The organism is Shewanella sp. LZH-2 (genome assembly GCF_016859145.1).
GTDB classification, from domain to species: Bacteria; Pseudomonadota; Gammaproteobacteria; order Enterobacterales; family Shewanellaceae; genus Shewanella; species Shewanella xiamenensis.
The window spans coordinates 1,937,402-2,168,087 of record NZ_CP069350.1; the positions used below are offsets into that span (position 1 = coordinate 1,937,402).

General features: G+C 46.2%; 193 protein-coding genes and 2 tRNA genes (1 of these 195 only partly in view). 117 read left to right on the forward strand and 78 right to left on the reverse strand.

Going from position 1 to position 230,686, the window contains the following annotated elements:
• The 4 genes from ppsA to JM642_RS08730 form a co-directional block, all read left to right on the forward strand.
• Positions 1 to 2,186, forward strand: the 3' portion of a protein-coding gene (ppsA, locus tag JM642_RS08715) for a phosphoenolpyruvate synthase (protein WP_203433459.1). 184 nt of this gene lie to the left of the window's left edge; 2,186 of the gene's 2,370 nt are visible here — the last part of the coding sequence; its start codon lies beyond the left edge, outside the window; it ends in the stop codon at positions 2,184 to 2,186.
• Between the two features lie 99 nt (positions 2,187 to 2,285).
• On the forward strand, positions 2,286 to 5,327 hold the full coding sequence (locus JM642_RS08720) for an FAD-binding and (Fe-S)-binding domain-containing protein (RefSeq protein ID WP_203433460.1): 3,042 nt from the start codon (positions 2,286 to 2,288) through the stop codon (positions 5,325 to 5,327).
• A gap of 88 nt (positions 5,328 to 5,415) precedes the next feature.
• Entirely contained in the window at positions 5,416 to 5,907 is a 492-nt protein-coding gene (locus JM642_RS08725; RefSeq protein WP_203433462.1) for a DUF1285 domain-containing protein, read from the forward strand.
• 138 nt (positions 5,908 to 6,045) lie between these two features.
• Positions 6,046 to 6,471 carry a MarR family transcriptional regulator gene (locus JM642_RS08730; RefSeq protein ID WP_037419357.1) on the forward strand — a complete coding sequence of 142 codons (426 nt, stop codon included), beginning with the start codon at positions 6,046 to 6,048 and terminating at the stop codon, positions 6,469 to 6,471.
• Positions 6,472 to 6,496: 25 nt separating this feature from the next.
• Here the strand turns inward: JM642_RS08730 and JM642_RS08735 are convergent, their stop codons facing one another.
• Both JM642_RS08735 and JM642_RS08740 read right to left on the reverse strand, forming a co-directional pair.
• Positions 6,497 to 6,844, reverse strand: a complete 348-nt coding sequence (locus JM642_RS08735) for a hypothetical protein (RefSeq protein WP_203433464.1) — start codon at positions 6,842 to 6,844, stop codon at positions 6,497 to 6,499.
• A 195-nt stretch (positions 6,845 to 7,039) separates the two neighbouring features.
• Positions 7,040 to 8,074, reverse strand: coding sequence for a Glu/Leu/Phe/Val dehydrogenase (locus tag JM642_RS08740; RefSeq protein WP_203433466.1), 1,035 nt, complete (start codon positions 8,072 to 8,074; stop codon positions 7,040 to 7,042).
• Positions 8,075 to 8,354: 280 nt separating this feature from the next.
• Here JM642_RS08740 and JM642_RS08745 point away from each other — a divergent pair, with 280 nt between their 5' ends.
• Positions 8,355 to 8,807 carry a DUF4826 family protein gene (locus tag JM642_RS08745; protein WP_037419348.1) on the forward strand — a complete coding sequence of 151 codons (453 nt, stop codon included), beginning with the start codon at positions 8,355 to 8,357 and terminating at the stop codon, positions 8,805 to 8,807.
• Positions 8,808 to 8,928: 121 nt separating this feature from the next.
• Here JM642_RS08745 and JM642_RS08750 read toward each other — a convergent pair whose 3' ends face one another.
• The 6 genes from JM642_RS08750 to JM642_RS08775 all read right to left on the reverse strand — a co-directional run bounded on the left by JM642_RS08750 (position 8,929) and on the right by JM642_RS08775 (position 14,940).
• The gene (locus JM642_RS08750) at positions 8,929 to 10,068 is read right to left on the reverse strand and encodes a cupin domain-containing protein (RefSeq protein ID WP_172587299.1); all 1,140 of its coding nucleotides are present in this window, start codon (positions 10,066 to 10,068) and stop codon (positions 8,929 to 8,931) included.
• Positions 10,069 to 10,186: 118 nt separating this feature from the next.
• Entirely contained in the window at positions 10,187 to 11,557 is a 1,371-nt protein-coding gene (gene purB / locus JM642_RS08755) for an adenylosuccinate lyase (protein WP_037426522.1), read from the reverse strand.
• Between the two features lie 29 nt (positions 11,558 to 11,586).
• Entirely contained in the window at positions 11,587 to 12,204 is a 618-nt protein-coding gene (hflD, locus tag JM642_RS08760; RefSeq protein ID WP_203433468.1) for a high frequency lysogenization protein HflD, read from the reverse strand.
• Positions 12,205 to 12,207: 3 nt separating this feature from the next.
• Positions 12,208 to 13,326: a tRNA 2-thiouridine(34) synthase MnmA gene (gene mnmA / locus JM642_RS08765; protein ID WP_037426519.1), complete on the reverse strand. Its 1,119-nt coding sequence runs from the start codon at positions 13,324 to 13,326 to the stop codon at positions 12,208 to 12,210.
• Between the two features lie 295 nt (positions 13,327 to 13,621).
• Positions 13,622 to 14,098 carry an NUDIX hydrolase gene (locus tag JM642_RS08770; RefSeq protein WP_037419334.1) on the reverse strand — a complete coding sequence of 159 codons (477 nt, stop codon included), beginning with the start codon at positions 14,096 to 14,098 and terminating at the stop codon, positions 13,622 to 13,624.
• Between the two features lie 56 nt (positions 14,099 to 14,154).
• Complete coding sequence (locus tag JM642_RS08775) at positions 14,155 to 14,940, reverse strand: rRNA large subunit pseudouridine synthase E (RefSeq protein ID WP_203433470.1); 786 nt, start codon at positions 14,938 to 14,940, stop codon at positions 14,155 to 14,157.
• Positions 14,941 to 15,359: 419 nt separating this feature from the next.
• Here JM642_RS08775 and JM642_RS08780 point away from each other — a divergent pair, with 419 nt between their 5' ends.
• Both JM642_RS08780 and JM642_RS08785 read left to right on the forward strand, forming a co-directional pair.
• Entirely contained in the window at positions 15,360 to 17,585 is a 2,226-nt protein-coding gene (locus JM642_RS08780; RefSeq protein ID WP_203433472.1) for an NADP-dependent isocitrate dehydrogenase, read from the forward strand.
• Positions 17,586 to 17,716: 131 nt separating this feature from the next.
• Complete coding sequence (locus tag JM642_RS08785; protein WP_203433474.1) at positions 17,717 to 19,039, forward strand: IS4-like element ISSba6 family transposase; 1,323 nt, start codon at positions 17,717 to 17,719, stop codon at positions 19,037 to 19,039.
• A 213-nt stretch (positions 19,040 to 19,252) separates the two neighbouring features.
• Here JM642_RS08785 and cspD read toward each other — a convergent pair whose 3' ends face one another.
• The gene (gene cspD, locus JM642_RS08790; protein WP_011072576.1) at positions 19,253 to 19,459 is read right to left on the reverse strand and encodes a cold shock domain-containing protein CspD; all 207 of its coding nucleotides are present in this window, start codon (positions 19,457 to 19,459) and stop codon (positions 19,253 to 19,255) included.
• A 193-nt stretch (positions 19,460 to 19,652) separates the two neighbouring features.
• Between cspD and clpS the strand changes: the two genes are divergently transcribed.
• Entirely contained in the window at positions 19,653 to 19,961 is a 309-nt protein-coding gene (clpS, locus tag JM642_RS08795) for an ATP-dependent Clp protease adapter ClpS (RefSeq protein WP_011622425.1), read from the forward strand.
• Between the two features lie 42 nt (positions 19,962 to 20,003).
• Positions 20,004 to 22,271 carry an ATP-dependent Clp protease ATP-binding subunit ClpA gene (gene clpA, locus JM642_RS08800; protein ID WP_203433476.1) on the forward strand — a complete coding sequence of 756 codons (2,268 nt, stop codon included), beginning with the start codon at positions 20,004 to 20,006 and terminating at the stop codon, positions 22,269 to 22,271.
• Positions 22,272 to 22,377: 106 nt separating this feature from the next.
• Here clpA and infA read toward each other — a convergent pair whose 3' ends face one another.
• The 3 genes from infA to aat all read right to left on the reverse strand — a co-directional run bounded on the left by infA (position 22,378) and on the right by aat (position 24,095).
• Positions 22,378 to 22,596 (reverse strand): translation initiation factor IF-1, encoded by a 219-nt coding sequence (gene infA, locus JM642_RS08805; protein ID WP_006081934.1) that lies wholly within the window; start codon positions 22,594 to 22,596, stop codon positions 22,378 to 22,380.
• Between the two features lie 82 nt (positions 22,597 to 22,678).
• Positions 22,679 to 23,395, reverse strand: coding sequence for an arginyltransferase (locus JM642_RS08810; protein ID WP_037426504.1), 717 nt, complete (start codon positions 23,393 to 23,395; stop codon positions 22,679 to 22,681).
• A complete protein-coding gene (gene aat / locus JM642_RS08815; RefSeq protein WP_069455125.1) occupies positions 23,385 to 24,095 on the reverse strand; it encodes a leucyl/phenylalanyl-tRNA--protein transferase in 711 nt (236 codons plus the stop codon). The genes JM642_RS08810 and aat overlap by 11 nt, the downstream gene beginning before the upstream one ends.
• Before the next feature lie 54 nt (positions 24,096 to 24,149).
• Here aat and JM642_RS08820 point away from each other — a divergent pair, with 54 nt between their 5' ends.
• Both JM642_RS08820 and JM642_RS08825 read left to right on the forward strand, forming a co-directional pair.
• The gene (locus JM642_RS08820; protein ID WP_203433478.1) at positions 24,150 to 24,620 is read left to right on the forward strand and encodes a glycine zipper 2TM domain-containing protein; all 471 of its coding nucleotides are present in this window, start codon (positions 24,150 to 24,152) and stop codon (positions 24,618 to 24,620) included.
• Positions 24,621 to 24,672: 52 nt separating this feature from the next.
• On the forward strand, positions 24,673 to 25,425 hold the full coding sequence (locus JM642_RS08825) for a Nif3-like dinuclear metal center hexameric protein (protein ID WP_172590278.1): 753 nt from the start codon (positions 24,673 to 24,675) through the stop codon (positions 25,423 to 25,425).
• Between the two features lie 77 nt (positions 25,426 to 25,502).
• Here JM642_RS08825 and JM642_RS08830 read toward each other — a convergent pair whose 3' ends face one another.
• Positions 25,503 to 26,459, reverse strand: coding sequence for an AEC family transporter (locus JM642_RS08830; protein WP_172590277.1), 957 nt, complete (start codon positions 26,457 to 26,459; stop codon positions 25,503 to 25,505).
• A gap of 198 nt (positions 26,460 to 26,657) precedes the next feature.
• Positions 26,658 to 28,688 carry a methionine--tRNA ligase gene (metG, locus tag JM642_RS08835; RefSeq protein ID WP_203433480.1) on the reverse strand — a complete coding sequence of 677 codons (2,031 nt, stop codon included), beginning with the start codon at positions 28,686 to 28,688 and terminating at the stop codon, positions 26,658 to 26,660.
• 160 nt (positions 28,689 to 28,848) lie between these two features.
• Here metG and apbC point away from each other — a divergent pair, with 160 nt between their 5' ends.
• From apbC to JM642_RS08880, 9 genes are all read left to right on the forward strand, one after another.
• Positions 28,849 to 29,964, forward strand: coding sequence for an iron-sulfur cluster carrier protein ApbC (apbC, locus tag JM642_RS08840; RefSeq protein WP_203433482.1), 1,116 nt, complete (start codon positions 28,849 to 28,851; stop codon positions 29,962 to 29,964).
• A gap of 11 nt (positions 29,965 to 29,975) precedes the next feature.
• Entirely contained in the window at positions 29,976 to 30,614 is a 639-nt protein-coding gene (gene udk, locus JM642_RS08845) for a uridine kinase (RefSeq protein ID WP_011072566.1), read from the forward strand.
• 29 nt (positions 30,615 to 30,643) lie between these two features.
• Positions 30,644 to 31,225, forward strand: a complete 582-nt coding sequence (gene dcd / locus JM642_RS08850) for a dCTP deaminase (protein ID WP_037419254.1) — start codon at positions 30,644 to 30,646, stop codon at positions 31,223 to 31,225.
• 5 nt (positions 31,226 to 31,230) lie between these two features.
• Positions 31,231 to 32,040 (forward strand): aminodeoxychorismate lyase, encoded by an 810-nt coding sequence (gene pabC / locus JM642_RS08855; protein WP_203433484.1) that lies wholly within the window; start codon positions 31,231 to 31,233, stop codon positions 32,038 to 32,040.
• On the forward strand, positions 32,037 to 33,047 hold the full coding sequence (mltG, locus tag JM642_RS08860; RefSeq protein WP_144346513.1) for an endolytic transglycosylase MltG: 1,011 nt from the start codon (positions 32,037 to 32,039) through the stop codon (positions 33,045 to 33,047). Before pabC ends, mltG begins: the two co-directional genes overlap by 4 nt.
• Complete coding sequence (tmk, locus tag JM642_RS08865) at positions 33,044 to 33,673, forward strand: dTMP kinase (RefSeq protein ID WP_037426486.1); 630 nt, start codon at positions 33,044 to 33,046, stop codon at positions 33,671 to 33,673. The genes mltG and tmk overlap by 4 nt, the downstream gene beginning before the upstream one ends.
• Complete coding sequence (holB, locus tag JM642_RS08870) at positions 33,667 to 34,623, forward strand: DNA polymerase III subunit delta' (RefSeq protein WP_203433486.1); 957 nt, start codon at positions 33,667 to 33,669, stop codon at positions 34,621 to 34,623. Before tmk ends, holB begins: the two co-directional genes overlap by 7 nt.
• Positions 34,624 to 34,629: 6 nt before the next feature.
• Positions 34,630 to 34,956 carry a PilZ domain-containing protein gene (locus JM642_RS08875; RefSeq protein ID WP_037419265.1) on the forward strand — a complete coding sequence of 109 codons (327 nt, stop codon included), beginning with the start codon at positions 34,630 to 34,632 and terminating at the stop codon, positions 34,954 to 34,956.
• 128 nt (positions 34,957 to 35,084) lie between these two features.
• Positions 35,085 to 35,873, forward strand: coding sequence for a TatD family hydrolase (locus tag JM642_RS08880; protein WP_203433488.1), 789 nt, complete (start codon positions 35,085 to 35,087; stop codon positions 35,871 to 35,873).
• A 256-nt stretch (positions 35,874 to 36,129) separates the two neighbouring features.
• Here JM642_RS08880 and rsmF read toward each other — a convergent pair whose 3' ends face one another.
• Positions 36,130 to 37,578, reverse strand: coding sequence for a 16S rRNA (cytosine(1407)-C(5))-methyltransferase RsmF (rsmF, locus tag JM642_RS08885; protein ID WP_203433490.1), 1,449 nt, complete (start codon positions 37,576 to 37,578; stop codon positions 36,130 to 36,132).
• Between the two features lie 154 nt (positions 37,579 to 37,732).
• On the opposite strand from rsmF, the gene JM642_RS08890 reads away from it, so the two are divergent.
• Positions 37,733 to 38,959 carry a spore maturation protein gene (locus JM642_RS08890; protein WP_203433492.1) on the forward strand — a complete coding sequence of 409 codons (1,227 nt, stop codon included), beginning with the start codon at positions 37,733 to 37,735 and terminating at the stop codon, positions 38,957 to 38,959.
• Positions 38,960 to 39,079: 120 nt separating this feature from the next.
• Here the strand turns inward: JM642_RS08890 and JM642_RS08895 are convergent, their stop codons facing one another.
• From JM642_RS08895 to JM642_RS08905, 3 genes are read right to left on the reverse strand one after another with little or no spacing between them, the layout of a single operon-like run.
• The gene (locus tag JM642_RS08895; protein ID WP_203433493.1) at positions 39,080 to 41,716 is read right to left on the reverse strand and encodes an MlaD family protein; all 2,637 of its coding nucleotides are present in this window, start codon (positions 41,714 to 41,716) and stop codon (positions 39,080 to 39,082) included.
• Entirely contained in the window at positions 41,703 to 42,320 is a 618-nt protein-coding gene (locus tag JM642_RS08900; protein WP_037419279.1) for a paraquat-inducible protein A, read from the reverse strand. The genes JM642_RS08895 and JM642_RS08900 overlap by 14 nt, the downstream gene beginning before the upstream one ends.
• A 1-nt stretch (position 42,321) precedes the next feature.
• Entirely contained in the window at positions 42,322 to 42,957 is a 636-nt protein-coding gene (locus tag JM642_RS08905) for a paraquat-inducible protein A (protein WP_203433495.1), read from the reverse strand.
• Positions 42,958 to 43,162: 205 nt separating this feature from the next.
• On the opposite strand from JM642_RS08905, the gene JM642_RS08910 reads away from it, so the two are divergent.
• The 14 genes from JM642_RS08910 to rhlP all read left to right on the forward strand — a co-directional run bounded on the left by JM642_RS08910 (position 43,163) and on the right by rhlP (position 65,212).
• On the forward strand, positions 43,163 to 43,462 hold the full coding sequence (locus tag JM642_RS08910) for a YebG family protein (protein ID WP_037419285.1): 300 nt from the start codon (positions 43,163 to 43,165) through the stop codon (positions 43,460 to 43,462).
• A 14-nt stretch (positions 43,463 to 43,476) separates the two neighbouring features.
• Positions 43,477 to 43,935, forward strand: a complete 459-nt coding sequence (locus JM642_RS08915) for a GAF domain-containing protein (RefSeq protein ID WP_037419288.1) — start codon at positions 43,477 to 43,479, stop codon at positions 43,933 to 43,935.
• Positions 43,936 to 44,212: 277 nt separating this feature from the next.
• Positions 44,213 to 44,854: an RNA chaperone ProQ gene (proQ, locus tag JM642_RS08920; protein WP_139122669.1), complete on the forward strand. Its 642-nt coding sequence runs from the start codon at positions 44,213 to 44,215 to the stop codon at positions 44,852 to 44,854.
• A gap of 28 nt (positions 44,855 to 44,882) precedes the next feature.
• Positions 44,883 to 46,928, forward strand: coding sequence for a carboxy terminal-processing peptidase (gene prc / locus JM642_RS08925; RefSeq protein WP_047533982.1), 2,046 nt, complete (start codon positions 44,883 to 44,885; stop codon positions 46,926 to 46,928).
• An 83-nt stretch (positions 46,929 to 47,011) separates the two neighbouring features.
• Positions 47,012 to 49,573 carry an aminopeptidase N gene (pepN, locus tag JM642_RS08930; RefSeq protein WP_203433497.1) on the forward strand — a complete coding sequence of 854 codons (2,562 nt, stop codon included), beginning with the start codon at positions 47,012 to 47,014 and terminating at the stop codon, positions 49,571 to 49,573.
• 262 nt (positions 49,574 to 49,835) lie between these two features.
• Positions 49,836 to 50,051, forward strand: coding sequence for a DUF2835 domain-containing protein (locus JM642_RS08935; protein WP_188871511.1), 216 nt, complete (start codon positions 49,836 to 49,838; stop codon positions 50,049 to 50,051).
• A 338-nt stretch (positions 50,052 to 50,389) separates the two neighbouring features.
• Positions 50,390 to 52,432 (forward strand): DUF1302 domain-containing protein, encoded by a 2,043-nt coding sequence (locus JM642_RS08940; RefSeq protein WP_037426466.1) that lies wholly within the window; start codon positions 50,390 to 50,392, stop codon positions 52,430 to 52,432.
• Between the two features lie 12 nt (positions 52,433 to 52,444).
• Complete coding sequence (locus JM642_RS08945; RefSeq protein WP_037419306.1) at positions 52,445 to 53,809, forward strand: DUF1329 domain-containing protein; 1,365 nt, start codon at positions 52,445 to 52,447, stop codon at positions 53,807 to 53,809.
• Between the two features lie 54 nt (positions 53,810 to 53,863).
• Entirely contained in the window at positions 53,864 to 54,874 is a 1,011-nt protein-coding gene (locus JM642_RS08950; protein WP_203433499.1) for a YCF48-related protein, read from the forward strand.
• Between the two features lie 31 nt (positions 54,875 to 54,905).
• Positions 54,906 to 57,224, forward strand: coding sequence for an MMPL family transporter (locus JM642_RS08955; RefSeq protein WP_203433501.1), 2,319 nt, complete (start codon positions 54,906 to 54,908; stop codon positions 57,222 to 57,224).
• 265 nt (positions 57,225 to 57,489) lie between these two features.
• Positions 57,490 to 62,334, forward strand: a complete 4,845-nt coding sequence (locus JM642_RS08960; protein WP_037419313.1) for an NAD-glutamate dehydrogenase — start codon at positions 57,490 to 57,492, stop codon at positions 62,332 to 62,334.
• Positions 62,335 to 62,396: 62 nt separating this feature from the next.
• Complete coding sequence (gene pyrD, locus JM642_RS08965; RefSeq protein ID WP_037419316.1) at positions 62,397 to 63,416, forward strand: quinone-dependent dihydroorotate dehydrogenase; 1,020 nt, start codon at positions 62,397 to 62,399, stop codon at positions 63,414 to 63,416.
• 200 nt (positions 63,417 to 63,616) lie between these two features.
• A complete protein-coding gene (locus JM642_RS08970; RefSeq protein ID WP_037419319.1) occupies positions 63,617 to 64,150 on the forward strand; it encodes a cell division protein ZapC in 534 nt (177 codons plus the stop codon).
• Between the two features lie 213 nt (positions 64,151 to 64,363).
• Positions 64,364 to 65,212 (forward strand): rhombotarget lipoprotein, encoded by an 849-nt coding sequence (gene rhlP, locus JM642_RS08975; protein ID WP_203433503.1) that lies wholly within the window; start codon positions 64,364 to 64,366, stop codon positions 65,210 to 65,212.
• A 653-nt stretch (positions 65,213 to 65,865) separates the two neighbouring features.
• Here rhlP and JM642_RS08980 read toward each other — a convergent pair.
• The 3 genes from JM642_RS08980 to JM642_RS08990 all read right to left on the reverse strand — a co-directional run bounded on the left by JM642_RS08980 (position 65,866) and on the right by JM642_RS08990 (position 69,073).
• Positions 65,866 to 66,798 carry a GGDEF domain-containing protein gene (locus JM642_RS08980; RefSeq protein WP_172589246.1) on the reverse strand — a complete coding sequence of 311 codons (933 nt, stop codon included), beginning with the start codon at positions 66,796 to 66,798 and terminating at the stop codon, positions 65,866 to 65,868.
• Between the two features lie 199 nt (positions 66,799 to 66,997).
• Complete coding sequence (locus JM642_RS08985; RefSeq protein WP_172589245.1) at positions 66,998 to 68,788, reverse strand: DUF3413 domain-containing protein; 1,791 nt, start codon at positions 68,786 to 68,788, stop codon at positions 66,998 to 67,000.
• Between the two features lie 66 nt (positions 68,789 to 68,854).
• A complete protein-coding gene (locus tag JM642_RS08990; protein ID WP_011622981.1) occupies positions 68,855 to 69,073 on the reverse strand; it encodes a YejL family protein in 219 nt (72 codons plus the stop codon).
• Between the two features lie 77 nt (positions 69,074 to 69,150).
• On the opposite strand from JM642_RS08990, the gene yejK reads away from it, so the two are divergent.
• The gene (yejK, locus tag JM642_RS08995) at positions 69,151 to 70,179 is read left to right on the forward strand and encodes a nucleoid-associated protein YejK (protein ID WP_037418093.1); all 1,029 of its coding nucleotides are present in this window, start codon (positions 69,151 to 69,153) and stop codon (positions 70,177 to 70,179) included.
• A gap of 124 nt (positions 70,180 to 70,303) precedes the next feature.
• On the opposite strand, the gene ccpA is transcribed toward yejK, so the two are convergent.
• Positions 70,304 to 71,305: a diheme cytochrome c5 peroxidase CcpA gene (gene ccpA, locus JM642_RS09000; protein ID WP_203433505.1), complete on the reverse strand. Its 1,002-nt coding sequence runs from the start codon at positions 71,303 to 71,305 to the stop codon at positions 70,304 to 70,306.
• A gap of 504 nt (positions 71,306 to 71,809) precedes the next feature.
• Between ccpA and JM642_RS09005 the strand changes: the two genes are divergently transcribed.
• Both JM642_RS09005 and JM642_RS09010 read left to right on the forward strand, forming a co-directional pair.
• The gene (locus JM642_RS09005) at positions 71,810 to 72,685 is read left to right on the forward strand and encodes a 6-carboxytetrahydropterin synthase (RefSeq protein ID WP_203433507.1); all 876 of its coding nucleotides are present in this window, start codon (positions 71,810 to 71,812) and stop codon (positions 72,683 to 72,685) included.
• Between the two features lie 65 nt (positions 72,686 to 72,750).
• On the forward strand, positions 72,751 to 73,671 hold the full coding sequence (locus JM642_RS09010) for a M23 family metallopeptidase (protein WP_203433509.1): 921 nt from the start codon (positions 72,751 to 72,753) through the stop codon (positions 73,669 to 73,671).
• A 70-nt stretch (positions 73,672 to 73,741) separates the two neighbouring features.
• Here the strand turns inward: JM642_RS09010 and JM642_RS09015 are convergent, their stop codons facing one another.
• The 3 genes from JM642_RS09015 to JM642_RS09025 all read right to left on the reverse strand — a co-directional run bounded on the left by JM642_RS09015 (position 73,742) and on the right by JM642_RS09025 (position 75,431).
• Complete coding sequence (locus JM642_RS09015; RefSeq protein WP_011626406.1) at positions 73,742 to 74,002, reverse strand: DUF5062 family protein; 261 nt, start codon at positions 74,000 to 74,002, stop codon at positions 73,742 to 73,744.
• 232 nt (positions 74,003 to 74,234) lie between these two features.
• Positions 74,235 to 74,849 carry a VOC family protein gene (locus JM642_RS09020; protein WP_172589241.1) on the reverse strand — a complete coding sequence of 205 codons (615 nt, stop codon included), beginning with the start codon at positions 74,847 to 74,849 and terminating at the stop codon, positions 74,235 to 74,237.
• A gap of 66 nt (positions 74,850 to 74,915) precedes the next feature.
• On the reverse strand, positions 74,916 to 75,431 hold the full coding sequence (locus JM642_RS09025) for a L,D-transpeptidase family protein (protein WP_080612373.1): 516 nt from the start codon (positions 75,429 to 75,431) through the stop codon (positions 74,916 to 74,918).
• 158 nt (positions 75,432 to 75,589) lie between these two features.
• Between JM642_RS09025 and JM642_RS09030 the strand changes: the two genes are divergently transcribed.
• Positions 75,590 to 76,459: an ion transporter gene (locus JM642_RS09030; protein WP_037418109.1), complete on the forward strand. Its 870-nt coding sequence runs from the start codon at positions 75,590 to 75,592 to the stop codon at positions 76,457 to 76,459.
• A 104-nt stretch (positions 76,460 to 76,563) separates the two neighbouring features.
• Here JM642_RS09030 and ppx read toward each other — a convergent pair whose 3' ends face one another.
• Positions 76,564 to 78,081 carry an exopolyphosphatase gene (gene ppx, locus JM642_RS09035; protein ID WP_144375053.1) on the reverse strand — a complete coding sequence of 506 codons (1,518 nt, stop codon included), beginning with the start codon at positions 78,079 to 78,081 and terminating at the stop codon, positions 76,564 to 76,566.
• A gap of 42 nt (positions 78,082 to 78,123) precedes the next feature.
• The gene (ppk1, locus tag JM642_RS09040) at positions 78,124 to 80,286 is read right to left on the reverse strand and encodes a polyphosphate kinase 1 (protein ID WP_203433511.1); all 2,163 of its coding nucleotides are present in this window, start codon (positions 80,284 to 80,286) and stop codon (positions 78,124 to 78,126) included.
• Positions 80,287 to 80,605: 319 nt separating this feature from the next.
• Between ppk1 and yegD the strand changes: the two genes are divergently transcribed.
• Both yegD and JM642_RS09050 read left to right on the forward strand, forming a co-directional pair.
• On the forward strand, positions 80,606 to 82,060 hold the full coding sequence (yegD, locus tag JM642_RS09045; RefSeq protein ID WP_203433513.1) for a molecular chaperone: 1,455 nt from the start codon (positions 80,606 to 80,608) through the stop codon (positions 82,058 to 82,060).
• A 22-nt stretch (positions 82,061 to 82,082) separates the two neighbouring features.
• A complete protein-coding gene (locus JM642_RS09050) occupies positions 82,083 to 82,580 on the forward strand; it encodes a CreA family protein (protein WP_203433515.1) in 498 nt (165 codons plus the stop codon).
• 111 nt (positions 82,581 to 82,691) lie between these two features.
• Here the strand turns inward: JM642_RS09050 and JM642_RS09055 are convergent, their stop codons facing one another.
• The 3 genes from JM642_RS09055 to pdsR all read right to left on the reverse strand — a co-directional run bounded on the left by JM642_RS09055 (position 82,692) and on the right by pdsR (position 86,901).
• On the reverse strand, positions 82,692 to 83,891 hold the full coding sequence (locus tag JM642_RS09055) for a cystathionine beta-lyase (protein ID WP_203433517.1): 1,200 nt from the start codon (positions 83,889 to 83,891) through the stop codon (positions 82,692 to 82,694).
• Between the two features lie 125 nt (positions 83,892 to 84,016).
• Positions 84,017 to 86,176, reverse strand: a complete 2,160-nt coding sequence (gene pdsS / locus JM642_RS09060) for a proteobacterial dedicated sortase system histidine kinase (protein WP_203433519.1) — start codon at positions 86,174 to 86,176, stop codon at positions 84,017 to 84,019.
• Positions 86,177 to 86,208: 32 nt separating this feature from the next.
• Positions 86,209 to 86,901, reverse strand: coding sequence for a proteobacterial dedicated sortase system response regulator (gene pdsR, locus JM642_RS09065; RefSeq protein WP_037418159.1), 693 nt, complete (start codon positions 86,899 to 86,901; stop codon positions 86,209 to 86,211).
• A 232-nt stretch (positions 86,902 to 87,133) separates the two neighbouring features.
• Between pdsR and pdsO the strand changes: the two genes are divergently transcribed.
• Genes pdsO through JM642_RS09080 form a run of 3 tightly spaced genes read left to right on the forward strand, consistent with a single transcriptional unit; the run spans position 87,134 to position 90,934 of the window.
• Positions 87,134 to 87,931, forward strand: coding sequence for a sortase-associated OmpA-like protein PdsO (gene pdsO / locus JM642_RS09070; RefSeq protein WP_203433521.1), 798 nt, complete (start codon positions 87,134 to 87,136; stop codon positions 87,929 to 87,931).
• A gap of 45 nt (positions 87,932 to 87,976) precedes the next feature.
• Positions 87,977 to 90,244 carry a marine proteobacterial sortase target protein gene (locus tag JM642_RS09075; RefSeq protein ID WP_203433523.1) on the forward strand — a complete coding sequence of 756 codons (2,268 nt, stop codon included), beginning with the start codon at positions 87,977 to 87,979 and terminating at the stop codon, positions 90,242 to 90,244.
• A gap of 9 nt (positions 90,245 to 90,253) precedes the next feature.
• Entirely contained in the window at positions 90,254 to 90,934 is a 681-nt protein-coding gene (locus JM642_RS09080) for a class GN sortase (RefSeq protein ID WP_088585504.1), read from the forward strand.
• Between the two features lie 111 nt (positions 90,935 to 91,045).
• Here the strand turns inward: JM642_RS09080 and JM642_RS09085 are convergent, their stop codons facing one another.
• A complete protein-coding gene (locus JM642_RS09085) occupies positions 91,046 to 92,071 on the reverse strand; it encodes a GGDEF domain-containing protein (protein WP_203433525.1) in 1,026 nt (341 codons plus the stop codon).
• A gap of 159 nt (positions 92,072 to 92,230) precedes the next feature.
• Here JM642_RS09085 and JM642_RS09090 point away from each other — a divergent pair, with 159 nt between their 5' ends.
• Entirely contained in the window at positions 92,231 to 93,856 is a 1,626-nt protein-coding gene (locus tag JM642_RS09090; RefSeq protein ID WP_203433527.1) for a M28 family metallopeptidase, read from the forward strand.
• A gap of 291 nt (positions 93,857 to 94,147) precedes the next feature.
• Here the strand turns inward: JM642_RS09090 and JM642_RS09095 are convergent, their stop codons facing one another.
• The 3 genes from JM642_RS09095 to JM642_RS09105 all read right to left on the reverse strand — a co-directional run bounded on the left by JM642_RS09095 (position 94,148) and on the right by JM642_RS09105 (position 96,882).
• Positions 94,148 to 95,011, reverse strand: a complete 864-nt coding sequence (locus JM642_RS09095) for a hypothetical protein (protein WP_037418173.1) — start codon at positions 95,009 to 95,011, stop codon at positions 94,148 to 94,150.
• Positions 95,012 to 95,437: 426 nt separating this feature from the next.
• Positions 95,438 to 96,397, reverse strand: a complete 960-nt coding sequence (locus JM642_RS09100; RefSeq protein WP_037418145.1) for a RimK family alpha-L-glutamate ligase — start codon at positions 96,395 to 96,397, stop codon at positions 95,438 to 95,440.
• 20 nt (positions 96,398 to 96,417) lie between these two features.
• A complete protein-coding gene (locus tag JM642_RS09105) occupies positions 96,418 to 96,882 on the reverse strand; it encodes a DUF413 domain-containing protein (protein ID WP_203433529.1) in 465 nt (154 codons plus the stop codon).
• Between the two features lie 108 nt (positions 96,883 to 96,990).
• Here JM642_RS09105 and hdfR point away from each other — a divergent pair, with 108 nt between their 5' ends.
• Complete coding sequence (gene hdfR / locus JM642_RS09110) at positions 96,991 to 97,851, forward strand: HTH-type transcriptional regulator HdfR (RefSeq protein WP_037418139.1); 861 nt, start codon at positions 96,991 to 96,993, stop codon at positions 97,849 to 97,851.
• Between the two features lie 100 nt (positions 97,852 to 97,951).
• Here hdfR and JM642_RS09115 read toward each other — a convergent pair whose 3' ends face one another.
• Positions 97,952 to 98,323, reverse strand: coding sequence for a diacylglycerol kinase (locus JM642_RS09115; RefSeq protein ID WP_037430715.1), 372 nt, complete (start codon positions 98,321 to 98,323; stop codon positions 97,952 to 97,954).
• 243 nt (positions 98,324 to 98,566) lie between these two features.
• Here JM642_RS09115 and JM642_RS09120 point away from each other — a divergent pair, with 243 nt between their 5' ends.
• From JM642_RS09120 to JM642_RS09170, 11 genes are all read left to right on the forward strand, one after another.
• A complete protein-coding gene (locus JM642_RS09120; RefSeq protein WP_203433531.1) occupies positions 98,567 to 99,475 on the forward strand; it encodes a DNA ligase in 909 nt (302 codons plus the stop codon).
• A gap of 103 nt (positions 99,476 to 99,578) precedes the next feature.
• Positions 99,579 to 100,595, forward strand: a complete 1,017-nt coding sequence (locus JM642_RS09125) for a hypothetical protein (protein ID WP_047533424.1) — start codon at positions 99,579 to 99,581, stop codon at positions 100,593 to 100,595.
• A 68-nt stretch (positions 100,596 to 100,663) separates the two neighbouring features.
• Positions 100,664 to 101,122, forward strand: a complete 459-nt coding sequence (locus JM642_RS09130) for a low molecular weight protein-tyrosine-phosphatase (protein WP_275403232.1) — start codon at positions 100,664 to 100,666, stop codon at positions 101,120 to 101,122.
• 308 nt (positions 101,123 to 101,430) lie between these two features.
• Positions 101,431 to 101,847 carry a CBS domain-containing protein gene (locus tag JM642_RS09135; protein WP_037418282.1) on the forward strand — a complete coding sequence of 139 codons (417 nt, stop codon included), beginning with the start codon at positions 101,431 to 101,433 and terminating at the stop codon, positions 101,845 to 101,847.
• Between the two features lie 114 nt (positions 101,848 to 101,961).
• Positions 101,962 to 105,843, forward strand: coding sequence for an ATP-dependent RNA helicase HrpA (hrpA, locus tag JM642_RS09140; RefSeq protein WP_203433533.1), 3,882 nt, complete (start codon positions 101,962 to 101,964; stop codon positions 105,841 to 105,843).
• A gap of 647 nt (positions 105,844 to 106,490) precedes the next feature.
• Positions 106,491 to 106,649 carry a nitrate reductase gene (locus JM642_RS09145; protein WP_011716898.1) on the forward strand — a complete coding sequence of 53 codons (159 nt, stop codon included), beginning with the start codon at positions 106,491 to 106,493 and terminating at the stop codon, positions 106,647 to 106,649.
• Positions 106,650 to 106,692: 43 nt separating this feature from the next.
• Positions 106,693 to 106,950 carry a chaperone NapD gene (locus JM642_RS09150; protein ID WP_037418275.1) on the forward strand — a complete coding sequence of 86 codons (258 nt, stop codon included), beginning with the start codon at positions 106,693 to 106,695 and terminating at the stop codon, positions 106,948 to 106,950.
• A gap of 2 nt (positions 106,951 to 106,952) precedes the next feature.
• Positions 106,953 to 109,442, forward strand: a complete 2,490-nt coding sequence (napA, locus tag JM642_RS09155; RefSeq protein ID WP_172590847.1) for a nitrate reductase catalytic subunit NapA — start codon at positions 106,953 to 106,955, stop codon at positions 109,440 to 109,442.
• Between the two features lie 10 nt (positions 109,443 to 109,452).
• Positions 109,453 to 109,938 carry a nitrate reductase cytochrome c-type subunit gene (locus JM642_RS09160; protein WP_069454825.1) on the forward strand — a complete coding sequence of 162 codons (486 nt, stop codon included), beginning with the start codon at positions 109,453 to 109,455 and terminating at the stop codon, positions 109,936 to 109,938.
• Between the two features lie 8 nt (positions 109,939 to 109,946).
• Positions 109,947 to 110,534, forward strand: coding sequence for a cytochrome c3 family protein (locus JM642_RS09165; RefSeq protein ID WP_037418266.1), 588 nt, complete (start codon positions 109,947 to 109,949; stop codon positions 110,532 to 110,534).
• A 138-nt stretch (positions 110,535 to 110,672) separates the two neighbouring features.
• Positions 110,673 to 110,999 (forward strand): hypothetical protein, encoded by a 327-nt coding sequence (locus JM642_RS09170; RefSeq protein WP_172590836.1) that lies wholly within the window; start codon positions 110,673 to 110,675, stop codon positions 110,997 to 110,999.
• Positions 111,000 to 111,161: 162 nt separating this feature from the next.
• Here JM642_RS09170 and crr read toward each other — a convergent pair whose 3' ends face one another.
• The 5 genes from crr to JM642_RS09195 form a co-directional block, all read right to left on the reverse strand.
• On the reverse strand, positions 111,162 to 111,671 hold the full coding sequence (crr, locus tag JM642_RS09175; RefSeq protein ID WP_037418261.1) for a PTS glucose transporter subunit IIA: 510 nt from the start codon (positions 111,669 to 111,671) through the stop codon (positions 111,162 to 111,164).
• A 71-nt stretch (positions 111,672 to 111,742) separates the two neighbouring features.
• Positions 111,743 to 113,446, reverse strand: a complete 1,704-nt coding sequence (ptsP, locus tag JM642_RS09180; RefSeq protein WP_037418258.1) for a phosphoenolpyruvate--protein phosphotransferase — start codon at positions 113,444 to 113,446, stop codon at positions 111,743 to 111,745.
• A 29-nt stretch (positions 113,447 to 113,475) separates the two neighbouring features.
• A complete protein-coding gene (locus JM642_RS09185) occupies positions 113,476 to 113,733 on the reverse strand; it encodes an HPr family phosphocarrier protein (protein WP_011072255.1) in 258 nt (85 codons plus the stop codon).
• Between the two features lie 23 nt (positions 113,734 to 113,756).
• Entirely contained in the window at positions 113,757 to 114,152 is a 396-nt protein-coding gene (locus JM642_RS09190; RefSeq protein WP_172590834.1) for an ACT domain-containing protein, read from the reverse strand.
• A gap of 209 nt (positions 114,153 to 114,361) precedes the next feature.
• A complete protein-coding gene (locus JM642_RS09195) occupies positions 114,362 to 115,999 on the reverse strand; it encodes a methyl-accepting chemotaxis protein (protein WP_037431210.1) in 1,638 nt (545 codons plus the stop codon).
• Positions 116,000 to 116,341: 342 nt separating this feature from the next.
• Here JM642_RS09195 and JM642_RS09200 point away from each other — a divergent pair, with 342 nt between their 5' ends.
• Both JM642_RS09200 and JM642_RS09205 read left to right on the forward strand, forming a co-directional pair.
• Positions 116,342 to 117,067, forward strand: a complete 726-nt coding sequence (locus JM642_RS09200; RefSeq protein ID WP_047537307.1) for a DUF3334 family protein — start codon at positions 116,342 to 116,344, stop codon at positions 117,065 to 117,067.
• Positions 117,068 to 117,376: 309 nt separating this feature from the next.
• The gene (locus tag JM642_RS09205; protein ID WP_172590833.1) at positions 117,377 to 118,417 is read left to right on the forward strand and encodes a LacI family DNA-binding transcriptional regulator; all 1,041 of its coding nucleotides are present in this window, start codon (positions 117,377 to 117,379) and stop codon (positions 118,415 to 118,417) included.
• Positions 118,418 to 118,525: 108 nt separating this feature from the next.
• On the opposite strand, the gene JM642_RS09210 is transcribed toward JM642_RS09205, so the two are convergent.
• Entirely contained in the window at positions 118,526 to 119,164 is a 639-nt protein-coding gene (locus tag JM642_RS09210) for a 3'-5' exonuclease (protein ID WP_172590832.1), read from the reverse strand.
• A 528-nt stretch (positions 119,165 to 119,692) separates the two neighbouring features.
• Here JM642_RS09210 and JM642_RS09215 point away from each other — a divergent pair.
• Both JM642_RS09215 and JM642_RS09220 read left to right on the forward strand, forming a co-directional pair.
• A complete protein-coding gene (locus tag JM642_RS09215; protein WP_172589225.1) occupies positions 119,693 to 120,238 on the forward strand; it encodes a heme NO-binding domain-containing protein in 546 nt (181 codons plus the stop codon).
• Positions 120,231 to 121,166: an ATP-binding protein gene (locus JM642_RS09220; RefSeq protein WP_203433534.1), complete on the forward strand. Its 936-nt coding sequence runs from the start codon at positions 120,231 to 120,233 to the stop codon at positions 121,164 to 121,166. Before JM642_RS09215 ends, JM642_RS09220 begins: the two co-directional genes overlap by 8 nt.
• Here JM642_RS09220 and JM642_RS09225 read toward each other — a convergent pair.
• From JM642_RS09225 to JM642_RS09265, 9 genes are all read right to left on the reverse strand, one after another.
• Positions 121,163 to 121,555 carry a hypothetical protein gene (locus tag JM642_RS09225; RefSeq protein WP_239000497.1) on the reverse strand — a complete coding sequence of 131 codons (393 nt, stop codon included), beginning with the start codon at positions 121,553 to 121,555 and terminating at the stop codon, positions 121,163 to 121,165. The genes JM642_RS09220 and JM642_RS09225 overlap by 4 nt on opposite strands.
• A gap of 55 nt (positions 121,556 to 121,610) precedes the next feature.
• Positions 121,611 to 123,776: an exodeoxyribonuclease V subunit alpha gene (gene recD, locus JM642_RS09230; protein ID WP_203433536.1), complete on the reverse strand. Its 2,166-nt coding sequence runs from the start codon at positions 123,774 to 123,776 to the stop codon at positions 121,611 to 121,613.
• Complete coding sequence (gene recB, locus JM642_RS09235) at positions 123,773 to 127,573, reverse strand: exodeoxyribonuclease V subunit beta (protein ID WP_203433538.1); 3,801 nt, start codon at positions 127,571 to 127,573, stop codon at positions 123,773 to 123,775. Before recB ends, recD begins: the two co-directional genes overlap by 4 nt.
• Positions 127,573 to 131,346, reverse strand: a complete 3,774-nt coding sequence (gene recC, locus JM642_RS09240; protein WP_203433540.1) for an exodeoxyribonuclease V subunit gamma — start codon at positions 131,344 to 131,346, stop codon at positions 127,573 to 127,575. The genes recB and recC overlap by 1 nt, the downstream gene beginning before the upstream one ends.
• Before the next feature lie 109 nt (positions 131,347 to 131,455).
• Entirely contained in the window at positions 131,456 to 133,639 is a 2,184-nt protein-coding gene (locus JM642_RS09245) for a DUF3488 and transglutaminase-like domain-containing protein (protein ID WP_239000510.1), read from the reverse strand.
• 11 nt (positions 133,640 to 133,650) lie between these two features.
• Positions 133,651 to 134,739 carry a DUF58 domain-containing protein gene (locus JM642_RS09250; protein ID WP_203433542.1) on the reverse strand — a complete coding sequence of 363 codons (1,089 nt, stop codon included), beginning with the start codon at positions 134,737 to 134,739 and terminating at the stop codon, positions 133,651 to 133,653.
• A 50-nt stretch (positions 134,740 to 134,789) separates the two neighbouring features.
• Entirely contained in the window at positions 134,790 to 135,701 is a 912-nt protein-coding gene (locus JM642_RS09255) for an AAA family ATPase (RefSeq protein WP_037418048.1), read from the reverse strand.
• 568 nt (positions 135,702 to 136,269) lie between these two features.
• Positions 136,270 to 136,677, reverse strand: a complete 408-nt coding sequence (locus tag JM642_RS09260) for a DUF6404 family protein (RefSeq protein WP_144346286.1) — start codon at positions 136,675 to 136,677, stop codon at positions 136,270 to 136,272.
• A gap of 201 nt (positions 136,678 to 136,878) precedes the next feature.
• On the reverse strand, positions 136,879 to 138,309 hold the full coding sequence (locus JM642_RS09265) for a hypothetical protein (protein WP_203433544.1): 1,431 nt from the start codon (positions 138,307 to 138,309) through the stop codon (positions 136,879 to 136,881).
• A 529-nt stretch (positions 138,310 to 138,838) separates the two neighbouring features.
• Here JM642_RS09265 and JM642_RS09270 point away from each other — a divergent pair.
• Complete coding sequence (locus tag JM642_RS09270; protein ID WP_226871866.1) at positions 138,839 to 139,039, forward strand: hypothetical protein; 201 nt, start codon at positions 138,839 to 138,841, stop codon at positions 139,037 to 139,039.
• Between the two features lie 266 nt (positions 139,040 to 139,305).
• On the opposite strand, the gene JM642_RS09275 is transcribed toward JM642_RS09270, so the two are convergent.
• The 3 genes from JM642_RS09275 to rmuC form a co-directional block, all read right to left on the reverse strand.
• The gene (locus JM642_RS09275) at positions 139,306 to 140,007 is read right to left on the reverse strand and encodes an EAL domain-containing protein (RefSeq protein WP_203433546.1); all 702 of its coding nucleotides are present in this window, start codon (positions 140,005 to 140,007) and stop codon (positions 139,306 to 139,308) included.
• A gap of 193 nt (positions 140,008 to 140,200) precedes the next feature.
• Positions 140,201 to 142,126 carry a transglycosylase SLT domain-containing protein gene (locus JM642_RS09280; protein ID WP_203433548.1) on the reverse strand — a complete coding sequence of 642 codons (1,926 nt, stop codon included), beginning with the start codon at positions 142,124 to 142,126 and terminating at the stop codon, positions 140,201 to 140,203.
• A gap of 68 nt (positions 142,127 to 142,194) precedes the next feature.
• Positions 142,195 to 143,808: a DNA recombination protein RmuC gene (gene rmuC, locus JM642_RS09285; protein WP_203433550.1), complete on the reverse strand. Its 1,614-nt coding sequence runs from the start codon at positions 143,806 to 143,808 to the stop codon at positions 142,195 to 142,197.
• Positions 143,809 to 144,082: 274 nt separating this feature from the next.
• On the opposite strand from rmuC, the gene msrP reads away from it, so the two are divergent.
• Together msrP and msrQ are read left to right on the forward strand one after the other, a co-directional pair.
• The gene (gene msrP, locus JM642_RS09290; protein ID WP_037417836.1) at positions 144,083 to 145,117 is read left to right on the forward strand and encodes a protein-methionine-sulfoxide reductase catalytic subunit MsrP; all 1,035 of its coding nucleotides are present in this window, start codon (positions 144,083 to 144,085) and stop codon (positions 145,115 to 145,117) included.
• 105 nt (positions 145,118 to 145,222) lie between these two features.
• On the forward strand, positions 145,223 to 145,870 hold the full coding sequence (gene msrQ, locus JM642_RS09295; RefSeq protein ID WP_126513171.1) for a protein-methionine-sulfoxide reductase heme-binding subunit MsrQ: 648 nt from the start codon (positions 145,223 to 145,225) through the stop codon (positions 145,868 to 145,870).
• Between the two features lie 94 nt (positions 145,871 to 145,964).
• On the opposite strand, the gene gloA is transcribed toward msrQ, so the two are convergent.
• On the reverse strand, positions 145,965 to 146,375 hold the full coding sequence (gene gloA / locus JM642_RS09300) for a lactoylglutathione lyase (protein ID WP_037417829.1): 411 nt from the start codon (positions 146,373 to 146,375) through the stop codon (positions 145,965 to 145,967).
• Positions 146,376 to 147,001: 626 nt separating this feature from the next.
• Between gloA and dmeF the strand changes: the two genes are divergently transcribed.
• The 5 genes from dmeF (at position 147,002) to JM642_RS09325 (ending at position 154,074) form a co-directional block, all read left to right on the forward strand.
• Positions 147,002 to 148,198: a CDF family Co(II)/Ni(II) efflux transporter DmeF gene (dmeF, locus tag JM642_RS09305; RefSeq protein ID WP_203433552.1), complete on the forward strand. Its 1,197-nt coding sequence runs from the start codon at positions 147,002 to 147,004 to the stop codon at positions 148,196 to 148,198.
• Complete coding sequence (locus tag JM642_RS09310; RefSeq protein ID WP_037417825.1) at positions 148,198 to 148,659, forward strand: MarR family transcriptional regulator; 462 nt, start codon at positions 148,198 to 148,200, stop codon at positions 148,657 to 148,659. The genes dmeF and JM642_RS09310 overlap by 1 nt, the downstream gene beginning before the upstream one ends.
• Positions 148,660 to 148,908: 249 nt before the next feature.
• A complete protein-coding gene (locus tag JM642_RS09315; RefSeq protein WP_172587335.1) occupies positions 148,909 to 151,002 on the forward strand; it encodes a prolyl oligopeptidase family serine peptidase in 2,094 nt (697 codons plus the stop codon).
• A gap of 258 nt (positions 151,003 to 151,260) precedes the next feature.
• Positions 151,261 to 152,886 carry a phosphoethanolamine--lipid A transferase gene (locus JM642_RS09320; RefSeq protein WP_203433554.1) on the forward strand — a complete coding sequence of 542 codons (1,626 nt, stop codon included), beginning with the start codon at positions 151,261 to 151,263 and terminating at the stop codon, positions 152,884 to 152,886.
• Between the two features lie 159 nt (positions 152,887 to 153,045).
• Positions 153,046 to 154,074 (forward strand): GGDEF domain-containing protein, encoded by a 1,029-nt coding sequence (locus JM642_RS09325; RefSeq protein ID WP_047539657.1) that lies wholly within the window; start codon positions 153,046 to 153,048, stop codon positions 154,072 to 154,074.
• Positions 154,075 to 154,188: 114 nt separating this feature from the next.
• Here the strand turns inward: JM642_RS09325 and JM642_RS09330 are convergent, their stop codons facing one another.
• Positions 154,189 to 154,833 carry a DUF938 domain-containing protein gene (locus JM642_RS09330; RefSeq protein WP_099457986.1) on the reverse strand — a complete coding sequence of 215 codons (645 nt, stop codon included), beginning with the start codon at positions 154,831 to 154,833 and terminating at the stop codon, positions 154,189 to 154,191.
• 313 nt (positions 154,834 to 155,146) lie between these two features.
• Here JM642_RS09330 and JM642_RS09335 point away from each other — a divergent pair, with 313 nt between their 5' ends.
• Positions 155,147 to 156,436 carry an FAD-binding oxidoreductase gene (locus tag JM642_RS09335; protein ID WP_203433556.1) on the forward strand — a complete coding sequence of 430 codons (1,290 nt, stop codon included), beginning with the start codon at positions 155,147 to 155,149 and terminating at the stop codon, positions 156,434 to 156,436.
• 62 nt (positions 156,437 to 156,498) lie between these two features.
• Here the strand turns inward: JM642_RS09335 and JM642_RS09340 are convergent, their stop codons facing one another.
• On the reverse strand, positions 156,499 to 157,374 hold the full coding sequence (locus JM642_RS09340; protein WP_037417872.1) for a LysR substrate-binding domain-containing protein: 876 nt from the start codon (positions 157,372 to 157,374) through the stop codon (positions 156,499 to 156,501).
• Between the two features lie 196 nt (positions 157,375 to 157,570).
• On the opposite strand from JM642_RS09340, the gene JM642_RS09345 reads away from it, so the two are divergent.
• From JM642_RS09345 to JM642_RS09360, 4 genes are all read left to right on the forward strand, one after another.
• Positions 157,571 to 158,710: an S-(hydroxymethyl)glutathione dehydrogenase/class III alcohol dehydrogenase gene (locus tag JM642_RS09345; protein WP_126513036.1), complete on the forward strand. Its 1,140-nt coding sequence runs from the start codon at positions 157,571 to 157,573 to the stop codon at positions 158,708 to 158,710.
• A gap of 127 nt (positions 158,711 to 158,837) precedes the next feature.
• Positions 158,838 to 159,677 carry an S-formylglutathione hydrolase gene (gene fghA, locus JM642_RS09350; RefSeq protein WP_203433558.1) on the forward strand — a complete coding sequence of 280 codons (840 nt, stop codon included), beginning with the start codon at positions 158,838 to 158,840 and terminating at the stop codon, positions 159,675 to 159,677.
• A 290-nt stretch (positions 159,678 to 159,967) separates the two neighbouring features.
• Positions 159,968 to 160,750 (forward strand): trypsin-like serine protease, encoded by a 783-nt coding sequence (locus tag JM642_RS09355; RefSeq protein ID WP_203433560.1) that lies wholly within the window; start codon positions 159,968 to 159,970, stop codon positions 160,748 to 160,750.
• Between the two features lie 787 nt (positions 160,751 to 161,537).
• The gene (locus JM642_RS09360; protein WP_203433562.1) at positions 161,538 to 162,275 is read left to right on the forward strand and encodes a hypothetical protein; all 738 of its coding nucleotides are present in this window, start codon (positions 161,538 to 161,540) and stop codon (positions 162,273 to 162,275) included.
• A 112-nt stretch (positions 162,276 to 162,387) separates the two neighbouring features.
• Here the strand turns inward: JM642_RS09360 and JM642_RS09365 are convergent, their stop codons facing one another.
• Positions 162,388 to 163,764, reverse strand: a complete 1,377-nt coding sequence (locus JM642_RS09365; RefSeq protein WP_037429797.1) for an L-serine ammonia-lyase — start codon at positions 163,762 to 163,764, stop codon at positions 162,388 to 162,390.
• A gap of 383 nt (positions 163,765 to 164,147) precedes the next feature.
• Between JM642_RS09365 and nagZ the strand changes: the two genes are divergently transcribed.
• The 3 genes from nagZ to JM642_RS09380 all read left to right on the forward strand — a co-directional run bounded on the left by nagZ (position 164,148) and on the right by JM642_RS09380 (position 166,636).
• Positions 164,148 to 165,176 (forward strand): beta-N-acetylhexosaminidase, encoded by a 1,029-nt coding sequence (gene nagZ / locus JM642_RS09370; RefSeq protein ID WP_203433564.1) that lies wholly within the window; start codon positions 164,148 to 164,150, stop codon positions 165,174 to 165,176.
• Between the two features lie 81 nt (positions 165,177 to 165,257).
• Entirely contained in the window at positions 165,258 to 165,797 is a 540-nt protein-coding gene (gene ycfP / locus JM642_RS09375; protein ID WP_037418311.1) for an alpha/beta hydrolase YcfP, read from the forward strand.
• Between the two features lie 566 nt (positions 165,798 to 166,363).
• Entirely contained in the window at positions 166,364 to 166,636 is a 273-nt protein-coding gene (locus tag JM642_RS09380) for an acylphosphatase (protein ID WP_037418308.1), read from the forward strand.
• 117 nt (positions 166,637 to 166,753) lie between these two features.
• On the opposite strand, the gene JM642_RS09385 is transcribed toward JM642_RS09380, so the two are convergent.
• The 3 genes from JM642_RS09385 to JM642_RS09395 all read right to left on the reverse strand — a co-directional run bounded on the left by JM642_RS09385 (position 166,754) and on the right by JM642_RS09395 (position 171,953).
• Positions 166,754 to 167,752 carry a peptidoglycan binding protein CsiV gene (locus JM642_RS09385; RefSeq protein WP_203433566.1) on the reverse strand — a complete coding sequence of 333 codons (999 nt, stop codon included), beginning with the start codon at positions 167,750 to 167,752 and terminating at the stop codon, positions 166,754 to 166,756.
• Positions 167,752 to 171,246 carry a transcription-repair coupling factor gene (gene mfd, locus JM642_RS09390; protein WP_203433770.1) on the reverse strand — a complete coding sequence of 1,165 codons (3,495 nt, stop codon included), beginning with the start codon at positions 171,244 to 171,246 and terminating at the stop codon, positions 167,752 to 167,754. The genes JM642_RS09385 and mfd overlap by 1 nt, the downstream gene beginning before the upstream one ends.
• A gap of 86 nt (positions 171,247 to 171,332) precedes the next feature.
• Complete coding sequence (locus JM642_RS09395; RefSeq protein ID WP_055646622.1) at positions 171,333 to 171,953, reverse strand: hypothetical protein; 621 nt, start codon at positions 171,951 to 171,953, stop codon at positions 171,333 to 171,335.
• Positions 171,954 to 172,047: 94 nt separating this feature from the next.
• Here JM642_RS09395 and JM642_RS09400 point away from each other — a divergent pair, with 94 nt between their 5' ends.
• From JM642_RS09400 to lolE, 3 genes are all read left to right on the forward strand, one after another.
• A complete protein-coding gene (locus JM642_RS09400; RefSeq protein WP_203433568.1) occupies positions 172,048 to 173,280 on the forward strand; it encodes a lipoprotein-releasing ABC transporter permease subunit in 1,233 nt (410 codons plus the stop codon).
• A gap of 97 nt (positions 173,281 to 173,377) precedes the next feature.
• Positions 173,378 to 174,070 (forward strand): lipoprotein-releasing ABC transporter ATP-binding protein LolD, encoded by a 693-nt coding sequence (gene lolD / locus JM642_RS09405; RefSeq protein ID WP_047535973.1) that lies wholly within the window; start codon positions 173,378 to 173,380, stop codon positions 174,068 to 174,070.
• Positions 174,067 to 175,317 carry a lipoprotein-releasing ABC transporter permease subunit LolE gene (gene lolE, locus JM642_RS09410; RefSeq protein WP_203433570.1) on the forward strand — a complete coding sequence of 417 codons (1,251 nt, stop codon included), beginning with the start codon at positions 174,067 to 174,069 and terminating at the stop codon, positions 175,315 to 175,317. Before lolD ends, lolE begins: the two co-directional genes overlap by 4 nt.
• Positions 175,318 to 175,409: 92 nt before the next feature.
• Here the strand turns inward: lolE and suhB are convergent, their stop codons facing one another.
• Positions 175,410 to 176,213 carry an inositol-1-monophosphatase gene (gene suhB, locus JM642_RS09415; protein ID WP_011072272.1) on the reverse strand — a complete coding sequence of 268 codons (804 nt, stop codon included), beginning with the start codon at positions 176,211 to 176,213 and terminating at the stop codon, positions 175,410 to 175,412.
• 154 nt (positions 176,214 to 176,367) lie between these two features.
• Between suhB and trmJ the strand changes: the two genes are divergently transcribed.
• The 14 genes from trmJ (at position 176,368) to JM642_RS09485 (ending at position 186,742) form a co-directional block, all read left to right on the forward strand.
• Positions 176,368 to 177,093: a tRNA (cytosine(32)/uridine(32)-2'-O)-methyltransferase TrmJ gene (trmJ, locus tag JM642_RS09420; protein WP_037418371.1), complete on the forward strand. Its 726-nt coding sequence runs from the start codon at positions 176,368 to 176,370 to the stop codon at positions 177,091 to 177,093.
• Between the two features lie 45 nt (positions 177,094 to 177,138).
• Positions 177,139 to 177,960, forward strand: a complete 822-nt coding sequence (gene cysE, locus JM642_RS09425; protein WP_037418369.1) for a serine O-acetyltransferase — start codon at positions 177,139 to 177,141, stop codon at positions 177,958 to 177,960.
• 352 nt (positions 177,961 to 178,312) lie between these two features.
• Positions 178,313 to 178,774, forward strand: coding sequence for a Fe-S cluster assembly transcriptional regulator IscR (gene iscR / locus JM642_RS09430; protein ID WP_006081858.1), 462 nt, complete (start codon positions 178,313 to 178,315; stop codon positions 178,772 to 178,774).
• A gap of 78 nt (positions 178,775 to 178,852) precedes the next feature.
• Positions 178,853 to 180,067 (forward strand): IscS subfamily cysteine desulfurase, encoded by a 1,215-nt coding sequence (locus JM642_RS09435; protein WP_037418361.1) that lies wholly within the window; start codon positions 178,853 to 178,855, stop codon positions 180,065 to 180,067.
• 37 nt (positions 180,068 to 180,104) lie between these two features.
• The gene (gene iscU / locus JM642_RS09440) at positions 180,105 to 180,488 is read left to right on the forward strand and encodes a Fe-S cluster assembly scaffold IscU (protein WP_011072277.1); all 384 of its coding nucleotides are present in this window, start codon (positions 180,105 to 180,107) and stop codon (positions 180,486 to 180,488) included.
• 14 nt (positions 180,489 to 180,502) lie between these two features.
• Positions 180,503 to 180,826 carry an iron-sulfur cluster assembly protein IscA gene (gene iscA / locus JM642_RS09445; protein ID WP_011072278.1) on the forward strand — a complete coding sequence of 108 codons (324 nt, stop codon included), beginning with the start codon at positions 180,503 to 180,505 and terminating at the stop codon, positions 180,824 to 180,826.
• Positions 180,827 to 180,841: 15 nt separating this feature from the next.
• A complete protein-coding gene (gene hscB, locus JM642_RS09450) occupies positions 180,842 to 181,366 on the forward strand; it encodes a co-chaperone HscB (protein WP_144346202.1) in 525 nt (174 codons plus the stop codon).
• Between the two features lie 67 nt (positions 181,367 to 181,433).
• Entirely contained in the window at positions 181,434 to 183,296 is a 1,863-nt protein-coding gene (hscA, locus tag JM642_RS09455) for a Fe-S protein assembly chaperone HscA (RefSeq protein WP_037418355.1), read from the forward strand.
• A gap of 8 nt (positions 183,297 to 183,304) precedes the next feature.
• The gene (gene fdx / locus JM642_RS09460; RefSeq protein ID WP_037418353.1) at positions 183,305 to 183,640 is read left to right on the forward strand and encodes an ISC system 2Fe-2S type ferredoxin; all 336 of its coding nucleotides are present in this window, start codon (positions 183,305 to 183,307) and stop codon (positions 183,638 to 183,640) included.
• Positions 183,641 to 183,794: 154 nt separating this feature from the next.
• A complete protein-coding gene (gene rimK, locus JM642_RS09465; RefSeq protein WP_037418350.1) occupies positions 183,795 to 184,694 on the forward strand; it encodes a 30S ribosomal protein S6--L-glutamate ligase in 900 nt (299 codons plus the stop codon).
• A gap of 68 nt (positions 184,695 to 184,762) precedes the next feature.
• Complete coding sequence (iscX, locus tag JM642_RS09470; protein ID WP_037418347.1) at positions 184,763 to 184,960, forward strand: Fe-S cluster assembly protein IscX; 198 nt, start codon at positions 184,763 to 184,765, stop codon at positions 184,958 to 184,960.
• Between the two features lie 207 nt (positions 184,961 to 185,167).
• Positions 185,168 to 185,335: a hypothetical protein gene (locus tag JM642_RS09475; protein WP_037418345.1), complete on the forward strand. Its 168-nt coding sequence runs from the start codon at positions 185,168 to 185,170 to the stop codon at positions 185,333 to 185,335.
• Between the two features lie 232 nt (positions 185,336 to 185,567).
• Positions 185,568 to 185,999, forward strand: coding sequence for a nucleoside-diphosphate kinase (gene ndk / locus JM642_RS09480; protein WP_203433572.1), 432 nt, complete (start codon positions 185,568 to 185,570; stop codon positions 185,997 to 185,999).
• Positions 186,000 to 186,298: 299 nt separating this feature from the next.
• A complete protein-coding gene (locus JM642_RS09485; RefSeq protein ID WP_037430809.1) occupies positions 186,299 to 186,742 on the forward strand; it encodes an Hsp20 family protein in 444 nt (147 codons plus the stop codon).
• Between the two features lie 108 nt (positions 186,743 to 186,850).
• On the opposite strand, the gene ilvN is transcribed toward JM642_RS09485, so the two are convergent.
• The 3 genes from ilvN to JM642_RS09500 form a co-directional block, all read right to left on the reverse strand.
• Positions 186,851 to 187,345 carry an acetolactate synthase small subunit gene (gene ilvN / locus JM642_RS09490; protein WP_011072288.1) on the reverse strand — a complete coding sequence of 165 codons (495 nt, stop codon included), beginning with the start codon at positions 187,343 to 187,345 and terminating at the stop codon, positions 186,851 to 186,853.
• Positions 187,345 to 189,063 carry an acetolactate synthase 3 large subunit gene (locus JM642_RS09495; protein ID WP_109277758.1) on the reverse strand — a complete coding sequence of 573 codons (1,719 nt, stop codon included), beginning with the start codon at positions 189,061 to 189,063 and terminating at the stop codon, positions 187,345 to 187,347. The genes ilvN and JM642_RS09495 overlap by 1 nt, the downstream gene beginning before the upstream one ends.
• A 464-nt stretch (positions 189,064 to 189,527) precedes the next feature.
• Entirely contained in the window at positions 189,528 to 190,682 is a 1,155-nt protein-coding gene (locus JM642_RS09500) for a multidrug effflux MFS transporter (RefSeq protein ID WP_224022150.1), read from the reverse strand.
• Between the two features lie 550 nt (positions 190,683 to 191,232).
• On the opposite strand from JM642_RS09500, the gene JM642_RS09505 reads away from it, so the two are divergent.
• Entirely contained in the window at positions 191,233 to 193,107 is a 1,875-nt protein-coding gene (locus JM642_RS09505; RefSeq protein WP_203433574.1) for a choice-of-anchor I family protein, read from the forward strand.
• Between the two features lie 128 nt (positions 193,108 to 193,235).
• Here the strand turns inward: JM642_RS09505 and JM642_RS09510 are convergent, their stop codons facing one another.
• Positions 193,236 to 194,594, reverse strand: a complete 1,359-nt coding sequence (locus tag JM642_RS09510; protein ID WP_203433576.1) for a PLP-dependent aminotransferase family protein — start codon at positions 194,592 to 194,594, stop codon at positions 193,236 to 193,238.
• A gap of 91 nt (positions 194,595 to 194,685) precedes the next feature.
• Here JM642_RS09510 and JM642_RS09515 point away from each other — a divergent pair, with 91 nt between their 5' ends.
• The gene (locus tag JM642_RS09515; RefSeq protein ID WP_203433578.1) at positions 194,686 to 195,312 is read left to right on the forward strand and encodes a LysE family transporter; all 627 of its coding nucleotides are present in this window, start codon (positions 194,686 to 194,688) and stop codon (positions 195,310 to 195,312) included.
• Between the two features lie 224 nt (positions 195,313 to 195,536).
• Positions 195,537 to 197,294, forward strand: a complete 1,758-nt coding sequence (locus JM642_RS09520) for a SulP family inorganic anion transporter (protein WP_203433580.1) — start codon at positions 195,537 to 195,539, stop codon at positions 197,292 to 197,294.
• Positions 197,295 to 197,844: 550 nt separating this feature from the next.
• Here the strand turns inward: JM642_RS09520 and JM642_RS09525 are convergent.
• Positions 197,845 to 198,516, reverse strand: a complete 672-nt coding sequence (locus tag JM642_RS09525; protein ID WP_203433582.1) for a glutathione S-transferase — start codon at positions 198,514 to 198,516, stop codon at positions 197,845 to 197,847.
• A 272-nt stretch (positions 198,517 to 198,788) separates the two neighbouring features.
• Here JM642_RS09525 and JM642_RS09530 point away from each other — a divergent pair, with 272 nt between their 5' ends.
• The gene (locus tag JM642_RS09530; RefSeq protein ID WP_055647914.1) at positions 198,789 to 199,790 is read left to right on the forward strand and encodes a rhodanese-related sulfurtransferase; all 1,002 of its coding nucleotides are present in this window, start codon (positions 198,789 to 198,791) and stop codon (positions 199,788 to 199,790) included.
• 383 nt (positions 199,791 to 200,173) lie between these two features.
• Here the strand turns inward: JM642_RS09530 and ylqF are convergent, their stop codons facing one another.
• Both ylqF and JM642_RS09540 read right to left on the reverse strand, forming a co-directional pair.
• Positions 200,174 to 201,115 carry a ribosome biogenesis GTPase YlqF gene (ylqF, locus tag JM642_RS09535; protein WP_037419203.1) on the reverse strand — a complete coding sequence of 314 codons (942 nt, stop codon included), beginning with the start codon at positions 201,113 to 201,115 and terminating at the stop codon, positions 200,174 to 200,176.
• A 124-nt stretch (positions 201,116 to 201,239) separates the two neighbouring features.
• A complete protein-coding gene (locus JM642_RS09540) occupies positions 201,240 to 202,079 on the reverse strand; it encodes a 2OG-Fe(II) oxygenase family protein (RefSeq protein ID WP_037419200.1) in 840 nt (279 codons plus the stop codon).
• Between the two features lie 377 nt (positions 202,080 to 202,456).
• Between JM642_RS09540 and JM642_RS09545 the strand changes: the two genes are divergently transcribed.
• Entirely contained in the window at positions 202,457 to 203,362 is a 906-nt protein-coding gene (locus JM642_RS09545; RefSeq protein ID WP_172589918.1) for a bifunctional methionine sulfoxide reductase B/A protein, read from the forward strand.
• Positions 203,363 to 203,456: 94 nt separating this feature from the next.
• On the opposite strand, the gene hemB is transcribed toward JM642_RS09545, so the two are convergent.
• Complete coding sequence (gene hemB / locus JM642_RS09550) at positions 203,457 to 204,455, reverse strand: porphobilinogen synthase (RefSeq protein ID WP_203433584.1); 999 nt, start codon at positions 204,453 to 204,455, stop codon at positions 203,457 to 203,459.
• A 378-nt stretch (positions 204,456 to 204,833) separates the two neighbouring features.
• On the opposite strand from hemB, the gene tsaB reads away from it, so the two are divergent.
• The 7 genes from tsaB to rnd all read left to right on the forward strand — a co-directional run bounded on the left by tsaB (position 204,834) and on the right by rnd (position 211,580).
• On the forward strand, positions 204,834 to 205,544 hold the full coding sequence (gene tsaB / locus JM642_RS09555) for a tRNA (adenosine(37)-N6)-threonylcarbamoyltransferase complex dimerization subunit type 1 TsaB (protein WP_203433586.1): 711 nt from the start codon (positions 204,834 to 204,836) through the stop codon (positions 205,542 to 205,544).
• A 143-nt stretch (positions 205,545 to 205,687) separates the two neighbouring features.
• Complete coding sequence (locus JM642_RS09560) at positions 205,688 to 205,996, forward strand: hypothetical protein (RefSeq protein WP_203433588.1); 309 nt, start codon at positions 205,688 to 205,690, stop codon at positions 205,994 to 205,996.
• Positions 205,989 to 206,696 (forward strand): M50 family metallopeptidase, encoded by a 708-nt coding sequence (locus JM642_RS09565; RefSeq protein WP_037430432.1) that lies wholly within the window; start codon positions 205,989 to 205,991, stop codon positions 206,694 to 206,696. The genes JM642_RS09560 and JM642_RS09565 overlap by 8 nt, the downstream gene beginning before the upstream one ends.
• Positions 206,697 to 206,826: 130 nt before the next feature.
• Entirely contained in the window at positions 206,827 to 207,639 is an 813-nt protein-coding gene (locus JM642_RS09570) for a class I SAM-dependent methyltransferase (RefSeq protein ID WP_037430429.1), read from the forward strand.
• Positions 207,640 to 207,660: 21 nt separating this feature from the next.
• Positions 207,661 to 208,527: an alpha/beta hydrolase gene (locus JM642_RS09575; protein WP_203433590.1), complete on the forward strand. Its 867-nt coding sequence runs from the start codon at positions 207,661 to 207,663 to the stop codon at positions 208,525 to 208,527.
• Between the two features lie 199 nt (positions 208,528 to 208,726).
• Positions 208,727 to 210,400 (forward strand): long-chain-fatty-acid--CoA ligase FadD, encoded by a 1,674-nt coding sequence (gene fadD / locus JM642_RS09580; RefSeq protein ID WP_203433592.1) that lies wholly within the window; start codon positions 208,727 to 208,729, stop codon positions 210,398 to 210,400.
• Between the two features lie 70 nt (positions 210,401 to 210,470).
• Positions 210,471 to 211,580, forward strand: coding sequence for a ribonuclease D (rnd, locus tag JM642_RS09585; RefSeq protein WP_203433772.1), 1,110 nt, complete (start codon positions 210,471 to 210,473; stop codon positions 211,578 to 211,580).
• A 179-nt stretch (positions 211,581 to 211,759) separates the two neighbouring features.
• On the opposite strand, the gene minE is transcribed toward rnd, so the two are convergent.
• Genes minE through minC form a run of 3 tightly spaced genes read right to left on the reverse strand, consistent with a single transcriptional unit; the run spans position 211,760 to position 213,522 of the window.
• Positions 211,760 to 212,017: a cell division topological specificity factor MinE gene (minE, locus tag JM642_RS09590; RefSeq protein ID WP_007648439.1), complete on the reverse strand. Its 258-nt coding sequence runs from the start codon at positions 212,015 to 212,017 to the stop codon at positions 211,760 to 211,762.
• Between the two features lie 2 nt (positions 212,018 to 212,019).
• Positions 212,020 to 212,829, reverse strand: coding sequence for a septum site-determining protein MinD (minD, locus tag JM642_RS09595; RefSeq protein ID WP_037419172.1), 810 nt, complete (start codon positions 212,827 to 212,829; stop codon positions 212,020 to 212,022).
• A gap of 27 nt (positions 212,830 to 212,856) precedes the next feature.
• Positions 212,857 to 213,522, reverse strand: coding sequence for a septum site-determining protein MinC (gene minC / locus JM642_RS09600; RefSeq protein ID WP_037419169.1), 666 nt, complete (start codon positions 213,520 to 213,522; stop codon positions 212,857 to 212,859).
• Between the two features lie 122 nt (positions 213,523 to 213,644).
• Between minC and JM642_RS09605 the strand changes: the two genes are divergently transcribed.
• Complete coding sequence (locus JM642_RS09605) at positions 213,645 to 213,923, forward strand: YcgL domain-containing protein (RefSeq protein WP_037430455.1); 279 nt, start codon at positions 213,645 to 213,647, stop codon at positions 213,921 to 213,923.
• 559 nt (positions 213,924 to 214,482) lie between these two features.
• The gene (locus tag JM642_RS09610; protein WP_037419163.1) at positions 214,483 to 214,923 is read left to right on the forward strand and encodes a YcgN family cysteine cluster protein; all 441 of its coding nucleotides are present in this window, start codon (positions 214,483 to 214,485) and stop codon (positions 214,921 to 214,923) included.
• 189 nt (positions 214,924 to 215,112) lie between these two features.
• Here JM642_RS09610 and JM642_RS09615 read toward each other — a convergent pair whose 3' ends face one another.
• Positions 215,113 to 215,607: a peptidylprolyl isomerase gene (locus JM642_RS09615; RefSeq protein ID WP_037419214.1), complete on the reverse strand. Its 495-nt coding sequence runs from the start codon at positions 215,605 to 215,607 to the stop codon at positions 215,113 to 215,115.
• A 22-nt stretch (positions 215,608 to 215,629) separates the two neighbouring features.
• Positions 215,630 to 217,045, reverse strand: a complete 1,416-nt coding sequence (locus JM642_RS09620) for a DEAD/DEAH box helicase (protein ID WP_203433594.1) — start codon at positions 217,043 to 217,045, stop codon at positions 215,630 to 215,632.
• Between the two features lie 353 nt (positions 217,046 to 217,398).
• On the opposite strand from JM642_RS09620, the gene JM642_RS09625 reads away from it, so the two are divergent.
• A complete protein-coding gene (locus tag JM642_RS09625) occupies positions 217,399 to 219,177 on the forward strand; it encodes a DUF885 domain-containing protein (protein WP_203433596.1) in 1,779 nt (592 codons plus the stop codon).
• 166 nt (positions 219,178 to 219,343) lie between these two features.
• Here the strand turns inward: JM642_RS09625 and JM642_RS09630 are convergent, their stop codons facing one another.
• Entirely contained in the window at positions 219,344 to 219,664 is a 321-nt protein-coding gene (locus tag JM642_RS09630) for a hypothetical protein (RefSeq protein WP_037419155.1), read from the reverse strand.
• Positions 219,665 to 219,882: 218 nt separating this feature from the next.
• Here JM642_RS09630 and JM642_RS09635 point away from each other — a divergent pair, with 218 nt between their 5' ends.
• Positions 219,883 to 220,377, forward strand: a complete 495-nt coding sequence (locus JM642_RS09635; RefSeq protein ID WP_037419152.1) for a putative 4-hydroxy-4-methyl-2-oxoglutarate aldolase — start codon at positions 219,883 to 219,885, stop codon at positions 220,375 to 220,377.
• Positions 220,378 to 220,415: 38 nt separating this feature from the next.
• Positions 220,416 to 222,236, forward strand: coding sequence for an AsmA family protein (locus tag JM642_RS09640; RefSeq protein ID WP_203433598.1), 1,821 nt, complete (start codon positions 220,416 to 220,418; stop codon positions 222,234 to 222,236).
• A 219-nt stretch (positions 222,237 to 222,455) separates the two neighbouring features.
• Here the strand turns inward: JM642_RS09640 and JM642_RS09645 are convergent, their stop codons facing one another.
• Positions 222,456 to 224,003: a LysM peptidoglycan-binding domain-containing protein gene (locus JM642_RS09645; RefSeq protein WP_037419149.1), complete on the reverse strand. Its 1,548-nt coding sequence runs from the start codon at positions 224,001 to 224,003 to the stop codon at positions 222,456 to 222,458.
• A gap of 251 nt (positions 224,004 to 224,254) precedes the next feature.
• Positions 224,255 to 225,058: a hydroxyacylglutathione hydrolase gene (gene gloB / locus JM642_RS09650; protein ID WP_203433600.1), complete on the reverse strand. Its 804-nt coding sequence runs from the start codon at positions 225,056 to 225,058 to the stop codon at positions 224,255 to 224,257.
• Positions 225,059 to 225,218: 160 nt separating this feature from the next.
• Here gloB and JM642_RS09655 point away from each other — a divergent pair, with 160 nt between their 5' ends.
• Together JM642_RS09655 and JM642_RS09660 are read left to right on the forward strand one after the other, a co-directional pair.
• Positions 225,219 to 225,953, forward strand: coding sequence for a methyltransferase domain-containing protein (locus JM642_RS09655; RefSeq protein ID WP_037419144.1), 735 nt, complete (start codon positions 225,219 to 225,221; stop codon positions 225,951 to 225,953).
• A gap of 23 nt (positions 225,954 to 225,976) precedes the next feature.
• Positions 225,977 to 226,876: a LysR substrate-binding domain-containing protein gene (locus tag JM642_RS09660; RefSeq protein WP_055647910.1), complete on the forward strand. Its 900-nt coding sequence runs from the start codon at positions 225,977 to 225,979 to the stop codon at positions 226,874 to 226,876.
• 23 nt (positions 226,877 to 226,899) lie between these two features.
• Here JM642_RS09660 and rnhA read toward each other — a convergent pair whose 3' ends face one another.
• Positions 226,900 to 227,376: a ribonuclease HI gene (gene rnhA, locus JM642_RS09665; RefSeq protein WP_037419137.1), complete on the reverse strand. Its 477-nt coding sequence runs from the start codon at positions 227,374 to 227,376 to the stop codon at positions 226,900 to 226,902.
• Positions 227,377 to 227,446: 70 nt separating this feature from the next.
• Here rnhA and dnaQ point away from each other — a divergent pair, with 70 nt between their 5' ends.
• From dnaQ to JM642_RS09685, 4 genes are all read left to right on the forward strand, one after another.
• A complete protein-coding gene (gene dnaQ / locus JM642_RS09670) occupies positions 227,447 to 228,175 on the forward strand; it encodes a DNA polymerase III subunit epsilon (RefSeq protein WP_037419134.1) in 729 nt (242 codons plus the stop codon).
• Positions 228,176 to 228,185: 10 nt separating this feature from the next.
• Positions 228,186 to 229,655: a TIGR03503 family protein gene (locus tag JM642_RS09675; protein WP_239000498.1), complete on the forward strand. Its 1,470-nt coding sequence runs from the start codon at positions 228,186 to 228,188 to the stop codon at positions 229,653 to 229,655.
• 164 nt (positions 229,656 to 229,819) lie between these two features.
• A tRNA-Asp gene (locus JM642_RS09680) sits at positions 229,820 to 229,896 on the forward strand.
• Positions 229,897 to 229,953: 57 nt separating this feature from the next.
• Positions 229,954 to 230,030, forward strand: a tRNA-Asp gene (locus JM642_RS09685).
• The last annotated feature ends 656 nt before the right edge of the window (positions 230,031 to 230,686 follow it).

Here is a 230,686-nt window from a genome sequence, read left to right on the forward strand (position 1 = left end):
AGAAGATTTATGACATTCTAGCCACACTGGATGTAGATGATGTCAATGCACTGGCAAAAGTAGGTGCACAGATCAGACAATGGGTGATTGACACCCCATTCCAACCAGCTTTAGAGCAAGCCATTCGTGAAGCTTACGATAAACTTGCCGCTGAAACTAGCGATGCATCATTTGCAGTACGTTCTTCTGCTACCGCAGAAGATATGCCAGATGCTTCTTTTGCTGGTCAGCAAGAAACCTTCTTAAACGTGAAAGGATTTGACTCTGTACTCGTGGCGATTAAGCACGTGTTTGCGTCACTCTTTAACGACCGTGCAATTTCATACCGTGTTCACCAAGGTTATGAGCACCACGGTGTTGCCCTGTCTGCCGGCGTACAACGCATGGTTCGTTCAGACAAAGCGGCATCAGGTGTGATGTTCACCATGGACACTGAATCAGGCAACAATGATGTGGTGTTTATCACTTCATCTTTCGGTCTGGGTGAAATGGTTGTTCAAGGTGCGGTAAACCCTGACGAATTCTATGTCCACAAACCTATCCTTTCTCAAGGCCATAAAGCCGTTGTTCGCCGTAATATCGGTAGCAAGCTCATCCAGATGGTGTATTCCGATGATGCTTCTCACGGCAAACAAGTGAAAATTGAAGACGTTGCTGCAGAAAAACGTCGTCAATTCTCCATCAACGACGCCGAAGTGATGGAACTGGCTAAACAAGCGATGGTTATCGAAAAACACTACGGTCGTCCAATGGACATCGAGTGGGCGAAAGACGGTAACGATGGCAAACTCTATATCGTTCAAGCGCGTCCAGAAACGGTTCGTAGCCGTGAAGACGTACAATTAATTGAACGTTACCACTTAAAGAGCCGTGGCGCAGTGATCTCTGAAGGTCGTGCTATCGGTCATAAAGTGGGCTCAGGTGTGGCTAAGGTATTAACTTCAATCGCTGACATGGATCAAATCCAACCTGGCGATGTGTTAGTGACCGACATGACTGACCCAGATTGGGAACCTATCATGAAGCGCGCCAGCGCCATCGTGACTAACCGTGGCGGCCGTACCTGTCACGCGGCGATTATTGCCCGTGAATTAGGTGTACCAGCGGTAGTAGGTTGTGGCGACGTGACCGACCGTATCAAGAATGGTCAGTTAGTGACAGTATCTTGTGCCGAAGGTGACACTGGTTACATCTACGAAGGTAAACAAGAGTTTGAAGTGATTTCAAACCGCGTTGACTCATTGCCAGCATTACCGATGAAGATCATGATGAACGTGGGTAACCCAGATCGTGCATTTGATTTTGCCCGTTTACCTAACGAAGGTGTGGGTCTAGCGCGTTTAGAATTCATCATCAACCGTATGATCGGTATTCACCCGAAAGCGTTGCTTGAATTCAACCAACAAGATGCTGCATTGCAGGAAGAAATCAACGAGATGATCGCCGGTTACGACTCTCCTGTTGAGTTCTACATCGCTCGCTTAGTCGAAGGTATCGCATCTATTGGTTCGGCTTTCTATCCGAAGAAAGTGATCGTACGTATGTCAGACTTTAAGTCTAACGAATACGCTAACTTAGTCGGTGGTGACCGTTACGAGCCAGAGGAAGAAAACCCAATGTTGGGCTTCCGTGGTGCGAGCCGTTATATCTCTGAATCATTCCGCGATTGTTTCGCACTTGAATGTGAAGCGATTAAGCGCGTGCGTAATGAAATGGGTCTGAAGAACGTTGAAGTCATGATCCCATTCGTCCGTACCGTGAAAGAAGCTGAGCAAGTGATTGAACTGCTGAAAGAGCAGGGCTTAGAGCGTGGTAAAGATGGTCTACGCGTCATCATGATGTGTGAAGTACCGTCAAATGCGCTGTTAGCGGATCAGTTCCTTGAGCACTTCGATGGTTTCTCTATCGGCTCAAATGACTTAACACAGTTAACACTCGGTCTTGACCGTGACTCAGGCATCATCAGCCACTTGTTTGATGAGCGTAACGAAGCGGTGAAGATCCTGCTGTCTATGGCCATTAAAGCGGCTAAGGCCAAGGGTGCTTATATCGGTATTTGTGGTCAAGGACCTTCAGATCACGCCGATTTCGCGGCTTGGTTAGTTGAACAAGGCATCGATACCGTATCGTTAAACCCTGATACCGTAATTGATACTTGGTTATATTTAGCCGAAGCGCACGCTTGATCTAGGCCGTAATTTTATCAAGGTGTTAAAAAAGCCGCTTTTTAGCGGCTTTTTTTTGTTTATAATGGGCCGCATAACAATAATTGACTGAAGCCGCCCATGTTACCTCTGTTATCACATCAACAAACCTTAGAACCTGTTTATCTGGCCTATCTTGATGCTTTAGAACAAAGTGCCTATGAAGGTGATATTGATAAGCGCTACAGCGCGCGCTTAGTGCAAGCCACGGATAACTCCGTTTATCAATTTTTGCCCCAAGCGGTGCTTTATCCTAAAGACCAAAAGGATATCGAGATAGCGCTTAAACTTGCTACGAAAGCAGAGTTTGTGGGTGTGACTTTTAGTGCCAGAGGTGGCGGAACAGGCACTAATGGTCAGTCGCTGACCCACGGTTTGATCCTTGATGTGTCTCGTTATATGAATCGTGTGTTGGAAGTGAATCCTGAGCAGGGCTGGGTTAGGGTTGAAGCTGGGGTCATTAAAGATGCGCTAAATGATGCGCTGCGTCCCCATGGATTCTTCTTTAGTCCCGATCTCTCAACTTCAAACCGCGCCACTATTGGCGGTATGATCAACACCGACGCCTCGGGCGCAGGCTCTTTGGTGTATGGTAAAACTTCCGACCATGTACTGGCACTGCGCAGTGTATTGATAGATGGCAGTGTGTTAGATACTCGTCCCCTCGATGCGGGTCTGTTATGTAATCCCGATAACGTGAGTGAAAATCCGCTTGGACAAAAACTGATTTCGGCTATTGCAAAGGTATGCCGTGAGAAGCGCGCGCTCATTGAGCAACAATTCCCTAAACTCAATCGATTTTTAACTGGATATGACTTAAAGAATGTCTGGAATGAAGGCTTAACTCAGTTCGACCTTTCACGCATTTTAACAGGCTCTGAAGGCACGCTGGCGGTTATCACCGAAGCGAAACTCAACATTACACCACTGCCCAGTGAGCGGGCGATGGTGAATATTAAGTACGATTCCTTCCAGTCTGCGCTGCGTCATGCACCTTCCTTAGTTGCTGCGCGGGCTACGGTTGTCGAAACCGTGGACTCTAAAGTGCTTAATCTTGCCCGCGAGGACATTGTTTGGCATTCGGTTTCCGACCTTATTCAAGAAGTGCCGGGTAAAGTCATCGATGGCCTGAATATGGTCGAGTTTGCTGGTGATACGGCAGAAGTTGAGCAAAAACTCGCGAGTCTTGAGGCTGTATTGACCGAGCAAATTGGTCGCGGTGAATGTGGTGTCGTGGGTTATCAAGTCACTCAAGATAAGGCCAGCATTGAGAAAATCTATGGCATGCGTAAAAAGGCCGTTGGATTGCTCGGTGCTACCAAGGGACGTCGCAAACCCATTGCATTTGCCGAAGATACTGCTGTGCCACCTGAAAAACTTGCCGATTATATTATGGAGTTTCGTGCGCTACTCGATAGTCACAATTTGCAATACGGTATGTTTGGCCATGTGGATGCAGGCGTATTACACGTGCGCCCAGCACTCGATATGTGCGATGTCGAAGATGAAAAACTGCTAAGGGTGATTTCTGATCAAGTTGCAGCACTGACGCTCAAATACGGCGGCCTGATGTGGGGCGAGCATGGTAAGGGCGTGCGTGGCGAATACGGCCCATCGGTATTTGGCGATGAACTTTATGGCGTGCTGCAAGATATTAAAGGTCTATTTGACCCTGATAACAGGCTTAATCCCGGCAAGTTAGTGGCGCCCAAGCAAGTCGGCAGCTTGGCATTTGATGTGGATAGTACCAAGCGCGGCAAGTTTGACAGACAAATTCCCGTTGAAGTACGCGATGCCTATCCCGATGTGATGAACTGTAACGGTAATGGCCTGTGCTTTAACTACAGCAGTTTCTCACCTATGTGTCCGTCATTTAAAGTGACGGGGGACAGAGTTCAGTCGCCTAAAGGTCGCGCGGGCTTAATGCGTGAGTGGCTGCGTTTGCTTGAGTCGGAAGGGGTCGATGTGAACGCGCTGGCGAAAGCTAAACCCTTAGGTATTTTGCAGCGTATGCAAAATACCATCAATGCGAAGCGCGATTACGATTATTCCCACGAAGTGATGGAATCGCTGAAGGGCTGTCTTGCGTGTAAGGCGTGTTCGAGTCAGTGCCCGGTTAAAGTGGATGTACCTAAGTTTAGGGCGCAATTCTTTAATATTTACTATCAACGTTATCTGCGTCCCGCCAAGGATTACCTGGTTGCGGGCATAGAAGACAGCTTACCTCTGATGGCTGCTGCGCCAAGGCTGACCAATTTCGCCTCGCAAAACCCACTCAGTCAATGGGTCATCAAAAAGGCTATTGGCTATGTGGATGCGCCAGCGCTGTCGGTGCCAACCTTAAAACAACGACTCGATGGCCATGCGAGCCGCGGCTATGATCTGGCGGCATTGCAGGCCATCCCCGCCGATGAGAGGGCAAAATTTGTATTAGTTGTACAAGATCCCTTCAACAGTTTCTACGATGCGGGCTTGGTGTATCGCTTTATCCAATTGATTGAAACCTTAGGATTAAAACCCGTTCTACTGCCGTTTAAGCCCAACGGTAAACCGACGCATATCAAGGGCTTCTTGGGTAAATTTGCTAAAACGGCGCAGTCGAGTGCGGATTTCTTAAACCAAGTGCATAAGTTAGGTATGCCGATGGTTGGGATCGATCCCGCCTTAGTGCTCTGTTATCGCGATGAATATAAAGAAATTTTAGGGGCTAACCGCGGCGCGTTTGAGGTGAAACTGGCTAACGAATGGCTGCTTGGCATACTGCAGGATATTCCCACTAAGGCCATGCAAGATAAACAATTTACTTGGTTTAGCCATTGTACTGAGTCTACGGCGAAGCCTAATACCGCCAATGAGTGGAGCAAAATCTTCACTCACTTTGGCGCTAAATTGACGGCGGTGAATTTGGGCTGCTGCGGCATGGCGGGTACCTACGGCCATGAGGCTGAGAATCTTGAGCGTTCTAAGACCTTGTTTGATATGTCGTGGAAAGACACTTTAAGCAAGATAGACGCGTCGCAGGTGTTAGTCTCTGGCTACTCTTGTCGCAGCCAAGTGAAACGTTTCGCCGGTTACAAGCCAAAACATCCATTAGAGGCTTTATTGGAGCTCGTTAAGGCTTAACGCAATTTTTAATTAGGGATTGGATAATCTCTAAGGCAATGCCACACTAAACCAGTCGTCAGGCTGGTTTTTTTATTGAGGGGACGCTATGGAAAAACACACGGGCAATGTTATCGATACGCTACAGGCATTCACCAGCAAGCCAGCGCCGTATGACGTCACCACACACCCAACGGCGCTGTGTAGTGAAGTCGCGTTATTTCGTATCCAACTCTCCGGTGACTGGATATATCAGGACAGCCCATTACTGACGAAGTTTGCTAAGCTGTTTGCCAGTATTTTACATGGCATCGATGGCGAATATTTTTTGATCACACCAGTCGAAAAGGTGCGAGTCGAGGTGGATGATGCGCCACTGGTGATTGTGGATTATATGAAGGATGAGACAACATCGGGTTTAACGCTGCACAGTAGTATTGGCACCGAGCATTCTCTGGCGACACTCAATCGTTTAAAGCTCACCGACTTTGGGATTTATCTGCCGCTAGAGCGCGGCCTATGGGGAAAATTGAGCCGTGCCTGCTACTACAATTTTGTGAATGAATTCAATTTAACCGATGAAGGTGGCCTCAGTGCTTAAAGATTTTGATTGTAATAACTTGGGGAGGCTGACTAGTTTATTATGGGTTAAGTGATAGTATTAAAACTAACCTTAGCCAATCCTACTCGGGTTTAGGTCTGTGTCGATGGGTCTAAATGTTGTTTTCGGAGGTGCTGTTTGAACCGTTATGAAAGCTTAGGCTATCTTGTTTCGCACTTAAATATTGAGCTGCAAAATGAACTCGATTTGCAGTTGAAACGCTATCAGCTCGACATTAAGTTGTGGCCAGTATTATTCGCGCTTTGGCAGGAGGAGGGGATTACTCAGACCGAGTTGTCCAAACGTTGTGATGTAGCGAACTATACCATGACCCGTTTGCTCGATCAGTTGCAGGTGCAAGGCCTCATCACCCGCCATCAAGAACTCGATAATCGCCGAGCTTTCCAGATTTTTCTCACCGATGAGGCCAAGGCGCTGGAGCAGGATTTGATCCGTGAGGCCGAGCGCGTCAATGAAAAGTTTCTTGCTAATCTTACTGAAGATGAACGAAGTTATTTTATTAAGCTTTTGAATAAAATAAATAAACTGTCATCTAATCCGTAAGTTTTATTGTGCTTCTTTCGGTTATTTACAGTGGGAGTAGCATAAAAAGTAACACTAAACTTGACCCCAGTAATAACCCTTGCTGCAGTAATCGTTGTCGCTGCATTAAGCTATTTTTTCCCTGTTTCAGACTAGTGATTAGCTGATTACGCTTATAAATACGGCAAGTTAACTCATTTGTGAAGGGGTTAATAAACAACTTACATAGGCATTGCCCACCATCTTTCAATTTGATCAGATGTTCACTTTGATGGCTAAAATTGAGTTTGCGCGAAACCATTTGGCCATTGATATAGACTCTCTCCAAACCCGACCAATCACTTGCTTGTAATTCAAGTGAATCTTTCCCCAGCTCATATTTGAAACTGACCATAGTGGCACCTTCTCCGTGACTGACGAGTAGTTAATTCAAGCAGAGACATATAGGGTTTTCCACTACAGAAAAGTGAATTTTACGTGGCGTTTTGGTATCTGATTGGTATTGAGAGGAATTTATTTTTTAGATGGATAAGTGGAGCGAGGGAAGTGGTTGAGGCGGACAACGACTCGTTGTCCGCCTACTGCATGATTAGGCTTTGGCCGCTTGGTAAATGGCGCGGGCCATTTCGTCCGCCACTGCACCTGTCGTGCGGTTTTCAGCATCGGCCTTAGCAAAAATCTTCAGCAGCGTGTTGTAGATTTCTCTGACCTTAGCTTCTGATTTTGCTGCGTCATAATCTTTTTCAAATGACACGTTGATAATGCCGCCAGCGTTAATCACATAATCTGGCGCATACAGAATGCCCATTTCTTTTAACTGCTCGCCATGGCGGACTTCGGCTAATTGGTTGTTGGCGCAACCTGCAACAATCTTAGCTTTAAGCTGTGGCAGGGTGACATCATTTAGAGTTGCACCTAAGGCACATGGCGCATAGACATCCACGTCTTGGGCATAGATATCCTGAGGTGCAACAACGGTAGCACCAAAGTCGGTAGCCACTTTATCAAGCGACGCCTGATGAATATCGGTAACAATCAGCTGTGCACCTTCTTCATGCAAATGTTTACACAGATAGTAACCCACATGACCAACACCTTGAACAGCGATCTTAAGGCCTTTTAAGCTGTCTAAATCGAGTTTATGTTTAACAGCAGCCTTGATCCCTAAATAGGTGCCTAGTGCTGTAAATGGCGATGGATCGCCACTCTTGCCTTCAAGGCCTGCCATGTAAGGTGTTTCTTGATGGGCAATCATGATATCAGCGGTCGTGGTGCCCACGTCTTCAGCAGAATAGTAACGTCCACCGAGGCTATTGATAAAACGGCCAAAGGCACGGAAAAGGGCTTCGCGATCAGGACGCTTAGGATCGGCAATAATCACTGACTTACCACCGCCCATGGTTAAACCGGCGAGGGCATTTTTGTAAGTCATACCACGGGAGAGGCGTAATACGTCTGTCAGGGCTTCATCATCGGATTGATAATTCCACATCCGGCATCCACCCACAGCTGGACCTAAGTTGGTGTTATGGATGGCAACAATGGCTTTTAAGCCACTTTCTTTATCATGACAGAATACGACCTGTTCATGTTCATCAAAGGATACATGATTAAATACAGCCACGTGAAGTTCTCCGCTATACACAATAAAACGTCGATGGAACGACTTCCCATCGACAGCTCGTTATATTTATTGCAGAACCATAGCATTTAGCGATACTCTCAACCATGCATAATGACCGAATAAATAGATTATTTGTGGCAATCTAGCTTTCCACTTTACGTAAACGTAAGCTTAGAGATGCGAAACCAGTTTTAACTGATGATATTCTCAGACATTAGTATGATTCGCGTGCTGTCCCAAGAATGAGAGCCGCGCTATAACAATAAGATAGGACGGAAGTATGACTGAACAAGCTGTCGATCAAGCTCAACCAACAATCTCTCCTGAAGAAATGGAGAAATTGCGCCAAGAGTGGGTCAGAACACAATTCCAAAAAGCGAACCGTTTTTTAGCGGAAAAAGGGGTTATCCCCAGCAAGGTTTTAGCCGATGAGAGCCGTTATCTTGCACCTTATTTAGCGATTTGGAAGATGGAATCCAAACGTCCTACGACCAAAACCTATTGGGTGATGTCAGGCGATTTACCATCGGATTTTGTGGATGTCAAAGTGGCTAAAACGGCGCGTGATGCGGTTCGTCATTTCTCGATGATGTGGCAAATGCAGGCTGAAAATTTGATCCGTTCAGGCGCAACCAGACGTGATGCAACCCAGGCAAAATTTGCCCAGTTATTAGTCTCCCGTGCAGAGAGTTTATATCGTATGCACAATGATGAAAAACTCTGGAATAGCTAGATTTCCTTGTGTTGAGTCATAAAACCAAAGGCACTCGATTGAGTGCCTTTGTTGTTTAAGTCTGTCTCAAGCGTTGTGCTCTACGTTGAGCATACCGACGGTTTCATTCCATATTAAAGGATTACGCTTCTTCATCACTTAAATAGTATAAACCTTGATTAATCAGTTCCAGCAACAGCTGTTGTACTTCATCATGTTCGCATAACGCGAGAGCCGTTTCGCTATCAAAGCTGACATGATCGCTTAACTGTACAAGCACCGCTTCGGGTGTATTGGGCAGATCATAGATTTCGCCATTAATGAATAAGCGCGAGTGAGCATCATTCTCTAAACGTAGTACTTTTAAACCGCCAATGCGATTTACACCAGCGCCTTGTTCAAAGGCATCTTGCAGATCTTCGATGCTATAGGCTTCTTCGCCTTCACAAATATCTAATTCGAATCGGTTTTGGCTTAGCAGTTTACCTAGCACAACCTGATAACTCGCAGGATCTTGGGCAAGCTGGCTTAACAGCGACATAATGCCGAGTTGATGATCTTGGCTAATAATGCCCGGATTTGCTGGCTCGGATGCGGAGGTAAAACGCTGTTGACCCAAATTTTTGTCGAGTAAATAGTCGGCCACTTCGCTGACTAATTCTTGCTGACTGGGTGCGCGGTAACCAATTGAATAGCTCAAGGCTAAGGTTAAGGTTTCACCGCAGTGTGGGAATCCTGGTGGAATATAAAGCATATCGCCTTTCTCTAACACCATATCAATAATGGGGTCAAAGTCTTCAACCAGAGGTGAATTAGGATTACCGCCACGACGTTGTTGTGGGGTGTTGTCACCTACGGTCCAGCGGCGCTGACCTTCGCCTTGAATAATAAACACATCGTAGTTGTCGATATGGGGACCGACACCGCCACTTGGAGTGGCAAATGACACCATCAAATCATCGAATCGCCAATCGGGGAGAAAACGAAAGGCCTCAACGAGGGGTTGTGAGTCGGGATACCAATGGTTAACCGCTTGTACCAATAATTGCCAGTGGGTTTCACCGTAATTGTCGTAATCCTCAAAAGGGCCTTGGATCACTTCCCAGTTATCTTTTTGGGTGACGACGATGCGCGAAGTGATTTCTTCTTCGCAGGCCAGGCCGGCCAGCTCATCGGCACTGATTGGATCTTCAAAGTGAGGAAAAGCGCCTTTGATGACCACAGGTTTTTGTTGCCAGTAATCCTTGAGGAACTGGGCAATATCGAGATTGAGTTTATACATAGTGTCAAAAAAGGCGACTACATCCTTAACAATGTAACCGCCTCAATCCTTATTTAGGCTAGATAATAAGCTAAGCATGTCAGCTTAGCGTTAAACGAAGCGTTAGCCGGAATGAACTTTAGTTAAGTTCGTCAACAAATGCTTCTGCACGGCCAATATAGTTGGCTGGCGTCATCTTCTTCAGCTCAGCCTTCACGTCTTCAGGCAGGGCTAAACCGTCGATAAATTCGGCAAGTTGCTTAGCGTCGATGCGTTTACCACGTGTCAATTCTTTTAACTTCTCGTATGGCTTTTCAATGCCATAGCGGCGCATCACGGTTTGTACTGGCTCAGCCAATACTTCCCAGTTTTGATCGAGCTCGGCACGTAAATGCTCTTCATTCACTTGTAACTTGCTGATGCCTTTTAAGGTCGCTTGGTAAGCGATCAGCGAGTGGGCGATACCCACACCTAAGTTACGTAGTACGGTGGAATCGGTTAAGTCACGTTGCCATCTTGAAACGGGTAGTTTTGCGGCTAAATGTTGCATCAACGCATTGGCAATACCTAAGTTACCCTCAGAGTTTTCAAAGTCGATAGGGTTGACCTTGTGTGGCATGGTTGATGAGCCAATTTCACCGGCAATGGTACGTTGCTTGAAGTGACCTAAGGCAATATAACCCCAAACGTCACGGTCGAAATCGAGCAGAATAGTGTTGAAACGCGCAATCGCATCAAAGAGCTCTGCAATGTAATCATGCGGTTCGATTTGAGTGGTGTATGCGTTCCAGTGCAGGCCAAGGCTTGTCACAAAACGTTCAGACAGTGCATGCCAGTTCACTTCTGGGTATGCAGATATGTGCGCGTTGTAGTTACCTACGGCGCCGTTAATTTTCCCCATGATTTCAACGGCCGCGATTTGCTTGATTTGGCGCTCTAAACGCACGGCTACGTTAGCCATTTCCTTGCCTAAGGTTGAAGGCGAGGCTGGCTGACCATGGGTACGTGACATCAAAGGTACTGAGCGGTATTCAACGGCCAGTTTTTTGATGGCGCTAAGCAGTTCATTGCAATAAGGCAGTACCACTTGCTCGCGGGCTTCAGTTAACATTAAGCCATGGCTTAAGTTGTTGATATCTTCAGAAGTACAGGCAAAGTGAACAAATTCACCGACAGCGGCGAGTTCCGCGTTGTCTGCGATTTTTTCTTTGATAAAGTATTCAACTGCTTTCACGTCGTGGTTGGTGGTGCTTTCAATGGCTTTCACGCGAAGCGCATCTTGCTCACTGAAATTGTCTTTAATGGCATCGAGAAGCGCGATCGCTGACTCGCTTAATGGTGGCACTTCGGTGATTTCTGGGCAATCAGCGAGTAACTTTAACCAGTTGATTTCAACTTGAACACGGTACTTAGTAAGACCGAACTCGCTGAAAATCCCTCGCAATGACGCTGTTTTACTACCGTAACGGCCGTCTACCGGAGAGATAGCAGTTAGTGCGGAAAGATCCATGTGAAGCTCCTTGATGAAAACTTATTTTATTATAGGGTAAGACTTTTCTTAGCTGTGTCTAAGATGGCTTTACGGGCAAAGACTAAGTGTCGACGTTTGCCGCCTAGTTGTCGCCATAACACTGCGCTGCGCATGGCTGCAAGCAGCAAGGCGCGGATTTTTTGTTGCACGATTGGACGTTGCAGACACACTGGATTGCCTGAGATCTGAATCTTAGGTCCAAGATTACTGATAATGTCGCTATAAATACTGGCCAGATTGGCAATGACTTGTTCGTCGGTGATCGCAAAATGATGTAGCTGACGATTCACTTGATTGATGCGTTCGGCAAGCATAGCTAACCCGGTGTTTGAACGGGTTAATTTACGTTCAAGGGCTAAAATTCCCACCAGATAGCGGGTAATTTCCACATCTTTTTGACTGCTATCCCCCAGTTGATTTAACACCAATTGGTAGCCTTTGTGCAGGGCGGCCTTATTTTGGTAAACATCAGCGGGGGTTTCGGGATTAGTCACTAAAATGGTGTGTAAACTGGCTGCCATCTCATCGGTGTCGCTTTCACCATGACGGGCTAAATACTGAACTTGTGCAATGGCCTGCAGTATTCCTGCAAAGGCCATAGTACGATCATGGAGCTGTTCGTTCACGGTTTATCCTCTGATCAGTTGATCGATAATTCCGCCACCGAGGCACACTTCGCCATCGTAAAATACCGCTGACTGCCCAGGCGTCACGGCGGCAACGGGCTCGTCAAACACCACCTTGAGGGTATTGTCATCAAGATAGGTGAGGGTGCAAGGAATATCCTGCTGGCGGTAACGGGTTTTCACCACAATTTGGCTGCCATCGGCGGGACCTTTGCGGTCGACCCAGTGTAGTTGATTGACAAACATGCCATTGGACATCAAGCGCGGATGGTGACCACCTTGGCCAACAACAAGCACGTTACGTTTTAGATCTTTATCCACCACGTACCATGGGTCATCATTGCTATTTTTCATGCCACCAATCCCCAGACCTTTACGTTGGCCTAAGGTGTGGTACATCAAACCTTGGTGTGTGCCAATCACTTCGCCTTCGGCAGTTTCGATATTGCCGGGCTGTGCGGGTAGGTAATTACCTAAAAATTCAGTAAATTTTCGCTCGCCGATAAAGCAAATGCCGGTGCTGTCTTTCTTATCATGGGTAATTAATCCCATCTGTTTGGCGATTTCTCGCACTTCGTGTTTTTCGAGTTCACCAACCGGAAACAGGCTGCGTGCCACTTGTTCATGGCTTAAGGTGTATAGGAAGTAGCTTTGATCTTTATTATTGTCGACCCCACGCAGCATTTGCGTTGTGCCATCGGCATTGTCGCGGCGGCGCACATAGTGACCCATGGCGATGTAGTCGGCATCGAGAATATCGTCGGCAAACTCTAAAAAGGCCTTAAATTTGATTTCTTTGTTGCACATGATATCGGGATTGGGGGTACGACCCGCTTTGTATTCGGCAAGGAAATACTCAAATACATTGTCCCAATATTCGGCAGCAAAGTTGACCGTGTGGAGTTTGATCCCAAGCTTATCGCAAACGGCTTGAGCATCTTTTAAATCTTCGGCGGCCGCGCAGTACTCGTCGTTGTCATCTTCTTCCCAGTTCTTCATGAAAAGGCCTTCAACCTGATAGCCTTGCTGCATAAGCAAATAGGCTGAAACGGATGAATCAACACCGCCGGACATGCCGACAATGACTTTTTTACCTGTATGAGTGGGTTCGATTGATGTCATAGATCCTAAAACCATTGAGTATATGTGTTAGCGAGTCGTGGCTTGAACCGTTGTCATTAGTACATGACTCACTTTTAAATCTGCGTTTATTTAGCTGCGTAGTTAGGGCAGGCTTATTGGTGATCCGTTTAGCTGCTGAGATACATCAGCCCAACATCATTAAGCACAAGATGCATGATGCTAAAACACCCCAAATTTTTAACCCAAAAGCGCAGTTAAATGCCTTATCAAATCGCGCATTTACGCGGGGGCGTATTCTATCACGCCTTGTTGCTTGGGGCTATCTTTGACATCCCTACAGACGCTGACTATTGAGTAATTCGAGCGAATGAATCTGCCCTTGTTGCAACTGTTTGCGGTAATCGTTGAGGCAATCGAGCACTAATGGACTGCGCAGTTGATGAGCTTTAGCTGCGATCTGCTCAAAGCTCAACCAATGGGCGGCATAAATATCCGCATCCTGTGGCTTAGGCGTGAGTAGCGTATCGACTTGTACCAAAAAGGTAAAACGCACAAAAGCGAGGTCCTGATTGGCGCTAAATTGATAAATCCCAACCAATCCCTGTGGCTTGAGCTGGAGGCCTGTTTCCTCAAATACTTCGCGCTCACAGGCTTGGATAAGGCTTTCATTCGCTTCCAAATGTCCTGCTGGTTGATTAAAACGCTGCTCACCATCAATCCACTCTTCCACTAATAGATACTTATCCTCGGTAGGGGCATGGATAATACAAGCAACTGTTACATTGGGTTTATATCTTACTTTTACTGTCACAGTGATTACCTTTGAGCGGCTAGATTAGGGATATTGGATTGCTTGTTGGCGCAAGACTATTCGGTCTTTTGAGCCACCAGTATGCATTTATGCTCACCTGTCGCTAAATCATCTAGACTCCATTGGCCTATTTTATAGCGAATAAGTCTTAAGGTCGGAAAACCAATATGGGCCGTCATCCGCCGAACTTGGCGATTGCGTCCTTCGTGGATTTGAATTTCCAGCCAAGTGGTTGGGATGTTTTTTCGTTCACGGATCGGCGGATTACGCGGCCACACATTCGGCGTAGCCATGATGCAGACCTTAGCGGGCAGTGTCATGCCATCTTTTAATTCAACCCCTTGGCGCAGTTTGGCTAAATCGGCTTCCGATGGCACACCTTCCACTTGTACCCAATAGGTTTTAAAGGTTTTCTTTTTAGGCTCTGTGAGTTTGGCTTGGAGTTGACCGTCATTGGTTAACAGTAATAGCCCCTCGCTGTCGCGATCTAATCGCCCAGCAGCATAAACGCCCGGAATAGGGATGAAATCTTTTAATGTTTTACGGCCTTGCTCATCGGTAAATTGGCACAGAACATCGAAGGGCTTGTTAAATAAGACGATGATAGGCGCAGCTTGAGGCTTGACGCGTGAGGCCGATGGGCGTTTTTGAAGCCGTGTTTTGGTACTATTTTGTTGTGACCCTGTATCGCGCTGCAAGCTTGCCTTGGCAGATTTGGCGAAGGAGCTTGGTTTACTTCCTTTGCTGCGGTTATCAGCCCTATGCTGCGGGCCCGTGGTGGATGTGCTCTGGCCGCGAGTGCGAGGTGTTGCCTGAGATGTTAGCGGGTTATTTTTGTTCATGCGGTAACTAATTGTTGTTCATATAGTAGTGGCGAATAGTCGCTTAAGAGAGTCTAGTCATTTTACGTCGTCGCCGATGATATGCGACTAAACCTATCTATTAACAGGCGTTAGAAAGAAGACGTGTTATTTATCTGCACACAGTGTACTTGGCATTCGCCGTTAGTGGAATTTGAATATTATTGTGAATGCTCTATGATGTCGGCCTGAAAATGTGATCTATGCCTAAATGTTTGTTAGGTATTAATGAGTCAATTTACCCACGTTGGCGAACGCAAAGAGGATGTTGCAGCGGGTTTATAGGTTTATAGGGGCGTTTACGATTGCCTCGATAGAGAATTCCTTCGTGCCAATGTTTGTTCGTCATGATATAAAATTATTATAAAAATACTAAATTTTACAATAATGTAGGATGTAACATGAAAGATAACTCACCAACAATTATTTATACCGAAACCGATGAAGCGCCAGCACTGGCAACGCTTTCTCTGTTACCTATCATCAAGACCTTTACCAATGCGGCGGGTGTGGCGGTTGAAACCCGTGACATTTCTTTATCAGGCCGTGTGATTGCTAACTTCCCAGAAAAACTGACTGACGCGCAAAAGATTGGCGATCACTTAGCTGAGCTTGGCGATCTAGCGAATCAACCAGAAGCTAATATCATCAAGCTGCCTAATATCAGTGCGTCAATCCCACAGTTAAAAGCCTGTATTTTAGAGCTGCAACAGAAAGGTTATGACATTCCAAACTATCCTGACGAGCCAAAAACTGACGAAGAAAAGTCAATTAAAGCGCGTTACGACAAGATCAAGGGCAGTGCGGTAAACCCAGTCCTGCGTGAAGGTAACTCTGATCGCCGCGCGCCGCTGTCAGTGAAAAACTTCGCGAAAAAGAACCCACACTCTATGGGTAAATGGGTGAAAGACTCTAAGTCACACGTTGCTCATATGAGCGAAGGTGATTTTTACGGTAGCGAGCAGTCAGTAACGCTTGCTCACGCTGACACTGTCAACATTGTGCTGGCACAAAAAGACGGTCAAGAAGTCGTCCTTAAATCAGGCCTGAAACTGCTCGCGGGTGAAATCATCGACGCGTCAGTGATGAGCAAAAAAGCCTTAATCAGCTTCTTTGAGCGTGAAATTGCCAATGCCAAGGCTGAAAACGTGTTGTTATCGCTGCACCTTAAAGCCACCATGATGAAAGTGTCTGATCCCATCATGTTTGGTCATGCAGTGAAAGTGTTCTTCAAACCGGTGTTTGATAAACATGCAGCATTATTTGCTGAGTTAGGCGTTGATGTGAACAACGGCTTTGGTGATGTATACGCCAAAATAGCCAACTTACCTGCCGATGTTCGCAGCCAAATTGAAGCCGATATCGCAGCGGTTTACGCTGAGCGTCCAGCGCTGGCGATGGTGGATTCTGATAAAGGGATCACCAACTTACACGTCCCAAGCGACATTATTATCGATGCTTCTATGCCAGCGGCTATTCGTTCATCTGGCCAAATGTGGGGGCCAGATGGCAAGTTGCACGATACTAAAGCGCTGATCCCTGACCGTTGCTACGCAGGTGTGTACCAAGAAACTATCGCTTTCTGTAAAGAACACGGTGCATTCGATCCAAGCACTATGGGCAGTGTGCCAAACGTGGGTTTAATGGCACAAAAAGCCGAAGAATACGGTAGCCACGATAAAACTTTCGAAATTCCTGCCGATGGCGTGGTCAAGGTAATTGATGCCAGCGGTAACGTGTTGATGAGCCACAACGTCGAAGCAGGCGATATTTGGAGAATGTGCCAAGTTAAAGACGCGCCTATCCGTGACTGGGTCAAACTTGCCGTTCGCCGCGCACGTTTAAGCAATACTCCTGCGGTATTCTGGTTAGATGCAAATCGTGCCCACGATGCGCAATTGATTGTTAAAGTGAAGCAATACCTACCTGAGCATGACACCAGCGGTTTAGACATCAGCATTATGTCACCAGAAGAAGCGACTCGTTTCTCATTAGTGCGCATCAAAGAAGGTAAAGATACTATTTCTGTTACTGGTAACGTACTGCGTGACTATTTGACTGACTTGTTCCCAATCCTCGAACTGGGTACCAGTGCTAAGATGCTATCTATCGTGCCATTAATGAATGGTGGCGGCCTGTTCGAAACGGGTGCGGGCGGTAGTGCGCCTAAACACGTACAACAGGTTGAAAAAGAAGGTCACTTACGTTGGGACTCTCTAGGTGAATTCCTGGCATTAGCGGCTTCGTTAGAGCATTTAAGCCAAACTGTTGGTAACCCTAAAGCGCAAGTACTGGCGGATACCTTAGATCAAGCCATTGGTCAGTTCTTAGATAGCAACAAGTCGCCATCAAGACGCGTTGGAGAGTTGGATAACCGTGGTAGCCATTTCTATCTGGCGATGTACTGGGCACAAGCATTAGCCGCTCAAACCAAAGACGAGCAGTTACAAGCTCACTTTATTCCATTAGCGCACGCTTTAAGCGCCAATGAGCAAGTGATTGTGGCTGAACTCAACAATGCGCAAGGTGCACCAGTGGATTTAGGCGGTTACTATCGTTTAGACGCCGCAAAAGCTGAAAAAGCCATGCGCCCAAGCGAGACACTGAACAAGCTATTACTTGCTTAACGATTTATCGTTAACTTAACATTAATACTGAAAAGGCCTGCATTGCAGTAATGCCGATCAGTTAAGACAGATCGCTTGACGATTTCGCTGAAAAGATCAAAATCCGATGACCTCATGTCATCGGATTTTTTATGCAACTCTCAGAAGCACTCGCCCGTACTCATATTACCCGCCTAACCGAATTCACCTGCTTAGCAGATGTGTTAGAACCTGAGTTAATTCAATCTTGCCTAGACTCTCAGGGCGTTGCGACGTTAAGACGGCGTAAATTGCCGATGGACGCGATGATTTGGGCCGTTATCGGAATGGCTTTGTTCCGAGGGGAGTCTGTTCGGTCACTCATCAACAAACTCGACATTGTTTTGCCGCAAGAGATTGATTATGTTGCACGCAGCGCCGTGACTCAGGCGCGTAAACGATTGGGCAGTGAGGTTATTAGAGAAGTCTTTAGCCGCAGCGCCAATACCTGGCACGCGAGAGCTGAACATCCTCATTGGTGCGGCCTTAACTTGTATGGTGTTGACGGTGTCGTGTGGCGGACACCCGATAGTGTCCAAAATCAAGCCGCCTTTGCGCGTACCGCAAACGCTTCAGGCGAAGCGGTTTATCCGCAAATTCGCATGGTTTGCTTGATGGAATTAAGCAGCCATTTATTGGTCAACAGCGCCTTTGATTCGGTTGCCGAAAATGAAATGAACTTAGCGTCCCTGCTCATTCCTAGCATTCCCAATCACAGCCTAACCCTATTTGACCGAGGATTTTACTCGCTCGGCCTGCTGCACGCTTGGCAGCAAGCGCAACCTGATAGCCACTGGTTGTTGCCACTGAAGAAAGGCACTCAATATGAAGTAGTGCGAACGCTGGGGAAACATGACCAGTGGGTGAAACTCACCACGACACCTCAAGCCAGAAAGAAATGGCCGCAGCTCCCTGACACCCTTGAAGCACGTTTATTGACTAAGATAGTGAAAGGTAAGTCAGTCGCCATTTTGACCTCGTTGACAGACCCGATGCGTTACCCCAGCGAAGACATCGTCGACTTATATGCCCATCGATGGGAAATCGAACTGGGCTACAGAGAGATGAAACAACATCTGTTGGAGAGTCGTTTTACGCTCCGCAGTCAACTACCGGAGCTGGTGACTCAAGAGTTATGGGGCGTGCTACTGGCCTACAATCTCATTAGATATAAGATGTTGCTGATGGCTAAAAGCTTGCCATCGGTCCATCCCAATCAACTGAGTTTTCGGGATGCGGCGAGTTATATCATCTTCAAGTTGACACAACTGTCATCACAAACACCGGGGAATGTCCCGAGAGACGTATTGGATATAGAACGAAATGCACGGCAATTTAAGCTGGATGGTAAACGGGAAAGGGCATATCCACGAGTCCTTAAAATGAGCAAAAACAAGTTTCCGGTTAGACCAAAGAAAAATGCCGTTCACTCTTAAGTGAACGGCATTACTGCATTGCAGGCCTTTTTATTGCACTAAATTTAGGAGTAAGTTGTAAATTAACCAGAGCGAGTTAACGTTTCGAGATGAAAATGTATTCGCTCCGGTACACCTATGCTCACAAAATGAGACATGACGTGTAGTTATTCTACTCAAAATAAAAAGGCAGGGATTAATCCCTGCCTTTTAGATCATTGGCCTCACCATACATTATTTTGTTGGTGAAATGGCTGAAGCGTGCATTCCTTTTGGACCTTGTTCTACTTCAAATTGAACCGGTTGGCCTGCTTTTAGAGTTCTATAGCCTTCCATTTCAATGGTAGAATAGTGTGCAAAAACGTCCTCGCCACCTTGATCAGGGCAAATAAACCCGAATCCTTTGGCGTTGTTGAACCATTTAACAGTTCCGCTTGCCATACTTCCACTTCCTTCTGTTGTCTACTTACCAGTAAGATAGTAAAACCTGTATAGACGGGATTGTTTCACCGTCTGAGCTACAGAATGTAAGGAGTAAAAGCGGAAGTCAAGCTAAAATTAACAAAGAGGTAACAACTGATTAATTTGAAGATAGCAATTGGAAGAGGACAACACGAGAGGCTAGTATTAAAAAATGGGTAAGACAGGAAACATAGAGCACGTTGAAGAACGTGTTGAATCTGAGTTAATGCCACCTTCTATGTATAAGGTGATCCTTAATAATGACGATTACACGCCAATGGATTTTGTGATTGAAGTGCTGCAAATCTTCTTTCGCAAGAATGAGCAGGAAGCCACAGATATCATGTTGACTATTCATCACCAGGGAAAGGGTATCTGCGGGATTTTCCCCTACGGCATTGCAGAAACTAAGGTGATACAAGTAAATCAATTTGCAAGACAAAACCAACATCCGTTACTGTGTTCGTTAGAGAAGGCTTAACCGCGCTTACTCTGTTGTCAGTTGTTAATTTTGGGGGTGCTTATGCTGAACAAAGATCTGGAAGTCACCTTAAATCTGGCGTTTCAGCAAGCCAGAGAGGCACGTCACGAGTATATGACGGTTGAACATCTGTTATTGGCTCTGATAGACAATCCTGCGGCTCAAGAAGCGCTAATCGCCTGTGGAGCGAATTTAGATAAACTGAGAGATGAAGTAGCAAGCTTTATCCAACAAACCACCCCAATCATTGCGGATATGGATGATGATAAAGAAACCCAACCAACGCTCGGGTTTCAGCGGGTACTGCAACGCGCCGTTTTCCATGTGCAGTCCTCGGGCCGCAATGAAGTCACTGGTGCTAATGTGCTGGTGGCCATTTTTAGTGAGCAGGAATCCCAAGCTGTTTATCTGCTGCGTCGCAGCGACATCAGCCGTTTAGATGTGGTGAATTATATTTCCCATGGTTTTTCAAAAAATGAGGACAGCGACGCTCATCAAGATCAAGAACGCATCGAAGATCAAAGCGAAGCGAACGAAGAACGTAGCATGTTGTCGCAGTTTGCAAGCAATTTAAACCAACTTGCAAAACAAGGGGTGATAGATCCGCTGATTGGTCGTGATCAAGAAATCGAACGCGCCATCCAAACTTTATGTCGTCGCCGTAAAAATAATCCATTGTTGGTGGGTGAAGCGGGCGTGGGTAAAACTGCGATTGCTGAAGGTTTGGCTTATCGAATCGTCAATAATCAAGTGCCAGAGGTGATGGCGCAGGCGACTGTGTACTCCCTCGACTTAGGCTCCTTGCTTGCAGGCACCAAATACCGTGGCGATTTTGAAAAACGTTTCAAGAGTCTGCTTAAGGAACTCAGCGCCGATAAACACGCCATTTTATTTATCGATGAAATTCATACCATTATTGGTGCAGGCGCCGCATCGGGTGGGGTGATGGATGCCTCTAACCTGCTAAAGCCGTTATTATCGAGCGGTAATTTGCGTTGCATGGGCTCAACCACGTTCCAAGAATATCAGAGTATTTTTGAGAAAGATCGTGCACTGGCGCGCCGTTTCCAAAAGGTCGATATTAATGAACCTTCAGTGGCTGAAACCACTAAAATTCTGATGGGTTTAAAGTCTAAATACGAAGAATATCACGGCGTGCGTTACACCCAAGCGGCGATTAACAGCGCGGCAGAGCTGTCGGCAAAACACATTAATGACCGGCATTTACCCGATAAAGCCATCGATGTGATCGATGAGGCGGGTGCGCGCATGGCTATGTTGCCACAGAGCAAACGTAAGAAAACCATCGGTCAGGCCGAGATTGAAACCATTGTGGCGAAGATTGCTCGGATCCCTGAAAAATCAGTCTCCGCCAGCGACAAAGATTTACTGCGTAACCTTGAGCGCAATCTGAAGATGGTGGTCTTTGGTCAAGACAAGGCGATTGAATCCTTAAGCTCGGCGATTCGATTATCGCGCAGTGGTTTAGGTACAGATAAAAAACCTGTTGGTAGCTTTTTGTTTGCAGGCCCAACTGGGGTAGGTAAGACAGAAGTGACCAATCAGTTAGCTAGTTGCCTAGGAATGAAGCTGGTGCGTTTCGATATGTCTGAGTACATGGAAAGCCATACGGTTTCTCGTTTGATTGGGGCTCCTCCTGGATACGTAGGATACGACCAAGGTGGTTTACTCACCGATGCTGTAATTAAAAATCCCCATTGCGTGGTGTTGCTCGATGAAATCGAAAAGGCTCACCCCGATGTCTACAACCTGTTACTGCAGGTGATGGATCATGGCACCTTAACCGATAACAACGGTCGCAAGGCGGATTTTAGGCATGTCACCTTAGTGATGACGACAAACGCAGGTGTTCAGGAAACGATCCGTAAGTCTATTGGCTTTACTCAGCAGGATCATACCCAAGATGCCTTATCGGAAATCAATCGGGTATTCTCGCCAGAGTTTCGCAACCGCTTAGATTCCATCATTTGGTTCAACCATTTAGATATGACTATCATAGCCAAGGTGGTTGATAAATTTTTGGTGGAATTACAAGCACAACTTGATGCGAAACATGTGTTACTTGAAGTCAGTGATGAGGCCAGAACCCTACTCGCCGAGAAAGGCTATGATAAGAGCATGGGCGCACGGCCAATGGCCCGCGTGGTGACAGAGCTTATTAAACGTCCATTAGCGGATGCTATTCTCTTCGGTGAACTGGAACATGGCGGTATTGCTCATGTTGATGCCAAAGACGGTGAAATCGTGATCCACACCGAACGCCACGAGAAAAGTACCACTAAGGCTTAATCTCTCGCGAAAACCCAATAAAAATGGCTGCAATTGCAGCCATTTTTCTAATCTTACGCCAACAAAAAAACCCGGCCTCGCCGGGTTTTTCAACTAAAGGGGAATATTAGCGTGCGCGGAAGACAATACGACCTTTGGTCAGATCATAAGGGGTCAACTGAACTGTTACTTTGTCACCAGTCAGGATCCGGATGTAGTTTTTGCGCATTTTGCCTGAAATGTGGGCTATCACCACATGACCATTTTCAAGCTCTACGCGAAACATTGTGTTTGGCAAGGTTTCAAGGATAGTGCCTTGCATTTCAATGTTATCTTCTTTCGCCATTAATTATTTATCCCATTAGCCTTCGAATATAAAAAACGGGCGTATCATGCCGCAAATTCACCTTGCTGTAAAGGGGATGTGCCTAGCAAACTTGGGAATACTCCCAGCCTTGGGGGGTTAAAATCTGATAAGGGCGGTATAAGCGTTTGTAGGACATTTTCCGATTTGCATCAATTTGATATCCCAGATAAAGAAAATCTTTACCCTGCATTTTAGCCAATCTGCACTGGAGTAAGATCAACAATACGCCAAGGGAGCGGCGTTCTTCATCGGGGTCAAAGTAGCTGTAAATGGCTGACAAACTATTGGGCAGAGTGTCTGTCACTGCTACAGCCACAAGTCTATTGCCATCATAGACTTCAATAAACGTGGGGGGCAGCCAATGACAGAATAAAAATTGTTCATATTGGGTTTTGCTCGGCGGAAACATTGGGCCATCGAAGTGGCGCTCACGGATGTATTTTTCATACAGGGCATATTGAGCCTCGGTATGTTCTGAGGTGATGCGCCAAGTTAAATCACGGTTATGGGCTAGGGTGCGCTTTTGCCGTTTAGACGGTGTAAATTCTTTAATTGGTAACCGAATCGGCTGACAGGCACTGCAACGGGGGCAACGGGGTTTATAAATGGCGCTGCCACTGCGGCGAAAACCTATGGCGAGTAGCCGCTCAAATAGTATTGGGTCGAGGGTTTCCTCCTGAATGACTAACAGTTGCTCCTGCTGACCATCGAGGTAACTACAGGGGAAAATTTGGCTGATCCCAATGGCGATTGGGGTGTTACTCGCGTTAGAGTTCAAGTGTGACCTCACTTGGTATCCAAGCTGCAGGATTGACCGTGTTATCCCTAAACTGGGTTAAGAGTTGTATAAAGTTCGCACGTTTAACGGGTTTTGCCCCTAAGCTCTCAAGGTGGGGATTCATTACCTGTGCATCGATAAGTTTAAAATTCATTTTGATTAAATGTTGTTGCAACACCGCCATGGCCGCCTTTGACGCATTGGTTTCGCGGTGGAACATGGATTCGCCACAAAACACTTGGCCGATGGCGAGACCATAAAGCCCACCGATTAATCGTTCGCCGTGCCAAACTTCGATTGAGTGGGCATGGCCATTATGGTGTAGCTCACGGTAGGCCATTTGAATTTCATGGGTTATCCAAGTGCCAGCTTGTTTACGCCGAGGTTGAGCACAACCCGCCATCACATCGGTAAAGGCATGATTGATGGTATAGCGCCAAGGCTGTTTTTTTAAATATTTACGTAAACTGGTGCTGATATTCACTTGGCCTGGAATAAAAATGGCGCGGGGATCAGGTGACCACCATAAAATAGGATCCTCGGCGTTAAACCAAGGGAAAATGCCATGATAATAGGCGGTTAACAAACGCTCTGGGCGTAGGTCACCGCCTATCGCCAATAAGCCGTTTGGATCGGTTAGGGCGAGTTCGGGTGAAGGAAAAGCTTCAAATTCGTGATTCAGAAAAGACAGTGAGTTCACAATTGCGTATGATTCAGTAATAGACCCTTATACTAAGTTAGCGGAAATTCGGATATGTGGAAACCTACACTAGCGAGCTTTATGTTTATTTGTGCTTTAGTGATTTCTCCGGTGCAAGCAGGTTACGATCGTAATCAGGCGGTGCCGGTCGAAAAAGTTCTCTATGGCGATATCAACTCAGTACGTAATATCACCGAAACCCAATTAATTGAAGACCGAAACCAAGGTTGGAAAACTTTTGGTGGTGCCTTGGCTGGTGGTGTTATCGGCCATCAGTTCGGTGGGGGCTCAGGCCAAGATATTGCGACAGTATTAGGTGCCTTAATTGGCGCGGGTGTTGGCAATCGTTACGGTAGTGGTACGACGGTGCAAACACTCAAGCTGGTGGAGCTGATGATCACGCAGGAAGATGGCAGTCAAGTCATGGTGATCCAAGATTATGATCCCGGCATGATATTTAATGCGGGAGATAGGGTACGGGTAGTGTACTTGCAAGGTGGTGTGCGCATTGATTTAGCGATGTAATCAAACCTAACTGCCAAAAAATCAACAAAGTAAGACGTTAAACGGTGATGGAATGACACGGACAGAACTAACCCAATATTTAGCCGACTTTTTGCGAGTGTCGGCCTTTAAAGATTACGCCCCCAATGGGTTGCAGGTTGAAGGCAAGGCTGAGATCCGCACCATAGTGACAGGGGTCACCGCCTGCCAAGCGTTAATTGATGAGGCTATTCGCCTGAAAGCCGATGCTATTTTGGTGCATCATGGTTTTTTTTGGAAGAATGAGCCTGAAGTAATAACTGGCATGAAGCAGCGCCGTATCAAAGCGCTGCTCGCCCACGATATCAATCTTTTTGGCTATCACTTACCTTTAGATGCCCACCCAATGTTAGGCAACAATGCGACCTTGGGCCGTAAACTGGGGATCTTAGATGCCGAAGCAATAGAAGATGTAGCGCAGGGATTAGTGTGGCGTGGGAAGCTTGATTTGCCGATGAGTGCCAGCGAATTTGGTACGATGTTAGCTGAGGTGCTTGGCAGAGAACCATTGCATATTGGTGAAAGTTCGGATGAAATTCAATACTTAGCTTGGTGTACTGGCGGTGCGCAGGATTATATCGATGTTGCAGCAAGCCTTGGTGTGGATGCGTTTATTAGCGGTGAGGTGTCAGAGCGTACCTTCCACAGCGCAGTGGAGCAGGGGATACATTACTATGCTGCTGGTCACCATGCCACTGAGCGTTTTGGTATTGAGGCGCTGGGGCGTCATCTGGCTCGCGAATTTAATTTAGTACACCATTTTGTGGATATCGCTAACCCTGTTTAACAACGTTGCTTTATCGACATCCCGTAAATGAAAGGCGAGCCATGCTCGCCTTTGTCTTATGTAAATCAGCCCTAAGTTTAAATAAGCCCTAGGGTCGACAGGATAAAAATGCCTAAGGTGCAGGTAAGCAGCGAGCAAACGGTAGTTAAGGCGATAATATTGGCCGCAAGCGTGGCGTTTCCTCCCATGGTCCGCGCCATCACGTAACTGGCAGCCGCTGTAGGCGCTGCGCTCATTAAAAAGACTAAGGCGAGTTCGACCCCACGATAGCCAAGTATCAAGGCGCCTAAGGTGATAAACAGTGGAGCAAAGATAAGTTTTAAGGCGGTTGAGAACCAAGTGGCATACTTTTCATGCTTAAGCGATCCAATATTGAGTGAACCGCCAGTGCACAGCAGTGCTAATGGGAGCGTCATATTGGCGAAGTATTGTCCCGCATCAAGGACCATTTTCGGTACAGGTATTGCTAGCAGGTAAAACAACATGCCAAGGATAATGGCAATGATCAGCGGGTTTTTGGTGATGGTTTTAATGATCACCGCAAAAGCGCGGTGGCTTGATTCCTCACCCTTAGAACTTAAGCAAATCACGGCTTGAATATTGTAGAGCAGCGTCATGGCGGCCACATATACTGCGGCTAAGGCAACGCCCGATTCGCCATAGGCATTAGAGACATAGGCTAAGCCAATAATGGCGGTATTAGCCCTAAATCCCCCTTGAATAATAACGCCTTGGTCTTTCGGCTCAGGGAACTGTCGTTTGGTTGCGTAGATAGACAGGATAAAAAACAGCAAGTTGGCGAGTAAGCCATAACCTATTAGTGGCGCACTGGCGGCAAGATCATGGTGGGAGCTAATAATGCTTAAAAACAACAACGCTGGCAGGGTGACATTAAAAACCAGCTTAGAGGCGACATCAATAAAGTGCTCGTCAATCACATGAGTGCGTTTAAGCATCACGCCCAGGGCTAACATTAAACAGATAGGTCCGGTTATCGAGGCAGAAAACAACAACTGCTCAATGATACTGCCCATAAGGTCTCCTTGATGATTTCACCGTGTGTTATTGCTTAGCCATAGCCGCGATAGTGTCGCACTGTCAGTCACTTGTCGAGGCCACCTCAGCTTACGCTCCCAGATAAAGCGTAAAGGGATGTGTGTTTAATAAATAAGGCCGCATTTAATGCGGCCTTATTTATATTTACCTGTAACTTAACTGGTGCGTAGTGCCGATTACTTCACCCGCATGCCAGGTTGTGCGCCTTCATGGGGTTCTAAAATCCACAAATCACTACCACCAGGGCCTGCTGCCAGTACCATGCCTTCTGACATGCCAAAACGCATTTTACGCGGTACAAGATTGGCAACCATCACCGTCAGCTTGCCTTCGAGATCTTCAGGCGAGTAGGCTGATTTAATGCCCGCAAATACCTGACGGGTTTCACCACCGATATCTAATTGCAGTTTTAACAGTTTGTCGGCTTCGGCAACATGCTCAGCTTTAACGATACGTGCAATACGCAGATCGATTTTAGCGAAATCGTCATAGTTGATGGTATCGCTAATGGGATCGGTTGCTAATGGCCCTTTTGGTGCTTCTGGCTCGCTCGTGGCTTGCAAGTTTTCCTTAGAGTCGGCAACCATAGCTTCAACTTTGTCTAACTCAACACGTTGCATCATGGCTTTAAATGGCGCAATTTCATGGCCAGCCATGTCTTGGCCTAAACCATCCCACGTTAACGTCTGTTGGAAGAAGGCTTCAACGTCCTGCGCTAAACGTGGCAATACAGGTTTTAAGTACGTCACCAAAATGCGGAACAGGTTCAGTGCGTTTGAACACACTTGGTGCGCGGCTTCCTGTTGGTCGTCATGTTTCACCATTTGCCAAGGCGCAGCATCGGCGACAAAACCGTTGGCGATGTCTGCTAGTGCCATGATTTCACGCATCGCTTTACCGTATTCGCGGGTTTCATAGAACTCGGCGATTTGTTCTTGCTTGGCTAAAAATACCTCGGTTAGCGTGGTATCAGTAATTTTCGCGAGTTTGCCATCGAACCGCTTAGTGATAAAACCTGCGGTGCGTGAAGCTAGGTTAACCAGCTTACCGACCAGATCTGAGTTTACGCGCTGGGCGAAGTCTTCAAGATTGAGGTCTAAATCGTCGATACGGCTACTGAGTTTGGCCGCATAGTAGTAACGTAAGTATTCAGGATCTAAGTGATCTAAGTAAGTGCGAGCCTTAATAAAGGTGCCCTTAGATTTAGACATCTTAGCGCCGTTGACCGTCACATAACCGTGGGCATAGACGCTGTTTGGCTGGCGGTAACCCGATCCATGAAGCATCGCAGGCCAGAACAGACTGTGGAAATAAACGATGTCTTTACCGATAAAATGGTAAACCTCGGCTTTAGAATCCTTGGCCCAAAATTCGTCAAAGCTTAGCTCTGGGCGTTTGTCACACAGATTTTTGAATGAGCCCATGTAGCCGATAGGCGCATCTAACCAAACGTAGAAGTATTTGCCCGGTGCATCTGGGATCTCAAAACCAAAGTAAGGTGCATCGCGGGTGATATCCCATTGCTGCAGACCCTGTTCGAACCATTCGTCGAGTTTGTTGGCCATTTCGGTTTGCAGTGCACCCGAACGCGTCCACTCTTTAAGCATGTCTTCGAAGGCAGGTAAGTCGAAGAAGAAGTGCTCAGTGTCCTTCATCACTGGCGTGGCACCCGATACCGCTGATTTTGGATTGATAAGCTCAGTCGGGCTGTAAGTTGCGCCGCAGGCATCACAGTTGTCGCCGTATTGATCGGGCGATTTACACTTAGGGCAGGTGCCTTTTACGAAGCGATCGGGCAGGAACATCGACTTCTCAGGGTCAAATAGCTGAGAAATGCTCTTGCTTTTGATATAGCCATTAGCGCGCAGTTTTAAGTAAATATCGCTCGCCAGCACGCGGTTTTCGTCACTGTGGGTGCTGTGATAATTATCGAAGGCGATATTAAAATCGGCGAAATCCTGCTGATGCTCTTTGTTGACTTGAGCAATCATTTCTTCAGGCGCCATACCTAATTGCTGCGCCTTGAGCATAATCGGTGTGCCGTGGGCATCATCGGCACAAATATAGTGGCACTCATGTCCACGAAGTTTTTGATAACGCGACCAGATATCCGTCTGGATGTATTCCAGCATGTGACCTAAATGAATCGGTCCGTTCGCGTAGGGAAGTGCGCTGGTCACGAGAATTTTACGTTGTGAAGTTGCCATCTTGTCTCAAATATCGTGGTGGGCCAAAAATAATGGTAGAGATACTAACCGATTACAGGATGATTTTCATCAAAACCTGAGTCGATTGGGTTAAATCTGCGCTAATGTTTTTGTCATTATCTGGTACACTTGGGCAAATTTATTGGTGGGGGTAATTCTTTTGTCTTCAACTCAAACTGATTATCGTTTAAGTGACGATCTTCTCGGGCCAGTTCTGGCCATTCTCGATGCATATATCGACCCGTATTTAGCGAAGGGTTTAGTGAGCGCAGGATGCGTTAATAAATTGGCGATTGAAGGCAAGCGTTTGCAGCTTGGCTTAGTCTATCCATACCCTTGTATGACTCAATACCGCGATACCGTGATGGCGCTGACCAACAAACTTGCGGTGCTGGATGCCATCGATGAGGTTGAGTGTGAAATCGATTTTCAACCTAGGGTGTATTCGGCGATTGCTTCTATCGCACCGATTGCCAATGTGAAGCAAGTGATTGCTGTCGCGTCCGGCAAAGGCGGTGTAGGTAAATCAACCACGGCGGTCAACCTTGCTTTAGCACTGGCCGCTGAGGGCGCACAGGTTGGTATTTTAGATGCCGATATTTATGGTCCTTCCGTCCCATTAATGCTTGGGATCCCAAACTTCAGGCCCGTATCCCTCGATGGTAAACACATGAGCGCCGCCAGTGCCCATGGCATTGCCGCCCAATCGATTGGGTTTATGTTAAGTGGTGATGAAGCCGCAGTATGGCGTGGTCCTATGGCGGCGGGCGCGCTTGCGCAGCTGCTCAATGAAACCCAGTGGCCAGAGCTAGACTATTTAGTCGTCGATATGCCACCGGGCACGGGTGATATTCAATTAACCCTGTCGCAAAAAGTGCCAGTAAGTGGCGCGGTGATTGTGACAACGCCGCAGGACATCGCTCTCGCCGATGCCAAGAAAGGCATCACCATGTTCCAGAAGGTGAACATTCCGGTCCTCGGCATTGTTGAGAATATGAGTTTCCATTTATGTCCAGAGTGTGGCCATAAAGAACACCCCTTTGGTACGCACGGTGGCAGTAAAATGGCCGAGCGTTATCAAGTTCCACTGTTAGGCGCCTTACCACTGCACATCAATATCCGTGAAGCCATGGATGTGGGTGCGCCGACGGTTGTGGCCGAGCCTGACAGTGAAGTGGCGGCACTTTATCGGGAAATTGCCCGTAAAGTGGGCGCCGAATTGGCTCTCAAACAGAGCCAGAAAACAGTTTCTATTAGCGTATCAGATGACGAGTAAGGTTTAAGGGTATGAATTCTCAGCAGTGTGTCATTATTGCAATTGCTGGCGCGTCAGCATCGGGCAAGAGTTTAATTGCCAAGACGATTTTTGACGAACTTCGCCGCGATTTAGGCACAGATCAGATTGGGGTAATTAACGAAGACGCGTACTACCGCGATCAGAGTCATTTATCCATGGATGAGCGTGTGTTAACTAACTACGACCATCCCAAGGCGTTAGACCATCAGCTGCTATGCACGCACTTGCAGTTGCTAAAGTCTGGCGAAGCTGTTGATATTCCTTGCTATAGCTATACCGAACATACGCGTATGGCCGAAACTGTAAAAATGACGCCGAAAAAAGTGATCATTTTAGAAGGCATCCTGCTGTTAACAGACCCTAAATTGCGTGAATTGATGGATGCCAGCGTGTTTATGGATACGCCGTTGGATATTTGTTTCTTGCGCCGTTTAACCCGCGACGTAGCCGAGCGTGGCCGTACAATGGAATCGGTGATTTCACAGTACAAGAAGACAGTGCGTCCTATGTTCCTGCAATTTATTGAACCTTCTAAACAATACGCTGATATTATCGTGCCTCGCGGCGGTAAAAACCGTATCGCGACCGATATTTTGAAGACTCGTATTCAACATTTACTGGCAAAATAACGACTAAAACTCAGGGAGTAAAAGGCAAGATGCGCTTAACCGATATCGAAATTGAACAGGCCCTTGATAACGGCACTATCGTTATAGAACCTCGCCCAAGCATAGATGCGATTTCTGGCGTCAGTGTGGATGTGCGCTTAGGTGGGCAATTTCGCGTCTTTAAGGATCATACTGCGCCTTTTATCGACCTCAGTGGTCCGAGTATTGAAGTGCAGGCGGCGCTCGATCGGGTGATGAGTGAAATCATCGAAATCCCAGACGGCGAAGCCTTCTTCCTGCATCCCGGTGAATTGGCGCTCGCCGTGACCTATGAAAGCGTGACGCTGCCTGCCGATATCGTCGGTTGGCTCGATGGCCGCTCTTCACTGGCGCGTTTAGGCCTGATGGTGCACGTCACTGCGCACCGAATTGATCCGGGTTGGCAGGGTAAAATCGTGCTCGAGTTTTACAACAGCGGTAAGTTGCCTTTAGCGCTGCGCCCACGGATGACCATTGGTGCGTTAAACTTTGAACGTTTAAGTGGCCCAGTGGCGCGTCCGTATAACAAGCGCAAAAATGCCAAGTATAAAGATCAACAGGATGCGGTTGCTAGCCGTATCAGTCAGGACTAATACCCTTGATTTGGGTTAATGGGGTTTCACAGGCAAGCATTGCTCCTATGGACAGGGGACTTGCCTATGGTGATGGCCTCTTTGCTACGATGCGAAGTAGCGAGTGTGGTATTTTGTTTTTTGAGCAGCATCAAGCCCGTCTTACGGCTGGCGCTGCAAGACTTGGGTTTGACTGGCAAATGAGTTCAGCCCTTGCCGAGCAGCTCAATACACTTGCTGCACAGTACCCGCATCACTGTATTAAATTGATGATCACACGCGGTGTTGGAGGCAGAGGCTATGCCCCGCCTGAGCAGGTAAACGTTACGGAGATCGTTTCTGTTCATCCCATTCCTGACCATTATGCTGCGTGGCAACAACAGGGTATTCGTCTTAAAACCTCCGCAGTCCAATTAGGTCATCAACCCTTATTGGCGGGGATAAAACACCTTAATCGCCTCGAGCAAGTGTTAATCAAATCCCAGCCCTTATCACAGGGTTTTGATGATTGGTTAGTGCTGGATTGTACTGGGCAGGTGATAGAATCTTCGATGGCGAATATCTTTTTTGTTAAAGGCCATCGAGTGATTACCCCATCTTTGGCACGCTGCGGCGTTGCGGGTGTCATGCGCGAGCAAGTGATGTTAGCCTTACTAGCACAGCAGATGAATATTGATTGTTTGCCCTTTGGCGCCGAGCGTTTAGTGGAGTTTGACTCGGCATTTATCACTAACAGCATCTTAGGCGTGGTGGATGTACTGGCGATCGATTCGCACAGTTTCAAGCCTTCTCCTTTGACTGCCGATCTTAGACACACACTTTCACTCTCACTATGAAAAAACTCATTCTGATCGCAAGTTCTACCTTATTGGCCTTGCTGACCTTAGCTTGCTTGGCGGGTTATTGGGGTTACCGTACGATTATTGATTACAGCCAAACGCCATTAGCGTTAACCGAAGCCAAAGAATTAACCATTGCCCGTGGTACGAGTGTGCACCAGTTGGCGCAGCAGTTAGAAACCGATGGCGTTATCCAAGACAAATGGAAACTCAAATGGTTACTGAGATTGCACCCAGAGCTGGCGAAGATCCGCACTGGTCTGTACGAAATGTCACCCTCGCAGACGCTTGCCGACTTACTTAACGACTTAGTCAATGGCAAGGTGAAAACCTTTAGCCTGACCTTAGTCGAAGGCAAAACCATTGCCGAGTGGGAACAACAACTGGCAAGTGCGCCCCATTTACAACTGACCCCAGAGGTTTTTAGTGCGGTATTAATGGAGCAGGGGGACGATTCGGCATTGCCCGAAGGTAAATTCTTCCCCGATACTTACCATTACACCGCTGACAGTGATGCCAAGGTACTGCTGACCCAAAGTTATAAAATGATGGAGCAAGAACTCGCTAAAGCCTGGGCAGAGCGTGTGCCCGATTTACCACTTAAATCACCTTACCAAATGCTGATCTTGGCATCGATTGTCGAAAAAGAAACTGGTCAAGCCTTTGAGCGCGATCAAATCGCCGGCGTCTTTATTAATCGACTGAATCTAGGCATGAAGCTGCAAACCGATCCCACGGTGATTTATGGCATGGGAGACAGATTTAAAGGCAATATCACCCGTAAAGATTTAGTCGAAGAGACACCGTTTAATACCTATCGGATTTTCGGCTTACCGCCAACACCGATTGCGGCACCGAGCAAGGCCTCATTACAGGCAGTGTCGAAACCCGCCAAGGTCAGTTATTTGTATTTTGTGTCGCGTAACGATGGTACCCATGTATTTTCGACCACTTTGGAAGAACATAACCGCGCCGTCGATATTTATCAGAGAAAGAAAAAATGACCCAAGCATCCGCCAAATTCATCGTTGTTGAAGGACTGGAAGGCGCCGGTAAATCGAGTGCGATTGCCCTTATTCGCGATTTTATTGAAAAGCACACCGGGCTCGCGCCGGTTTGCACCCGCGAGCCAGGCGGCACGCCGCTGGCCGAGCGCATTCGTGATTTAGTGAAAATTGCCGACCCAAACGATCCTTTATGTGATGAGTCTGAATGTTTATTGATCTATGCCGCCAGAGCCCAGCTCGTCGCCAATGTGATCAAACCCGCGCTGGCTGAAGGCAAATGGGTGTTAGGGGATCGGCACAATCTGTCATCTTTAGCGTACCAAGGCGGTGGACGTGGCTTAATGCCTTTAGTCGAAGCCGTAAGTAACGCAACGCTCAAAGGGTTTAAACCCGATTTAACCCTCTATCTTGACCTTGACCCTAAGCTTGGGCTGCAACGTGCAGCAAAGCGGGGCGAACTTGATAGAATTGAGCAGCAAGCCATCGACTTTTTTGAACGGGCGCGCGCAACTTACCTCAAGCTTGCCAGCGAAGATGAGCGGATTGTCGTGATCGATGCCAGCCAAACCATGGCCGAAGTGCATAAAGATATTCTGGCCGTGTTACAGGCGATGGCATGGTAGTGCAAAGCGGTTTTGATGTATTAACCCTGCCTTGGCTCGATGCGCCAAGACAGGCGTTTTTAACCCAGTTGCAAACTCAAAAAGTCCCCCACGCGCAGCTAGTGGGTATCGATTCTGCCTATGGCGGTGAACTTTTGAGTGTGTTTATGGCGCGTGCCGCCATGTGTTCACAACCCACTCCCGCGGGCGGGTGCGGTTTTTGTAAGTCCTGCCAGTTATTTGATGCGGGTAATCATCCTGATTTTTATCAAATCGAGGCCGATGGCCATCAAATCAAAGTCGATCAAATTCGTGAGCTTTGTAGCCGCTTAAGTGCGACTGCCCAGCAAAGTGGCCGCCGTGTAGCCATTATCCACAATAGCGAGCGTTTAAACTCAGCCTCTGCCAATGCGCTACTCAAGACGCTCGAAGAGCCGGGTAAAGACACCTTACTACTATTACATTCCGATACGCCCGCACGTTTAATGGCTACGATCAGTAGTCGTTGTCAGCGGCTTCCCTTTGTGACGCCGTCTAAAATGTTGATCAAAAACTGGTTAATTCAGCAATGTCAGATCCAAGAGGATGTGACTTGGTGCTTGAGTGTGGTCGGCGGCCCATTAAAGTTGGCCGAAAGTTTGCTATCCGACGGTACGCAACCCAGTCGTTATCAAACCTTGTTAGGGTTTCGCAAAGATTGGGCGCAAAGTTTGTCGTCGGGCCATCTGTGTGCTAGTTTGTTAACGATAAGTGAACAACAAATCATTGATGCTCTTAAGGTTTTATACTTACTCCTGAGACAAGTTTTATTGAAGTACGGCGACCAAGATGCGTTTGTGCAAGCGCAAATAGGGAACTTGGCGGCGAAAATCATGGGAATGTGTCATAGCTTAAGTGCAATGCCGAGTGTCAATTATTTAGGCTTGTGTCAAAGTTATGTCTTAGAATATAAAGAAATAACAAATAAGTAACATGCCATGGTCGATCTTGTCGTCAATTTTGATACCTTACATCAGCTTTACCGCGCCTATATGCCGTTTATCAAACCGGCAGGGCTGTTTGTCGCCACCGGGGAAACCCATTACCTCGGTGAGACCTTAACCATCGCCTATCGTTTACCTGGCGCGACCACCTCAAACGAATTTCGTGGCGTCGTTGTGTGGATCAATCCTTTGGGAGCATCGGGTGGACGTCCTGCTGGGATTGGTATCAAGATAGTCTCAGAGCCCGACAGCCATAAACACCATATTGAAAAACTATTATCGCGTGAACTCGCCTCTGGTGACTTAACCTGCACGATGTAATGCATAGAGTGGTCGGCTAGGGTCGACACTGAGTATTAAGTGCTGAGTGAAGCCTTAGCGAAATTTGACCTCGATCCCATCGCTGAGTATCCTTGTGCTCCTTTTTGTTTATCTGCTTGGACATTGCTGTGCTTATCGATTCACATTGCCATCTCGATCGCCTGAAAGCGGCTCCCGATCAACAAACCTTAGAACTCATTCTCGCTAACGCTAAGGCGCGCGGTGTCGACTATATGCTCTGTGTCAATGTGCGCCAGCAGGGATTTGAGTCGATGCGCGACAAGGTTGCAGGTTTCGAGCAGGTGTTTTTATCTTCGGGCGTGCATCCGCTGGATGTGAAAGACGGCCTCGATGTGGAGCAAATTCGCCGTTTTGCAATGGACCCCAAAGTGGTGGCCATTGGTGAAACTGGGTTAGATTATTTTTATGCCGATGAAACTAAAGCCCTGCAACAGCAATGTTTTGAGCAACAAATTGCCTTGGCGGTTGAAGTTGATAAGCCGCTGATTGTGCATACCCGTGATGCCCGTGAAGACACCATCAACATGCTTAAAGCGGGGCAGGCGGACAACGTCGGTGGCGTGTTGCATTGCTTTACCGAAAACTGGGAAATGGCCAAGGCGGCGATTGACTTAGGTTTTTATATTTCCGTTTCAGGCATTGTGACCTTTAAAAATGCCGGTGAGTTAAGAACGGTGATCCGCAAAGTGCCGAAAGAGCGTTTATTGGTCGAAACCGATTCGCCTTATCTTGCGCCTATTCCACACCGTGGACAGGAAAATCAACCCGCCTATGTGCGTGATGTGGCCGAGTTTGTGGCAGAGCTGCGCGGAGAGCGTTACGAAGATCTTGCGCAGTATACCAGTGATAACTTCTTTAACTTATTTAAGGATGCGGCGCGCTTGATTGGGCGTTGATTTAGGTTTGCCCCTCTCTTGTGAGCACAATTTTGCTCATATTCGTTAAAACGCAAGCCCATAAAAAAAGGCCCAAAACGATTCTAGCTGTTTGGGCCTAGGGGAATGGCTCGTTGAAGAGCCGTGCGCTACAGACGAAAGTGCCATAGAGAGCACTTTACAATAGACTCAGTGTAGTTGAGTTTAGTATGAGTAACACTTTCTCTGCCCCGTTTTTTAGGTTATTTCTCGCTAAAAAATCACCTATTTATAACCATTATGTCTGCGGTGGTAGCAATAACACTTTATCTTTCACTAAGTCTCTGGGCAGGTTGTTTTTTAATTTATTGCCTAAATGTTTCGCCATGCCTAAAGGCGCGCCGCCATAACAGACAATCACTTCGCCCTGAGCTTTGCCAGCCGTATCGAGGGGTATATCTCGTCCCATCAAATACTCTTTTGCCTGCTCATCGCTCACTTCGACGACTTTGGCGCCGTTTTTTGCCCCCGCTTTAAGCGCTTTACCCGCTAGAGCAATAATCGCCTCATGGCGCACTTTAAAGCCATGTTTACTGTGGTCGGCAAGCTTAACCCCAATCCGCTGAAAGCGCATTTTACCAATAAAGTCTTTAAATTCATGGGGAAATAGCCAAAACTCATCGTCGCGCACCATAATGAGATCATCGGGCAGTTCGATACCCAGATCATCGGTAAAATAGGCTTGAATGGCTTTGGCTTGTTTGGCACTCGCCTCCGTAAAGGGGAAATTCTTTTGCAATTTCGGCTCAGGCTGTAGGCGTGGTACCGAACGGGTTTTAGTCAACTTTGCGACAAAAAAGCCTTCGCTGTCGTAAATCTGTGGCCAAACGTGCAAAAAGCCTTCTGGCGTAGTGGCTTTGTCAGCACCATCAAATAATTGGCTTAAGGACTCAAATTGCACTGCATCGCCATAGGTTTGCTGCAAATATTCACATACACCTTGGTTTTCGAGCCGATTAAGGGTGCAGGTTGAATAAACCAAACTGCCACCCGGTTTTAAGGCCAAAAATGCGGATTCGATTAAGGCTTTTTGGGTTTCGCTAATCGCAAGAACCTCATCGAGCGACCAAGATTTTAACGCGTCCGCATCTTTACGGACCGTGCCTTCACCGCCACAAGGCGCATCAATTAATACGGCATCAAAACTTTCATACAGATACTCACCAAATACTCGGCCATCGAAGTGGGTTAGGGCGCAGTGACTCGCGCCCATGCGCAGCACATTGGCATGGAGTACTTTGACGCGGCTAGCGGAATATTCATTGGCAACCAATAAGCCTTGATTATTCATTAACGCTGCCATTTGCGTGGTTTTAGATCCAGGCGCAGCTGCTAAGTCCAACACACATTGCCAATCTGCATTGGGGGTAAATAGTGCGGTTGGCGGCAGCATGGAGCTGGCTTCTTGGATATAGAATAAGCCCTGAATATGCTCTAGGGCGTTGCCGAGCTGCTCTTCTTCATCGTAGCTTATCCAGAAACCATCCTCACACCAGGGTATGGACTCAAAGGTCCATCCTTTGGGCTGCATCAAACGCTTAAAATCTTCGCTGCTGATCTTTAAGGTGTTGACGCGAATTGAGCGACGAAGTGGTCTTGAACAGGCCGCAATAAAGTCATCCATTGACAGATGGGCGGGCAATTCTTGGGCAATTGTACTGATAAAATTTTGATTTAATTGAACCATAACGAAATTTGGCTGTGTATCAACTGCGGCAAGTATATCATAATCCCTTAGTGGGGCTGGGATTTTATCCCTCTACTATCGTTGGTTCAGATTTGCGTTAAATAAACAAAGCGACACGAATAAACAGTTTGAATAGCAATAAGGAAGGGGCAGAGTGCTAAATCGGGTGTGGTTAGTGTTTTTCCTCACGTCGCTGTTGGCGATGGCAATACAACTTTTTAATGGGCATATCGATGTGCTTGCCAACGCGGTTGAGGCCTTGTTTGCCAGCGCTAAACTCGCCGCTGAAATCGCCTTAGGCTTAGTGGGTGTGTTGTCTCTGTGGATGGGATTAATGCGAATTGGTGAAAAAGCCGGCGTTGTTGGGGCGATTGCCTTTGTATTTGAGCCACTGCTGCGCCGCTTAATGCCCGAAGTGCCTAAAGGACACCCCGCATTTGGCAGTATGACGATGAACTTAACGGCCAACATTTTTGGATTGGATAATGCCGCTACTCCATTAGGTTTAAAGGCAATGCAGGATTTACAGAGTCTTAATCCGGTCAAAACCGTTGCCACTAACGCACAAATTCTATTTTTAGTGCTCAATACCTCCTCGGTGACCTTAGTGCCTGTCACGGTGTTTTTATACCGTGCTCAGCAGGGAGCGACGGCTCCGGCAGACATTTTTTTACCCATACTCCTCGCAACCTCTGCCTCGACATTAGCGGGGCTTTTGATCGTTGCTGTTGTGCAGCGGCTTTCACTACTCAATGCCGTGGTACTCGGATATGGCGCTGTGCTGCTGTCGGCATTAGTTGCCAGTGGTTTTTATTTGATGACTTTAACGGCAGACGCGATTGGCACAGTGTCGACCGCCTTGGGCAACGGGGTATTGCTACTGTTAGTCTTCAGTTTTGTGCTGGTGGCGGGCGTGCGAAAAGTGGCGATTTATGATGAGTTTATCGAAGGTGCTAAGTCGGGGTTTAACCAATCGATTCAACTGATCCCGTATCTTCTAGCCATGCTGCTGGCGATTGGTTTACTTAGGGCATCGGGCGCGTTGGATTACCTGCTGCAACTGATTGCGAGTTGCGTGAGTCTTTTCGGGTTTGATACCCGCTTTGTCGATGCTATGCCTACGGCGTTGATGAAACCCTTTAGTGGTTCGGGCGCGCGGGCGATGATGCTCGAAACCATGGCACACCACGGAGTGGACTCCTTTGCTGGTCGCTTGGCGGCGATTTTCCAAGGGAGTACTGAAACGACTTTCTATGTGCTGGCGGTTTACTTTGGTTCAGTGGGTATTCGTCATGGGCGCCATGCGCTCGCCTGTGGTCTAACGGCGGATTTTGCAGGGATCAGTGCGGCTATTGCTGTCTGTTATTGGTTCTATGGCTAAGCAGTGTTATATGAAAAAATCAGGCGCATTCGGATAAACCGAATGCGCCTTGTATTAATAGAGTTAACTGTCGGGTTTAAATGCGCTTAATCAATAGCGCGATTATTTATTGCATGGGAGCTATTGCGCCGGAGCCCATTCTTGCCATTCACGCTCGGCTTTATGCTGCAGTTTAATCACTGCGCCTTCGCTGAGGCGGTTACTCTCTTGAGTTGTTTCTTTGGTTGCGACATTAATGCCGCCCGCTAATAGGGTTTCGAGCGAACCGGCTTCAATTTGCGCACCAGAGAAAATACCTACATCGACCTTGATACCTGAGGCGTCCCAGAACTGGCTGCTCTGATTCACTAAGTGACTGTACTGGGGCTCAATGTGCGCTTGCATCAGTACACTGTTGCCTGGAGACGATAGGCTATAACCATCGATTTGCCCGATTTTAATGCCACGGAAGAAAATAGGCGTGCCAACTTTCATCGAGCCAAGGTTGCTATCTTCTAAGGTAAATTTAAGCGCATCTTCGGCCACGTTAGCATAGCTACTCTCAACCAGGTTGGCTTGGAAGTGGGTGGCTTTTTGCGTGCTCTTACCCGGTAACACGCCAATATAAGGCCCGGTGATTAAGGTTTCAGGGGCTTTAATGCCTGCTAAGGAGATTTGCGCCTCGACCATATGATACTCAGTATCACTGCGGCTGAAATGCTCGGCATAGTCACCATAGAGATAGGCGGTGGCTGTAAGTGTAGTTAAATCGGTATTGAGCTTAACTTGCGTCACTTCACCCACCTGATGACCTTGGTAACGAATGGCGGCTTTTGCAGCCAATTTTGCCGAGGCGGGTAAGGTGAGTTTGATGGCTTGAGCCTGCGCTAAGGCGAGCTGTTTACTTTCGTATAGTTTAAGTGCCGCATTAGGCTCAGTCGTTGAACTGTCCAATAAACCTAAGCTGATGCTGCCCTTTAACGCGCCTTGTAGTGGAGCAACGGCGACATCAATACCCGCAAGACTGGCGCTGACATCCACGGCACTGTTACGCCAAAAGACTTTAGGTTTTTGCACTAAGGGTTGGAACTGCTTATCAATAGCGATCTTAATCGCAAAGTCTTCGGTTTTACCCTGCCAGTTGACCGACTCCACGCTACCAATTTGCATTTTTTTATAGTAAATCGGAGATCCTTGACTAACATCGGCGCCATCAGCACTGATGAGAGTAAAGTATAAACGCTGTTGACGGACAAAGAATTGCTTAGCTTCATCCATTGAGCTAAAGAGTGGCAAACGCGCATTTGCCGCCAGCGGGGTATTACTGGTACCAGGGATCAGACTCACCGCGCCTTTAGTTAATGTCGCTAGATCGCGGGTTTTCACCGACACCCCATCGAGTGAGGCATCGATACTCAGCGCCGACTCGGGGATAAAATAGCTATCACTGCGAACTAAGTTGGCAAACTCAGGCTGCAGCTCGAGTTGATATTCAACGGCCGACAGATCTTTAGTTAATTTCACCGCCAGCACCTGACCGATAGGTAGCTGCTTATAACGCACTTCAGCACCTGCGGTGAGGCCCATGTTTTCTGTGGAGGTGATAGTGAGCTGACGTTTTTTGGCCTTCAATAGATCGGGCGCCGATTCTTGCAGGGCAAAACTGCTTGGCAGCGCCGTATTGGCATTGGTACCGGGTAAGAAGTTAATTACGCTTCCCGTGAGTAAACGCTCGGGGTTTTTGATCCCAGAGAGCGAAATATCGGCGCCTTCAAGCCAAAACAGTCCGTCGCTGGTTAACAGGTTGGCATATTCAGGCTCAAATTTTACCACCGCAGTCACGCCGGTTGCAGTGAGTTGTTTGCTCTGCAGAGTGCCAATGGTGATGCCGCGATACACAATACGAGTGCCTTTATCAATCGCATTGCCATCACTCATGGTCAGACTGACTTCAATCCCGCCAAGAGCGCTGGTTTCTGAATCATAGAGGGCAAAACTGTCGCCATTTTGTGCCGCAGGCGCTTTTTCATCGGAACTGAAACTCACACCACCCGCAAGGATAGAAGCAAGGCTTTCAGTGTTAACTTTAATGCCCGCTAAACTAGCATCGACTTTCACGCCTGACACATTCCAAAAGTGAGAGTTTTTCTTCACTAAACGCGCATATTGCTCTTGGATAAAGGCGCTGATAATGACTCTGGCATTGCCGTCTAAACGGTAGCTGACCACGCTGCCGACAGGGATCTGACGAAAGAACACAGGCGAACCCACGTCTAACGAGCCGAGTTTATCGGCCGTCAGTTCAATCATTACCCCTTCGGAGCCAATTTGCATTGGTGGCGGTTGGCGTTCTGCCTCAAACAAGGTGGCGGCATTGCCTTTGCCTGGTTGGATTGCAATATAGTTGCCTGAAAATAGCGCATCCAGACCTTCAACGCCTGTGATGCTGGCCTTTGGGGTAACTAACCAGAAGAGGGTTTCTTTATTTAAGAAAGGCTTAGCGCGATAGTCCATCATCACCTTCACGTTAACGCCTTTAAGATCATCATCAATACCGATATCTTTTACTTTACCAACGGTTAAGCCTTGGTATTTGACTAAGGTTTTGCCCACGTCGATCCCCGTGGCACTGGGGAAGTGGATTTGAATTTCAATGCCCGATTCTTTGATGCTCTTAATACCCAGCCATGCGCCAAGCGCGAGCGCCACAATCGGGAGCAGCCAAATCGGCGAAAAGAGCTTTTTCTTCACAACTTTTGGCGATTCAATTTGTGTCATCTTGAGGTTCCAGTCGATCCCAGAGTAAACGAGTGTCTAAAACTTTTGCGGCAAGTTGCGTCAGTAAAATCACCAATGCAAATGCCGTGGCCGCAGGTGCAGGCTTTGCATCGAGTAATTGCCCCATATTCACGAGGGCAACGGTCAGCGAGATCACAAATAAATCGAGCATCGACCAGCGGCCAATCCACTCAATAACATGAAATCCCACCATAAGTTTTTGCTTTGAAATTGGTAGGTTGAAACTGATAGCACACAGATAAGTGGCTAAGCCGATAATCTTTACCCAAGGCACTAAAATACTGGCAATAAACACAATAATGGCGATGGGTAACATATCCGATTGGACTAAATGAACAATTCCGGAAAAGATCGTATCGTGACGTACCTTTCCCTGATTGGTGAGCACCGTAATGGGATAGAGGTTGGCTGGAACCAATAAAATGGCGGCAGTGATAAGCAGCGCCCAACTTTTTTGTAAGCTGTTGTAATCGCGGACCTGTAATTCTGACTCACAACGACTACAGTGGCTATCCTCACTGCTATTGAGTTGCCTACAAACGCGGCACAAACACAGGCCTAAATCCTTTCCTTGCTGCTTCATATCAGTGATGTTCCTGCATAAAAAGACCCCACATATGCTCAATATCGTATTCACGCTGTAAAAACAGGGTGACTAAAAAAAGCATGGTGAAGCAAAAGGTACCCATTCCAAAATAAATATCCGAAAAATCAGACAATTGAAATGATGAGACGAGGAAGCTAATCACATAAATCTCAAGCATTGTCAGCTGCGAAAGGAACCCCTGAAATGTGAGTAATTGTTTGAGACTATGGCGCCAAAATGGGCTCGCAAGCCCCCATTTTATAATCAAAATTTGCGCAAGAATCGATAGGATCAATAAACCAGGGCCAACCACTGCGGCAGCAAGGACGGCTAATCCGACCACCCAATAACCTTGATCGAAGACGGCAAAAGCGCCTTGAAATACCGTTGTTGTGCGAATACTGCCCAGAAAATGGATTTCTAGCACAGGAAAAAAGTTAGCAGGAAAATAGAACACCAACGCGGTAATGCACAGTGCCAACATGCCATTTACTGAACAGTATGGGGTGTCATAAAGTGCGGTGTTGCAACGCGGACACAACGCTCTGACCCCAGTTGGGAGGGCACGTTTCCGAATGGCCAAGTCGCAGGAACGACAGAGGATTACAGAGTTTTCTGCTGTATTGTCATGCATATAAAAATATTATATTAGCCCCAAAGCCACTGAGATTGAGCAAATAATCCGAAAACAACAAATTATAAGGTGAGATATCAAATTGATTGACCCATCTCCACAACATAAAGCGCAGTCATAATATCAGAATAATCAGAACACTTGCATCACTAGTTCACTTTATGTCATTCTGGTTACTGTATATAAAAACAGTGCGAGGGCGGTCATGGCAGTTATTACACAGTTTGTCGTGGTAAGAGAAGGGGTAGAAAAGATGACATTCACATCGAAAAAGGAGGCTGATGCCTACGATAAGATGCTCGACATCGCTGATAACCTCATTCCATTTATTCAGAAAGCGGAACTTGGGATTGATGAAAGTCTAACCGAACAGCTCGCATTCTATTTTGCTAACAATAAAGATGAGCTAACAAACTTGCTTAAAGGCGTGGTTCAAGTTAATAGTACGCCAACAAAACCAAACACAGCCAAAAAAGCGTCTAAGAAGGACGATGCTGCTGAATAATTTTTAGGAAGCATATGAAACCGCAATTTTATGAATCACTGAACCGTCAAGCGTTAGCGTTACTCGAAGGCGAAGATGATTTAGTGGCTGCCATGGCTAACTTTTCAGCCCTGCTTAATGACAACCTAACCGAACTAAACTGGGTAGGTTTTTACGTTATGCGCGGCGAACAGTTAGTATTAGGCCCATTCCAAGGTAAAGTGGCTTGTACCCGCATTCCGATGGGTAAAGGCGTGTGTGGCACTGCAGCACTGGCTAATCAAACTCAACGGGTTGCCGATGTGCATCAATTCGATGGACATATCGCCTGCGATGCGGCCAGTAATTCCGAAATTGTTATCCCTGTTCGCGCTAATGGTCAGGTGATTGCTGTACTGGATATTGATAGCCCTATTTTTGACCGCTTTGACGAAGAAGACCAAAAGGGCTTGGAATTATTGGTAAAAAGCTTCGAAAACTGCCTATTTGCTTAATTTGCGTACAATAACGCATAATTCATAGTCGCAATCGGTGGCGTGCGCCTTATAATAGCGCATGCCCTGATAAGGCTTGTTTGGGCATGGCCCGAATAAACCTGAGAGGTTTAGCCGTAAAAAATGGTTAACTGATATTTTTTAACTTTAGTTAACTCGGCGAGAATGTTAATTTGTACTTTGGCTCAATTGTGAGCTTAACCAAGATAAACGACACGTAAGAAGCTGATTTATATCACCTCGAATTCGATGTCCCTTTTTAACTGTGGAAGTAATGATGGAATCAACAGATAAGTTGACCGACACCAACGCAATTTTGGCGTATTTGTATGAAACATTTCCTTTGTGCTTTATTGCTGAAGGTGAAACTAAGCCATTAAAAATCGGATTGTTTCAAGATTTGGCTGAAAGGTTGGCTGATGATTCTAAAGTCAGTAAAACTCAACTGCGCGTGGCGTTAAGACGTTACACTAGCAGTTGGCGTTACCTCAAATCGGTAAAAGCTGGTGCCCAGCGTGTGGATCTTGATGGTCAGCCTTGTGGCGAGCTAGAGCAAGAACATATCGATCATGCTCAAGCCATGTTGAAAGAAAGCCAAGAAAAAGCCAAGGCTAAGCGTGCTGCTCAAGCTACCAAAGTGGCTCCGGCTGGCAAAGCTCCAGCGAAAAAGGCCCCTAAGAAAGTAGCTGTTCCTGCCCGCAAGACTGAGCGTCCTGCCAAAGTGGCTCCTAAGGCTGAACCTGCTGTTAACTTAGTCCAAGCGCAATTGACCGATTTAGCTAAGAAACAGCGTGTCAATGTTAAGTTAGGTATGACGCCAGTAGCCGGCGTGATCACTGACATTAACAAAGAAGACATTCATGTTCAGCTTGATAGCGGCTTAACGATAAAAGTGAAAGCAGAACATATTCTGCTGTAATCATTTAATCTAACGGAGTAACTTGTTGATGCGAAAACTCATTTTGGCTACATCCATCGCCACTGTTTTTGTCGGATTCTCGGCTTGGGCTGTGCCTCCTACGATTCAAATCAGCGAGTTACCCACTCTCAAGCAGGAAGCGCAGCATAAAGTAGCCAGTAAACGAGTGACAGATTTATACACTCGTTCGCATTACCATCGATTTGCGCTCGATGACGCGTTTTCTGCGCAGATTTTTGACCGCTATTTACAGCAACTTGATTACCGTCGCAATGTGCTGACCCAAGCCGATGTCGACAGTTTTAAGCCTTATATCAATCAGTTTGACGATATGCTGAGTTCAGGTGAACTCGACCCTGCCTACAAAATGTTTGATTTGGTTCAAAAACGTCGCTACGAAGGCTTTGTGTACGCGCTTTCTCTGCTCGATAAAGAAATGGATTTTACCGTTCCTGGTGATGCCTACGAGTACGATAGGGAAGATGTCGCTTGGCCAAAAGATCAAGCTGAAATCAATGAGCTTTGGCGTCAGCGAGTGAAATACGATGCGTTGAATCTCAAGCTTACTGGCAAAAAATGGCCTGAAATTGTTGAGATTCTGCAAAAACGTTATAACAACGCCATCAAACGTTTGACTCAGACCAATAGTGAAGATGTGTTCCAAGCGGTGATGAATGCATTTTCTCGCAGCATTGAGCCGCACACTAGCTATTTATCCCCCCGTAATGCTGAGCGTTTCCAAATGGAAATGAACTTGAGCCTAGAGGGTATTGGCGCGCAGTTACAGCTCGAAGATGATTACACTGTGATTAAGAGTTTAATCGCAGGTGGTCCTGCCGCTGGCAGTGAAAAACTGTCACCAGAAGATAAGATTGTTGGTGTTGGCCAAGAGGGTGGCGAGATCGTTGATGTTATCGGCTGGCGTTTAGACGATGTCGTTGAGCTCATCAAAGGTCCTAAGGGCAGTAAAGTCGTTTTGCAGATTTTACCGAAGAAAGGTGGCTCAAATGCTAAGCCGTTTAACGTCACTTTAGTACGTGACAAGATTCGCTTAGAAGACCGTGCCGCGACTTCTAAAATCATCGAACCTAAAGACGGTGAATACGCCAATCGTAAAGTCGGTGTTATTCAAATTCCTGGATTCTATATGAATTTATCCCAGGATGTGGAAAAGGAACTCGTTAAACTCAACGAAGCGAAAGTCGAAGGTGTCGTTATCGATTTACGTGGTAATGGCGGCGGTGCATTAACCGAAGCCGTGTTACTGACCGGACTCTTTATTGACATGGGCCCTGTGGTGCAAATCCGTGACGCCGATGGCCGTGTGTCAGCTCACCGCGATAACGATGGCAAGACTGCCTACGCAGGTCCGTTGACCGTGATGGTTGACCGTTACAGCGCATCAGCTTCTGAGATTTTTGCAGCAGCATTGCAGGACTATGATCGTGCACTGATTGTTGGTGAATCCAGTTTCGGTAAAGGCACAGTGCAACAGCATAAGAGTCTAGGTCGCATCTACGATATGTACGAGAAACCTATTGGGCATGTGCAATACACCATTCAGAAGTTTTATCGCATTAACGGTGGTAGTACACAACTCAAAGGTGTGACACCGAATATTGCGTATCCAAGTGCGTTAGAGCCTGGTGAGTATGGTGAAGCTGAAGAGAAGAATGCTTTGCCTTGGGACAAAGTACCAATGGCGCAATACGGTACGCTAAATGATATCACCCCTGAACTGGTGGCGAGTTTAGAGAAAAAGCACCTTGCCCGTATTCAAAACAGTGTTGAGTTTAACTATATCAATCAAGATATTGCTGACTTTAAAAAGCATCACAAAGAGAAAACGGTCTCCTTAGTGGAAAGTGAGCGTATTGCATCACGTGAAGCTGATGAGAAGAAAGTGCTCGATAGAACCAATGAGCGTCGCGTAGCCAATGGTTTAGCGCCAGTTAAATCTATGGAAGATATTAAAGATGATGTTGCTGCGCCAGATGCATTTTTAGATGAAACGGCTTATATCACTCTAGATATGGTGGATGCGAAAAAGCTAGCTAACGCTGGCACTAAATAGGCGGAAGTTACGTCTGTTTACCTTACCTTAAAACGCGCTTATGGCGCGTTTTTCTTATTTAAATCAGTGTTAAAGGGAACGAAATGACACAAGTTCAAGCAAAATACCTTAAAGACTACCAAGCTCCCCAGTTCACGATTGAATCCATCGACTTAGATGTTAATCTTAACGGTAAAAATACCGTTGTTAAGGCTATTAGCAAGGTTAAACGTAGCTCTTCCCACGCTAATCCTTTAGTGCTTGATGGTGAAGGATTAACCTTAGTCAGCGTGGCGATTGATGGTCAACAGGTAGCGTATCAAGTTGGTGAAGGGCAGTTGACAATCGAAACGACCCTAAATGAGTTTGAGCTGACCATCATCACCCAACTGGATCCTGAAGCCAACTCAAGCCTCGAAGGGCTTTATATGTCTGACGGTGCCTATTGCACCCAGTGTGAAGCTGAAGGCTTTAGACGTATCACTTACTTCCTCGACCGTCCTGACGTATTGGCTAAATATACTGTGCGTATTGAAGCCGACAAGCTGGCGTTCCCGTTCCTGCTCAGTAACGGCAACTTGATTGACAAAGGTGATCTCGATGGCGGACGCCATTATGTACGTTGGCAGGACCCTTTCCCCAAGCCGGCCTACCTTTTTGCCCTCGTGGCAGGTGATTTTGATCTGTTGCAGGATGAGTTTATTACCCGCAGTCAGCGTAAAGTGGTGCTACAGGTTTTTGTTGATAAAGGGAATTTGCATAAGGCGCACCATGCTATGGCATCCCTTAAAAAGTCTATGGCTTGGGATGAGTCCCGTTTTGACCTTGAATATGATTTAGATATCTACATGATCGTTGCTGTCGACTTTTTCAATATGGGGGCGATGGAAAATAAAGGCTTAAATATCTTTAATACCAAATATGTCCTCGCCGATACTTTGACCGCCACTGATGAGGATTACCATGGTATTGAATCCGTAGTCGGCCATGAATATTTCCATAACTGGACGGGCAACCGTGTCACTTGCCGTGATTGGTTCCAATTAAGTCTCAAAGAAGGCTTAACAGTTTTTCGCGACCAAGAGTTTAGTTCGGATTTAGGTTCGCGCGCGGTAAATCGAATTCACGCCATTAAAGTCATTAAAAACCAGCAGTTCGCTGAAGACTCAGGCCCAATGGCACATCCAATTCGTCCAGAGTCCGTGATTGAGATGAATAACTTTTATACGGTGACAGTGTATAACAAGGGCGCCGAAGTTATTCGCATGATGCACACTTTGCTTGGTGAAGCCCGTTTCCAAGCGGGGATGAAGTTATACTTTAAACGCCACGATGGCCAAGCTGTGACCTGCGATGATTTTGTTGCGGCGATGGAAGATGCCAGTGGTATCGATTTAACCCAATTCCGCCTCTGGTATAGCCAAGCAGGTACGCCGGTAGTAACCGCAAGCGACAGTTTCGATGCTGCATCAGGGCGTTATCAGTTAACACTTAAACAGACTCTTACAGGCTGCACCTCGCCGCTGCATATTCCTTTTAGTCTGGAGCTGTTGGACGATAAGGGACTATCACTGGTCAACCAAGTGATCAGTTTTACTGACGCCGAACAAGTATTTACTTTTGAAGGACTCCGCCATAAACCTGTGGCGTCATTGCTGCAAGATTTCTCTGCGCCAGTTAAATTGCACTATCCCTTCGAAGTTGACCAACTTGTTCATTTGATGCGTTTTGCTTCGAGTGAAGTGGCGCGTTGGGAGGCATCCGTTACTCTCGTTAGCCAAGCAATTTGGCAAAATGTTGAACATTTACAGCAACATCAGACGATGACCTTAGATGAAAGAGTGAAGGATAGTTTTAAAGGGGCTTTACTCGATGAGAAACTCGATCAGGCATTAATGGCTGAGATTTTAGCGATTCCATCGGCTTCCGCTTTGATTGAGCAAACTGATACTGTTGACCTTGATGCGTTAGCGCTCGCGCGTGAATTTGTGCTCACAGAGCTTGCTGCTTACTGCGAAGATGAATTAACGGCACTTTATCGCTCATTAGTTAATTTGGATTGCACTAAAGCCCGCGCCCTTAAAAACCAATGTCTAAATTGGCTTAGCCGAGTTAGCAATGATGCCGAAACCTTTGTGGTAGAGCAGTTTGCTAAGGCTTGTAATATGACGGATTCGCTCGGCGCATTAACGGCAGCCAATGTTGGCTCTTTAACTTGCCGTGACCAGTTAATGGCTCAATTTGAGACGCGCTGGCGTGATACGCCGCTAGTGATGGATAAATGGTTTATGTTACAGGCGACTCATGATAGCGATGATGTGATTGATACATTACGTCAATTACAACAACACGCGAGTTTTAGCATGAGTAATCCCAATCGGGTGCGTTCGCTTATTGGTAGTTTTGCCTCTGGAAATATTTATCAATTCCACCGCGCCGATGGCAGAGGTTATGAGTTTTTAACTGAGTGCCTTATCAACTTAAATCAGCTTAACCCACAAGTTGCCGCCAGAATGGTGACACCGCTGATCCAATTCAGTAAATTCGATGAAACACGTCAGCGTAAGATTAAGGCCTGTTTAACGCGTTTATTAGACTTACCTGGACTCTCTAAGGATTTATTCGAAAAAGTGTCCAAAGCGTTAGCGAAGTCGTCATTAACCTGAGCTCGAGATAAGCAGAGCCGCTGAATAGGCTCTTTTCGAGCCTCTCTGCGTTGCTCTGTCTCACCATCGCTCGCTATGGCATACGACAGAGCGCCTTGATATGCGCACAAATCTGCGCATTCAGGCAGATAATAGATTTTTCGTTTCAAAATAATCATTTATAGCATTGAGTTAGTTTATTAAATTTAGGTTTTTCGACACTCGTTACCCCGAGTTCAGGTTAATTAGAGGAGGAGGGCAGCATTTTGCTGCCCTTATCAATATGGAATTGTATTTTAAGTTAACCCTTAGCTATCAAGATTTTTTACCTTACTATCAAGGGCTGGCCGATAAAGTTGAAGTGCGTGAACGTGAAGGGCGGATCCTTTGGATTAGCGGGCGACATTTTAGGCGTTTTTTAACTGAAAATGGTATTCATGGGCAGTTTAAACTCGTGCTCGACGATAAAGGTCAATTTGTGTCATTGGAGCGGTTGTAGAAACAAATTGTTGATTTTATCTTAGAGTAATTACTTTAAACGGTCGACTAATTACAATTAATAAAACATGATAATTTCTTTGTGATTATGTTAATGAAATTTATGATTTTTTATCTTGTTTTGCCTCAGTATTCCAATCTTCTGCTTTACTAATTTAAATCCCATCTTTGTACTCGATGACATAAATGTGTCTACGTGCTTAATTCTTTAGAAAATTTTCTCTAACTGTGCCTTGCTCATAGGGATTAATTGCTGTAACAATGATGTTACCTGTGAGCTAACAAGATGTTGGTTGTAATTCCTAAAACAAAGAATCCAGCAGGGTACGGAGAGCTAAAATGAAAATTGTTAAAAAAAGTTTTAACAAGTCGGCGCTTGCTTTGGGGGTGGCGTCGGCATTGAGTTTGTTGATGATATCGAATGTTAATGCGGTTGCGTTCGATTGGGGGGAGGTACAAGGCACGTTTGACTCAACGTGGACTGCGGGTGCCAGTTGGCGTGTCGGTGAGCGCGATTGGGATGGACAAATTGGTAAAGTTAACCAGCCACAATTTGATTGGTCGAATTATACTGCGTTTGGCAATACTAAATACACATCTGCTGAGATTTGGGCACAGCCAGGTTCCTATTCAAGCAATAACGATTTAAGTAATTTGCTTTATTCTCAGGGTGATACTACTTCTGAGATTGTTAAAGGATTACATGAGCTGTCCCTGAAGTATGAGAACTATGGTCTGTTTGCTCGTGGCATGTATTTTTACGATCGTAAATTAAACGATGGTAACTATGACTTCAATGATCCGATAACAGGCAAAGAATTCGATCCTTGTGAGGATAATCGTGCTTCAGAAGTGCAATGTAAGGACATCCGTCTGTTAGATGCCTTTGTTTATGCGAATTTTGATTTAAATGACGGTGCCAACCCACTCTCTATCCGTTTAGGTAACCAAGTGGTTTCTTGGGGGGAAAGTACTCTTATCGCCCATGGTATTGGTGAGATTAACCCTGTTGATTTGAACATCCTTAATGCTCCCGGTGCTGAACTGAAAGAAGCCTTTAGACCTCAGGGCATGGTGTGGGCTTCTCTTGGGATCACAGAAAACTTATCGGTAGAAGCTTTCTATCAATATGATTGGGAACCTATTTGGGTGCCAACACCTGGTTCAATTTTTGCGACTAACGATTTTGCAGGCTTTGGTGGTTACAATCAAAACGCACAGTTAGGTTTTAACGCCAACCCTGATATCAACTTAGACTTTGTGATGCAGGAATATCAACGTCTAGCAGGGATGATTGCCAGTGGTCAGACAATTCCAACGCAACAGCTCGTCGCGATGGCATTAGCTTATCCTACTAAAGTCACTTTAGTGCAAGATGAACAAGAGCCAAGTAATGATGGCCAATATGGTGTCAAATTGGGGTATTACGCGCCTGAATTGGGCGATACCGAGTTTGGTTTCTATTTTATGAACTACCATAGCCGCCGTCCGCTGATCAGCGGTACAGCCGCCGATTTTAGCACTGGTGCACTGCTATCTGACTTAGCGGTTCTGGGGCAAAATGCGGGTGATATCAACCGCGAATTACTGCTCAGCTTAAAGAGTTTCTCTAAAGCGCAAATTGTGTACCCTGAAGACATCAAGCTTTATGGCTTCAGTTTTAACACTTCACTAGGCGATACTTCAGTCGGTGCTGAAATTGCCCACCGCCAAGATGAACCACTGCAAATTGATGACGTAGAACTACTGTTCGCAGGTATGCCTCAGCAGTTAGCAAATGCCGGTATTCGCCCCGATTTCGACGGTATTTCACAAATTGATGGAGTAAAGCCTGGTGATACCGTTGACGGCTTTATCCGCTTAGATACGACTCAGGCGCAAGTCACTTTCACTCACCTATTTGGTCCTACATTGGGCCTAGATAACCTGACGATGTTAGCTGAAGTTGGCGGGGTGTGGATCCATGATATGCCTGGGTTTGATGAATTGCGCTTAAATGGTCCGGGAACGGCGCGTTCTGGCGGTAATCCTGATATGCCAGGCATTATTCAAGCGCTGCATAACGGCCCTGAAACTAACCCATTCCCAACCGATTTCGCATGGGGATATCGCCTTGTAGCTAAAGCTGAGTTCAACAACTTGTTTGCGGGTGTGAACATGTCTCCACGGATGATTTTCTCGCACGATGTTGATGGTATTACACCAGATCCTATGTTCCTCTTCACAGAGGGACGCAAGTCAGTCGCTTTGGGTCTGAACTTTGAATACCAAAACCGTTGGGGGGCCGATCTGTCCTACAACAACTTCTTTGGTGGTGTAGGTACAACCAACGCGATGGCAGATCGTGATTATATTTCATTCAATATCAAGTATTCGATCTAAAGGACTATAACAATGAAGAAACTGTCGATATTGGCAAGTGCGGTCATTATGGCACTTGTAGCACCAGCAGCGATGGCTAAAGTATCCGAAGTCGAGGCCGCAAAACTGGGTAACGAATTAACCCCATTAGGTGCTGAAAAGGCTGGAAATGCTGATGGTTCTATCCCCGCATGGGATGGTGGTATTACTAAGCCAGTAGCGGGTTACACTAAGGGGATGCATCATCCTGATCCTTTCCCTGAAGATAAGATTGAATTTACCATTACCAATGCAAACAAAGCGCAATATAAAGATTTTTTGACCCCAGGTCAGATGAAATTATTTGAGCTTTACCCTGATACTTACAAGATGAATGTGTACAAGACTCGTCGTAGTGCTTCCGTACCGCAATTTGTCTACGATGCGACCAAAGCCAATGCGACCCGTGCCGAATTGGTGGCGCAAGGTAATGGTATTTCGGGCGCATCGATAGGTATTCCATTCCCTATTCCAGCTAACGGTTTAGAAGCGATTTGGAACCATATTCTACGCTTCCGTGGTGTGGATGTTGAAACCTCACGTAGCCAAGCGGCACCGACAGCTGATGGTAGTTTCACCTTAGTGGAAACTGCCGAGGAAATCCGTTTCGAGTATTCTCGTCCTGAGATTACTTTAGATCAGTTAAAAGCGAGCAACACCTTGTTTTATTTTAAACAAGTAGTGACTCAACCTGCACGTTTAGCGGGTACTGCGCTGCTAGTTAAAGAAACCATGGATCAAGAAGCTTTACCGCGCCAGGCATGGACCTATAACACAGGTCAGCGCCGCGTACGTAAAGCTCCAAACGTTGCCTTTGATACTCCGGGTACCGTATCCGATGGTCTGCGCACCACTGACGATTTCGACATGTTTAACGGCTCACCCGTGCGCTACAACTGGGAGCTTGTGGGCAAGAAAGAAATCTATATTCCTTACAACGACTACAAATTGCATTCAGATAAGCTGAAATATGATCAGATTTTAAAACCCGGTCATATCAATCCTGAGTTCGTCCGTTGGGAAAAACACCGCGTGTGGGAAGTTAAGGCGACACTGAAAGACGGTATGCGTCATATCTATAAAACCCGCGTGATGTATCTTGATGAAGACTCTTGGCAGGTATCGATTGCCGATCTGTATGACAACCGTAATGAACTTTATCGTGTGGCGGTTGCCCATGGTTTGAACTATTACGAAGTGCCTACCCAGTGGGATACCTTAGAAGTGTTCCATGATTTGCAGTCCCGTCGTTACTTAGCTATGGGCTTAGATAACCAGAGTGGAATGTATAATTTCGATGCCAAACTGAGTGAAGCGAACTTCACCCCAGATGCGCTGCGTCGTGAAGGTATTCGTTAATCAGCCACGGTAAAAGGGGCGCTAAGCGCCCCTCATTAGTTTAAGGAAGTTTGTATGTCGTTTCGCATCCTTCAATGTGTCGCTGCGATAAGTGTTGGTTGTTTATTTTCTTCCCCGTTGTTTTCTGCTGTGCCAGAGCGTTTTCCACAAATCCAGCCGTTGGCCGCATCTTCTTTAGTGCTCGATATTGCACACGCTGGACAGCATTTGGTTGCCGTGGGTGAGCGTGGCCATGTGTTAGTGTTAAATGACAAATGGCAACAAGTTCCGACGCCAACTTCGGTTCAGTTAACAAAGGTTTTCTTTTTAACTGAAAAACTCGGTTGGGCTGTTGGTCACGATGCCACCATTTTGCACACTCAAGATGGCGGCCAAACTTGGTCGTTACAAATGCAGTCGACTGAAATTGAAAAGCCTTTCCTTGATGTGTTGTTTTTAAATGAACAAGAGGGCATAGCGATTGGTGCTTACGGGCTTTTTTATCGCACCCGTGATGGTGGCGCAAATTGGGCTGAGGAATTCCATGAAGAGTTACTGGCCGAAGAAGATGTGTCCTATTTAGCTGAGTTAAAAAATAGCGACCAAGACGCTTATCTGACCGAACGCGCTTCATTATTGCCACATTTTAATCGGATGATTGAGCTTAATGATGGCCGCTTATTATTAGTCGGAGAGCTTGGTTTAGTGGCGTTGTCGGCTGATAAAGGCCAAACCTTTACCCGCACAGGGTTTGATTACGATGGCTCTATGTTCAATGCTATCCAATTGCAGGATTCAGTCTACGTAATGGGGCTTAGGGGGCATGTGTTTAAGGCGGATTTGAGTCTTGGCCAATGGGATGAGATTGAGATGCCAGTTAAATCATCCATCAACGGCGCCATGGTTAGCTCGGACACTAGCCTTTATCTAGTGGGAAATGCTGGCGTTGTTATCCAGTTAAATAAGGATGATAGTTCGAGTATTGTCACTCGTCGCCAAGGGGAAAACTTAGTTTCAATTGCCAAAGATAACCAAGGGAATGTGTGGTTATCGGGTAGCCAAGGGCTACTCACTCTGAAGCCATAAATTATAAAACAACAATAACAGGGCCGATAAGATGTTAGAAAAACTGGTCAACGGATTTGAGTCATTTTTATTCCGCAACCGCGCTTGGGTGGTGAGCATTTTTATTTTGCTGACGTTTTTTTTGGGCTACCAGGCAAGCCAATTAAAAATGGATGCGGCATTCATTAAAAATATTCCGCTCAATCATAGCTATATGCAAACCTACCTCAAACACCAAAAAGATTTTGGTGGCGCCAATAGTATTATGGTGGCGGTGGAAGACACCAGCGGCAATATTTTTAACCCTAACTTTTTTGATACCCTTAAAAATGTCCATGATCAGCTATTTTTTATTCCCGGTGTTGACCGCTCGCAGGTGAAGTCCTTGTTTTCACCTTCGACTCGTTTTACTGAGGTTGTCGAAGATGGTTTTGCTGGCGGCCCTGTTATCCCCGCCGATTTTACGACCACTGAAGCGGGTTTGAATACGGTGCGCGATAACATCGAAAAAGCAGGCATTGTAGGACGTTTGATTGCCAATGATTACAGTGCTGCTATGGTGTCGGCCCAGTTGATGGACTTTGATCCACAAACGGGTAAACCCTTAGATACCATCGCCTTTGCCGCTCAGTTGGAGAAGGAGCTTCGCGGTAAGTATGAAACCGACAAGGTGAAAATCCATATCATTGGTTTTGCCAAGATGGCGGGGGACGTGGCCGATGGCGCCAAAGGCGTATTGCTGTTCTTCGTGATTGCCATTTTTATCACCGCTGTAATGGTCTATCTGTTTTCTAAATCGATTATTCTGACAATATTCCCTCTCGTCTGTAGCTTAACTGCGGTGATCTGGCAGCTCGGTTTATTAACGGTAATTGGTTTCGGTCTCGATCCGATGTCGATTCTGGTGCCATTTCTGGTGTTTGCGATTGGTGTTAGTCACGGTGTACAGATTATTAACGCGGTAAGACGTCGGGTGATGGATGGACAAACGACCAAGGCGGCCTCGGCTTCGGCGTTTCGTAGCTTACTCGTCCCCGGTGGCGTAGCATTACTGTCTGATACAGTGGGTTTTATTACGTTACTCTCTATTGATATTGGTATTATTAGAGAGCTAGCGATTTCGGCATCCTTAGGTGTCGGTGTGATTATTTTCACTAACCTTATCCTGTTACCGCTAGTGATTTCCTTTACTGAGCTCAAAGTTGCGCCACAAGGTGCTGCGCCATCATCGGATGAAGTGCGTGCCGAGGCGATTTGGCGCTACCTAGCAAAATTTGCTACGCCTAAATATGCGATGGTAGTGATAGTGGCAACGATAGCCTTGTATTTTTTGGGGCTGCAACAGGCAAACCAGATGAAAATTGGTGATCTACAAGGCGGCGCGCCTGCTCTGCACCAAGATTCACGTTATAACCTTGACACTTTCTTTATTACTGACCACTTCTCTATCACCACGGATGTAATGACTGTGATAGTTGAAGCTACTCCAGAAGCCTGTACCTATCACGATGTATTGACCCAGATTGATGAGTTTGAGTGGTTGATACGTAATACTCCTGGCGTTGAGTCAACCGTTAGCTTGGCATCCGTGGCGAAAAAGGTAAACGCAGGTTTTAACGAAGGCAATCCAAGATGGGAAGTGTTGCCGCGTACAACGGCGAGTTTAGTGCAGGCGATTGGTCAAATTCCTACGACGTCAGGCTTGTTAAATGGTGATTGCTCGGTGATGCCAGTGTATTTATTTATGCAGGATCATAAAGCAGAAACCATTGAGACAGTGGTTGCCAAGGTGAAAGCGGTCGCGGCCAAAATGAATAATGATAAGCTGCAATTTAAGCTAGCCTCTGGCCCAGTGGGAGTGATGTCCGCAACCAATGAAGCCGTTGCTGAAGCCCAATTACCTATGATGATCTATGTGTATGGCGCAGTATTTGTACTTTGCCTTATCAGCTTTAAGTCATTTAAGGCAACGGTAGCGGTGATTATTCCACTTTATGTGGTCTCAACACTGGCGCAAGCGTTGATGACTCAGCTCAATATTGGCTTAGCTGTTAGTACCTTACCCGTTATCGCCCTTGGTGTAGGCATCGGGGTCGACTATGGTATCTATATCCTGTCGACCATGTCGTCCAAGTTGTCGAATGGGATGCCAGTTCAACAAGCCTACTATGAAGCCTTAGTCGAGCGGGGCAGTGCAGTGATATTCACCGGCTTAACCTTGGCGATTGGGGTAAGCACTTGGTTTTTCTCGGCGCTAAAGTTCCAAATGGATATGGGGATCCTGCTTACTTTCATGTTTGTGGTAAATATGTTGGGGGCAATAATTATCTTGCCAGCGTTGTCGGCAGTGTTTTGGCGACAAGCTAAGTAGTATCAATGAATGGGGAGTTTAACTCCCCATTTTCTTTTGCATAGATAGTCTGTTTTTACGATTGTTTGGTCATTTTGTGTGCTTTAATCGCGTGGCGACTGGATTTCAAGAGGATGTACCACTAAAATTTTCCTCGAAATACAGAGGATTTAGTAATAAACTTCGCGCGACGATCTAGATCACACTCGCTTTTCTCAGATTGTTAAGCCGAAGCATCCAAATAATGAAAAAAAGCGCTGCCATAGACGCTTAAGGAAACAGCAACATGGCCTTGAAAGATGCAATGCCTTCAGTACTACTTGAAAATGTAGTCAGTTTAATTCACGCTAAAGTCCCTAATTCACAAGCCAAGCAAGTTGAACAGTTCGCGACCTGCCTTTATGCCCACATGTCGAAAGACGACCTCAATGCGCGTAATGACAGCGATCTGTACGGTGCCGTTCTCAGTTTATGGAATGCACTGAATAAAACCCCGAAAGGGGAAACTCACCTCAGAGTATTCAACCCAAGTCAGTCTAAACACGGCTGGCAATCGACCCATTCGATCATTGAAGTCATCCAACCTGATATGCCATTCTTGGTTGATTCTGTTGGTATGGCATTGAATCGCATGGGTATTACGGCCCATATGATGTTACACACTCCGCTGGCGATTGAGCGTTCAGCGCAAGAAGTCACTAAAGTAACCTACTTGAAGCAAAGCCCTGACAGCACTGAGCAGGTCGCGGTTTTCCTGATTGAAATCGATCGTCAAAACAGTAGCGCGGATATCAAAGCCCTTGAGCGTGAAATCCAATCAGTGCTTGGCGATGTCGCCGCATCAGTTAATGACTGGGAAGCCATGTCAGCTAAGCTGAGTGAGACTATTAAAGACCTGCCTAAGCGTCCATTCCCCGGTGAGAAGCAAGAGTTAGAAGAAGCGATTAACTTCCTAACTTATCTTAATAATCATCATTTTACCTTACTTGGCTACCGTCAATACGATTTAAAACGTGTTGAAGGGGATGTTGAGTTGGTGCCGAATATGGCCTCGAGTTTAGGCTTAATGAACAAGCACCATAAGGCTCAACCAGAGCAAGGTTTGTTACTATCAAGCTTCTCTGATAGTGCGCGTAAAGAAGCCTTAGATCACAGTTTGTTGATCCTGACGAAGAGCAGCGCCAAGAGCCGTGTGCACCGTCCAGCCTATGTTGATTATATCGGTATCAAACGCTTCGACAAAAAAGGCAATGTGGTTGGTGAAGACAGATTCATCGGTTTATACGCTTCAAACGTGTATAACCGCAGCCCACGTGAGATCCCGCTGCTGAACGAAAAAGTTCAACGTGTATTAGATCGCTCAGGTTTAACGCCACGTTCTCACGATTACAAAGCCCTACTGAACATTCTCGAAAACTTACCGCGCGATGAGCTAATTCAAGCCAATGTGGAAGATTTAGCACACACAGCGCACGGTGTGCTCGAGATGCAAGACAGGGATAAACTGAAACTCTTTGTTCGTAAAGATGGTTTCGGGCGTTTCTTATCCTGTTTAGTGTATGTTTCTAAAGATCGTTACAACACTAAACTTCGCCAAGATACCCAGCGTATTCTGGCCCAGCATTTCAACAGCAAAGAAGATGTAGAGTTTACGACGTATTTCTCCGAGTCAACCCTGGCCCGTACTCACTACATTGTCAAAGTTGATAACAATAATATGGATGTAGATGTGGCTGCCATAGAGAACAATTTAATTGAAGCGGCACGTTCTTGGGAAGATAAGTTAAATACTGCGCTAAACAACGCCTTAGGTGAAGAAGCCGGTACTCATCTGATGAAGCGTTACGCTAACGCCTTCGAACAAAGCTATAAAGAAGATGTATTGCCAAGCTCGGCCGTTGTGGATATGCAACAGCTTGAAGCACTAGATGACGAACACAAGTTAGGCATGTTGTTCTATCAACCGCAGGAAGCTGCGCTGAACGACAACAAAGTGCGTTTAAAACTGTTCCATAAAGATGAACCAATCCATCTTTCTGACGTACTGCCAATGCTGGAAAACTTTGGTCTGCGCGTGATCAACGAGCGCCCTTATGAAGTGACGACCTCAGACGGTTCAACCTTCTGGATCTTAGACTTCTTAATGACGGTCAAAGTCGCCAATACTGACAACATCGCCGATAGCCAAGACAGATTCCAAACGGCACTGTCTCAAGTGTGGCAAAAGAAATTAGAAGATGACGGTTTTAACCGTATCATTCTGGCGTCAGGTTTAACGGGCCGTGAAGTATCCGTACTGCGTGCTTACGCTAAATACATGCGTCAAATCGATGCGACATTCAGCCAAGCTTATATTGAAGAAACCTTTGGTCGTTATCCACAAATCGCTGATTTGTTGGTAAAAATGTTTATCCGTAAGTTCAATCCAAAACTGAAAACCCGCACATTGGGCAAGTTTATGGAGCAGATCAACCTACGTTTAGACGAAGTATCGAGCTTAGATGATGACCGTATTATCCGTCGTTACCTCGATCTGATTAACGCTACGCTGCGGACAAACTTCTATCAATTAGATGCTAAGGGTGAACCGAAGAGCTATATCTCCTTCAAGTTTATGCCTTCGATGATCCCTGAAATGCCACGCCCACTACCGAAATTCGAAATTTTCGTTTATTCGCCACGGGTTGAAGGTGTGCATTTACGTGGTGGTAAAGTGGCTCGTGGTGGTTTGCGTTGGTCTGACCGTCGTGAAGACTTCCGTACCGAAGTGCTTGGCTTAGTGAAAGCACAGCAAGTGAAAAACACCGTTATTGTCCCTGTAGGGGCAAAAGGTGGTTTCGTTTGTAAGCAGCTGCCAACTGAAGGGGGCCGTGAGGCGTTCTTCACTGAAGGCCAAGAGTGCTACCGCATCTTTATTCGTGCACTGCTCGATATTACTGACAACATCGTTAACGGTGAAATCGTACATCCAGTAGATGTGGTGCGTCATGATGAGGATGATCCATATCTCGTTGTGGCTGCGGATAAAGGCACTGCGACCTTCTCTGATATCGCTAACGCTATTTCCCAAGAATACAATTTCTGGTTAGGTGATGCGTTCGCATCGGGTGGTAGTAATGGTTACGACCATAAGAAAATGGGTATCACGGCTAAAGGTGGCTGGGAATCTGTTAAGCGCCATTTCCGCGAAGTGGGTATCGATTGCCAAACTACCGACTTTACCTGTTTAGGTATCGGCGATATGGCGGGTGACGTATTTGGTAACGGTATGTTGTTGTCTAAGCACACAAAACTTGTGGCCGCATTCAACCATATGCATATCTTTATCGATCCAAATCCTGATGCTGCCGCCAGTTATGAAGAGCGTGCCCGTTTGTTCGCACTGCCACGTTCAAGCTGGGAAGACTACAACAGCAAACTGATCTCTAAAGGTGGCGGCATCTTCCTGCGTTCATCTAAGTCGATTCCATTATCTGCTGAAATGAAGCAAATGCTGGAAACGGAAAAGGCGTCGATGACACCAACCGAGTTGATGAAAGAGCTGCTGAAAATGCCAGTCGATCTGATTTGGAACGGTGGTATCGGTACTTACGTTAAGTCTTCCCGCGAAACGAATGCTGAAGTCGGCGACCGCGCTAACGATGCACTGCGCGTCAATGGTCGTGAACTGCGCGCCAAGATCGTGGGCGAGGGTGGTAACTTAGGTTGTACCCAATTAGGTCGTATTGAGTACGCGGCCAACGGTGGTCGTATCAACACTGACTTCGTGGATAACGTAGGTGGTGTAGATTGTTCTGACAACGAAGTAAACATCAAGATTCTGTTAAACGCGTTAGTGGCTGAGGGGGAATTGACACTCAAGCAACGTAACCGTTTACTGGAAGAGATGACCGAAGAAGTGGGTCAAATTGTTCTACAAGACTGTAAAGACCAAACTCGCACGATTTCGGTGACTCAAGTCCGTGGTGCAGAACAACTAAAAGAGCAAATTCGCTTTATCCAGTATCTGGAGAAAGAAGGCAAGTTAGACCGTGCGTTAGAATTCTTACCTTCGGAAGAAGAACTCGCAGAACGTCTAGCTAATGGCCGTGCATTAACGCGTCCAGAGCTATCAGTGCTGGTGGCTTACGCTAAGATGGTGCTGAAAGAGCAGTTACTCACCCCTGAAATCACTGAAGATACATTGTTGAGCCAATTGTTGATTGCATACTTCCCGAAAAAACTTCAGGAACTGTACAGTCATAAAATGGTTACGCACCCACTGCGCGGTGAAATCATTGCTACATCGCTGGCCAACGAGTTGGTCAACGACATGGGGCTTAACTTTGTTCAACGTATGCAAGATGAGACAGGTGCCTCAGTTGCCGATGCGGCGATTTGTTACACTATGGCTCGCGAAGTCTTTGGTTTAGCGGAACTAACTAAATCAATCACTGACTTAAACGGTATTGTACCTGCTGTGGTTCAAGGTGAAATGTTGCACCAGTTACGTCGTAATATGCGTCGTGCATGCCGCTGGTTCCTGCGTCACCGTAATCGTAGTTGGAGCATTGAGCAAACTGTTGCCTTCTTCAAACCTGTATTTGAACAACTCAAAGCGAATGTTCATTCATACTTAGTCGAAGAAGAAGCGGCAGGTATCCAAGCTGAGATCAATGCTCTGATTAAAGAGAATGTGCCTCAGGATGTTGCCTCTACCGTTGCTAATATGAGCACACTGTTCTCTACACTTGATATTGCGCAAATTGCGCAGACAGAAGAGAAGACAGTTGCGCTTGTTGCCGAGACTTATTTCAAACTCGGTGCCCGTGTTGAGCTGCACTGGTTCCTAGAACAGATCAGTGCGCAACCCGTTACTAACCATTGGCAAGCACTGGCCCGTGCAGCCTTTAGGGAAGAGCTGGATTGGCAGCAACGTGCGTTAACGTCAGTGGTTTTAAGAACGTGCAGTGCAACCTGTAACGCACAGAGCGTGATTTCCCAGTGGATTGATACTAATCAAGCCTTACTGGAAAGATGGTTCCATATGCTAGCTGACTTTAAAACGTCGCAAAGCCATGAGTTTGCTAAGTTCTCTGTCGCCCTACGTGAACTTAACCTTCTGATCCTTCACTGCGAAGGGCAAAAGTAAACTTTTATAACAATCAGAAGCCCTGGCGATCGCCGGGGCTTTTTTTAGGTCGAGGAAAGTACATGTTTTATAAAATCGCACAGAAAGTCATGTTTCAGATGGATCCTGAGCGAGCGCATAATTTAGCCATTGGTAGCCTGAGACTGACAGGTAATAGCCCTCTGAATGCTTTTTATGCTCAGCATATTGCTCCTGCGCCAGTGAGTTTTATGGGGCTGACGTTTCCAAATCCTGTGGGGTTAGCCGCAGGTATGGATAAAGATGGTGAGTCGATCGATGCTTTTCATGCGATGGGATTTGGTCATGTGGAAGTGGGAACTGTTACTCCAAGACCACAACCCGGTAATGATTTACCCCGTTTATTTAGATTAAAACCCGCCAAGGCGATTATCAATCGCATGGGCTTTAATAACAAAGGTGTCGATAATCTGGTCAAAAATTTGATCGCAAAGAAAACCGATATCATGGTTGGGGTCAATATAGGTAAAAATAAAGACACGCCAGTAGAGCAGGGGAAAGACGATTATTTGATCTGCATGGATAAAGTTTATCCTTATGCCGCCTATATTGCAGTGAATATTTCATCACCCAATACGCCAGGATTACGATCGTTGCAATATGGCGATCTATTAGATGAATTATTAAGCGCATTAAAAACCAAGCAACTTGAGCTAGCTGAGAAGCATAAAAAATATGTACCAATAGCCCTTAAAATTGCTCCCGATTTAACCACAGAAGAAATTGAAAATATTGCTCAAGCATTAATTAAAAATCAGTTTGATGGTGCAATTGCGACCAATACAACCTTAACTCGTGACGGTGTTAGTGGGCTTACCAATGCTAATGAAAGCGGTGGTTTAAGCGGTAAACCTTTAACAGAACTGTCAACAAAAGTGATTAAACAATTGGCGACTTCTTTACAGGGAAAACTCCCAATTATTGGTGTGGGCGGGATTAATAGTGCTGAAGATGCCTTAGCAAAATTTGATGCCGGTGCGACAATGGTTCAGATTTACTCTGGTTTTATTTATCAAGGTCCAAAGTTAATTAAAGAGATAGTTGAAGCTTATCGCTTAAAATAATGATCTTTACATCTCACTAAGGATCTAAACCAAGATCTTTTATCATAACCGCGATCTAAAACGATCATCAGATCGCGGTTATGATCTCTAAATAGATCTTCTAAGTAATTGTTAATTAATTTGTATTTTATTATTTTTATTTTGATATTGCATAAAATATCTACTATGATGTGGCAGTGTTCAAATAGTAGGTAAACGTTATGTTATTATTGCCACAAAAGGATTGGCACTGGAAATATAACGATTCGTATGGTGTATTAGGCGTTTCGTTAGGTTCCGAGATAGAATTTCTGACGGCTTATAAAGCGAAATCATTAATTCCTGATGCCTTATCAAGCATGGAATTTAATATCGCGCACGCCAAATTCTATATGAGCTTACTCGACAAGTTGCCAAAAAACTTATCTCTAACCGATGCCGCAATAGTGCAAATTGCCCTTAATGCGACAGCGGCCCATTTTATGCTGACTCCCCAAATGCCTAAATCTTGGTTTTTTGATACCAGTGATGTATGCGTTTACAGTGATGTAGGTAAAGTCTTTGAGCTTAAATGCCAAAAACAACGTGCATTAGTGTTAGTCGTCGAAAACACCTTACAATCGGCGTTAGTGATGTTGCTATCGCCTGAATGTGTGTTATCCGGTGCTAAAACTATGGTGCAGTTCGAAACTATTAAAGTAATGCATAATCGTTTACACCCACTTCGCGCACAGCGGCATGTGGTTGCAGCATAATCATTATGATTAGTTTGTGATGTTATTTATGTCGTTATCAAAGCCAAAGCCGCATTTCGATGCGGCTTTGTTGTTTTTAAGCCTCTAAAAAGCCAAACAAAAGCGCGATATGTGAAGTTAACGGCTTGTTTTTACAGCAGTGACTCGCTAAGGTAGCGGCAATATGTACGGGTTGCGTGGCCTGTGCGCAGTAAGGATACGGTAGGGAAACAGATGAAGACAAAATTCATAGCGCTTGTGGGTGCGCTGGCATCGATTAGCATCATGCTTGGTGGTTGCAGTGCTTTTTTTAACGGTAACACCACCGAAAAAAACGTCGTTTCCAGCAGTCTGGTTGAATATCTCTATCCCGACAATAAACAGCGTGAGGCGCAGCAGCCTAGTATCCCAGTGCTGCGTCTTCCCATCACGGTTGGTATCGCCTTTTTACCTTCCACCCATTGGCAATACGAAGCCCTCGATAGCAGCTCGCAAATCGCCTTGCTGGATAAAGTGAAACAGTCATTTGTTAAATATGACTTTATTGACCGTATCGAATTAATTCCCAGTACTTACCTTAAAAATGGCAAAGGTTTTAGCACCTTGCAGCAGGTTGCCCGCTTACACGATGTCGATGTGATGGCACTGGTGTCTTACGATCAACTGTTACAAAGCAGCGAGAATAAGGCTTCACTGCTGTATTGGACCATAGTCGGCATGTATATGGTGCCCGGCAATGAAAACGCGATCCAAACCTTTGTCGATACCGCAGTATTTGATATGCGCAGCCAAAAAATGTTGTTTAGGGCGCCCGGCATCAACCAACTGACCGACACGTCAACCGCGGTGAGCGTCACCAACGTGCTACGTGAAAAATCCACCGAAGGCTTTGAGCTGGCGGTAAACGATATGATCACTAACTTAGACGCTGAATTAGCCCGCTTTAAAACCCGTGTGAAAGAAGAACATATTGCGACCATTGAACATAAACAAGGTTATAGCGGCGGAGGCAGTTTATCCCTATTAATCCTCTCGCTACTGGGTATATTTGCGCTTCGCCGTTTAACTATCTGCCGAGAATAGTTGAGTTGATTGGTTTGAGCCTATTTAGTCAGATAGGTAAGGTGGGATAGGGAAGGTTAGTTAGGATGATAGTTATGCCGTTAAGAGCACTGCTTTATTGACGGCAATCTTAACTAACCATTACACGGTTAATCCGGTTAAAGGCTTTTGCCCCAAGTAAGATAAGTTTGTCGTCAGGTGTGTAGGATGAATTGTCATTGTTTCCCCTGTGACAGGCCGCCATTTTATTTCACAAGAAGCATCCCTGAGGGCTCGACGGCGGCATCCATGCCGCCAACGGTCACAGTTGCAACAATGCCAATCTTAACGACCATTGAACTGTTCATCTGGCTAAAAGCTTTTGACCCATTATGTGTTTCGGGTCGTTAGCTCAACCGAAAATTCCCACACCTGCTGCCATACATATTCTTATCTATTTGCCTATGTTTGGCCTTACCAGAAATCGACTAACAATGTATGGGTATATGGGCTATCCAGTACACCTGACGACAAATTTGTCTTGAATTGAGGAATAAACTGTTAAGCCGCGAAACCATTCTATTGGACTATAAAGCAGGCTCAATGGCGATAAAAACTGCCTTACTGGCTAAAAATGCTTATCCGATCTTGAGTCTTAAGCTGAATTTAAATGGCTAAACTTTCTTTGAGCTGGTTTATTCCGCATCACAGACTCGATTTCTGCCTGTGCGTTTCGCTCGCATCATGGCCTGATCAGCATTATTAAATAGAGTCTCCAAGAGTGCTTGTGCTTCATCGGGATGATTGATTTGAGGCAAGATCAAGGATGATATGCCGAAGCTTGCGGTGCAATGAATGGTGTGTCCATCAAGGTAAAGTGGCTGTGTATCAAATCCATGGCGAATCGACTCTGCAATTTGCCATGCTTGTTCATGTTGAGTGTTGGGTAAAATCAGCCCAAATTCTTCGCCGCCTAAACGAGCAAGAATATCATTTGTTCTCAGTTTAGTTTGCGTCAGCTGTGCGATATGGATAAGGGCAGCATCGCCTGTAGCATGTCCCCATTGATCATTGACGCGCTTAAAATGGTCAATATCAAACATAATAAACGCCAGCGCTTGGCCTGACTGATGTGCGATAGGGTGCCCAAAATGGAAAAAGGCGCGGCGATTGTAGAGTTTTGTGAGCTCGTCGGTATTTGCAAGGCGCTCTGCGATGAACTTAGCCTCGATTAATGCCTGTTCCATGTGTTTACGTTCAGTGATATCAGTGGCAATTTCTATCCGAACCAGGCGGCCATCGGTCCAACGAATCGCTTGATCTCGACACTGGTACCAACGCTTATTTTGGGTATTTTGAAACTCCCATACATGTACACCAGTGGCGTCGCCCTCGGGCCCAATCAGTTTGTGGTTGGTGCAAAAAGCACAGGGACTATTTTGGCCTGCTTGGAGGAGTTGATAGCACTTTTTACCCGCGGGTTTTCCCCAAATGGCCGTTCCATAATCGTTTAAATACAGTAGCTCATAGCTGTGTAAATCAGAAACGTAGACCAGCGCATCTAGGCTGTTGAGGATAGTATGAATGGCGTCAAAGGCTTGATTCTGATCGTTTTTAATAAGAGTCATGGAATGAGATCAGCCAAATAAAAATATCATTTATGAGTCATATAGTTATTTTAGCATTTAATGGACTAACTGTCTGATATTAGTTTAGTAATGGTGTGATTAATGTGATCAAGTTGTTGGCTTTGCAACACGCTACTCGCAATGAAATTGTTAAAACAAAGAGCCCTAAGTGATTTAGGGCTTTGAGGTAAAATACTTTTTAGTGATTGTAAAGGCGCCTGCCTTCGCGCATCACTTGAATAAGCTCAGGTGCGCTCATCTTTTTGTGCAGTCTGTGCTCAAAGTTTTCATCGTAAATGCGGTATTTGCCATGGCGGTCGATGACGGTGATTTCCGACTGTTGGTAAATGGCAAAAATGCGACTGTCACCGATGTAAATCCAGGTTTCTTGGCTTGGTTGCAACAGGCTACGGCCCGCACTGTAGTCTGTGGGGTTATTGGTACAGCCTAAGACATGGGTCATTAAAGTGGGAACGATACCATAGTGGCTAGTGCGATAGTTAACCGTGCTAGCTCCTACATTTGGCCAGTGGATAACCAGTGGGACTCTAACGCTATCTGGTGACAAATTACGCAGCGCTTCGTCACTATTGCTGGTAAACATTTTGCCGTTGACGCCGGTGATCACCACTAAGGTATCGCTAGGTAATTGACTTACAATCGATTGAATTTGCTTATCAATAAAATTCAATGATTGGCGATATTGGTTAAATAATACCTTTTGCGCGGGTTGTAAATTCGCATCGGCTTTGACAGTTTCGATACCGAGGAAGCCTACCGGTGTATCAAAATTCTCGGGTGCTTTGAGGTTTACTAGAGCAAACCAAGGACGTTGTTGCACGCTTTGCCACTGTGTAAAGTGGCCAACACTAAGAATATCCGCCTCGGCACTGCCATTGGTTTCTTTGGCAATGACGGGGGTAAAGTCATTAAACATGGCCTTGGCTGCACGCAAATTCAGATTGGTTTCTGGGATAAACAAGCCTAGTTCATAACCTGCTTGCTTAAAGCTGCGGGTGATGATTGGACTTGTAGTATTGAAGATGCGTGCATCGCCATAGCTGCCTTGTAAACCATAAAGTAGGGAGAACATGCCCGTCTTAAATTGATTGCCGCCACTGTAGTGGTGAGTAAAATGCTGATTCTGCTCGGTGTATTGATGCAAAAACGGCATGGTCTCGGCGTCCACCATATCGGCACGTAAGCTGTCGATGGTTAGCATTAATACGTTTGGTTTATTATCCGCTTGGCATTGCAGTGGTTGGATAGGATAGCTGAGCACATTAGTGGCATGATTCGCGTCATCATCGATTTGGGATGAACCGTCAATGCCATGGCTTTCCATAAAACTACGAGCCGTTGCGGGGTACGACAGCGGATACGTGTCATCGAAACGGGTGATTTCGGTGATATCAGCGGCATCGGCCCAAATATGGATCAAATGGCTGCTAACAAAGCATACTCCAACAAAGGCTATGACTTTATTGCCAAGATTGAGTTTTTGGATTTTTTCAATCCGCTTCCACAGGAAGTTCGCCGCCGTTAGCTCAATCACCAAAATGGCGATGGGCGTGACGATATAGGACGTACCGTGGAGTAGGGCGCTCAAATCGGCCCAGGCTAAATCAAAGGCGAAGGGACTTAAGTGCATGCCGTAATCGGCATAAACAATCGTGTCATACAATAAAATACACAGGCTTAAGGTCGCAATAACGGCCGCTAAGCCTCTGAGTATCTTGGAGTAAGGTAAGATTAACGTCAGTGGGAATAGGCAGATCAAGTAGGCGATAAAAGCAAGAAAACTGAACTGGCCAATGGTGCTGACGGCGAGATAGCCCCAGCCAAACCAGGTTTCGGGATAACCCACACTACTTAAATAGCGTGTGCCGACGATCATAGCCAATAGGCCATTAAAGAAGGCGAACCAATGTCCCCAGTTGATAAGTCGCGATACGCGATCGCGGCTCATTTGTTTTTTTCGCTCGACCATAGTGATCCGCTTATTCCTAAAAGGCGTTGTATCTTATGCTGTTTTAATCATTGTTACTCGACTAACTTAATTGGATTTCACCGATTGTGCGAGCGCTTTCGCAAATTGTTCTGCTACCGCTTGGCGAGATTCGCTTGGCACTTTGCGCTCGAGCAGGTGAGTGACACAGTTGCCTAACGCCATCAGGCTTAAGTCAGTAGGAGCTTTGTGCTTTTCGAGTACCGCTAAAATTTCGGCGATTAATGATTCAACTTGTGCGTTTGAGTATTTCGATTGGATTGCCATAATCAAAAAATGTTTCACTTTGGAATGGATTAGCGGCATATAATAGCGGATTTATTCCAGCATCACTATCAGGGCTTATGAGTATTAACATCGAACAAGCAATTATTCACGAGATTTCCCAGGACAGTCAGGGTCAATTACGCTGCCGTTTACGTCCTCAACCTCTGCTGAACGGTCAGGCTGTCGAGATGATGCTCGAAGAGTTGCATCAGACTTATACCAGCAAATCCGGCAAAGGATTCGGTTATTTTGGTATTCACGGTGATGATGGTGAGGCTAATCCGGCGTTTGCCAATGCGCTAAAGGAATACCGTGCAGGGGATTTAGGTTTCGTCGAATTTACCGGCCAAGCCAGTAAGTTGTTGCAGGAAGAGTTGGCAAAATATGATTTTAGCCAAGGCGGATTCCTGTTGATGTCCTGCTACACCAACATGGCGAGTGATTATTTGTTTGTGGCGCTACTCAGTGCAAAATCGTCAATGACGGTACTCGATGATATGGAGCTGTCACAAAATAACCATTTGGATTTAAACAATATCCAGTTGGCTGCGCGAATCGATCTCACCGAATGGCAGGCTGATAAAGATTCTCGCAAGTACATCTCCTTTATCCGTGGGCGTGCAGGCCGTAAAGTGGCGGACTTCTTCCTCGACTTTATGGGCTGTGTCGAAGGGGTAAATACCAAGGCGCAAAACAAAACCTTGATGAACGCGGTGGAAGACTTTGTCGCCAGCAGCGATCTGACCAAAGAAGAACGTCAGCAATGTCGTAATAAAGTGTTTGAATATTGCTCCGAGCGGTTCGATGAAGGCGCCGATATTGAGATCAAAGATTTAGCGGATGAGCTTGCCGATCAAGGTATGGAGTCTTTCTATGACTTTGCCCGTGGTGGCAGTTATGAGCTGGATGAAGAATTCCCCGCCGATAAATCGACCTTAAGACAATTGAAGAAGTTTTCGGGTACCGGTGGCGGTGTCACCATTAGCTTCGATGGTGGCCATTTAGGTCAACGGGTGATTTACGATCCGATTTCCGACACAATTTTGATTAAAGGCGTGCCAGCAAACTTAAAAGATCAGCTAGATAGACGTCTTAAGGGCGAATAAGCCGCTTGGGATAATATCGCTTAAGCTTTAAGCGTCAGCTTTTTAAGCACCAAGCATTAAACAAAAGGCCGAGGAGTTTATCCTCGGCCTTTGTTTTATGCTAAATGCTTCTTAGGTTTAACCTTTATTTTGCTCCCGTCGCAAAAGGTACTGGGCGCGGAGTTTCTTTATTCGATGGGGGAAGGATCGGCAGGGTGATCTGTGGCTGTTCACCGGTCAGTGAATTTAAGAACGCCACCATTTCCTTGGTTTCCTTGTCGGTAAGCTTTTGCCCTAACTGAATATCTGCCATGGTATTTACCGCTTCTTCTAGCGTCCAAACGCTGCCGTCGTGGAAGTAGGGGTAGGTGAGCTCGATATTACGCAGTGTCGGTACTTTAAACACATATTTATCCGCATCCTTACCCGTTACACCTTTACGACCTTCGGCGGGGTTATTGGTATGGAAGGGTTTAATTAGTCCCATCTTCATAAACATAGTACCGCCTACCGCAGGGCCGTTGTGGCAACTGACGCAGCCTTTATCCTTAAACAGTTGGTAACCCGCCTTGGCTTCGCTGCTTATCGCATCCTGTTTACCTAATAGATATTGATCGAATGGGCTATTTGGCGTGACTAAGGTTTTTTCGAAGGCGGCAATGGCATCGGTTAAGCGGTCAATATCGACTTTTTCATCGCCGTAAACCTTGGCAAAGCGGGCACGGTAAGCGGGCATTGAGGCAATGGTTTCGGTGGCGAGTTCATGGGTAAAGCCCATTTCTTTGGGGTTGGCAATTGGGCCCGCGGCTTGTTCTTTTAAGTCGCTGGCGCGGCCATCCCAGAATTGCGCCAGCATAAAGTCGGCGTTCAGCACGGTTGGTGAGTTAATTGGGCCTTCTTGCCAATGGTGACCAATCGAAGTGGGCAGGGCATCCACGCCGCCGGTGGAGAGGTTGTGGCAAGAGTTACAGGAAATAAAACCTGATTTAGACAGCCTTGGTTCAAAAAACAGCATTTTACCCAGCTCCACCTTTTCGGGTTCAGTGATTTTTGCTGGGGAAATGACTTCAATCGGTTCGGCGGCAACGGCGTAGCTACTCGCTACTATAGCTGTGAGGGTTATCGCGATAGCGGTAAGTTTTGTCATCTGGTTTTCTCCCTTATTAACCTTGTTAATTGTATGGTTTATAGGGCGATAGTAACGACTAAAATGGCTTAGGGATAACGCCTTGTTTCGATTGGGTCTATCGCTGTTGTGGATTAGATTTTTGTGAGCTAATTCGCTGTTTTTACTCGATTAACTCTGTAGGGTTTGCGGTGTTTCGTTTAGGGTTTTGCTTGCTAATCTGTAGTGTCTATTAGTGTGCGGCTGAAACTATCTGTCGGTCACGATATGGCCGATTAAACAGTTTGCGTTATTTTGTGTTTGTTACTCATGCGATAGCAAACTATGGTGGGCTCAAGTTCGTTTACACATGTCTTAAGATAAAAAGTATCTAAGAAAGGATTCATTTGTCGCAGGGCGAAGCAGAATTGATTAGAATCCTTATTATTTGGGTAAGCTTGGTGTCTGTCCAAGTGAGCGTGCTCGGCCATCGCTAAGTGGCGCAATCCCTATTAAGGTGGACTGTTTTTCTGCCGAGGAGAGTCAATGCAACTGTTTGTAAAAGATTTAACCGTGATCGATTTTTCTTACCTGTGCCCAAAGCGTGGCATGGTGGGGGAAAGCTGGATTGTCGATGTCGTATTAGAAGGCGGTCTAGACGAGCAAAATATGGTGCTCGATTTTGCCAAGGTCAAACGTGCGATTAAGCACACGATTGATGCGGTGGCCGATCATCGTTTATTGGTGCCTACTGCCTGCAGCGGCGTGCGTTGGCAGCAGCAGGGCGATCGGGTGTGGATGGATTTTGAAAGCGCGCTCGGTGAGATCCACTTAGCTTGTCCTTCCCAAGCCTTTGCACTCGTTCCATCGGAACAGATTGATATTCCAAGCGTTAACGCCTTTTTACAAAAAGCCCTACGGGAAACTCTGCCCGATAATGTTGAAGGAATTAGCCTCACTTTAAGGCATGAGATCCTGAACGCGCCTTACTATCACTACAGCCATGGTTTGCGTAAACACGATGGTAATTGCCAGCGGATTGCCCATGGTCATCGCAGCCCAGTTCAAGTGTTTGAGAATGGCGTGTCCGTGCCGAAATGGGATGAGTATTGGGCCAAGCGTTGGCACGATATCTACCTCGGTAGCGAAGAGGATTTAGTCTCGGTGAAGACGTTAAACCTATCGCCACAAACGCGGATCAGCGATGACAGCCATTATGGTTTCCATTATCAAGCGCCTCAGGGGGATTTCCAACTGGCGATGCCCAAGGAATGTTGTGATTTGATCCCGCACGATACCACGGTCGAATTGCTGGCAGACTATATGGCAACCACTTTAGCCACGAAAGTGCCTTCAAGCCAGTTTACTGTGATTGCCTACGAAGGTGTGGGTAAAGGCGCCATAGTGACCAAAGGGAATTAACCCTGTCGATTTTTTAACGCCCTAATCTTTAGGGCGTTATTGTTTGAATAAGGATTTTTGAAAATATGCTAAACGCTGTACCTAAGGCTCTACCTAAGTTGTTAAAAACGTTGCCGAACATGCTATCGCGCACTTGTAAGGCGGCGTTATTGCCACTTTTGACCCTGTTTAGCTTATCGACTCAAGCACAAGTGAGTTTTGACGGTAAATTTGAACAGGGTGCGTTAATTCGTGGTAAAGCCCCAGCGGGTACGCAGGTAAGTCTTAATGGCGAGGCCGTTAAAGTGACGCCTGATGGTCATTTTGCCTTTGGTTTTGATAGGGATGCGCAGCTGACTCAAGAATTACGTTTGATGTATCCCGATGGCTTAACTGAAGTTAAACCGTTAAATATCAAGAAGCGAGAGTACAATATTCAGAATGTTAAAGGGATCAGCAATAAGATTATGAAGCCCGATCCCGTGGCGCAGGAGCGAGCAGCAAAGGATACGGCGCAGGTCAAAGCGGCACGCGGGACTTTTAGTGAACAAACCGCGTTTTTACAATCGTTTATTTGGCCATTAACCGGCAGGATCTCGGGTGTATATGGTAGTCAGCGTATTTATAACGATGTGCCTGGCAACCCACATTTTGGTGTGGATGTGGCGGCGAAAACCGGCACTGTGGTGGTCGCACCCGCCGATGGGGTGATTAGCCTGTCGGTTCCCGATATGTTTTATTCAGGCGGGACTATGGTTATCGACCATGGCTATGGCGTGAGTTCAAGTTTTTTACACTTAAGCAAACTCTATGTGAATGCGGGCGAAACCGTTAAGCAAGGGCAAGCTGTGGCTGAAGTTGGGGCGACAGGGCGAGCGAATGGTCCGCATTTAGATTGGCGATTGAATTGGTTCCAAATGCGCCTCGATCCGACAACCATAGTGCCACCGATGGCCACTGTGTTGGCGGCGGAAAAAGCACAGAAAGTACAAAAAGTCGCGAAGTAACTCCCGCGTCTATTTCTTATTTCCACACAGGGCACCCAATCATTGGTGCCCTGTTTTTGTGTTTGAGTGCTTATTGCAATAAAGGATGATCAGTCGGCAGATGGCGGATGATCCACAGTACCAGTTTGTGCTTCATATTCGGGCCGTCTTCTTTATCTTTTGCTAAGGGTTGGATCAGATTATCGGTCACTAAAAGTCGATAAATACATTCCACTTTATCCTTGGGCGACACACCCTTGTCAAAGTCATCAAAACCGCGTTTTTTGGCGTAGCCGATCCCAATTTCGAGGGCGAGTTTGAGTAGCTGTGCCTCGTGCTTATGTGGCTTCATGTGCTGCATCCTTATGGGTATCACGGCAATGCGCATCGGCGACTCCCGTGGTCGATAACACAAAATCGAGAAAACCTAATGACTAACCAAAGTGTTAATAGCTTGAATCTAGGCTATTTCAACCGTTATTGCTGCTGATTTTTTCGCAAACTGCCTGTTTAATGCAATCCATTATAAGTCATTGGAATTGCTGTCACATTCCTAATGTCAACGGTTTGCGCCTCGATTGATCTTATATCTCCGCCTGTTCGCTGGCGATAACCGCTTTAATGCTGTGCGGGTGGATTTTGATACAGATATCGGCTCGTTTAAAGGCGATGGTGGGGTTAGCTAAGCGTTCTTTATCGCCCTTAGGCGAGCTAAATTTCACTTTTATTGGCGCTTCGGTTAAGGATGCCGAATGCCCTTGGAGTAATTGCACAAGTGAGGGGCTCAAATGAGTCAGTTCTTGACCTAGACTGTCGCAGTCCTGTGCAGTGGATGGCAATACCAGCTCGATATGCTCCCAGCCTTCTTGAGGATAAACGGTATCACTAGGATAGGGGAGTTCGACACAGTCGATGCTAAAGTTGCCGAGTCTTAAGGGCTTATCCAGTTCAATGATCAGGATTGTGCGACCATTAATTTGATTATCCGAGATGATCCGCCCGCGGGCACTTAAGGCTTGCTTGAGTGCATCGGCAGCGGCGATACTGTTCACCCTCAGGGCGACATGATCGCAATGCAATGCTTTATCTGCTAAGCCCAATTGGTCTAGAAACGCTAATATCTTCGCCTCAAATTCAGGCCATGTCTGTTCTAATGCTTCGAAGCTCAATACATTAGCTTCTGTGTTTGCTGTTGACATCAAAAATCCTTAAAGCAGGTAACACAAATAAAAACGCCCATTTAACTGGGCGTATTCTGTGATGGCTTAGGGCCAAATCTCGATGGGTGTACCTTCATCAACGGCTTTCCACACTTCGTCCATCTCGGCGTTAGTAATGGCGATACAACCATCGGTCCAGTTGTATTGCTGTGCTTGCTCAGGAGGGAGAGGAGAGCGTGGGTTCTGGCCATGGATCATGATCATGCCACCGGGTCTGATCCCTAGCGCCTTGGCTCTTAGCTTATCTTCTTCATTCGGATAAGAAATATGGATGGACTTATAATAGGCGCTATCGGACTTTTTATAGTCCAGAATATAACGGCCCTGTGGTGTACGTTGGTCGCCTTCAGTCAACTTATGGCCTGTCGGCAAGTCACCCATAGCAATGCGATATTGTTTCAGGACTTTGCCATCCCTTAATAAGGCCATATTGGATTCAGACTTAGTGATTACCACTAAATCGACTTTGCCAATACTCGATGAGGCGAGCACTTGGGGAGAAATCAGTGCGGCGAGAGTTATTGCCACAGTAATGGATTTGGAAAGTAGTGGTACGCGCATGTCTTCCTCTAAAATGACGCTGTTAACGCTTTTTTTTGCGCATCATACCGCAAATTTTTGCCAATGTGAGTAGATAATTTTGAGCGAGTAGCAATTGCATGGCAGACTTTGGCAATTAGGAGCAGATAACGCTATTTACCGCAAGGATGTTTTCCCCTATGTCAAACCATTCGCTTGAAAAACTGGACACTGAAAGCCCATTTAAACGTAAGTTACGCATCATTATTTTTGGTACCGATACACCCGCAGGCCGTTATTTTGATCTTGGTCTGATCATTTGTATTGTACTGAGTGTGGCGTTGGTGTTTCTTGACACAGTTGAAGCGTTTCATCGGGATTATGGACACATTATTCGGGTGTTAGAGTGGGTGTTTACGCTGATTTTTACCGTTGAATACGGTTTGAGGCTTTATTGCGCGACCCATCCTGTACTGTATGCCCGCAGTTTTTATGGGTTAGTGGATTTATTATCGGTACTGCCTAGTTATCTCGCGCTCTTTATTCCTGGAGCTAATTTCACCTTAGTGATTCGTGTGCTGCGACTTTTTCGGATTTTTAGGGTGCTTAAATTACTGCGCTACTTAAGCGAGGGTAATTTGCTGCTTAAGGCGATGATGCAATCTAGCCGTAAAGTGTTCCTATTTTTCTTTTCGGTGAGTTTAATCATCATGGTATTAAGTGCCGTGATGTATGTCGTTGAGGGGCCTGAGAATGGCTTTAGCTCTATTCCTAAGTCAGTATATTGGACTATTGTGACCATCACGACGGTAGGATACGGAGATATCACGCCGAAAACCGAACTAGGCCAAGCGATTGCCGCATTTACCATGTTGCTGGGTTACTCCATTATTGCGATCCCTACGGGTATTTTAACCGCTGAAATTTCCCAAGAAGCGGGACGGCATAGGGATCTGCGTACTTGTAATCAATGCCATAAAATGGGTCATGATTTAGATGCAACCTACTGTAATCGCTGTGGTTGTGAGCTTGATAAGCTCGAGATACCTCAAGGGAAGGGGGATAAATAGCATAAGGCGTTTATCAGCTCATCCCTTAGAGCACTCAATGTCTCTGAGGGATGAAATGCTTTTATTCACTGGCGATGCTTGTTTAGCATGCCACTTTTTACTTCTTACGGTTTCTCTTGGCGCTGCTCAAGGCTTGAAACAAAACGCAACTGCATCCCTAGGGACGCCATTTGTTTCTGTTCCCGCTGCAAATCCTTCATAAACAGGCTAATTTTACGTTTATGGCTGGGTAGCACTAGCATGAGGCCATCTGGAATCACTTGGATTTTCTCAAGCACTAGGGCTTTGGCAATTCGGCCTAAATGCACTAACACCGCCAAGCGCAGTAGACAGGCGAGACGAATGAGGGTGAGTTTGTGGCTAAGCTCTAATTCGGCCAGTAGCAATTGATTGGGTTTCTTACGGTGGTTTGCGATCAGTCTGGCTAAATCCTGTTGCAGCGCCTCACTAAAACCCGGTAAATCACTGTTACTAATGATATAAGCACCGTGTTTATGTAATGCCTTGGAGTTGATGTGTAACCCAATTTCATGCAGGGTCGCAGCGTAGGATAGTAAGCGTGCATGGGGTCTTAATCCCCATTCATCGGCGACTTGCTCAAACAGCGCCATGGCGGTGTCACGCACTTTAGCCGCATGGGGCATATCCACATGGTAAAGCTGGGCAATACTGTCAACGGTGCGGTGGCGAATGTCTTGATATTGACCGATTTTGGCTAATTCGTAGAGCACGCCTTCGCGCAGGGCGCCTGGACTAAACTCCAATTGCTCAATGGGTAAACGTCTAAAAAAGCTGATTAAAATCGCAAGGCCAGCAGGCACTAGCGGCGTGCGTTTATCATCGACATTGGCAAAGTGCACTTGGCTGATGTGTCCGCACTTAATCAGTTTCAGCTTTAATTGTTTGAGGCGGGCGAGGGTGACGATTTCATCACCATGTTCTTCTTGGATTGCTTCGCAAATAGCTTTTACGGTGCCAGAGCTGCCGAGCACTAAGTCCCAATCGCCACTGAAATATTCCTTCGACAGTGAAGCAAATTGTTTGTCGGCAGCGCTTTGCGCCCCGCGAAACGACGCTGGAGTAATTTGGCCATCGATAAAAAAGCGTTCATTAAAACTCACGCAGCCACAGCGTAGGCTCGATAAATGGGTAGGGGTATTTTTTTGCCCGAGCACTACTTCGGTAGAGCCGCCACCGATATCGATAACGATATTACGTTTCCCAAGTACTTGGCTTTGGGCAATGCCGTTATAAATGAGCCGTGCTTCTTCATGGCCAGAAATCACCTCCACTGGATAGGGCATAATACGCAGCGCTGCCTCAATAAACTGCTCACGGTTTTTAGCTACTCTTAAGGTGTGGGTGGCGACTAAGCGTACCTGCGCTTGGTCGAGGTTTGAAAAACGCTGATTAAAGTCCCGTAGGCAATTTAGGCCGCGTTCGATAGCATCAGCACTGAGAATATTTTGCGCATTGAGGCCTGTCGCTAACTGAACTTGCTGTTTTTCTTTGTGTAATATCTGCAAACTGCCGTCTTGCTCTCGGGCGATAACCAAGTGAAAACTGTTTGAGCCCATGTCGATGGCGACAAAGTGTCGCGGCTGTGAATGTGTGGCAACCAATCGGATTATCCTTAGGCAATCGAGACTAAAATAAAGCCAGCGTTAGCTGGCTTTGGCCTGTAATGCGGGATCGAGAGTCAGTGCTTGTGCTTGCTCTACTTCAAGCTTTGCAGCTTCCCGTTGGGCGTTTAATTCTTGCTGTAACCGCCTTTCATAATTAATCAGATATTGATAAATGGCAATTTGAGAACGCACTTTACGTTTATTACCGCGATTACGATAAGGATTACTCTGTTCCTTATTGATAATGCGAGCCTTAGTATTATCGTTGAATTGTAACGATAAAATATCCATCACCATTTGTTTTAGACGCGGATCATAGATTGGTACGCTCACTTCAACACGGTTATCAATATTGCGGCTCATCCAATCGGCGGAGCAAATAAACAACTTATTTTCGCCACCCGCGTGAAATAGCATCACCCGAGAGTGCTCCAAAAAGCGGTCGACAATACTGTAAACTTCGATGTTATCGCTGATCCCCGGAATTTGCGGTATCAGCGAGCAAATTCCGCGGATCAATAATTTGACTTTGACGCCCGCAGCTGATGCTTCATAGAGCTTTTGTACTAGAGACTCATCGAGTAAGTTATTTAATTTTAAAGTAATCGCCGCCTTAATATGGCTTTGGGCGTTAACAATCTCTTTATCAATCAAATGGGTGAGCTTTTGTCGCGCATCATAGGGTGACACAATCAAATGCTGGAAGTTATCACGGCGGTAGGGATGTTCAATTAAGTCGAACACTTGCTCCACTTCGCGGGCGATTTCCTGATTGGCGGTAAAGAGGGACAAATCGGTATAGACCCGTGCCGTGCCTTCGTTAAAGTTGCCTGAGCCGACATGGCAGTAAAGCTTCATTTCGCCTTGCTCTTCACGGCCAATTAAGCACAACTTAGAGTGTACTTTTAAGCTGGTGATCCCATGGTGGACCTTTACGCCGGCTTCGGCGAGTACTCGCGTCCATTCAATGTTGGATTGCTCGTCAAATCTAGCCCGTAGTTCTATTACCGCAGTGACTTGTTTACCATTTTTGACTGCATCGATAAGTGATTGCATCACATGGGATTTTTTCGCTACCCGGTACAGATTGATGCGAATAAACCGTACCGCAGGATCGTAGGCGGCTTGACGTACCATTTCCGTAAAGTGGGAGAACTTATGGTACGGATAATTAAGCATAATATCGCCCATTTTGATCGCATCGAAACTGTTGGCACTGCGGCCAAAGCCCGAGCTATTCAGCGCGGGCAGTTTCTCGTTTTCGAGGTAATCACGGCTGGGGTTGGGAAAGCCAATAAAGTCTTTGAAACTGTGGTAACGCCCGCCTGGGATCAAACATTCAGTAGAGCTGATATTTAAATTTTCCTTCAGCATTTCAAGCATATGTTCGGGCATTTCTTTGTCGTATACCAAACGCACAGGTTCAGCCGTCAGGCGCTTTTTCAGACCCTTGGTCATTTTTTCTAGCTGAGTTTGTTCTAGCTCATCGGTAATATCAAAATCCGCATCGCGGGTGAGCTTCATCGAATAAACTTCAATCGCATCGTATTCAAAAAACGGCCCAAACAACTCATCCACACAGTGGCGGATAATATTATCCAGCAGGATCAGGTATTTTTTGGCTTTAGATTTCTCAGCAGGTAACTCGATAAAACGCGGGACATTTTTGGTGGGTACCTCTACGAGAGCATATTGTCTGCGCAACTTAGTGTATAAGCATACGCAAAGGTAAGTTGCATCATCGTTGATATGTTTTACGAGGTCGCGATTGTTATTGACGATAAGCGGCGCGATATGACGTTTAAAATGATCGCGAAAATGTTTTTTAAGCCAGTTACTGTGGAACTCGCTTAATTGTTTTTCGTTGATTAACAAAATATTGCGGCGGACTAACTCACGCATCAGCTCGACGTAAATACTGTCGAAACGTTCCTGCAATGCCATGACTTTGGTCTGAATTTTGGCCATTAGGTGACGGCTATTGCTGCGACCTTCTTGCAGCGCAGAGAGCAGAATTGATCGTCTGACCGCGGCCACCCGCACCCGGAAAAACTCATCCATATTATTGGAGAATATACCTAAAAAGCGCACGCGCTCAACAATTGGCACATTGGGGTCGCAGGCCTCTTGCAGCACTCGCTCATTAAATGACAACCAAGAGAGTTCTTTATCAATCGACAATTTATCGGTATTCGGGGACACTGCACAGCTCCTTTAAGCAAGCGTCATGGCGCAGTATACAATAGCATTCATACATCGGAGTGCAATCAGATTTACTGCTACAAATGAAGGGATTTAAAGGCAAATTCCCCTTCGGGCGAAAGTCATTAGTCTATAAAGATACGAACGGAATATGTCAGATTGATGACCATTGTGACAAAAATGTGACTTTAACTTAACGCTGGCTAGTCATGAGTTTACAAGGTAAAGGGTAGGATATGCACTAGGCTTTCTTTGGGATTGAGGCAAACTGTGTTAACGTGCTCGGCTTTTTATTGTGGTATGACTTAGAGGTAAGCGGATGTTTGTTGGATTTGATTATGGCAGTGCCAACTGTGCCGTTGGGATCATGCAGGGAGATGAAGTATCACTCTTACCAATATCCACCGATTCAACTTATTTACCGTCAACGCTATATGCGATGGACCGAGAGTTAATTGCCGAAGCCGTTTATCGCGCTCTTCCCACAGAATTAAAAGCCGATTATGCCCAAAAACGCGCCGCGCAATTAAGCCGCGCCCGTATGGTACGTCATGAATTAGATCTCGATGCCGAGACGCCAGCGGTGTTTGTGGGTGAGCAGGCCGTGGCCGCGTATCTTGAAATGCCGGAAGAAGGTTTTTATGTCCGTTCGCCAAAATCCTTTTTAGGTGCAACTGGCCTTAGACCCGAGCAAGTTGCCCTGTTTGAAGACATAGTCACTTTAATGATGCAGCATATTAAAATGCGCGCCGAAGCCGTACTCGCCGAAAAGGGCGTAACATCCGCAGGCGAAGCCAGCATTACCCATGCAGTGATTGGTCGCCCAGTGAATTTTCAGGGCATTGGTGGTGAAGAGAGCAACCGCCAAGCCGAGGCCATTTTAACCTTAGCGGCGAAACGGGCGGGATTTGTCGATGTGGCGTTTCTGTTTGAGCCGCTTGCCGCGGGTATGGACTATGAAGCCAGCCTCAAATCCGATCAAACCGTACTGGTAGTCGACGTCGGTGGCGGTACCACCGACTGTTCTGTAGTTAAAATGGGGCCTAAGCATCAGGCGAATTTCGACCGCAGTGCCGATTGTCTTGGCCATAGCGGCCAGCGTATTGGTGGTAATGATCTGGATATCGCATTGGCGATGAATGCCTTTATGCCGCACTTTGGTTTAGGTTCGCTTATGGGGAATGGTAAACCTATGCCGAGTAATCCCTTTTGGAATGCGGTGGCAGTAAACGATATTAGTGTCCAGCGTGAGTTTGCCACCTTGAGCACTCGCAAGTTGATAGATGAACTGATCAAAGAAGCTGAGCAGCCACATTTATTAAAAAGATTGCTCAAAGTGCAGCAACAACAGTTAAGCTACCAAATTGTACGTTTAGCCGAGCGAGCTAAAATAGCCTTATCTGAGGCTCAAACAACTGAAAGTTCACTGGAATTTATTGAGGCCAAGCTCAATGTTCAAGTGAGTCGCGATTGTTTTGAAAATGCCATTGAACCGTCATTGACTAAGATAGAAGCCTTAATGCACCAAGCACTGACTCAGGCGGCCAAGAGTCTTGCTGGCAATGGATTAGCACCTGAAGAACTGGCTGTCGAGGCTGGAATCTATGAGTGCCAACCCGATGTGATTTATGTGACGGGCGGTACCGCACGAAGCCCAGCAATTTACGCTAAAATCACTAGCCTTTATCCCGATACGCCTGTGGTGGTTGGGGATCACTTTGGTTCGGTGACGGCTGGTTTAACGCGTTGGGCACAAAAGTGTTTTGCTCAATAGGATGATGAATAAGGATAAACAGATGAAGAAAGTTAATCAGGCTTTAATGTCTTTGCTGGCCGTGACGTTGGCGGGGACACTGCTCACGGGCTGTGGTGATGATGTGGGCAAAGTGAGCCTCGGTTTATTTACCACGAAAGACGTGATTATCGATGCCAAGCAAGACCCGAAAATCCCCGGCGTGACCTGCCATATTAGCCGTATCGAAGCGAATCTTGATTTTGCCGATCCCTCCGATATGGGCATTAGTTGCCGTCAAACGGGGCCGATTTCCGCCGCCGATATCGCCAAAATCGATAAGAGCAAACACGGCGAAGTAGTATTTACCGAATCCTTAAGCATCTTATTTAAAACTTTAAAAGTGCGCCGAATTTACGATGCGCCCAATCAAACGCTGTTGTATTTGTCTTATTCAACCAAAGAGACTAATGGCAGCCACAAACATGCCTTATCGACCGTGCCTTTATACGGCTCTCAGGCGTGGGTTGACCCCGCAATAAGTGTGGCGCAGCCAAAATAGTAAAGGTGGATGAAGCCGAAGTAATACGGTAGAGGGGCACAACGAAGGCGGGGCAAAATGAAGGCGAGATAATTCCCGCCTTCATTGTTTAACATATAAGTTGTTTAAGCCTTATTTGGCCTTGACAGCGAGTACGGCATTAAAGCGCTCGAAGCCCGCACTGAGATCGGCAATTAAATCATCGGGATCTTCTAGGCCAATATGCACACGGATCAATGGTTTGCTTGCATCCCATTGAGTGGCGCTACGGATTTTTTCAATTCCGAAAATCCCTAGGATCAGACTCTCATAACCGCCCCAAGAAAAGCCCATTTTAAAATGCTGCATATTTTCAACAAGTGCAGTGACCGCATCCTGATCCCCTTGCTTTAATACAAAGGAAAACAAACCATTTGATGCGCTAAAGTCGCGTTTAAAGAACGCATGTCCTGGGCAGGTATCAAAGGCGGGGTGACGTAAATGGTCAACCTCGGGGCGAGTTTTCAACCAGTTAGCCACTTTAAGGGCATTTTTTTCATGCTGCGCCATGCGCACGCCTAGGGTGCGTAATCCGCGTGTGGCGAGATACACATCATCTGGGGAAGTGGTTTGTCCCAATAAATAACTGCGCTCACGCAGCTGCGGCCAGTGCTTTTCGTTGGCGGTCGCGGTGCCAATCATCACATCAGAGTGACCGACGATATATTTAGTCGCGGCTTGAATCGACACATCGACCCCCATCTCGAAGGGCTTGCTATTGATTGGCGAGGCCCAAGTGTTGTCGAGAATAGTCACTAATCCGTGTTCATGGGCGATACGGCACAGGGTTGGGACGTCCTGCACTTCCATGGTGATGGAGCCGGGAGATTCTAAAAACAGCACCTTAGTGTTGGGGCGGATAAGCGCGCGAATACCTTCACCAATCAGGGGATCGTAATAGGTAGTCTCAATATTAAAGCCAGCCAGAATATGGCTGCAAAGATCGCGGGTCGGCTCGTACACACTGTCGACCATCAACAGGTGATCGCCCGCCTGTAAAAACGATAATAAAGCCGCGCTAATCGCTGCCGCACCCGAGGGATACAGCGCCGTACCTACGCCACCTTCGAGCTCACTGATCGCCGCTTGAAACGCAAAGTGGGTCGGGGTGCCGCGGCGGCCGTAAAACATTTCGCCATTGGTTTTGTTTTTGGCGGCGTGACGCATGTCTTCCATGGTGTCGAAGACAATAGTGGATGCGCGAAATACGGGCGGATTAATCACGCCCTTGGTCCATTTTTTATCTCGACCGACGCTGACGATTTGGGTGGCTAGCTGATGTTTATCTGTCATAGGGCTTACCTTGGCGAGTCAGTTTTTATGTTGTTATCCATTGTGATGGCCGTCATCTTAGCATCTGCCCGTGAAAATGGCAGGAGGCAAACAGATGAGTTTGCCTCAAGTTGTAAGTCTTTGTATTAGCTAAGCGGCAGGGTGACCAGAATATCGACCCCATCGTTTTCGCTGCGATTACGGGCCAAAATTTTCCCTTGGTGGAATTCGGTCACAAGCCGCGCAATATATAAACCTAAGCCAAGGTGAGGTTTATCTTGGGCTTGATTGGCCCGCACCGAGACCATGGAATCGAAGATCTGCTCCGACATATCCACTGGCAACTGTGGTCCTAAGTTACTGATAAGCAGAGTAGCCTGTTTGCCAACTTGGGTGAGAGTCACTTCAATTGCACTGCCTTGATGACAAAACTCGATGGCGTTAGCGATAAGTTTGTCCATCAATTGGGCGATGTATTCGGGCACGCCCTGCATCATCAAAGGTTGCTCGGGCACTTTGACGCTAAATTGCTGCTCAGGGTAGGTCATTTGATAGCCTTGCATACAACCGCTCACTACTTGGGATAGCGGGAACTTAGTCACATCGGCCTGAGTTAAGCTCTGCTCGAGGCGCGTTGCCTCACTCATATTGTTCAAAATCATGCTTAAACGGCTTACCCCTTCTTGGGCGCGGTCGACATATTTTTGGGTGTCTTTATCTAAGGTTTGCAGATTTAAGTGTTCTAAAGAGGAGCGCACCACAGCAACAGGAGTACGTAGCTCATGGGATAAGCGTGACGACATGTTCTCCAAATAATGAGTGTATTGGCCTAAACGTCCGACAATGCTGGCAAAACTGCGGGATAAGTCGCCAATCTCGTCCCGCGCCTTAGAGGGTTTTAAATGGTTCCGCACCCGGCCTTGGCTGTCGATGGCATTCTCGGCTTCATCGCGCAGTTTGCGGATACGATTCGAAATACTTGAGGCGAAGAAAAACAGCGCTAAGGTGCCCATGCTCATAATGGTCAGGATCACGTTAAACAGTTTTTCCAGTGCGCGGTTACGCAGGGTGCGAATACCGTGGGTGGTTTCTTCGGCCACCACGGCGCCCATCACATTGTTATCAATCCAAATCGGGCTGGCGGCTGCAAGCACCACAGCCTTATTGTCTGGCGTCAGTCGCCAGGTCGAGCTTTGTTGTCCCGCAAGGGCTTTTTGAATATGGCTACCGTCGAGTTCGGTCGAGTCCTGTAGGGAATCGATAAAATCCTTCGGCGGTTTAGTGAGGATTTTATAGTAGAGTGGGTGTAGGTAGTCGCGCTGAAAACGCTGCCATAGTGAGTTGCTATTTTCATCATCGAGGGTGCGCGTCCACACACTGTTACTGTCACGGATATCGCCAGACTTCGCGAGCACACGCCCGTGTTTATCGACCACCCAAATCCGCGAGCTATAGTGGCTCATCCCTTTGATAATATTTTCAATTTCGGGTGATGGCACTAAGACTGTACCGAGTTTATCGACGGTATCTAAGGCCGAGGTGCCAACCACTGCGGTCACATCGCGGTATTTGCTGTCATTCACATCGGCAATGGCAAACCCCAGTTTGCTACCCACCATATCTAAGGGAATACGCAGTTCGATATTGTAGCCCACATCCGTGGTGGCCCATTGTCCTTGAATACGGACTTCGGGCGTCACGGGCACGGTTTGTTTAGGATTGGCGGGCAGCTCGAAGGCACTGATCCAACCGGACTGGGTCGTAGCCACGATATAACGCTTAAATTTATTGTCGGGAGCAAGGGTCGCAATCGACAGGTGATCGTTTCTATCGACACTTAAGGCATTTTTGCCACGAAATACCACATTGGGATCGACCACCTGAAAAAAGGCATACAGATAACCATCGTACTGACCCACCATATGGGTAAAACTTAAGGTGAGCGACGTGCTGGGATCGGCACGCATGATGAGATTCGCCTCACCGTACTGGATAAATCTGTGCTGATATTCCTGCCATTCATTGAGTTTGCCATCGAGCAGGATCGCGCCCGCTAAGGGGTAAGCATAGAGATCGCGACTCTTTTCAACCTGTTTTAAAAAGCTGGCTTGACCATCGAACAGTTTCGGCCGCTCGTGCAGGGCGGTCGCTAAGGCTTGGGTGGTGCCCTCTAAGGTGCGTTCCTGACCGTGGCGCAGGTATTTTTCCATCTCCCACACATATTGGTACCCCAGCCAAGGTAGGCAGAGTAAAAACAGGCTGAGGCCAATAACTTTAGTGCGAAGACCGAAGGGAAAACGTGTCATAGAATGCTGGCTAATCTGCTATTTGGCATGGTTTAGGCTAGGCTGTCCCAGCGATAGCCCATACCGTAAACGGTATCGATACAATCAAATTCGGGCGCGGCAGCCATAAACTTCTTACGGATGCGCTTCACATGGGATGTGATAGTGCTGTCATCGACAAAAATCTTCGCCTCCTGCATCAGCTCATGGCGGCTTCGGACATGCCCCGGGTGTTTGGCAAGGGCGTGCACCATCCAAAACTCGGTGACTGTGAGTTCTATCGGGATCTGATTCCAAGAAACCAGCATTCGATTGGCATCGATGGTGAGCGGTCCGCGCTCCAGTAAATTCTCCTGCGATGTTTGGCTGGTGGCTAACTCAGAGCGGCGAAACAGCGCGGCTAAACGAGCGGTCAAATGGGGGAAACTGACTTCTTTGCTCAGGTAATCATCGGCGCCTAAACGCAGGCCACACACAGTATCAAAATCGCTATCCCGCGCGGTTAAGAAGATGATCGGCAGAGTGTTTGACATGGCGCGTAGGGACTGACACAGCATAAAACCGCCATCAATCTCATTGCCAAGGCCGATATCGATAATGGCTAAATCCGGCAGACGGGTATTAAACGCCAACATGGCCGATGGCCTGTCGGCATAGGTTTGCACACTGTAACCGTGTTGCTGCAACACATCCTTGTAATTTTCGCGAATGGCCGCTTCATCTTCCACAATGGCGATACGTTTCATTTAGCCATCTTCCTATTGACTGCTGGGGATAAGTTTTCGTGACTATACAGGAATTTATTTCTGAGAAAAGCTCCCGAATGCAATTGCCATTTTGTTGCCACAATTGATAGTCGCATTGCCATTTTCCATCCCCGCTTATGCCATGGCACTTGTGTTTAATACGCTCATTCCGTTTTACCCGCCGCGCTAATGACTTAGGCGGGTAAACGCAGCACAAATCAAAAGGAATGAGATGATGAAAAAGACGCTAATTAATATGTTGATACTCAGTGTATTCGCTGCGCCCATCGCCAGCGTATCGGCAAAGGTGTCGCTACAAAATCAACCTCTGCTCATAGAGCCACAGACAGAGCTAATGATTGAGCAAGAGGAGGATGACGGCGAAGTGCTGATAGGTCTTGGCGGCGGAGCGCTACTTGGCGCCCTAGTGGGCGGCCCCGTTGGCGCCATTATCGGCGGATTTGCTGGCACCTTAATCGGCCAGTCTGTATCTGATACCGACACGGTTAAAACTCAGCAACAACATATTGCCTTGCAGCGTCAACAATTGACGAGCTTATCGGCCAAACAACAGGCTAGCGAGCAACGCGCCGCCGAATACGCCTTAACCCAAAAGCAACTCGATGAACTGCTCGCCGAGCAACAACAACTGTTTAGTGAATTGGCGCTGGGTATGAATGTGCAGTTTCGTACTGGCTCTGCGGAGCTTGAAAGCCATTTTTTGCCCCAATTAGACAATGTCGCCAAGGTGATGAAGCGCTTGAGCGAGTCCAATCTCGAGCTGAAAGGTTATGCCGATCGCCGCGGTGATCTGGCCTACAACCAAGCGCTCTCGGAGCAACGTTTGTTAGAAGTGCGCGGCTACTTGATTAAACAAGGCGTAGCCCCCGAGCGGATCACCACCCAAGCCTTCGGCGCCGGAATGCCACTCAATGATCAGCAAGACAGTGAATCCGATGTGTTCGATCGCCGAGTCACTCTGACCATGCAGCCTAACCAAGGGCTGATGGCGAACCGCGTGACCGAATAATTCAACAATATCAATCGAATTCAATCAAGATCAGGAGCCTTTGTGATGATCACAGGGAAAAGGGTAAAAGAAGTTTGTCAAACACTGGCGATGCTAATGATCGGTGCCTCCATCTGTTGGGGGCTCCCCTTTGCGGTGTTAGCTTCACCAAACAGTGTGGGCACCTTATCGGCACCACAAAATATTGCGGCGACCTTCGATGAACACACGGCGAGCACATTGCCAGCTTTTAGTTTCGATGATGTCACCCAAGGGATGTTGGTGTATCAAACCGCCAGCGGCCGTTTAATGCCATCTTTACCCGTGGACACGCAAGTGTCGATGCAGGTCTCTGGGTTAACCAATAGGGTGAGCGTAAAGCAGGTTTTCAGTAATCAAACGGGATTTGTCCTCAATGGCCGCTATCTGTTCCCTTTACCCAATGAGGCGGCAGTAGACTCACTGCGTTTACACATTGGTGAGCGGATCATCGAAGGTCAAATTCACCTAAAAGAGCAAGCAAAACAGATTTTTGAACAGGCCAAAGCCGAAGGGAAACGCGCCAGTCTAGTCAGTCAAGAACGGCCCAATATGTTCACGACCGAAGTCGCTAACCTTGCTCCCGATGAAAAGTTGGTGGTCGAAATCAGCTATCAAGAAACCATTCATTATGAAGATGGTCTCTTTAGCCTACGTTTTCCGCTGGTGGTGGCGCCGCGCTATATTTCAGGCCTAACACTCGGTGGGAACCAGAGTGAGCGTGTAACCAGCAGCCAAGTCTTCGATGCCGACCGGATTATCGCCCCGAACCGCGATGCCAATAGTGAGGCGGATCCCGTGCTCAAGGCCGATATTAAGGTCAAGCTTGGTGACGACGTGGAAAAATCAGCCGTGGTGAGTCCGTATCATCCCATTACGATAGCGGAAAAACAGGGCCAACTGACGGCGGCCTTAGCTAATCGCGTGCCCGCCAATCGTGACTTTGTGCTGCAATGGCGTCTTAAGCAGGGCACGAGTCCCGTGGCTTGGGTATTCAACCAAGCGGGCAAAACCCATACGGCACAGGACAAGAATGCGAGTGCGGATACAGGTCCAACTGGTAATAGTAGCAATACAGATAACTACAGCTTAGTGATGGTTCTGCCGCCCAAAGTCGAGGCCAGTGAACAACTGAACTTGCCCCGTGAGCTTATTTTAGTGATTGATACTTCGGGGTCGATGGCGGGAGATTCCATTATTCAGGCGAAAAATGCCCTGCGTTATGCGCTGCGCGGTTTAAGGCCACAGGACAGTTTTAACATAATCGAATTTAACTCCGATGTGTCTTTATTATCGTCCACACCGCTGCCCGCGACAGCGACTAATCTGGACAAGGCGCGTCAGTTTGTGAATCGTTTGCAGGCCGATGGCGGTACCGAAATGGTGCAGGCTTTAAATGCCGCGCTGCCAAGGCAGGCGTTTAACACAGCTTCGGCTGAGGATAAGTCGTTAAGACAAGTGATCTTTATGACCGATGGCTCCGTCGGCAATGAGGCGGCGTTATTTGAGTTAATCCGCAATCAAATTGGCGACAACCGTCTTTTCACCGTAGGCATTGGCTCGGCGCCGAACTCGCATTTTATGCAGCGTGCGGCTGAACTTGGGCGTGGCACTTTTACTTACATTGGTGATGTGGATGAAGTGGAGCAAAAGATTAGCCAATTACTGGGCAAAATCCAGTATCCGGTACTCACCGATTTACAGGTGCGCTTTGACGATGGATCTGTGCCTGACTACTGGCCAGCGCCAATCCCCGATCTATACCGTGGTGAGCCGGTATTGATCAGCCTAAAGCGCCACCCACGTGAGCCTCAGGAACTGGTGATCTCCGGTCGTCAGGGACATAAAAACTGGCAACAGTCGTTATCTTTGCAAGCCAATGACGCAAGCCATTCTGTAACTGATGTAGCGCAGCCAGCGGCGGGACTCGATTTACTCTGGGCGCGCAAACAGATTGCGGCCTTAGAGCTGAGTAAAAACGGCGCTAACGATGACAAGGTCAAAGAGCAGGTCACGGCGCTGTCGGTGAATTATCACTTAGTCAGCCCCTATACCAGCCTAGTCGCGGTAGATTTAACCCCCATCACCACGAATGCGATAAGCCGAGATGCGGTGGTGCGTCAGCATTTACCCTTGGGTTGGCAGCCAATGGGGGTTCTACCACAAACATCGACCTCGAGCCGTTTCGACATGCTCTTAGGGGGCGGCGTGTTACTGCTTGCCTTGATGTTGGCGCTGTCGATTCGTCGCCAGCAGCGGCAGCAACGCGCGCTGTCATTAGCGCTAAACACTTGAGTCATGTCCATGAGTATGCGCGTGACTCAACAGATACAAATAGGGTTGCTGGTGGGGTTGGTATTAATCGGCATCACGTTGTTTGGAAAAGGATTCTATATGCAAGCGAAAGCACACTTTGCCCAATATTTGATTGAACAAGCTTGGGCTAAAACCTTAATCGATGGTCAGTCCCATAAACCTTGGTCCTGGGCCGATACCTATCCCGTGGCTAAGCTCTCCATCGAGCAGGCTAAAAGACCGAATCACTTCGATGGTCCGGCATCCAACGACAGCTTATATGTGCTGGCGGGCGCATCTGGCCGTAACTTGGCCTTCGGGCCAGCTTTAGTGCTGTCGAGTGCGCCCGCTGGCGCGCAAGGTAATACTGTGATTGCAGGGCACAGGGATACGCATTTTGCGATGTTAAATGGTATCAGCGTCGGGCGTCGCCTAGCGCTGCAAACCGCAGCGGGCAGGGAGATTGTTTACCAAGTGGTGGCGACCCAAGTGGTGCATGAGTCGCAAACTGAGTTGATGGCGCCAAGTGAGGATAATCGTTTAACCCTGATCACTTGCTATCCCTTCGATGTGCTGCAAGGTGGGGCGGAACTGCGTTTTGTGGTACAGGCTATCCCGGTCGAGCCAGAAACTGCAGCTCAATCCGAAGGGGCGACAGTCGATAGGACGTTGGAGCCAAAAGTGGCTTGAACATTCGAGTTGATAGCTTGAGTTACTCGCTACAATGGGCAGGTTGACTGGTAACTAAAAAATTGGCAAATCAATTAGGGCAGAGCTGAAGGCTCTGCCTTAATGTCAGCATTAATTGTTTATTGGCATCACTCTATTACGGCCTAGACGTTTTGCCTCATAAAGCAACTTATCTGTATTTTCAATAAGTTGTATTACTGATTGTCTTTCTTGCCACTGAGATACACCAAAGGAGGCGGTGATATTGTCGATACGTTGATCTTTGCGTCGATCCTTGATGCTGAGTTTTTCAAGCCCACGGCGCATGGCTTCAGCCAGTTGCCTGGTGATTCGTAATTGGCTCTTTGGCACTAAAATGGCAAATTCTTCACCGCCAAAGCGGTACAGCTTACAGCCATCTCGGCAGGCTTCCTGCAAACGCTTTGCAACGACCTTTAATACTTGGTCGCCAAGCTGGTGACCATAGTTGTCATTAAAGGCCTTAAAGTGATCGATATCGACCAAGATAAGACAGGTGCCCTCGGGAACCTGTGCCAACATGCCTGCGATGTCGGCATCAAAGGCGCGGCGGTTTAAACAGCCAGTGAGTGCATCGTAAAGTACATCTTTTTCTGTTTTTTCAAGCTTTTGTTTTAATGCATCAATCTCTGTTTGGGCTTTTTGCAATTGGGTCGTAAAAAACTCGGTGCTTGAGCGAATATTGTCGGCTTCCTTCACCAAATTACGGACTAAATCGAGCACTTGCTCAACACTGAGCGTGCCTTCTTCGACACCATTGAGCTTGGCAAAGTTATTATTAATACAGCTTTGGAAGTCGGCTGCATCAAGATTCGTATCCCGAATCGATTGCGACAGCTCTGTGGCCATGGCCTCTAGATTAAGCCGCATATCACGCACATCAAGCTCAACAGGATCGGCGACATACTGGCGAAACAACAACTCACTGCTCACTGGTGGGCAAGTGTTGTAGTGGGCGATAACCGTATCGAGCTGGGTGTTTAACGCTGGGTTTTGTTCGCCCACGTAGGTATACCACAGAGCATAATTGATTGGCGTTGTGGGAATTTGATGCTTGAGCATTAAGGGAACCGCTTTTTTAAGATTCAAGGCTGCGGTTTGTAATAAATCTCGTGACATGGATAAATTCCAGTAAAAATAATCCGATAAACCATGCATATCACACATGGATAACAATATGGCTCGTCAAATCCCGTTACAACAAAAGCCCAAAAGCTGGGGCAATTACCTGCCACAAGCTTGGGGGGATATGTTAGAGTTTATCGCTAAAATTAAATAATGATAATAACTTGGGAGAAAGTCTTGAAAAATTTCATCCTTGCTGGTGCCCTAGGTTCCTTACTTTCACTGCCTGCAATGGCTGCCTCTTCCTTCAGCGACAGCCTAGATTTGAATCAGTATCGTACTGATGTCAAAACCTTAGCCAGTGACGCCTTCGGCGGCCGTGCGCCCTTATCCGAAGGTGAGCAATTGACCATCGATTACCTTGAGAAAGCCTTTAAAGAGATGGGGCTCAAACCGGGATTTGGCGACAGCTATTTGCAGGCTGTGCCGCTGGCGAAAATCACCGCCGATCAAAATATGCAACTCGATATCGGCGGACTTAAGTTTGTCAATGGCAGTGAATTTACCGCCAGAACCCAGAGAATTAGCGATAAAGTCAACCTCAGTAATAGCGATGTAGTGTTTGTCGGTTATGGCATTAATGCGCCTGAATATGGTTGGAATGACTATCAGGGCCTTGATGTCAAAGGCAAAACCGTGATTGTGTTAGTCAATGACCCAGGTTTTGCGACTCAAGATCCCAATGTCTTTAAAGGCAATGCCATGACCTACTATGGTCGCTGGACTTACAAATACGAAGAGGCTGCGCGTCAAGGCGCCGAAGCCGTATTTATCGTCCATGAGACGGCGCCAGCCGCCTATGGTTGGGGAGTAGTGCAAAACTCCAATACTGGCACTAAGTTCACCTTGGTCGATGCCAATAATAACCAAGGGCAGGTGGGCGTGATGGGCTGGGTGCAACATGATGTCGCCAATAAGATTTTTGCTAAGGCTGGTATGGACTTTGATACCTTAAAACAACAAGCCGCTAAGCCAAACTTTAAGGCCATTCCCTTAAAACTCAAGGCGAATGTCAGTTTAAACAATACGATTGAACGCGCCGAATCCCACAATGTGGCGGCACTATTACCTGGAAAAAGCCGTCCCGATGAAGTGGTGATGATGCATGCCCATTGGGATCATCTAGGTACAGTGATTGAAGATGGCAAGCCAGAGATCATTAATGGCACCGTGGATAACGCCAGTGGCGTGGCGGGCGTGTTAGCGCTGGCGCGTTACTTTGCCAAGCAAGCGCAGAGTGCGCCGCTTGAGCGTTCGATTCTGTTCAGTGCCTTTACCGCCGAAGAAACTGGCTTGATTGGTGCCCAGCACTTTGCTCTGCATCCCAGTGTACCGACTAGAAACATCGTCGCCTTTTTAAATATCGACGGCATGAATATGAACCAAGGTGTGGATTATATTCTGCGCTATGGGGAGGGCGTGTCAGAGCTAGAAACCTATTTGGATAAGGCCGCTAAGGCGCAGGGGCGGGTGGTGAAGGGCGATCCAAGACCACAAAATGGTTTGATGTTTAGATCGGACCACTTCGCTCTAGCCCAGCAAGGCGTGCCCGGCTTGTTATTTATGAGCCTTGGGGATACGGATCCTGACTACATTGCCCACAAATACCACAAAGGTGCAGATGATTATGATCCTAACTGGACACTCGAAGGGGTGAAGCAGGATTTAGATCTGATGGCGAGCATGCTAACGACCTTAGCCAATGGCAGCGATTGGCCACATTGGTTAGAGGCCTCGGACTTTAAGACCAAGCGTGAGCAGGATGGCCGTAAAAAGTAATTCCGATTAAGGTAAAAAGGACGCTGCGGCGTCCTTTTTTATGTTTATTCAATTAATTAACCTGAGCTCGGGATAAGTAGAGCCGCTGAATAGGCATCTTTTCGGGCCTCTCTGCGTTGCTCTGTCTAACCATAGCTCGCTATGGCATACAACAGAGCGCCTTGATATGCGCAAAAATCTGCGCATTCAGTTAGAAAAAAGATTTTTCTTTTCAAAAGAATCATTTGTAGCATTGATTTAGTTTATTAAATTTAGATTTTTTCGACACTCGTTATCCCGAGTTCAGGTTAACTAGAAGGTGTAGCTAACAGAAAGCATGGGGCCGATAAAACTGTAGTAAATATTGTAATCGGCAATTTGAGTCTCTTTATTTGGGGACTTTTGTGCGATATCGACGTCAACTTTGTAGTAGTTATAGGCAACACTCATACGCCAATTGGGAGTAATTTGCGCATCTATGCCTAATTTAATATCAACCAACTCGCCTTTGACATCATTGAGGTTGATATAGAAATACTGGGCGTGAGTGGTTAAATCCCATCCAGAAATAAATTCGTAATTAGCATAGACGCCAAAGTCCGGCAGTGGTGCAGTGATATTCTCATCGACAATTTGCGGTATTGCCTGGCTCGCACAGACATTATTCAGTAACTCAGAGGCTTTACAGACGCCGATAATGCCTTCAAATCCTGTCTTAATAAACATTGTGTGTAAACCAAGAGACAAACCAACATCATAGTTACTGCCTTGAATTGCATCAAAACCGTAACCGACACGCAGAATATCGATATTTAGGGTGGAGCTGAGTTTTCCGCCTGCTTTAATATCGTAAATTGTATCGTTAATTTCAATTTGGAAGGGTTTGGAAAGGGCTTGGGTTTCGGCTGTGCGGTGTAGTTGTTTCCAGTCGAGGTAAAGATGATGGCGTTCGTTGAAGTGATAATTTAGCTCAACAAAGGGCAAAAATTCGTTTTCGGCCAGTTGCAGATCGGACTCATAGTTTAAGGTGAAGTTACTCGCGGTATTCGGGTTAGTCACTTCCATATTGGTATCTGACTGCGAATAAAATCCCCCTAGCTCCAAGCTGAATTCGCCCGCCAGCACAGGAGTGCAAGTGAGAAGGGCGATCACTAAGGGGGTTAGACGAGTGGAAATCAACGCTACTCCAGTATTCTTCTTATTATATCCAGCGATAACATCAGACTTAAGTGCCATAAGTTATGACCATTTGGAGTGTATCAGTAAATCTTTAAATGTGAATGAAATGTTTTGAAAAGTGTGGATTTTCGTGATTTAAAACAAAAGTTGTATGGTTAATCGCTTTGGTATCGCAGGCTTGAGGGAGGGATCACAGTAATTTACATCTTGGTGATTAGGGCGTGTTGAGGTTTCTGCTGCGTTATCGTCCGTTTATGTAGAATCACTACACTGTACGGACTTTGCCTTGCATAAAAGCCAGCCACATTGCTGCAAAAATAACCCTGAAACGTTAACACGCCCTAGTGAAGGGAATATGTCGTAAAGCCTAAAAAAACGGCCCTGTAGAGACTGAGCCGCCGATAAGAGCTTAACGAGACCGCATCAATTGTTATGCGTGTTAGCGGCCGATGTTGGCTCGCTGCTTTTCTCGTCCTTGTTAAACATGCCTAAACGGATGCGGATAAAGTGCAAAATTTGCGCAGCAATATCCACATTTAAGCACGATTCTAATCCTTCAAACCCAGGTGATGAGTTGGCTTCGCAGATTTTGTAATGGCCGTTATCGAACAATAAATCGATACCTGCCACATCTAAATCGAGAATATTGGCGGTTTGCGTCGCGAGCCATTCGATTTCAGGGGTGATTTCAAAGGGCCTCGCCGAGCCACCCGCGCTGACATTAGCTTTAAAGCTATCTTCTTGCCCACGTCGCTCGTAGCAGCCTGCAACGCGTCCGCCAATAGTAAAGACTCGCAAGTCGCGGCCATGACTATTGGCAATGAACTCTTGCAAAATAATGTTGGCGTTTTTATTAGTCGCTTCGATTAGTTGCATTAAGTCATCAAACTCACGGGCTTTGTGTGATAAGAATACACCACTGCCTTGAGAGCCTGAGAGCGTTTTAATCACTACGGGAAAACCTAAATGTCGCTCAACCAGATCAATATCAACCGGGAATTTGACCAACATGGTTTTTGGCGTAGGTAAATTCTTCTCGGCCAACAATTGCTGGGAGAAGAGCTTATCTTTAACAATCTCAATGGCTTTTGAAGGATTTAAACAATACACCCCTAAGCGTTCTAAATGGCGAATGATTGCCAACGCAAAGTAGGTGGTGCCAGAACCCATGCGCGGAATGATAAAATCCGGCAATTCAACGGGTTGTCCATTTAACAAAATACTTTTGTTATCTTCTCTCGTCACGGTGAGATCAAACTCATCCGGCGCATAAACGGCTAATTCAATATTGTCGGCCTTAGCTGCCGCCAACAGACGTTCGATTTCATACCATTCAGGTTTTAGCTGAGTCGCGGTTTCTTTATATAAAATCCAACCACGCATTTAATCGCAAACCTTCATTTTCATGCTTTGTCCTCGGGTTCAGCTTCATCCTGAACATCATCTTCAATTTCAACATCCACATCTACATCTACATCGAATGCCGCTTCTGGCTCAACCTCAGGTTTGGTTGCTGGTAAATGAACCGTGCCAACCACTGCATAAAAGGGCTTACCCCGGGCGAGTTTGCGGTACTTTAACCAGATCTGCTCTAACAAGCTACTCGGAGCGATGTTTCCTTTGATGACTTCGACAAATTGTGCTTCGTCGGCGGTCACTGGGAGTGTTTTGCCTTCAGCAAGGTTTTTCATGGCATGACCATGTAATTCGAGCAGTTCGGCTTCTTTACTGGTGAAGTCGCCACTGCGCTTAAAACCTTTGGGGAAATTAGTATCGTCGTAAAAGCGTTTGTGAGATACAAAACTGGCAGCTGAGCCGTTCAGCGTCTCAGAACCCCTGTTAGCGTTTGAAAAAGACTGTTCAGACATGGCTGTTACCTTCTAGATTTTGGTATACAAAGATTTGCAAGTGGAGTATTGGCTAGTATTATTGATTTATAAATCAAAAAAATTTGCCTATGTTGGTCAAGAATTTTTATGGATACCGATTTACTAAAGACCTTTCTGGAAGTCTCTCGTACCCGCCATTTTGGTAAGGCGGCGGAAAACCTCTACCTTACCCGTAGTGCGGTAAGTTTTAGAGTTAAACAGCTTGAGAGCATTCTTGGTGTTGCCTTGTTTGAGCGCCAACGAAATAATATTCAGCCGACCCCTGCTGGGGAACGGATGTTGGGCCATGCGGAAGCGGTATTGACGGCATGGGAGCGCGCCAAGCAGGATGTTTCGCTTAGTCAGTTACAATCGACTCAATTAGCGATTGGCGCGGGCCCCAATATTTGGGATGCCTATTTACAGCGGTATTTACAGCATCTACATGTGGGACTTCCTGGGGTTGCATTGCGGACCGAGGTTTTGCCACTCACCGTAATGACACGGCAATTGATGGATAGGACTCTCGATCTGGCGATCTCTTTTGATCCACCCAAACTTGACCAATTTGAATTAATCCAATTAGGCCAAATCAATTTGCTGCTGGTATCTAAATCCCGGGATGTGTCCGTTAATGAGGTGCAAGCTGGACAATATGTCAAAGTCGATTGGGGGACGGCCTTTAATATTATTCATGCGCAGGAATATGCGGCTTTACCTGTGCCAACTTTACATACCAGTTCGGCTCGAATCGCCTTAGATTTTATCTTAAATAACGGCGGCTGCGCATTTTTACCCGAGCATTTGGTGCAGCCTTTGCTTCAAAGAGGCGAACTGAATTTGGTCGCGGGGGCGAGTGCGATTTCACGCAGTGTGTATGTTGCCTATTGGGCTGAAAATGACAGACTAGAGCAAATTAAGCAGGCGATAAGTTTTTTAGCGGATAAGCTCGTAATTGAAGATAACTAAATATGTTGAGTTGGATAAAAAACGCCTTTGGGATGATTCCTAAAGGCGTTTTTTATCAGCGAATTTAATGACCTAAATCAGTGTTAATGCGCACAAAGGATTATATCAAGCGCGGTAATAACACCACGAGCCAAGTGATCCCGCAGAGCGCTAAACTCATGAACACCGCAGCAGAGGCGATATCCTTTGCTTGACCACTCAGGGGATGGATCTCACTGCCAACACGGTCAACAACTGCTTCAATAGCAGAATTTAATAGCTCTACAATTAACACGATAAACAGCGTTAAGATCAGCATTAAGCGTTCCATGGTGCTGATATCGACCAATAGGGCGATGGGGAGCATCACCACCGCAAGCATCAATTCTTGTCTAAACGCAGCTTCATGGACCCACGCCGCTTTTAAGCCCTTCATTGAAAATCCCGTCGCTCTAAAGATGCGTTTTATACCGTGGTTATTTGCTGGTTTCATAATTATTCCATCGACTTGGGCGGTTGTTCGTGAGCATTTTCGTTCAAACTGAATGCGACATGTGTGCCGGCTTTTGAACGAGCTTAAAAAAGAGGCCGCAGTATAGCCCGATAATTTATGTGTATAAATAGTTAACTATACAAATTGCTCGCTCTGTTAGGGGGATCATATTGCGGCCGGATTAGCGGCAGTCAAGGCTAAATACTAAGCTTGCAGTGGGATGACTTATAGAGAGACAAAGGAATGACTCTGACAATTCGCGTACTTTTTTTAAGAAATGCACTTGCCAAGTGCTTTGGGCTTCTCATTGGTCTTTGCAGCTTATTTATTGCGGTTAGCTATGCAAGTCCTGCACCGAATATTCAATTAGCAACGGAATATGCACTCGACGATCATACTCAAATCGGCGCGTTTTTGGTCAGTGAAAAACTTGATGGTGTGCGTGGTTACTGGGATGGGCAACGTTTGTTTACCCGCCAGGGGAATCCCATTCTGGCCCCAAGTTGGTTTACCGCCGAGTTTCCCACTATCGCAATGGAAGGTGAGTTATGGCTCGGGCGAGGGCAGTTTGAGGCGATTTCAGGATTAATACGTCAAACATCGCCAAAGGATACGGACTGGCAAAAGGTACGCTTTATGGTATTTGATTTACCGACAACCAAGGGGAGCTTTGAAGACCGTTATCTGCAAATGCAAACTCTTATCGTGGGAAAATCGGCTTATCTCCAAGTTATTGAGCAATTTAGTGTCGACAGTGTCGAGGTCCTCTATGACACTTTAAATACCTTAGTTGCCCTTGGCGCTGAAGGATTAATTTTACATCGACGCACAGCGGTATATACGCCGGGACGTAATCCTAATGTAATGAAGTTAAAGCCCTATTTAGATGCTGAAGCGACGGTGATTGGTTATGTTGCTGGCAAAGGGCAATTTTCTGGGAAAATGGGTGCCTTAAGAGTGCAAACACCAGAGGGGCGAATTTTTAGTATTGGCACAGGTTTTAACCTTGCAGAGCGTCAGCATCCCCCAGCTATCGGTACACTTATCACTTACAAGTATCTAGGATTAACGGTGAATGGCTTGCCGCGATTTGCTAGTTATTTACGGATCAGGACAGACATTGTGCCTGAGGATAAAGAAGTTAAAGAATAAGTTGCGAAATTGTTGGATATTGATAAAAATCGAACGCTATCAATAAGGGTTTTGCCGGATATCATATTGATTATTAATAGGCAATAACACCAAGGAGTAGGTTTTGGTTGATATTCAATTTAGTGAACATTCTTTGAAGCAACGCTTGGCTAAAATCTTAACGGTCCCCAAATGGACTAAGCAGCCCATTGTCACTGCTAAAGCGTTTTTGCAAAGTTTGACCATTGCACAGCGCTGTTATCTATTAGCATTAATTGCTTTATTGCTATTTCAGTCAGACATTTGGCTGGCCGCTATTATCACTGCGGTTGCGTTAATCATTGAATTTTGGCCAAAATTTGCAATAGCGTGGCATTCATTGGCTGGAAAAGCCATTTTCCTACTCTTTTATGCCGTTATTGCCAACTTTGCCTTGGCCGCCAGTGGTAGTGTGGTTAATGAAATCACAGGTGTTTCAGCTTCACATTTGTCTTACACCCACAACTTTGCCATTTTGCTGTATTTACCCATTTGGTTCGTGTGTATTTCTATTCTCGCGTTACTGCTTCTGCAAATTGTGATCCCTTGTTATTTATTGTTCCATATCGGTTTACGGATTTTAGGGTTAGAGACCAACCAACAGGACAATAAAAAACGCTTTGTGGTAACAACGGCATTTTTACGTATGGTGTTATCTGTGGTGTTATTAATGAATCTTGTTGCCATCTCCGATGGTGAAACTTTATTGGAGAACGTTGCGAACAAAATACAAAAAAATGAAAAAGTGAGTCTTGCAAACACTGTTGTTGAAGTCAAAATAACCGAAAAAGCCCAGACTGAAGCAGAGAAAGCGGCTAATGATCTCACCATGCAATCTGCTGATGGCACTATCGAATCCTTAAGAACTTTTGGGCACACATACTACAAGGGGATCCGAGAATTAATCGCGTTATTTGCCTATAAGTTTGAGGCCGATGGCCGTAGTCGTTGTGAAAAATTAGCCAATTCAGTGGTGGTTGAGTTAAACGATTACGAAATACTGGAAATCACCGAGTCTGCTAACGAGAAATACGGTTATCATTTTGAAGTGAAAAAATGTATTTCTCCCGCCTTTGGGCAAATCGCATCTCCCCCTAAATAGCGCTGCCAGAGGATGCTAAATTGTTAGAAGATAAAGCGTTAAAAGCAAAAAATATAAGACGAATTTTAATGGTCTGTATGGGGAATATTTGTCGTTCGCCCACGGCAGAGGCCGTTTGCCGTGCAAAAATTCGTGAACGTCGCCTCAATATTGAAGTCGATTCTGCTGGCACCATTGGTTATCACCAAGGAGATAAGCCTGACAATCGCGCCATGGCTGCGGGTATAAAACGCGGGTTAAGTTTCGATGGTATGCGCGCAAGACAAATTGTTGATGCCGATTTTGAGTATTTTGATCTTATTTTAGCAGCCGATAATGGTAATTTAGTGGATTTACGTAGTCGTTGTCCGCTTGAGTATCAATACAAACTTCAGCTAGTGTTGTCTTACGGAAATAGTGAAATTGATGAGGTTCCCGATCCCTATTATGGCGGTACTCAAGGATTTGAATTAGTCCTTGATTTGCTCGAACAGAGTATCGATAGCTTGTTAGATCAATTAGCTGGAAAAACGAATGACACAGATTAATGATTAAGGCGGAGTAGGTGCCTTTGAACTGGTGCCTTTAAACTTCGATGAGTCAAAGTATCAACCCCTGCTTACCTATGCAATAGAACGTAAAATCATTGGATTAATTTCATTAAGCGCTAACTAAGTTTTTTTCGGGATACTAAATCTATCTCAAACAGTTTTTACCGCTATAACCTTAAAACGTCAACATGCCCTAGTCGTCAGATAAGCTCAATCGATATTAATTGCTTAACTCTTGCGAGATTTTGACTAGACTCAAAGCTCAGGTAAGTGAGTTTGTTACAGGTAAGTTTGGGGAGATTGCTATGGATTCAATCAAAATACGCGACCATATGGACCGTCAGCCTGTGTTGCTCAGTGCAAATATGTCACTGGCTACTGCGGTTGAGAAACTGTTAGATAATAACAAGATGGGTGCAGCTGTCGTGGATGACAGTGGTAATTTAGTGGGTTTTTTATCCCAGCAAGACTGCTTAGCTGTCATGTTAAAGAGCAGCTATCACTGTGACTTAACCTCAGTGGTGAAGGATTGTATGCGCACTGAAGTCCTGTATGTCGGTCCTGATGAGAGTATTTTACAACTCGCGGAGCAGATGCTGGGCGCTAAACCAAAGACCTATCCGGTGGTGGATAATGGCAAAGTCATCGGCACAATCAATCGCACCAATGTGTTGAAGGCGATGAATGTGTACATGCAGCAATGTTATCTTGCACCCGCTTAAGCCGTTATTTGGGGGGCTAATTTCCCGTGGTTTACGGTGTGTTTTGAACAATTAGCCATACCAATAAACCAGGTTCCTTGCTAGGATCGCCTTTTTCGATGCTAGCAATGGAATTTGGTTTTGAACTCTGACAAACATCCGCTATCGAGCGCCTTTCTCCAGCAGTGCTTTCAAAGTGATGCCTCGCGGATCCGCCGCCGTTTATTTAAGCTCCATAAAGAAGCCGATTCTGACAAAAAAACACAAGAATTAGCCAAACTTACTGAGCAGGCGCAAGCAGCGTTCGAGAAAGTAGAGCAGCGCCTGAAGGCTCGCCCTAAGATCAATTATCCTGACAATCTGCCCGTCAGTAGCATGCGCGAAGACATCGCCAAAGCCATCAGTGAAAACCAAGTGGTGATCATTGCGGGTGAAACCGGTTCGGGTAAAACCACGCAGCTGCCTAAAATCTGTTTAGAACTGGGCTTAGGCAGCCGTGGTTTTATTGGTCATACCCAGCCGCGGCGGTTGGCAGCGCGCAGTGTCGCGTCAAGAGTGGCTGAAGAATTACAAAGCCCGCTCGGTGAAGTCGTGGGCTTTAAGGTGCGTTTTGCCGATGCGCTTAAGAGTGAATCCTATATCAAGCTGATGACCGACGGGATTTTACTGGCGGAGCTGACTTCAGATCGTTATTTAGATCAATACGATACAATCATCATCGACGAGGCGCATGAACGTAGCCTTAACATCGATTTTATCCTTGGTTACCTTAAGCAAATTCTTAAAAAACGCCCCGATCTTAAGATCATCATCACCTCGGCGACCATTGATGTTGAACGTTTCTCTAAGCATTTCAATAATGCGCCGATTATTGAGGTGTCAGGGCGTACCTATCCGGTCGAAACCCGTTATCGCCCATTGTTACAAGATACTGAGGCCGATCTCGACCAAATCGAAGGGATTTTTGCCGCCGTTGATGAGCTGGTTGCCGAAGGTCTAGGCGATATTTTGATCTTTATGAACGGTGAGCGTGAAATTCGTGATACCGCAGAGCAGCTAAATCGGCGCAATTACCGCGATACCGAGATTTTGCCGCTCTACGCGCGTCTCTCCTACGGCGAGCAGTCCAAGGTCTTTAGTAGTCATACAGGGCGTCGTATCGTGCTTGCGACTAACGTAGCGGAAACCTCGCTGACTGTGCCGGGTATTCGTTACGTGATTGACCCAGGAACAGCGCGCATCAGCCGTTATAGCTATCGCACTAAGGTGCAGCGTTTGCCGATTGAGCCTATTTCACAGGCGAGTGCCAATCAGCGTCAAGGCCGCTGCGGCCGTGTTGGCCCAGGGATTTGTATTCGTTTATACGATGAGGCGGATTTTAATAACCGCCCAGCCTTTACCGATCCCGAAATCTTACGAACCAATTTGGCGTCGGTGATTTTGCAAATGCTCGCCATCGGGCTTGGTGATATAGCTGCTTTCCCGTTTATTGAGCCGCCCGATCCGCGCCATATTCGTGATGGCTTCTTACTGCTTGAGGAATTACAGGCGGTTAAGCAGCAGAAGGACAATATTGTGTTAACGCCGCTTGGGCGGCAGTTATCGCAAATCCCCGTCGATCCACGTTTAGCGCGTATGGTGGTCGAAAGCCACCAACTTGGTTGCTTAAATGAGGTGTTAGTGATCGCCTCTGGGCTGTCTATTCAAGATCCCCGTGAGCGGCCCATGGATAAAAAGCAGGCGTCCGATGAAGCCCATCGCCGCTTTGCCGATCCCCAGTCTGATTTTGTCAGTTGGGTAAACTTATGGCAGCACTTAAAAGAGCAACAAAAGGAATTATCCGCCAGTCAGTTCCGTAAAAAATGTCGTGATGAATATTTAGCCTACCTGCGTGTGCGCGAATGGCAGGATTTATATACTCAGCTAAAACAAGCGGTTCACGACTTAAAATGGCGCTTAAACGACACGCCTGCGAACTACGATGCGCTGCACCGTGCACTGTTATCGGGTCTGCTCAGCCATATTGGCTTTAAGGACAATAACAACGAATACTTAGGCGCGCGTAATCGTAAGTTTTTTGTGTTCCCCGGCTCTCCGTTGGCTAAGAAAGGCCCTAAGTGGATTATGGCGGCGGAGCTGATGGAAACCTCTAAGCTGTTTGCCCGCTGCTGCGCCAAAATTGAGCCAGAGTGGCTCGAGCCGTTAGCAGCACATCTGATTAAAAAGAATCACCTAGAGCCACATTTTGAGGCGAAACAGGGCAGTGTGATCGCCTTTGAGAATCAAGTGCTTTACGGTTTGACCGTGGTGCATCGCCGCCGCGTGCAATATGGGCCGATTAATCCTGTTGAAGCGCGGGAAATCTTTATCCGTAGCGCGCTCGCCGAAGGGCAATTACAAACCAAAGAAGCCTTCTTTATCGCTAACCAAAAGTTATTGAAGGACGTCGAAGCGCTCGAGCACAAGTCCCGTCGCCGCGATATTTTGGTCGATGAACAAGTGTTGATGGACTTTTACGAGCCGCGCATTCCCGAAGGCATCTATAACGCGTCTAAGTTCTTTAGCTGGTGGAAAGAAGCGCGCCGAACTCAACCCGATTTACTCGATTTTAATAAGTCACTATTGATGCAGCGCAGTGCCGATCATATCTCGGCGCTCGATTTCCCCGATACTTGGCACAAGGGCAATATTCGTTTGCAACTGAGTTATCACTTTGATCCTGCGGCGAGTGATGATGGCGTCTCTGTGCATATTCCAGTGGCGCTACTCAATCAAATCGATGATACGGATTTCGATTGGCTAGTGGCGGGAATGCGTGAGGAGAAATGTGTCGCCCTGATTAAGTCTTTACCTAAGGGGCTGCGACGTAACTTTGTGCCTGCGCCCGATTATGCCCGTGCCTGCGTGCAGGCGATGCAGCCCTTTAGCGCCAGTTTACTCGAGGCCATGTGCAAACAGCTGCTGCGTATGAGTGGCACGCGCGTCAATCCTGAAGATTTTGATGTTTCGCAGATGCCAGTGCATTTGCTGATGAACTTTAAGATTGAGGATGACAAGGGCAAGTTAGTGGCACAGGGACGGGTACTCGATACCTTAAAGGCCGAGTTACAGGGCGTGGTCGCTAAGGCGATTCGTCAAGTAGCGGATAAGGGCATTGAGAAAGAAGCACTCACCGAGTGGTCCTTTGGCGACTTACCTAAGCAATTTGAGCAGCGTAAGGGTAACTATCAAGTGCGGGCTTTCCCCGCATTGATTGACAATAAAGACTCAGTTGCCATCAAATTATTTGATGATGAATTTGAGGCGCAGGCGGCGCATCGTCAAGGTCTACGTCGCTTGTTGTTACTCAACATTCCTTCACCTGTAAAACACCTGCAACAGGCGCTGCCCAACAAGGCCAAACTGGCGATGTATTTCAATCCATTTGGCCAAGTGCAAATTTTAATTGATGACATTATTGCCGCAGCCGTGCAGCAATTGCTCGATGAAAAGGCGCTGGATGTGCGCGATGCCGCCCAGTTTGATGCGGCCAAGGATTGGGTGCGCCAAGAGCTGAATCCAACTGCAGAGCAAATCGCCCTAAAAGTGGAGCAGATTTTGACGCTCTACCAAGGCATTAAAAAGCGGACTAAGGGTAAAATCAGCTTAGATATCGCTTTTGCGATGAGTGATATTCAAAGCCAATTGGACCAATTAGTCTTTAAGGGGTTTGTTGAGGCCTGCGGTTGGAAGCGTTTAGCCGATGTGGCGCGTTACTTAAAGGCGATTGAAATCCGCATCGATAAATTACCTGTAGACCCGACCCGTGACCGCTTGCATATGCAGAGTATCACTAAGGTGCAAGAGGCTTTAGCGGCTCAACTTGCTAAGGTGCCACGCTCACAGCCCGTGCCTGCGGCATTGATTGAAGCCCGTTGGATGATTGAAGAGTACCGGGTGTCTTGCTTTGCCCAAGCGCTGGGAACGGCTTATCCCATCTCGGAAAAGCGGATCTTAAACCATATCCTGCTGAGTTAATGATGTTGATACATAACTGACTGAAACTGTAGATTCAGTCAGTTATGCATAATGCATCATCTTTAGCATTAACAGCCGAACCTTAGGGTTCGGCTTTTTTATTGATCATTTTCACCAAACTATAATTAGCCGCGATCAGCATGTCGTTGTAGGTAGCGAATGAATGGCCCCTAATGGCTTTTAATTGATAAACAGTTAGCGAATACAGCAGGGACTTTGGCTATATCTTGAGTGAGTTAACGTTTTGACTAATATGTTAAGCCGATTTCGCTGTGGATAATCGGTAATTGGCGCCTTCCTTTACCATCCCCTAATACTCCTTAAGGAATATTTTGTTTAAATCTTGTGCGGTTTAGTTGCCTAACGCCTATCTCTTTTCCATGCTTTAGCAATTGGTTAATAAAAAAACATAACTAATCAACCTGTTTACAATCTGAAAAAACGCTCAAAAACCATGATCTAATTAAATCTATCGCCAAATTGATGATCTGGATCAAGCATCAAAGGGTTTACCGATTTTGAGGTATACAGTTTGTTAACACCTTAACGCTATGATCAATTGGTGGATCAAAGATGCAATAGAGATACCTATAAATCCTGTAGTGATCAGAGTAATCCATCACAGGAATGAACCTCTTGGAGGACGCATGAGTGCTAACAGCGCAGCAGAAAAATCCTTAGAACTGAAAATTTTTATCTTTTTAACCGTATTTCTCGCTCCCCTTTTATCCGTGTTGTTGGTGAGTGGATTGGGATTTGCCATATGGTTTAGCCAAATCTTCACCGGCCCACCGGGGGCTGGTTGAGTCAATACAAAATAATAACAACAGAATTAAAGCGGAGTGTCGGATGAGCAAAGAGCTGCATATCACAAGTCTCGTGGTGCAAGTCATGCCAAATAAGATGGCGGATGTTAGGCAACACATTATGGCGATTGAGAATGCCGAACTCTCTGTCAATAACGAAGTAAAACTCGTCGTTGTACTTGAAGGTAACTCCCAACGTGCCTTGATGGACGGTATCGAACAGATTAATGCCATTCCTGGCGTCTTGTCCGCCACTATGGTTTACCACCAGAGTGAAGAGCTCGAAGAGGGTGAAGAATGAACATGAATAGACGTGACTTTATTAAAGCCAATGCGGTGATTGCAGCAGCGGGCGCCGCAGGCTTAGCGCTGCCGGCATCAGCCAGCAATTTAATTACTAGCTCAGAGCAAACCAAATTAGAGTGGAACAAAGCGCCTTGCCGTTTCTGTGGTACGGGCTGCTCTGTGATTGTTGCGACACGTGATGGCAAAGTGGTTGCGACCCACGGCGATGCAAACAGCGAAGTGAACCGCGGCCTTAACTGTATTAAAGGTTACTTCCTGTCGAAAATTATGTATGGCAGCGATCGTTTGACCACGCCAATGCTCAGAATGACCGATGGCAAGTACGACAAGCACGGTGAATTTACTCCCATTAGCTGGGACAGCGCTTTTGATATCATGGCGCAAAAATGGAAAGAAACCCTCAAAGCTAAAGGTCCTACCGCAGTTGGAATGTTTGGCTCGGGCCAGTGGACCGTCTGGGAAGGCTATGCCGCGGTTAAACTAATGAAGGCGGGCTTTGGCTCTAACAACATTGATCCGAATGCGCGTCACTGTATGGCGTCAGCCGTGGTCGGCTTTATGCGTACCTTCGGTATCGATGAGCCTATGGGCTGTTACGATGATATGGAAGCGGCCGATGCCTTTGTGCTGTGGGGCTCCAACATGGCCGAAATGCACCCGATCCTATGGACTCGAGTGACTGACCGCCGTTTAAGCGCATCCCATGTGAAGGTTGCGGTACTCTCGACGTTTGAGCATCGCTCCTTCGACTTGGCGGATTTACCGATTGTATTTACGCCGCAAACTGACTTAGCCATCCTGAACTTTATCGCCAACTACATCATTCAAAACGATAAAGTAAACTGGGACTTTGTGAAGAAGCACGTTAACTTCCGCCAAGGTACCACGGATATCGGCTATGGTTTACGTCCAACCCATCCGCTGGAGCAGAAAGCCAAAAACGTGAAAACGGCAGGGGATTCGACTCCGATTGATTTCGATACCTTTAAGGCCTTTGTCGCCGAATATACGGTGGAGAAGGTCAGCAAGATGTCGGGTGTGCCTGAGGCTAAACTTATCGAATTGGCGAAGCTTTATGCCGATCCCGATACCAAGGTCACCTCGTTCTGGACCATGGGCTTTAACCAACATACCCGTGGTGTGTGGTGTAACAACCTGATTTATAACATCCACTTACTAACAGGTAAGATTTCAACTCCCGGTAATAGCCCATTCTCGTTAACCGGTCAGCCTTCTGCCTGCGGTACGGCTCGTGAAGTCGGGACGTTCTCCCACCGTTTACCCGCGGATATGGTGGTAACTAACCCTGAGCATCGAAAACACGCCGAAGAAATTTGGAAGATCCCCAGCGGTATTATTCCACCAAAACCTGGTTATCACGCCGTAGAACAAAACCGCCGCTTAAAAGATGGTGACTTGAACTGCTATTGGGTGCAAGTGAACAACAATATGCAGGCTGGCCCGAACATCAATGAGGAAGGCTTACCTGGTTATCGCAATCCTGCCAACTTTATTGTGGTATCCGATGCGTATCCCACAGTGACGACTCAAGCTGCGGACTTAATTCTGCCAACCGCGATGTGGGTTGAGAAAGAGGGTGCTTATGGTAATGCTGAGCGTCGCACTCAATTTTGGCATCAAATGGTCCAGTCGCCGGGCGAATCACACTCAGATCTGTGGCAGTTGATGGAGTTTGCTAAACGCTTCACCACCGACGAAGTCTGGCCGAAGGAAGTCTTAGCCGCAAACCCGCAATTTAAAGGCAAAACCCTCTTTGAAGTGCTGTACCAAAACGGCAATGTCGATAAGTTCCCGTTGGCAGATACTGATCCTAAGTATCTGAACAATGAAGCGAAACATTTCGGCTTCTATGTTCAAAAAGGGTTGTTTGAAGAATATGCCACCTTTGGTCGTGGTCATGGTCACGATTTGGCCCCGTTTGATGCTTATCACGAAGCCCATGGCCTTCGCTGGCCAGTTGTTAATGGCAAAGAAACCCAATGGCGTTTCCGTGAGGGAACGGATCCCTATGTTAAACCGGGTAAAGGCTTTGAGTTTTATGGACATCCTGATGGCCGTGCGGTGATTTTTGCGCTGCCCTATGAGCCACCAGCAGAGTCTCCTGATGAAGAGTTCGATATTTGGTTATCCACGGGTCGTGTACTTGAACACTGGCATTCGGGCTCGATGACACAACGTGTGCCTGAGCTTTACCGTGCCTTCCCCGATGCTGTGTGTTTTATGCATCCAGAAGATGCCAAAAAACGTGGCTTACGCCGTGGTGATGAAGTTCGAGTCGTGTCTCGCCGTGGTGAAATTAAAACCCGTGTCGAAACCCGTGGCCGCAACAAGCCGCCGGTGGGTTTGGTGTTCGTACCTTGGTTCGATGCCAGTCAGCTCATTAACAAAGTCACCTTGGATGCGACAGATCCGCTGTCGAAACAAACCGACTTTAAGAAATGCGCCGTGAAAATCGTCAAGGTATAAGGAGTACAGGATGAAAACATTCAAATTAGCTTCAGCATTTAGTGCGCTTGCCTTTTCAGCCCTGATGATGACCAGTGTGACTGCAGCCAGTATTCCTGAGGATAAGATCGATACCTTACGTCAGGCGCCGATTAACGTTGAGCCAACACCGCCCGCGATGCAGGCAGTGCTGAATAAAGATATCAAAGAGGTGCGTAACTACCCAATGCAGCCACCCGTGATCCCGCATAAGATCGATGGCTATCAGCTCGATCTTAAGGTCAATAAATGTATGGCGTGCCATGCAAGACAACGCACTGGAGATTCGCAAGCACCCATGGTGAGCGTGACCCATTATATGGATAGGGATAACAACTTTTTAGCTGAGCTTTCACCAAGGCGTTATTTCTGTACTCAGTGCCATGTGCCGCAACTGGATGCCAAATTACTGGTCGAGAACGACTTTGTGGATATGGATCATCTGATTAAAGCGAATACTGAGCAGAAAAAACACTAGGAGTCAGCATGTTAGATAAACTTAAAAAGATCTGGCAAGTTCTCAATCGTCCGAGTGTGCACTACAGTTTAGGGTTTTTAACCTTAGGTGGCTTTGTGGCAGGGGTGATCTTTTGGGGGGGCTTTAACACTGCGCTTGAAGCCACGAACAGAGAAGCCTTTTGTATTGGTTGTCATGAAATGGAAAATAACGTCTACCAAGAGTTACAGTCGACTATCCATTTCACTAACCGTAGTGGGGTGCGTGCAACTTGCCCTGACTGCCATGTGCCGCACAACTGGACCGATAAAATTGCCCGTAAGATGCAGGCATCGAAAGAAGTGTGGGGTAAAGTGTTTGGTACCATCAATACCCGCGAAAAGTTTGAGAGTAAACGTCGCGAGCTGGCTGAACATGAATGGGCAAGGTTAAAGGCAAATGACTCGCTCGAGTGTCGAAATTGCCATAACTTTACCTATATGGACTTTACCAGGCAGTCACCACGCGCCGCGCAGATGCACTCCACATCGCTGGCCAGTGGTGAGAAGACCTGTATTGATTGCCACAAAGGTATTGCCCATCATCTTCCCGATATGGCGGGCGTTGAAGGTTTCTAATCGCGTGTAATATTTCATCTCCAGTCAAAGGCCAAGTGCTCTCCACACTTGGCCTTTTATTTTTAGATTGCAATCTATGATTTATCTATCTGAAAAATATATACTATTCAGCATTAAAGATAACGACAACGAGTTGTGATGAACAATACCAAATGGCGTGAATGCATTAGTCTTTTAGCGTCACACTGTGTTTACCTACAATTACGACTGGTAGGTGAGGCTGATTTTCCATTGGATTATGAAGTATCAAATGAAGTGATATCTCAAATACAGGCGAAAGACTGCGTATTTGTAAGACGGGTGATTGACTATAAGTCCATCGCGGCTATACGGATTGTTAAAATACACTTACCGCCTTCAGCTAAACAGATGGATATGATGAGTAAACTCAAACAAGAATTATCACAGTTAGGCCAATTACCTATTATCGAAAATACTGAATTTATCACTATTAACGGATATTAGGTCGATTAGCTGTCTGAGGTGCAGCTGTTTTTGCTTAGGTTAATGCTGCGAATGTGACCACTGGCAGTATCAGCAAACTACCAGCGGTATGATTAACGAAGAAAAGGGGATTAGCTAAGGTATGGATCTTTAATGGACTGCTAATTAACACTGGATTAATTGTTAAAGTTGCACCGTAAAAATAGGATCTTTGCCCGCAGTGACACTCCCCTGAGCTTTGTCTAAATACTTCACATCTTCCATATTGGCAAGCACCACGGGCGTGAGTAAGCTGTCTACTTGGTCTTTAAGATACTCGATATCAAATGACAAAATCGGATCGCCTACTTTGACCTCTTGACCTTCTTCGGCTAAACGACTAAAACCACGCCCTCTTAGCTCGACAGTACCAACACCAAAGTGAACAAATAGTTCTAATCCTTGAGGTGATTCAATACTAAAGGCATGATTAGTTTCGAATATTTTACCGATAGTACCATCAATAGGTGCAACAATCGTGTCGCCCTTAGGCGCGATAGCAATGCCATCACCGACAATTTTTTCTGCAAAAACGACATCGGGGACTTTTTCAATCGCGACTATTTCCCCATTGACGGGGGCGTAGACCATAATGCCACCTGCAAGTTGTGGCTGTCCTGATACCAATCGCCTTATGCGGCTTAAAAATCCCATAATGTGGTGCCCCTTTGCTTGTTTTTGTTGTTCTGTGTTGGTCTGTAAAGCAGCATAACCAATTAAATGTACTATTTACAGTTTGTTATACACTGTTGCAGATCTGAAATTCTATTTTGCTGCATCGCAGTGTGCGCTAACGCAGAAAATTTCGCCAGTTCACCTTGGCAAATGGCTGCTTTCACTTCTAGTAATGAGCTTAAGTTAACGCTGAGTTCATCCAGCCCCATTCCCACGAGTAGCGGAGCGATGTGTGGCGAGCTGGCTAATTCACCACAGAGTGATACTGTGACCTCGGCTGCTTTGGCTTGAATGATTGTCATGTTTATCAAGCTTAAAATCGCAGGTGAAAGGGAAGGGTAATCCCGTGTCAGTTGTGGGTTGGTGCGGTCTGCTGCCATGGCATATTGTGTTAAATCATTGGTGCCTATGCTGACAAAATCCAGCCTTGGTAGCATAGAGGCTAAATTCAACACCGCCGCGGGCGTTTCTACCACTATGCCATAACTCAGTTCACCATAGCCTTTTTCTTCGTCTTCGAGGGCATCCTGGCATTCGGCGATAAGCGTAAATATCTCATCTAACTCTTCGACTTGATTGACCATAGGAAACATTAAGCGAATCGGACCGTGATTTGCTGCCCGTAAAATGGCACGAAGTTGGGTCTTAAATAATTCTGGGTGCGCTAAGGTGTATCTCACCCCACGTTGTCCTAAGGCGGGATTATCTTCTATGTCTTGGCATAAACAGGGGAGTTCTTTATCGGCGCCAATATCTAAGGTTCTGATCGTAAAAGTTTTACCACCTAGAGCATGCAGAGCCTCGCAGTAAAGATTGTACTGGGCTTTTTCATCCGGCAGGGTGCTGGTATGCATTAACATAAATTCAGTGCGGAATAAGCCTATTCCATCGGCCCCTTCATCTTTGACGTGGGTGATCTCATTCAAATTGCCGACGTTTGCCAACAGGCGAACCTGATGTCCGTCCTGTGTTTGAGCCGGAACATCGCGATAAGCTTGAAGTGCCTGACGTCTTGCTTGTTCATGGTGCAGGGTCACGGTTAAACGAGCTTGTTGCTCAGGCTCCGGATTGACATAAAGCGCTCCACTTATTGCATCGAGCACTAATGGGGTGCCATTAGGGATGAGCTCTGCATCGAACTGACAACTTAAAATAGCGGGTATACCTGCTGCACGGGCCAAAATAGCGGTATGACTGGTGAGTCCACCGGTTTTAAGCACAATACCGCTGATGTGCTCTTTAGGGAGCAAGGCAAACTCTGCTGGGGTGAGATCCTGTGCTAGCAGTATCGTCGGTTCACTCAGGTGAGTTAAACCTTGGTCCAAACGGCCATTAATCGCGGTGACTATGCGCTGGCCAAGGCATCGAACGTCTTGGGCACGATTGGCTAAATAGGGATCGTCTAGGGACTCGAGTTCATTGGCTTGATGGGCAAATATTCGCTCAACGGCAACACTGGCGGAAAGTTGTAAGGTGCGAATGGCTTCTTTGACTTGTTCTATCAGTTCTTCATCATCAAGGAGTAATAAATCGGCTTCAATCAGTTGGTAGTTTTCACTGTCAGGATCGAGCTTAGTTTGGCTTAGACTGAGCTGTTGTTTCAGTGTTTGTAATGCCTTAAGAAACTTACTTTGTTGCTGCGGGATCCTAGAGAGCGGAATTGGGCGATAGTCGAGGTGGTTTTCGCAATGATTAAGGTGTAAAGCCTTACCGAAGGCTATACCCGATGACACAATAATCCCCGTTATCGACATAGTCATTCCTAATGATGTTGGGCGGTTCGCTAACTTAAGGTGATTAACAAGGTCGAGACTTTTTCAACGGCTTCCTGCGCCTGCTCCCCCTCGGCGAAAACTCTCACGGTAACACCATGGTATAAACCTAAAGTTTGTAGCTTAAATAAGCTCTTAGCACTGGCTTGCTTGCCGTTACATTCTACCAAAACGTCACAATCAAAGGTTTTCGCTTCTTTCACCAATAATGCGGCTGGGCGAGTATGAATACCATGTTTCGCGGTGATAGTGACAGATTTTTCGTACATAGTGGCTTAACTCTTTATGAATATTATGGCGCTTCGTTCGACTCTATAATCTTATAACCGGCCTTTTTTAAGGCAGCAATGGCGCCTTGGAGGCAATTTTTCTTCACGAGAATATAGTCAGTATCAAAGGTTGAAAGGGCGAAAATACTGATTTGCACATCGGCTAAGGTGCTGGCAATTTTCGATAAAATACCCGTTAATGAAAATCCTAGAGGGCCTAACACTTCTAGACAGCTCCAGTTAGTTTCTTGCTCTAAGCTATCAAGCGAAAGCTCACTAGGCACAACCAAGGTCAAACCTTCTTCTGTTTTGCAGATAAAATACACTTCTTCAGCAAAAACTTCGGTAGGAATTTGCGCCTTAGGGCTAAAACTGTGAATGGTATATTGCCGGGTATGTACGGCTAAGGTCATACGCATAGGCGGTTCTCCTTTGGCGAGGTGAATGCAAGTTAGGAGTTTACCTTATAACATGGATTCCTGTTTAAAGGACATGGTTCTCAACTTCATCCTCAATCCGCCTGCATTTCGTATGTTCGGGTTGATTGTGTCGTTTCATTAGCTAATTTTAAAGGAAGAGAGGACGTTTTTATACGTCCTCTTGTTTGCTATTGAAAACATTCGCTAGGTTAGATTTTAAATTGCCCTAAGGTATGGGACATATCCTGGCTAATATCCTGTAATGATTGTGCTGCTCGGCTATTACTGTCATTGGCTTTTACAGACACTTCGGTTAGCTCTGAAATATTACAGATATTACGGTTAATTTCCTCTGTCACGAGGGATTGCTCTTCTGTCGCACTCGCTAACTGAGTGTTCATATCGCTGATGTGGGCAATTAGCCCCAGAATTGCGGCCATGGCTTGCCCAGCCTCTTGAGCCTTAGCTTGCAATTCTTCTGATTGATGTTGGGTTTGGCTATTGCTTTGCATCACAGAGCCCACACCGGTTTGAATTTCAGAGATAATTTTTTGGATCTCATTGGTCGAGTCTTGGGTGCGATTGGCTAAGGCTCTTACTTCATCTGCGACAACGGCAAATCCTCGGCCATGACTACCCGCACGAGCAGCCTCAATGGCGGCATTAAGTGCCAACAAATTGGTTTGTTCAGCAATGCCCCTAATCACATCCAAAATACTGCCAATTTGACCAGAGGCTTGTCCCAATTTTTGAGTGATTGCTTCTGATGCTTTCAGCTCTTGGACCAACTTCTCTGTATCGCGCACCGTATTGTCAATCACAGCTTTACTTTGCTGTGCCTGATTTTTCACACTGGTGGCGGCATCTGCGGCCTGCTGGGTATTGCTCGCCATCTCATGGGTCGTAGACAGCATTTGATTAACTGCCGTTGCTACGCTACCGGTTTCACGGTGGATATGTTCCGCACTTTGGTTCGACTCCTCAACGGCAAGCATTAACTGTTTAGCATCGTTGTCGAGCGATTTTCCTAGGGGTTGCAAATGTCCCACCATATCGCCAATTTTTTGGGCAAAAAGGTTAAAGGCTTGGGCGAGATGAGCAACTTCATCTTTGCCTTGAGTGCTTAAACGCTGGCTTAAGTCGCCTTCGCCTTGAGCGATATCTTCAAGGGCTTCAATAGCATCATTCAATGGTGAGGTAATCGAATGATTAAGAACAAGGAAAAATGCAAAAATAGGTACAGAAATCAAAAACATGATAATCAGATAGTCGATCATCACATTGTAAAGACTCTCTTTTACGTCACTGAGATAAGCCCCTGTGATCACAGTCCAGCCCCATTGTGGGTAGTAGCGGGCTTCGGCCAATTTGTCCTCAACAATTTTTGAAACAGGATTAGCAATCGGATATTCCAGCATGGCTTTGTCATGTTGCCGAGCTTGAGACAGCATCGTAGTCAGCGGATTAGTGCCATCGGGGAGTGTGAAATTTTGTGCAGAGGTACCGATTAGGCTGGCATTTTCACCATGGGCTAGGATTTGGTTGTTGTCATCAATCAGAATAAAGTAACCAACCCCGGCATAACGGGTTTGGTTAATGAGGTTCGCAGCAGCTTTTTGAGCCTCTTGCTCGCTCATTTTTCCGTTAACAGCATCTTGGCGATAAACGTCTATCACACTGAGGATACTGCCAAGTTGACCATCGATTTGTAACCATTTTTGTTCGATCAAATTACTGTATTGTTCTTTAATCGAAAAACTTGCAAAACAAACAGTTCCAATGGCCGCCATCACTAACATCATCATTAGACGTTTTAAAATGGTGAATTGGCGCAAAAAAGTGATCATCTGGAGTCCTCGGGCGCAAAAATAATGTTCAACAATATACCTGCGAATGTTTTTTAATAGAATATTAGCGGGTTAAATTTCATATAAACTGGTAAACAATATGGGGTTTCTTTGATCTTAAGCAGGATCTTTGCAGGCCTTCTCCTGAGTGATGATTTTATGGCTTATTTTGAGGATATTTCATCAGTCTAATCGCATGTGATGAAGTATTTATTAAATTCAACAACTTACCATTTATTAACAAATTCAATCATGATAACTATATCTAATTAGTTGTTTTAATTTTGATTTTTTACCGTTTTACGCGCAAGATTAATCAACTGTTATGTTTGAGAATCAATTATGACTACAAATACGATTGTGACTTCTGACGATATATTGTTGAAGTTATGCCACTCTGTTGCCCATGTATTATCGAGTACCAGCGCAAGCCATGTGAGCCATGCTGGTATGGTACAAAGCATTACCCGTACCCGCTTAAAACCTGACTTAGGATGTTTTTCGATTTTTGATGGGGGATTTTCAGGGCTTGTTGTTATTAACTTTTCCGCTGCTGCGGCTATCGAAATCTACCGTCGCTATATGCTCAATATGGGCATGCCTGAAGAGGAATTAGCCTTTTCCCATACTTCCGATGAAGTGGGTAATGTGATGGGGGAGTTAATGAACCAAATCTTAGGTGACTTTATTAATAAAGTCTCTAAGGAATTACAAACTTCCATCAGCCAAAGTCAGCCAAAAATGTTAACGATAAACAAAGAGTTGACTATCTCTATTGATGCAAACTTGGATGATGCTGTAGCAAGGCGAGTGTCCTTTAAAACCGAAAATAATCACATTTTCTACCTTGAATTTGCGATGGATAAGACCGAGTTTATCAAACTGGATGAGTTTGAATATGATGAGGAGTTTGACCCTGATAGCTTACTCGAACAGCACGGCGTGAGTGGGACGCAAGCTTCAAATGTTGAAAGCACTCCTTGGAGCCGAATGGCGGACAAGCCCGCGATAAGTCAACATCATACCAATGTGGACGCCGATGATTTACTCGATGAATTAGGGATTTAACTTCTATCTGGTTAAGAGAAAATAAATGCGACTCAGCTAATTATTAGTGAATGCAAAGCTGTGAATAGCGTTAGCGTTTTTTTGAAGCATTTATTTTCTCTAGTCTGTGTTTTTAGTCACACAATCATAAGCCGCATTATCGTGGTTAAGCACCCAGCGTTAAGGTGTGCGGTTAAGTTAATTTAGCTTTCAATAGGTTAAAGCAGATTAACTCGGTTAACTTGTTAGACAGTTGTAAACCCTTCGGCTATACAAGTCATTAGAACTGTTTTAGTATCCCCCAAAATAATAATTATGGTGACCTCCGTTATGGCATCGAAAGCGACCTCAATTGATATTGCTTATCGTGCTGGTGTATCCCAGTCTACGGTTTCCCGAGCCCTCAGAAATAGCCCGCTTGTCAACTTAGATACCCGTCAGCGGATCCAAGCAATTGCAAAGGAACTTAACTACAAGGTTGATAAAAACGCCAGTAATTTGCGTACCCAAAATAGTCATACTCTGGCGCTGTTATTGTGTGAAGACCCGACTAATGATGATTCCCTTATCAACCCATTTTTTCTGTCGATGTTAGGCTCAATAACACGGGCAACTGCGCAACAGGGGTATGATTTACTCGTTTCATTTCAACAGCTTTCTAGCGATTGGCATGCCGACTACGAAGACAGTAATAAAGCTGATGGCATTATTTTGCTGGGCTACGGCGATTATATGGATTACGAGCAGAAGCTTGAAAAGTTACTCGCTCAGCATACTCACTTTGTGATCTGGGGCGCCGAGCATAACAATAAATCCGTATTATCCATTGGTTGTGATAATCACCAAGGTGGCCTGATAGCCACTGAACATTTGATTTCCCTTGGCCGTAGCGCTTTTGCCTTCTTAGGTGACGCCTCTAGTCATAGCCCAGAATTTAGGGATAGATATTTAGGTCATGTCAAAGCCTTACAAACCGCAGGATTACCAGTGGTGGCTGAGCGGCAAATTTCAGCCATTAGCACTGAAAGTGCTGGTTATGATGCGGCGATGGCATTAATAGAAAAAAGGCTTACGTTTGATGCGATTTTTGCCGCTAGTGATTTGATTGCTATTGGTGCCATTCGCGCCTTAAAAGAGAAGGGGATATTAGTGCCAGAGCAAGTGGCTGTGGTGGGCTATGATGATATTCCTGTGGCAAGTTTTGCTAATCCACCACTGACAACCATCAAACAAAATACTCAGTTAGCGGGTGAGATTTTAGTCGAGAGTTTGCTCAAGCTTATTCGCGGTCAGGCGGTAGGCCCTCAATTAATCCCAACCACCTTAGTCGTTCGCAGTTCCTGCGGGATTGACCACGCATTGCTAGGATAAGCTGTCTCTGTATTGATTTACGCGATTAAGCCAAGTGTTTGCTAGCACTTGGCTTTTTATGACAAGTTTGGCTGGTGTATGGTGTAAACTTGGTCAACGCTGAGTGGATTAACCTCTGGCATATTGACGCAGAAACTTAGGCACCTCAGCTTTACTCTTGCGCATCACTTTTTGCATTAGACTGAAGGGTGGTTCGGCTATTGCAAAGTCCTGTTTCAGATCCGCTAACATTCGTAGCCACAAGTGTCCCGTCATTTCCGCATCAGCAAGCGCGCGGTGAAAAGTCCCCTCGGTCGGCAGTTGTTTATAGCGTACTAAGGTTGCCAGTTGATGATTAATCGCCTCTGGGTACAAGCGCCTTGCCAACAGAAGAGAACAGCCAAACTGGCCAGAATATTGGTGACCAATTTGAGCAAATTCAGCATCAAGAAACCGCTGATCGAATGCGGCATTATGGGCTACCAAATGGTGCTTGCCGATAAACTTGGCAAATCGTGACATTACCTCGGCGCAGGGCGCTGCACGTGACAGCATTTGATTGCTGATCCCGGTGTAATCTTCAATAAAGGTGTTTATCCGAAAACCTGGATTCATTAATTCTGAAAAACGCGCAGTGATTTGGCCCTGTTCAATCAATACCGCCCCAATCTCAATAGCACGAGCGCCTTGACTGGGCGAAAGACCCGAGGTTTCAAAATCGAGGACCACAAGGGTATTAGCGGGCGAGTGGGCGGGTGTTTTAGGCATAAAAGTGACTACTTATTGGTATGGCAATGTTTGTAATATGCGTTTGTTGCATGGCCTATTTCACAGTTGGTGGCATATTAGACTAAACAAAAGTGGCTATCCATCAGATAGTCAAATTGCGATGCAATTTTTACTGGCATAAAGGGCGCGATAAGCGCATTTAGCGCATCAACAACCCTTGTATAACAGGATGCTGCATTGATGGACGTCGACTTATACTCCTGTTGATTTTATTCAAGAAAAGAGACGCAAGTTCGCATCTGTGTATCTAAATCAACATTTAACCAGTGAGTGGTAACGCTTCACGAATAGACCTGCTGCTAAGGGTTATTATCGACGATGTTATTAACGGCTTGGCTATGACGTCATTACTTGATGACTTGGGTTTAGAAACATTCAACACGCCCTAGCAACTTCGCATAAAAATACTGGTGAACATTAAGATTGCTGCTATTACTTTATAGGTAATGTATAGGACAAATGTGACACTCGCCTGTTAGCTCGACTTGGTCACCCCATGAGGTGTGTATGAAAGGAATTATTTTTAATGTGCTTGAAGATATGGTCGTGGCTCAGTGCGGTATGTCAGTGTGGAACGATTTGTTGGAAAAACATGCTCCTAAGGATCGCGTGTATGTGTCTGCCAAAAGTTATGCTGAGTCAGAGTTATTTAGCATTGTTCAGGACGTGGCTCAGCGGCTTAATATGCCAATACAGGACGTAGTCAAAGCATTTGGCCAGTTTCTGTTTAATGGACTGGCCTCACGCCACGCAGGTGTTGTTGAACATTTTGAAGATTTTACTTCGTTAGTGATGGGGATCCACGATGTGATCCATTTAGAAGTCAATAAGCTCTACCATGAACCCTCATTGCCGAATATTACTGGCCAGCACTTGTCAGAGAATCAAATTGCGTTAAGGTACTCATCCCCCCGCCGACTGTGTTTTTGTGCTGAAGGATTGCTGTTTGGTGCCGCAGAGCATTTTAAACAAAAGATCCAGATCACCCACGATACTTGCATGCATACTGGCGCCGATCATTGTATGTTAATCATCGAGTTACAAAATGACTGACAGCGAAAATCCTTACTACGCAGCCTATCTGCGGGAAAAAAGGGCAAGGCAAGAGGTGGAGCAGTTGCTTGAAGACAGTACTCGCCAACTTTATGAGAAAAATCTGTTGTTACAGCAACAAATCGATCTGATTAAGCAGCAACAACAATCAATTATTCAGCAGGAGAAATTAGCATCACTTGGCACAGTGGCTGCTGGGGTTGCCCATGAGATTAATAATCCACTTGCATATATTCTTTCAAATGTCAGGAGTTTAACCAGCTACGCTCAGGACTTATTGGCGAGTATTGATGCGGGCGATAAACAACAGATTGATCAGGCTCAGCTACAGTTTATTAAGGAAGATTTGCCTGAGCTGGCAAGCGATACTTGCCAAGGTTTAATGCGTATCAAAGATATTGTTAACCATTTACTCTTTTTTGCTCGAACAGATTCAACGGGGAAGTCCTACATTCAATTAGCCGATGCCCTAGAGTTTACCCTTAAATTATTGCGACCAATGCTTAATAATGTTTTGATAAAAAATGAGATTTCTCATGTGCCTATGGTTTTATTTAATGTTGGCGAACTCAATCAGGTATTAATGAACATTATTGTGAATGCTTATCAGGCCTGTAGTGTGGTCGATGATAGATCTGCTGCAATAGAGCTTTACCTCACCCAATCCGATACAAACATATGCTTAAGGGTCGTTGATAACGGCTGCGGTATGGATGAGTATACCCTCACAAGAATGTTTGATGCCTTTTATACCACTAAACCCGTTGGGACTGGGACCGGAGTGGGAATGTCTATTGTGCTTCAAATTTTGCGTCAGCACGATTGTACGATTGACGTCGCATCTGAGTTAGGCAAGGGAACTGAGGTAAAAATATATTTTCCAATCGATCCACAAGCGGTTTCAATGTCGTCTAGCGCTAAAATCTAAATAGGGTAGTTTGCTTCGAGATTGATCTTCAGTCCTAATTGATAGGCGTGATCTTGCATAAGAGATGTCATCAACTCGGTATCACGCAACTGAGATAATAAGAGTGGCCGGGCTTCCCATCTTGGTGCATGGCCAGCATCATTCAAATGAGCAAGGTACACACGTTGCTGGCTCTGATGCAGGGTAAAAAAACGCATGTTACAGTGTTCAGCAATTGATAAATAAGGCTCAAAATCAAGCTCATACACTTGCATTGCCTCAAATTCAGACCAACGAATATAGCGTGTGCTTTCATAGTATTGCGCGGGTAACTGCGCCTCAGGCTTGATGCTATCAAATAAATTGATGACATCTTGCATCTGTTGCAGTTTTATCATTGTTTGTTCCATCAACTCCTTGCTCCTTTTTTTTGCTATTTTTATTTATTAATCAATTTGTTAAATGTTAATTGATTATCGACTTATCGCGCCAGAGTCTATCCGCTAAACCTGAGGCGCGCTGGGTAGCTTGCAAGCTAGCACGCTCGAAGACTTGCTGTGTACCTAAACAGCTAAAGTGTTGTTTTGCACGGGTAATAGCAGTGTAAATCAGCTCTTTGGTGAGCAATTGCCACTGAACGAGACTAGGATTTGGCGGGAGCACTAGGGCGACTCGATTAAATTCACTGCCCTGACTTTTATGTACCGTCATGGCGTAACAGGTTTCGTGGCTAGGTAGCCTTGCGGGTAGCACTTTAAGCAGTTCGCCATCGGCTTTGATAAAGTGGGCCATCAGTCGGTCAGCTCTCTCTTCATCCTGCAAAATCAAACCAATATCGCCGTTAAACAGACCTAAGTTATAGTCGTTGCTTTGGATGATAATCGGGCGCCCGAGGTAAAATTCCTGCTGCGGCTGAATAAGTTTGGCCTGTGCTAACGCCTTCGTTACCGCAAGATTAATCCCTTCGACACCATAATCGCCAGTTCGCATGGCGCACAAAATGCGATATTGATTAAATTTGGCAATCGCCTCCATGGCGCTTGGCGGGCAAAATGGCTCACTCGTGTGTATTGTGGTGGCGTGCGTTGGTTGTAATAGGCGCAAATAGTCACCGTATTGCTCACAGGCCTGTGCAAGTAGTGCTTTAAGTCCGGTATTACTGCTAGGTTCACTGATTTTTGCTTGAGTTTGGCTGTGATCTACGCTGTGTTCTAGCCAGGTTAATTCGGCCAGCCCTCTTTGCCATACCGCTAAAATGCCCGCGAGATCGGCACGGTTGACTGCGCTGGCCAGCAAGCCAATCCCCGCATCGCCTTTAAATCGATGGCTGTGGGTTAACATACACAGGCTATCGCCAATTTTAGGCTCAGCGTGGATAAAGGGGGTTAAATTAAAGCCCGTGAGCGCGGTTAATTGTTCGGCCTGTGCTTGGCTATAACGCATTTTCCATTCGGTATGTTGAGTCGAGGCTTGCTTAAGTCCGGCGCAAATATCGGCAAGTACGGCGCCTGCCTCAACTGAAGCGAGTTGGTCCTGATCCCCTAGCAATATTAAGCCTGCGTGTTCCGGCAATGCGCTAAGCAGCTTGTACATCATAGGTAAATCGACCATGGAGGCTTCATCCACAATCAAAAGATCGAGCCGTAATGGGTTGCCTTGATGATGGCGAAAATGCGCTGAGTTGGGGATGACACCCAGCAGGCGATGTAAGGTTGATGCCTCTTCCGGTACTTGCTTAAGCGCAGCTAACAGGGCTTGGGTTTCGTGGTTTTGCGCCAGTTCGTTTGTCGCTTGAGTCTGCTTCAGTTCCTGCTCGAGTCTGGCTTTAGAGGCCTTAATGGATTCACTTAAACGGGCGGCCGCTTTGCCCGTCGGGGCGACAAGTCTTATCTGCTTTGGTGTACCTAATTGTTGTAACAACAGCAATTTAGTCACCGTGGTGGTTTTACCTGTACCGGGGCCACCAGTTATCACCGCCAGCTTTCTACCGAGCGCAGTAGCGGTGGCGACCTTTTGCCAATCGATGTTTGCTTCAACGGTGTGGGTTGCGCTTGGAAATAAGCAATCCAGTTGCCTGCGTAGTTGTAAAAGTGACTGATTATCCGATGCTAAAGGCTGCGAGGGCGTTAACGAAAGCGCCGTCGCTGATAACCTTGTTAAGGCGCTGGCGACTTGGGTTTCAAAATGATGATAACGCTCAAGATAGAGTCTACCATCTTCAAAAATCAGTGGTTTATTGCTATTTGGTGCACCAATGGCGTCAAAGTGTTGCAGTGCGTCAATCAGTTCAGTAAGGCTTAAACGGATTTGACAGCGGTTTACTGGCTCTGCCATCGGATTGGTTGGCACTATATATTCGAGCACTAGACAAGTATGTTGGGCCGACAGTTGCTGACTCAACAGGGCGCACAGCAGCATAAACAGTGGCTCTTGGGCGTCATTGGGGTGAAGACGGGCCATCTCGAGGGCAAAATGGCGATCAAGTGCAGTGATAAGCCGCTCTTTTTCCCAATATTTGAGCAACTCAGCCAGTGGTGCTTTAAGTCTCAGCGCGCCTGTATTGTACCAATTGGCTGCAAGGGCTGTGGCGTTATTCATTTCGGTGCTATTCATTTCGGTGCTGTGGTTCATGCCATCGCTCCGGTATGTTGTTGACTCATATGGCTTTCATCTTGGCTGCGGTTAAACAGCGCATCTAAGGCGAGAATGAGCGCCTTAGGTGGCTTATCGTAGTAAACCCCAAAGCCGGGATACTGAACCGACATTCCCCGTAAAAACAAGTAATAACAGCCGCCGATATGGATATCGTAGTCATAGTTTGGCAGTCGCATCGCCAAATAACGATGCAGGGCGAGGGAGTAGAGAATATATTGCAAATCGTACCTATGATCGCTAATCGCCTGCTTAAGCGCTCCATAATGGTAAGCCTGAATCGTGTCGCCTAAATGGTTTGATTTATAGTCGGCGATATAAAACTTACCTTGATATTCAAAGGTTAAGTCGATAAAGCCCTTGAGCATGCCCTGTAATTCATCAAAATGCAGCGCGGTATCGTAACCAAATTGCCCGAGGAGTTGATTAAGCTCTGCATCTCTTAATCGATTTAAAGGCAGGTAAAACTCCATCTCCACTAAGGTGTGTTGCGGCGCGAGCGCGGCTAAACACAGCTCGGGATTGATGAGCTGATTATCCTGCGCCATCAATGCCAGCGGTGCCTGTAAGACCTCAAGGTACCAATCCTCTAATACACTTTGCCATTCGGGGGCAATACCGTATTGCAACATAGCCTTAGGTAGCTCTCGCGGTAAGTCGGTTTGAGCTTGGGTAAAATCAATTAACTCAAGCACTAAGTGCATAAAACTCCCCGCGTTGGCGCCGCGCTCAAAGCTAAAGCGATTGAGTAGCGGTAGCTGCGGCATATCAGCGCTATCTTGCCATGAGGATTCACTTAGGCTATTGGCAGGTTCTGCGCCAAATACCGCGCTAACTTCATCATCGGCGCCCGGACTGGCTTTGGCGTGGGGTGCATTTTTGATTAAGCCAGAATAACTGCCTACTCGCCATGGGGTGCGATACTGACGGGTGACGTTACGGGCATTTAAGGTGTGGGATTGCATTTCACCCGTGTGCAGCTTGCTATCAGCAATGTTGTCAGCAACACACTCAACGCTGATCGCTTGTGCATTCGACTCAACACCATTAAGTAGCGTCTGCGCCGCATTGTGTAGACGAGCAAAATCACAGTCGGCATCGGTAATGCCTAAAAGGTAACCGATAGCGGTTTCATGCAGTTGGCTTTTGATCCCGGCTTTTAATATCCGGCTATGGTTAGCAATGTACAAATAACACAGGTACACGGGGCGGGTGAGCGCCACATAAAGTAGGCGAAGATCTTCGGCTAAGGTTTCTTGCTTTGCCTGCTCCCAGCCTTCGTCTGTGCCTTCAATATCCCATACCAGCTCCTGTGTCCCATCCGCATCGGTTCTGTGATAGAGCATGGGTGTCGGGCGGCGGCGATTATCCCGCGCAAGGCTAACAAAGGGGATAAAACACACTGGGTATTCCAGCCCCTTACTTTTATGGATAGTCACGATTTGCACCAGATTTTGCTCACTTTCAAGGCGAAGCTGCTGCTCATCTGTCCCTGTATTATCAATTAGTTGCTGCTCATACCAATTGAGTAGGGCACTGATGCCATCAATCTCAGTGGCTTTTTGCTGCAACAGCTCGGCTAAGTGGCGAAAATCTGTTAGTCGCCTCTCGCCATTACTCGCCTCATCGGGCTCTTCGCTATCTTGGTCGGCAGTGGCTCTAACGCTGGGTGTTTGCAGTAGGCGTGCCACCATATGGGTAGCGTTGGCTAAGCTCAGCAGCGCCGGCATAATGCCGCGCTTTTGCCAGATCTGATGTAGCGCAAAAAACTGTTCGAGCAGCATTTGGCGCTGCTCTTCATCTTGGTTAAAGGCATGAATTTGCTCGGCACTATAGCCAAGTAGCGCGGTGGCGAGAGCGCTGCGCAGGGCGCGCTCATCCTTGGGACTGGCCAATGCGCGCAGAATGAGCGCCATTTCCCGCGCTTCAACGGTATCAAACACACTATCGCGGCTTAAAAATACCGCGCCAATCTGGCGTTTACTGAGCGCCGTTTTCATGACCGCAGCTTCGTTTCTATCCCGCACTAAAATGGCAATATCTTTGGCAATTAACGGCCCTTTTGGCGTATGGCATTGTCCATTGGCGGCCTCTGTGAGTAAACGGGTGATCTCGGCGGCGGTATCTTCGGCCAAGGTTTGTCTGGCGCTGGCTTTATTCAGCCCCGTTTCGCCCTCGCGTAACAGTTTTAACCGCAGTGCGGCACTATTGGCTGTACTTTCGACTAACAGTTTTGCTGCCGCACTGGCGGGTGTTTTTACCCTGTCAAAGGGAATCGATTGACTAATAAAAGGATTGGGATGCTGGGCAAATAGGTGATTCACTCCCGTCACCAGATTACGACTCGAGCGATAGTTAGTGTCGAGAAAATAGTGTGCTTGGGTTTGCCTGCGCGCCTCGATATAGGTGTAAATATCGGCGCCGCGAAAGGCATAAATCGCCTGTTTGGGGTCACCAATCATCAGCAGGCTTAATTTGCTATCCGTGCGAGCCTTGGGTTCGACAGCCGTCGAATTTTGCGCTTCAATCCCCAAACGGGTTTGATAAATCCCCGAGAAAATCGCAAATTGCAAAGGATCGGTATCTTGGAATTCATCGATTAAGGCCACAGGGAAGCGACTTGCCACCGCTTTGGGCAACGTGTCGGGATTGGCCTGCATCGCCGCGGCTAAGGTGGTCAGCAAATCATCCGGTGTCAGCACATTTTTAAGCTGTTTTTGCTTAGCAAACCGCTCGCTGATCCCTTGTTTGGCGCTGAAGAGAAATGCGGGTTTAATCGCGTTAATCAGCGTGGCTAATTGCTCCATATGGTCAAGCAGCGGCGCCTCGCTCGCGCTTGGGAGCACGCCGCCTTTATTCAGCTTAAGCTCGGATAGTGACAGCGACTCGAGCACTTTAAGCGGCGGCAAGCCGTGGCCAAAGGCTAAGAAGTTGTCCAGTTGGTCGAACATTTCCGCCAATTTGGGGTAATTGTCGCTCGCTTTACCAAAGCGCTGGCCATTAAGTGGCAGGCTATGAAGTAACTCTAACAGCGCGTCGCGGCCACGCGGCCAGGCGAGTTTAAAGCGTTGCACACTCTGGCTTAAGGACTCAGCCAAACGAGCAAAGGGCTGCACGGGTTTAAGCGGTTTTACTTCACTGGCACCGAGCAAGGCCCGAAGCTGCTTGACTAAACCATCGGGATCGCCAAATTCGCTGGCAATAATCTGGGCTAAATATTCCGGCAGCGGATAGCAGGCTTCACGCCAAAAGTCCCGTACCGCATGGTGCAAAAACTCGCTGTCGTCTAAGGTAAAATCTGACTCGAACAGTAAAGAGGATTCGAAGGCGAGATCGGCTAAGATCCGTTGGCAAAAACCGTGAATGGTAAAAATGGCCGCTTCGTCGAGGGATTTGAGCGCCAAGTCGAAGCGTCTAAGGGCGATGGCGCGCTCAGATTCTGGGGTTTTATCGTACAACGCCTGTACAAAGGGATCGTTAATTTCGAGCCCTAAGAAACACTTAAAAGCCACTTGTATACGGCGGCGAATTCTGTCCCTTAATTCTTCGGTGGCGGCATTGGTGAAGGTTACTACCAGAATTTGTTCGCAACTCAGTGGTTCGCTTAAGCCATCCCCAAGCAGTAGTCGCAGATACAAGCCCGAAATCGTATAGGTTTTACCTGTGCCCGCACTGGCCTCTATCAATCGGCTACCACCAAATGGCAGGGTGAGCGGATCTAACGGCAGCGCCTGTGATGTAGTAGGAAGGATCATATTATTTGATAGTTCACTCATTACTGCGCTCCCTCTGATGTGGCGGCTTGTGGTTCTGCATTGAGCACAAACTCCTCAAGTTGGGCGAGGGTGTCTTTATGGTACAAGCTCAGCATGGGTCGATAGATCTCGTCGGCCAGTTTGCCAAAATTTGCTTCGGTGAAATCCTGCGGAAACCGAAATAGCCGCTGGTAATGGGGATCGGTGCCTTCGCCAAGCTCACCTTGTTCGTCCAGCCATTCGCTTTGCGCCGCCTCTAGCCGCACACTGTGTTGACTATCGTGCTGGCCATCAAGTTGACTGGTTTCATCCTCATTGATCTCTGCACTGGCGTAGGCAAGGGAGGTTTTGGGCATAAAACACAGCGGATGCAACTGTCCCTGATAAAAATACTGTAACAAGTGAGCCAGTTGATCATGGGCCTGCTTTGGCGCAATCGGCGAGAGGGCGTGAAAATGCCCCATATCGAGTAGATAGCTAGGTTGTAGATGATCGCTAGGCTGAGTTAGTCCTGCGGCCATTAAACATAAATGGCGCAGATACAGCGCTAAAATATCCCGCCCATGGGCACTGCCGGGGCGACAACTGACCAAGCCTTTTGGACTGATATCATCAATCCGACCTTCGAGGATCACGCGCTTGGTTTTTACCTGATTCCCTGCGTTCTGATGAGGTAACTCAAAGGCGAGCCGAATATCCGCATGGCGCGGGGAGACATCGCCACGCATAAATAAGGTTCTGCCGACAAGCGGCGCGATATCATGGCTATATTGGCGCAGCAGCAGATCATCAAAGGGCTGCATGGGTAAATTACCACTGGCTTTTAAGCGTTGTAATAGTTCGCTACTGGGCTGCGCCTGTCCTTGTTCAGCGCCTTGTTCAAGCGCATCATCGAGCAACCTTGCCTGTAACAGATAACGCTCAAGCGCATTGAGGCTAAAGGGCTCATCATTATCATCCGCTTGAATATTCAGGTTTAAATCAACCTTTAGTGTGCGGTTAAAGAAATATTGTGCGGGATTGCGAAAGAATCGGATAAAAGCGGAGATATCGACATGGTCTTCTTCGCTTAGTGGCTCAACATCTTGTTGAATATCATTATCCCCAATCGTGTCATCTTCGAGCACAATCAGCGTGTTGGCATCAATAAAACGACGCTGGAGTGATTGCGTGCTGATGTCCGGTGGGCACCATTGCTGGCTGTAACTTTGTTTTATCGCCTGCGCTTGCGGCTCTGTTGACTGATACAGTTTAGGATCAAAAGGTTGCAGCGGCTGGTGGCTTATAATTGTCTCAAGCAATGCCTGTTGGGCGGCTTCATTACCCACAGCTGGAGTTTCTGCTGTAAGCGATTCTGGCACATAACACAGCTGGCAATATTCAATCAGCTCGGAGACTAACATAGAGGGAATGCGCTCCGAGTTATCCCGCTCACTGCGGCCAATATAGCTGATGTAAAGCTGTTCCCGTGCCGAGAGTAGTGCTTCTAAAAACAAGTACCTATCGTCTAATCTGCGGGAGCGATCGCCTTTGCGAGCACCAAAATGTGCCATCAGATCAAAGCCCACAGGATGTTGCATGCGCGGATATATGCCATCATTCATGCCGAGCAGGCACACCACCTTAAATGGAATCGAGCGCATCGGCATTAAGGTACAAAAGTTTACGCTACCCGCCAGATAACGCTGGCCAACCCGTGACTCGGTTAAGCGTTGATTAAACCATTGTGCGAGTACTTCGATGCTTAAGTTTAAGGCGTTTGAGTGTAAGCCGCTTTGGTCTAAAAAATTGGGGTTAACGTCGTATGCCGTTGTATAGCTGTTAGCAGGGCTGGCGGCCAGTAACTCTTGCTCTAAGGTAGCAATGGCGTCGCGGATTTCCTGTAACTGTTCACGCTCATCCTCATCGGGGTCGTAAAAAGCATTTAACAGTTCAGTCAGTTCAAATAAACGCTGGCAAGGCGCTTGAGGCTGGGCTAATTGCAGCGTGGTTTCATCGAGGACTTCAATAAAGTTCAACAGTTTGCCAAGGGCCTGCGCCGATTGGCCTTCCACCCCTGATACCACTAAATAGCTCGGCGCCTGTGGGCTTGCTTGATACAAGGGGGCATCGTCCCTTAAGGCATAGCCCAAGATTAACCGTTTGATGCCAAAGGCCCAGGAATTTTGCTCAAAAGCGGGCACTCCCTGTTTAACACGGCTTTGCTCATCGCGCCCCCAACGCACACCGGCTTCATCTAACCAACGGCGGATCAGTGGTAGCTCGTCTTCTTCGAGTTGAAAACGCCGTAAAATCGCTGGCACTTCTAGAATGCTTAAAATATCGGTCAGTCCGAAGCGACTCTGATTAATATTGAGTAAATTCAAAAAGCTATTAATGAGTGGCGATTCCTGCGCCGCGCCGCGGTCGGCAATGGCGTAGGGGATATATTCGAGCCCCTGTTTGGCAGCAAACACCGCATCGATATAGGGCGCGTAGGCGGCGACATCTGGCATCATTACCACAATATCTTTGGGCGTGAGTTGGTTGTCGCGATCCAGTAGGTCGAGTAAATGATCGTGCAAGGTTTCGACTTCGCGCAGCGGGCTGTGGCAGCTCTTGATTTGAATCGAATGGTCGCTGTTTTTTAACACTCTTCGATTGGCAACATCTTGATATAGCTCGGCATCAGGCCCGAGTACGCGGTCGAGGGTTTGCATTTCTAATATATCGTATTGCACCCCAGCCAGCATGCTGGCATTGCTATGCGGATCGTTAGGATCGCCGCAGGGCTCGCAGTACACATCGTCGCCAAAATCGCAGTGTTCGGGCGGGAGTTCGAGCAGCATATCGAGTAATTCGCGTCCCATTTTGCCATTGTTGGCAAGCAGCGGATTGCCGACCTCGAGTTTATCTTCCCATTGCTCGGCCAATTGGCGTTTGCCTGCATATTGCAACGCCATTCGCGCTCGATGCCGTGGGTCGATAATATCGCCCCAATAATGTTGGCAGGGGCTGAGGTTAAGGATGATGACATCAATTCGGCCCGCGAGCTGGTGGAGCACGTCTATGGTTTGTGGGGCCATAGACGAAATGCCAAACACAAATAAACGCTCAGGCAATTTGGCAATGGAATGGGTGCTATCTGCCAGCGCGGCAATTAAATCCTGATGTAAATTGGCCCTGTGGTAATGGCTTTGACGCAGCTCGTCACGGTTGAAGGCAATCAGCGCCCGCCAAAGAATAGGTTGCCAGCGTTGTTCCTCATTTAATTTGAGTGCATCGAGTGGTTCATTAGCTTCCCATGCGGCAATCCAGTCGGGGCGGTAAACTAAATATTGGTCGAAGATATCGGCGATACGGCCGCAGAGCTGATAAAGCTTAATATTATCGGCGGCAATTGAGTTTGACGCTTCAAGTTGATTATTTGTTGTGCTCGAGTCGGGGCTGCTTGACTCCATATGACCTAAATAATGCCGCAGTGGCCCAAAGGATTCCTCCTCAAGTAGGCGAGGCAGTAGCTGCATTAATTTCCAGGTCATTGCCGCTTTAGTAAAGGCGTTTTCCTTGGGGACATTGGGGAGTAAATCGTGGCACAGTTGCCAAATAAAACTGGAGGGCAAAGGGAACTCAAGCGCGGCGGCAATGCCATTTTGTTTTGCAATTTCAAGGCGTAACCAAGTCGACATCCCAGGGCTTTGCACCAAAATATGCTCGCTTTGCAATAACGCCGTGCCGGGTAGTGGTTGGCGCAAATATGCAGCGAGATGGGCACAGAGCACTTCCATTTGGTTGGATTGGATTAACTTCAGCATATTCGACTCACGATTTGGGATTGCTGTTATGCATAGCAAACGGGCTTGGCAATTCTATGTGTTTGATTTATAAGATTCAACAATCTTGTCTGTCCGCGGTCTATCCTATCTATTTTAACTGTTTACTTGGGCCAAATAGCAGCCAGTTGAGGGCTTTGGCCGCGGCATTAAAGCGCTTTAGCGCCACTTGATAGTCGTTATCCGCCAAGTTTTGGTATTTCAATGCGACGTAGCTTTGGGTGAACGTGTCAAACTCACGACAAAACAGAGGGGATTGCTGCTGGTGCGTGTCAATAAGCTGTGCGGCAAAGTCGTTAGGACCTAGATGCTCAGGGCGTGAAATCCCAAATTTACTGAGTCGCTGGCAAATGCGTTGGTACTTAGCGCTGATGGGATCTTGTTCCCTTTTAAAGCGAAATAGCCCTACGCTGTAGGCGATATAGAGGCCAATAAGCCCAATACACATACTCATAAACATCGCGACTTTGGCCTTAGTGACTTCTCCTAAAATACCGCTTAGCACTTTGTTCTGCCGTTCTTGATTAAAACCGAGCACCCACAAACTCCAGTAATAATCAACGCTAGCAAAGCGTTGCCTCAACTCGTTGAGCCAAGGCATAGATTTAAAACGTAAACTGCTAAAAGGGCTTTCTTGCAGGTAACTTTGCTCAGGGGAAAACTCGGCATCAAAGCCTTGTTCAATCCGATTAGGTGCCACCATGGCGGTCGGATCAAAACGCACCCAGCCTTCATTCTCGAGCCACACCTCGGCCCAGGCGTGGGCCATGTATTGATACACGCTGAGGTAATTGGCCTGTGGGTTGTATTCGCCTCCTTGATAGCCTGTCACCATCCGTGCTGGTATGCCGCTGGCGCGCGCCATAAAAATAAAGGCAGAGGCATAATGGGCGCAAAAGCCTGCTTTGTTTTCAAACAGAAAGTCATCGACTTGCTGGCGGCCAATCGGTGGGGGCGTGAGGGTATAGAAGAACGGCTGTTGATTAAAATAGCCCATCATGGCCCAAAGTCGCTTATGGGGTTCTGGATATTTAGCCTTAAATTCAGCGGCGAGTTGGCGCGCTCGGGGATTGCTGTTTGGTGGCAGATTGAGGTTTATTTGTCGCTGTTTGTCACTTAAGGTGAGATCCATTTTCGCCTGCGGCCACGAACTGGCATTGTAGCCCATTCGTTGATCGACATTACGCAGCGCATAGAGCCGATAGTCGGGCAAATTCACCAGCTTATCATCTTGGCTGTAGGCCACATCAAGGCCAAATAGCCAAGGTTGATGACTGGGTTCGGCAATCACTTGGTAACGGTAAACCCTTGGTTGGCTATTGCTGGTACTGTTTTGTGTTTTTGGCGTTAACGAGGGCAACTGCCGCGCAGGATCTGGCCTTGAGGGCGGAAAGAAAAACGCATCCTTTTGAATTTGTTTGATACCCGCATCTTGGCGCCATGTTAAGCCGTCATAATCTTCCAGCACTAGGGCGCGCCAGTAGAGTTCGGCTTGGGTAGGGCTGGCATCGGTAAAACTCACCCTAAATGCCAAGGCCGATGAGCGAGTGAGTTTACTGATATCGCCCACGGCAAGGGAGTCCGAGAGCCCGGTTTGGGCTTCCTTCATATTGGGCACAAGCCAAAGCGGTGCAAAACGGGGCAGCACCAAAAAAAGTAATAACGCTAAGGGCAAACTTTGCAGCAATAACTTAGCGCCAATCCATGCCGTGTGTTGCCAGCGATATTGGTTTTGGTAGAGGGTGACCAGAACGCAGGTATTGATAATCGTGACGCCAATAAGGTGCACGGTATTGAGCATGGATTGGTGGTCAATAAAGGTGAGGGCAATTAAAAAATAGCCGACAATCACGACGGCTCTTACATCCCTAACACTTCGCATCTCAATGTATTTTAATGCATAACCTAAAATGAGCAGGTTAACTAAGGCGTTCAATAGCCCAATTGTGCCCGAGACCAGTGCCAGCGTGATTGCCGCGCCGATAGCAAGGCTTGTGACAAGATAACGGGGAGGTTTAGCGACTTTGCCGACATAGATACCAATGCGCCACAGCAAGCAAATAGCGCAGATCCCAAGGGTCCAAGGGGTGGTTTTATCAAATAACGGGCTGAGCACCGCTAAATTGGTGAGCAATAGCCAAAACAGGGTTTGACGACTGATATTATCCCCAGTTTGAGGTCCATTAGCGCGATAGGCATTTAGCTGAGCTGCACTCGCCTTGGATGAATTAAGATGTTGTTGGTCTGCACTTTCAGTGGCGATTGCATTGGTCATTGATTTGAGGCTCATAGGCGATCCTCAACATGTGATGCTGTTTGAGTGCTATGCCTGTGGGGAGGAATGTGTGGCTTATGACTAAATCCATGATTAACAGATAATTTATCGCTTGTATCTTGCGTTTGTGTATGTGTTCCATAAAGCGCCAGCGCCCGTTGGCAGGCGATTCGGTGCGAGTTACCGAGGGCGGGCGCCAGAATAATATCTTCCCCATTAGGCTGTTGCAGCCAAAGGCCAAAATATTGCTCAAGCTGACTTAAGCGGTTCACCTGCCAGCTTAATTGACTGAGCTGCTGTTCGAGGTGAGTAGGATCAGGGGCTAATTTTAACCAGACCGGATCACCTTGAGGCTGTTCAAACTCCTTGGTTAACATGCCACGCCCTTGGGCCCATTGCTTCCATGCCACTTGCTTTAATGACTCACCGAGCACATGGGGTTTAAGGCCTTTATATTCATCAATGCCAACAATATATTTGCCTGCCCGCTCAAGCGGTTCGTCCTGTCCGGATTCCGTTGCGGCTTCAAGTTGTAAGGGGCTTTCAAGCGGCTGGGCATAGACAATATGGGCGTTATCAAGGTCGATATGCGACCAAGCACGGCAGAGTCCTAAAGGGTAGGTGGATTCAATCTTCAGCCGTCCAGCGGAGACTATTCCACGCTGTTGATTTGCAAACGACACTAGCGCTTGCTCGTCCTGCGTGCCAACGTGTTTGACTAAATAACCTAAATTATTCGGATAATTTAGGCTGATATGATGGCTGCTGTGGTTTGAGTTAAGCAAAATAGGAAAAGTGATCGTCTCGCCCGCATACACCTCCGGCGGCGTCAGTGCCCGTAGTCGTAGCCCTGCTAAGTTTTTGTAACTATAGAGAATGCAGGTATTGAATAAGCTGAGCAGCAAAATACTCAGGCCAATCACGAGATTGTTCTGATAGTTAGTACCAAACAAGTACAGTAGCAATACCAGCCCCAGCCAAACAAACCCAAAGCCACTGGGCAGAATAAAGATACTGCGATGGCTTAAGGTGAACTCAGAACTGGGCGGCATGCGCCTTGCCAACCAGCGCTGCCAAAAAGCAGAAAACACGCGTTTCACACTGTCCTCATCTTCTTATCAATATTCACATTTAATGGCTGATTGAGCCGTTACATGATCGGATTCACACCTGCGAGGATCCGCTCCGAGAGCGCTTCACCCTGTAATTGACTGCTGGTTCTAAGCCGGTGTTCGGCGACGCTGCAAAATACTGCCTGTACATCTTCGGGCACTAAATAGTGTCTACCTTCTAAAAATGCCCAAGCCTTGGCTGCTTGTAACAGGGCTTTGGTTGCCCGTGGCGACAGGCCAATGGCGTCCGTTTGGCTGCGAGAATCATGGATTAAGGCCAAAATATAATTAAGCAGCGCATCGGATGCACTGACCTTATCGCATTGCTCCTGCAATTGGGTTAACGCCAAAGGGGTTAAACATTGCGGCAGATTATCCAGGGTTTGCGGCGTTTGCACTGTTTTGAGCATCGCAAGCTCGGCATCGTGGCTCGGATAACCAATGGAAATCCGCATCATAAAGCGGTCGAGCTGGGATTCGGGAAGTGGGAAGGTGCCTGATTGCTCCGTCGGGTTTTGCGTAGCAATCACAAAAAATGGATTGGGCAATCTGTGGGTAATACCATCGACAGAAATTTGCTGCTCGGCCATAGCCTCGAGCAAGGCGCTTTGCGTCTTAGGACTGGCGCGGTTAATCTCATCGGCCAGCACCATCTGCTTAAAAATCGGGCCGGGATGAAACACAAATTGCGCTTGGTGTTTATCAAAAATAGATACCCCGAGAATATCGGCGGGCAGCATATCACTGGTAAATTGAATGCGTTGATAACTTAAGCCTAGGCTCTGGGCGAGGGCATGGGACAGGCTGGTTTTGCCCATACCGGGTAAATCTTCAATTAACAGGTGCCCACGAGCGAGAATACAGGCGAGGGCTAAGCGAATTTGCCGTGGCTTGCCCAATAAAACCTGTTCAAGTTGTTGTAATAGTTGGCTTAAACCAGAATGTGCCACGTGAGACTCCTTGTGCATGGATGAGGTCATTCGCTCTACCACTATGGCGGAATATGTTGCGCTTAGCCAGTCACTTTTACTGTGAAATCAAACGGCTTAGTGAGTCGTTGCTAAGTAACCTTATGTAGGTCTTACTGTGCTTGGAGCTTTGAAGCATAGATATATAGGTGAGCTATGGCATTTGCTCAACGACGCGCAGCGAGTCCATCCGTGGATGCTCGACCGCCCCGTCCGTGGGGCGGACGGTCGTCTCGCTAATCGCCACGACTCACCTATTTAGCATCTGCATCGCCTGTAAATTTTAAAGAAATAAACAACACGTTTTGGGACAAAACCTTGCTAAATAATTCACTCTTATTAGCCAGATTTGGATTAACTATTCTAATAGCAATACTTCGTTTGACAACAAACTAACCAACACTCGATATCACCTGTCGGAATAGGCATAACAGAGACATGAATGACTTGTCTGGATATCAGTGATTCATCTTAGGGGAAAAACCGCCCCATAATAGCCGCAAATGGAGGATAGAGACGGGTTTTAGGAGCTTAGGTGAATCAGTCTGTCCTAGAGCGATTCATCTGCACACTCTTCAGCAAGATCACCCCAATCGGGCAGGTTATACTTCTTTTTCAGTTGACCACAATACCAAGAAACAGATAAACCATAGCCTAATGATATGAAGCAGAGTTTCATATAAAGCATAATTAGCTCTTCGATGGCGGCTACATCTTTGAAAAGGTCATTAGTATAAAAAAATATGAAGGATAAAATGGATAAGATGATAGAAAAAAAGCTGAAAAAGTAAGCAGTCTGAACAGCAAGAGTAGTCTTAAAACTTGCTAATAAGGGAGGTTGAAAATTAACACCATATTTCCACAGAAGCCGATAAAATGGTGGTGAGTAAGTTAGCTTAGAAATACCTTTTTGTTCCATTATTTTAAAATACGTATTCATTTTGCATTTAAATGTCATATCTAAACCTCTTAATTATTCACATGAATCAGTCTGGTGTAGAGTGATTCACAGGCTCACTTTGGGACACAAGTGTGTTAGATTTATAACTCTACTCGGTGAGTTTCTAATTAAATTTTTATGGATTAACACTGCCATCATAGAACCAAAACAGTTTAGTGAGTGTAGCTGTTTTGGTTCCTATGCATGGTCTTGTTATGTTTAACGATTTCTTTGAACTGTACCAACAGCTTTTCTGAAACAAGGGTGGACTTGCACTTCTTTCAATAACGGATTTTGAGTTTCACCGAAGTAGCTGACCTTACTTCCTCCATCACCACCTCTAATGAAATCACCAAAAAAACCAATATCAAATAGGATCTTTGCTAAACCTTTTGTACCTGCGTTATTACTAAGGTTGACAAACCAATCATGAGGGATTCGAACTTCATCAAGAATTTTGGACATTCTTTCTTCAAGTGTATCTTCATCAATTTGATACTTGGTCCTAAAGTAGTTGTTTCTCCAATAGTCAAATATTTTATCAAGATCAGGGTATTGATTAACGAACTCTGCGCATAAATCCTCTTTCTTCCATGTAGAATACTCTTCTTCGACATCTTTTAAAGTATCGTCTGATGGAGAGTTTTCAGAAAGAGCTTCGGTATATAACCGTGATAATTGAAGGAGCTCTCTTGGCCGCCCTAATGTTCGCTCAGTCATCCAACCAAGTGTAAATTGGTTGCCAATTTTTTCAGGAAATACCCTCAGGAAATCCGTTTGTATTTCAACTGACGGCATAGAGTCAAGAGACTGACTAATTCTCTCCGCTAGCAGCTTTTGGAAATTGTCGTCGGCCCACGTTATTTTATATACATCCCTATACTTGTCACTGTGGGTAGTTTTCTTCATCAATATTGAATATATATCATCTCTAATAAAGATAATTAGATTCACGTTGGCGTGTATTGCTTTTAGATACATTGAAGAAGTAAGCAAGCCTAACAGTATCTGATTACTTCTATCACTGTTATCCCACCCGATATCTAGATCATCGACCAATATAGTTATTTTGCATCCATCCTTTGCAAGGTTCTTTAAATGATATTCATATCTATCTATGGCAGATGACTCTTTAATAATATTCTCTAGTTGAAGACCTAGTTCACCAATGTCTTTAAACTTCAATTTTATAGAGCTAAGAATTGTTGTAACTGATTCTACAAAATCTGAGTTGACAACACCTTCGGCTTTAGCAAATTTTCTTGCGGCTTCAGCACTACCAACAGTAAGCTTGTTATCCTGCACAGAGCCGATTAAGTTGAGGCATTTTCTCATTATGCTATTAAGCCACGCATACTGAAAAATTGTCTCATCGCCCCGTTCTTGTTTAAGCAAATCAACTCCAGCTAGATTTCGAAATATCCCATTTGTAGGAGACACCTCAACAACTATGTGCTCGCGTTCATCCGCAAACTTGCTGATTAACTTCTTCCTGATTGCTGTTTTTCCTGCTCCTTTCCGCCCAATGATAAATGTTTTCTTAAACTGTGTTATTCGATCGAAGTTTAACGGCGTTACAAAGTAGGTCATTAGTGCAGGGTCGTTTTCAGCACTGTCATTGCCCCAGTCAATATTTCTTATATCTTTCAATCTCTTTTCCTTGCCTTATTTTCTAAGGTTTCTCTATGTCAGACAGCGAAAACATAACGATCATAACGCAACGGCGCGGTTTTCCGTGTCCGTGGCTTGTTTTGTGAGTTACAGAGTACATAAGAAGTGCGCTGATGATGGGCTATTTGACTTCCTTGTATCTGAACTCTCCATATTCCGCAAACATTGGGCTCACTTGAAGCTGGCTGGCGGTGACTGCGTGCCAGCTTGACTCAACTGCGTATGTAGTAACATTGTCGCATTACTAAAATTTGGTCAATCTTTGTATGTTAGATTTTGTCTAAAATCACATGCTGAATTAGAATGGGGCATTAGCTTTTTTGCCAAATGAACAGTGCAATGGTCGTCAAAATTGCTATTGTTGCAACAGTGACCGTTGGCGGCATGGCCGCTCTTTCACATCCATGTGAACGCGGCATTTACACTTCCATGTGTTGCAGATACCGCCGTCGAGCCTATAGGGACACTGCTTTTTAAACAAAGAGCACGGCGTGTCACTGGGGAAACAATGACAATTCATCCTACACACCTGACGACAAACTTATCTCGTTTTGGGGCAAAAGCCTTTAGCCAGATGAATAGTTCAATGATCGTTAAGAATGGCATTGTTGCAACAGTGTCCGTTGGCAGCATTGCCGCTCTTTCACATCTGACCCATAGGGATATGGGAAATGCCACTATGATGTTGGGAACATCATCGGCCATGTGAACGCGGTATTTACACTTCAATGTGTTGAAGATGCCGCCGTCGAGCCTATAGGGATACTTCTTGTTAAATAAATAGGCGGCGTGTCACTGGGGAAGTAGTGGCAATGTATTAATGACATATTCGATTCAGCTTTGGCAGCGTTGCTGGAAAAACAATGACAATCAATATCTGCACTATGTGACTATAAAATTCGAAGAACCATTAACATTATTAATGGCGGCAAACCAATATGCACTCTGCCATTTTTGTATAACACTTTATTCTTCCTAACAAATTAACTTTTCGCTTTGCTCTGGGCGGATAAACCAAGGTTTAAATAAAAATCCCTGTACTAGATCGACATTTAGTTCACTGGCTAGCTGGAACTGGGCTTCGGTTTCTATGCCTTCGAGGATGCATTGTTTGCCAGTGCGTTTTCCAAATTCAATCAATGCACTGAGCAGTGCGATACCGTGAGGTTCGGCAACTAAATTTAGCCAGTGACGATCAAACTTCAGATAATCCACATTCATCATTAAATCGACCGACAGCATGGAGTGGGGCGCACCGATATCATCAAGTGCCACGTTAATATTGGCTGCTTTAAATTGATGAAACAGTTGATTGGCAAGCTCTGCGTCATTAATGCAGGTATTTTCAATAATCTCTACTGTTAGTTGCGGGTGACTGGAGAGTAGGTCGAGTAACTTTTGGGTATGCACGCCGTTTGCTGCATGGGGATCGACATTCACAAATAAGCTTTGTTCAGCAGGAGCGTGTTTAAGCTGAAAGGCTTTGGCCTGAAACTCGATCGAAGCAAGTGCATCGCTGTTCTCGTGTAAGTGCTCAAACACCAAATTAGGGGCGATGGCTTGACCTTGCTCAAGGTAGAAACGGGCGAGTGCTTCATAACCATAAATGTGTTTAGTGTGAGGGCAAACGAAGGGTTGGTATTCGCAACTTAAGGATAAACCGCTGAGCTTGAGCATGTAGCAACGCATGGATAATGACTAATTGCTAATTATTCGCATTTAATAGTGCTAAGTGCAAATAAGTTTGCCTGAGTGATGTGCGTTTGCTGATTTTATATACATAGCTTAACGGTATGAATTTGAAACGGTATTATGTTTGTTAATGTAATAAAGGTGGCCTTTGCCACCTTTATTACATTTAGTCTTGTCCTTAGTAATGGAACTTCAGCTCAGCCTCGTTAAATAAAGGCTGTGGCTGTTGTTTTTGCGCTTCGTAAATCAAGCGATAACTTAACACGGCTTGTACATATTCACGGGTTTCGGTGAAGGGAATAGACTCGATAAAACTCATCGCATCGAGTTGACCATTTGATTCAGCTAACCAGCGGCGAACCCTTGATGGGCCTGCGTTATAAGCGGCTGTGGCTAATACTCGGTTTTGATTGAATTCCTTCAATAATTGGGCGTAATAGGCGCTGCCTAAGTTTAAGTTAAGTTCGGCACTGTAGAGATCCTTTGGATCGTTGTACTTAGCACCGTGTTTCTTCGCAGTCGCCTTAGCGGTAGCGGGCATGATCTGCATTAAACCGCGGGCACCAACGCCAGACGTTGCATAGAGGAAAAACGCACTTTCGCGTCGGCTAATGGCGCGGATTTCATCGATATTAACCTTGTGCTTTTTGCTCGCATGTTCAAAGCCCGATTGATGCGCCATTGGGAAGCGTAGGGGGATGTCGTCCCAAAGTTTGCCTTGAATACTGGCTTCGACGCCAAAGTCATACCAGCCTTGATCATGGGCATAACGGCCATAACGAGCACGCATGTCATTATTGCTGCGTTTGAGCAGTGCCACCCATTCATAACGGGCATCGAAGTAACGATCGAGCGCCATCAACTCCTGTACGCGCACAAAACCCAAATCATCTTCGAGTTTCGGACTGTTCCCATTGATAACTGGCTCAGGACTTTGATTTAGCGATACGGGTTTATTCAATAATTGTGAGGCGGCAAAACCGTAAAAGCCGCGCTCATTGCTAACGGCCGCTAGGGCTTTGGTGGCGCTTTCTGGGGCGTGTTTGGCATTGGTGCGATACAGCCAATATTGCCAGCGCTCTTTGGCTTGAGCTTCTGGTGATAATAAATCTAAGTAGCGAGCAATATGGGTGCTGTCCTGCTCGCGAATCGCCCAACGTAAACGACGTTCGAACATATCGTCGCTTTTCATCTCTGGCAGCAGATTATCTGCCCAGTCTTTAAAATTATCATCCTGCTCAATCAATACTCGGCGCACCAGATACTTTTGCAGCTGTAGATCTTGCGCGGGACTAAAACGTTTGGCTTTTTGATACCGAGTATATAAATCGATGGCTTGGTCGAGATCTTTACGGGCAAGGCGTTTTAACCCAGCAGCAACGATATCGCCAACAATAGGATTTTTGTCTTTAAATTTTTCAGTATGGCGCAGGCTATTGGGATCTTTAAATACGGCGACTAAGCGTTTGGCTTCGGCGCTATGGATCGTAATTTTTTGCGATAGAAAGCTCAAAAGACTGGTTTGGCCTTCATCGAAGCTCACTAACATCCTTGCCCAAATCACCTCTTGAGTGCGCTTGCCCGCTTTGGTCCAGGCATTGAACAGAGGGTCACATTCTTTCGGACGGGAATCACCATAGACCCATAGCGACTGCGCGGCGGTATAGGCGGTTTGGGTTTCACCTTTAGCAAGTTTTGCCTCATAAAAATAACACTGTAGCCTGACATCGGTTGGCGCATCTTGAGCCAGCGTCAGAAAATCGTTCCAGCGCTTTTGGCTACCAGCATTCAATAAATATTTCGAACGCAGTCTTTGGTACATTGGTGTTGTTTGATATTTATCTATCAAAAACTTAGCGTCATTACCGCGTAAATCATTGAGCCGACCTATATCGATATCATGGTCTAAGTAGATCGCCAGCGGATATTCACCTAACTTAGCACGCAGGGGCTTATAGGTTGCATAGTCTTGTTTCTTCAAGGCTTTTTCAGCCTCAAGAAAAGTCTTTTGGGTCGACGTTAAAGCAAAAGCCGCAGAGGCATTAAATGCACCTGCGATAATAATTGCGCTGGATAACACCATCTTTGTGAATGGGTTGCACATGCAGAACTTGCCTCCGGGCATCAAGGTTACAATCGATTTTTCCCTATCGATTCAGGATTAATAGTGATTTAGGCGTTTTGCTGCGTTTGGGTGTTGAGTTGTTCGAGTGCGGTGGCATCCTCAATTTTTGTTACCCTGGTTTGGTGTTCAGTTGTTTTAGCTGAGCTATCGTTTTCGAACTCGCTGGTTTCATCAATATCACTGTCGTCTAAGGCTTCATTGAGCGCCTTCTCAAGTAACATCTTATCGAGTTGTTTGCTGGTATCAACACCCAGTTGCTGCATTAAATGCGCTTGACGCACCAAATTGCCTTTGCCAGAGGATAATTTATTCATGGCACTGTGATAGGTTTTCTCGGCGTTATCTAAAGCGCGGCCAAGTTTTTCCATATCGTCGAGGTAGCCGCAGAGTTTGTCGTAGATCCGGCCTGCTTGTTTGGCAATGGTTTGGGCGTGTTGGTTTTGATACTCGTAACGCCAGATATTATTGATGGTACGCAGGGCAACCAAGAGGTTGGTTGGGCTGACCAGCATAATATTTTGCTCAAGGGCAAAGTTAACAAGGCTTGGGTCATGCTCTAAAGCCAGCAAAAATGCGGGCTCGATGGGGATAAACATCAGCACATAATCTAAGCTTTTAAGCCCGTGTAAACGCTGATAATCTTTTTGGCTCAAGCCTTTAATGTGGTTGCGTATGGATAGCACATGCTCATTGATGGCCTGTTCGCGCACCAGCGGATCTTCACTGTTAAAATAGCGCTCGTAGCTGACAAGCGACATTTTAGCATCGATCACCACGTCTTTATTTTCAGGCAAATGCACGATGACATCGGGCTTAAAGCGTTTGCCGCTGTCATCTTTGAGATCCTGCTGGGTGTGGTACTCGTGGCCTTCGCGCAGGCCACTTTCTTGCAGCACGCGGTCTAAAATCACTTCGCCCCAGTTGCCTTGCTGCTTATTATCGCCTTTTAGGGCTTTTGTCAGGTTAATGGCATCTTGGCTCATTTTTAAGTTGAGCTCACGCAAGTGCTCTAATTGATGTTTGAGTGCACTACGCTCGGATTGCTCATGGTTATAGGATTCGCGGATTTGCTGCCTAAAACCTTCTAACTGTTGCTTTAACGGCCCAAGTACGCCTTCCAATTGATTGGCGTTTTGGTGTTTAAAGTTTTCGCTGCGCTCTTCGAAAATACGGTTGGCGAGATTTTCAAATTGGGTTTGCAGACGTTCTTCGGCACTTTCTAGGGTGGCGATCTTTTCCCGCAGTGATTCTTGCTGGGCATCCGCTTTGGCCTGAATAGTTTGTTGTAGGGCATTGGATTTAGATAATGCCAGTTGTAATTCGAGTTGACGGCGATGACTATCGTTTAATTGCTGCTCTAAACTCGGCACGCGCTCGGCTAAGGCCTCGGCTTTGCCTAGATGTTCGATTTTTTGCTCTAGGCGCTGCTGGCATTGACGGAGTTGGCTATCTTTATCGTCCACTAAGATTTGCTGCTGCGCGAGGGAAAGCTCTGCATCTTCGTTCACTTGGCGCATTTCTTGTTCTAACTCGTCCTTAAACTGTTGCCAGCGAGAACGGGTGAGACGTTGATTGAGTAGGGCACCGATTAACAGTCCTAAAAAGGCCACGGCGATTAGGCCGATGATCTGGGCGAGGGAAAAAGATTGAGAAAATGGCATCTTACTAGCACTCCTTTTGCGATGGCGCCTAGGGTCGCATGCCCCTAGAAAGGCTTCAAGTGCTTTAATAAACAATCTGTTTAGCTGATGACTCAAATGAGCAAGACTTAGTCGCTTAGGTTGATATAGTGTGAGGGATGAAATTTTTTTGCGGTTTTCTGTGTCTATATCCCTACAGCTTATCAACACAGGTTAATTTACCTGAGCTTTATGGGTGAGCGCTTAGCGTTAGCAAAAGCCGGTACATAACATTTTATTTCTGCAGAGGTGTCAATTGGCTAATCAATCACGTTTTACACCGGGTATTTTGAAAAAAGCACGCTGGCATATACAAGACAATCAAGTTACTCCTGAGTCGGTCTTTAAGGCGCGCCGCCACATAGTGAAAGCCATGGGGTTAGGTGCGATTGGTGCCAGTATCCCAGGTTATGTGCAGGCGGGATTATTCGATCTGTTTGGTGATCAGCCCAAAACCAGCTTTATCACCACGCCACTGACTTTTGAGGCCAATGCGCGCTTTGGTCAGGGTGAGGTGCTTACACCATTTGATAAGGTCACAACCCATAATAACTTTTATGAGTTTGGAACCAGCAAACAAGACCCGTCTGATAATGCGCAGCATTATAAAGTCGACCCTTGGCAATTGCGTATTGAAGGCGAAGTTGAGCGCCCCATGACGCTTGATTATCAGGATCTGACTAAGCTGTTTCCGCTTGAAGAGCGTACTTATCGACTGCGCTGTGTTGAAGCTTGGTCGATGGTGATCCCTTGGGTTGGGTTTCCTCTTGCGGCGTTATTGAAAAAAGTGGGCGTAACCAGCAAGGGAAAATATGTCGCTTTTGAGACCGCCTTCGATCCCGAGCAAATGCCAGGACAAAAAAGCCGTTTAATGGGCGGTGGTATTCATTATCCTTATGTGGAAGGCTTAACCATTGCCGAGGCGATGAATGAACTGACGCTGATGTCAGTCGGGCTGTATGGTAAAACCCTGCCGCCGCAAAATGGCGCGCCAATTCGGTTAGTGGTGCCGTGGAAATATGGTTTTAAGAGCATTAAATCCATTGTGCGTATTCGGGTGATGGACAAGCAGCCACCCACCAGCTGGAATCAACTTGCACCCCATGAGTACGGGTTTTATGCCAATGTGAACCCAGCTGTCGATCATCCCCGGTGGTCACAGGCGAGTGAGCGGCGCATCGGTGAAGGTGGGTTATTCTCGGCGCAGCGCATCGATACATTGCCTTTTAATGGCTATGGCGAGTTTGTGGCCTCTTTATATGACGGCATGGATTTGAGGCAGTTTTATTAATCCATTCGGCGACCGTATTCTAGGCGCAATCGATTGCGCCAGTTGCAATATCTGTCTAGCGAGATAATGGTTAGCGCCATTAAAGGGGAAAAGAGTAGGAGTCTTATGTTCAACATCACGGCGTTAAGAGTCACGCCAAAACAGCTGCTCTGGGTAAAGTTAGTTTTTCATTTGATTGGGCTTATCCCGATTACTTGGTTGGTTTTTACTGTGCTGTCGGGGCGTGCGGGCGGCGACCCTGTGCAGCATATTATCCACTTTACTGGAATTGGCGCACTCAATGCGCTACTGGCAACACTACTGATTTCACCTATTGCCAAGAGATTTAAGTTAGGTTGGTTAATGCAGACTCGCAGGCTTGTCGGCCTGTATGTGTTTGCCTATGCCACACTGCATATTGTGGCGTTTTTCAGTTTAGATCTGCTGTTTGCCTGGGAGTTATTCTTCAGCGAGGTGGCGAAACGGCCTTATATTTTAGTTGGTGCTGTGGCTTATGTGATTGTGAGCGCCTTAGCGATTACCTCATTTAAGGTCTTAATGCGAAAAATGGGCCGCCGTTGGCAAACGCTGCACAATGGAGTGTATGTCGTGGCGATACTAGCACCGATCCATTTTTATTGGTCGGTCAAATCCGAAATCATCGAACCGAGTCTGTATATCCTCGGTTTTGGTTTGTTGCTCGCATGGCGTTTACCCATTTGGCAGAAGAAGCGCAGCAGCCGTATCGCGATGGCCGCCGAGGGCAAGCGATAATCTGTAGTGTTGGTATTTATCAACGAGCAAAGAAAACGGCGTTTGCATACACTGCAAGCGCCGTTTTTATATCAGACGTTGGAAGAGAATAGGTTTAACCTAAACCTTGGGTTGCCGATTTCATTTGAATAAATTCAATCTTATAGCCGTCAGGGTCTTCCACAAAGGCGATTTCGGTGGTGCCACCCGCAACAGGGCCAGGCGCGCGTGTCACTTTACCGCCTGCGGCGGCAATGGCTTCACAACGAGCATAAATGTCTTCATCACCAATGGCGATATGGCCAAAGCCTGTGCCGAGATCGTATTTTTCAGTGCCCCAGTTATAGGTCAATTCAATCACCGCTTGGCCTGTTGACTCTTCACCGTAGCCCACGAAGGCTAAAGAATATTTGTATTCTGGGTTTTCTGAGGTGCGAAGTAGCTTCATGCCAAGTATTTGAGTGTAAAAATTAATACTGCGCTCTAAGTTACCAACGCGGATCATTGTGTGTAACAGTTGTGACATAGGATTATCTCGGTCAATGAATTATGCCGGCATTATAACAAAAATCATTGTTAATCGAGTCTTAATGTTAATCGAATAAGCGAATTGCTATGCCTTGATTTTTGAATTGATGTGCGCTAGGCGAGGTTGCATGGTGTGAGCTGTATCACGTCACCATTAAACGCGATGTGAAAAGTACAGGATAATTTAGGTCTTGCTCACAAAATAACTATCTCAATATAGGCATTTATCGCAGGCTTGATAATAATGGGTTCATACCCACTAGGAGAGTGAATATGAACACCGAACTTAAAATGGCGCTAGGTACTACAGTTGTAATTGCTTTATTTTTCAGTGCATTCTTCGTATCTATGTTCTGATACCGCATTCTAATCAAATCCTGTGTTAAGGCGCTTAAATCGGTTGATTTAAGCGCCTTTGTGTTTCTAGACTCCGCCATTTTCCGTATCTGTCCGTTTTAACATCTCGTGATTGTCGGCAATATTTCTGCAAATAGTTTGAAAAATGATTATTTTGATATTTATATATTTTGATTTTCAAACTAAAATACTGATATAAGTCATCAAACACCACAAGTACTGTTGCCTCAATCGGTTAGAGAAGGGCAGGGAGCGTAGGAAAAGACAATGAAAATAACACCCTCAACAGAAACGACTCAGCCAAGTAATGGCCTTGGACACTCTATCGCCCAGTGGCAACATCCCCATGGATTCTCTACACAAAATACTGATGGCGAAAAAAATACCCGTTATGTGCTGTATTTAACGGTTATCACTATGGTGGCCGAGATTGTGGCGGGCACGATATACGGCTCTATGGCATTGCTGGCCGATGGTTGGCATATGGGCACTCATGCCGCCGCCTTTATGATTACGCTGTTTGCCTATTCCTATGCCCGTAAGCATGCCAATGATCCAACCTTTGCCTTTGGTACCGGTAAAGTGAGTGTCCTTGGCGGTTATACCAGCGCCATCGCCTTAGGACTGGTTGCACTTATCATGCTTATCGAATCAGGGATGCGTTTGATAAACCCTGAGAATATTCACTTTAATGAGGCCATTTTCGTGGCCTTGGTTGGATTAAGTGTGAACGTATTAAGCGTGTTTTTGTTGAAAGACCATCACTCCCACGACCATGGACATTCACATGGGCATTCACACGGTCACTCTCATGGCAACACTCACGCACATGATCATGATGATGAGAACGATGACCATAAGGCTCATCAAGATAATCATTGCTGCCATGGGCACGATCATCATGCTGCTGACCATGACCATGACCATGACCATGACCATGACCATGACCATGACCATGACCATGACCATGACCATGACGACCATTCACACAACCACGCACATGGGCATTCGGGGCATGATCACAACCTTAGAGCGGCTTATTTTCACGTATTAGCTGATGCATTAACCTCAGTGCTGGCGATTGCCGCACTCTTATTCGGTAAATATATGGGCTTAACCTGGCTCGACCCGATTATGGGGATTGTAGGGGCAATTATTATCAGTCGCTGGTCATGGGGATTGATTCAGCAAACGAGTCCAATTTTGCTCGACGGCGGGGTAAATGCAGCGTTACAGCGTAAAGTGCGCGAAACCATTGAAGCGGTGCCTGATCACCAAGTCGCCGATTTACATATTTGGCGCGTGAGTGCCGATCACCATGCTATTATGTTATCCATAGTGTCCCACTCACCGAAAGAAGCCAGTTATTTTAATCAGTTACTGACTAAGTTCCCTGAGTTATCCCATATTACTATTGAGCTGCATACTTGTCGTCAACGTGAGTGTGTCGCTAAGGAAGCCTAATGACAGTTGCACCGCAGCATGATGCTCTATCAGCCTCGGCCGTCCATTCCACGGATCAGGCGTTAAACCATGTGATTATTGAGTTTTATGAAAAATTATCATCTTGGGAGCATGCTATCGTGCGTGATAAGGGTTTTAGCCTATCACAGGTTCACACCATTGAATTATTGGGAGTGCACGGCGCGATGCGGATGAAGGAACTTGCTGATAAAATTGGGGTAACGACTGGCACGCTTACGGTGCAAATCGATAAGATGGTCGAATCCCAATGGGTTGTGCGCCGCCCGCACGAAACCGATAGGCGCTCGATTCTGGTCGAGTTAACCGAAAAGGGCCAAGCACTATTTCTTGAGCATGATGCGCTGCATTTGCAATTAACGACCGATCTCACCGCTAAAATGAGCGCGGAGGAGCGCAGCGTGCTGCTGAACCTGCTGACGCGGATGAACCAAGAGTTTTAATTGCACATTTATGTAGCTCATTAAGTCACGATTAAAGCGCCCCGATGGGCGCTTTTTTTATGACACAACATCTTGAATATTTTCGATTCATTCTCGATTAATCATCCGTGATTACAATATCTTATCTTTTGTTACATTCTTGTTGGATTAAAAGTTGAACTGAAAATCAATTAAGGTAATGTAGAGCAGAAATTAAGATGGACTCAATTTAAGGGCTCTGTTTAAGGACTCTGTTTAAAAAGGAATAACATGAATCGTAAATTACTGCCTTGGTGCATCGCAGGTGTGCTCACTATGACTGCTCAAGTCCACGCGCAAGAAGACAAGTATATTTGGCTTGAAGAGGTTGAAGGCGCCAAGCCTATGGAATGGGTTAAAGCCCAAAATGCCGCTTCTGCCGCTGAAATTAAAGCGTTCAAAGGGTTTGATACCTTAGTCGCAAATAGCCTCGCTATCCTCAATGACAAAGAGCGTATTCCTTACGCCACCCACATCGGCGACAAGCTGTATAACTTTTGGAAGGACGATACCCATGTCCGGGGGATTTATCGCCGCACGACCATGGAAGAATACACAAAGGCGCAACCCAAGTGGGAAACCGTGCTTGATGTCGATGCTTTAGGTAAGTTGGAATCGGTTAACTGGGTATTTAAGAGCATTGATTGCCAATATCCCGATAATCAACGTTGTTTTGTGTCTTTATCTCGTGGTGGCGCCGATGCGGTCGAAGTGCGTGAATTTGATTTAACCACCAAAGATTTTGTGCCAGCAAAAGATAAGCCATTCTTTTTAAAAGAAGCGAAATCTAGCCTAAGTTGGATAGATAAAGACCAAGCATTTGTCGGCACCGACTTTGGCGATGGCCAAAGTATGACTGACTCAGGTTACCCCCGTGTCGTTAAGTTATGGCAACGTGGTACGCCACTTGATCAAGCGAAAACGATTTTTAGTGGGGATAAAACCTCTGTCGCGGTATCGGGTTGGGTGATGTTCGACGATAAAACTCCGCTGAGCCTAGTCACAGAAGCACATACTTTTTATACCGCGACGCAGTATGTTTACCAAGACGGCAAACTGATTAAACTACCCATCCCACAAGATGCCGAGATTAAAGGCTATTTCCAAGGCAAATTGTTTATTGAGCTAAAAAGTGACTTAGCAACGCCTGCGGCGACATTCAGCCAAGGCGCTGTGGTGTACGCCAATGTGGCGGATTTAATTGCCCAAAAAGCGGCGTTTACTGAATTTGTGAGCCCTACGCCAACAGCATCAATAGCGCAGTTAAGTTTTAGTAAGAGCGCGATTTTTGTTAATTGGCTCGATAACGTGAAGAGCAAGCTGGTTCGCTACGAGCAAGATGAAAAAGGTGCATGGCAAAGCACGCCAGTGCCCTTTGAGGCCAACGGCGCGCTAACTGTGATGGATATGGAGCGCGACAGTGACGATTTCTTTGTTAACTACACTAGCTTCCTTGAGCCATCGAGCCTGTATACCGTCAATGCTAAGGCGCTTAAACCTCAAAAAATCAAAGGCATGCCTCAGCAGTTTGCGGCGGATAAATTTAAAACCGAGCAATATTTTGCCACCTCAAAGGATGGTACCAAAGTGCCTTATTTTGTGGTGATGGCAAAAAATCTTAAGCTCGATGGCAGCAATCCAACACTGCTTTATGGTTATGGCGGATTTGAAGTGTCTCTTCGCCCAGCGTATTCAGCCACTATTGGTAAAAACTGGTTAGAGCAGGGCGGTGTGTATGTACTGGCCAATATCCGAGGTGGCGGCGAGTATGGTCCTGCGTGGCATCAAGCGGCGCTTAAGCAGAATCGTCATAAGGCCTACGAGGACTTTGAGGCCATCGCTGAGGATTTGATCGCCCGTAAGATCACCTCGAGCAAACATCTAGGCATTCAAGGTGGCAGTAACGGTGGTTTGTTGATGGGCGCCGCCTTTACCCGTCGTCCCGATCTCTATAATGCCGTGGTATGCCAAGTGCCTTTACTCGATATGTACCGTTTCAATAAGTTACTCGCTGGCGCAAGTTGGATGGGGGAGTACGGTAATCCTGATGTTCCAGAGGAATGGGCTTACATTAAAACTTATTCGCCATACCATAACCTGCATAAAGACGTGCATTATCCTAAGGTGTTTTTTACCACCTCAACCCGTGACGACAGGGTACATCCAGGGCACGCCCGCAAGATGGTGGCTAAGATGAAGGATATGGGTATTGATGTGCTTTACTATGAAAATATCGAAGGTGGGCATGCTGGGGCTGCAGATAATAATCAAGCTGCGGAACTAAATTCAATGGCGTTTGCCTACTTATTACAGCAGTTAAAATAATCGCACTTGTTACCGCAGTAAATTAACAAGCTGGGGTTAGTTCCGAGCAAGTCCCTATAGGTTGGGGAGTCAAAAACGGTCGAATGCCTTCAGATTCGGCCGTTTTTTTAATCCGCATTATAACTTGTTAATTATAAAGATTATTTAATTGAGGAGAATCTGACGACTTGCTAAGATGGCGCAAATTGTAGGGCATAAGATTGCCTTAAGAAAACTAAGTTAGCTTCGGCCCACTATTGATTTGAGAGACCATAACCAGTGCTGACGAGATTTAAAACCCTAACCGTGAATCGTTTCACTTTTATCACCGCAGTATTTTACGTTTGCGTTTTTAATATCCCGCTATTTGACATCATCAAAAAAGGCATTGAAAAACAACCTGATGTCGATCCGATTTTTATCGCCAGTATGCCGTTATTTTTGATCTTTGCGCTGAGTTTTGTGTTTTCGCTGTTTACAGTGAAGTATCTGCTAAAGCCCTTTTTTATCATCCTCACTTTATTATCATCTAGCGTGTTTTTTGCGGCCTTAAAATACAATATCGTGTTTGATTACGGCATGATTGAAAACACCTTTCAAACCAACAGCGCTGAAGCGCTGATGTATGTCAATTTTGCTTCCATACTCAATATGCTGCTTACGGGGATTTTGCCAGCCTATTTGATTTACAAAGCTGATATCCAATACAAGCCATTTTTCAAAGAGTTGCTACATAAAGTTTTGTTTATGCTGGCGATGTTAGCAGGGCTTGGGATTATCGCTTTCTTCTATTTCCAAGACTACGCTTCCTTTGGCCGCAATAATGATGAGATTAAGCGTTATATCGTGCCGACCTATTTTATTGGTGCGGCGGCTAAGTACATCAATGTGCATTACCTACAAACACCAATCAAATATGAACAGCTTGGCTTGGATGCAAAAAATGTCAGTCCCAATACCAACGGTAAGCCCAATTTATTAGTGCTGGTGGTTGGGGAAACAGCTCGTTCGATGAACTATCAATACTATGGTTATGAAAAACCGACCAACGCCCATACTCAGGGGCAAGGATTACTGGTCTTTAAGGATACCCATTCTTGTGGTACGGCAACCGCAGTATCGCTGCCTTGCATGTTCTCCCGCATGGGACGCGATGACTATGATTCCCGCCGTGCCTATGCCCAAGACACGGCCATTGATGTACTGAATCATGGCGGTATTAAGGTGCAATGGTTTGATAATGACTCGGGTTGTAAAGGCGTGTGCGATCAGGTTGAGAACATCACTATCGATTTAAAGAGCGATCCTGAGTTGTGCTCCGGTCAATATTGCTTTGATCAAGTTTTGTTGAACAAACTTGATGAAGCATTAGCTAACGCCGAGCAAAAAGATACCGTGATTGCGTTACATATTATTGGCAGTCACGGGCCGACCTATTATCTACGTTATCCGCCAGAGCACCGTAAATTTACGCCGGATTGCCCACGTAGTGATATTCAAAATTGCAGTGCTGAAGCGTTAATGAATACCTACGACAACACTATCTTATATACCGATTACATTCTTAGTCAGGTTGTCCATAAACTTAAACAGCAGCAAGAAAAATTTGATACCGCCATATTTTATCTCTCCGATCATGGCGAGTCTTTGGGTGAGAAAGGCATGTACTTGCATGGCGCCCCTTATAGCATTGCGCCTATTGAGCAAACGAGTATTCCTATGCTGGCTTGGTTTTCTGAGGACTTTAGTCAAGATAATCACTTGAATATGGCTTGTCTTGCTAAAGAAGCTGAAAAGGGGGGATTTTCCCATGACAATTTGTTCGATAGCCTATTGGGATTAATGAATGTTCAAACTCAGGTTTATCAGCCTGAATTGGATATTTTTGCCCGCTGCCGAGGTTGAGCCGCTTTTGGCATAACATAAAAAACAAAAGGAGGATGGCAACATCCTCTTTTTGTTTTTGCGCGCCATCATAATAATCATTTTACCCAGTATCCAAAACGAAGCAGTTGAGTTAACTTAAGTTATACAAAATTATAACAACTCATGGATGCATGATTCATGTCTTTTCCTGCAGCAAATAAAGAGCTCGATTCAGCGGCTCAAATTTTACGTTTAGCTGTACCGCAAATGTCTGCGCTTGATATACCGGTTACGCCAGAAAACTACACCGTTTGGTATGAGTATTTTGCTCAATCAAACTTAGATCTAAATCGTGCTATTGATGGTTTTCTTGCTAACAATGTCGTATTCACCAAAGAAGTGAATACCAGTCTGTACAAGAATTTTATTCAAGAGAAGTCCCCTGAAGTCATTGAGAATGTCCAGATAGAAACTCAGATACTGATTAACTCTCTCATCAGTAAAATTACTCAGTTAACCCAAGGGACGGAAGCATTTACAAGCACCTTGGCGGATTTTGGATTGCAACTGCAATCAACGCCCGATGTGAATACGTTAAATCAATTAGTCGATGGGGTGCTTGATGAAATGCAGAGCCTATTGGTTAATAACCAAGCCATGGAGCAGAGCCTCAATGCCATGGGACAAGAAGTACAAAACTTAAAAGCTGAAATGGAAAATTTAAGTCTGGCAGCAATGACAGATCAATTGACCTCGTTACATAACCGCCGAGCTTACGAAATTGCTATTCAAGACCATATCCATCGTGCGGAGGAACAACAAACCCGTTGTAGTTTATTACTTGTGGATATTGACAGATTTAAGATATTTAACGACACCTATGGGCATCAAATTGGCGACAAAGTCTTGGCTTATGTTGCGCTGGCTTTAAAACAATGTGTGCGTGGTGATGACTTTGTCGCCCGTTACGGCGGTGAGGAATTTGTGGTGTTACTGCCTAATACCCATTTTCATGATGCGCTGCAAGTGGCCGAGACTTTGAGGGAGCGGATCTCCGAGCGGCGCCTAGCCATAGGCAAAGATAAAAAACTCTCATTGGGCGCCATTACGGTGTCGATTGGCTTAGCCTCTTTGCAAAAGGGCGATGATGCAGAAACCTTGTTTAGCAGAGCGGATAAAGCCCTGTATGAAGCTAAATCTGATGGCCGTAATTGCGTGCGGGGCTGAGTTGTTGCTTATTATCAGTATAGTTTGAGGGCGTATGTATAATGGTTTAAGTGTTAGTAGTCACAGCATCCTTATGCTTCACTGATGCGAATCTTGGGTTCAGGATTGAGCGCCTTACGCCAATAAATGTTTAAAATGCAGTAAGCGATTGTTGGCGGGCATGGCGATATCTTCAACTAAGGTTAAGTTTTGGGCTTGGGCAAGGGTGACAATCCATTCAACATCTCGAATGCCGCTTTCACTATCTCTTTGTTTTAATAAGTCATCAAATCGCCGATTGCTGTCGCTGGTAAAGTGACCTTGATAGTTAAATGGCCCGTACAGGCATAGGGTGTTGAGCCGCGGTAAATACTCTCCTAAGCCATTAAAAAATGCTTCCACCTTGGGTTTACTCATAATATGTAAGGTATTGGCGCTGAATACTGCATCGATATGGGGGCCGTTGATAGGCCAAGGTAGTGATACATCAAGTGTAATAGGTAAGCCAAGATTATGAACGCCAAGTTGATGACCTTGTTGTAAACATCTTGCACTAATACCCTCAAGATATTGCGCTTGATCGCTCGTTTGCCAAAAAAGCTGAGGGAGATTCGCCGCAAAATAAACGGCGTGTTGTCCCGTGCCGCTGCCGATTTCAAGTACTTGTTTGGTATTGGCAAAAGCGGTTTTTAATACCGCAAGAATAGGCGCTTTATTATTTTCACAGGCTTGAGAAAAGGGCAGAACATCAGTTGTTTGAGGTTGTATATCCTGCGGCATAGTTTCTCCTGATAGGTCATTGTTAAACAAGTTATTGTTAAATAAATCTTTGTGAAATGCGTCTTTCTGATGGTATTACCCTTGAGACAATAACGAGGGTCAATTCTATTACCATCCTAGCGAGTGGTGCCTAGCTTAAGTCACTAACCTCGTTAATCCAATGGCTTAAGCTGTTTTGCCAAACTCGCTTATTTCCCTGTCAGGGGGCATTCTTCTGTTGACCATGATAATAGCTTCGTTATACTCAAAAATTCTGAACGTTTGTAAAAAATATTAAACGAAAAATCATAATAACATCGTGTAAGGAAACCCTATGTCAGCCAAACGCTGCGCCTCTTATTACAATGCCACCATTAAGCAAGAGTCTGATTATCCAGAACTTGAAGGTGATCTTCGTGTAGATGTTGTCATTATCGGTGGCGGGTTTACTGGGGTTGCAACAGCGGTTGAGTTGTCTGAAAAAGGCTACAAGGTCGCATTATTAGAGGCAAATAAAATTGCTTGGGGCGCGACTGGCCGTAATGGTGGTCAAGTGACCGGAAGCCTATCTGGCGATGCAGCGATGACCAAGCAATTACGCCGTCATCTTGGTCAGGATGCCGAGGATTATGTGTGGGATCTTCGCTGGCGTGGGCACGATATCATCAAAAGTAGAGTGGCGAAGTACAACATTGATTGTGATTTAAAATTTGGTCATATCCAGACGGCCTATCGCCCCGCACATATGGCAGAGTTACAGCAAATGTTCGACGAGGCTAATCGCCGTGGCATGGGGGAGTTTATGACCTTAGTGCCTGAGCAGGAGATGCCCACCTATTTAGCCTCGCCCTTGTACCACGGCGGTTTAGTCAATCGGCGCAATATGCATCTGCATTCGGTAAATCTATGCCTTGGTGAGGCGCGAGCCGCGGCCTCATTAGGCGCGCAGATTTTTGAACATTCGCAGGTGCTGGATATTCAGCAAGGAGAGCTTGCAACCGTGGTCACGCCAAAGGGAAGGGTAAAGGCAAATAGCGTGCTCATCGCCGGCAATGCCTACCACAAATTGGGCCGTCCCAAGCTACGTGGCATGTTATTTCCTGCCTCCCTTGGCAATTGTGCGACAGCCCAATTGCCGGCTGAGTTAGCTAAGCAACTTAATCCGCAGGATTTGGCCGTGTATGATTGCCGCTTCGTGCTGGATTATTACCGCTTAACTGCCGACAACCGTTTGATGTTTGGCGGTGGCACCAATTACAGTGGCCGCGATCCTAAAAACGTTGCCGCTGAGCTGCGCCCGGCGATTGAACGTACTTTCCCCCAGTTAAAGGGCGTCGACATTGAATTTGCCTGGGCAGGCATGGCGGGGATAGTAATTAACCGTATTCCTCAGCTGGGCAAAATTACTCCGAATATCTTCTATTGTCAGGGATACTCGGGCCATGGCGTGGCGACGTCCCATATTATGGCCGAGATCATGGGGCAGGCGATCGATGGTCAAATGCGAGAGTTCGATCTCTTCGCCGCGATGCGTCATATCCGGATCCCGCTGAATGAATGGTTTGGTAATCAGGCACTGGCCTTAGGTATGTTGTATTACACCCTCAGGGAAAACTGGCGCTAAACAGGTGGGGAGTCTGGCGGCAGCGAGATGATTGTCACTCATATTGGATTAATTGTTGTGAGTTAACTGCTCGCCAGTTTTTCAGCTAAATAATCTACTAAAACCCGCACTTTGGCGCTCAGATGACGATTTTGGGGGTAGAGCGCCCAAATGCCTTCTTTGGCTTCGCGGTGTGCGTCGAGGAAGGAGATAAGTTTGCCTGCATGAATATCTTCTTCAATATAATAATCAGGGAGTTGTACTATCCCTATGCCCTTTAACGCTGCATCCCGCAGGGCATAGCCGCTGTTGCAGATAAGGTTGCCGCGTACCTTAATATTGCGCTCGCGGCCATGTTCAATAAAGCGCCAGTAATTGTGATTCCCGATCAGACAATTATGTTGATTTAACTCCGAAAGCGTATGGGGCTCACCGTATTTTTCAACATAACTGGGCGAGGCGGCCACATAATGGGTGCGGCTACTCAAGGGTTTGGCCATCAGGCTTGAGTCAGCGAGTTTGCCAAGGCGAATAGCCAAATCGTAACCTCCCTCAATCAAATCCAAGGTTCTGTTAGTCAAGTCAACATTACATTCCACGCTCGGGTATTGCACCATAAAGTCATTGAGTAACGGCATGATAAATTTTTCACCGTAGGCTACGGGCGCGGTGAGTTTTATTAGTCCTTGGGGCGAGTCTTTTAGATCGGTAATCGCTCGCTCAGCTTCCTCTAGTCCGGTTTGCAATTGGCGGCAATGGCGATAATAAATCGTGCCTTCTTCGGTGAGCGATACCTTGCGCGTCGTACGGTAAAACAGCTTAGTGCCGAGGCGATTTTCCAGCGCGCCGACTTGCCGACTCACGTGGGCGGTGGACACATTGAGGCGCTGTGCGGCTAAGGTAAAGTTCTCGGCTTCGGCTACTGCTACAAATTCTGATATGCCATCCCAAAGGTACATTATTGCTTCTCAGTAAAAATGAATTGCCAAAATGCTAGATTATCAATCCTCAGGAAATAAATACAATCTAGTGACTGCATTACCGCACACTATTTTTAAGCTTATCCGTCCGCCTCAATCTATGCTTACAAGCGAGTAGGGCATGAGGTAAGCCGTAAATTGATAAGCCCATTGATTAAAAGAAGGAAAGACAAGCATGTCGAACGAAAAACCACAGTTTATCAAGTCAAAGGCCGCCGTGGCTTGGGGGCCAGGACAACCGCTCAAGATTGAAGAAGTCGATGTGATGTTACCTAAAGCTGGCGAAGTATTAGTGCGCATCGTGGCGACTGGCGTGTGCCATACCGATGCGTTTACCCTAAGCGGTGATGATCCAGAAGGCGTGTTCCCAGCGATCCTCGGCCATGAGGGCGGTGGTATTGTTGAGCAAGTGGGCGAAGGCGTGACCAGTGTGCAGGTGGGCGACCATGTGATCCCTCTCTACACGCCTGAGTGTGGCGAATGTAAATTCTGTTTATCGGGTAAAACAAACCTGTGCCAGAAGATCCGCGCGACCCAAGGCAAAGGTTTAATGCCAGATGGCACCACGCGATTCTATAAAGATGGTCAGCCAATTTTCCATTATATGGGCTGTTCTACCTTCTCTGAATACACAGTATTACCTGAGATTTCATTGGCTAAGGTTAATAAAACTGCGCCATTAGAAGAGATCTGTCTGCTCGGCTGTGGTGTGACGACAGGTATGGGCGCCGTAATGAATACCGCTAAGGTGGAAGAAGGCGCGACCGTGGCGATTTTCGGCCTAGGTGGTATCGGTCTTTCGGCCATTATTGGTGCGACCATGGCTAAAGCCAGCCGGATTATTGCCATCGATATTAACGAATCTAAATTCGAACTTGCCCGTAAATTAGGGGCAACCGATTGTATTAATCCTAAAAATTTCGACAAACCCATTCAAGAGGTGATTGTCGAGATGACCGATGGCGGCGTGGATTATTCCTTCGAATGTATCGGTAATGTCAATGTGATGCGCAGCGCGCTCGAGTGTTGCCACAAGGGCTGGGGTGAATCAGTGATCATTGGTGTTGCAGGCGCAGGGCAGGAGATTTCTACCCGTCCGTTCCAACTGGTGACAGGTCGCGTATGGCGAGGCTCAGCCTTCGGTGGCGTGAAAGGACGCTCGCAATTACCTAAAATCGTTGAACAATACCTAGCAGGTGAGTTTAAGCTCGATGACTTTATCACCCACACTATGGGACTTGAGCAAGTCAACGAAGCCTTCGACTTGATGCATGAAGGCAAGAGCATTCGCAGCGTGATCCATTTCGATAAATAAGCGCTCAGTTTGCCATCACAGCAGCAGATAACCGCTGACGACTTATCTGCTGCTTATGTGTTTTAAGCTTGTGATAGGGTCTTGAACGGCAAGCTAACCACTGAAAGTGAACAGGAAAGGGATTGACATGACCATAGAAAATATCAGCTGTAATAAGAGTTTTGGTGGTTGGCACAAACAGTATCGCCATCAATCTCAGGCGCTGAACTGCGAGATGCGCTTTGCGATTTACCTGCCACCCGAGGCGGCCAATAAGCCTGTACCTGTGCTGTATTGGCTATCGGGTCTCACTTGTACCGACGAAAACTTTATGCAGAAGGCGGGCGCGCAGCGTATTGCGGCGCAGTTGGGAATGGCTATCGTCGCTCCCGATACCAGTCCTCGTGGTGATGATATTGCCGATGCACCGGATAAAGCCTATGACTTGGGCCTCGGCGCAGGGTTTTATGTGAATGCGACTAAAGCGCCTTGGAATCGACACTATAAAATGTACGACTATATAGTGCATGAACTGCCTGCGTTGATCGAAGCCAATTTCCCCGTAACCGGACAGCGCGCCATCTCTGGCCACTCCATGGGCGGGCACGGCGCGTTAGTGATAGGGTTAACCCATCCCCACAGATACAGCTCAATCTCGGCTTTTAGTCCTATCAGTAATCCAAGCAACGCGCCTTGGGGGATTAAAGCTTTTACCGAGTATTTAGGGGAAAATCGTGAGCACTGGCGCCAATATGATGCCTGTGAGTTACTCAAATTGGCGATCAGCGAAGTGCCTATTTTAGTCGACCAAGGCGATGCCGACAGCTTTTTAGAAACACAGTTAATGCCACAAACATTGAGTGATATCGCCAAAGTCAAAGGCTATCCCTTAGATTTGCGTATGCAGGCGGGGTACGATCATAGCTATTATTTTATTGCGAGCTTTATTGAAGAGCACCTTAAATTCCATAGCTTGTATTTTAAATAGCCCTGCCAATTGTTAACCCCTTTCAGGATTAAACCTCAGAGTTAAAGCCTAGGGTTAAATATTAAAAAGCGCGGTGAACATCAAGTTCGCTGCGCTTTTGTTTTCTACGGATAAATCGTGATGTCATTCAGCATGTCATGTTGGTCCATTGCGCCTGAATGATTTGAATGCAGCGGCTATATCTGAAATGAAAAAAAACTGTTAAGTTCTCGAAATTAATGATGATTCATTCTCTATATTCTCATCGAACAATATTGGTGAATAAATATACGCAAGGATAGGGGTTCAATATGAAATGGATGTTTGTACTGTTACTGGCGATAACGAGTACCGCCAATGCCATGATTATTAGGCATGATGCGGAAGACGCGAAATATCAAGCGGCGGCGCAAAGCGATAATTCAACAGTCACCTTTTTAGGACTTTATAAAGGTGATGAAATCGTGCTTGGTACAGGCAGCCTTATCGATAAGCAATGGATTGTGACGGCGGCGCATGTGGCTAATGAGCTAACGACTGGCAATAAAGTGCAATTTAAAAAGGATTTTTACTCGATTAAAGACGTGATAAAACATCCACTTTGGATAGAACGACACTTTCCCTATGATATTGCATTGGTTCAATTGGCGTCTTCAATTGAAGACGCCACACTCGCTAAATTGAATCCTGCCTCAACCGAAACGGGTAAAATCGCTACCTTCGTCGGACGTGGCGATTTTGGAAATGGGCTAGTGGGCGTTGTGGCGGCCGACAAACAATTGCGCGCGGCACACAATGCCGTGGTTGGGGTGCAGGAGCAATGGCTGCAATTTATCTTTGACCGCGACGTGAATGCTTTACCATTGGAGGGGATCAGTGGCCCAGGAGATTCGGGAGGCCCCGCATATCTCGTCTCGACAAATTCAGTCTGCCTTATCGGTGTCAGCTCATGGCAAAATGCTGAGTCAACCAATTGGGAAGAAGGCAAGTATGGCGTGATTGAGCATTACTCACGCATTTCCTATTTCAGGGATTGGATTGAGAAAACACTTTGGAAGATATCAGGGATATCGCCAGAAATCTGTCCTGATTAAGGTATTAGATTGTACTTTTGCGATAAATTGCCGCTATTTCACTACTCTCTATTGTTTGCTCTCATAAAAACGGATGTGTACATCGGTGAGTTTGGCCTAATTTAACCTGAGCTCGGGATAAGTAGAGCCGCTGAATAGACATCTTTTCGGGCCTCTCTGCGTTGCTCTGTCTCACCATCGCTCGCTATGGCATACGACAGAGCGCCTTGATATGCACAAAAAATCTGCGCATTCAGTCAGAAAAAATTTTCTTTCCAAAACAATTATTTATTGCATTGATTTAGTTAGGGCGTGTTGACGTTTCGAGATTAGATTTTGTTCGTTCTGGCAAGCACGTGCTCGCGAAACGAGGAATGATGTGTAGTTTACTCAAATGACGAGCGGCTCTTATGACTGAAAGTAAGAGCAAGGGCTTGCCAGACGAACCCTTCGGGCAGCATTTGGCTGGCTTTTCTGCCGCGTTATCGTCCGTTTATGTAGAATAACTACACTGCACGGACTTTGCCTTGCATAAAAGCCAGCCTAATTGCTGCAAAAATAACCCTGAAACGTCAACACGCCCTAGTTAAATTTAGATTTTTTCGACACTCGTTACCCCGAGTTCAGGTTAATTTACTTTTTGAAGAGCATCATATTTCGTGTATTTACTTGTTTGGATAAGTGAGCCTGTCGTGTTCTAAGGAATAATTTGAAACAATGTATTTTAGTGATTAGATAGAAAAAATTTATTTTAAACAGTAAGTTATTTTTCTGTTCATGGGAATGAAGTGTGTTTAATGGAGGGATAATGAAAAAGATAAAGCTTGTGGCGTTTTTGAGTTTAATGTTGTTGGGCGGTTGTGCTTCTTACACTACGCCTGGTGGCAGTGTGGCTATCGGCAGCTTAGCAGATTCGGATATTAATGCGCTGATGTCGGTGCAAGCGGCTGCAACATTCCCTGCACATATTGCCGTGGCACGTATTCAGGCGCCGGGTTATGCATCCTACCGTTTAAGCAGTTTTGGCACAGGCCGTTACAGTGTGGTCACTACCCGTGAAGTCGAAACCGAAGCCGATTTTGCTCAATTAGGTAAAATGTCGCAGGTGGCAGGGATTGCAGCGTTAAATCGTATTTTGTTGCCGGAGCAGTTAGATTCCATCAAATCATTGCGGGAAGCTGCGGCAAGACTCAAAGCGGATATCTTACTGATTTATACCTTTGATACCTCTTTCCATGCGGGTGAGCAGCAATTTGCGCCACTGAATGTCATTTCCCTTGGGTTGTTAAAAAATAAAGAAGTGAGCGTGACGACAACTGTCTCGGCGGCTCTGTTTGATGTACGCACCGAATATTTGTATGGATTAGCGGAGTCGACGGCAAAGGAAAGTCGAAACGCATCGGTATGGAGCACCTCTGATGCAGTCGATGATTTGCGCCGAGAGACTGAAAAACAAGCGTTTTCGCAGCTTATTCCTGAAATTGAAAAAACATGGTCGGGAGTGATTTCGCAATATGTGAATTCATCAATGAAGGCGACGAACTAAACGTTGTACTCGTTTTAAGATAAACAAATACCGCGCTTAATCGTTTAGGTTTGAACGGTTAAGCGCGGCATGACAGTGTTAAAGACTTAAGTTAATTAACAGCTTGAGTGGATTAACACTCAACAATGTTCACCGCAAGGCCGCCTTTGGCGGTTTCTTTGTATTTACTGCGCATATCTTTACCTGTATCCATCATGGTTTTAATCACTTTATCCAGTGATACCTTGTGGTTACCGTCGCCGCGCAGCGCCATACGTGAGGCGTTAATGGCCTTGATTGCGCCCATTGCATTACGTTCAATACAGGGCACTTGTACTAGGCCGCCAACGGGGTCGCAGGTCAGGCCTAGGTTATGTTCCATGCCTATTTCGGCTGCGTTCTCAACATGTTCCACTGTGCCGCCCATAATCTCGGTTAAGGCGCCAGCCGCCATTGAGCAGGCTACGCCGACTTCACCTTGACAGCCAACTTCAGCGCCTGAGATCGAGGCATTTTTCTTATACAAGATACCAATTGCAGCGGCGGTTAACAGGTAACGGGCACAAACGTCGATATCGACTTCTTGCACGAAGGTATCGTAGTAACAAAGCACGGCAGGAATAATACCTGCGGCGCCGTTTGTTGGTGCAGTCACAACGCGATCGCCTGCTGCGTTTTGCTCGTTTACCGAGAGGGCGAATAAATCGACCCAATCCATTGCGGTTAATGGATCGACGTTGTTACGGCCTTCGGCTTTGAGGCGACGATAGAGTGCTGGCGCGCGGCGACGCAGCTTTAAGCCGCCAGGCAGAATACCTTCCTTCTGATAACCTCTTTCGATACAGGTTTTCATGGTTTGCCAGATATTCCACAGCTTGGCTTTGACCTCTTCTTCACTGGCAAGGCTAAGTTCGTTGGCCATCATTAAGGATGAAATGCTTAAGCCATGTTCAGTACAAAGTTCGAGTAATTGGGCGCTGCTGTTAAAATCATAAGGTGCTGATTCAATTTGCGATGCTGGTGAGGCATTACGTTGGTTGATTTCATCTTCATCTAAGATAAATCCGCCACCGACAGAGTAGTAAGTGCGCTCAAAAATACATTCGCCTTTGCTGTAGGCATACAGTGTCATGGCGTTCGCATGGGCAGGAAGGGTTTTACGTCTGTGGTAGGTAATGCCGTCTTCACGGGTAAACTTGACTACTTTGCCGCAGCTGAGGGTGAGGGTTTCATTTTTAGACACTTGCTCAAGAATGCCATCGATGCTGTCGGTATCGACGGTTTCAGGATCTTCACCCATCAAGCCTAAGATGACCGCCTTACCTGTGCCGTGGCCTTTGCCGGTTTGGCCGAGGGAACCAAAGAGTTCGGCTCTTAATTCATCCACTTGGGCAATCTGGCCCGAATCAGCAAGGTGCTGCATAAAAATTTTGCCCGCTTTCATGGGGCCAACAGTGTGTGAACTCGAAGGGCCAATGCCGATCTTGAACATATCGAATACGCTAATCATGATTGAAGTCCTGTTGTGTCTCGATTTTTATTTTAGTGTGTGCGGATGAACTTTGCAGTTATCGTGTTAATACGCTGGTTTTTAGGGCATCAACTCTGGCAAACTGCAGGCATTATCCACGTAAAAATAGGCTTGTGTGATACGCTTATGTTCAGTATCCCATAAATCAGTATCAAGATTCACATTAGTTTTTTTTATTAGAAAGTCTTCGGATAAGCTGAGCTTAATTAGCGGATCATTAATGTCGATTTTATGGTCTAAATTATCTGTTTTGGGCAAAATTTGACGGTGAATGACTCGCTTTTTGGGGATTTTTGTGAACCCCGTAGCCAGTATCGCTATGGTTATTTTTTGAGTATGAATAAGAAATTTTAGGGAGAATTATGAGTTATCTAATGCTGGATCTGCTGTCTTTAGAGGTCAGTGAGGCTGAAGCTGAGATGCTGCGCCATCCGCAAGTGGGCGGTTTGATCCTGTTTTCCCGCAACTTTACTAGCCGTGAGCAATTAATTGCCTTGGTGCAGCAGATCCGCCAAATTCGTCCCGAGATTTTGATTGCCGTCGACCATGAGGGCGGACGAGTACAACGTTTTCGCGAAGGTTTTACGCTTATTCCGGCCATGGGGGATATTTTGCCAGCGGCTAAGGGCGAGATGGCATTGGCGAAACGTTGGGCCTGTGAGCTGGGTTTTTTAATGGCCATCGAGTTACTTGCCTGTGACATCGACTTAAGCTTTGCGCCTGTGCTCGATCTTAACGGCATCAGCCAAGTCATTGGCAAACGTAGTTTTAGTGCAAAGCCAGATGAAGTGATTGCGTTAGCTGAGAGTTTTATTGAGGGTATGGCCGAGGCGGGCATGGGTGCCGTGGGTAAACATTTCCCTGGTCATGGCAGTGTGGCGGCAGATTCCCATATTGCGCAACCTATCGATGAACGTGAGGCTGAGGCGATTTTTAATCAAGATATTCTGCCGTTTAAGGAGTTGATTGCTAAAGGTAAATTATCGGGCATTATGCCTGCCCATGTGATCTACCCTAAAGTTGACCCCAATCCTGCGGGCTTTTCAACCTATTGGTTAAAGCAGATCCTTCGCCAAGATCTGGGTTTTAATGGGGTGATTTTCTCCGACGATCTGGGGATGAAGGGCGCATCTTTTGCGGGAGATTATTTAGGCCGCGCCCAAGCTGCGTTGGATGCGGGTTGCGATATGATTTTGGTTTGTAATGATAATCCAGGTGTTATGTCACTCTTAAACGGTTTTGTATGGCCTTCTGCTGCACCAAAACATCCGGCGAGTTTACTTAAACCTAATGCGGCGCAGACTGCTATCGCATTAGAAAATAGTGCTCGTTGGGAAAATGCCAAGCAGCTGGCCGAGCAAATCCAACTCGCACAACAGGCAAAAGTTTGATGTAGCGCAAGGTTCTGCAATCAATATTTGCTAGGGTTAGTGGCATACGCCGTGTTTGGCAGATTGTTAAAAGGTCTCAATATGATTTTTTATCTTCATGGATTCGATGCGACTAGCCCTGGTAATCACGAAAAAATGCGTCAGTTGCAGTTTATTGACCCAGATGTAAGGCTTATCAGCTACAGCACTTTGCACCCCAAGCATGATATGCAGCATTTATTGAAAGAGGTCGCCAAGCAAATGCAGTATAGCGACGATCCCACACCGTTAATGGTGGGCGTCGGTTTGGGGGCGTATTGGGCTGAGCGAATTGGTTTTTTAAATGGGTTAAAGTCGGTGTTGATCAATCCCAATCTTCATCCAGAAGAGACAATGCAAGGGAAAATTGATCGCCCGGAAGAGTATGCCGACATCGCCAATAAGTGTGTTTCAGAGTTTAGGTTGAAGAATACCCACAAAGCGATGTGCATTCTGTCTCGTCTTGATGAAGTGCTCGACAGTCAAGCAACGTCCAGTGAACTCAGTTGTTTTTACCCTATCGAATGGGATGAAACTCAACCCCATAAATTCCCCCAATTAGCGGCCCATTTGCCTAAAATCAAAGCTTTTAAGCTAAGTTAACGGTTAATACTCGTTTGCAGACTCATCATTAGACCGCGCATCGCGACCCATTTGTAGGGGAATAGGTTTGGTTTTCGTGTGATTGCCAGCCTTAGCCTTCGCTCATTTCCATATTTCAGATCGTTATTTGCACGGGGTTGCTGCTTATACTACCGAGCGTCATGTATTGGTATATCGATATATTTCATATTTGGAATGATTGACGGTATATATTGTTGGTTTGGTTGGTTATTTCAGTAAAAAGCATTAAATAAGTACTATAAGAGTGGATTTATCTATCATTTTGTTGAAATTTGTAATTAATTGTGTAAAGTAGCGCGTCTTAATAGTTTGTTACAAAATGCTACAAACTTTTATGCCATTAGTCCATTTATGGACAACCTTTTGCGTATGTCGCCCGACACAGCTAACAGCGGTCTTGTTAGCTGTTTTTTTATGCGTTTTATTTCATTTGTTTCACTCAGTAAATCCATCACTTAACACATTTATAACGTAACTAAGCTCAAATCTCGGCTATGCTTAAACTCGCATGAGAATAACAAGCTAACCTTGTTCAGGAGTCTTAAATGAAACGGGTGCTAATCAAATTAACGGGAACCGTACAGGGTGTGGGCTGTCGGCATGCGACACTGACAAAGGCCCGAGCCTTGGGCGTGACAGGTTATGTGACTAATTGCGTCGATGGAAGTGTCGAAGTGCTCGCACAGGGCAGTAATCCTGCTGTAGATAATCTTATTGCCTGGTGTGAGTTAGGCGTGCCTTGCACCGATGGATTAATGGTGCAGGTGGAAGAAGACCAAGGCGATGATATTTATTTGGATTTTTCAATAGTGCGCTGATTTGCTGCTAAATTCAGTCTCGATGAGTCTTGAATGGTCATGGAGCTATTGGTGATAAAAAAAGCGGTAATTACACTCGTATTACCGCTTTTTATTTAGCATTGATCGGCTGGCGTTTTATGCGCTAGGTTGCGCCATTTTACGGATCTGGATCACCATGCCCATTTCGGGATGATCGAGATAATGAATTTCATCACTTTTCACTCGGCGATTCTGTTCCAGCGGAATAGACATCAGGTAAGGCGTCATCACTTTAACAGGCGTCGCATTAGTATTTGTGCTGGTTTCATCGGTTGGCACTGGCATTAACTTACGTCCTTCTTTGCGAAGATTTAAGGCCGTTTCGATATAGAGGTAGTGGCTGAGGTAAATATTTAGCGTGCCATCAAGTTGCCAAACAGGAGAGGGCAGCAATGGTGCCGAACTTTCTAAAGCCATTCCTTGGGAGCCTTGAGTATTTTGCATCGAACTGTTTAACGCTTGTTGCACAATTTGGCGGCCATCGAAGTGATAGTTGGCGGAGAAATCCTTACCAGCAAACAGGCGAACAGGCACTGAGCCGCTTTTGCCCGTCATAGGTTGCTGCCATGTCATATGCAGTAGACTACGATTACCACGTTCTCTGGATAAGCTATTAACGATACTTGCAAACTGACCTTGGTTGCTTGCGAGTAATACCGGGCCACTGCCAAGTTTGGCGTAGGTTTGGCTGCTACTGCCGATTTCCGATGGGATCATGCTTGGGTAACGGTACTGGGTGGTCGTTGTGCTTGGGCCTGTGATCCTTAAGCCGCCACTAGTGCTATTATCGGTGTTATTAGTGGCATTCATATTTGTGTTTTCTGCGCAATGGCTATTGGCATCGGCATCATAAACGAGTGTGCAAGGCGCAGACTCATTACTCATGGAGACCACAGCCTGACCTACAACTGGTGAGATCAGGTCGATTGCACTATTGGTTTTCGTCTCAATTGGGGCCATTGGCCATTGTTCAGTTGACTGGCTTTGGCGTTCGAAAATATAGACTTCAACCTCGAACCACGCCTCAGCACGGGCAAGTGAACTGTGTGAAAGTGCAATAAGTGTAGCGATAGAGACCGCGAGTTGACGTAACACTATTTATCTCCAAGACGATGTTGCGATTGATGTTGAGATAGTTGTTCGAGCAAGAGCTTGACTAACGCGAGCCTCTCTTTTGCCGTTTCGGCGCTGAGCATGAACTTTAACTTATTCGGCCCGTCCATTCGATAGATTTGTGGCTGACTTTGCAGTAATCCAATGATAAAGCCTGGGTCGATATTATGATCTTGGCTAAATTCGATACTGCCACCCTTGGCGTGTACCTCAATTTTAGTAGCCCCTAGCCGAGTTGCCTGATGTTTATACAGAGTCATTTCCATCAAGTTTTTAGTGGCCTCGGGCAGCAAACCAAAGCGGTCGATAAGCTCAACTTTAAGTTCGTCTAAGGCTTCTTCGCTGTCACAACTGGCGATACGCTTGTAGAGCGACAGACGAATATTCACATCACCGACATAGTCTTCAGGTAATAGGGCCGGAATTCTGAGCTCCATTTCACATTGCTGATTGAGCATTTGCGCCAGCGATGGCTCTTTACCTTGCTTAAGCGCTTTGACCGCCGATTCAAGCATTTCCATATAGAGGCTAAAGCCAATTTTTGAGATATGGCCGCTTTGCTCATCACCTAAGAGTTCGCCTGCGCCGCGGATCTCTAAATCTTGGGTGGCGAGCATAAAACCGGCACCTAAATCCTCAAGGGCATCGATGGCTTCGAGACGTTTGCGAGCATCGCTAGTCATACGTTTAGGATGTGGCGTCATCAAGTACGCATAGGCTTGATGGTGAGAGCGACCCACGCGGCCACGTAGCTGATGCAACTGGGCTAAACCAAAGGTGTCGGCGCGTTCGATAATAATGGTGTTTGCACTGGGAACGTCGATACCAGTTTCGATAATAGTGGTACAGACTAACACGTTGAATCTTTGGTGATAAAAGTCCGACATCACCCGCTCAAGATCCCGCTCACGCATTTGGCCATGGGCGACCACAACCCGCGCTTCAGGTAACAAGGTACTAATGTCTTGGGCACATTTTTCAATGGTTTCGACATTATTGTGCAGGTAATAGACTTGGCCACCACGGAGGATTTCACGCAATATAGCCTCGCGCACCGTCGCGGGATCGGATTCGCGCACAAAGGTCTTCACCGCCAAACGCTTAGCGGGAGGTGTGGCAATAATCGATAAGTCGCGCATTCCCGACATCGCCATATTTAAGGTGCGGGGGATCGGTGTGGCGGTGAGGGTCAAAATATCCACATTGGCCCGCAGTGCTTTAATTTTCTCTTTTTGTCTGACACCGAATCGGTGTTCTTCGTCGATGATAAGTAGGCCTAAATTCTCAAATTTAGCCTCGGATTGCAGCAGCTTATGGGTGCCAATCACGATATCGACTTTGCCTTCTTCGAGCTGTTTTAGCACTTGGGTCTGCTCTTTGGCGGTTCTAAAGCGTGACATCACTTCAATCACCACCGGCCAGTCGGCAAATCTGTCCTTAAAGTTTTCGTAGTGCTGCTGGGCGAGTAACGTGGTGGGTACCAACACAACCACTTGTTTACCCGCATTCACCGCCACAAAGGCGGCGCGCATCGCGACTTCGGTTTTCCCAAAGCCCACATCACCACAAACTAATCTGTCCATTGCGGTTGGCGATTGCATATCGGCGAGCACGGCATGTATTGCACTTTCTTGATCGACGGTTTCTTCGAAGGGGAAACCTTGAGCGAATTGGGCGTATTCTTCGTCATTGATTTCGCAGCTCTCACCCGGACGAGCTTGGCGACGTGCATAGACATCGAGAAGTTCTGCGGCCACATCGCGGATTTTTTCAATGGCTTTATTTTTCGCCTTAGCCCAAGTGTCGTTACCCAGTTTATTAAGATGCGTTTCCCCATCGGCGCCAACACTATAACGGCTAATTAAATGTAAATTGGAAACGGGGACATAGAGCTTATCGCCACCTGAGTACTCAAGTTGCAAATATTCAGCAACAATGCCGCCAGTATCGAGGGTGACTAAACCTTGGTAAAGGGCAACACCGTGCTCTAAGTGTACGATCGGCTGGCCAACTTTCAGCTCGGCTAAATTTTTGATTAAGGTATCGTTACTGATCTGACGCTGTTTTTCGCGGCGACGCTGCTGTGAAATCCGCTGGCCGAAGAGCTCAGTTTCGCAGATGATGCTGACGGCAGTTTGTGCGCCGAGTCCCAGTACACAACCACGGGATAAGGGCGAAACGATCAAGCCAAGTTTGGTATCAGTTTTAATAAACTCATCAAAATGACTAAATACCGTAGGCTTTAACTGGATTTTACCTAAGAGTTCGAGCAGCGCTTCACGGCGACCTTCAGATTCTGCGCTAAATAATATGCGCGGCGCCTGCTCAGCATAATCCTGCAGTGCGATTAACGGCTGCTTTAATTTGTGATTGGCGCTTACCTCAGGCAAGGCTCTGGCATCAATTTGCGCCACAACACCATTGGTGTCAGGATTTGGGGCCACAAATTGATAGCGAGGTAGCGGCTTAAAGGCGGCAAATAATTCTTCTATCAGTAAATACAGTTCTTTAGGGGCAAGCAGTGGTCGTAGCGGATCGACCCGTCGGTCTTCATACCGTGTTTCCACTTCATGCAAATGGGCGCGAGCGGATTTTTCGATATCGCCCAAGGTGACTAACTGAGTGTCCTTCGGCAGGTAATCAAATAGCGTCGCGACCTCATCGAAAAACAGTGGCAGATAGTTTTCAATCCCAGCGGGCATCAAATTTCGGCTCACCAATTGATAAACCGACTCTGGCTCTTTAACGATCACCTCAAAACGGCGGCGATAGCGTTGTCTAAAGCCTTCGATAGCACTGCTATCGGTTGGAAATTCTTTTGCCGGTAATAATCGCACCGCATCGACGGGTGTGGATGAGCGCTGGGTCTCTGGGTCGAAATGGCGAATAGTTTCAACTTCATCATCGAAAAGCTCGATACGCAGCGGCATATTCACGCCGGTAGGGAAGATATCGAGAATTGAGCCCCGAATGGCAAACTCGCCATGTTCGTAAACTTGCTCAACTAAATGATAGCCCGTATCGGTTAATTGCTGGCGCACATCATGGAGCTGATATTTATCGCCCTTTTTAAGCACAAATACATTGGAGCTTAAATAGGATTTCGGCGGCAAGCGCATCATCAGTGTTGTCACCGGCACGATAACCACGCTGTGCTCAGCATGGGATATTTGCGATAGGGTTTCTAAACGCTGGGAGATCAAATCCTGATGGGGTGAAAAACTGTCGTAGGGCAGGGTTTCACGGTCAGGGAATAGCCGCACCTTAATGGTGGTGTTCGCTAATAAATAATTAAGCTCTAACTCGAGACTCAATGCCGTTGGTGTGTCACTGGTGACAATGAGCGTGGTGCCTGGGTGTTGGCGTATCAAGCTGGCGAGGGTGACCGCTTGACCCACTCCGGCGATACACGACAGAGTTTGCATTTGAGTGCCATTTTTTACAACGGGCGGTGTTAGGGCTGAAATATGTGTCATTGGCGTGGGATAAACGGATTCATTCACAAAAAGTTGCATTTATTGTAGTGACTTGGGCGCGAGGGTGCTAGTGAAAACTCTCGTCTTTATTGGCGTTCGTCCCTAGCTTGTTTACGCAGTTTAAGTTGTTTTTGTTGAACATTGAGGCTCGCTTTGACCAGTTGCTCCACATCCGAATCCAGTATTTGGCTAAATTCGAGGTCGATTAGATAGGGCGACGAGGCGTTGTGCTGTTGTGCTTGCTGCGCAGTTGATTGGGCTTCCTGTGAGAGCATACAAGCGGTGACCTTGGCAAAACATAAAATAGCGACCAGTTCGTCATGGATAAATAAGGTCACTTTAACATGGCGCCCTAGAGGTAATTCGGTCGTGCTGATTATGCGAATACCGCTACCACCAAACTGACAACCATCATATTTATCACCCTCTTGGACTTCTTTTTCGAGCACGTGTTGCAGGACTAAATCCACCTTGCGTGATTGTAGCTTGAGAAAATCCACCACCACCTTGGCTTCATTATCTAAATGCCGCAATTGTAACAAACAGCTCGCTTCAAGGGCTTTTACTTCACTCAATAGCTGGATCCCTAAGGATTGCATTGATCTTAAAGCCATTTCATTGGGTAGAGGTCGGTTTTCGTCCCAGAGGCTTAAGTAAGCAGTAAAGGGATGAGGCACACTAAAATACGGATTGGTGTCAGTGAACAAGGCTTGCCTCTTTATTTATAGAACCTAAACCCCTATTATCGTGCCCATCTTTATGATTTAGCAAGTTCAGCACACAGGACGCAGCCCTCTTTCAATGGATCTTCGATTCCCTCTCTACGTTGGTTACCGTTATTGGCGGGCCAGAAAAGCAAACGCATTTGCTTCTTTTATTACCTTATTTGCCGTTTCGGGCATTTTTTTAGGGGTTGCTGCCTTGATCGTGGTCAGTTCGGTGATGAATGGCCTCGAAGGGCAATTAAAGCAGCGCATCCTCGGCGCTGTACCGCAATTGACGGTTTACACCAAAGCTCCCTTAAGCAATTGGACTATTGCGGCAAAAAAGCTAACTGAGCTGCCCGGCGTGCAAGGGGTGACGCCCAGTGTGTCGACGCAAGCTATGGTGCAGTCAGCGGCCAATATCCGTGCGGTACAAGTATTTGGGGTGTTTCCTGAGCTGGCCGAAAAACTTTCCGCGGTGGCGCAACATACCTATTCAGGCGCGTTTAACGAGTTAACCAGTGGCCAGTATAAGGTCATATTGGGCAGCGAACTGGCGCGCCAGTTAAAAGTCAGCCCTGGGGATACGGTACGCTTGTTAAGTGGTGATGGCGTTGTGTACTCGCCGCTAGGCCCAGTGCCCAGCCAACGTAAGTTTTTAGTGTCTGCGGTGTTCGAAATGGGGTCACAAGTGGATGCGGGCGTGGCTTACGTTCATTATCAAGATGCAAAGCGGTTAATGCGTCAGCCCAGTGATGAAATCAACCAGCTAAGGCTGTATTTAAACGATCCTTTTAACGCGCCTGCGCTTGCCAAGGATGTGCAGCAAATCTTAACAGAGCAGGGCATCGAGGCGACCACGAGCGATTGGCGCGACACCTATGGACATCTATTTAGCGCAGTGAAGATGGAAAAAAATATGATGTCGCTGATGCTCAGCCTGATTGTGGCGGTGGCGGCATTCAATATTGTCTCGGCGTTGGTAATGATGGTTGTCGATAAAACCACCGATGTCGCAGTGCTCAAAACCCAAGGTTTAAGAACCTCTGCTGTGATGGGCATTTTTGTGGTGCAAGGTTTATTGAATGCGGTGTTAGGTTTAGCGCTGGGCTTAGTGGTGGGTATTCTAATTACCCTTAATTTGAATGGCATTATGGCAACTCTGGGTATTTCGATTTTAGGGACTGGACAAATGTTGCCGGTAAAACTGGCGCTTGGGCAATTGTCGCTGATTATTGTCGGTACCTTAGTGGTGACCCTAGTGGCAACTCTTTACCCTGCGCTACGGGCTGCAAGGGTGCAACCAGCCACAGCGCTGCGTTATGAATAACGGTGTTTTCAACGACTAAAATAATTGCTCCATCGTAAAAGTGGAGTGTAGACGTGGCACTTTGCCATGTCATATAGAATCAATAGCGAGAATCTCAATGCAAGATGTGTTACTGCAAGTTCAGGCGGTGAGTAAGAGTTATCACGACGGCGATGTAACCACGCAGGTGTTGTCTGATGTGGATTTACAGGTATTTAAGGGTGAACAGCTGGCGATTGTGGGCACTTCAGGCTCGGGCAAGAGTACGTTACTGCATATTATGGGGACGCTTGATAAACCGTCATCGGGAAAAGTATTGTTGGCAGGTGAGGATTTATATCAAGTGAGCAGTGCCCGACAGGCGCAGATCCGTAATCAGGATTTAGGCTTTATTTATCAATTTCATCATTTGTTGCCTGAATTTACCGCCCTTGAAAATGTGGCAATGCCGGCATTTATCCAAGGTCGTGATCGCAGCCAAGCGCAAGCCGATGCCAAGGTTTTGCTCGAGAGAGTGGGTCTTGGGCACAGAATGAGCCATATTCCTGCTGAGCTTTCGGGCGGTGAACGGCAACGGGTGGCAATCGCCCGGGCGCTTATCAACAAACCCAAACTCGTACTGGCCGATGAACCTACGGGAAATCTCGATGCGAAGAGCGGCGAGGCCGTGTATGAACTTATTCGCGAATTGGCCAATCAACTCGGTACCGCGTTTGTGGTGGTTACCCACGATCCTAAATTGGCAGCGCGGATGGACAGACAACTCACCATGAAAAATGGTTATTTGCAAGTACCGGAAAGCGCCCAATGAAAGGACCATTAGCCCTCTCAATTGGCTGGCGTTTTTACCGTGCGCGCCAATCCAATAGTTTTATTAGCTTTATTTCCTTTGCATCGACAGCGGGTATTGCTCTGGGTGTCGCCGTATTAATTATCGTGCTCTCGGCGATGAATGGTTTTGAGCGCGAGCTGGAGCAACGTTTACTCGGGGTGATCTCCCAAGCGGATGTGGTGGGCGTGAATGAGCCGATTGCTGACTGGCGCGCTGTTGAGCAAACTGCGCTGCAGATTGAAGGCATTACTGCAGCGGCGCCTTTTATTCGTATGCAGGGTTTAGTGCAAAAGCCTGGTGGTTTTCAGGGGCTTGCTGTCGTTGGCATTGATCCTGAACAAGAGGCAAAAGTCTCTACATTGTCGCAATTTATGAATCCCGAGACTTGGCAGAGCTTGAGTGAAGATGATAATCACATCGTCCTTGGTGAAAGTTTGCTGAAAAAATTAGGCCTCGAAGTCGGCGATACGCTGGCGCTGTATGTACAAGATCTTGACCCTGAACATGCGGGAAGCTTACGTGCGGCAAAAAGCCATCGCTTTGTGGTGTCAGGTGTGTATCGCTTAGGTGGAGAGCTTGAATTAACCACCGCGTATATTCCCATGCGTTATGCGGCAAATATCCTTAATTTACATCAAGGCGTGACGGGGGTTCGCATCAGCGTGGCGCAGGTGTTTGAGGCGCCAGCGAAAATTCGCGAGTTAGGTTATGCGTTGAATCAGTCAGTGTATATTAGTGATTGGACTCGAACACAAGGTCATTTATATCAAGATATTCAATTGGTTCGCACCATAATGTACCTCGTATTAGTACTGGTGATCGGCGTGGCCTGTTTTAATATTGTCTCGACCTTGGTGATGGCGGTGCGCGATAAGGCCAGTGAAATTGCGATCCTGATGACCATGGGGCTTAGCCGTTTATCGGTAATGGGCATTTTTATGGTGCAGGGGGCATTAAACGGTTTAGTGGGGTGTGCGCTCGGTGGGGTGATTGGTATTGCGACAGCCATTAATCTCAGTGCTATTGCTCGTGGCATTGAGCAATTACTTGGGATCCAATTGTTATCTGCGGATGTGTATTTTGTGGATTTTCTTCCCTCCGAACTACATATGGCGGATGCCGGTTTAGTGATTGCCACCGCGTTTATAATGAGCCTGATTGCAACCCTGTATCCTGCATGGAAAGCAAGTCAAATTGGCCCTGCGCAGGCATTGGCGGGCAGATAACTGGCGCTACCGTTCTGCACTTAAAAGCTCAAAAACAAAAGGCCAGTGATAATATCACTGGCCTTTTTGGTCTTGTTTTGCGCTAAACGTGATTAACGCTTTAAGCCTTCGTTTAGTAAAGGACGCATGGTTTTTACTAATTCGGTCGTCACTTTCGGAGAACCTGCAACGATATTGCCAGAGATCAAGTAGTTATGACCGCCAGTAAAATCAGTGACCGTGCCACCTGCTTCACGGCATAGTAGGTCGCCAGCAGCGATATCCCATGGCTTTAAGCCAATTTCAAAGAAACCGTCTAAACGGCCTGCGGCCACATAGGCTAAATCTAATGCTGCAGAACCTGTGCGACGTAAGTCTGAACAATGACCAAACACTTCGCCGAAAATGGCCATATAGGTTTCGGTATGTTGACGGGCTTTAAATGGAAAACCTGTACCGATAATGGTTGGTGCTAGTTCGTTAACATTGGTCACGCGAATACGGAAATCGTTTAATTTGGCGCCTTTACCACGGATAGCGGTAAATAATTCTTCACGAACTGGATCATAAACAACGGCAACTTCAGTTTTGCCTTTGTATTGGAGTGCGATAGAAACCGCAAAATGGGGAATGCCTCTAACGAAGTTGTTAGTGCCATCCAGAGGATCGACTATCCAAATATAGTCTTTGTTTTCACCGCGGTTTTCGCCTTTTTCTTCACCCACGATAGTGTGATCCGGGTAAGATTTACGAATTTGATAGGTAATAGCGGCTTCTGCTTCCTTGTCTACACTGGTAACAAAATCGTTGATACCTTTAGCACTGACTTCAACTCGGTCAAGTTCAGTGTAGGCACGCATAATAGTTTGGCCGGCCGCGCGAGCAGCGCGAACAGCAATCGTCAGCATCGGATGCATTGCAATCCCCTGGATGTTAAAGAACGTTAAAAATAGCGGGCGGCATTATACTCGATTTGATTGTTATATCAAATACCGATTTTCATATAAGCATTCGCGCACGCCTGTGATAGTATTCGCTCCCTGTGTTTTGTGAATTAAATTAAGTCGTTTCATGCTAAGTAATATTCGGGTGATTTTAGTGGGGACATCGCACCCCGGCAATATTGGCTCAACCGCCAGAGCGATGAAGACGATGGGGTTATCAACCCTGTATCTTGCTGAACCAAGATGTGAAGTGGACGGTCAATCCATTGCCTTGGCCGCAGGCGCTTCGGACATTTTAAAACATCTGGTTAAAGTGGATTCCTTAGAAGAAGCCATCGCCGATTGCAGTTTGGTGATTGCCACCAGTGCCCGTAGCCGTACCTTAGATTGGCCAATGCTCGATCCGCGAGAAGCGGGACAAAAGCTGGTGACCGAAGGGATAACTGGGCCAGTCGCCATCGTCTTTGGTCGTGAAAATCATGGGTTAACTAATGAAGAATTACAGCAATGTACTTACCATGTGGCGATTCCTGCGAACCCTGAATACAGCTCATTGAACCTCGCGCAGGCTGTGCAGATCATTTGTTATGAGACGCGTGTGGCACATTTAGCCCAAACGGCGGTGTCACAAGAGGTTGAAGAATATCCACTCTCTGCCGATCTTGAGCGTTTCTTTGTACATCTTGAAAGTACCTTATCATCGACTGGCTTTATTATTAAAAACCATCCCGGCCAAGTGATGACAAAGTTACGCCGTCTATTCAGCCGTGCACGTATCGAAAGTCAAGAGATGAATATTCTTCGGGGAATTTTGACTTCGATTGATAAAGTGGTGGGTAATAAACAAAAATAGCCAAAGCAAATTTGGTACATAACGGTAATCGCGAAGGATTGAGTAATGGGTGTGATAGCTAGGCTAAAAGAAGACATTGAATCTATATATCACCGTGATCCCGCGGCGCGTAGCGCCTTTGAGATCTTGGTTAATTATCCAGGCATGCACGCCATTTGGCTGCACCGGATAAGCCATAAGTTATGGAAGCGTGATTGGCGCTTAATGGCTCGTTGTTTATCGACTTTTTCGCGCTGGTTGACGGGAGTGGAGATCCATCCTGGTGCTACTATTGGCGATCGTTTCTTTATCGACCATGGTATGGGTGTGGTAATCGGTGAAACCGCTGAAATTGGCGATGATTGCACCTTGTATCACGGCGTGACATTGGGCGGCACCACTTGGCAAGCAGGTAAGCGTCACCCAACACTGGGTAATAACGTCGTTGTTGGTGCTGGCGCCAAAATCTTAGGTCCTATCACTATGCATGATGGGGCGCGTGTCGGCTCAAATTCTGTTGTAGTAAAAGATGTGCCTAAGGATACGACAGTGGTTGGTATTCCTGGGCGTGTGGTAGCAACACCCTCACCACAATCAAAAGAAAAATCCGAACGCCGTAGTGCTATGGCTAAGAAGTATGGTTTCGATGCTTACGCGGTCTCACCTGATAATCCCGATCCCGTTGCTAACGCGATTGGTCAAATGCTGGACCATATGCATTTAATGGACTCAAAGGTGCAGGAATTGTGTCAAGCTATCCAGCGTTTAGGTGGCGATGTATGCACCGAAAGATTGCCAGAGCTGAATGTTGGCGATTTTAACGATGTCGAAAAGGCGGCTGCTGATAAGCGCCAAAGTGCGCTTGATGAGTTTGATCCAAGTATATAGTCCTGAAAATAGCAGAGTAGATGCAATTTCTTTTAGAGTGTCACCACTCTGCTAACGCTTTTATTTCGATAGTGCAAATCCCATTGTATAGCTTTTGAACACTTTGGGCATGTGTGCTCTGCTTTCATTTCAAGATAGTGCGTTAGATCCCGATATCAGGCCAATTTGGGTGATTAATTGCCCCTTTGGCATTGAATCTTAGGGCAGAAAAAGGTTAAATACCCCACCAAGATGAAAGGGTATTGGTTAACGGCACGCTTAAATACTTGAGTGTTTTACTCGGTTTTATACTTGACTGATTTACTCGGGTATGTTGAAATAGCTCCATACCTGTTCGGGAGCTATGGTAGTTATGAAACTTACATCTAAAGGTCGTTATGCAGTAACCGCAATGCTTGATGTGGCTATCCACTCAGCTTCAGGACCAGTTCCCTTGGCGGATATCTCTGAAAGACAAGGGATTTCGCTTTCCTATCTGGAACAACTCTTCGCAAAGTTACGCAAACATGGCCTAGTGGCAAGTGTCCGAGGTCCTGGTGGTGGTTACCGTTTAGGCCTAGAGGCAAATGATATTTCTGTTGGCATGGTGGTTCATGCCGTTGACGAGTCTGTCGATGCGACTCGTTGTCAAGGATTAGGCAATTGCCAGAGTGGAACTCGCTGCTTAACGCACTCGCTTTGGGGCGATTTAAGCAAACAAATTTCAGATTTTTTAGATGGTATCAGTCTTGCGGGCTTAATGCAGAAACGAGATGTGCAATTTATTTCGCTTAAGCAAGACACTATGCAAAAGGAGCAAAGAGTCAGCTTATAGGCTTTTTGTTATACGATAAAAATTATTTTTGTACGTTGTATGTAGCCTCGGCAGAGACTGCTAAGTACGGAGTGTGTTATGAAGCTTCCTATCTATTTAGATTATGCCGCCACCACGCCTGTTGATCCGCGAGTTGCGGAAAAAATGTTCCAATACATGACGATGGATGGCATTTTCGGTAACCCAGCATCACGTTCTCACCGTTATGGTTGGCAAGCTGAAGAAGCGGTAGATGTCGCTCGCAACCAAGTGGCTGATCTTATCAATGCAGATCACCGTGAAATCGTGTTTACCTCTGGTGCAACTGAGTCGAATAACCTCGCCATTAAAGGCGTTGCGCATTTCTACAATAAGAAAGGCAAGCACATTATCACCAGTAAGACTGAACACAAAGCTGTGTTAGATACTTGCCGTCAACTTGAACGTGAAGGTTTTGAAGTCACCTATTTAGAACCAGAATCTAACGGCATTATTCCGATGGCGCGCTTAGAAGCGGCAATGCGTGACGACACTATTCTCGTCAGCATTATGCACGTCAACAACGAAATCGGTGTGATCCACGATATCGATGCAATCGGTGAGTTATGCCGTTCAAAAGGCATTATTTTCCATATGGATGCTGCGCAAAGTGCTGGTAAAGTACCGATTGATGTGCAACGCACTAAAGTAGATCTGATCTCCATTTCTGGCCACAAAATGTATGGTCCTAAAGGGATTGGTGCCTTGTATGTTCGTCGTAAACCTCGTATCCGCTTAGAAGCGCAAATGCACGGTGGTGGTCATGAGCGGGGTATGCGTAGTGGTACTCTGCCAACTCACCAAATCGTCGGTTTAGGTGAAGCTGCGGCGATTGCAAAAGCTGAAATGGCAACAGATGACGCGCGTATTGCTAAGCTGCGTGACAAATTATGGAATGGCATTAAACACATTGAAGAAACCTATATCAACGGTGATATGACTCAGCGTGTGAGTGGCAGTCTCAACGTTAGTTTCAACTATGTTGAAGGTGAGTCACTGATGATGGCCTTAAAAGATTTAGCGGTTTCATCGGGTTCGGCTTGTACCTCAGCCAGTTTAGAACCGAGCTACGTGTTACGTGCACTGGGCTTAAATGATGAAATGGCGCATAGCTCGATTCGTTTCTCTATCGGCCGTTTTACCACCGAAGAAGAAATCGACCACGCTATTGAAGTTATTACTCAATCTATTGATAAATTAAGAGAAATGTCTCCATTGTGGGAAATGTTTAAAGATGGCATCGACCTGAATCAGGTGCAGTGGGCCCATCATTAATTCGACTAATGACAATAGATAATTTTGGAGCAGTATCATGGCTTACAGTGAAAAAGTGATAGATCATTACGAGAACCCACGTAACGTTGGTTCTTTCGATAAAAACGATCCTTCAGTCGTAACCGGTATGGTGGGTGCACCAGCTTGCGGTGACGTGATGAAGTTACAACTGAAAATCGGTGCTGACGGCATTATCGAAGATGCTAAGTTCAAAACCTATGGTTGTGGTAGTGCGATTGCATCAAGCTCACTGGTCACTGAGTGGGTTAAAGGCAAGACAATTGAGCAAGCTGCGGCGATCAAAAACACTGATATAGCTGAAGAGTTAGCTCTGCCACCCGTAAAAATCCACTGTTCTATTTTGGCTGAAGACGCCATTAAAGCGGCGATTGACGAGTACAAATCTAAACAAGCTAAGTAACATCTGGAGTTAAGATGGCAATTACAATGACCCCAGCGGCAACTGAACGCGTCAGGTCTTTCTTAGCAAATCGAGGCAAGGGCATTGGTCTGCGCCTCGGCTTAAAGACGTCAGGCTGTTCAGGTATGGCTTATGTGCTTGAGTTTGTTGATGCACTGAACGATGACGATGAAGTATATGATATTGATGGTGTAAAAATCATTATCGATGCGAAAAGCTTTATCTATCTTCAGGGCATTGAATTGGATTTTGTTAAAGAAGGACTGAACGAAGGTTTCCAATTTAACAACCCGAACGCAAAAGGTGAGTGCGGTTGCGGTGAGAGTTTCACTGTTTAATTGCCGAATTGACGCATGAATTATTTCGAGCTGTTTAAGTTTTCTCCTACCTTCGATATTGACACCGCATTGCTTGCAGAACGCTACCGCGACCTGCAACGTGTGGTTCATCCCGATAAGTTTGCCAATGATACCGAGCAACAACGGTTGTTGTCGGTGCAACGCACCGCACAAGTCAACGACGGTTATCAAACACTAAAAGATCCCATCCGCCGTGCTGAGCATATGCTCTCCCTGCGTGGTATTGATTTAAGTCATGAGACCACGACAGTGAAAGATACTGCATTTTTAATGCAGCAGATGGAATGGCGTGAAGCACTTGAAGATATTCGTGATAGCGCAGATCCCCAAGCCAGCATTGATGAACTGTACGATTCTTTTGCGACTTACCGCGCTCAGTTGAATAAAGTATTGGCTTCACAGCTGAGCAGTGGCAGTGACGAAGACGCCTTGTTAGCGGCAGATCAAGTTCGCAAACTTAAATTTATGGCAAAATTACACGATGAACTGACGCGTATCGAAGACGCGTTGCTCGATTAATTTTCCTTATTGCAGTTATTTTGCCGATTCCGATTGATTTGAGTCGGCGTTACTAAGTTGGATACATATGGCCCTTTTGCAGATTGCTGAGCCCGGACAAAGTGCCGCGCCGCACCAACATAGACTTGCCGTTGGCATCGATTTAGGTACAACCAATTCACTTGTGGCTGCTGTACGCAGTGGCGTAACGGCAACCTTGCCTGATGAAAACGGACAGCATTCTTTACCTTCGATAGTTCGTTACACTCATGATGGAATTGAAGTGGGTTATGTGGCGGCGTTAAGTTCAGCGCAGGATCCTAAAAACACTATTGTTTCCGTTAAACGTTTTATGGGGCGTAGTCTTGCGGACATCCAAGCTGGTGAGCAATCTTTCCCATATCAATTCGAGGCCAGTGAAAATGGTTTACCGCTGTTTGTGACGCCCCAAGGTCGAGTGAATCCGGTGCAAGTTTCTGCCGAAATTTTACGTCCTTTAATTGAACGCGCCGAAAAAACCCTTGGCGGTGAGCTGCAAGGTGCAGTGATCACTGTGCCTGCGTATTTCGATGATGCCCAGCGTCAGGGAACTAAGGATGCAGCATCGTTATTGGGTATTAATGTTTTACGCCTATTAAATGAACCCACTGCGGCTGCGATTGCCTATGGCTTAGACTCTAAGCAAGAAGGTGTAATCGCCATTTACGATCTCGGTGGCGGCACCTTTGATATTTCTATTTTGCGTTTAAACCGTGGCGTATTTGAAGTTCTGGCTACGGGGGGCGATTCTGCGCTCGGTGGTGATGATTTTGATCATCTTTTACAAGCACATATGCAGCAAGTGTGGCAACTGACTGATATCGACTCTCAGTTAAGTCGCCAGCTATTGATTGAAGCGCGCCGGGTGAAAGAAGCCTTAACCGATTCGAGTGATACTGAGGCTAGTCTTACTCTTGCCGATGGTTCGGTGCTCAAACAAGTGGTTACTAAGGCACAATTTGAGAGCCTCATCGCTGCGCTTGTGAAGAAAACCATCGCAAGTTGTCGCCGCACCCTACGTGATGCGGGCGTAACGGCTGATGAAGTGCTTGAAACCGTCATGGTTGGCGGCTCTACCCGCGTGCCATTAGTACGTGAGCAAGTTGAAGCCTTTTTTGGTAAAGCGCCATTAACTTCAATCGATCCTGACCGTGTTGTCGCCATTGGCGCGGCGATTCAGGCTGATATTTTGGTCGGTAACAAACCCGAATCTGAATTATTACTGCTCGATGTGATCCCCTTGTCGTTAGGGATTGAAACCATGGGCGGTTTAGTGGAGAAAGTGGTGTCTCGTAACACGACTATCCCCGTGGCACGCGCCCAAGAGTTTACCACCTTCAAGGATGGGCAAACGGCGATGGCGTTCCATGTCGTGCAGGGTGAGCGCGAGTTAGTTGACGATTGTCGCTCTCTAGCACGCTTCACTTTAAAAGGTATTCCACCGTTAGCGGCAGGAGCTGCCCATATCCGGGTGACCTTCCAAGTGGATGCTGATGGATTATTAAGTGTGACGGCCATGGAGAAATCCACTGGCGTGCAATCGAGCATTCAGGTCAAGCCTTCGTTTGGTTTATCGGATACTGAGATCGCGACTATGCTCAAGGACTCGATGAAGCATGCTAAAGAAGATATCAGCCGCCGTATGCTGGCTGAGCAGCAAGTTGAGGCGGCGAGGGTGCTTGAGTCCTTGAATGCAGCGCTCTCTAAAGATGGTGACTTACTCACAAGCGATGAGCGTCAGCAGATTGATACTGTGATGGCTCAGCTGGTTCACGTCGCTGGCGGTGATGATGCTGATGCAATTAAAAATGCGATCGAAATTCTTGATGAACATACTCAAGATTTTGCCGCAAAACGTATGGATAATTCTATTCGAGTGGCCTTTAAAGGTCAGTCAATTGACAAGATATAGGTGATGTGATGCCCCAGTTAGTCTTTCTTCCCCATGCTGAGTTGTGTCCCGATGGCGCAGTGTTGGAAGCTGAAGTAGGTGAAACGATTCTCGATGTGGCGCTGCGCAATGGCATCAATATCGAACATGCCTGTGAAAAATCCTGTGCTTGCACTACGTGCCATTGCATTGTGCGTGAAGGATTTGATGAGCTAGAGCCAAGTGATGAACTTGAAGACGATATGCTTGATAAAGCTTGGGGACTCGAGCCTGAGAGCCGCTTATCCTGTCAGGCTAAAGTGGTTGATTGCGATCTGGTGATTGAAATGCCTAAATACACTGTCAATATGGTGAGCGAAGGCTAAGTCACTTTTGTGCTGAAATCGCCAAAAACCAGTCCTAGTGACTGGTTTTTGGCTTTTGTAGACTAGCATTTGCGCAAGCAATAATAGCCATGATTGATTTATCCTTAAGCAAGCGTATTATGCGCTCAAAATGAAATGGTTGTCGGAGACCAGAATGAGAATCGCGATCCTATCGCAAGGGCCTGAGCTATATTCCACAAAGCGACTCGTTGAGGCTGCGACATTACGTGGTCACGAAGTCAAAGTGATCAATCCGCTAGAATGCTATATGAACATCAATATGCGCCAATCGAGCATTCATATTGGTGGTGAAGAATTACCGCCCTTTGATGCGGTGATCCCACGTATCGGCGCATCAATTACCTTTTATGGCTCTGCGGTGCTGCGCCAGTTTGAGATGATGGGCGTCTACGCACTCAATGATTCTGTTGGCATTTCTCGCTCCCGCGACAAGCTGCGCTCAATGCAGTTAATGTCACGCCGTGGCATTGGTTTACCTATCACTGGGTTTGCTAACAAACCAAGCGATATTCCTGATTTAATTGATATGGTCGGTGGCGCACCGTTAGTGATTAAATTGCTTGAGGGCACTCAAGGTATTGGCGTTGTTTTGGCTGAAACCCGTAAAGCGGCCGAAAGCGTGATTGAAGCTTTTATGGGATTAAAGGCTAATATCATGGTACAAGAATATATCAAAGAAGCTAACGGTGCGGATATTCGTTGTTTTGTCCTTGGTGATAAAGTCGTCGCCGCGATGAAGCGCCAAGCCATGCCAGGGGAATTTCGCTCAAACCTCCACCGTGGCGGTACGGCAAGTTTAGTTAAACTCACGCCAGAAGAACGCTCAGTGGCTATTCGTGCCGCTAAGACCATGGGCCTGAACGTTGCGGGGGTGGATTTATTGCGTTCCAACCATGGCCCATTAGTGATGGAAGTGAATTCTTCACCAGGCCTTGAAGGGATCGAAGGTGCTACAGCTAAGGATGTCGCTGGGGCGATAATCGAGTTTGTTGAGAAAAACGCAATTAAGACAAAAAAAACAACTCAAGCGTAAAGTGAGTGGTGATTAAGCTAAACTCAGGTGAAATGCGTTGAAATGTCCGTTTGCATAGGGGAAAGAGGATGTCATTAAAGTGGATTGATTCATTAGATATCGCCTTGGAATTACTGGAAAAACATTCAGATGTTGATCCCCGCAAACTGCATTTTACCGAGTTGTATGAGTGGGTGTTAGCGCTAGAGGATTTTGATGACGATCCTAAACATTGCAATGAAAAGGTATTAGAAGCTATTCAACAATGCTGGATCGAAGAAAAATAACATCAGTTACTCACCATGTTGTTGCGGCAACTTGTCCACGAAAAAACTAATTGGTGTGACATCTATCACGCTTATTTGGCTGTGAAATGGGATTTTAGTCGGAGTTTGATCAGTATCAAATTCCTTTTTATTGAATAACGTACCTTGTTACTTATCGGTTAAGCAGTTAACCGCTTAATATTATTCTCGCAACGCAAGGATGTTCACATGAAACTTTTGTTTGCTATGTTATTCACACTGTTACCCGCGTTGGCATGGGCTCATCCTGGTCATGGCGGTGTCGGTTTATTCCATCATTTGCTCGATTTAGCGCCAGCGGTTATTTTGGTTGCTTTGATTGCTTGGGCTGGAATTTGGGCAAAAAATAGAAAGTAAGCTAATTTGATAACGCTTACTCCTGTATTCATCTCCTTAGAGATATCTCGATAATAAATTGCCAGTTGCCCTTAAATGACAACTGGCGTTTTTTTGTGTGATCAATCTGGTTACAAATCCAGCCAATGTGCGCAATATCTCAGACTTATGTGCTTTAAAGATAGGATTTACTTTTTAAATTTCGTATAATCCGCGCGAATTTTTTCAAACTTGCTGACAAAGGAAGCTTGTTATGGCGATCGAACGCACATTTTCTATCATTAAGCCTGATGCTGTTGCTAAAAACCACATCGGTGCAATCTACAACCGTTTTGAAACTGCTGGTCTGAAGATCGTTGCAGCTAAAATGTTACACCTGACTAAAGAACAAGCTGAAGGTTTCTATGCTGAGCATAGCGAGCGTGGCTTCTTCGGTGCTCTGGTTGCTTTCATGACTTCTGGCCCAATCATGGTTCAAGTATTAGAAGGCGAAAACGCTGTTTTAGCTCACCGCGAAATTTTAGGTGCAACTAACCCAGCTCAAGCAGCTCCTGGTACTATCCGTGCTGATTTCGCTCAAAGCATCGACGAAAACGCAGCTCACGGTTCAGATTCTTTAGCATCTGCAGAACGTGAAATTGCTTACTTCTTCAGTACTGAAGAACTGTGTCCACGTACTCGTTAATCTGAGTGCGAGACCGAAAAAGGGAGCCTTAGTGCTCCTTTTTTATTGGCTGGAATTGGCTAACGGAATCGCGTTGGCGTGTTTGTAATGCACTATTTTTATTTGGTTTTTAAAATTTTTTAAATTTCTTCCTTGAAATATGATTTCCCATCCTTATATCTATTGCAGGATCGCTCGATGAGGATCCCAATCGATTCTGTGCCGTTAGGACAGAAGTTAATTTAGGCGAAACAAATGTGTGTTTTCAACCTGAAAACCGTTCGCCAATTTCCCATATTGCTTAAGATAAGGATATGAATATGCGTACTTATGATTTAACTCCTCTTTACCGTAGTGCTATTGGTTTTGATCGTTTAGCCCAGATGGCAGAACATGCTGCCGCCAATAATGGCAACTCAGGTTATCCTCCATATAACATTGAACTCCTCGGCGAAAATCGTTATCGCATTACGATGGCCGTGGCAGGATTCTCGATGGAAGAGCTTGAGATCAGTAGCGAAGGTGAGAAATTACTGGTTAAAGGCAATAAGGCCGAAAGCCAAACTGAGCGTAAATACTTATACCAAGGTATTGCCGAGCGCGGTTTTGAGCGCACCTTCCAACTGGCTGATTATGTGACCGTATTGGGTGCCAGCTTAGAGAATGGTTTATTGAACATTGATTTAGTGCGTGAGATCCCAGAAGCGTTAAAACCACGCAAGATTGAAATCACCACCTCGCGCTTATTAGATAGTCAATCCTAATCCAGCATCGCGCGGATAAAGAAGGGGAGCTAAATGCTCCCCTTCTTGTTATCTCTTGTCTGGCTCGAATTGGAGATGTTTTCTAAGCGTTATCTTTATATAAGCTCTTTAGGCTTTCATCGCTTTTTCGCCGCGAGCTAAGCCGACAACGCCCGAGCGCGATACTTCAACGACTTTGGTCACTTCACCCATGGAATGAATAAAGGCATCGAGTTTTTCGGTCGTGCCCACCAATTGGATGGTGTAAAGATTGGCGGTGACATCGACAATCTGCCCACGGAAGATATCGGCGGTGCGCTTAATTTCTTCCCTAAGCTCCCCTTGGGCACGGACTTTAACCAGTGCCAGTTCCCGCTCAATATAAGCTGACTCGGTGACATTCGACACCTTGAGCACATCGACCAACTTGTGCAGTTGTTTCTCGATTTGCTCAAGCACTTTCTCATCTGCAACCAGTGAGATATTAAGACGTGACAAGGTATTATCATCGGTCGGCGCCACGGTTAAGCTTTCAATGTTATAACCGCGCTGGGAAAAGAGGCCGACAACACGGGATAGGGCGCCGGACTGGTTTTCGAGTAATACAGATATAATTCGACGCATTAGCATTTCTCCGTTTTGCTTAACCACATTTCATTCATCGCGCCGCCGCGGATAAGCATCGGATATACGTGCTCAGTCTCATCCACCATAATGTCGATAAATACCAGTCTGTCTTTCATGGCAAGGGCTTCGGCCATCTTAGACTCAAGCTCTGCAGGATCGCTAATCGTCATGCCAACATGGCCATAGGCTTCGGCAATTTTGGCGAAGTTGGGTACCGAATCCATATAGGAATGGGAATGGCGACCCGAGTAGATCATATCCTGCCACTGTTTGACCATGCCGAGGAAACGGTTGTTTAAGTTGATAATTTTAACCGGCGTATCGTATTGCAGAGCGGTTGAAAGCTCTTGAATATTCATTTGAATCGAACCATCGCCCGTTACGCACACGACGGTTTCGTCTGGCATTGCCATTTTGACCCCCATTGCTGCGGGTAAACCAAAGCCCATAGTGCCAAGGCCACCGGAGTTAATCCAATGGCGGGGTTTATCAAAGGGATAATAGAGTGCGGCAAACATTTGATGCTGGCCCACATCCGAGGCGACATAGGCCTCACCATTAGTGAGTTTGTAGAGAGTTTCAATCACTTGCTGTGGTTTGATCCGATGACTTTCCTTATCGTATGCCAAGCAGTTACGCTCGCGCCACACAGTGATTTCTTGCCACCATTGATTGAGCGCCTCGCTATCGTTGCTCTCCTTCGATTCTTCAAGCAGGGCTAACATGCTGTCTAATACAATATCGGCCGAGCCAACGATCGGGATATCCACTCGTACGGTTTTTGAAATCGATGAGGGGTCGATATCAATATGCAAGATGGTGGCGTTAGGGCAGTATTTTTCGATGTTGTTGGTGGTTCTGTCATCGAAACGCACGCCAATCCCGAAGATAAGATCGCAGTTATGCATGGTCATGTTAGCTTCATAGCGACCGTGCATCCCCAACATACCTAAGCTGTTTTTATGGGTGCCAGGGAAGGCGCCAAGGCCCATTAAGGTGCTGACAACGGGGATATTTAACTTTTCTGCTAGGGTTAAGATCTGCTTTTCACTGCTAGAAATAATCGCACCACCACCCACATAGAGCACGGGTTTTTTCGCTGCTAATAATGCCTGTAATCCTCGACGAATTTGACCTTTATGGCCCGATGTCGTTGGATTATAGGAGCGCATTTTTATGCTCTCGGGGTAAATATAGTCGTGCAGTAATGCCGGATTGAGGCAATCCTTGGGCAAGTCTACCACGACGGGGCCAGGACGACCCGTGGAGGCAATATAAAAGGCTTTTTTAATGATCTCAGGAATTTGAGTGGGATCTTGGACTAAAAAGCTGTGTTTGACGACTGGGCGTGAAATCCCAATCATGTCGCATTCTTGGAACGCATCGTTACCGATTAGATTGCTCGGCACTTGGCCAGATAACACCACTAATGGAATCGAATCCATATAGGCGGTGGCGATGCCAGTAATGGCATTGGTGGCGCCTGGGCCTGAGGTCACGAGTACTACGCCTACTTTTCCCGTAGCTCGGGCATAACCATCGGCCATATGCACGGCGGCCTGTTCGTGGCGAACCAGAATGTGTTCAATACCGGGGATAAGGTGCAGGGCGTCGTAGATATCTAACACTGAGCCGCCAGGATAACCAAATATGTGCTTTACCCCTTCATCAATAAGGGAACGCACAATCATGCTGGCGCCGGATAACTTCTCCATGTGAAACTCCTATTGCATAGTACCGTTACGGTAAACAGTATCTTGTTACAGCGACGGTAATCGCTCTAAAAATAAGCCTGAAGGGTAATTCAGACTCCGTTTGCTGAACTTGAAATCATCGATTTCAAGCGCTCATCCCTTTGGATGCAGCAGCTGTTGCAATGAACAGAATTTCATCATATTCAAAAAAGAACACATTTCAAGGGTTTTCTGTAAAAAATAACCAACTTGAGACAATTTCATGTTTAGGCACGATAAATGCTCATTAAACGGGAGTTTCGTGTGTGAAAATTTTATTTAATCACTTTAATTAGAATGGGTTAGGTAATTTACAATGAAAAACGGCACCAAGGTACTATATAACCTAAGTGCCGTTTGTTTAGGGAACGCTTAATTTGTTACAAATCAACCACAAAAGCGATGAAAACTTTGATTGCTTCGCTTACGCGGCATAAAGGCGCAGATTATTGCTTTGGTTTGGCTTGATGAGTCTGTCGGTTAAATTGACAGAATCCCACCAATAATACCGCCGTCAACATTAATGCCGAGAAGGGCACTGCGGTGCCATTGTAAAACAGCGCGAGTAATGGTCCTGCAAGGGCGCCAAAGCCAAATCTTAAGGTGCCAATCACCGCCGTTGCAGTGCCGGTTTCCTGCTTAAATTTCATTAACACAATGGCATCAGCATTAACTGACATAATGCCAAGAGAACCCATCAGTGGAATAAGCATTAATACCGTAAAGTGGTAACTGAGACCCAATAAATTCACTCCCAGTAAACCTGCAGCTGCGAGCGCTCCTAAGAAAGTCGACACGTGCAACATCCTTAACGAGCCATAACGGCCCACAATTCGGGTATTGATGATATTTGCCAGCATCAGAGCGCCCACATTGGTACTAAAGAGTAGGGCAAATAAGGATTTATCTAATGAAAAAACCTCCATATAGACAAAGGGCGATGCCGTTAAATAACAGAAAAAGGCAAAGGAGGTGAGCACTCCGCTGGCAATATTCATTTTGACGCCTGGGCGTGAAAACACAGTGGCATAGGCGCCCAAAAAAGATTTTTGGCTGCGGCTACTTTGATCTTTATCGCTGGGCATTCTCAGCAGCGTAATGACCAACATCAGTAATAACAGGGCATAGGCTGATTGGATAAAGAATATCAAATGCCATTCGCCAAGTTCGAGGATAAGACTACCAATACTGGGGGCTAATAATGGCGCTAACATCATGATCAAACTGACATAAGACATACCTTTAGCCGTGTTTTCACCATAGACTTCTTTGATATAGCCAGGGACAACCACAGTGGCCGCTGCGCCGATAAAAGCTTGTAAAAAGCGCAGGCCCAAAAACACTTCAATCTGCTCAGCTAAGCCTAACAACAGGCTAGCTAACATAAAACCTGATAGCCCCATAATCACCATGGGACGACGGCCAATACGGTCAGCAAGCGGCCCAAAGCACAGCATGCCGAGGGCATAGCCGCCTAAGTAAACACTCAAGGATTGTTGCACTAAGGTGATATCGGTATGAAAGCTATGGGCAAGTGTTGCCATAGCGGGCAAATACATGTCAATCGCGAGCGGCGTGATCGCGACAATGGCGGCAAGCATTGGGATAAGCAAGGCCAAATGGGGAATATTACGCTGTGTGGTTGAATTAGTTGACGATTGTAGGTCCACAGTTACCTCGAGTGGCGAAAGAAGGCGATATAAAGTGTTATGTCACTCGAAAATCAAAATTGTAGGGTAACAATTTTGCCTATTGGCGACTCATTTCGCCTCGATTGACATAGCATATCGTGCCATGAGCATTGGAGGAGTATAGGGGAGAAATGAGTGACCAGCGTAGACCCAACCAACAGTTGAACTGAGTGATTGGTCTTGTCATCGAGTATAAGGATATTAAGCCATAACATAGTAAAACGCTCAGCCGAATAAGCCAATCTCGATGACGATATCTTTACACTTAAATTGTAACCAAAATCGATTTACTGCCTTTTTATTGCATTGATGTACCAATGTACGCCTGAGCGTCATTCATTCGACTGGGATTGTCATGTCACCGTCATCTATATGTCATCTAACCGTCTTGAATGCGGATTAGTTTATTGGGTTTTAGCTTAACCCTACGACTAATAACAACACATTCAGGAATGAAGCAATGAACACAAAACGACTGCCGCTGGCTGGTGCGATACTGGCAAGTTTACTCCTTAGTGCCTGTAATGGTGATGACGGTACCAATGGTGAGCAGGGGGATAACGGCTTAAATTCATTAGTTAAAGTAACTCCACTCTCTATTGGTGATGCAAACTGTCCCGCCAGTGGTCAACGTATCGATACCGGGCTTGATGCGAATCGTAATGGTAAGTTGGAAGAGACTGAAATCGATGCGGCGCAAACGCAATTTATTTGCCAACCCCAAGCAGTTGGAGTCAAGGCGGAGCTTATTGGCCGTCATCAAACGGGCGTTTATGGCCTGAGCGCTGCTGAGATTGTTGAATACCATAGTGCTTCTCAGCGTATTTTTGTGGTCAATGCGAGAAGCGGTAAAGTCGACATTATCGATGCCAACTTACTTGGCAATGCTGCTGAGGCAACTGTGCCATTAGCCTTGAATAATCTTGATAAGCTCGGCGAGCTGGATGTCGCCAAAGATGTGGGCTTGAGTTTTATGGGCAGCGTTAACAGTGTCAGTATTTATGGTAACTTGTTAGCGGCGGCCATTGAGCGCGGCGATGCAGCGGGCAATAAGACTCAAGCCAATGGCTATGTGGCTTTCTACCAACTCAATGGCAATGAGACACCGCAGTATCTCAGCGCGGTTGAAGTCGGTGCATTACCAGATAACGTAGTCTTTAGTCATGATGGCAAAACGGTACTCGTTGCGAATGAAGGTGAACCAAATCAAGACTATAGTGTCGATCCTGAGGGCAGTGTAGCGATTATTGCCATTGCGGATGGCAAACCCGCAGCAACGGCGACGCTAGTGACATTCACCGAGTTTAATCAGGGCAATGCTCGCTATAATGAAATCACCAAGGACATTAAAATCAATGGCCCTATGGCCACTGTCGCGCAAGATTTGGAGCCTGAGTATATCAGTGTCAGCCCCGATAACAGCCGAGCCTTTGTGAGTCTGCAGGAGAACAATGCCATCGCGGTGATTGATATCGGCAATGCCAAAGTAGCGAAGATTTTACCCTTAGGACTGAAGGATTATGGTTTTGATGTGAATAAAATTGATGCTAGCGATAAGGACGATATGGTCAACCTTCAGGCCTATGCGGGCGTGTATGGCATGTATCAACCCGATACCGTTGCGAGTTACCGTTGGAATAATACTGATTTTATTGTTACCGCAAACGAAGGGGATTCCCGTGATTATGCTGGGTTTTCGGAGGAAGCCCGTGCCGGTGACTTAACTTTAGATCCTAATCATCCACAATTTGCTGCCGCAAAAGATAAGACCCAATTAGCCCGTTTGAAAGTGACTAAGAGTATGGGTGATGACGATAACGACGGCGATTATGACAAAATTGTGAGCTTCGGCGCGCGTTCTTTCTCAATCTGGACCGCCGATGGTCAACAGGTGTTTGACAGTGGCAGCGATTTTGAGCGGATCACCGCAGCCTTGTTAGGCAATAACTTCAACAATAACAATGAAGAAAACAAAGGCGATAGCCGCAGTGATGATAAAGGACCCGAGCCAGAAGCCTTAGTTCTAGGCAAAATTGGCCAAAAACTCTATGCCTTTATCGGGCTTGAACGTACCTCTGGTTTTATGATGTACGACGTGACAAATCCTTTTGACGTGCATTTTGTGGATTATGTAGTAAACCGTGATTTTGACGCGAGTTTCAGCATTAATACAGATACGGGTGAAGTGAAAGGTGATGCCAGTTTAGCGGGAGATTTAGGGCCAGAAGGCATGAAGTTTGTGAGTGCCGAGAAGAGTCCTAATGGTCAGCCTCTGTTGATCATTGGTAATGAAGTCAGTGGCACAACCAGCGTGTACCAAATCAAGGTGCAATAGCCATAGCTTGTGTTCAAGGTGCGATAACTTTAGATCTCAACATCTTAAATGCTTGTAAGTAAGCTTAAAACGCCAGAGCATCACTCTGGCGTTTCTTTTTGCTTCTTTCTCGCGATAAAAATGCAAGGTTAAACGACTGAATAGGCGTTTTGCTTGAGTGCGTTAAAGGTGGATTCGATGCATTCGAGCGCAAGCTGGAATTGGGTATCCTTTTCGGCGCCACCTAAACTTAAACGGATAAAGTTGTCATGGCAGTTAAAGTCATCCCCATTGCGGATCAGTACACCTTTTGCCGCTAAGGCGGTCACCAGATGATGGGCTTTAATGTCTTCGGGTAACTGGATCCAGCCATTTAAACCCCGCCAGCGCTGAGTTAACCCCAGCTTGTCGCCCAATGCTATGCATTGCTGCTGACGCGCGCGAATAATCGCATCGCGATTGGCCGTGATGTGCCCACGCTTGATTAGCTGACAGGCGAGCTCCACATTGAGCGGCGAAACCATCCAACATTGGCTATGAATGGCGAGGCGCAATGGCGCGATGAGCGGCTCGGGTACTAGGATAAAACCTTGCCTTAAGCCCCCTGAAAACAGCTTAGACAGGCTTGAAATGTAAATGACCCTCGGCACATTCAGCGTCTGAGCTAACTGCCACAGCGGAGGGTGCCATTCCTCGGGGAGAGAATAATTCACATCATCTTCAATGATATAAAACTGGTACTGCTCCGCGAGTGCCAACAGTTTTTCTCTCTGTTGCTCACTGTATTGAATGCAGGTGGGGTTTTGATTGTTAAGGGTTAAGTACACCAATTTAGGTTGATGGATTTGTACTAAAGCCTCGAATCTTGCCAGATCGACTCCGTCAGAGGTTAATGGCACGCCAATGCTATTGATACCCAATTGTTTCGCGCAAATACGCACACCGGGATAGCTGTACTGCTCGTGCAGTAGCACCTCGCCCTTGGTGAGGAAGGCATTAAGGCAGGCAAAAATGGCCTGTTGCCCACCATGGGTAAAGATCAGTTGCTCGGGTTGCTGTTCAATACCGCGTTGTAAAAGCCAGTGGTGAAATATCTGTTGATGTTGATCTAAGGGGCTGGCGCGATAGCCAAGGAGTTGACTCAGTTTCGCTGGATCCTTAGCCAGTTGGCTTAGGCAATCACTCAGCGTACTTATTTGATCCGTCAGCGGTTGCTGACAAGTCGCCATATTGAGCTGCAAATGACTGAGCTCTGGCACGGGAGAGGCGTTGACATAGGTACCATCACCGATACGCGCTTCCACATAACCGCGTTGCTCCGCTAGAGCATAGGCCCGAGTGACAGTGCCTATGGTCACTCCAAGTGCATCGGCTAAACGCCGCTGTGGTGGGAGTTTTGTGCCATGGGGCAGGGTCTTACACAAAATGCCTTGTTCGATCGCACTGACTAGACGTTGATATTTAGGACCTGTAAATGCTTCTATATCGGGCGTCCAAATTGTACCCATGACAATAAATCCATTGATCTCCGCTAATCTCCCTATATTATTTATTGTATCTTTTATTGTCAAACATTGTATGCATACAATTTAGGTGTTTATGGATATTCAACTTTTTAATGATCCACAACTCTGGACTTTAATGGCCTCAGCGGCACTTTTTTGTGCAACCATGACCATGACTCCGGGACCAAATAATATTCTACTCGCCAGTTCAGGTGCCCATTTTGGGGTGATGCGCACCATTCCACATATTGTAGGGATCCGCTTAGGTTCGACCTCTTTGCATCTGTCGGTTTTACTGGGTCTTGGCGCTTTATTCGAGTCGTTTCCCGTGTTGCATCAAGTGCTAAAGTACGCAGCGTTACTGTATTTGTTGCACCTTGCCTATCGATTAGTCACCTCTCCTGTTAAGGCGGCGCATTTGGATGACGGGCGTCAGCCGATGAGTGTGATAGAGGCGGCGCTGTTTCAGTGGATTAATCCTAAATCTTGGATGTCGACCATTACCCTTTGTAGTGCGTTTACCTTAGGGGGCGATGGTTTTTGGCTCAGTGCATTACTAGGCGTGTTAGTGTTTAATCTGGTGGGATTTCCGGCTTCATTTACTTGGGTGTTTGTTGGTGCAGCAATCAGTAAAAAACTGAATACGGATAAACGTAAACGTCATTTTAACTGGTTTATGGGCAGTTTATTGTTAGTTTCATTGCCGATGATCCTGCGGTAAGCAGAGCTAATTAGGCTAAAAGCTTAAATATTCTGGGATACTGACTCGCTTAATGATTGGCTTTATGCCATAACCAACATAATATTGATGGCTTTTTTAGATAACGGTTTTATATACCTAAACAAACTGAAGAAGTTGGTTCCATGGGTATTGCACCGATATAAGGTGAGTTATCTAACCATAACAAGTTAGCAATTGACTTGGGAGTATATGGAGGTTAGCGCGTGAAGTTTCCCAGTTTAGTATCATTTATGCCTGGTTTGGCGCAGATGCTGCAGTACGAGAAGCAATGGCTCAGGGATGATGTTCGAGCCGGATTATCCGTGGCGGCGGTCGCTTTACCTGTAGCCATTGCCTATGCACAACTTACAGGGGTTAATGCCGCTGTTGGTTTATACTCCTGTGTGTTGCCAATGTTAGTGTATGCATTGTTTGGTACTTCTAGACAATTAATCATTGGTCCCGATGCCGCGACTTGTGCCGTGATTGCCGCAGTTGTGACGCCACTAGCTGCTGGCGACAGCATGAAGCACTGGCAACTCGTGATGACCATGACGGCCATGACCGGTTTTTGGTGTTTAATCGCCAGCCGTTTTCGCCTTGGCGTCTTGGCGGACTTTCTCTCAAAACCGATTTTAATGGGGTTACTTAATGGTGTGGCGATCACTATTATCGTCGGTCAATTCTCAAAGATTTTTGGTTTCACCTTCGATGAGCGTTATTTGATTGAGCGCTTATCCGGTGCGCCTTCCTATCTCACCAAAACACACTGGCCCACCTTATTGATGGGATTGGTGACCTTAGCCACCTATGCCTTAATAAAACGTTATCGTCCACAATGGCCTGCTTCAATGTGTGCAATGGCAATGGCTGCATTTTTGGTTTGGGCCTTTAACTTAACCAGCTTCGATATCAATGTGGTGGGCGAGGTGAGTGCAGGCTTACCTTCGTTTCAAGCGCCGGTTTTTAATATTGGTATTGCCCGTGAACTAGTTGTGCCTGCGCTTAACTTAGCCATGGTGAGCTTTGTGAGTATGATGCTTACTGCACGCAGTTTTGCGGCTAAAAATGGCTATGATATCGATGCGGACAAGGAGTTTCGCGCCCTCGGTATTGCCAATATTGCTTCAGCTTTATCACAAGGTTTTGCGGTCAGCGGTGCTGATTCGCGTACAGCTGTCAATGATGCTAACGGCGGTAAAAGTCAGCTTGTTTCAATCATCGCGGCGTTATTGATTGCGATCGTCGCGTTGTTTTTTACTGCACCATTGAAATATATCCCTAGTTCAGCTCTTGGTGTGGTCTTAGTGATTGCCTCAATTTCGTTGATTGATTTAAAGGCGCTATGGAATCTGCGCGTCAGAGACCGTTCAGCCTTCTTGCTTGCTTGTACCACATTGTTTTCAGTACTGTTTATTGGCGTTATCCCTGGGATTACCTTGGCGGTGTTACTGGGTTTATTCCAGTTTTTAGCGACTGTGATGCGGCCAACGGATCAAGTGTTAGGGCTTGATCATAAAGGGGTTATCCGCAGTGTAGATGATTCGGGCAAGGCTAAGTCTGTGCCTGGGGTGTTTATCTACCGTTTTAATTCACCATTAACCTACTTCAATGCCACTTACTTTAAACGTCGGTTACTGGAGAAGTTTATCCGTGAGCCTGAACCCGTCGATTGCATCATTATTGATGCCGTGCCGTGTTTTACCCACTTGGATTTAAGTGTGATGGCCATGCTTGCGGATTTGCATCAACTATTGAAGAAGCGCGGTATACGCTTAGTGTTAGCCGGGCGTAAACGACAGATGCTCGGCTGGTTTGAACAAGCAGGTATGCAGTCGGGTGAGGGCGGTATATTAATCCGACCCGATTTATATTTGGCATTGAAAATGAACCAAAGCTACAAACAAGCGTTAGCTGAAGGCCAAGCGCCAGTAATCAAAAAAGCGCCTGAGGATGATGTGCTACTTCATAGTCATTTATAGGATACTATTTTAACGAAAAGCGCGGTAATGTCCGCGCTTTTTGGTTTATTGTTCAAGTGCATAGAGTTATGTACTTTATATTTGATGCCTCAAAAGTATGATGGTTGTGGCGTAAAGAGCCGCTCGTCATTTGAGTATCATAACTACGCGTCATTCCTCGTTTCGCGAGCTTGCGTAACATCTAAAGCTTAAACATCAACCCGTTCTAGTCATTTTGCAGTTTATCTAAAGGGATTAAACCATGATAGGCATAGTAGCCTATGGGGCCTAAAAATAAGCTTAGCAGGCACCATAAACATTTTTTGTTAGTGCTGAGATTAACTTGGCTCTTAAATACTCGAGCTGCGAATAAGCAATGCAGTAGGGCTAAACCGATGAGCATCGCTATGATTATAATATCCGTATTATCCAAGTACTTTATCCCTGTAATTCATCGTGATGATTTAGCATAAAATGTTAAAAAGGATTTACTCACTTTACCTAAGTGAGAGCTACTTTACGTGAACATTTTACCGATTGCTATGGGGTATATAAAAATAAACGTTAATTCTTATTTACTTATAGACGTTCCTAACAAGTAATTTGGGGTATTACCAGTCTGCCAGATCACATATTTAGTCATGGCATGTTGAAATATGTCAGTGCTTGTTAGCTCAGTTAACCATGCCATAAGCCGTGGGAAATCACCGTTCAAATCCCGTTTGGCATCCACCGTAGTAAATTGGCGGATAAAAGGCACAATGGCAAAATCAGCAAGGCTTAACGCAGGGCTGATAAGATAAGGATGTTGCTGAAGCTGTGCTTCGAGCCGTACCAGAAAAGTGCTGGCCTTGGCGAAATAATCCGCCTGCGAGTATTCAGGATACCGATTTGCATATTTGTACTTATCCAGCCAAGGTTTAAATTCAACATCATTCTGCACAATAAGCTCATTAATCAGGCTTTGCGCTGAGGTGGTTTGTCCGAGTAACTGCTGTGCGGCTGGCGAGTCAGCCTTATGCAGTCCCCAGAGCATAATATCCAAGCTCTCAGCAATCACCTCTCCAGTAGGGAGCTGCAATACGGGCACTGTGCCCTTGGGGGAGATGGCTAACATCTCTGCGGGTTTCGCTTTAAGGGTGATTTCTCTCACTTCCACTTGGCATTGGCCGAGCAATAGCCCAAGTCTAGCGCGCATAGCATAAGGACAGCGGCGAAAACTGTAGAGTATAGGTAAGGGCATAGTCTTATTCCTTAATGCAATGATAAAAACGGTTTAGTCACGACTGTGGGTTAAAAGTTGGCAATAGTAGTGACTTTAAAACAGAAATACTGCGTTTATTACTGATTATTCCACCGTTTGCCTGTAAATAAGCAATGACCTTGGTTTTTGTCTGTGTTTATCCGACTGTGACTCAGGTAGAATTTCGCCCTATTTTTGCGACCTAGCTTAGGCTTGGGTGATTATTGGTTAATGCACTGGAAATTAAGTTCCAGCCAGCAGTTGAGGGTGTTATGTCTAACGTTGTTGTTTGTGCTTTATATAAGTTTGTTTCATTACCGCATTTTGAGTCGCTGCGTGAGCCACTCCTGTCCATGATGGAACAGGCTGAGATTAAAGGCACATTGTTGCTGGCAAGTGAGGGGATTAACGGCACTGTGGCCGGCACTCAAGCGGCTATCGACGCACTGCTGGCTTGGCTGAATAACCAAAATGGCCTTGAAAACATCGTTTACAAGTTATCCTTTGACGACGAAATGCCTTTCTACCGCACTAAGGTGAAGCTCAAAAAAGAAATCGTCACCATGGGCGTCGAGGGTATCGATCCGCTTAAAGTGGTGGGCACTTACGTTAAGCCACAGGACTGGAACGCGCTGATTTCCGATCCTGAAGTCATCCTAGTGGATACCCGCAACGACTATGAAGTGCAAATCGGCACCTTTAAAAATGCCATTAACCCCGTGACCGAAACCTTCAGAGAATTCCCTGAGTATGTTAAGCAGAATCTCGATCCTGCCAAGCATAAAAAAGTGGCGATGTTCTGCACTGGTGGTATTCGCTGTGAAAAATCAACCGCTTATTTAAAAGAGCAAGGCTTTGAAGAAGTGTATCACCTCGAAGGTGGCATCCTTAAATACTTGGAAGAAGTCAAACAGGAAGAAAGCCTGTGGGAAGGCGAATGTTTTGTCTTCGATAATCGTGTGGCGGTCGACCATGATTTAAAGAAAGGGCAATACGATCAATGCAATGCTTGTCGTATGCCAATCACTGAAGCGGAAAAATTATCCCCAGCTTATGTGCAAGGCGTGAGTTGCCCACATTGTATTGATAAGATTTCTGAGGAGCAGCGAAAGCGTTTTGTTGAACGTGAACGCCAAGTGAATTTAGCTAAATCCCGTAACGAGGCTCATATCGGTAGTGATGTGAATTATGTGATTGAAGCCCGTCGACAAAAGAAAGAAGCACAGCGCAAACAAGCTGCAGAGAAAAATAAAACCAAGCAAGCTAACACTTAACGCATGCTCAGCTAAGGTGATGCTGTTCAATTATGGACAGCCTCACTTTTTTTACCGGACGATTATGCAGCAGAAATGGCAAACTAAAGGCTGTCAAAAGGAAGGGCAGGCAAGCTCTGGCCCTTACTTTCTGTCATGATAGCCGCTTGTCAACTGAGTCAAATGGCGACATGTCACTCCTCGTTTCGTAAGCACGAGCTTGCTAGAACGATCAAAATTTAATTCTGAATGTCTTAAAGAATGTCCTATATGGCAAAATCGATTGGTCGCGCTAATGATAAAAATGACCACTGGTTATCTTTAATGAACATCCGCCCCATTAACGGGGCGGTAAAGCATTTACCAATGGACTTTGCCAATATTTAAGAGTGTTCAACGTAATATTAAACGTTATGACGTTTGCCTGAGCGTTTCAGTTTTTCTGCTTCTAGCTTAGCGGCTTTCTCGGCGGCTTTTTCAGCCAGAATGCGTTCCACTTCGGCTTTTTCGATTTCAGCCATCGCAGGCGTTTCAAGGGATAACAGGCCAATTCGACCTGAGCGGTAATCGTGTAATACGACTTCCGAGGCTTTATGCAAATCGATGCGACCACCGGGACGGAGGGCGCCACGTTTACGGCCGATTTCTTCGAGTAACGCCATATCATCCTTAGGTAATTCGCTGATGTTATAACGCTCGCAAATTTCCTTCGGGTAGGCCTTTAAGAAATAACCTGCGGCAAACAGCGCCACATCTTCGTATTCCATGGCGGTATCTTTAATGGCACCCGTGACGGCAAGGCGATAGCTACTAGCTTCGTTATCAACCTTAGGCCATAAAATCCCTGGCGTGTCCGAGAGCACAATACCGTTGCGCAGGTTAATGCGCTGCTGGGTTTTGGTGACGGCGGGTTCGTTACCGGTTTTGGCGATAACGCGCCCGGCTAAGGTGTTGATAATGGTGGACTTACCCACGTTTGGGATCCCCATGATCATAGTGCGAATATCTTTTTCAGTTTTATCGCGACTCGGTACTAACTTACGACAAAGATCCGGTAGCATTTTCAACATACCCGGTTGCAATGTGGTAATCGCTGTGGCTTTTACCCCTTGTTCACGCTCAAGATATTCAATCCACTGGGCGGTAATGTCGGGATCGGCTAAGTCGGATTTATTCAGTAGCTTAATACAAGGTTTGTCGCCGCGAAGCTTTGACACCATGGGGTTTTCACTACTGTAGGGAATACGGGCGTCCAGCACCTCAATTACTAGATCGACCTGAGGCATAGCCTCTTCGATCTCTTTGCGTGCCTTGTGCATGTGCCCCGGATACCATTGAATTGCCATGATAGCGCCTTGTTCTAAATGACTTAAAGACGGCTATTCTACCTTGAAGGCGACGAATGTCATAAAAAAAGCGCCCGAAGGCGCTTAATTGCTTAATCTTGATGCGAATTTGAGCATGTATTGCTTAAAGTACGCCTAGCTCGCGTAATCTTTCCATTAGGTAGCTGTCGGCGGTATAACGCTCTGATAGCACGACCGAAGGTTTAGGGTGTAAGAATAAGGGCAGTGAAATACGCGACTTAGTCTTATCCGTGCCTTCTGGGTTAATTACGCGGTGTGAGGTCGATGGGAAGTAACCACCCGAGGCTTCCTGCAACATATCACCAATGTTGATGATAATATTGCCAAAATCACTTGGCACATCTAACCAAGAGCCGTCTTTCGCTTTGACTTGCAACCCAGGCTCGTTGGCCGCGGGCAGCACAGTGATAAGGTTAATATCTTCGTGGGCCGCCGCGCGAATAGCGCCCATTTCTTCATCGCCCGTCATCGGTGGGTAATGCAGAATGCGCAGCAGGGTTTTGTGGCTGTCGGCAATCATTTCTGGCAGCGGAATCGAGAACTTAGCTTTAACCTCGTCTGGCGAGTAGGTTTCAATCCACTCTAACAGTTCAGCGGCCAGCGCATTAGCTTTTTCATAGTAAGCCAGAATATTGGCACGCAGTGAATCAGGAATACGACCCCAAGGGTACACGTGGTAATACTCTTTGATGTCTTTAACCGTGTGGCCTTTTGCGGTTTCTGAAATCGACGCGGGGAAGAAGCCATCGTGGGTTTCACGATTGAACATAAACTCGTTCTTAGCGTCAGAATTGAAAAAGGCTTGCCACTCAGTGTAAATGTTTTCGACCAGTTCCTTATCGATAGGGTGGTTAGAGAGTACGCCAAAGCCCGTTTCACGTAGGGATTCCACAAAGTGTTTGGCGCTATCGGCTGCGCGATAATCAATGGTTTCTAATTTCATATGGTTTCTACTTGTTATATATGGTTGTTAACCAAACACTTTCTAAGGATAAAGGTAAGGAGTCATTGCCACTTATCTCATTATCAGTATGGTGCGCTCAGCCTAGTGCAAAAGCGGTCCAAATAGAAAGGATTTGGGTAGAGAATTGACCCGCAGCAAGTGTAGCTTTGCACTGTACGCGGTGCAAACATTGAAAACGATAGGCGTAGAGCATTGCTGAATTTTCCTCCAGTTATTTAAGCATTGGCTCAATCAACAGGATTTTATCGACTAAAGCGGCTACTATGCCAAAAAGCCAATTCAAGCCGAGGCGTAATAAACCTGAGGAACAAACGGTCTTATGCAGGCGAATACCTTAGGAGCTAAAGGAGACTTTTATGAACAAACTGACTGATTTTGAACGCTATGTCATAGAAGAAAAGGGCACAGAACGTCCCTTTAGCGGGGAGTATTATCAACATGACGCCAAAGGCGTGTATTTGTGCAAAAAATGCCATGCACCATTGTATCGCTCAGAAGATAAGTTTAATGCCCACTGTGGTTGGCCAGCCTTCGATGATGAAATTCCGGGCGCTGTGAGTCGTCATGTTGACGCCGATGGTCGCCGTACCGAGATCGTCTGTAGTCAGTGTGGCGGTCATTTAGGCCATGTGTTTGAAGGGGAATATTTAACGCCAAAGAATATTCGTCATTGCGTTAATTCTGTCTCCATGGTGTTTCAAGCGGCCGATGAGGTGACAACATCGACGCATAAAACGGCCTTTGCCACCTTTGGTGCGGGCTGTTTTTGGTGTGTTGAAGCGATTTTTAAGAGCCTGAAGGGCGTGCTGAATGTCAGCTCTGGTTACTCAGGTGGGGATGCTAGCGATGCCGATTATAAGTCGGTGTGTTCGGGATTAACTGGGCATGCCGAAGTGGTGCACATCGAGTTTGACCCCGCGCAAATCAGCTTTACAACGCTGTTGCAGGTGTTATTTGAGAGTCACGACCCCACCACGCTCAACCGCCAAGGTAATGATAAAGGGCCGCAGTATCGCTCCGTCGTCTTTGCCCATGATGCGGCGCAGATTGAAGAGACCAATGCCATGATTGCAAAATTAACCGAGGCACAGGTATTTGATGCGCCGATCGTCACCCAAGTGGTGGCTTTTGAGTCTTTTTATCCCGCAGAGGATTATCACAATGATTACTTCGCTCTGCATGGCGAGCAGCCCTATTGCCAAATTGTGGTGCGGCCAAAGGTTGAAAAGGTAAGAGCCCTCTTTGCCGAGCTACAAGCATAGGCTTAATGTGCGAGCAAATTGACGGATAAAAAACGCCACCGATAGGGTGGCGTTTTCGTTGATGGCTTGGCTGATGGACTGAAGACTCAGCGCATTAGCGGGATTGCGCTAACCACTCGGCATATTGTTTCGCGTAATAGCTGACGATTAAATCGGCGCCAGCCCGCTTTAACCCGATAAAGGTTTCGGTGACGACGGCGCGCTCATCGAGGGCGCCCGCCAGTGCAGCAAATTTAATACCGGCATATTCGCCGCCAACCTGATAAGCCGCTAAGGGAAGGTGGGTTTGCTGCCTTAGGCGACTTAACACATCCAAATACGGTGTGCCGGGCTTTACCATCAAAATATCCGCGCCTTCCTCTTCATCGAGCAGTGCTTCGAGCAAGGCTTGGCGACCATTGGCGTAGTCGAGCTGGTAGCCTTTACGGTTTCCGCTAAGTTCACAATCCACCGCGGCCCTAAATGGTCCATAGAAGGATGAGGCGAACTTTGCAGCATGGGCCAAAATGGCCACGTGCTCAAAACCAGCTTCATCTAACCCTTGTCGTATCGCTTTTATCTGACCGTCCATCATGGCCGATGGTGCCAGCATATCGGCTCCCGCTTTGGCGGCGGTAATGGATTGTTTGACTAAGTTAGCCACGGTTTGATCGTTACAGACTTCGTCATGGTGCAATACGCCGCAGTGTCCGTGGTCGGTATATTCACAAAAACAAATATCGGGGATCACCATCATCTCTGGTGCGGCGGTTTTGATGGTGCGGATCATTCGTGCCAGTAAGCCATTGTCATCCCAAGTGTCGCTGCCCTGTGCATCTTTGGTGTGGGAAATACCAAAGGGCATCACATAACGGATCCCTAGGGCGTAAAGCCTTTGAATTTCATCGGCAACCGCACTCTCGGGCAGACGGCAGATCCCCGGCAAGGTTGAAATGGGTACGGCTTGGCTGATGTGTTCTTCGATGAAGAGTGGGTGAACCAAGTCGCTTAGGGAAATATGGGTTTCACGCACTAGGTCGCGCATGGCCTCGGTGCGGCGCAGGCGTCTTAAACGGCGAAGGGGTTTAAGGGGATTTTCTCTGGTACTGCTCATTGAATTTCCTTATTAACAGTGTAAAAGCATCACGCGAAGTTTCGCGTCAAAGGGAGAGAGTTAAAACGATGCTTAGGTTGTACTTGTTGGTGCTTTAGTGAACTTGATTAAGTGAGACAAAAGCTTCAGCACTGTTTGCTCAGACCTAAAATAGGGCAAAAGTTTCCCTGTATTTGGACCAAGGCCGAAGAGGTTGTTGAGTTAGTGATGGCGATCACAAACCCAGCGCTAAGCCAATCGAGCCATTCACCGCTGTTTTTAAGCCTTTGCTTTCGATTATTTGATGTTATCATTTGCGCCAATTTACACTTGGTATAGTGCAGGGCTTTAATAAGTCGCTATTCTTCTGCCCAACTATACCCACAGCGCGGTTTTTATATGACAACACCCCAAGACTCTGTTTGTATTCTCGCCCTCGACACTTGTACCGAAGCTTGTTCGGCTGCCCTGTATTATCAAGGACAGGTTTTTGCTGAGTTAGCCGATGCGCCACGGGAGCATAGTCAGCGTTTATTGCCTATGGTGGAAGCTGTATTAAAACAAGCCAATGTCGGCTTAGATAAACTGGATGCCATTGCCTACGGCCGTGGGCCAGGCAGTTTTACGGGTATCCGTATTTGTACCAGCATGACCCAAGGTTTAGCCCTAGGGTTAGATTTACCCGTGATCGGCATTTCCACCTTAGCGGCCATGGCACAAATGGCGATTGCTGAACATGCTGCCGAGCAAGTGCTCTGTTGTATCGATGCTCGCATGGGAGAAGTGTACTGGGGTCAATTTGTTTCCGTCGATGGCATTGCCACCTTAGTCGGTAAAGAGGTGGTGAGCGCGCCTGAACAGGTTGAGCTGGCATTCGATCTTAATAAAGCCATTGTCGGCTGTGGCACTGGATTTGATGCCTATCCCGAGTTATTAGCTCTAGGCAGCGGCATTACCTCCTTAGCGGCGGTGAAGTATCCCGATGCCCGAGCCATGTTAGCGCTTGCCGAAGCGGGTATCAAAGCGGGATTAACCACCAGTGTCGATGAACTCGAACCTGTATATCTTCGTGATACTGTGACATGGAAAAAGTTACCGGGACGTGAATAAACTGTTCATTATTCCCCGTGATACGTTAGAATCTAAAGTGTCTGCATTGGCTAACGATGTAGACATCAAATCTTAGTTAGGCGTTTGTCACAACAGCCTAACAATACTAACTAGGGCTACTAGGATATTAACTGGGCATTTCGATGCAGGTAAATTCGCTTCAAACGAGTTTGACACAAGCGGTTGCGAGTAATCGCCCCGCGATCATACAGGGAATGTCGCCCACGGAAGCGCCGCGCCCTGTGATTGAGCTCGATGCAGTTTCTGCCTTAGCCCTTGACGATACCGATGAAGGATCATCACAAAACCTACAATCCAGACTCGGTGCCCAAATCGAATACGAGCAAAGTACCCGAGGACATCAAGGGGCTATCGCCCAATACCTACAAACGCAACATGCCGCCAAACGTGAAGAGATTCAGCAGATGGTGGGTGTGGATATTTATGCCTGATAGTGCGCCAGTGTCTTCTCAATCCCGTTTTACACCTCGTTTAACTGGCGGCCTTCCGAGCCGCGGTTTGTTTATCATCGAGCTGATGCTGGCCCTCATTTTGACGCGCATTCCTTACCTGAGTGTGCCTTTTAAGTGGTTAGAGAGCTATTTCCACGAGTTGTCCCATGGGATCGCGACAGTGCTCAGTGGCGGCATAGTGAGTCATATTCAACTCTTTCCCAATGGTGCGGGTTTTTGCTTTAGCCAAGGTGGCTCGCCACTGGTGATTGGATTTGCGGGCTATTTTGGCGCAGCCTGTTGGGGATACCTTATTTATCTGTTGGCGACTTGGCCTAAGGGCATTCGCCTAAGCTTTGCGTTTTTAGGCGGTTTAGTGGTGCTAAGTGGCCTGCTGTGGGGGCGAGATTTGCTCACCTTAGCCATTTTAGCGGTACTGACGATAGTGTTGTTACTGCCGTTAAAACTCAGCAAAAATAAAATCCTCACGCAATTTTTACGCATTATTGGTTTGATGATCATGCTCAATGCGCTGGCAAGCCCAACGGTATTGCTCGGACTCGAAGGGCAGGGCGATGCGGTGCTGCTGGCTGATCGTTCATGGATACCAGCGTGGATTTGGGTCGCCATTTGGTTGTTTTGCAGTATCTGCGCCTTGTATATGGCTTGGCGGCGGGTGGATTCCGCCATCTCTCGTTAATACATCGCACATTAATGCTCCTATGGCATCACAAATATTTACAGCCTAAATGGTCAACTTATGCGGCTAATTCTTGGATTTTTTTATATAGACTGCTAGCTTAAGTCTTCGGTATCCAAGGAGAATTATTATGAAAAAAGTCACACTCATCGCCAGTATGCTGATTGCTGGTCTCTGTTCAGGTATGGCCAATGCAGATGAAGCATTAGATAAAGCCATTAAAAGTGATTTTCGCCAAGCCAAAAACGCTAGCCGCGATATTTATCGTCACCCCGCAGAAACCCTTACATTTTTTGGTATAACCCCAACACAAACCGTGATTGAACTTTGGCCAGGTAATGGCTGGTACACTGAAATCCTTGCCCCTTATCTTGCGCCTAAGGGACAATATATTGCCGCCAGTTTCGAAACTACCCCCAGCACGGACACCCCTGGTAATCGCTATCGCGCCAATGCGGGCGTGAAATTCGATACTTGGATGACGGCCAATAAAGCCTTATTTGGTAATGCGAAAATGGTGGTTCTCGACCCTCCAGCCAAAATGAATTTAGGTGCCGATGGCAGTGCTGACTTGGTATTAACTTTCCGTAACTTACATAATTGGGCTTCAAGCGACCAGCTCGAAAACGTGTTTGCCGCTTCTTACAAAGTGCTTAAAGATGGCGGTGTATTTGGCGTCGTCGAACATAGAGCCAATAAAGGCATGAATATGAGCACGGGCTATATGGATCAAGACGAGATGATCGCGCTGGCCAAAAAGGTCGGTTTTACCTTAGCCGAAAGCTCCGAAATCAACGCCAATCCGAAAGACACTAAGGACTATGCCAAGGGAGTATGGACGTTGCCACCTTCCTTTGCTTTAGGTGATACAGATAAAGAAAAATACCAAGCAATTGGTGAGAGTGATCGCATGACGCTCAAATTTGTCAAAAAATCCCGCTAATCACCTGACATTAGAGGCAATATGTGGCAATCTTTCGCCCCCCAAAATCAAGTCGAGTTTGTGTTACCCCATATCAAGCTGAGTGGTCGATTATGGGGAGCGAAAGATAAGCCATTATTGCTCGCGTTGCATGGCTGGTTAGACAATGCCAACAGTTTTGAGCCTCTCGCTGAGTATTTGTCAGATTACCAAATTCTTGCCATAGATTGGCCCGGTCATGGTTTTTCGGCGCATCGGCCGGGACATTACCCATTACACTGGATTGACTATTTATACGATCTCGATGCGTTACTGGCGATTTTGCCACAAAAGCCACTGGCTATTATTGGGCATTCATTAGGGGGGATTATCGCCTCTGCGTATACGGCAGCATTTCCAGAAAAGGTTAATAAGCTGATTTTAATTGAGGCCTTAAGTCCCTTATATGAGTCAGCAACCCAAACCAAATCGCGGCTGAGGAAAAGCTTTTACCAACATGAGAAATTTTTAGCGCAAAAACATAAACGGATGAGAGTCTACGATAGTCTGGAAACGGCTGTTAAGGCTAGAGTGCATTTAACCGGATTGGCCGAACCGTGGTGTCGACTATTACTTGACCGCAATATGCAAGTGACTTCTGATGGAGTTGTTTGGCGAAGTGATCCAAGATTAAGGCTCGACTCGCCAATGCGACTGACCTTTGAGCAGGTTGATGCTTTAATGCAAAATATTTCGGTGGTTACCTTACTCATCTGCGGCAAACAAGGTTTTAGCCAATTACATACGGCGCTACCTAAAGCAAGGAAATGGTTCAGCAATTTGTCTGAACATATGCTTGAGGGGGACCATCATGTGCATATGGATAATGCGCAAGCGGTTAGTCAGTTAATCCAACGTTTTGTCGAATAATGGCTTTTACTAACATAAAAAAGACACTAGGTTTTTTGTTTCTTTTATGTGATGATGATCAAAATTAAAACGCCCGTATGATTTATCCGGGTAAATCAATAACAATAAAATGTAAGTCGGTATTTTAACTCGGTATTTGTCGAGTATTGGCGGTAGTAAGGGTACCGTATCCGCAGTTGTGGGGATTTAGGAGAAAGTAGTGGATCAGCCTTGGATTAAACATTTACCAAAAGATGTGCCTGCTGAGATTAATGTGGATCAGTATTCATCGCTTATCGATATGTTCGAGACCGCGGTGGCTAAGTATGCGGATCAACCTGCATTTATCAACATGGGGGCCACGCTAACTTACCGTAAACTTGAAGAAAGTAGCCGTGCTTTTGCTGCTTATTTACAAAATGAATTGAAGCTACAAAAGGGCGATCGTGTCGCACTGATGATGCCCAATCTGTTGCAATATCCTATTGCGTTATTTGGGGTATTACGTGCTGGTATGGTGGTGGTTAACGTTAACCCACTTTATACCCCGCGAGAGCTCAAACATCAGTTAATTGACTCGGGCGCCAAAGCCATTGTTGTGGTGTCTAACTTCGCCCGCACCTTAGAAGAAGTGGTCGATCAAACGCCCGTGAAAAGTGTCATTATCACTAGTTTAGGTGATCAACTAAGTGCGCCAAAACGCACCTTAGTTAACTTTGTTGTTAAATATATTAAAAAACTGGTACCTAAATACGATCTACCCCATGCCCTTTCGATGCGCGAAACCTTGTCAAGAGGTCGCAGAATGCAGTATGTCAAACCCATAATTACTGGGGGTGACCTTGCCTTTTTGCAATATACTGGTGGTACGACTGGGGTTTCAAAGGGCGCCATGTTAACCCACAGTAATGTGGTGGCAAACGTGTTGCAGGCCAACGGTGCTTATTCTCCAGCGCTGCGAGATGGTACTGAATTTGTTGTAACTGCATTACCGCTTTACCATATTTTTGCATTAACAGTGAATTGCTTACTGTTTTTACATAAGGGCAGTCAGAACCTCTTAATCACTAACCCTCGGGATATTCCTGGGTTTGTGGCTGAACTCAAGAAATATCCTTTTACCGCCCTGACAGGTGTTAACACCCTGTTTAATGCCTTAGTGAATAGTAGTGATTTTGCTGAGCTGGATTTTTCTCGCCTCAAATTATCCATTGGTGGCGGTATGGCCGTGCAAAAAGCCGTGGCCGATAAATGGCAGAGCATCACTAAAACCCGTTTACTTGAAGGTTATGGGTTAACTGAAGCCTCGCCCCTGTTAACGTGCTGTCCCTATAACTTAGACGGTTATAACGGTTCTATCGGTTTCCCTGCGCCATCTACACTCATTCAAGTGCGTGATGATGCGGGTAATGTGTTGCCCCAAGGCGAGACGGGTGAGCTATTTGGTAAAGGCCCACAGATCATGAAAGGCTATTGGCAGCGTCCAGAAGAGACAGCCAAAGTGATTGATAAAGACGGCTGGCTCGCCACGGGCGATATCGGTTATATGGATGAACAGGGTTTCTTCTATATTGTTGATCGTAAGAAAGACATGATTTTAGTTTCTGGCTTTAACGTCTTCCCCAATGAAGTGGAAGAGGTTGTTGCTTTACATCCTAAGGTGATAGAAGTCGCGGCAGTAGGGGTTCCTAATGATGCAAGTGGCGAGTTAGTGAAGGTGTTTGTGGTGGCGAAAGATAAATCTTTAACCGCTGAAGACATCATTAAGCATTGCCGAGTGCATTTAACGGGATATAAAGTGCCGAAGCTGGTAGAATTTAGGGACGAGTTACCTAAAACCAATGTGGGTAAGATCTTGCGACGAGAACTGAGAGACGAAGTCAAGCGCGCGTAAGATTGAAGCCGGCAATAAGCCGGCTTTTGTTTTTATGGATGTGATTATCCCACAGGAACTGGAGAAGAATTTGTCAGTGTTTCACTATGTGAGCGACGAAGCGAGCCTCAATGCCCTCGTCGCTCAATATCAACAGAGCGCAGTACTGGTATTAGATACCGAGTTTGTGCGTACACGTACGTATTACGCTAAGCTTGGCCTGATCCAAGCCTATGATGGTAACACCTTAGCTTTGATTGACCCTGTGGCTTTGCCCAATCTCGGTGCATTTTGGGCTTTGTTAGATAATCCAAACATTATCAAGCTAGTACATTCCTGCAGTGAGGATTTAGAAGTCTTCGCCCATTATGGCCAGCGCCAACCTACGCCCTTATTTGATAGCCAAATTGCGGCTTCACTATGCGGTATGGGCCATGGCTTAGGTTATGCCAAGTTAGTCGAAACCTGCTTAGGTGAAGTGATTGATAAAGGTGAGTCACGCACCGACTGGATACGTCGTCCCTTAACCGAGGCGCAACTTAGCTACGCCGCTAATGATGTGTTGTATCTTTATCAACTTTATCCGCAACTCGCCGACAAGCTTAAAGCGCAAGGCCGTTTAGATTGGCTTTATGAAGAAGGCGAGCGGATGACTGAAGGGCGTTTAGCTCCTCCCGATGTCGAGACTGCATACCTTAAAGTAAAAAACGCATTTCAATTAACAGAGCCTCAATTGGCTTACCTTAAAGTGCTGGCTAAATGGCGTTTAGAAAAAGCTTTGGCACGGGATTTAGCCTTAGGCTTTGTGATTAAAGATCATGGCTTGATTGCGCTAGCGAAAAAACAGCCTAAAAGCATAAGTGATTTGTTTAAACTTAACGATTTAACTGAGCAGGAAAAACGCATCCATGGTAAAGATATTTTACGGGTAATGCAGACTGCTGACTTAAACAATCCGCCGGAGCTAGTTGATGTTTTAGCGCTTAAACCGGGTTATAAATCCGCTTTTAAGACCATTAAAACCTGTTTAACCGAACTCTGTGAACAACATGCCATTCCGGTGGAAATGCTGGGCTCTAAACGTCATATTCATGAGTATTTACAATGGCGTTGGGATAAACAGCAGGGCGAATTGCCGACGGTGTTAAATGGCTGGCGCGCAGACATTGCGGCCGAATCGTTGGCAAAGCTTGAAGTTTAAGTTTTACTGATTAGGCGCCAATATTTTGCTTTTAACATTTCGGTTTTGACCTAAGATTTGATGCCTAAATTCGCATTTAAGGTGTTAGGCCTTGATTTTACCCCAGCTAAAGGATGGGAGTAGGAGAAAGGCGCAGCAGAACGCGTCATCCCCATTTGAGGATGACGCCAACGCTCGACTTATCTGTCTGGCAACGTCACGTTAAGTTCGAGTACCGACAAGTTATCGTCATTCTGATCTAATTGCACTGAAACTTGATCATCCGAAATCTGCACATACTTGCGGATCACAGCGATGATTTCTTGCTTCATCTGCGGGAAATAGTCAGGTGTATCGCGTTGTCCACGCTGATGGGCCACAATAATTTGTAGTCGCTCTTTTGCCATTACCGCGGTGCTAGGCTTTTTCTTGCTTTTGAAATAGTCGAGTAAAGACATAATTAGCTACCAAATATCCGTTGTAAGAAACCTTTTTTCTCTTCCGTAATAAAGCGTACTGGGACATCTTCACCCAATAAACGCGCGACAGTGTCACTATAAGCGGCGCCTGCATCACTTTCTTGATCGATAATCACAGGTACTCCGGAGTTTGATGCCTTGAGTACGGATTGTGATTCAGGGATAACGCCAAGCAAATCAATGGCAAGGATTTCTTTTACATCGTCAACACTTAACATTTCGCCCGATTTTACCCGACTTGGAGAATAACGAGTCAACAGTAAGTACTCTTTTATCGGCTCTAAACTGAGTTCTGCGCGGCGTGACTTACTTTGCAGCATTCCTAGAATACGGTCAGAGTCGCGAACCGAGCTTACTTCAGGGTTGGTCGTCACAATGGCGATATCGGCAAAATACAATGCCATCATCGCGCCTTGCTCAATACCTGCAGGGGAATCACAGATAATAAATTCAAATTCTTTGGCTAAATCGTCAAGCACACGGCCCACGCCTTCTTTTGTTAGGGCGTCTTTATCACGAGTTTGCGAGGCTGGCAGTACAAACAGTTTTTCACAGCGTTTATCTTTGATAAGTGCCTGATTTAAATTCGCTTCACCGTTGATGACATTGACAAAGTCATAGACGACGCGTCGCTCGCAGCCCATGATCAGATCCAAGTTACGCAAGCCTATATCGAAATCGATAACAACAGTTTTATGCCCTTGTAGTGCAAGTCCAGTTGCAATCGCCGCACTGGATGTGGTTTTACCAACACCACCTTTACCTGAAGTGACAACAATAATTTGTGCCATGTTTCTCTCTATCCTTTTTTGTGCCATTTAGAGGGGCAATGATTCAACGATAAGCGACTCGCCATTTAAGCGAATGCAGCCGCCTTTATCTGAGCTATGTTGTTGTAGATTTTCAGCGAGCCAATATTGCCCTGCTATTGAAACTAATTCTGCCTCGAGGGAATGAGCAATGATTACCGCACTGCTGTCGCCAGCTGCGCCCGCCATGGCCTTTCCTCGTAACGCACCATAAATATGAATGCTACCATCGGCGATGACTTCTGCGCCATTACCTACCGCACCAAATATGATTAAATCGCCATTTTTTGCATAGACCTGCTGACCTGAGCGGATATTTTGCTTCAAAATCTTAGTTTGACGCGGTGCTGGTGGGGGGGCGACGCTTTGTTTACCCGCTTTGACTATGGCAAGTCCGAGTGTTTTAGCTTGGTTGCTCAGGACGTTAGTTGCACCAGTAATTCCTACAATAACTAACTGGCGGGAAAGTAATAACTCTTTTAAGCCCTGTAAATTAAAATCGTTATCTTGAATGGCGCTGAGATTGACGACTAAAGGGGCACCCAGAAAAAATTGGGGAGCTTGTGCCAATTTGCTATCTAATTCAGCCATGACAGCATTTAAATCGCTGTTATTAATATGAAGCACTGAAAGAGTAAAAGAAGCGCCTTTTAACTCTAAGCTAGGTTTTGACATCCCGGCACTATTCTCCAGAAATCATCAGTCGGTTCGCTGATTTGCAATTAAATTACTAGGCGACCATGTTATAGTGTGCCCCATTGACTGGCAAGTTTGAACTATTGGATATTTATACTCTTATGCTATGTGCGGTTTATAAAAGTAGTCGAAAGGCTGACACTTACTTATTTGTAAACAAAAGGGACTGTTTCGACGACGTTCCTCAGGCGTTGTTAGATATGTTTGGTGTGCCTCAGTTAGTGATGGTATTCCCGATTGCTAAGCGTGAATCACTCGGTATTGCCGATATTCATAAGGTCAGAGCAGCACTCAAGGAAAAGGGATTTTATTTACAAATTCCGCCACCGCAGGTTAATTTATTGGCCGAGCACAGAGAAAGCCTTGGGATTCAAGACTAGTCTGTAACTGTGCACAGGGTAAATGCCAAAGACAGTCTTTAAATCTGTTGCAGCATATACAAAGCTCTTCTTGCCCTTAATTCGTAAGGGCAAATCTCCTCCTTTAATGCTCGCCTCTTAAATTTAAGCAGCCGCAGACATTAGGGCGTGTTGACGTTTCTGCTGCGTTATCGTCCGTTTATGTAGAAAACAACTACACAGCACGGACTTTGCCTTGCATAAACGCCAGCCAAATTGCTGCAAAAATAACCCTGAAACGTCAACACGCCCTAGATAAGTGTCGACCATTGGGGTAAGGCATCTCGATAATAGTGATTTGCCCAATCATCAAAATATTCATGCCTTCGTCTCACATGCCTTATGGCACTGTGCCATCAAGGTCTCTCGTCCATAACAATTACCGTGCCTTAATGCACTGGCAAGCGGTGAATTATTAAGGTGAGTGCGATTATTTAGGCATCTTTGTGGTGCATGTATCGGAGAGAATTAAGCATCCCCACTAAATTGGTGTAAAATGGCCCGCATTGAGCGGATTTTTTATATGAAGATAAGCGTAAACATGGCATTTTGGCAGAATAAAGCGTTAACCGAGCTGACGTCGCAGGAGTGGGAGTCCCTCTGCGATGGTTGTGGTAAGTGTTGTTTAAACAAATTGATTGATGATGAAACTGAAGAGCTGTATTACACCAATGCGGCTTGTCTATTACTTGATCACCAAAGTGCCAGCTGCAAACATTATAGTGACCGTTTTAGCCATGTTCCCCAATGTACTGTGATTACTGCGCAAAATGTCCATGAACTCACCTGGCTACCCGATAGCTGCGCCTATCGCCGTTTGGCATCTGGCAGAGACTTACCAAGCTGGCATCCATTACTCACGGGCTCTAAAGAGGCCATGCACCTTGCGGGTATGTCGATTCAAGGCAAAGTGGTAGATGAGCGCAGGATTAAGGATATTGAAGACCATATCGTGCTGTGGCCGCTTAAAGATCTGGATTAATACCATTCAAGCAGCTTTTGTCTGTAATATCAGATAGTAATGAACAAAAAGGAGCAACTAACCATTTCGGTTGATTGCTCCTTTTTTCTATCTCGAGTTTAAAACCAAAGCGTTATCTATCAAGGAATGGTGGTGTTATTGCTGGACCATTGCTCAGTCACGCAAAACAATTTTATCGATCAGATAAAGTCATTCAATAATCGTCACTTTTTCGATAATGATGGGTTCACGGGGCACGTCTTCATGGCCCGCTACTCGTGTGGTTTTAACGCCTTCAATTTGCAGTACAACCTCGAGTCCCGCTGTGACTTTACCAAATACCGCATAACCCCAGCCATTATTGGTGGGTGCCGTATGGTCTAGAAACTCATTATTGGCAGTATTGATAAAAAACTGCGCGGTTGCCGAGTGTGGCGCATCGGTACGGGCCATGGCGATAGTACCAAATACATTCGATAGGCCTTTATTGGCTTCGTTGACAATTGGTTCGTGGGTGGGCTTTTCTTTCATTTTGGCGGTAAAGCCACCGCCTTGGATCATAAAGCCTTTGATCACACGATGGAAAATCGTGTGATCATAAAAACCTTCTTTACAGTAACGAATAAAGTTTTTGGCGGTAACGGGGGCGCGCTCTACATCAAGTTCGAGGGTTATATCGCCAAAATTTGTCGTGAAAATAATCATATGCTGCGCTTCTGTTAGTGAGTTATTTGGTGTGAGATCCACTAAGCCAAGGATTAAATGATGGAGATGTTTCACCTTGTGTTTGTTGTTTCTCGGTGCTTTCACTCACATCGGGCTGTGTTAACCTTGTCGCTTGCTTAGGTTGCGGCTTGGATTTAGCACTACGGTGCTTTTTCGCCTGAGTTGCTTCAAAGGTGCCGGGTTTTCCATTGGAATAGGGCAAGGCTTGAGCTTTTTTATTGGGTTTATGCGCTGATGTAGAAGCCGATTTAGGCACAAAATCGAGAATTGAAATAGGCACCGCTTTTTTAGGCTCAAACCCCTCGATGTGCTTGCGCTCGATAATATGGCCTAAACGGCGCTCTATAGCGCACAGGTTTCTAAAATCATCTTTAGAGACAAAGGATATGGCTTCACCTTGATTGCCCGCGCGGCCGGTGCGGCCAATGCGATGGATATAATCATCGGCCTCATCGGGTAAATCGTAGTTAATCACCCGCTCGAGCGCATCGATATCGATACCGCGTGACGCAACACCGGTCGCGACTAAAAAGGAGACTTTACCCGCTTTAAAATCGATAAGCAGTTGCTCGCGCACCGCTTGGCTGCGACCACTGTGAAAAGCCTCCGCGGTAATGCCACGCTTTTCTAACTGGCTAACCAATTTGGCGGCGCCGTGTTTGGTTTGGATAAAAATTAATGCCTGTGCCCAGTTATTCTCTTTAATTAAATGGCTCAATAGTGCAGATTTTCGATCTTTATCAACGGTCGTTAACCACTGCTCAATTTGCGTTGAAGCGGCATTTTTGCGACTGATTTCAATCTCAATGGCATCCGGAATAGCGGTTTTAGCCAGTGCTTTGACCTGTTTTGATAAGGTTGCCGAAAATAGCAGGTTTTGCCGCTGCTCAGGCAGCTTTTCAATAATGCTATTAATATCTTCGATAAAACCCATATCGAGCATGCGATCGGCTTCATCCAGCACTAATACTGAGACTTCATCAAAGCGAATGGCTCTTTGAGTATACATATCCAGCAAACGGCCAGGCGTTGCAACGAGCAGATCAACCCCTTCAATCAGACGTTTTTTTTGCGGCGCAGCATCAACACCGCCGTACATGGCCATGGCCGTTAACGGCAGGTACTTGGCATATTGATTGATGTTTTGTTCAACCTGCAGCGCCAGTTCCCGTGTGGGGGTAAGAATGATGGTACGTACCCGTTTAGGCCGAATTTTGGGGGTGTCAGCAAATCGATGCAGCAACGGCAATACAAAACTCGCGGTTTTACCCGTACCGGTTTGGGCAGCTGCGAGCACATTTTTCCCCGCAAGAATGCTGGGAATGGCCTGAGCTTGTATTGGCGTCGGGCTTTGGTAACCCAGTTCAGTCACGGCTTTGATAAGCGCGCTGTGTAATCCAAGTTGGGTAAATGGCATTGAGGATCTCAACTAAATGATTTATTGGCAAACTGTTAGCGTGGCGCAAACAGCGAAGCAGGTCGCTATTATAGCAGTAGCATTGTTGAAATAGGGGATTATCTCAACTTTGCGGTTAGTTCGAGGGGTTAATAAATTGGCTTACAAATTTGTAACTGGGCATGTATTAGGTATTAACATTGCTGCAATTAGGCGGCTGATATGATTAACTAAAGTCATGTTAAATACGCCTGACGAGCGAGCTTTCAGGCGTTTATCGCCAAATTCAATACGCCTAGCATTCGTTTTACCAGCTTGCTTAGGGTAAGCATTACAACAACGCGTTGGTATAAATATAAAAAGGACAATAAAGAATGAGAAAAACCACCCTATCCCTTGCGATATTGTTATCGTTCACCGGCCTTGTAGGCTGCCAATCTCAATCAGACCAAACCTCGCCAAGTAAAGTGGTTAGTGGTGAAGTTAGCACGGTTTCTTTTGCGCAGTTTAGTAATGCTTTTATCGATGATTTGTGGCAATTATCACCAACATGGGCGCTATATAGCGGCAAGCATGTTAATGATGGCTATTTAGAAATCCCCAATGAAGCTAGCCGTGTTAAGACACTTGCCTTTGTAAAAAACCAGCAGGCAAAGCTGAAACAGTTTGAACTTAAGTCTCTGAGCTCTAACGAAACCATCGATTATCATTTGATTGATAACCTGTTAAATAGCATGGCGTGGGATATCACTGACTTTAAATCTTGGCAATGGGATCCCTCTAGCTATAACGTGGCGGGCGGTTTTGCGCAAATCATCAATGAAAACTTTGCGCCGCTGGATGACAGATTACGCTCGGTATTGGCCAGGATGGAAAATATCCCAGCTTATTACGCCGCAGCAAGAAGTAATATATCGAAACCAACCCTAGAGCATACGGAACTTGCTGTAATGCAAAACCAAGGTGCGTTTTCGGTATTCTCCGATGATTTATTAAAACAAGTGGCGGATTCCGGTCTGTCGGATGCGGAAAAATCGCTGTTTAAATCCCGCTTCGATACGGCAACGAAAGCAATTAATGAACATATTCGTTGGTTAAATGCACAGGTTGACCTGCTGAAAAAAGAAGGCGCCCGTAGCTTTAGGATCGGTGAAGAATTATACGAGCAAAAATTTGCCTTTGATATCCAAGCGGGCATGACGGCTAAAGAGCTCTATCAAAAAGCCATGGCAGATAAAGATAGGGTCCAAGGTGAAATGGCCAAGATCACCGATAAACTTTGGCCTAAATATTTTACAACGCCAAAACCAAGTGATAATAAAATCGCCATCCGCCAATTAATTGATAAATTGTCGACTGAGCACGTCAAACGTGACGACTTTGTTAGCGAAGTCCGTAAACAAATTCCTGAGTTGATTGAGTTTGTAAATCAAAAAAAATTAGTGACTTTAGACCCTAAAAAACCATTAGTGGTTCGTGAAACTCCGGAGTATATGCGTGGTTATGCTGGAGCGTCGATTAGTGCCCCTGGCCCCTATGATAAATTAGGCAATACCTATTATAACGTCACGCCACTCGATGGTATGAATGATGAATCCGCTGAAAGCTATTTACGCGAATATAACCATTGGATATTACAGATTTTAAATATCCATGAGGCGATTCCAGGGCATTACACTCAATTAGTGTATTCCAATGAATCGCCAAGCTTAGTGAAAAGCTTATTTGGTAATGGCGCAATGGTCGAAGGTTGGGCTGTTTATACCGAACGCATGATGCTTGAAGAAGGTTATGGCAATTTCGAGCCTGAAATGTGGTTGATGTATTACAAGTGGAATCTACGTGTTATCTGTAACACTATCTTGGATTACAGCATTCATGTTAAAGGCATGACTGAAGATCAAGCCATCAGCCTGATGATGGATGAAGCCTTCCAACAGCGAGCTGAGGCGGAAGGCAAGTGGCGCCGTGCTACCCTAAGCCAAGTACAGCTGACCAGTTACTACTCGGGTTACCGTGAAATTTACGATTTCCGCGAAGAATATAAGCAGCTCAAAGGTAAGGATTTTGATCTCAAAGCATTCCATGAGAAGTTTTTAAGCTATGGCAGTGCGCCAGTGAAATATATTCGTCAGTTAATGCTAGAAAAATAAGCCAATAATTGAAAGGGTGCCATCAATGGCGCCTTTTCACTGGCTGTTTTGATATAAATTGCGTGGATGAATACGTCTGAATTGATATAACGATTAATTTAGGCCATACAGCAGATTCTGTATGGCCTTGTTATAATTGTTTCTTTCTGGAAGGCTGTTTTCGGTATTATTTTTTGTTGGGTAACTCAGCCATAATAGCTAATACATCTTCGTATGAAATGTTAAACTCTCGAGAAAGGTTAATAATTTTAGTCTTATAGGTTTGAATATTTTCTTGCTGTGCAAGTTGGTGTTTCTTTTCTTCAACTAGTTCGTTAACAGTTTCTTGCAATATTAATAAGCGACGCAAACTGTAATCAAGGGATTTGATGTATTTCCCCATTTGTTGTTTATTTCTGGCTTGCTCAAGATCCGTTGAGACTTTTTTCTCATATCCATATTCATCGAGTGCAGCGATAGCGCTTTGCAAATCTAGATCAGTTGTCATTTGGTGTTCACTTTATTACGAGACGTTGAGAAGCGAAAGAATGAATGCCTTAACCCTAGAGGGTATCACAAGCGTTTTACTATCGCAGATTATAATGTTTATGCCAATGCTGACCAAGTATTAAAGTGCTAAAACCAATAAAAAGCTGGTTTTCTCATAGTACTTGTCGGCGTCTACAATAATGAGTAGTCTAAACTTTTCACCAAGTGGAGATTGAAATGCTTGATCTATTACCCGATTTGTTTGATCACTATCCATCCAAACTCACTTTGTTGCCGCTAGCGTTTCGTGCTTATGGTGGTAAGAAGTTGTTTTGGGGTGAAGTAGTGACGGTCAAATGTTTTGAAGATAACTCCAAAGTGAAAGAAGTTTTAGCACAGCCAGGTCAAGGGAAAGTGCTTGTTGTTGATGGTGGAGGCTCATCCCGTCGTGCTCTACTGGGGGATTTAATCGCCCAAAGCGCCATGGATAATGGTTGGCAAGGTGTGATTATCAATGGTTATGTTCGGGATGTTGCTAGACTGAATACTTTTAATTTAGGGGTTTATGCCTTAGGCGCGATGCCCATCAAGACTGATAAGAAAGATCAAGGACAAGTCAATGTGCCTATCGAGTTTGGCAGTGTTACAGTCAAACCCGGTATGATGGTTTATGTTGATGAGAATGGCATTGCCATCAGTGAGGAGTGTTTAAATTTCGCATTTTTAAGTTAAGTTTTTAAATTCAAGATGTTATTGATAAGGATGTTTTCATGAAATTCATTAAGTGGTTTTTAGCCATTCTGGTGACCTTAATTGTCGCTGTCGCCTTATATCTTACTGTTTTTTTTGACCCTAATGATTTTAAACCAGAAGTTGTCAACGCTGTTAAAAAACAAACTGGGCGCGAGTTAGTAATAACCGATGACTTGTCATGGACATTTTTTCCGACCATAGGGATTAATTTAGGCGGTGTTTCCCTATCTAACCCTGAGGGATTTACCCCAAAATCGATGCTTGAAGTTAATAAAGCCGTAGCTGAGGTTGAGCTTATACCACTGTTTAGCAAGCAAATTGAAATCGCTCAGCTCACTCTTGATGGCGCAAAAATCAATTTGGTCACCCGTAAAAATGGTAGCTCAAGCCTAGATGGCTTAACGGGCAAGAGCACTGAGCTATCTGCTACCCCATCTGAACCAAGTGCTAAAGCACAATTAGCCAGTATCGATGTAGGTGGCATTTCTATTACGAATACGCAAATAAATTTAATTGATGAAGCTAAAGGGCAAACCCAAACCTTAACCTTAAAACAGTTCACTTTGGGGGCATTTTCACTCGATAAATTTGCGCCGATGGCCTATGAATTTGCCGCGACCTTGCCGGATATGACAGTGAGCAGTAAAGGCGAAGGGCAAATCAAGTTAAGTCATGATTTTAATCAACTCCTAGTTGAGAAACTCAATATTGAGACTCAAGTTGAAGGCGAGGGGATCCCTAATAAAAAATTGACCGCTGAGGTTAGTCTAAACAGCCAAATCGCATTAGATAAAAAGCAGTTATCGTTGGACATCAGTAAATTAACGGCAATGGATATCAATGCAGCGGGTAAGTTGACCGTCAATTACGGGAGCAAAGTGCCGAAAATTAGCGCGGATTTCCAATTTGGGGATATTGACCTCGATGCTTTGCTACCAAAATCTGACACTTCAGAAGAACAAACCGCAGCTGCGTCTTCACAGACTCAGGCTGTTGAACCCGATTTAACGGCGCTTAATGGTTTGGATGCGAAGCTAATATTGGCGGTTAAATCGATCAAAGTCGCGAATTTGTCTACGCAAAATTGGTTAATGGATTTAGGCATTAAAAATGGTGAGGTTGATCTTAAGCAGCTAAGTGCAGATCTCTACCAAGGTAAGTTAATGCTCAATGCTCAGGTTGATGCGCGATCAAAAGTGGCAAGTTACCAATTTGATAAGCAAATATCAGGTGTTCAAATTCAACCATTACTTAAGGATGCGGCCAAGCTTGATATTCTGGCGGGAACGGCAAATTTTAATGTAAAAGGCAAAGGTAAGAGTTTGATTCCTGAACAATTAAAGAAAAACCTCCTCGCGAATGGTCGTTTTGATATCACCGATGGTGCCCTTTACGGTGTCAATATCCCGCAGATGATCCGTAGTGCTCAGGCTAAATTAAAGGGGGATTTGTCTGCGGACACGAAAGAGGAGCGTAAAACCGACTTCTCGAGCCTAACCGGTAACTTCTCCCTTGAACATGGTGTAGCGACAAACCCTGATCTCGCTATGTCTTCACCTTTGCTTAGGCTTGCGGGTAAGGGCAGCGCGGATCTCTTGACGCAAACTCTGGATTATCGGTTAACGACCAGTTTAGTCAATTCCCTTAAAGGTCAAGGTGGCAGTGAGAAAGATGCGCTGGCAGGAATTGATATCCCTCTCGCGATTACGGGTACTTTCCAAAAGCCGGAATATGCCTTAGATACTCAAGCGTTATTAAATAATCAGTTGAAGGAAGAGACTGATAAAGCGAAAGAAAAATTAAAGGATTCGCTACTTAAAAAGTTGGGCGGCTTGTAGGTATGCAAGATTTGCGTGCTCGGTCATCTCCTACGTCAACAGTCGATTTGTGAGCGTAACCGGCAACGTTCTGCTCGAAAGATAACGGCGTATTGAGCAAATAAAAAAGCAGTAACCCAGAGGTTACTGCTTTTTTATGTTGATCTTTATTTTAGATGCAAGACGATTTTATTAACAAATTAAACATAAGGTATTTAGAGTGATTCACACTTAAATGCTCTATGTATTTAAATTGCTTTCATCTACAACCAGTTTCAACACTTGACCGGGTTGAATATATTGTGATGCGGTTAAGCCGTTCCATTCGCGAAGTTCAGGAACAGTCACTTTAAACTTGTTTGCAATTCGAGCGAGTGAATCACCAGCTTTAACTTTGTAGCTGACGGTTCGGATCTGCTCGTTATCGTGTTTTTCTTGTGGTGCAACAATCGTCAATTGCTGACCACTTTGTAATTTGCTGTCTTTGCTTAAATGGTTCCAAGTCATTAACTGTTTGACGCTAACATTATGTGCTTGGGCAATTTGCCACAAACTATCACCGGATTTTACTTTATAGGTCAACTTGTTACCCGAGGCGGCAACAGCGGCTTTTTTAGGTAATTTCTGACTGGTTGATAGGGCATACAGTTGTTTATCATCAGCAGAGACTGGGATAATTAGCGGTCTTCCAGCAATGATATTGTTGTTTTTCATACCATTAGCAGCACGGATCGCATTGATGCTTGTATGATGTTTTTCTGCAATAGATCCTAAACTATCTCCAGGCTTAATCGTATATCTAAGCCAACTTACACGGGCCTCACTTTCTGTTTCTGCAAGTGCTTTTTTGAACTCTTCAGATTTATCAATGGGTAATACTAAAGTGTGTGGGCCCATTGGTGAGGTTGCCCAGCGATTGTAACCTGGATTGAGCTTTAACAGCTCATTGGTGGTCATATTGGCGAGACCTGCTGCCATGGCTAAGTCAATTTGACTGTCTATATCAACCACTTCGATTGAAGGGCTGTTATCAATGGGTGCCAGAGTAATGCCATATTCATCGGCATGTTTAATCACTTCGGCGAGCGCCAATAACTGTGGCACATAACGTTTGGTTTCTTTTGGGAGATCGAGCGACCAAAAATCGGTTTTAAGACCTTTATCTTCGTTGCGTTTAATCGCATTGAGTACGCGTGACTCTCCTGAGTTGTAGGCCGCAATTGCATAAAGCCAATTATTATTGGTTTTATCGTACAAATATTCGAGCATATCTAGGGCTGCTGTCGTGGATGCAGGCACATCGCGACGGCCGTCATACCACCAGTTCATTTCTAACCCAAAGTGGCTCGCCATCGGGGTGGTAAATTGCCAAAGCCCTGAGGCAGCACTGGCCGAAGAAGCACTGGGATCGAAAGCGCTTTCAATAATCGGAAGCAGGGCTATCTCGATTGGTAGATGGCGTTTTTCAAGCTCTTCGACGATCAAATACATGTAAGGCGCTGCACGCTCAGAAATCAATTCAAGGTGTTTAGGGTTGTTAATGTACCAATCGCGATAATAGTTAACGAGTTTCTTGTCTGGAATGGGTAACTGCATTCCTTGACGAATTCGTTCCCATACATCAGTAATTTGCGCCGATTCAGGTTCGGTTGCGAGATAATACTGTGGGACGGTATTTTCGGTCGTGACGGTTTCAGCTTCAGGTTTGGGCACCTGAGGGTTGTCTAACGTCTGACAACCTGTGAGTAGGGCAAATCCCCCTACTACAACATAAAGTGATACTCTCATGGAAAACGATAGTCCTCTGTTAGTGCATTGCCACTGCACTCTTCGTACAACGTAAATTATCTAACGAATTGATTATGTGAAAAAAAGTGGCAACACAGAGCGCAAAGTATTCACGCAAAAACGAGCCATTCTATGGGATCTTTTCGAGCTTGTCCCTAAATTATCGTACATCTTGTAGGGTCACTTTTGATCTACGTCATCAAAAGTGGAAAAATCTGTATAAATTTCAGCCATAAATGGATCATTTTTTACTAAAAAATATCTTTCCACTGCCGAAGTAGGGTAAAACAGCTTAGTTCATCAGCTTTAGTCAGATCTTGGTCACAAAACTTACTTTTTATGCTGTTGACTATGGTAGGCGCTAACGGACGAAGGAAGGGATTGATTGCCCGCTCTAACCCTATGGTGGAGGGGATGGTGGCTTTGTTTTGGGCACGCATTGTGGTGGCTTGCTCTACATACTTGTTGAGTGCAGCGTTATCTGCATCTACCTCTTGGGCGAATTTAAGATTCGCAAGAGTATATTCATGGGCGCAGTACACTCGAGTCTCATCGGGTAACGCCGCGAGCAAACTTAAGGATTGCCACATTTGTGCAGGGGTGCCCTCAAATAAACGACCGCAGCCTGCACTAAAGAGTGTATCACCACAAAATAGTGCACCATCAAGTAGATACGCTATATGACCAGCAGTATGCCCAGGTACAGACAAGATGTGTATGGGCGCATCGATAAAGGGCAATGTAAGTGTATTGCTCTGTGTAGGGTCGATTGGCTGATTGATGCCTTGAATAGGTTCACGTTGCGGACCGTAGACAGCTAGGATCTGGTCTGTTGTCTGCTTAACATGGGCGGCGAGGGCGGTTATTCCACCTGTATGATCATGATGATGATGAGTGATCAAAATACCCGCTAACGTAAGTTGATGTTTACGTAAGTAGTCGAGCACAACATGTGGATCGCCAGGATCAACCACATACACCGTTTGCTGGGAGTCTTGTCGCAACACCCAGATATAATTGTCATTAAAGGCATTAATCGCTGTTATAGTGAGCATAGCACCGCCGATAGCTGTATTTTGATTTCAAGATGAGGTTATTATCCACAGGTGGATATCAGTTGGCGACTATTGTGATTTTTAAATCACCTAATGATGGATGTTCAATGAAGGTCTTAACTCGGTAAAAGTAATAAGATAACGGAAAGGGAGGTGAGTTGTGTCGTATAACAGTTCTGTGCGTAAACCTGAGCAATGGGAAGATTTACCCAATGGCGACGCACTCCAGCAAGCTGTTACCGATAAACTCACTGATTGGTGGCCAAGGGTGTTTGGCTATCATTTGTTGAAGTTGGGCCCCTTAAGTGCACAGCTTTCCAGTATGGCATCCCCTGTTGCTCATCATTTTTCACTATGCTCAGCACCAACAGCCTCGTTAATGGGGGATTTTTGTCATTTGCCGATACAAAATGGGGTGATTGATGCTGTGGTGATGAGCCTGCTACTAGAGTTTGAGGCTGATCCTTACCGTATTTTACGGGAAACCGACAGAGTGCTGATCGCCGGTGGTTATTTATTTATTGTGGGCTTTAACCCCTTAAGCTCAGTGTTTCTTGGCAAGCTGTGGCCGAAATATCAAGATGATCTACCTTGGTGCGGACGCTTTTTTATGCCATCTAGGGTGCGAGATTGGTTAGGGCTACTTGGTTATCAAGTGGTGAGTGATGAGCGTTTGGTTTACCATCCCCTGATCGGCGAATTGAATCGTGGTCGTTTTTTACAGCAAACCTTAGCTTCATGGCTTCCCAGTGCGGGGAGTTTGTATTTGATTGTGGCTCGAAAATTAGAATCACCATTAACCCCAATCCGTGACAAACGTAAAGTTCGACAACCCAATTGGGCCACTGCGCCAAGTGCCGGACGCACTGGGCATTTATCCGAACATATAAAATAACATCATCGATTAATGAGTCCGATATGCGAATTACCCTAAGGCAACTTGCAGTTTTTGAAGCCGTCGCACGCAGTGGTCAGGTGGCAAAAGCGGCTGAACAAGTTAATCTATCGCCGCCTGCGACCTCTATGGCCTTAGCCGAACTGGAAAAACAGCTCAATGCTCGGTTATTTGAAAGAATTGGCAATCGTCTGCAACTGAATTCGCAAGGTAACCTCTTGTTGCCGTTGGCCACCGATCTTTTACATCGTGTTGAACAAATTGAGCAGGCATTTACTCGTCAAGATGGTGATTTGGTTGGACACTTAAGTGTGAGTGCAAGCTCAACGATTGGTAATTATTTACTGGCGAAAGCGGCAGTGGCATTTTGCCAGCAACATATCCAAACCCATGTAGACGTGGCGATCACCAATACCCAAGAAGTGATTCAATCCGTTGCACAATTTCGTGCCGAAATGGGGTTTATTGAAGGGCATTGTACTGATAACCGTCTTCATATCGAGCCGTGGCACAAGGATCGATTATTGGTGTTTTGCCATCCCGCTCATCCATTAGCAGGGCAAACGGTTAAGCCTATGGCCGTAAAAGGCCAATCTTGGGTGCTGCGTGAAGAAGGATCGGGAACTCGGGAATATTTTGTTAATGCGGCCAATGAACTGGGTATGCAACCGGAGGCTAAGTTCTGCTTTACCACGCCAGATGCCATCAAGTTGGCGGTAAAACAAGGTGCTGGTTTGGGGGTTTTGTCAGAACTTGCGTTGGATAAAGACATTAGTCGAAAAGAATTGGCTCTAGTCACCATTGAAGGATTAGTGCTAGAGCGGCAGTTTTACCGCATCACTCATAAGAGTCGCCAAGCAACGTCGTTAGGGCTGGCCTTTGTGCAGTTTTGCAGTAATTTTTTCCATTTATCACGAGAATAATGGTGTTCTAGCAGCAATAAGTGTTAGGACTCCGCCTGATAACCTGCATCAATTTGCGTAGGATTTGCCTCTGCGGCGGCGCGAGCAAGTTGATCACAGCGTTCATTTTCCGCGTGTCCGGCATGGCCTTTTACCCAGCGCCAATCAATTTGGTGGAGTTGAGCGGCGTTATCTAAACGTTTCCAAAGATCGACATTTTTCACCGGCGTTCGATTAGATGTCATCCAGCCTTTTTTCTTCCAACCGTGGATCCAAGTGGTGATCCCTTGGCGCATATATTGGCTATCGCTGGTGAGAATGATTTTACAGGGTTCTTTTAGGGCCTCAAGCGCAACGATTGGGGCTAATAATTCCATGCGATTATTGGTTGTCAGGGCAAAACCATCGGATATCTCCTTTGTATGGCCCTTATAATTCATTACAATGCCATAGCCACCGGGGCCCGGATTGCCTAAGCAAGAACCATCGGTGAAGATGTGGATTAGTTTTAGTTCAGTCATCAAGTGGTTACCAGCGGTGTAAATATCGGCCGAGTATAACCAAAAAAAGTCATAAGAAGCGCATAAAAGTATGAATATTATCTCAAACGCAAGCCGTCAGGTTATTTTGGATACTGAAACCACTGGTATGAACCAGGGGAGTGGTGCGGTGTATTTAGGACACCGAATTATTGAGATAGGTTGTGTTGAGGTCATCAACCGCCGTTTAACGGGGCGTTATTACCATCAATATATCAATCCTGGCCAAGCGATTGATCCAGAAGCGATTGCTGTTCACGGGATCACCGATGAGCGTGTTGCAAATGAGCCAAGATTTCATCAAATAGCGCAAGAGTTTATCGATTTTATCAGTGGCGCAGAAATTGTAGCCCATAACGCAAACTTCGACGTGAGCTTTATGGACCATGAGTTTTCCTTACTACAACCGTTAGGACCAAAGACTCGCGACATTTGTGATATTTTAGACTCCCTCGATATCGCTAAGTTTTTGCATCCTGGGCAAAAAAACAACTTAGACGCTCTCTGCAAACGATATGGCATCGACAATTCCCGCCGCCATTACCACGGCGCATTACTCGACGCCGAAATTCTTGCCGATGTGTATTTGTCGATGACGGGAGGTCAGACTAAGTTCAATCTCTCTAACGAAGAAGTTGGTCAAGAGGCGGGAGGCATTCAACGCTTTGATCCCGCATCACTTAATCTTAAAGTGATCAGCGCATCGGCCGATGAACTCGTTATACATGAACAACGCCTTGATTTAGTCGCAAAATCAGGAAAGTGCCTCTGGAGAGGATAATTTTTAGCCTATGACGATGTCGCTGCGAAAATCTCTAGTCAATACCACGTTAATACTCGGCTACCTTAGCTTGAGCACGTCATTGTTTGCGGCTGATACGGAACCAGTGACCGCTAAGCCGACAAAGCCGACTACCGATATGGCAGCTAAGGTTCAAAATACTGCTGAGCCAAGTGCTGAGGTTAAGGTAAACAGTGCTGAGAGTAAGGTAAACACGTCGTCCAAGCCCTCGAATATGAAAGTCGTGCCCGTAGATACGGCTTCTGAGCTTAAAAATCGTTTTCGGGTGGATCATATGGTCAGCAGTATGACACTCATGATCCAGCGAGAATATGGTTCGGCCCCTGTGGTGATTGTCTTGCCTGATGGCAGTAAGTGGTACGCCAATCGTCATCCAGAAACCGTTAAATGGGTTGATGGTATAACCGGAGATATTATTTATATCGAATCACCCCAGCCTGGTCCTTGGCAATTAGTGGGTAAGGTGGTGCCGGGCTCGAAAATTAAACGGGTTTCAAAGCTTGAGATTGAAGTTCAACGATTACCTCAGCCATTATTTCAAGGTGAACAAACCAAAGTGATTGCCCAATTAATGGGAGATGCAGAGCGCGTTCGCATGCCTGGGATGGACTATTTAGTCGAGTGGACCGCGCACTTTGTCAGTAAGCATCGTACGGGCGATGAAAACTTTGCCGCAGGTGACATTATCGTTGGTTCCTACAAAGATAATGGTGAAAAGTTCGATGAAAGACCTGATGACGGCATATTTACAGGCGATATCAATCTTAAGCAGCCATGGGGTGAGTACGACTTTGTCGTTCAAGCGCGTAACAACGTATTTGAAAGGCAAGTCTCATTTCCTTTTAGCTTATCTCCACGACCCGTAAATGCAGAGGTGATAACTCCTGAAGATCCTTTAACGGGTCAATGGAAAATCATGCTACATGCCGATAGTAGCGTATTACAGCTAGCTGAGACCCATTTTTCATTTGAGCTTGTTGGACCTGCTGGTTTGCAACTTCCCCTCGTAGTTCATGGGCTTAAGGAGAGCGGCACTGAATTGCCGATACCGCCTGTGACCGAGTTTGGCAGTTACCGAATAAAAGGCTCTGCTGCGACAACGACAGTCACTGGCCGTGAAATAGTACTCGATTTACCTGAACTGTTCTTCAACCTAGTGCAACCGCCCGAGCCACCACCTAGCGAAGAAGAGCTCGCAGCTGTGGCCGCGCAAAAGGCTGCAGAGGAAGAGGCACTCGCTAAGCAGGAAGCGATCTTCTGGATTATCACCGTCAATGTGGTGTTAGTGCTACTGGGGGTGGTTGGGCTGATTATTTGGCGTAAGCGTCAAAGTTTGGCACAAGCATTAGCCGCGGCCGAACAGCGGATTTTAGATGAAGCGGAACAAAATAAAGCTGATGTCCCATCTCTTGATGAAATAGATTTAACTATGCCAGATGAACCTGATAATCGTAGATAAAAGTGAAGGAAAGGGTGAGATTTACATCGGGATTTGCAGATATTTTGTTCACTTATCATGGGGTTTTGTTAAGTTTGGCGAAATTTTAACTAATCGATGCAATTGAGTGAAAAAAACGGTTGACGCTTCGAACGCTCAACCGTATTATTCACCGCAACTTGAGTGGAGCGGTAGTTCAGTTGGTTAGAATACCGGCCTGTCACGCCGGGGGTCGCGGGTTCGAGTCCCGTCCGCTCCGCCAGTCAAGTTATTAAAAGTTAAAATTATAGTGCTGTTATAGCGGTATAATAAAAAGTTTGGAGCGGTAGTTCAGTTGGTTAGAATACCGGCCTGTCACGCCGGGGGTCGCGGGTTCGAGTCCCGTCCGCTCCGCCAAATATGAAAAAGCCTCATCATTTGATGAGGCTTTTTCATTTGCGATATCAGTAAACCACTAGTGTCTACCGTCTAAAGAATGTTGATATTTTAAGATTCAATTTTGTTTGAGCAAGTGCTACTCGCGAAGCGAGTAAACATGGGTCGTTATTTTACTCAAATTACCAGCGTCTCTAATCACTGAAAGTAAAGAGAAAAGTCTTGCCAGAATGAACTCTTCTGGCAGTATTTGGCTGATATTTCTGCGGAGTTATCTTAGTTTTATGTAGCTTAACTATGCAGTATGGACTTTGCCTCGCACAACCAGCCAAACTGCTGAAACAAACCACTCTTAAACATCGCCAACACGCCCTAATACCTCAAATAAATTGGTCGTATTCTGTTATGTGGTTTTATTCCAATATTGCTACTCGCGTTCAATTAAAACCAAGCTGTTCATCTATTTTTAGTCAAGTTAAAGCTACAAATGACTGTTTAGCTAAATTTTCATGCTGAAAGCAACTGGAATGCAATCAAGACGGTAGAATAGTTTTACTAGTTTGTTGTTTTGGCATGAGTTATTTTTTAAGTTGAACCTTATCGAGAAAATCATTGTGCTGAAGGTTCTGCTAAGATTCTTATTATTAGCGCTTAACATTGACGCATAGTGAATAACG

What these genes read in the sequence shown, in the direction of transcription:
- JM642_RS09080 (WP_088585504.1), top strand. Translation starts at nt 90,254, where the DNA reads ATGAGTATGCGCGTGACTCAACAGATACAAATAGGGTTGCTGGTGGGG.
- JM642_RS09245 (WP_239000510.1), bottom strand. Translation starts at nt 133,639, where the DNA reads ATGACCAATGCAATCGCCACTGAAAGTGCAGACCAACAACATCTTAAT.
- JM642_RS09315 (WP_172587335.1), top strand. Translation starts at nt 148,909, where the DNA reads ATGAATCGTAAATTACTGCCTTGGTGCATCGCAGGTGTGCTCACTATG.
- JM642_RS09475 (WP_037418345.1), top strand. Translation starts at nt 185,168, where the DNA reads ATGAAACTTTTGTTTGCTATGTTATTCACACTGTTACCCGCGTTGGCA.
- suhB (WP_011072272.1), bottom strand. Translation starts at nt 176,213, where the DNA reads ATGCATCCGATGCTGACGATTGCTGTTCGCGCTGCTCGCGCGGCCGGC.
- JM642_RS08940 (WP_037426466.1), top strand. Translation starts at nt 50,390, where the DNA reads ATGAAAATTGTTAAAAAAAGTTTTAACAAGTCGGCGCTTGCTTTGGGG.
- JM642_RS09615 (WP_037419214.1), bottom strand. Translation starts at nt 215,607, where the DNA reads ATGATTATTTTCACGACAAATTTTGGCGATATAACCCTCGAACTTGAT.
- JM642_RS09015 (WP_011626406.1), bottom strand. Translation starts at nt 74,002, where the DNA reads ATGAAGCCACATAAGCACGAGGCACAGCTACTCAAACTCGCCCTCGAA.
- lolE (WP_203433570.1), top strand. Translation starts at nt 174,067, where the DNA reads ATGAAAGGACCATTAGCCCTCTCAATTGGCTGGCGTTTTTACCGTGCG.
- JM642_RS08775 (WP_203433470.1), bottom strand. Translation starts at nt 14,940, where the DNA reads ATGAACAAAAATAACCCGCTAACATCTCAGGCAACACCTCGCACTCGC.
- JM642_RS08905 (WP_203433495.1), bottom strand. Translation starts at nt 42,957, where the DNA reads ATGCATGACAATACAGCAGAAAACTCTGTAATCCTCTGTCGTTCCTGC.
- JM642_RS08735 (WP_203433464.1), bottom strand. Translation starts at nt 6,844, where the DNA reads ATGGTCAGTTTCAAATATGAGCTGGGGAAAGATTCACTTGAATTACAA.
- iscA (WP_011072278.1), top strand. Translation starts at nt 180,503, where the DNA reads ATGGCAATTACAATGACCCCAGCGGCAACTGAACGCGTCAGGTCTTTC.
- JM642_RS09150 (WP_037418275.1), top strand. Translation starts at nt 106,693, where the DNA reads ATGAGCAAAGAGCTGCATATCACAAGTCTCGTGGTGCAAGTCATGCCA.
- JM642_RS09135 (WP_037418282.1), top strand. Translation starts at nt 101,431, where the DNA reads ATGGATTCAATCAAAATACGCGACCATATGGACCGTCAGCCTGTGTTG.
- hscA (WP_037418355.1), top strand. Translation starts at nt 181,434, where the DNA reads ATGGCCCTTTTGCAGATTGCTGAGCCCGGACAAAGTGCCGCGCCGCAC.
- JM642_RS09660 (WP_055647910.1), top strand. Translation starts at nt 225,977, where the DNA reads ATGCGAATTACCCTAAGGCAACTTGCAGTTTTTGAAGCCGTCGCACGC.
- JM642_RS08875 (WP_037419265.1), top strand. Translation starts at nt 34,630, where the DNA reads ATGGTCGATCTTGTCGTCAATTTTGATACCTTACATCAGCTTTACCGC.
- JM642_RS09545 (WP_172589918.1), top strand. Translation starts at nt 202,457, where the DNA reads ATGAACAAACTGACTGATTTTGAACGCTATGTCATAGAAGAAAAGGGC.
- minC (WP_037419169.1), bottom strand. Translation starts at nt 213,522, where the DNA reads ATGTCAAAACCTAGCTTAGAGTTAAAAGGCGCTTCTTTTACTCTTTCA.
- mltG (WP_144346513.1), top strand. Translation starts at nt 32,037, where the DNA reads ATGAAAAAACTCATTCTGATCGCAAGTTCTACCTTATTGGCCTTGCTG.
- JM642_RS09570 (WP_037430429.1), top strand. Translation starts at nt 206,827, where the DNA reads ATGAAAAAAGTCACACTCATCGCCAGTATGCTGATTGCTGGTCTCTGT.
- JM642_RS09165 (WP_037418266.1), top strand. Translation starts at nt 109,947, where the DNA reads ATGTTAGATAAACTTAAAAAGATCTGGCAAGTTCTCAATCGTCCGAGT.
- JM642_RS09105 (WP_203433529.1), bottom strand. Translation starts at nt 96,882, where the DNA reads ATGTCTGAACAGTCTTTTTCAAACGCTAACAGGGGTTCTGAGACGCTG.
- JM642_RS09360 (WP_203433562.1), top strand. Translation starts at nt 161,538, where the DNA reads ATGAAAAAGATAAAGCTTGTGGCGTTTTTGAGTTTAATGTTGTTGGGC.
- JM642_RS09130 (WP_275403232.1), top strand. Translation starts at nt 100,664, where the DNA reads ATGGTCTGTATGGGGAATATTTGTCGTTCGCCCACGGCAGAGGCCGTT.
- JM642_RS09025 (WP_080612373.1), bottom strand. Translation starts at nt 75,431, where the DNA reads ATGCGCGTACCACTACTTTCCAAATCCATTACTGTGGCAATAACTCTC.
- rsmF (WP_203433490.1), bottom strand. Translation starts at nt 37,578, where the DNA reads ATGGTTCAATTAAATCAAAATTTTATCAGTACAATTGCCCAAGAATTG.
- dnaQ (WP_037419134.1), top strand. Translation starts at nt 227,447, where the DNA reads ATGAATATTATCTCAAACGCAAGCCGTCAGGTTATTTTGGATACTGAA.
- JM642_RS09120 (WP_203433531.1), top strand. Translation starts at nt 98,567, where the DNA reads ATGACTCTGACAATTCGCGTACTTTTTTTAAGAAATGCACTTGCCAAG.
- JM642_RS09115 (WP_037430715.1), bottom strand. Translation starts at nt 98,323, where the DNA reads ATGAAACCAGCAAATAACCACGGTATAAAACGCATCTTTAGAGCGACG.
- JM642_RS09495 (WP_109277758.1), bottom strand. Translation starts at nt 189,063, where the DNA reads ATGGAGAAGTTATCCGGCGCCAGCATGATTGTGCGTTCCCTTATTGAT.
- JM642_RS09090 (WP_203433527.1), top strand. Translation starts at nt 92,231, where the DNA reads ATGATAATAACTTGGGAGAAAGTCTTGAAAAATTTCATCCTTGCTGGT.
- rnhA (WP_037419137.1), bottom strand. Translation starts at nt 227,376, where the DNA reads ATGACTGAACTAAAACTAATCCACATCTTCACCGATGGTTCTTGCTTA.
- JM642_RS09310 (WP_037417825.1), top strand. Translation starts at nt 148,198, where the DNA reads ATGACAGTTGCACCGCAGCATGATGCTCTATCAGCCTCGGCCGTCCAT.
- recD (WP_203433536.1), bottom strand. Translation starts at nt 123,776, where the DNA reads ATGAACCACAGCACCGAAATGAATAGCACCGAAATGAATAACGCCACA.
- cysE (WP_037418369.1), top strand. Translation starts at nt 177,139, where the DNA reads ATGGGTGTGATAGCTAGGCTAAAAGAAGACATTGAATCTATATATCAC.
- JM642_RS09610 (WP_037419163.1), top strand. Translation starts at nt 214,483, where the DNA reads ATGGCATTTTGGCAGAATAAAGCGTTAACCGAGCTGACGTCGCAGGAG.
- JM642_RS08750 (WP_172587299.1), bottom strand. Translation starts at nt 10,068, where the DNA reads ATGTATAAACTCAATCTCGATATTGCCCAGTTCCTCAAGGATTACTGG.
- JM642_RS09575 (WP_203433590.1), top strand. Translation starts at nt 207,661, where the DNA reads ATGTGGCAATCTTTCGCCCCCCAAAATCAAGTCGAGTTTGTGTTACCC.
- JM642_RS09185 (WP_011072255.1), bottom strand. Translation starts at nt 113,733, where the DNA reads ATGTACGAAAAATCTGTCACTATCACCGCGAAACATGGTATTCATACT.
- JM642_RS09380 (WP_037418308.1), top strand. Translation starts at nt 166,364, where the DNA reads ATGAAACGGGTGCTAATCAAATTAACGGGAACCGTACAGGGTGTGGGC.
- JM642_RS09075 (WP_203433523.1), top strand. Translation starts at nt 87,977, where the DNA reads ATGATCACAGGGAAAAGGGTAAAAGAAGTTTGTCAAACACTGGCGATG.
- nagZ (WP_203433564.1), top strand. Translation starts at nt 164,148, where the DNA reads ATGAGTTATCTAATGCTGGATCTGCTGTCTTTAGAGGTCAGTGAGGCT.
- JM642_RS09220 (WP_203433534.1), top strand. Translation starts at nt 120,231, where the DNA reads ATGACTGACAGCGAAAATCCTTACTACGCAGCCTATCTGCGGGAAAAA.
- trmJ (WP_037418371.1), top strand. Translation starts at nt 176,368, where the DNA reads ATGCTAAGTAATATTCGGGTGATTTTAGTGGGGACATCGCACCCCGGC.
- fdx (WP_037418353.1), top strand. Translation starts at nt 183,305, where the DNA reads ATGCCCCAGTTAGTCTTTCTTCCCCATGCTGAGTTGTGTCCCGATGGC.
- infA (WP_006081934.1), bottom strand. Translation starts at nt 22,596, where the DNA reads ATGGCGAAAGAAGATAACATTGAAATGCAAGGCACTATCCTTGAAACC.
- ycfP (WP_037418311.1), top strand. Translation starts at nt 165,258, where the DNA reads ATGATTTTTTATCTTCATGGATTCGATGCGACTAGCCCTGGTAATCAC.
- yejK (WP_037418093.1), top strand. Translation starts at nt 69,151, where the DNA reads ATGAGTATTAACATCGAACAAGCAATTATTCACGAGATTTCCCAGGAC.
- JM642_RS08780 (WP_203433472.1), top strand. Translation starts at nt 15,360, where the DNA reads ATGAAAGATAACTCACCAACAATTATTTATACCGAAACCGATGAAGCG.
- hdfR (WP_037418139.1), top strand. Translation starts at nt 96,991, where the DNA reads ATGGATACCGATTTACTAAAGACCTTTCTGGAAGTCTCTCGTACCCGC.
- JM642_RS09100 (WP_037418145.1), bottom strand. Translation starts at nt 96,397, where the DNA reads ATGCGTGGTTGGATTTTATATAAAGAAACCGCGACTCAGCTAAAACCT.
- JM642_RS09640 (WP_203433598.1), top strand. Translation starts at nt 220,416, where the DNA reads ATGAAATTCATTAAGTGGTTTTTAGCCATTCTGGTGACCTTAATTGTC.
- JM642_RS09500 (WP_224022150.1), bottom strand. Translation starts at nt 190,682, where the DNA reads ATGCTTGCCGCCATTGTCGCGATCACGCCGCTCGCGATTGACATGTAT.
- JM642_RS09530 (WP_055647914.1), top strand. Translation starts at nt 198,789, where the DNA reads ATGTCTAACGTTGTTGTTTGTGCTTTATATAAGTTTGTTTCATTACCG.
- JM642_RS09675 (WP_239000498.1), top strand. Translation starts at nt 228,186, where the DNA reads ATGACGATGTCGCTGCGAAAATCTCTAGTCAATACCACGTTAATACTC.
- JM642_RS08980 (WP_172589246.1), bottom strand. Translation starts at nt 66,798, where the DNA reads ATGACTCTTATTAAAAACGATCAGAATCAAGCCTTTGACGCCATTCAT.
- JM642_RS08960 (WP_037419313.1), top strand. Translation starts at nt 57,490, where the DNA reads ATGGCCTTGAAAGATGCAATGCCTTCAGTACTACTTGAAAATGTAGTC.
- napA (WP_172590847.1), top strand. Translation starts at nt 106,953, where the DNA reads ATGAATAGACGTGACTTTATTAAAGCCAATGCGGTGATTGCAGCAGCG.
- JM642_RS09630 (WP_037419155.1), bottom strand. Translation starts at nt 219,664, where the DNA reads ATGACAACTGATCTAGATTTGCAAAGCGCTATCGCTGCACTCGATGAA.
- JM642_RS09505 (WP_203433574.1), top strand. Translation starts at nt 191,233, where the DNA reads ATGAACACAAAACGACTGCCGCTGGCTGGTGCGATACTGGCAAGTTTA.
- pdsS (WP_203433519.1), bottom strand. Translation starts at nt 86,176, where the DNA reads ATGACACGTTTTCCCTTCGGTCTTCGCACTAAAGTTATTGGCCTCAGC.
- recC (WP_203433540.1), bottom strand. Translation starts at nt 131,346, where the DNA reads ATGCTGAAGTTAATCCAATCCAACCAAATGGAAGTGCTCTGTGCCCAT.
- holB (WP_203433486.1), top strand. Translation starts at nt 33,667, where the DNA reads ATGGTAGTGCAAAGCGGTTTTGATGTATTAACCCTGCCTTGGCTCGAT.
- JM642_RS09325 (WP_047539657.1), top strand. Translation starts at nt 153,046, where the DNA reads ATGTCTTTTCCTGCAGCAAATAAAGAGCTCGATTCAGCGGCTCAAATT.
- dmeF (WP_203433552.1), top strand. Translation starts at nt 147,002, where the DNA reads ATGAAAATAACACCCTCAACAGAAACGACTCAGCCAAGTAATGGCCTT.
- JM642_RS09365 (WP_037429797.1), bottom strand. Translation starts at nt 163,764, where the DNA reads ATGATTAGCGTATTCGATATGTTCAAGATCGGCATTGGCCCTTCGAGT.
- JM642_RS09625 (WP_203433596.1), top strand. Translation starts at nt 217,399, where the DNA reads ATGAGAAAAACCACCCTATCCCTTGCGATATTGTTATCGTTCACCGGC.
- JM642_RS09050 (WP_203433515.1), top strand. Translation starts at nt 82,083, where the DNA reads ATGAAGAAAGTTAATCAGGCTTTAATGTCTTTGCTGGCCGTGACGTTG.
- JM642_RS08970 (WP_037419319.1), top strand. Translation starts at nt 63,617, where the DNA reads ATGTTATTATTGCCACAAAAGGATTGGCACTGGAAATATAACGATTCG.
- pdsR (WP_037418159.1), bottom strand. Translation starts at nt 86,901, where the DNA reads ATGAAACGTATCGCCATTGTGGAAGATGAAGCGGCCATTCGCGAAAAT.
- JM642_RS09330 (WP_099457986.1), bottom strand. Translation starts at nt 154,833, where the DNA reads ATGCCGCAGGATATACAACCTCAAACAACTGATGTTCTGCCCTTTTCT.
- pyrD (WP_037419316.1), top strand. Translation starts at nt 62,397, where the DNA reads ATGTTTTATAAAATCGCACAGAAAGTCATGTTTCAGATGGATCCTGAG.
- tmk (WP_037426486.1), top strand. Translation starts at nt 33,044, where the DNA reads ATGACCCAAGCATCCGCCAAATTCATCGTTGTTGAAGGACTGGAAGGC.
- gloA (WP_037417829.1), bottom strand. Translation starts at nt 146,375, where the DNA reads ATGTCACAACTGTTACACACAATGATCCGCGTTGGTAACTTAGAGCGC.
- hscB (WP_144346202.1), top strand. Translation starts at nt 180,842, where the DNA reads ATGAATTATTTCGAGCTGTTTAAGTTTTCTCCTACCTTCGATATTGAC.
- clpA (WP_203433476.1), top strand. Translation starts at nt 20,004, where the DNA reads ATGCTGAACAAAGATCTGGAAGTCACCTTAAATCTGGCGTTTCAGCAA.
- JM642_RS09400 (WP_203433568.1), top strand. Translation starts at nt 172,048, where the DNA reads ATGGATCTTCGATTCCCTCTCTACGTTGGTTACCGTTATTGGCGGGCC.
- JM642_RS09085 (WP_203433525.1), bottom strand. Translation starts at nt 92,071, where the DNA reads ATGTCACGAGATTTATTACAAACCGCAGCCTTGAATCTTAAAAAAGCG.
- JM642_RS09485 (WP_037430809.1), top strand. Translation starts at nt 186,299, where the DNA reads ATGCGTACTTATGATTTAACTCCTCTTTACCGTAGTGCTATTGGTTTT.
- JM642_RS09435 (WP_037418361.1), top strand. Translation starts at nt 178,853, where the DNA reads ATGAAGCTTCCTATCTATTTAGATTATGCCGCCACCACGCCTGTTGAT.
- hemB (WP_203433584.1), bottom strand. Translation starts at nt 204,455, where the DNA reads ATGAGCAGTACCAGAGAAAATCCCCTTAAACCCCTTCGCCGTTTAAGA.
- JM642_RS09200 (WP_047537307.1), top strand. Translation starts at nt 116,342, where the DNA reads ATGACTACAAATACGATTGTGACTTCTGACGATATATTGTTGAAGTTA.
- dcd (WP_037419254.1), top strand. Translation starts at nt 30,644, where the DNA reads ATGCGCTTAACCGATATCGAAATTGAACAGGCCCTTGATAACGGCACT.
- JM642_RS09270 (WP_226871866.1), top strand. Translation starts at nt 138,839, where the DNA reads ATGACAATTCATCCTACACACCTGACGACAAACTTATCTCGTTTTGGG.
- JM642_RS09215 (WP_172589225.1), top strand. Translation starts at nt 119,693, where the DNA reads ATGAAAGGAATTATTTTTAATGTGCTTGAAGATATGGTCGTGGCTCAG.
- iscU (WP_011072277.1), top strand. Translation starts at nt 180,105, where the DNA reads ATGGCTTACAGTGAAAAAGTGATAGATCATTACGAGAACCCACGTAAC.
- JM642_RS08990 (WP_011622981.1), bottom strand. Translation starts at nt 69,073, where the DNA reads ATGGCAATCCAATCGAAATACTCAAACGCACAAGTTGAATCATTAATC.
- JM642_RS08900 (WP_037419279.1), bottom strand. Translation starts at nt 42,320, where the DNA reads ATGAAGCAGCAAGGAAAGGATTTAGGCCTGTGTTTGTGCCGCGTTTGT.
- pdsO (WP_203433521.1), top strand. Translation starts at nt 87,134, where the DNA reads ATGATGAAAAAGACGCTAATTAATATGTTGATACTCAGTGTATTCGCT.
- JM642_RS09145 (WP_011716898.1), top strand. Translation starts at nt 106,491, where the DNA reads ATGAGTGCTAACAGCGCAGCAGAAAAATCCTTAGAACTGAAAATTTTT.
- JM642_RS09205 (WP_172590833.1), top strand. Translation starts at nt 117,377, where the DNA reads ATGGCATCGAAAGCGACCTCAATTGATATTGCTTATCGTGCTGGTGTA.
- iscR (WP_006081858.1), top strand. Translation starts at nt 178,313, where the DNA reads ATGAAACTTACATCTAAAGGTCGTTATGCAGTAACCGCAATGCTTGAT.
- JM642_RS09345 (WP_126513036.1), top strand. Translation starts at nt 157,571, where the DNA reads ATGTCGAACGAAAAACCACAGTTTATCAAGTCAAAGGCCGCCGTGGCT.
- JM642_RS09055 (WP_203433517.1), bottom strand. Translation starts at nt 83,891, where the DNA reads ATGACAGATAAACATCAGCTAGCCACCCAAATCGTCAGCGTCGGTCGA.
- proQ (WP_139122669.1), top strand. Translation starts at nt 44,213, where the DNA reads ATGGAATCAACAGATAAGTTGACCGACACCAACGCAATTTTGGCGTAT.
- rimK (WP_037418350.1), top strand. Translation starts at nt 183,795, where the DNA reads ATGAGAATCGCGATCCTATCGCAAGGGCCTGAGCTATATTCCACAAAG.
- rhlP (WP_203433503.1), top strand. Translation starts at nt 64,364, where the DNA reads ATGAAGACAAAATTCATAGCGCTTGTGGGTGCGCTGGCATCGATTAGC.
- tsaB (WP_203433586.1), top strand. Translation starts at nt 204,834, where the DNA reads ATGACAACACCCCAAGACTCTGTTTGTATTCTCGCCCTCGACACTTGT.
- JM642_RS08935 (WP_188871511.1), top strand. Translation starts at nt 49,836, where the DNA reads ATGGAATTGTATTTTAAGTTAACCCTTAGCTATCAAGATTTTTTACCT.
- metG (WP_203433480.1), bottom strand. Translation starts at nt 28,688, where the DNA reads ATGGCAACTTCACAACGTAAAATTCTCGTGACCAGCGCACTTCCCTAC.
- JM642_RS09515 (WP_203433578.1), top strand. Translation starts at nt 194,686, where the DNA reads ATGGATATTCAACTTTTTAATGATCCACAACTCTGGACTTTAATGGCC.
- JM642_RS08785 (WP_203433474.1), top strand. Translation starts at nt 17,717, where the DNA reads ATGCAACTCTCAGAAGCACTCGCCCGTACTCATATTACCCGCCTAACC.
- fghA (WP_203433558.1), top strand. Translation starts at nt 158,838, where the DNA reads ATGACCATAGAAAATATCAGCTGTAATAAGAGTTTTGGTGGTTGGCAC.
- JM642_RS08745 (WP_037419348.1), top strand. Translation starts at nt 8,355, where the DNA reads ATGACTGAACAAGCTGTCGATCAAGCTCAACCAACAATCTCTCCTGAA.
- udk (WP_011072566.1), top strand. Translation starts at nt 29,976, where the DNA reads ATGAATTCTCAGCAGTGTGTCATTATTGCAATTGCTGGCGCGTCAGCA.
- pepN (WP_203433497.1), top strand. Translation starts at nt 47,012, where the DNA reads ATGACACAAGTTCAAGCAAAATACCTTAAAGACTACCAAGCTCCCCAG.
- ndk (WP_203433572.1), top strand. Translation starts at nt 185,568, where the DNA reads ATGGCGATCGAACGCACATTTTCTATCATTAAGCCTGATGCTGTTGCT.
- iscX (WP_037418347.1), top strand. Translation starts at nt 184,763, where the DNA reads ATGTCATTAAAGTGGATTGATTCATTAGATATCGCCTTGGAATTACTG.
- JM642_RS08945 (WP_037419306.1), top strand. Translation starts at nt 52,445, where the DNA reads ATGAAGAAACTGTCGATATTGGCAAGTGCGGTCATTATGGCACTTGTA.
- JM642_RS09190 (WP_172590834.1), bottom strand. Translation starts at nt 114,152, where the DNA reads ATGCGTATGACCTTAGCCGTACATACCCGGCAATATACCATTCACAGT.
- JM642_RS08895 (WP_203433493.1), bottom strand. Translation starts at nt 41,716, where the DNA reads ATGACACAAATTGAATCGCCAAAAGTTGTGAAGAAAAAGCTCTTTTCG.
- JM642_RS08915 (WP_037419288.1), top strand. Translation starts at nt 43,477, where the DNA reads ATGAAACCGCAATTTTATGAATCACTGAACCGTCAAGCGTTAGCGTTA.
- ilvN (WP_011072288.1), bottom strand. Translation starts at nt 187,345, where the DNA reads ATGCGTCGAATTATATCTGTATTACTCGAAAACCAGTCCGGCGCCCTA.
- JM642_RS09005 (WP_203433507.1), top strand. Translation starts at nt 71,810, where the DNA reads ATGCAACTGTTTGTAAAAGATTTAACCGTGATCGATTTTTCTTACCTG.
- cspD (WP_011072576.1), bottom strand. Translation starts at nt 19,459, where the DNA reads ATGGCAAGCGGAACTGTTAAATGGTTCAACAACGCCAAAGGATTCGGG.
- JM642_RS09260 (WP_144346286.1), bottom strand. Translation starts at nt 136,677, where the DNA reads ATGACATTTAAATGCAAAATGAATACGTATTTTAAAATAATGGAACAA.
- prc (WP_047533982.1), top strand. Translation starts at nt 44,883, where the DNA reads ATGCGAAAACTCATTTTGGCTACATCCATCGCCACTGTTTTTGTCGGA.
- JM642_RS09340 (WP_037417872.1), bottom strand. Translation starts at nt 157,374, where the DNA reads ATGTACCTTTGGGATGGCATATCAGAATTTGTAGCAGTAGCCGAAGCC.
- minE (WP_007648439.1), bottom strand. Translation starts at nt 212,017, where the DNA reads ATGTCTTTACTCGACTATTTCAAAAGCAAGAAAAAGCCTAGCACCGCG.
- JM642_RS09560 (WP_203433588.1), top strand. Translation starts at nt 205,688, where the DNA reads ATGCAGGTAAATTCGCTTCAAACGAGTTTGACACAAGCGGTTGCGAGT.
- JM642_RS09540 (WP_037419200.1), bottom strand. Translation starts at nt 202,079, where the DNA reads ATGAAATTAGAAACCATTGATTATCGCGCAGCCGATAGCGCCAAACAC.
- JM642_RS09565 (WP_037430432.1), top strand. Translation starts at nt 205,989, where the DNA reads ATGCCTGATAGTGCGCCAGTGTCTTCTCAATCCCGTTTTACACCTCGT.
- JM642_RS09635 (WP_037419152.1), top strand. Translation starts at nt 219,883, where the DNA reads ATGCTTGATCTATTACCCGATTTGTTTGATCACTATCCATCCAAACTC.
- mfd (WP_203433770.1), bottom strand. Translation starts at nt 171,246, where the DNA reads ATGACACATATTTCAGCCCTAACACCGCCCGTTGTAAAAAATGGCACT.
- JM642_RS09030 (WP_037418109.1), top strand. Translation starts at nt 75,590, where the DNA reads ATGTCAAACCATTCGCTTGAAAAACTGGACACTGAAAGCCCATTTAAA.
- gloB (WP_203433600.1), bottom strand. Translation starts at nt 225,058, where the DNA reads ATGCTCACTATAACAGCGATTAATGCCTTTAATGACAATTATATCTGG.
- JM642_RS09170 (WP_172590836.1), top strand. Translation starts at nt 110,673, where the DNA reads ATGAACAATACCAAATGGCGTGAATGCATTAGTCTTTTAGCGTCACAC.
- JM642_RS08820 (WP_203433478.1), top strand. Translation starts at nt 24,150, where the DNA reads ATGTGGAAACCTACACTAGCGAGCTTTATGTTTATTTGTGCTTTAGTG.
- JM642_RS09280 (WP_203433548.1), bottom strand. Translation starts at nt 142,126, where the DNA reads ATGTGCAACCCATTCACAAAGATGGTGTTATCCAGCGCAATTATTATC.
- JM642_RS08910 (WP_037419285.1), top strand. Translation starts at nt 43,163, where the DNA reads ATGGCAGTTATTACACAGTTTGTCGTGGTAAGAGAAGGGGTAGAAAAG.
- JM642_RS09335 (WP_203433556.1), top strand. Translation starts at nt 155,147, where the DNA reads ATGTCAGCCAAACGCTGCGCCTCTTATTACAATGCCACCATTAAGCAA.
- ptsP (WP_037418258.1), bottom strand. Translation starts at nt 113,446, where the DNA reads ATGTCGATAACGGGGATTATTGTGTCATCGGGTATAGCCTTCGGTAAG.
- JM642_RS08830 (WP_172590277.1), bottom strand. Translation starts at nt 26,459, where the DNA reads ATGGGCAGTATCATTGAGCAGTTGTTGTTTTCTGCCTCGATAACCGGA.
- rmuC (WP_203433550.1), bottom strand. Translation starts at nt 143,808, where the DNA reads ATGCCATTTTCTCAATCTTTTTCCCTCGCCCAGATCATCGGCCTAATC.
- JM642_RS09275 (WP_203433546.1), bottom strand. Translation starts at nt 140,007, where the DNA reads ATGCTCAAGCTCAGCGGTTTATCCTTAAGTTGCGAATACCAACCCTTC.
- JM642_RS09160 (WP_069454825.1), top strand. Translation starts at nt 109,453, where the DNA reads ATGAAAACATTCAAATTAGCTTCAGCATTTAGTGCGCTTGCCTTTTCA.
- JM642_RS09510 (WP_203433576.1), bottom strand. Translation starts at nt 194,594, where the DNA reads ATGGGTACAATTTGGACGCCCGATATAGAAGCATTTACAGGTCCTAAA.
- crr (WP_037418261.1), bottom strand. Translation starts at nt 111,671, where the DNA reads ATGGGATTTTTAAGCCGCATAAGGCGATTGGTATCAGGACAGCCACAA.
- yegD (WP_203433513.1), top strand. Translation starts at nt 80,606, where the DNA reads ATGTTTGTTGGATTTGATTATGGCAGTGCCAACTGTGCCGTTGGGATC.
- JM642_RS08985 (WP_172589245.1), bottom strand. Translation starts at nt 68,788, where the DNA reads ATGGTCGAGCGAAAAAAACAAATGAGCCGCGATCGCGTATCGCGACTT.
- JM642_RS09645 (WP_037419149.1), bottom strand. Translation starts at nt 224,003, where the DNA reads ATGAGAGTATCACTTTATGTTGTAGTAGGGGGATTTGCCCTACTCACA.
- JM642_RS09355 (WP_203433560.1), top strand. Translation starts at nt 159,968, where the DNA reads ATGAAATGGATGTTTGTACTGTTACTGGCGATAACGAGTACCGCCAAT.
- minD (WP_037419172.1), bottom strand. Translation starts at nt 212,829, where the DNA reads ATGGCACAAATTATTGTTGTCACTTCAGGTAAAGGTGGTGTTGGTAAA.
- JM642_RS08720 (WP_203433460.1), top strand. Translation starts at nt 2,286, where the DNA reads ATGTTACCTCTGTTATCACATCAACAAACCTTAGAACCTGTTTATCTG.
- JM642_RS09195 (WP_037431210.1), bottom strand. Translation starts at nt 115,999, where the DNA reads ATGATCACTTTTTTGCGCCAATTCACCATTTTAAAACGTCTAATGATG.
- purB (WP_037426522.1), bottom strand. Translation starts at nt 11,557, where the DNA reads ATGGATCTTTCCGCACTAACTGCTATCTCTCCGGTAGACGGCCGTTAC.
- JM642_RS09225 (WP_239000497.1), bottom strand. Translation starts at nt 121,555, where the DNA reads ATGGAACAAACAATGATAAAACTGCAACAGATGCAAGATGTCATCAAT.
- JM642_RS09010 (WP_203433509.1), top strand. Translation starts at nt 72,751, where the DNA reads ATGCTAAACGCTGTACCTAAGGCTCTACCTAAGTTGTTAAAAACGTTG.
- lolD (WP_047535973.1), top strand. Translation starts at nt 173,378, where the DNA reads ATGCAAGATGTGTTACTGCAAGTTCAGGCGGTGAGTAAGAGTTATCAC.
- ccpA (WP_203433505.1), bottom strand. Translation starts at nt 71,305, where the DNA reads ATGACAAAACTTACCGCTATCGCGATAACCCTCACAGCTATAGTAGCG.
- JM642_RS09210 (WP_172590832.1), bottom strand. Translation starts at nt 119,164, where the DNA reads ATGCCTAAAACACCCGCCCACTCGCCCGCTAATACCCTTGTGGTCCTC.
- recB (WP_203433538.1), bottom strand. Translation starts at nt 127,573, where the DNA reads ATGAGTGAACTATCAAATAATATGATCCTTCCTACTACATCACAGGCG.
- JM642_RS08825 (WP_172590278.1), top strand. Translation starts at nt 24,673, where the DNA reads ATGACACGGACAGAACTAACCCAATATTTAGCCGACTTTTTGCGAGTG.
- JM642_RS09020 (WP_172589241.1), bottom strand. Translation starts at nt 74,849, where the DNA reads ATGTCAACAGCAAACACAGAAGCTAATGTATTGAGCTTCGAAGCATTA.
- msrQ (WP_126513171.1), top strand. Translation starts at nt 145,223, where the DNA reads ATGTTCAACATCACGGCGTTAAGAGTCACGCCAAAACAGCTGCTCTGG.
- JM642_RS08725 (WP_203433462.1), top strand. Translation starts at nt 5,416, where the DNA reads ATGGAAAAACACACGGGCAATGTTATCGATACGCTACAGGCATTCACC.
- JM642_RS08955 (WP_203433501.1), top strand. Translation starts at nt 54,906, where the DNA reads ATGTTAGAAAAACTGGTCAACGGATTTGAGTCATTTTTATTCCGCAAC.
- mnmA (WP_037426519.1), bottom strand. Translation starts at nt 13,326, where the DNA reads ATGACATCAATCGAACCCACTCATACAGGTAAAAAAGTCATTGTCGGC.
- JM642_RS08950 (WP_203433499.1), top strand. Translation starts at nt 53,864, where the DNA reads ATGTCGTTTCGCATCCTTCAATGTGTCGCTGCGATAAGTGTTGGTTGT.
- JM642_RS09620 (WP_203433594.1), bottom strand. Translation starts at nt 217,045, where the DNA reads ATGCCATTTACCCAACTTGGATTACACAGCGCGCTTATCAAAGCCGTG.
- clpS (WP_011622425.1), top strand. Translation starts at nt 19,653, where the DNA reads ATGGGTAAGACAGGAAACATAGAGCACGTTGAAGAACGTGTTGAATCT.
- JM642_RS09605 (WP_037430455.1), top strand. Translation starts at nt 213,645, where the DNA reads ATGCTATGTGCGGTTTATAAAAGTAGTCGAAAGGCTGACACTTACTTA.
- ylqF (WP_037419203.1), bottom strand. Translation starts at nt 201,115, where the DNA reads ATGGCAATTCAATGGTATCCGGGGCACATGCACAAGGCACGCAAAGAG.
- JM642_RS09525 (WP_203433582.1), bottom strand. Translation starts at nt 198,516, where the DNA reads ATGCCCTTACCTATACTCTACAGTTTTCGCCGCTGTCCTTATGCTATG.